The organism is Herbinix hemicellulosilytica (assembly GCF_002904165.1).
In the GTDB taxonomy this organism is placed as follows: Bacteria; Bacillota; Clostridia; order Lachnospirales; family Lachnospiraceae; genus Mobilitalea; species Mobilitalea hemicellulosilytica.
In genome coordinates this window covers 1-230,686 of sequence record NZ_CVTD020000010.1, presented here as the reverse complement: position 1 = coordinate 230,686, position 230,686 = coordinate 1, and the positions used below count along the sequence as shown (strand labels likewise).

The window sequence follows — 230,686 nt, the reverse complement described above, 5'->3', positions numbered from 1 at the left end:
TACGGAAGCATTATAATATCGCTTCCGTATTGTATGATCTTATCTATTTCATCTTTTGATCCTTCATAAATGGGATTTGCTCTTACCAAAAGTTTTGATGTGCTTAAAACCGATTTTATTGCTCTTACATCTTCAATATCATGACCGGATATCACCGTATCGAGGTGTCCCTGGCGTTTTTCCTTACCGTTTATTTCAAGATCCACAAAGATCCAATCTACACCGTTTCTTTCCGCTATCTTTGCTACATGTTTATCATTGGTAATAAACATTAGCTTTAACGGCATGGACTATCCCCTTTATTTAATTTGCTTATTTATATTCACTGTTTTTTTTCTGTTTACGTTTTCCTCCATCTTAATCACTTTTATAACTGTCAGTAATAAAATTTTCAAATCAAGCAATAAAGACATCTTTTCAATATACTCAATATTCATCTTTATTCTTTTGTCCCATTCCAGATTTTTTCTACCGTTTACCTGAGCCCATCCTGTAATTCCCGGTTTAATCAGAAACATCTTTTTTTGCTCATCGGTGTACTTCTCATAAGGCCAGGGATGATAAACCAATGGGGGCCTTGGTCCTATTAAGGACATGTCCCCTTTTAAAACATTTATTAACTGTGGCAATTCATCCAGGCTGGTTCTTCGGATAACTTTTCCCACAGACGTAACCCTGGGATCCTTTTTTCGGTCGTACACTCCATTTTTTTCTGCCCCTTCATACATGGACCTGAATTTATACATATAAAATATTTTTCCGTTTTGCCCGAGACGTTTTTGCCTGTATATAATCGGTCCCGGTGAATCAAGCTTTATTGCAATTCCTATTATTATCATTAATGGTGAAAGCACAATTAGACCCAATAAAGCAATAATTTTATCGATTTTATATTTTATATCTATATATCTCAATATCAGATGTTCCTTTCTTTTAAATAATTGATTTTTCATTATCCCGGCTTTAGCTAGTTTTCATAGCATCCTGTATTATCACACCCAGGGACTTAAAATTTGGATCAGGAATTATAGGTTATTATTTTGATTACAAAGCCGGTATTTCTGTTAAAGTTCATATTTTTTATATCAAATACAAATAAAACCGATTTTCAAAATACACTTTATTATATTCCGATCCACCTATAACGGTTCATCTGATATCGATACCTTTTACGATCATGGAAGAATTCCTTATCAACCTGTCACAGTATTGATTACCTATTTTGCTGCCAATAACATCCAGGGCCGTTTTTATTCTAGGAGGTCTGGTTTTTATGTCATGGCAGTCACTTCCCAGAACATCTATAAGTCCTGTACGGATAAGGCTTAGTGCCCGCCTTTTAATTCTTTTGTCAAGTAAGGACGATACATTAAGCTGCATTATGCAGCCAATTTCCTTTAATCTTTTTATGTCTCTCTTTCCTGCTGCCGGATATCTTTCGATGTGAGCTATAATTGGTATAATGCAGAAATGAATCGTCAGTCTTTCTATGGTTTCAAAAATATTTTTATCCCATTTCTTTATATATGGCAGCTCTAAAAGCAGATAATCGGTATTTTCCACGGTTAAAAAATCCAAATTGCTGTTATGAAACAAATATTCATGCAGATATGTTTCGCTGGCGCTATACAGTTGAATTTTTGATTCGAATATAAGGTTTAATGCTTCTTTCCTTCTGTTTACAAACTCATTTATATCCATAAGATAGGGGTAATAATGGGGAGTACATACGGCACCGGCTACCCCCTGCTCATGAAGAAGCTCTGTAAGTTTTAAGCTTTCATCAATGTTCTTGGCCCCGTCGTCAATACCCGGCAGTATATGAGTATGAATATCAATCATTGTTTCTTTGATAATAATAGTAGCTTGATTTTGACTTATTTTCCTGTGTTAGCGCAGATCCGTTCAATACAAAGCCGAGTATATTGCCGCCAATCAATTCGTACTTGTTGAGTGCCGTTTCGACATGAGGATAAGTAGTGCTTTTTTCCCTGACTACCATTAATACCCCATCCACCATCTTTGCCAGGCTTAATGCATCGGCAACCAAATTAACAGGAGCCGTATCAATGATTATATAGTCATAATTCTGTTCCAACTTCTTAATAAGTTCTTCCATCTGTATACTGGATAATAACTCTGTGGGATTTGGTGCAATTGAACCGCATGGGATAATCTGCAGATTATTATATGATGTGTATTGTATTGTCTCTTTTTCAGTATTCATACCTGACAGCAGATTAGTAACACCGGGAGTGCTGTTTAGGTTGAACGGTACATGAAGTCTTCCTTTTCTTAAATCACAGTCTATCAATAAAACTCTGGCCCCGGTTTTGGCAAGAGCTATGGCAATATTTGTACATGTAGTACTCTTTCCGTCTCTTGGATTCGGGCTGTTAACCAATATTTTTTTACAACCGTTTTTTCTTATTGTATAAAGTAAATTGGTCCTTAAAGCCTTATAAGCTTCATTAACAAGGAAATTTGCTTCTTGATTTTTTACCTGATTAAATTCAACTTTATCTTTTATTATTTCATTCAGCCTATTTTTAAAGGGAAGTTTTTGCATTAAAAGATACCTCTTTGGCATTTTGACACCAAAATCAGGTATAACGCCCAGAATTGGTATTTGATATCTTTTGGTCAGGTCTTCCTTGCTTTTAATTTTCACGTCTATCAGTTCCCAAAAGAACGATATAGCTATGGCAAGAACTAAACCTGCCACTGCCCCCAGTATTGTATTTAAATATATATTGGGTCCCGACGGCCCTGCAGGGTATACTACAGGATCTACAACGCTTATTTTTGAATTTTCTTTAATATTTGCGATAAGCTGCGGGGCTATTTTCTGCATAGCTTCAACAAGAGTATAGGCATCATCTGCACTATTGGAACTTAACGTAATTTGAAAAATTTCCGTATCGTTAACCGAACTTATCTGCGTCATGGCTTTTAACTGCTGCACTGAATAATTTAGGCCTGTAGCCTCCAAAACCTGTCTGTAAAATGTATTTGTCCGAAGTAAATTAACATATGTTGAAACCACTTTCTGGGCATAATTTAGTTCGTTAATATTTCCGGAGGAATTATCATTGGTATTTACACAAAATTGAACTGAAGCAGTATAAACCGGGTCCTTAATAAACTTATTATAGACATAAGACATTATGGCACAAAAAAAGGTACATGCTATGATAAAAATTAATCTTTTATATATAATCCCAAGAACATCTTTTATGCTTAACTCCATGTAAGGCAATTCCCCCTGTATGACAATCAGTAAAACAGACTGTCAAAAAATATCATCATGATATGATATGTTGCCTATTGATAAATTGTGAAAGTAAGGGCTTTAGAAGAATATCACAATAAAATATCAAATAAAAACATATGATTAAATATAAAAAGCTGCCGATTTGCAATTTCTTATTTTACAAATACGACAGCTTACTAAGTTCTGCTGTTTATAGCCCAAGTTGTTCGAAACTTCCCCAGTATTCAAAACTAAGGTACTGTGGATTTTGAGAATCAAAATAGATCCAGATTGGAGCTTTCTTTAAATATAAATAATTATCAAAAAAGTTTTTATCTCCATAGTAAATTGCCTTAAGTGCCAAAGGCAACTCACGCCGAAAAATTTCATTACGCTTAGCAGATATCGATTGGTCTGTTTGCCCGTTTATATATACATAGACATATAGATAGGGGTACCCTTCATGCCCTTTCCATTCCGCCAATACCTCATCCCTCATATAGCCAACTTTATCATAAGCATACTCCCTGCCTATAGTAAGAAATAATTCCCCGGTCTGATCGGAATGGGTCAGGGTATATTTTCTGTTATATAAAGGTTCATATTGGGTTACGCTGTCCCTGTATTCAACTAAAAGATTGCTTTGATTAAAACTGTTCAATAGTCACAGCTCCATAAATCATTTATTGTATTTTTTATATATGATTTACTTATAAATTTGTGCCATTATACAATCTTAATATACGGTAAGCAAAAGCTATTATATAACATAAACCATAATCAATTCATAGCAATTGAGCTTTCATCCAGTTTAAGTTAGAAGGGATTTATAAAAATTTAATTTACACCATCATAAAAAAAGAACATCTGGAGTGTTATGTGCGTCATAGGCTAATTCTTGCAACCTATAATAACGCATAAACATTAACCAGATGTTCTTTTGCCAATGTAAAAACCAAATTGTCATTTGGTTATGGTCTATATTTCCCTACATTCATTATCCCCAAAATAATTCCGTAGTCAAATACCTCTCACCTTTATCGGGAAGAATGGCTACTATAGTTTTTCCTTCGTTTTCTTCTTTATTTGCCAGCTTTGTTGCGGCATGAAGGGCTGCACCGGATGATATACCGACAAGTATTCCTTCTGTTACGGCGATTACACGGCTTGCTTTATATGCTTCTTCATCGTTTACCGTAATAATTTCATCGTAAATACTTGTATTTAGAATTTCCGGAATGAATCCCGCACCTATACCCTGTATTTTATGGCTACCCGCATATCCTTTTGACAAAACCGGTGAAGAAGCAGGCTCTACCGCCACCACTTTTATATCAGGATTTTTTGATTTTAAGTATTCACCTGCGCCTGTTATAGTTCCTCCGGTCCCCACACCCGCGACAAAAATATCAACTTTCCCGTCCGTATCTTCCCATATCTCCACTCCTGTTGTTCTCCTGTGGATATCCGGATTGGCAGGATTGGTAAACTGGCTTAAAATATACGAACCCTCAATTTCCCTGTTAAGCTCATAAGCTTTTTCTATGGCCCCTTTCATGCCTTTTTTACCGTCTGTTAGAACAAGCTCCGCCCCATAAGCCCGAAGGATTTTTCTTCTTTCAATACTCATAGTTTCAGGCATTACCAGTATAGCCCGATATTGCCTGGCGGCTGCTACTGCTGCAATACCTATGCCTGTATTTCCGCTTGTCGGTTCAATCAGGGTGGCTCCCGGCTTTAGAATTCCTCTTTTTTCAGCATCCTCTACCATGGCAAATGCAATTCTGTCTTTAACGCTTCCCGCCGGATTAAAATATTCCAGTTTTACAATAATTTTGGCTTTCAAATTATAAAATTTTTCATAGTTTACAACTTCCAATAGCGGGGTTTTTCCAATTAATTGCAGAATACTTGTTTTTACATTTGCCATAGCTTTCCTCCGAAAGATTAATTAAATCCATCTATAAGTTTAAAACTAAACTTTTCTTGAACTATACAAAATAAATATTTTTCGGTCAATAGAATATATTTGCATGATAGCGGAAAATTTTTATTAAAATTAAAACATAAATCAGAACAATGCTCCTCTTACTATATTCTTTTTAGGGTATGTTTGCATCCATTCATCCGACAAAGGAAGTTCGGTATTTTGACTTATATTTTTTGAAAAAATGGTATTTTTCAGGGCCCTTGCTGCCCTTCTTGCCAGTTCATAAGCTCCTGAATAACCCATATAGTTAATGGTGGTTCCAAACAACGGAATGTTTGGTATACCAAGCTTGGTTACCCATCCGTTGGCGCCGATATGGCCGATATAAATATCAGGTTTCAGGCGCTTTAGCAAATTAAGTTCCTCTGCCGGTTGGCCTGCGGCAACTTCAACCGGAAGATGCGGGTTATCAATTTCATCAAGCAGATACTGGACAAATCTGTCTAAATTGTGGGATTTTATTCCCACAATCTCCATGCCGATGCTGCGGTAAAAATCTGCCGTCGTAAGTATTCTGGTTTCACCGCCGCCTACAAAAGCTCTCTTGCCTTTTAATACTTTAACAAACGGTTCTATGGCTTTAATTAACTCCCTGGTTTCCTCTTCTATTAATTCTTCTACTTCTTTTTCCAAATGAAAATGTCCGGCAATCTTACGTAGCCACCTGTTGGTACAATTTATTCCTATAGGCAGCACATCCAGAACATACTCCGTTCCGTATCTTTCCTTTAAATGCCCAAGCATGTAATCATCATGAGTTGCGCATATGCTTACATTAAGCGCAGCCTCTCCCAGACGGTCCAGATCATAAACTGAAGCATGAAGCGGGACAATTCTTGGAATCAGGCCCAACTTTTTAATCAGTCTTGATAATTCCAGTTCATCTTTATGGCTGTTTGAACCTACGTTAAAAATATTTACGGTCTTACTGATACGTTCCTTGCTTTCATATTCGGTTTCTGTACCAGATTCATCAGTATCTTTCGGTTCACGGATAAGGTATTTTAAGATGCCGTGATTGGCCGCATCATATCCTGAGGAAACAAAACGGCTTTTAAAGCCCTCACAATGAACCGGTACAAGTCTTGCAGATACTTTAGGTTGCAATTCCCTTACAAGGCCGTCGACATCATCGCCTATAACCCCGGGAACACAGCCGTTCATTATTGCTATTACTTCCGGCTGATACTCTTTATCTGCATAAAGGATTGCCCGTCTTAACTTTTCTATACCTCCGTTAACAACATCAAGTTCATCCAGATTGGTATGAATAAAAGTCTGGTTTTCCGTCTTAAGTCCTCTTGAAGCACGGCTTATATTTCTTACTCCTGCCATACCCGCAAGGTTTGAGCAGCAGCCCAAAGGCGAATGAATGATAGTAACAATATTTGAAATGGTATTAATTATACCCATAGCAAGCATTAGTTGACATCCGCCGCTTTGCGAAAACTTTCTGTTTAAAGCCTGGGCACATCCCTTTCTGAAATCCTCCTTTAGTCCTGAGCAGCAACCGAAATATGCGGTACAACCGCCTATTCTCTCATCCCTTACAGGAGGTTCGTCTACAGACAAGTAATCATATTTTAAATCCCCTGTCAATAAATTTGCCATACTTAACCACCCTTTCTAATCTACCTGGCACTTACAAGTTCGGATAATAAATCCTCTGTCAATGTCAAAGCTCCTCTAAAGCCTGCATATCCTTTATTAAGTACAACCCTGTTACTTACTGGAAAAGCTACTGACAAAAACCCTGTCCCGTATTTCTTTGCCAGGCCCCTTTCCACAACACTTCCTATAATAAACATCGGTTCCGGCCGATCATGGTATTTTGAGTCCGTCTGCTCTTTAAAAATTAAATCGAGCTTCTTTTCAATTAATCCTGATTTACTTTCAAATAAAATTTCCGGTTTTGTATAAGAAGTAAGTCTGTCAAACTTATTTTTATATTCTTCCTGCAGCTTATCATCTTCAATATCATTAACAGCCACAAAATAAGGTATCCATCCCAATTCTTCCGACACAAACTCTGTTAAAGGATATGCATAATAACTGTCTGCAACTATGACTGCATACCTTTGGAAATCAAGATCGGATGCGGCATCCACTATTCTTTCAAGATAAGAATAAAAATACTTTTTTTCATCTTTCACCACCCGGTCTATAATCTCTTTTTCAATTCCCAAAGCTTCTCCGATAAGTTTTAAGAATTTTTCCGTTGCTTTTGGGCCGATAGGCAGGTCCGTAGTAATGTAAGGTATCTTATGTACATTCTCAAAAGCCTTTGCCGCAAGCTGTCCTGCGGTTTCTGACAGGACTACCGTAAGTTTGGCTCTGCCGTAGGTTTTTATCTTTTCAATACTTTCTCCGTCACCGAAAAAGGTATTTGCCCTGATACCAATTCTTTTTAATAGATCTGTCAAATGTTCAATGTTACCTTTAAAAAATACGTCATGTCCAGGTACTATTCCAATAAGATTTATTGTTTTTTCTTCTTTCTCATCCGTTTTTTCAACTACCTCTTTTATTAAGGTACATAATACTTCGTCATATCCCCGCAAGGTATTGCCCTTAAAGCCCGGAGTGCTTACTCCTATAACATTATTTTCCCTGTATTTTAAAGCTACACCTACCGCATCATCGCCTATCAGTTCCGTCTGACATCCTGTTACTACGATATATAAATCGCCTTTTATATATCTGATTGTAGATTCTATCTGTCCCGCAAGTTTTTCCTCTCCGCCAAATACAATATGGCTTTGGGTAATATTTGAAGTAGGAATCATATTTCCGCCGCAATATCCTGTTCCCCTGTAGCCTGAAGACAGATTATATGTGTTGGAAAGTGCTGCCGCACAGCCGCCTGAAGCATGAACAATAGGTATTGCCTTTGGTATGGCAGTTATTGTGGTAATAGCACCGCCCAAGGCACATGAAAATTTTGAACGTTCTATAAAATCACTCAAATCCTTTTCCTCCTTTTATTTTTAATTATAGATTATTGGTTATTTGCTCTACTTTTTTCGTATTTTCCAACGTAGAAAAATATAGTATTAATCCTTCAGTGGCAATCGCTCCCAGGATACGGATTTCCGGTGTGTTATCACAGGTAACTGTTGCAAGAAGGATTTCTTTGTGCTTTTTATGTAGTCTTCTATTTGTTTCCTTGTTAATGCCATTTTCAACCTCTTTTCTTAAAATTTTAAATTATATTTATATTTACGCTTCATACTGTATCAGTCAATTGCTTCGGTCATAATTCCAAACTTTGTAAGTTAGTTAACAAACTTTTTTTAGAGTAATTAATAAATTTGGTTAAAAGCCAAATATTTTCTTATTTCTTCTAAGAAAAATCCATTGATTTATGCTTAGCTTGTTATAAAATAGAAATCTATATATATGATTTCCAATTCTATATGTTAAAATATCATCATAAAATAACGAGGGGTGGATGCTTGATGTACAAGGTCTTGATTGTCGAGCCGCAGGAATTTGCCTTAAAAGCCTTGCTAAACCTTCCTGTCTGGGGAAAGGGGCCGGACGGGTTTGTCTGTACGGATACGGCAACCAACGGCGAAGAAGCGCTCACCCTCTTAAAAACTAAAAAGTATGACCTTGTTCTGACAGAAATAAATCTTTCTATTTATGACGGATTACAATTGCTGAAGCTAATTCACAGGGAAAATGAAGAACCTCTTTTTGTGTTTGTCAGTGACATCGTATCTTTCTCTTATGCAAGAGAAAGTTTTATATATGGAGCCTTTGATTATCTGCCCAAGCCTGTAAGCAAGGAAAATATGCAGGCATTATTTGAACGGGCGGCCGAGAGATTAAAAAGACAAAAAAGATTACAGGCTTCTGCTTCTACACTTAGCACGGAGTTTAATTCTTTATTGACTAAGGGACAGATTGCAAAACTGTTAAGCAAATTTTCCCGCAAAGACGAAACTGTCCTTGAAATGTTTCGAAAAGTTATGATTTCTTTATGTAAATCATCAGTTTTGGCTCAATCCCATGACATCCTGTTAAGCCGGCTTTTTGCTGTTATTGTTGAAGCTATATTTTCAAAACACGAATGGTTGTCTTTGTATATTTCTCAGAATTTTCATAAAAGGCTAGACTATTTGGTTTTGCATGATACCAATAATTATGTTGATTATTATCAGAGAAAGTTTACCGGCTTGTTTCAGCTGTATTGCCAGCTCAACCCGGATTTTAAGGATGAAACCTTAAAAAAGATCCATTTGTACATATTGCAGCACCCTGAAGAAGATCTAAAGCTGACTTCCATAGCTAAAAAGTTTTATATTAACCATTCGTACCTAAGCAATCTGTTTAGCAAAAAATCAAGCATCAGGTATTCTAAACTTATTACTTTGGTTAAATTAAAAAGGGCGGAATATTTGCTTACTTATACCGACCTTCCCATAATAGACATAGCCTATAAGCTTGGCTATAAAGACGTAAATTACTTTAATCAGATTTTTAAAAAAGTGATAGGAAAATCACCTTCCGATTATGACAGGGAAGAAAACAGCTTCTATGATTACATCATCTGAATCAATTATTAAGTTATTAAAACCGATAAACCCAAATTGATTTGTTTTAATATATGAAGCAAAATCTTTTTGCTAAAAATCTAAATCATTTTTAAATGAAAGTTCAGTACAGATACCATGAAATCATGGTATCTGTTTTTCTGAACATATATAGAGAACAGGAAACGGCAAATTTATTATTCCAATATCAATTCTTTATATTAATGCGGACTTTTATTCTGCTAATTATCCTTCTTTATAAATTGATAAGGGTCTTTCGGTGCCTGGATATTGGTTATATCAAGTCCGTCCGCAACTCCTTCCACAAAAACATAGCTATTTTCGGCAAGTTGCGTTTCGTCCGTATCCTCTTTTAAAAGGCCCAAAACTTTTGCATCCTTAAAATTTCTGTATATAGCTTCTCTTAAACTGGTTAAAGATGTCGGAAATTGATAGGTACGAAGCAGTTTTTTATTTACTTCCAGTTCTCCCAGAGCATAACCCTGAGCTATCTGAATCTCAGCCGCCAAATCGGTATTTTCCGAGATCCATATGGATGCTTTCTGGATAGCCGTAAGTATTTTTGCCAATCTTTCAGAATCTTCTTCTATTATTTTTGTTCTGGCAAAGAGTACACAGCAATTCTCATCTTTTACCCTTACGTCTGTGGATGTATCAAAAATAATTCTTACTCCTTCTTCTCTCTCCATAATCTTTGCTTTATAATCACCTAAAGCTATAACGTCTACAGCTCTGTTAAGCAATGCCTGCTGTATCGAATCGGAGTCATACACCACAAACTCCACATCATCGGCAGTCATCCCCTCAAAATGCAAGGCCCTAAGAGCCGCTATATGATTGGATGAAGAAAGCTGGTTTACACCGATAGTCTTTCCCTTTAAATCGGCTATTGATTTAATGTCACTGTCACCTAAAGTTACAAGAGTTATACAGCCGGTATGAAGCCCCAATACTGCCTTGGCTTCCAGCCCATTATCAAGAGGTTGAAGCATACCCGCAATCAGCCCCGTAACCAGGTCAGCCTTATCTGTTGAAATAAGTACAGCTCCTGTTTCACTGCCGCTGTCGACAAATACATAATCTTCCCCTTCAACCAGGCCTTCGGCTTCATAAAAGCCCAATAAATAAGCAAGCTGTGTCTGAACCATGCAGGTCCCTTCAAAAGTATTAACAATACGTATTGGGTCCTTCTTTTTTGCAGCCTTTTTTTCTTCATCAACAGAAAGCTCATTTACTTGTGTATCTATCTTTTTCACCTTAGCGTTATTGCTGTCACTTGTTTTATTGGAGGATTCTTTTGTCCCATTGCAGCCGGATAAAATCACAGCCACCAAGATAATAGCTACAAAAATAGGCGTAAGTTTTATTTTCATTTATACTTTCCCCTTTCTATGCATTTGCCTAAATCTAATATGGAAAATTTAGCTTAACCAGCACATATCTCTGGTCGGGCTATGAAGGTATAAAGTAGTAACTTTCTAAGCACGGATACTTTAGTATTTATCTCTTTTCTTTAATTATTTTTAAGTTCATGCTCTATTAAGCTTTATATATTATACTCAGGCTGAATTTCTTTCCCTGTAAAATTAAGTACTCTTAGTATCTTCGATCGCAGATTGAGAAAATCCGCACTGTCCCTTTTTCTTCCGTATTTTTTATTCCTGCCTATATCCACCGGTATAATAGTTTCTATTTTTGCCGGCCTTGGTGTCATGACAAAAATCCGGTCGCTTAAGTATACAGCCTCATCCACATCATGGGTCACCATAATCATTGTGGTGCCCCGTTCTTTCCAGATTCTAAGAAGTTCGTCCTGCATATTCATTCTGGTAAAGGCATCAAGGGCGCCAAAGGGCTCATCAAGAAGCAGGACTTTAGGATTGTTCACCAAAGCCCTGGCTAAGCCTACCCGTTGCTGCATTCCTCCCGATAACTGGTGTGGTAAGGCTTTTTCAAAGCCTTCCAGCTTAACCAGGCGGATAAATTCCCTTACTTCTTTCTTCCTTTCCTTATAAATATGCCTGACTTTAAGTCCGAAGGCGATGTTATCGTATATATTCAGCCAGGGAAAAAGGGTCGGGTCCTGAAAAACCAGGCCTCTTTCATGGCCAGGTTTAGTTATTTTTTCTCCGTCCAGAAAAATTTCTCCTTCGGTGGGTGTTATCAAACCTGCAATTAACCTTAAAAATGTAGATTTACCGCAGCCTGAAGGCCCTATCAGGCAGATAAATTCCCCCGGATATATATCCACATTTACATTGTCAAGGGCAACAACCCTTTCTCCTTTTGTATCCGTAAATTCTTTTCTGACATTTCTTACAGATATAGCTCCCGTTGATTTATAAGCAGCTTCTACCATTTTACTATGCCCTCCTGCCATGATAATAATTTGTCCCTGATTCTAAACTGTAATGTAACCAACACGTAGCAGAATACTGCAATGATAATCAGTCCCGCATACACATTGGCGTAAGCAAGCATCTGTTTCTGCCAGTTGACATACCAACCAAGGCCAGACTTGCATCCGATCATCTCTGCTGCCATCAGGGCAACAAAGGAAGAACAGGTGGCATTGAAAAAGCCCATAAAAATGGTAGGTGCGGCGGCAGGAAGCGCTATTTTAAACAGATTGTGCCTGTCTCTAGCTCCCAGAGTTGAAGCCACTTCAAAGTAAGCCTTGTTTACCGATTTTATGCCAGAACAGGTTAAAACCGTTATCTGAAACCACACGCCAAATGCTATTAAAAAGACTGCTGCCGATTTTGCATTCGGAAAAATTACCAGGGCCAAAGGAGTCCAGGTTGATGACGGTATAGGCCCTAAGATCCTTATAATAGGAAAAATCCAGTAATTACACCTTTTACTCCAGCCGATGGCTATACCACATATCATTCCAAGGCAAAAACCTATAAAGATCCCTTTTACCAATAACATAAAGGAACTTCCTATACAGGTAAGCAAAAGTTTTGTATCATCAAAAAACACTTCAAAAATTCTAGCTATGCTGGGAAAATATATCTGAGGAAGGAGTAACAGTTTGGCGGTAATTATATTTAAGAAAGTCAAAAAAATGTACACTCCGGTAAGAAAATATCCTCTGTATCCGTATCTGTCCCTAATTTTTTTAATGAATAACGACAGTACGGTAAAGAGTACCGCTGCAAAAAGAGAGATATACAGAAAATATCGATAATGCATTAGTTCAGGATGTTTCAGATTTTTATGGTTTGGAATAAAGACATCTGTAATAATGGCTATTAATACCGAGGTTACCGGAAGAACTGTTCTAAAATCAAATGCAAGCTTGCCTTTTAAAGCAGATAAAATATTTAATCCTTTTAGTTTAAAATCTCTCGTTTTTGATGCTGCCTTATTTATTTCCATTCTATAGGCCATCTCCTTTTATCTGATTTTTAATTAATCTGATTCCATAAGTGATTTACAAAGGCCTATACAGCAACACATCAGGCTTTTTCTCATGACTTACACTTCCTTTCTTCTTGATATCCTAAAAGTTTCCTGATATGATTCTGTAAATTTATGTTATTATATATAAACTTAAATCCGTTAAGTCAACAAAACGGCCTTACTTTCCAAACTTTGTAACGGCTATTGAAAATATTGTCACGGGATTTAAACTTTTTGAAATAAATCAAAAAATCCTCAGATATAAAATTTATATAACGATAAAAGTTACTGTTTCTAAAAAAAATAAGCAGCCTTACGGCTGCTTTTGATAAAATTATATTTATTTTTGCATTTTAACATGGTATATTATTGCTTTTTCTTCTTTACTTCTTCCGGTCGTTCTTACTCCAACTCAAAAGCCCCTGTATACAGCTGATAATACTGGCCTTTCTTTTGTATCAGTTCTTCATGGCTGCCCTTTTCTATGATGCGGCCATGGTCAAGAACAATGATAACATCGGAGTTTTTGACCGTAGACAACCTATGGGCAATTACGAATACCGTTCTTCCTTCCATCAAGGCATCCATACCCCGCTGTACAATAGCCTCGGTTCTGGTATCAATTGATGAAGTGGCTTCGTCAAGAATCATAACCGGTGGATCGGCTACTGCGGCTCTTGCTATGGAAATTAACTGACGCTGGCCTTGGGACAGATTAGCCCCATTTTCCGTTAGCATTGTATTGTACCCGTCAGGCAGGCGGCGGATGAAATCGTCCGCACCGGCAAGTTTTGCTGCCGCAATACATTCTTCATCGGTTGCATCCAGCCTTCCGTAACGGATATTATCCATTACCGTACCGGTAAAGAGGTTGGTATCCTGAAGAACCATACCTATTGCCCTGCGAAGATCCGGTTTTTTTATTTTGTTAATATTTATACCGTCGTAACGGATTTTCCCGTCCGCTATATCATAAAAACGGTTAAGCAGGTTAGTAATTGTGGTTTTTCCGGCACCTGTCGCACCGACAAATGCCACCTTTTGACCGGGTTTTGCATAAAGGCTAACATCATTTAAGACAGGTTTTCCCGGTTCGTATTCAAAGTCAACGTTATACATTCTTACATCCCCGGCCAATTTGGTATATGTTACGGTACCGTCACCATGAGGATGCTTCCAGGCCCAAAGGCCGGTCCTTTCCTTGGATTCTACTAACTGACCGTTTTCTTCCCTAACATTTACCAAAGATACATAGCCGTTATCCTGTTCGGGCTCTTCATCAATCAAGTCATAGATTCTTTTGGCACCGGCAAGTCCCATAACTATGGCATTGGTCTGGTGGGATACCTGATTTATATTTCCTGCAAACTGCTTCGTCATATTTAGGAAAGGTACAACTATACTAATTTGTAATGCCTTGCCGGATATGCTTAAATTTGGAACCCCCAATGTCAACAAAATACCACCGGTTATTGCAACTATAACATATAATACATTTCCTACGTTATTTAGAATCGGTCCTAAAATATTGGCATATCTGTTGGCTGCCCTTGCGTCGTTAAATAAAGCTTCATTTATCTTATCAAAATCAGCTTTGCTTTCATTCTCATGACAGAAAACCTTGATTACTTTCTGTCCGTTCATCATTTCTTCCGCAAAGCCTTCCAGCCGTCCCAGGGCTTTTTGCTGCTTTATAAAATATTTTGCAGAGCCACCTCCGACTTTTCTTGTAATAAAAAGCATTACGATTACTCCGGTAACGACAACCAAAGTTAGCCAAAAGCAATAATATAGCATAATGCTAAATACTGTTAAAACCGTCACGCCGGATATCAAAAGCTGTGGAATACTTTGAGAAATAAGCTGCCGTAATGTATCTATATCGTTGGTATAATAGCTCATGATATCTCCGTGGTTATTGGTATCTACATACTTTATTGGCAAAGTCTGCATTTTATTAAACATTTTTATACGAAATTTCTTTAGCGTGCCCTGATTTATAATAGCCATCAACTGGTTATATAATATATTGCTGAGAATAGATAGTACATAAAACACAGCCAGTATAGCAACAAAATATAAAATTCTTCCTTTAACGGCATTCCATACACCGGTCTGCCAATTCTGCTCTACAATAGCTATTATATTTTGCATAAAAACAGCCGGTATCGAACTGATTGTAGCATTAAATATAATGCATATAACGGCAAGCGGAAACTTAACCGGATGAAATTTATATATGTCTTTTAACAAGCGTATGACAATTGATTTTTTATTCCCGATAATGTTCGTTTTCGTCTTCATTTTATTCACCTGCCTTGTTCTGGGAATAATATACTTCCCGGTAAATATCATTTTCCGCCATAAGCTGCTTGTGGGTACCGATTCCGTTAATTGTTCCCCCATCCATTACTATTATTCTATCAGCATCCTGAACGGAAGCAATTCTCTGGGCAATTATAATCTTTGTTGTCTCAGGCATATATTCCCGCAGTGCTTTTCGAATTTTTGCATCCGTTCTGGTATCCACAGCACTGGTCGAATCATCCAAAATCAGTATCTTAGGCTTTTTAAGCAATGCCCTTGCTATGCAAAGACGCTGTTTCTGACCGCCGGAAAGATTTGCTCCCCCCTGTTCAACGTAGGTGTCATATCCGTCCGGGAATCGACTTATAAATTCATCGGCACAGGCCAGTTTACATGCCTCAATCAGTTCTTCATCTGTAGCTTCTTTATTACCCCAGCGTAAATTTTCTTTAATAGTTCCTGAAAATAACGTGTTCTTCTGCAAAACAACTGCAACCTGATTGCGTAGAGAATCTAAATCATAATTTTTAACATCTATGCCACCAACCTTAACAACGCCGACGGTTGCATCATACAGGCGGGGTATCAACTGAACAAGGGTAGATTTAGAAGAACCTGTACCGCCTATAATTCCTATTGTTTCTCCTGATTTAATATTTAGGTTAATATTTTCCAAAGCCATTCTTTCCGCTTTTTCGGAATATTTAAAACTGACATTTTCAAAGGTTATGGAACCGTCTTTTACCGTATAAACAGGGTTTTCGGGATTGGTTAAGGTACTTTTTTCACTGATTACCTCAACGATACGTTTTGCCGATTCGCCTGCCATAGTAATCATGACAAAAATCATGGAAACCATCATAAGGCTGCTTAGTATCATAAAACTGTAGGTAAGTATTGCGGAAAACTGACCTATATTAAAGTCCAGGCCCAGGCTGGTTATGATGGTATATGAACCGAAAGAAAGTACAAAAATCATTACGGTGTATATACAAAACTGCATAAGAGGCCCGTTAAGCGCTAAAATACGTTCAGCCCTTGTAAAGTCCGCACAGACATCTTCCGCTGCCGCTTCAAACTTCTTTTGCTCATATTCCTCCCGGACAAAGGACTTTACGACTCTCATTCCTTTTATATTTTCTTGGATTGATTTATTAAGGGCATCGTATTTTTTAAATACTTTTCTAAACAAGGGAACTGTTTTGGAAATAACTATTCCCAGGCCGGTTGCAAGAATCGGTACGACAACAAGAAATATCCATGCCATCCTTCCGCCCATCACAAAAGCCATTACAAAAGCAAAAATCAGCATCAACGGGGCTCTGATAGCAGTCCTTATTATCATCAGAAATGCATTCTGCACATTCATAACATCGGTTGTCATGCGTGTAATAAGAGATGAGGTCTGAAACTTATCTATATTCTCAAAAGAATAATTTTGAATACTATAGAACATTTCCTTTCTTAAATTCTTCGCAAATCCACAGGCTGCAGTTGCACTGGTGTTACCTGCGATTGCCCCGCACAGTAAAGACATAAATGCCAGAATTATCAGTAAAATCCCGTATTTAGTAATTGTTCTCAAATCACTTCCGCTTTTGATTTCATTAACTAAAGTAGCTGTTAAAAAAGGGATTATACATTCAATAATAACCTCAAATATAATAAGTATCGGAGTTATAATTGAATGTTTTTTGTACTCGCCAACACTTTTAGCCAAGATTTTAATCATATAATCCGTCCTTTCGTAAAAAAAAGAGTATTGCCCATCCGGTGATGCGACAAACTCCACTTTTGATGCTTTTTTTGCAAATCCGTTAGCAAAAGTATCAAATATAATAATATGAAGCTACCACCTAAATAATGGCAGTAGCTGTCCGGGCTTAAGATATTAATATATAATACCAAAACAGATTCTTCTTGTCAAACTGTAATATTATGCTATTTTTTTATTTACCAGTATATGAGCAAGTTCTTCGTACTTATCAATTAAATGGGGCGGACTCCATTCAGGACTCTTGCATATAAATATATACTCAAATTTATCATTAAATATAGATTTAATATCTGTTGTATGTTCAAAAGGAAATATGCCTTCAAGGCTGTAAAGCTGAGAATCTTCCCTTCTGATCCATTTTATTTTAGTATCAGGCCTGTCTTCTATAACTCTTCTTAACCAATTACCGCAGTTGTATATGTCTTCTCCCCTGTAATAATGGTAGTAATCATGATGAAAATCTATGTTGACAATATATAATTGTTTATTTATCGGTATCCTATTTATTAATTTCTTAATATCTTTATGGGTATCAGACTTATGTATATTGTCTTTAGATATCTTTAGATTCTGCAGAAAGCTTTTTAAAAGATAAAATTCTTTTATTACTCCTATTTCTTTCAGTTTTGGATATTTTTTATATCTTTCTTCCCACATTAGTGCAAGTTTATCTTTTGGAATTTCGTCACTTCCGTCAGGGAAGTAAATATCTCTTTCTTTTATACAGACATCCAAAAAGTAATCAAAATCAATACTTAATATACCAACCATAATATCTCCTCCAATACGTAAGACCATATTGTGCCAGAGAATTTTATGTTGCTTTATTTAATTATAAACATATTGATGCACTAATTTCCAGACTTAATTGCATTTCACTCTTAAATTATTTGCTTATTTTACCCTGTAATTTGTTATGTTAAAATATTTGCATAATTTCAGTAGAAGGCAATAATCAGATATATATTACAATAACCCAGTGTTTCGCTTTACCTTTACATAATCGCAATGCAGGAAATGTTTTTATATAAGTTATATTGTATACTGAAATCACCGTACGGAAGGAGGCATACCATGCATTACCCGGAAATAATTAAAACAGCGCTGAAATATATAGAAGAAAATCTTAAGACAGAAATAACAGCTGAAGAACTGGCAAAGATGGCCAATTATTCGACGTACCATTATTACAGATTATTTTCTTCTGTAATGGGTTCTTCGATTGCCGATTACATTTTAAAACGGCGCCTGGATCATGCCCTTGCAGAAATAGCCGGCGGCCGCAAGGCAATAGACGTTGTGCTTGAATACGGTTTTGATACTTATGCAGGTTTTTATAAAGCATTTGTAAAAATGTATGGTTGCTCTCCGAAAAAATATTTAAGCATATATCAAAAACATACGCCTAAAAAACCGGAGGTGAACAGAATGTATACAGAAAAAGAACTACGTTTAGTGTTAGATAACTGGGATATCGAAAAAAATCTTCCCATTAAAGATGTCTATATTTCGGATGGGGCTAAAATTTCGGGAAAGATATGGGCTGTTGGCGACGATTATTTTCTTAAAACCGAAAACCGGGAACATATATTAAAAAACATTAAGATATCAAAAGAATTGAATAAACAAGGCTATTCATCCTCCCTGCCAATATTGACTAAAGATGGAAAAGAATATCCGGACGGTAAGGAAATTTTTATTCTTACCCGCGGTATAAAGGGGAACCCCTTACCCAGAGCTAAAAAATTCGGTGATGACCGAATCAGATTCGGCGAAAAGTACGGAATAAGCATAGCACGGCTGCACCAGGCCTTAAAAGCCATACAAAAAGATATATCTCCGGATGAGGTAAATCTCTTCAAAAATATAACCGAATGGGCCTTACCCAGTATCAGACGGCAAAATATTCAATGGACTATGGGTATAGATGAAAGCTTTTTTGACGATTTTATCGAAACTTTCGGAAAGCTATACGAGAAACTTCCAAAACAACTTATACACAGAGATCCAAATCCCAGCAATATTTTGTTTGACGGCGATGAAGTAAGCGGTTTTATTGATTTTGACTTAAGCGAAATAAATATCCGCCTGTGGGATGTATGCTATTGTGCTACAGGAATTTTATCCGAAGGTACAGACGAAGCATACGAAAAGTGGCTTGATATACTTGGCGGAATCCTTCGCGGTTATGACCTTGAAGCCAAAATGACTAAAGAGGAAAAACAGGCTGTATTCTATGTAATCTGCTCCATCCAAATGATATGCATTGCATATTTTGAAAGCATTGAAAACTTAAAGGAACTGGCTAAAATAAACCGTCAAATGTTTGTTTATATTATACAAAACAAATCAAATATAATGAATTTATTTAAGCAATAAAAGGTTCTAATAAATGTAACTGCATCTCCTAAATAAAACAACTCAATCTAATTTTCATATCCTTGAGGACATCATTTTATTTATATACAAGCAACACATAGATACTTGCTTTTACATACAAATATAAACTATGGCAAAAAAAGAGGCTTTCTGTCTATTTTAAAAGTCAGAAAGCCTAATCGGTACGCCCAGTAAAACTGCATCTGAAAACATGCCAAACCGGGCCATGTTCATCACGTATTAAAATGATAAATATCTTTTTATCTTTTTTATATTTTCCTCCCCAAGTATATTTTTTACGGTTTTTTTAATATCCGATTTGGCATCAGAATCAAGAGATGTTATAATCTCCAAGGCCTTGCTCTCATATTCGTAATTTGTAAATACCTCAAAAACAATTGGCTTATCAAGCATTTCTTCGGTTATAAACCGCTTGTAAACCTGAATAAATTCTTTCTTGTTTGATGCCGCAAGATATTCAAAACCAAGGCTTTCACAGTAATTCTTAACCAATGTTTTTGACTTATTACCGAAATGGCCTGCCCCTGCAATATATTCATTTGCTTCTATTCCGAATGCTGCTGCCGGATGATTAAAATTCTTAAATTCAGTTCCAATACCGTTATTAACTAAAAGTATTCTTATGTTTTTTCCTACATGTTTATTTCCTAAAGAATTCATATCGTAAAAAAAGGCCAAATCCCCTACTATACCGAAATACAATCTGTTTTTGTCGGCCAAAGAAGCTCCGATTAATGATGAAACACATCCGTCTATGCCAAATCCTCCGACATTGGCATATGAATCTATAGTTTCATGCAGCGGGAAAAAGTTCCATGACCTTAAGCTGTTTAGTATTCCAAAATGAATAACGGAATTTTGGGGCAGTTTATCATGAAGCTTTTTTGCAATCCACAGATTAGAAAACGGTAAAGATGGTATCTTTTTATATAATTGATTAAGGTGATTTTTCCACTTTATTAAATATTGTGTATTTACTTTGTTCTTCTTTGTATAATGTTTAAAGAATTCTTCTTCAGGCATTTCAAAAACATATTTTAACTTACCGAATGTATCCCTAAGTTCCCCGTCCCTGCTTACTCTCCATACTTGTTTTCCGACAATTCTGTTTGCTGAATAATCTCCGGAAATTTCACCAATATGTATGAGCAAATCAGGCCTTAACTCATTATAAGATATAAATCTTTGGGATGAGCTAAGGGAATGAACAATACTAAACCTTCCTTTGTATCCGCTGGTATGGTCGCAGAAAACAACAGCATTGTTAGATTCACAAAAATCTTCAAGAGCCTTTATTTCATTCTGAGTCATTTTGGCATGGGAGCCTACAAACACAGCTACTTTGCCCGCAGGTATAGGAGGAGAATACTTTAAGTCTGTAATTCTTCGTATAACCCTGACTTTAGGCAATTCTCTTATATTGTACGAACGGCTGTAGCCGGTTTCCAAATTTATATGAACCGGCCCTCCGCCATGCCTGCTAAGTTCCAAAATTGCATTGTTGGCTTTTATCTCACAGTTCCACCAATCATTGTCGTCTTTAACCAGGGGTAAATGAACACTATATCTTACTATGTCTTTAGGTCTGCCGCTTCGGTCTATAATCTGTGGAATATTATGTCCTACTTTTGAGGCAACCTGAGTAGACGTAACTGCAAGTATAGGAAGTTTACGATAATATGCTTCCGTAAGACCTGACATGTAATTTCTAGACGCGGTAGCCCCAGTACAGCTTAAGACTACCGGTTCTCCTGTTTCTGACGCAAGTCCGCAGGCCATATAAGCTGCAGAACGTTCATCTATAGATGAATATATTTCAAAAAAAGGATCATTTTGCAGGCTTTTAACAAAAGTAATATTAGTTGTGCCCGGCGATGCAATTACTTTTCTTATACCGTGGCCTTTTAGCAAAGCAATCAGTATCAGCACATTTTTTTCGTCCGTATAATGTGCAGTCAAAATATCACCCGCCCGATTTTAAATAAATTATCCTATTGATGTTTAAAACCAAATATTTAATTAATATAAATTTCATATTACTTTCAGATACCTGTACAATAAATATTTTAACTTTTGCTTATATCCGTTTATTTCACTTAATGGAGTTCTTTCTCCTGTATAGCGGTCCTTTATAGCTTCAAGTTTCCAATTAATTTTTCCAAACCTTGGCTCAGATAAAAATTCATTTAAGCATTTTCTTAAGCCTTCCCGAACATGAATAAAATCTTTTGTATTGATATACTTGTTTATTTTGCTGCAATTAAACTTTCTGTCAAAAAGCCGGTCATAAATAATTTGATATTTTCCCTCATTCCATTTTAGAAATGTTTCCAGATCCTGATAAATAACTTTTGGCCTGTATCCCAGCTTTTCTTCAAGCGTATCAAGATAAATATCAAGTATCTCACTCCATTTAACGGTATAATCGCATGTTATATTATAAATCTCTCCTAAAGTATCCGTATTTCCTACTAATGATGCAATCCCTTTGGCCACATCCAAACCATAGGTCAAAGTAGTAAGTCTATTATTAATATCCTTTGAAAATACGATTGTTCTTCCTTTTAATGCCCGATAAAGCCAGTGTTCTTTTTCAAAGTTTCCCAATTGGAGCCTGCTTTCACTGTATGTAATATAAGGCCGTATAATAACCCAGTTTCTCTTGTGGGCTGATCTTAACATATTTTCCTCACGGGCTTTTGACAGGGCATATTCATCGGTTGATAAATAAACTTCATCTGTAGAACTGTCCAAAAGCCTTAATGACTCTTCGGTTATTGCCTCTTTATTCTTTTCATAAACTCTTGCCGAACTTAAGAATATATATTGGGAAGTGAAATTTAAAAGTAAACCTACCCGCTGTGAAAATTCATTGGTGGTATAATTCATAAAATCTACGATTGTATCCCAGTTTTCTCTCAAAACGGATATTAAAAAATCAGTATTCTTTGCATTTCCCTGTCTATATTCAATCAATCCTTTTGATTCATGAGGTTTTCTGGATGTAACGACAACCGTATGGCCCATTTCTGCCAGAACATTAGCAAGATGAGTTCCTATAGCACCGGTTCCGCCTATCAGCAAAATTCTCATAATATATCCTTACCACATCATAAAATCTTCCATATATTATATGCACTCTAAAAATAGCTGTGAGAAAACTGTAGGTAGTAAATATAGGCTTTTTAACCTGTAGTCAATACTGAAAAACGAAAAACTTTATTGACTGTTTTATGAATTTTATCTGAATTAAAATGTTTATTGGGGATTGACAATTATATGACAATCGATATACTATCAGTTTGCAAACGTATTAAAAGTTAAAAGTTAAAAATATAAAGTTTATATAGTGGGTACCATATCGAAATATCACCGGTTATTGATGAAAAAGAATTGTTTATCCTATAAAAATTTCAGATAAATAACAATATTATAAAAAAGGTGAATAGAAATGAAAAACAGATACTACGTAATTCTTATAACTATTTTGACTGTTTTGTCTGGGTTAACAGGATGCAGCCATAAAGAACAGACGTCACAAACCGTTTCCAAAGTGTCTGTAACTCCAGCCCCTTCTAAAATAACACCTTTGAGTGCCTATAAATCAGTACTGCAGGACGAAAGCCCATTCTTCTGTGTGGATTCCGGCAAAGATTTATATATTTCTCAAATAAATGAAGCTGTCAGCAGTGACAGCTCTGTCCAGGCAAAAGTATCAAAATTTACAGTTGTTGATTTAGAAAACGATAACATACCAGAAGTAATTCTTCAATTAACTGTAAATGAAAACGAATATTTCGGTTTTGAAGTTTTAAGTTATAAAGACGGGGTTGTTTATGGTTATACCTTATGGTACAGGACATTTATGGATTTAAAAGAGGACGGGACCTTTTCATTTTCCGGTGGTGCGTCTGATTACGGTTTTGGCAGTATAACATTTACTGATAAAGGCTATACAATTGATAAAATTACTTACTGTGAAGCAACATATAATTCCGACAATAATTTGGATATTTCATATTTTGTAAATCATAAAAAGGCCACCGAAGAGGAATTCCTTTCTGCTATTGCAGAGCAAAACGACAAAACCCATCCCACATGGAATGATTTTACCACCGAAAATATTTCAGGGTTAACTTTATAACTAAAACTAAAAACCCAACTGTCTTTACTTACTTTTGTCTAATACAGCAAGAAGATAAAAAAATATATTACTTTAGAATTATAAAAATGAATGTTTTAACTTACTATCCAAGTAAATCATGATATTCTTTATTTTTTTCCATTTGTGCCTTTACAAATGAGCATTGGGGGATAATTTTTAAATTTTCCTTTCTTGCCCATTCAGTCAGCTCATGTAACAGGCGTTTTCCCACCCCCTGTCCGGCCAATTGGTCAGACACATATGTGTGGTCGACCGTTATCAGATTTTCACCTGTCGGTACATATGTTATTATAGCTAAGGGTTTTTTCTCCGATTCACCAATATAAAAACATCTGTTACCTTTCTTTATTTCCATTAAAGCACCTCTATTTATATAAAATTTTTAGTTATTCTTCTACAATCTCATGCCTTATCCTCAAGCCATTTTAAAACCGGTTCAAGATTTTTTTCTTCTACACCGTCATAACCGTTTTCTATATGATTTATCGATTCAATTAATTCTTCGTCTTTATTTTTACGGCTTTTTAACATCTTTACAAACATCTTCATCATTATTTTATCAATACCTTTTAACTCGTTTACCGGCAGGCAGCCGCCGCGCAGATAGAAAAAAGGTATGTTTTTGATGTTGTTTCTTTCAATTACAGCTTCGGGACTGGGCTCGGCAATACGGGCAAGACCGGTTACACAAACTGCTTTTATCCTTATATTACGTTTGCGAAGCTTACTTAGTCCCTGTATTTCTCCTGCTTTCAGCCATCCCAGGAAAATAACATCTTCATCCGAATTGGATTTTAAGATTTCTTTCACATTTAAACATCTGAATTTTGTCCTGTCTGCAAGCATCTGTGCATATTTCTTAGTAAAACCTGTTTTTGATTCATATACTATAATCATATATCTTACCTCCTTTTCCATTATATCCTACTAATGTAATTTTTAAAAGAAAAATTAAATGTCTATCGATACTAATATTCATAAGAATGCCAAGTTATATCAAAATATACTATAAAAAATATCCGGCAATGTAAGACAAATTAATTTTGGCTCAAATCCCATACTTTACAAATCCTAATATAAAATCAGGCTATATAAAATTCCCATAAGACATAATATGTCACATACAAAAACACCGCCTTAGAATTTAAACTCTAAAGCGGTGTGTTATAATCTTTTTATCTTTGGCAGATCAAATTTTTACTTTAGCCGACCAAGATCAGTAAATGCCTCTTAACTGAAAACAGTTTAAATCCGTTATCGATAAGTAAATCTTTCAATTGTCAGCTAATATTTATACTTTCTTATAGCAAATTATGCAATTAACAATTACTCAAGCCCGTAAAATATTCTCATGGCCTGTTCGCTGTTATCCTGCATGGCTTTTACCGCTATACCGGCAATATCATGAAAATACTGAACGGCAGGATCATTAATCCGGTTTTTTATTTCATGAAGGGCTGCCTGGGACATATATGAGTAATAATTTATCTTTCTTACCCCTCTGCGTATGGCTTCTTTGTAGTCTTGCTCACTTAATCCCGAACCGCCGTGCATAACCACCGGAATACCGGTCAATTTTTTTATATTTTCAATTCTTTCAAAATCCAGTTTAGGCTTCGCTTTATAAAAACCGTGAACGGTACCGAACGAAGCAGCCAGGGCATCAATACCCGTTGCTTTTACAAATTCATATGCAAGCTGGGGATCGGTATAAAGATCTTCATCATTCATACTGCTTCCTTCTTGTGCATTTCCGCCGGCTTCCCCGCCCTGCATAACACCGATTTCCGCTTCAATACCTGCATTGTATTTGCGTACCATAGCTACAGCCTTACGGGTGTTTTCTACATTTTCTTCAAATGACAATTTGGAACCGTCATACATGGCTGATGAAAAGCCAAGTTCCAAAGCCTTCTCAATATATTCAAGGCTTTCACCGTGATCCAGATGAACACATACGGGAACCTTGGCTTTTTTTGCAAATTCTACCATGGCAGGCCCAATAATCTCTAAAGGCATAACGCTTTCATGAACCTGGGCATGTTCTATAATAACCGGAATTTGAAATTTCTCGGCATTATGAATTACCGCCATAATGCATTCAAAATTTGGGGTATTGAACGCTCCGATAGCACATTGTTTTTGTTCGGCATAGGCCAGAACTTCCTGTAAGTTAACTATCATAAACACATCTCCTTAAATTGAGTCAAATACAAGTAACTAAAAGTAAATTCTTCTATATGCAAAATTTGATTCTTATATTAAACACGGAATTTGCCGTATATGCTTTTAATTTCATCTATAGTTTTCATTCCCGATATGGAATCATACTCGGAAAGTGAACATGCAGCAGTCATACAGGCAATTTCCAAAGCTTCTTTTACAGGCATTTCCTTATAAATTCCGTACAGCATACCTGCGCAGAATGCATCTCCCGCTCCCACGGTACCTTTTATATAATTTTGCGGAAGTTTTAGTGAAGGAGCAAAATAAAATTCACCAGTATTTGTCATAGCCCAGCCTCCCAAAGGAGCATGGATGACCACCATATCTTTAACACCGGCCTCAAGTATTAACTCGCATATTTTTCTGATTCTTACTTCGTCTATGCTTCCGTCGGGGCCATAAGGAGATAAATTAACAGTTTTTCCTGCCTCTATTTCATTTACTATAAAATAGTTGCAATATCTAAGGCTTGGTTTAACTATTTCGGAATATCTCTCATTCTCCACGCTGACCAAATCCATGGAAGTACGAATTCCCATACTTTGAACCCTAGCCAGGGCTCTTGCCATAACGGTTCCGTATTCTTCATCTTCCCGGTCAAAAGGATCCATCAAAAATGCGTAGCCTATATGAAACAAATCAACCTCTAGGGAATCAAAATCCAAATCACTGTAGGAATATATTTTATTTGCCCCTTTGGCATTAAAAAAAGTCCTCTCTCCGGTAGCTACTAGAGTCATAACATCCGTAAATGCTGTCATCTCTCCAGGAAACCGGACAATACCGTCGGTATTTATATCATGCTCCTTAAGAACTCTTACAACAAAATCTCCGTTTTCATCATCTCCGATCCCGCCGTAAGCATAAAGGGGTATTGTCGGATCCATTTTTGCCAAATCACAAAGCGTATTAGTCACACATCCTCCTACCCCTCTGGATGATGATAAAATATTTCCTAACATTCCTTTTTCGGGATATTGGTCTATTGTTTTAATATAATCGACAGCTATAGTGCCTGCAATTGCAATTCCCTTCTCCATAAATTGACCCTCCTAAGCTAACGGATACTCATTGCAGAGGTAATAAACCGGAGGCTCGTCTTCTTCTATATCGGGAAATCTGCCTATTTTCTCATAAAAGCGGTTGTCCGAAGCATCATCATTGCACTCCGATACCTCCCCTACCAGGACTTGTCCGCATCCCGGCTCACCCCAGAAGGAATGATATTGGCCTGGCATAAGAGTTATGCTCTCTCCCGGCTTAAGGCAAAGTACGGTTCCTGCGGGCACTTCAAACTTTCTTCCGTCCATATGAACCATAACCGGATCGCTTCCGAAATCACCGTCTTTGGTGGAGTTATATAATTTTATCATTAAGTTTCCGCCGCCGCGATTTATGATATCTTCGGTTTTCTTCCAATGAAAATGATAAGGGGTAACCTGATTTTCTCTGACTATCATTATCTTTTCCGCATACGACTTGGTCTGATTTTGCGGATCTGCACCGCCGTTTCTTAATGTAAATAAAAATAAGCCTGTTTTATAAAAATTGCCGCTTCCAAAATCGGTGATATCCCAACCTAATTTATTTTCACGGATTTCGTCATATTCATGATTTTTTTCTTTCCATTCTGAAGGACTCCAATAAGCAAACGGAGGCAGCTTAAATTTCATTTCATCAAAAAACTTGATTCCATCCAATATAATTTGATTTATCTCAGAACGTTTCATATCAAAACTTCCTTTCTTTATCAAGCATGATTATATTTCTGTCCGATTATTGCTTTAAGTACTCATTAATCTTGTTTTGAAGAATTTTTAAGGAACTGTCGATGTTTTTGTCATTTTCTATTATGACCTGAATTTCACTTGTTGCTAAGGAAACCGCCTCTCTGTATCTTAAAAACTGAGGGGCCACCATCCCTTGTTCAATAACTCTGCTTAAAAGTTCATTATCAATTACTCTTTCGCTTTCCTCCATATATTCCTGGAGAATCACTTCCGCTTCCTTTGATCCGGTTACATTTTTTAAAACCGAAGCTCCCTGGGAATATCGGAATATATCCATTTGAATTTCCTCATCATATGTCAGTAGTTTCAAAAATTCCCAGGCTAATTTTTCATGTTTGGTTTTGCTGTTTATTCCCATAAGCAGGGTATTTACTTCTGAGATATTTTCCCCGTTTGGCCCTGCCGGCAGGGTTATACAATCCCACTGGAAATTTAAATATTTTTTTATTTTATAAGGATATGTCTTATATGTTCTGTAATCGGCAAATGTTAATGGCATGAAAGCTACTTTTCCGCTGTCAAAGTCTTCTTGGGTTACTTTTCGTCCCTGGTTTAAATCATATAGCTGCTTTACGAATTTTACAGCCTGGGTTACTTTTTCATTGACAAGGCTGATTTTGTTATCTCCGTTTTCAAATAAGACAGCACCGTTTGTATAAGCGGCATCAAGCCAATCATAGTTATACATGCCAAATTGATCCAAATGGCCGTCACCATCGGTATCTTTTGTTACCTTTTGGCTTATATCCAAAAAATCATCCCATGTCCAGTCACTGTCCGGTACTTCTATGCCTTCTTTTTGCAATAGGGTTTTATTTACAAACATCAGGGTCGGGACAGTTTCATAAGGAAGAGCAAACTGGGTACCGTTATACTGGCCGGTAAGTAAGGTTGTGGTAAAAAATTTTTCACGGTCAAAGGAAGGATCCTTTTCTATAAGTTTATCCAGATCTTTTAATACTCCCAATGAAGCAAAACGGTTAAAATCATCGGAAAGAATCATAAATACATCAGGCATCTTTCCGAGCAGTAATTTTTGCGAAAGCCATTCCGAATAATCCCGTTTTAAAATACCGCTTGAATAGTGAATTTTAACGTTCTTATGCTCCCGTTCAAAACGTTCTATGGCTTTGTCTATAATTACATAACTGTTGGCATTGGCAACATCCCAATTACTGCCTGCAAAAATGCCTAATTCAATTGTTATTTGCCTTTCTTTCCTTATAAAATGGAGTGCGGTAAATAATGACATAATAAAGACCGCACACCCCAAAATAATACCGTATTTTTTCTTACTCATTTTCATTATGGCGCTCCATATTCAAACCTTTTTTACCTATTTTGGCCTGTATTGCCCATATGGCAAGCTGAGTACGGTCCCGTAACTTCAGCTTATTTAATATTGTACTTATATAATTCCGCACCGTACCCTCAGACAGATTAAGGGCATCGGCAATTTCCTTATTGGATAAACCATATTCGATTTGTTCTATAATCTTTAATTCCGTTTTTGTAAGTTCCTGTTCTGCTTTTTGGCCCGTATCAATAAAGAAATCCGCTTTCGCCATCTGTGAAAAAAGACGGACGACTTTGGTCGCAATGTCAGGATTAATCATCGCCCTTCCGCTGTATACGGTCTGGATGGCATTAACCAATTCGTCCATAGAAACGCCTTTTAGAAGATAACCGCTGGCGCCATATTTAAGAGCATCATAAATATATTCGTCGTCATCAAATGTGGTAAGGATTATAATTTTAATCTCAGGATAATTTTCTTTTATGATTTTCGTGCATTGAACCCCATCCATTTTTGGCATACGGATATCCATAAGGATAACATCCGGCTTGTTCTTACGGACACTTCTTATAACTTCCTGTCCGTCAGCTACCGCATCCGTTACCTCAATGTTCTGTTTGTTGCTAAGAACTATCTGCAAACTGTGACGAATAAGTTCCTGATCATCGGCAATTAGTACTTTAATCATATTCTTCACCCCATCGAATCGGTATTCTGGCTATAACGGTAAATCCGTCACTTCCGTCAAATTCAACGCTACCTTTAAGCATTTGGATACGCTCCACTATGTGACGCGTTCCGAAGCCTTTTTTCATATCCTTGCATCCGACACCGTTGTCCTTGATTGTCAAAACTATTTCCCCGTTGTCACTTTCTATATAAACCCAGATACGGGTTGCTTTTCCGTGTCTGATGGCATTGGTAAGGCTTTCCTGAATCACTCTGTAGATGGTATCCTCTTCATCTGCGTCAAATTTTAAATTTGCCACTTTCGATTCAAAAGTTACATGAGTATTTGACATGGACTCAATATCTAAAATCATTTTACGGATAGCAGATTCCAGATTAAGCCTTTCAAGCGCATCCGGCCTTAATTTATTGACGGATCTTCTTACATCTTTAATTCCCTGTCTTGTTACCTCCGCTATCATTTCAAGCTGCTTTTTTGTTTCCTGGGGTGCTATGTCTATAGTTGTAAGACAGGCGTCCAGTCCGGCCAGGATACCTGTCAGGGTATGTCCCAAGGTATCATGAATTTCTCTCGCTAAACGGTTACGCTCTCTTGTTTCACCCATTTTTTCGGTTATTTTTGAGTATTCCTTAAGCTGCTCATTGGCTGCCTGCAGATCCTCATTGGCTTTGCTAAGTTTTTCATATAAGGTATTAACCTCATCTATTGTGCCCCTTTGATTTTGAATAACACTTATGCAATAAATTATAAATAATATCATGTTTACCGATATAATCGTATTATAGCCGGCCATCAGCGACTGTTGTGTTGCCGAATCATAAAAGCTGATGTAGTCATTTATGGAATACATATTAAAATTTATTGAAATAAGTTCATAATCTGCTATAAGTATGGCTGCAACGGAAAGAAGCATAAGAAAATATCTTCCCCGGGTACCCTTGGTATAGGTTATTACATTGGCTATAACCAGAAAGAGTATGCCGTTATAATTAAAATTTAAAAAGTAAATTATAACAAAGCTTATCAGCAAATCAATAAATAAGGTAATATACATAACCTTATTATTATTCGGATAAATAAATTCTCTCACAATGTATGAAAGGGTCATTACACATAACAATAATAAGGTTACGATGATATTCCTGAGCGGACTCCAAGGAATTGCAGATACAGAATTTAAATATTCCCTGGCTATAAATTGATCGCAAATATTCTTCGTTGTTATATATATCAGCAATGTAATAAACGAAACCGCCAAGAAATTTATTGATATCATTGAAATTTTTAAATAACTAAACTTCTTATTCTGCATATCTCAAATCCTTACTGCCATCCGTCAATAGTAAATTCATCCAGATTTTCTCTCGTAATTAAGGTTACCGGTACTACAATATTTTTATCTACTTCTTTGCCGCTAAGATAATCATAGGCCACCTGAGCCGATATTCTTCCTATCTCGCTCGGTTGCTGGGCACTGGTTCCCTCCAGATATCCTTCTTTTATCATCATTTTTCCGTCAGGAGAACCGTCAACACCGTATATGAGAACTTTTTTATTCATATGCCTGGATTCCAAAGCAGCTATTGCACCGATTGCCGTCGGATCGTTACCACCCATGACAACGTCAAAAGCAATGCCGGCATCAAGTATATCATTCATTACATCCATTGCAACCTCCAACTCTCCGCCGGCGGCTCTTTGAATTACCACTCTGTAATTATCGTTTCCTTTTATAGTATCTATAAATCCCTGGATTCGCAAATTAATGGAATTTATAATTGGCTGATCCAGTATTACGATATCAGCTTTGGGGAGCTTACTCATCATATCCTTTGCGCACTGTACACCCGCATTATAATTGTCGGAAGCAATTATGGATACCACATGTTCCGTATGATATACGTTTGTATCAACGTTGAATACGGGTATATTTGCCTTTTTGCATGCAATAAGGGCCGGTTCAACTTCTATCCAGTCTACCGGATTTAAAAATATTGCCGCTACCCCTTCTTCAATCATTTCATAAATCTGTTCATTCTGTTTTTGCTGATCCTGGGCCGGATCTCTGGTTATTAAAATATCCCCGTTGGCCTCTATAACTTCTTTAATGCCGTCATTTAATATTTCAAAATAGGGATTATTCATAGTCATATAAGTTGCACCGAACTTTCTGGGCTTTTTATCCGGAAAGTTCAGTACATTTTTCAAAATTGAGCATCCAACCAAAAGCAAAACAAGCACCAGTATGAACTTAGTTAAAATTAAAAACTTGATTCGCTTTTTGCTCAATTTAATCATAATATCCCCCAATGAAAAATAAAAAAGTATAACATATGAATAATATCATATTATAATTCCAAAGTCTATTATTATATTTTATTATGCCTTTCTGTTTTTGAAATAATCTATAAATACTGCCAGTAATATTACCACACCTTTAACAACATACTGCCAGAATGAGTTAACATTAAGGAGGTTAAGTCCGTTGTTCAAAACACCGATTATAAGACCACCGATAATTGTTCCTCCTATTTTACCGAAACCACCTGACATACTGGTTCCGCCAACAACAACCGCTGCGATAGCATCCATTTCCGCTCCTTCACCGGCTGTCGGCTGTCCGGAATACATACGGGATGCCAAAACCACTCCGGCAAGTCCTGCCATAAGGCCTGAATAAGCATGGACAAAGAATTTTACCTTTGCCACATTAATACCTGAAAATCTTGCAGCCTGGGCATTTCCTCCCACCGCATAAATATAACGGCCGGTTTTTGTACGGTTCATTATAAAGGATGTGATAATCAAAACAATAATCAGGATAACTACCGGTGTGGGAACTATACCGATATAACCTGCTCCTAAAAACTGCCATTCTTTTGTAACAACTCTTACCGGAGAGCCACCGGTGTAAACATAAGCCAGTCCTTTGGCTATATTCATGGTTGCCAGTGTTACGATAAAGGCCGGTATTGTAGTCTTTGAAATAACAAAACCGTTAAACATTCCGACTACTAAGCCGACAATAAGACCTAAAATAATGGCTACACCAAGCGGCAAACCGTATCTTGATACAGCACCTGCAGCAATACAGCCGGACAGGGCTATGACTGATCCTACGGACAAGTCAATACCGCCAAGAATAATAACCATTGTCATACCGCATGCCAAAAACAGGTTTGATGATATCTGCCTTAGTACATTAAAAACATTTTTTAGTGTTAAAAATGAATGTTTTGTAACCGGATTTAATGATAAAAACAGACATAATATAATTAAAGCTATAATAATACCTATATTTTCTTTTATCCACTGTATAAAACTATCTTTTAAATTAGATATAAAACTCTTTTTCTTCCTGCTTACTTGATCCATTTTATCTCCTCCTGAATTCATAACCTATCGTGCAGCAAGCTTCATTATTTTTTCCTGGGTAACCTCTTCATGTCCAAGGCAACCCATAACTTTGCCGTCGCGCATTACATATACCCGGTCACTCATGTTTATAATCTCAGGCAGTTCTGATGAAATCAGAATTATTGACATACCTTCTTTTGCCAATTTGTTAATAATGGCATAGATTTCGGATTTTGCACCTACGTCAACACCTCTTGTGGGTTCATCCAAAATCAATATTTTGGGAGACGTAGCCAGCCATCTTCCAATCATAATTTTCTGCTGGTTTCCGCCAGAAAGCTTTCCTACGAGCTGTTTAGTCGAAGGAGTCTTTGTAGCCATCATATCAATATAACGCTGGGTAATCTCTTCTTCCTTATTTTTGTTGACATGAATAAATTTAATAAATTCCTTTAAAACCTCTATGGTAGTATTGAATTTTACGCTCTGTATAAGATAAAGTCCTTCATGTTTTCTGTCTTCGGGAACAAGGGCAATACCATGGCGCATGGCTTCCGTAGGAGACTTAATATTTACTTTCTTTCCGTCAAGATAAATGTCTCCGGTATAATTTTTAGTCAATCCGAAAATACATTTCATCAGTTCGCTTCGGCCTGCACCAACAAGGCCTGCAAAACCGAGGATTTCTCCTTTTCGAAGTTCAAAGCTTGCTCCTTTTACCATATGGTTATCGGAAATATTTTCACACTTTAGGATTACTTCTCCCTGATTTGCGTAATCCCTGGTATAATAATTCTTTAAATCACGGCCAACCATCATGGATATCAGCCTGTCTTTTGTAGTTTCCTTAACAACTTCGGTAGCTATATAAGAGCCGTCTCTCATTACCGTAACCCGGTCACATATCTCATCCAGTTCGCTCATCTTATGGGAAATGTAGATAATACCTACTCCTTTGGCAGTTAATGTCCGCATAGTATTGAACAAGAAACTTACTTCTTTGTCCGATATGGAAGATGTAGGTTCATCCATAACAAGAATTTTGGACTGACAGGAAATAGCCTTGATTATTTCTACCATCTGCTGCTTTGCTATCGTAAGCTTGCCGACCATTGTTCTTGCATCTATATCCATTCCGTAAGCATCAAGAAGTTTCTGAGCTTCTTCATGCAGTTTTTTACGGTCTACAAATTTTCCTTTCATAGGTTCTCTACCAAGGAAAATGTTCTCACCAACGGTCATATAAGGAACCAAAACCAGTTCCTGGTGTATAATGGCAATACCACACTTTTGTGCGGTAACAACATCTTTTATCTCTACTTTTTTTCCTTCTATATATATTTCACCCTCATCCGGAGTGTAAATACCGCCCAAAACCTTGATCAATGTCGATTTTCCCGCTCCGTTTTCCCCCAGTATCGCATGGACTTCACCTGCTCTGAGTTCAAAATCGACCGATTTTAAGGCATGTACTCCGGGAAATGATTTATGAATATTTTTCATTTTTAATAGCACTTTCGGTTCCAAATCATCACCTGCTTATCTAATAATTAAACTTTATGATTTACGCCTTTTAATTCAAAGGGGCTTATTATTTCATAAGCCCCTTTATAAATTATATCCGATTATCAGTTGTATATTTAATTACTGCCAATCTGTTGTTCCAAAATCATTTACATTATCTGCTGTTATAAGGAAGGTCTCAACAGGATAACGATCTTCAACCTGTTCTCCTGACATATACTTGTACATAACTTCTACGGAAATTTTAGCAATGTTTATAGGAGATTGTGCACCGGTTCCTTCGATTAATGAGTTTCCTGAAGCAATTTCAGCCTTGATATCGGGAGAACCGTCAACACCATAAATTAAGCAATCGGTAAGGCCTGCCGCATTGGCTGCTGCCAAAGCTCCTAATGCTGTAGGATCGTTACCGCCAAAGATTGCAACTACATCACTGTGAGCCTGAAGAAGGTCTTCTGCAATACCCATAGCTACTTCCAGATTACCTTTTGCATCCTGCTGTGCAACTACAGTAAATCCTTTACCTTCGATAGCATCCAAGAAACCTTTAACACGGTCTGTAATAGAGTTCATAGTAGGTGAATCAAGAACTATGATAGGGCCGCCTTCAGGTCTTTTTGCTACCAGGTCAAGGCCGCATACAAAACCTGCATTGTAGTTATCGGAACCTACATAAGCTTCAACATAAGAAAGATCTGCAACTTCTGTATCGAAGTTAATGATAGGAATTCCGGCTTCCTTTAACATATCAAGCGCAGGAAGAATACCTTCTGCCTCTACAGGGTTAAGGAAAATAGCGTCAATACCTTGAGTAATCATATCTTCGATCTGTGTAATCTGAAGAGTTACGTCGTTGGCGGGATCTGTAGAGATCAGCTTGTCCCCTCTCTTCTCAACTTCCTCACGGATAGTCTTCTCAAGAGTTACGAAGAAGGGATTAGTTCCGTCCATACATGTGTAACCAAAAGTATAATGTTCTTTTTCACCAGCTAAATCTTCTGCTTTGTCAACAATTTTTTCGCCTGCATCTTTAATAGCATCTTCTGTATTAGCAATATCTTTTGCTGTGTCATTATTGTTCTTGCCGCAAGCTGCAAACAAGCCCAGACACATGGTAAAACACAATGCTAATGCTAACAGTTTTTTCACTTTCATTTCCTTGCCTCCTAGTTTTTTTATAATCAGTGTTTAATTACAATACAATAATAAAAAATTTCTCCTAATCCCACACCTGTAATATGTAATTAAATTAATATGACATTTGTAATATTCAAATATTATTTTTTTAAAACTGTAAAAATAAGTATTTCTATTTTTGTCCGTATAAATACTAGAGTATTAATGTAAAAACAGATATTTATTATATTAATCTCTCATGAAAGACATAAAAATACCTCCCGGGCTCATTTTTGCTTTAACTTGTCTGCCCAGGAGGCAAATATGATTATCATTTTATTACTTTGCTTAGAATTTTTCTTGCTGGTTTCCTAAATAAGTCTTTTTCATATTTGTTCATCCCTAAAAACCACATGGATGCGATAAACACAAGAATGTATAATCCTGCAAAGCATATAAAGTTAACCGGTGTATACAAATTAATACAATTATTTATGAAAATCCCTGCAGCTATAGGTAAAATCAATGCAGGTAAAAAACCAAAAATTTGCTTCCAAAAATATTTGATATTAATACCTACCCTATTATGATAGTACCAGTTCATTATAAAGCCGTTGCCAATTATAATTGCCAAGGCTGTTGCAAAGGCAGCTCCGGCCCCCTTATATATTTTTGCCAGAGGAATTGAAAGCCCAAGGTTTCCTATTGCAATAACCGCATATAGTATAGACCTGAATTTATGCATATTCTTTGCCCTTTGAATTTCTATCCCTATGGTTTGTATTGTTGAAATAACTCCCGAACTTGCAAGCAGCACCAATATAATATATGAGCCGTTATAATTGCTCCCTGCCCACAAATTAATAAAAGGCCTGCCGAAAAATATTATTCCGGTCAAAGCCAATGACATGATCATAAATTGCAGCCGTCCAATTCTGGTAAATATCCCGGTTAATTCGGTACTATTGTCAGAGTTGGCCACAAGCCTGTGAACCCTGGGAACAAAAACACTTGAAACAGTTGACATTATACTTATATAGTATGTGTTAATCTGGGCAGCCAAACCGTAAACCGCAACAGCAATAGTTCCATGAAACCTTCCAAGCAGGTATTTGTCGACATTCCAGTTTATCTGATCTACAATCATATTTATAAATATATATGTTGAAAAAACAATCATTTCTTTAAGAAGTTTAAGATCAAAATCCCTGAATTTAAAATTCATTCCAAGTTTTTTTAAGCAATATGACATATTTATACCTTCAATGATGATATTAATGACAGTAGCCATTATAGCCATACCAATCGAGCCATAACCCAACAGCAATATAGGCAGGGTCAAAACCGGATTAGCGACTATTTTTATCATATGTACTAATTTTTGAAACACAAATTTTTCATTTGCCGTAATATATGAATTAAATACAAGATTAAAAAAAGATATGGCTAAATTCAATGCCAATATCATCATCAATATCTTTGCTTTAGATACTTCATCGGCTGAAAGTTCCTTGCCCAGAACAATTTTTGCATTTAATCCCAAAATAATTCCTGCAGTCACTACTACAAGGCCTATGACAGAAAAGATTGCTAAAAACATACCGTTTAATTTTGCAATATTTTCATTGTCATCTTTTACTTTATTTTTCGCATAGTACCGTATATAAGTACTGCCGAATCCGAAATTTAAAATACCAAGATATGAGATAACCGAAGAAACCAAACTGTAAAGGCCGTAATCTTTTTGTCCAAGAAGCCTTAACATAATGGGGGTATAAATAATGGATACCAAATAGGCTAAACCCATCGATAAATATGATAATATAGCCCCCGCTTTAAGCTGGTTAATTTTCATATTCAATCAGCATCCTTAATTTTTAAACATTTTTTTAGATAAGCCATGGATTTACTTCTTTCCTTCTCTAATATATGCGGAATATGTGAAAAATCGATTCTAAATAAATCTCTTTCCAATGACATATTTTCTATTTTTCTTGCCTGTAAATTAAATGTATTTAAAAGAGTATCAATTCTTGAAAACATTTGTAATTTGCTTACTCTGTCAAAAACAACAAAGGGTTTGTTAAAAATTATCGAAAAAATTGTACCGTGATATGAATCGGTAAGTACTGCGGTGCTGTCTTTTATATAATCAATAAATTCATCGGGTCCTGCCAAATAATATTTTTCTTTTATATCCCCCAGGTTAACGATTTCAAGATGTCTTTTTTTTGCAATCGCTTTTATCCGCTTCTTGTAATTGTCAGGTATACCTCCAAGAAAATATGTCAGTAAATATTGTCCACCAGGCTTGTATCTTGCCTTCTTTGCAATTGCCATCCACTGCTCTTTGGTGAGTAGTAATGTAGGATCAACCAGTACCGGAACTGTTCTTCCTGTCAGATTTTTTATAATATCAGCACCCGCCTCTTCCCTGACGGAAAGATAAGGTATATCCGACAGCATTCTTTTATAACATTCCTGGTACTCGGAAGGTATTTGCGGCACGCCGAAACTGGGGGCATATGTTATTCTTTTATGCCGCTTGGCAAAGGCTAAAAAGTATATGGAGGAGCCTTTTGTATATGACGGATTCCAAATTTGATCGCTTCCTGCTATAAAGTAGTCATACCTGTCCGATAAAATTTGAGGTTCATCATAATCGTATATGCCATAATCGACTTCACGGATATACTTATATGTAAACTTCCTAAACAAACGTGTTCTTACATTTTCGATCTTATCTTCTCTTTTCTTAATTAAAAATCTGTACACCAACCGTCTTATGATTTCGTCAGGGGGACTTGTTATAAGATTAATTATTCTTTTGCTCATTGGTGGTATCTCTTTGGGTTTTGATTTTATTATTAATGTATCCACATGAAAGCCTAAAGATTTCAAAATTTCCTGTAAGGCATAGTTTTGAAGCCGGTTTCCAAAGTTAAAATATCCGTTTAATGTTATTACAGCAATTCTTTTCATTCCTGCTCCTTTTTTTAATAACTAAAAAACTTAAAATTATATTTAAAAATTACTATTTTAAAATAAGCATAAAGCAGAATTTCCAGTTCATGCTTTAGAGCAAATAAAAGAAGCTTTCTTCTTACTTTCAAATTTTTTGTTGATAAACTTCTTAACATTTCTTTTAATTTTTTATCCTTACATATTCTTTTTATATGCTTCAATTTATCTGTTAATTTTTTTCTGTTACTGAAGCTTGCTTCATTAGAAATTGTGGAAAGGCACATATTTATATATCGGATCTTTAGCCTTTCCTGGGCAAATGTATAAAGATTATTTTCCCTTAGAATATTTTCAAGAATTATAAACACCTTTTTATGAATAAGATATATATCTTCTTTGTATGACGATAATGAGTCTATAAAATAATGATAATGAAATCCCTTGTCGATTACGATTTGCCTGCTTTTTATAAACGCATTAAGGCAAAATACCAAATCTTCCATCAAAGGAATTCCTAAAGGGAATCTTATGTTATTTTCCATTATAAGTTCTTTTTTTACAAGTAAACGCCATGCACTTCCCATGACCGAAAATGAATTTATGTTTAAATCCTTTGGCGCGATTATATTTAATATTAACCTCTTTTTATCATATTCATCGGAAACTACATTTTTCCCTGTATTTAAAGACATGTATTTTCTTTGATCCGGATATTCCACTATGTAATTGCAGATGCAAATATCACTATGGGTTTTTGTTATTTTGTCATACATACTGCTGTACATTTCCGGGTGTATCCAGTCATCCGCATCAACAAATCCTATATATTCCCCGGTGGCCGCATCAAGTCCGGCATTTCGGGCTGATGATACACCGCCGTTAGGTTTATCAATAATCTTTATCCTGTCATTATTGGCTGCGTATTTTTTTATTATTTCTAGACTCCTGTCTGTTGAGCCGTCATTAACAAGAATTAGTTCCAGTTCTTTAAGCTTTTGGTTTAAAATACTTTCTATGCACCTTCCTACATTCTTTTCGCAGTTATATACCGGTACGATAACACTTACTTTAAATATAGCCATCACCAACTTCATTATGCCGGGTGATTAACATCCAGACATCATAGCAGATATCTTCTTTATAATATATGCTTACGTTAAAGATCAGTTCTTATTTTTGCTATAACTTTATTAAATCCGGTATTATATATTTGAATTTACTTTTCTATTCTCCATAAATACAAAATCGGACCTGCAGGCATATACAATTTCCGTCAATCCCATATCTTTAAAATAAAAAAGCGAAAACCCAAAGGTTAACGGCAACCTTTTGATTTCCGCTTTTATAATAAATTTAAATTTGAAGGCTATAATCAATTAAATAATATATATTCCCTTTTTTATAATACATTTTGCAGATAATCAATCACAAAATGTATTGCAACCGGTATTGTAATGTCTTTTCTCTTATAAGTTATGAAGCACATTAACATATGAAAGACGAATGTAAATACTAACTGAGAAAAGGCATTTAAAATATATGCTACGGGCTCAATATCGTGGGCAAATATTTGAAAAGGCAAATGTGACACGGAGAAAAATATGCCTCCTATCAAAAACAAATCAGATTTTCTTAATTTAAATCCAAATAAATAGCTCTGTAAAAAACCCCTGAACAAAATCTCTTCAACCAAAGCTATATAAAATAAATAGTAAAGAGCAGCTTTAAAGAGTTTATGTATCGGATGGCTGCTTAATACTGCCGAGAATACAAATACAGCCAAAATCATAACACTAGATATAATCATATTTATCTTTAATTTTTCTTTGGAAAATCCAAGATTATCAAAACTCTTATCTTTTTTCAAAACTATAGTTATTGCAACAATAAATAAAAGTATATAAGGTATGTAATAATAATTAAACTTCATTTTAAATAAGTATCCCATACTCCATAAACCTAATATAAAAATAAGATAATAGGCAACAGCAATTAAACCATAAATTTTGTCTTTTATTTTATACATATTTTTAATATCCCTCATTTGTTTAAATTTAACCGATACAGTATGTCATTTTACTGTCTTCTCCTCATTTCAGAATTCCCCTGTCCCATAAAAAGTATAATTCGTACTCTAACTTATTTTATCATAATGATACCATACGTTACCATCTATTTGTATATTAATCTTTCCAATTTCTTAACTTTATGCCCTTGGCAATAGCAAAGCAAATTACTTGCCTTTGTTGAGCCAGCCGACATAATCAAAATTATCATAATATTTTTGTCCAAAGATATTTTTATACATGGTTATATCTTCAATATATTCCTTATCTTCAAATCCCTTTATGTAATAAGCAGTTTTACAGTTTTTATAGCGTTTGTTTGTAAGAAATACTTTATTTTTAAACGGTAATTCCTCAAATTCTTTTATAGTTTCTTTTGTACACCTGTTATCATCCACCATAATAATATATAAATTTTCGTAATTAATCCTTTTGCTTCTTTCATACCATTTTTCCTTAGCCTCATTTATATCCTTATAATGCATAAAATAAATCTCAATATCATCCAGCTTACCGACAGGATATCTAATTCCTTCTTTATGTACCTCTACTATTTCCTGCTGCAGGTAATGACCAAGATTTTTCAGGAATTTTACGAAATCTGGTGTTTTAATAAAAAGATTAACCGTAGGTGATAAAAACCTCTTGCCTAAATCATGAGTAATTAACCCTCCGGTGCAATTGTTCGACAGAATAGTAAAATCATGGTTTTTTAGCCTTCTTCTGTTTATAGGATTTATTACAGTATTTCTGAACACTCTGGCTGTAGCCCTATAAATTTTTGATTTTCTGTCAAACAAAATTTCAACCCCTTATAAAATTTATTCCGCTTCAAAACGAAAACTTCCTAAATATCATCTTTTATGTTATCCTATACTATGCAATAAATTACATGTCTTATTCCATTCATTTATCAGCAACATTTATATATACAAGACAACATATACTTAGCATATTCTAAAGCCAGTTCTTTATTTACATGCATATTAATATTATTCTTATATTCGTCCAATGCTGCCCTAATCAGATTTCTATATTTTCCCGGAAGGTTTAAAATGCCCCATTCAGCACCTTCTTCCTTTGATAAGATAAACTTTTCCTGCACATATGCCAATACCCTGCAAAGATTAAGAATAATATACACCGGATTGTCCAATATCTCTTCTATTGCATTTATAATATCATTTAAAATGCTGTCTTTATAATATTCTTCGCTTATATCGCAAAAAACGTCCTTAATTTCCTTCCCATAGAGGGTCCTTCCTCTATGATAAATAATTTTAAAATGCGCAGCCAAATCCTTATCTGTGCCCTTCATTTTCTTTACATAATCTGTGGGATTTTTCATATACCAATCCAAATGCATATTGGAAAAATGCAGTTCAAATGGCGTAGGATATATAAACGGATTACATACCGCTTCTTTTACTATACTGATTTCCAGTCCCTTGGCCGGAGCTTCATTATTAAAATCAATAACCATATCCATAAAATTTATCTTTACATCATCGGTAAGCTCGTCTTTTACTACTGTTATAATATCTATATCGCTTTTTTGTGGATTAAAACATCCCATAGCTGCCGAACCGTGCAAGTAAATTCCGACCAGATTATCGCTTAATATTTTAATATTTTCTCTTACTAACCTTTCAAAAAAATTTTGTATGTTATCCAATAAATATCCCTTCCTTAGTAAAATTGTATGCTTAATAATCTTTTATCTTATCGTATAGGCATTTGTATAATATTTATAAATCAACTTTTTTATCTTAAAATTTAAATTAAAAAACCGGCATCAAGAATAACCATTCTTAATGACGGCTATATATTTTACTGATATTTTTCCTGAGCTATTCCTATCTTTTCACCCATTCTTACCAGGGTTTCGATGCCTTTTAGGGAATTCTGTATAATATCAATGTCTATAACCGCTCTGTCTTTCTCCAAACACACAATTACTGTAGATCCACCAAATTCAAATCTGCCTTTTTCCTGGCCTCTTTTTACGTAAGCCTTTTCATGATAATTTACAATCCTGCCTACCAGTAATGCTCCAACCTCCATTATAAGAATTTTTCCAAAATTCTCGCTGTACAAAATAGAATATTCTCTTGTGTTTTCTTTATAAACAGGTACTACATCGTTTGCTACAGGATTAACCGTATGAAAAACTCCATTTATTCTGTAGTTTTTCGATTTTCTTCCGCTGTCAATATAGCAATATCTGTGGTAATCATCAACCGTCAGTCTAAAAATCAAAAGTGTCCCGTTTTCATAAAAATCGGCAAGCTTTTTGCTTCTTAGTAAACTTCTTAGGTTATAAGTAGTATTTTTAACCGTAAATTGAGAGGACTTATTTATAGGATACACACTTAATTTACCGTCACACGGGGCTATCAGATGTTTCGGATTTTCGTCAATTAATCTTTTGCCTTTCTTAATTTTTCTTGTAAAAAAATCATTGTAAGAATAATATGTACGATTTTCAAATTCATTCATATCGATTTTATATTTTCTAATAAATAAAGGAATAAATATTCTTGAAAATCGGCTGTTCATCACGGCTTCCGACAAATTTGTAACCCAAGGATTTATCAACGGTTTTAATATAATTCTTCCTAATTTATTTTTGTATAAAAATCTTAATATTTCACTTTGTGTATCATCCTGCCTATATTTATTTCCTTTTCGGTCCATGCATTCCATCAGGGAGTGCCTCCTATTCGAATAATTCTTCAATCAAAGCTTTTTCTTTAACTACCTTATGTTTAATTCGATAATTTGAATACAGAAGAATAACCGATACTATTGCAGCCACAATCATAACCATGGCAATAAGCTGTTTATTCGACGGTTTTTTTAATTTGAAATCGGTTATAAACAATGTGGCTACAATGAAAAGCATAGCAAGCAAAACCCATCTGAATGCATTCTCAGAAATAATAAAACTAAAAAGAAATATAATGGGCAGGATTATTGTTATAGAAGTTATGGGAAGTCCGTGATAATATTTATTGGCACCGTCCTCCTTCATCTGCCTGTTTGTCTCAAGGACATTAAAATATGCAAGCCTTATTACTGAACACACACAATAATATCCTATAACAATACCGCCAAGAATTCCTCTTACACCTAAGATAAAGCAAAGTATCGTCGGAAAAAGGCCAAAACAAACCACATCACATAAGGAATCTATCTGAACACCGAATAATTTCTGGTCAAAGGTCCTATTTTTCTTAGTCCTGGCCACTTTGCCGTCCAACATATCGCAAAGGCCCGACAATGCCAAACAAACAATAGCTACTCTAAATCTCCCGTTTATTGCCTGAGTGATTCCGAAAACTGAAAACATTAAACTTACATATGTAAGTACTACAGTATAATCATAAAACCCTATCATATCCGCATTTCCCTTTCTTTTTTTCTTCCGATGGTAAAAAATGCTACTACCGTAAATATGGCACTTAGAATAAGTTCTGTGTAAAAACTAAGCCCCCTGCTTACTACCATAGCCGGAAGTGTCATACTTCCAAAAATAGAGTCAAAAATCGACAAAAACATCTTTTCACTAATTCCCATCCCTCCGGGAAGGGGAAGCATATCAACCGCAACAGAAATCATTCCTTGTAAAAGTACAATAGTTATAAAACCGGATCCTTTAAGTCCGAACGACCTATATGTAAGATAGGTTACATAAAATATCATTAATCTCTGAATTATCGTTAGTATAAGAACATTAATTGTTACTATTTTATGTGTTCGAAAATAACAAGCTACATCCTTATATTGCTCCATTGCCGTTTCTATTTTAGCCTGATATTTCTCTTTTTTACGGATTAACCGTAACTTACCTGAAAGCTCTACTAAAAATGTAAGTTGCTTTTTTGCAAGTGTCGGATGAAATACAAGCACCAGCATAAAAGCTACAAATACCACATTTATTAATAATCCCAAATAGCACAAACCAATAACCGGCTCCAGATATCCGATTATTTTTTGGGGCCTAAAAATAAGGACAATCGTTCCCAAAATAATTAAAACCATTTTGTATGTTATGGTGACAATCATTAATATCAAAGTTGATATAGGTAAGGGAATCTTATCTTTTTTCATCAGATAAATCTGGGCAGGTTGTCCTCCCGTTGCCGACGGCGTTATACAGCTAAAGAAAAACCCGGCAAAGGAATATAAAATACAATGGGACAATTTTACTTTATGCTTAATTGAATGCATCATATAAAATATTATAATCGATTCATTGCAGATAAAAAAGATTACAAATATAATTGCCGCAAACCAATATATGGTATTTGCATCTTTAATAGTCTCTATTATGCCGCTTAAATCCTGATTATTAAATATGTAATAAAAACTAATAGAAAAAATTATAATAAAAAATATCAAGTTAGCCAAAATTTTCCGTCCGCTCATCATACAAGTCGTCTCCAAAAATCTTTTGATTTATAATAATAAACATTTTCATAAAATACAAGTATGTTTGAGTATGATTTGCAAAAAAGTAACAAAGCTCGGCAAGTATTATACCTCCGGCCGCATCTATAAGGTAATGCTGTTTTGTAAATTGTGTTGATAAACACACCAAAATCGCAAATCCGCAGGAAAAAAACTTATACCAAAGTGGAACCCTTTTGCTCTTCCTTATGCCTATAAAGCAAAACCAGCTCATCAGACAGTGCAAAGATGGAAAAAGATTAACTGGCATATCAACGTAATAAACAAACCTCATTAAGATACTAAATATATCATTACCGGTTACAGATGGACGTACATTTGTTGTCGGTAAGACTATAAAAAGGATTCCGCAAATCAGTTTGGCCAATATATCGGCAAATGCAAATCGAAACCATTGTTCTTTACCTTCACGGCTTGTCAGAATATAATTTACTGCCCAAAATACATAGCATCCGAGATAGATTATAACCCATTCTTTAACAAAGGGTATTTTGCTATCCAGCCATGAAGTAAGATCATAATGATATTTATCTTTCATTAAAATTTGCGTTCCCCAATAAACAAAGCAATTTATAAAAAAACATGCAATAAGTGAAAAAAAACCATATTCCGGTATCCATAAACCAAATGTTTTTCCGTATCTTTGTTTAATTTTTAATTTACTCATAGTAATATCCCAAAGCCTTATTTCTGTATTGTCATAAATATAACAAAAACTTACATAAACTTCAATATTATTGATTCCAACGTCAAATTATACCACGAAAGAAGCTGCCTTTTGACAAAATTATAGCCAGCTTTATAGAAATAATAATTGATTAAGTATTTTTTCACTTCATGTACCGGCCTGGTTTAATATTGGATAAGAAATCACACCGAAGGTCACAGGTTTGACCTAATATATTTTTTTATATTTTCTAAAATAAGGTTATACATACGATTTGATATTTTGTCGGAAATAAAAGAGTTGTGGGGAGTTATTATTACATTTTCAAAGCTCCATAAAGGACTTTCAGGGCTTAACGGTTCGTTTTCAAAAACATCTAGTGCTGCCCCATATAATTTATTGTCTTGTAAGGCTTTAATCAAAGCATATTCATCGATCAAAGCCCCTCTTGATAAATTGATCAATAAGCAGGAAGTTTTTAGGCATGATAATCTTTTTTCGTTTATTAAATGAAAAGTTTCATTTGTGACAGGCAGTGACAATATTAAAATATCAGCTCTGCCTAATACACTGTCTAGTTTATCGAAGGAATAGAATTCATCGGTTAAATTTGATTCCATAACGGTTAAATCAATTCCAATTATATATAAACCGAAGGCACGTAATCTTTTTGCAATTTCTTTTCCGACACTGCCAAATCCAAGTATTACTGCCGTTTTATCGCTCAATTCCAGGAGATCTCTTTGTTTTATCCACTGGCGATTTAGTTGCTGCCTGTAAAATGTTCTGCTTTTTTTGTAAAATTGCAAAATCATTAATACTGCCCATTCTGCCATCGGGATGCTGTATACTCCTTTGGCATTTTCCGCTTTTATGTTTGAAGATTTTATATAATCCATAGGTACTTTATCAAAACCTGCACTCGTAAGCTGGATAAATTTAAGCTGCTTGAAATTCTCAATAGGGTGATACAAAAACAAACCGTTACAGACCACTATGTCTATATCCGATACGTCTATATTTATATCTTCTCTCTCATCCTGAATAAAAACTACTTCTCCCACTAACTTTTCCAGCTCTTTAATTTGATCAGATGTATAAGTAAAAGCTCCGGTAAGTAATAACTTCATAGGTTTCGGTTCTATATTCATTATAAAACCTCCTCTTATAACTTCATAGATTTAGTATATGAGAGGAGGTCTTTTTAGTGAGAGTTTGCTGGTGTACTATCCGGTTCCGTAAAAAATAACTTTACATTTGCAAAATGCCAAAGGAAATGAAGTTGCCGCCGACGTACCCAAAAAAATTAGCCTCATTTTTCCTTCCTTACCTAATTATAATCCTATAATCAGTTAATTTACTGGCTTAAATTTTAGTAAATTTACAAAAAGTGGTTTTTCCCAATTCCATTACTTCCTGGTTTTTGCTGTATTATAATTACCTGATTGAGGTACAGAAAACTCTTTAACACAAACCTCAAAATTTTTGTATGCAGATATAAAAATAATTTTTTCAACTACCGTAACTTAATACTGACAATTTCACAATTAGACCCCACCCGCATAGGCAGTCCCCATGTCCCTGCACCTGATGTGACTATGACATGAGGATTATTGCCGTCTTTTCTATAGTAACCGTAATCGACTACATACATAGCCCAAGTAACCAATTTGCCAGGAAATACTTGCCCTCTGTGGGTATGCCCCGACAAAACCAAATCCGCTTTATTTTCGTATTCACCTATGTTTGCGGGATTATGATCCATAACAATAACGGGAAAACTCTTATCCACCCCTGTTATCACATCTTCCATATCTTTACGTTTCATATCCCCAAACCCTCCGATTGGGGAAGGATCAAGCCTTCCGACTAAGACTACCCTATCATCAATGACAACATACTCGTCATTTAGTACCCGTATGTTGCTGCGTTTCAGAAAATTCAACATTTTATTTATTGTTTTTCCGGCATCATGATTTCCGAGACACGCATATACCCCATATCTTGATTTAATACTCTTAAGCAGATTCTTAGCTTCATTAGGGTTATGTATAGCATAAAAGTCATTATCAAAAATATCACCTGTTATACAAACTATATCCGGCTCTAAGTCATTGATATCTCTGACAATTTTCCCAAGGCGCTTCTCGGATTTTAATGCTCCCAAATGCAAATCACTTATTAAAGCTATTTTTAGTTCTGACGGCATAATTTTTTCTTCAAGGATGATTTCATAATAAACATGCTTTATACGGCCTGCATTATAAAGACCATATCCGACCGTTACGATAGTTGCCAAAATTACCAGTAACCCTGAAATAATATATGTATTTTGCGGCACAGGTCCGGACATTACCTTAGTTATTCTTAACAGCAGTATTACCGCATCTGCCACAACGAAGTAGAAAAGCAGATACAGAAAAATTCCCATCCAATATGAACTTATAACTCCCAGAGTGTTTTTTACCGATGCCGGAAGCGGTAACTGTGAACGTAAAAACCCAAGGATAAACGGAATAACAAGAAATAAACCAATGATGAAAAAAATTGCTGCACTTATTTGCGGGATAATACATTTAACGCCCTGATATATTCTTAAAGCAATATAACTGTTAGTTCCTATCAGCACCAATAACATAATTGCAGTGCCAAAAAACATAGCTGCTGCAGACATTAAGTATCTTCCTTTCCGCTATTGGTTTATTGATGTAAATTAAGATTTTTAGTATAATTAATATATCAAAATCTTATGGAGGGTTTATAATGGCTTGTAACAATTCCATTCATTGCACCTGTACATATATTTCCTGTTCCCGCCATGGCAAATGCTGCGAATGTGTCGCCTATCACCGCAAAAGCGGGGAAGTACCGGGATGTTTCTTTTCCAAAGCCGGCGAGAAAACTTATGACAGGTCAATTGAAAATCTCTACAATGATTTTAAGCAATATCGTTAACTTATAACAACTTATCTTAAGTGGGGATATAATAAATGTTCCCACTTTTTATTATTTGAATAACATTTACAATATCCATGTTTCTTAATTTTGACATAATTTTATTATATAATCTGACACTTGTCTATTAGAATATGTCACTTATATCAAACCTTTTCACCTCTTATCCCCTCACAGTTTTTACCACAAATATTCTTCCGTTCTATGTCAACATTCCGCAATAAAAATGATGAGAAAGAATAACATTCCATTTAACTTATGAAATAACTAGTCGTTCAAAATAGTTTTATCCAGAAATAATTTTAGTACATTAATAAATCGCGGAATAAAACAGATTTGATATGACGAGAAATTAAACATATATTACCATATCGCAATCAGATATTTAAATATTCCTATTTCATTATAATAGTCTAATAAAAAAAGAACATCGTATAAGCAGCTAGGAGATCCCTTACTTATATCCGATGCTCTTTAAACAAATATTTATATTTGCTGTACCTATTAAATTGAAATATCTATATATCAGAATTTGAATTATATTATGTATAATCTGATTTAAAACTTAGCTTTATCTACATATTTTCTATTTTAAAAATTTAACCTGAATTATTCATCGTAACATATACAACAGTGCCTGGCACTGCATAATTACTATGTTTTTATCTTCTTATTGCTTTCACTTAAAAAGTGAAACTGAACTATAGAAAAAGGGTCTCAGCTTTGCTAAAATGAAGTTTACCAAACATACAAATCAGCAAAGGAGAAACCCTTATGTCTAGTTTAAATGCACTTCACTTAGAAAGCAATAGTAAATTTAAAATAAATTTTCACGGCGGCGATTTATCTTCCGATGCAGGTTTGCTGTTACTTAATGAATTCATTCACAAAATTGGTCTTAAGCCGCTTGTTAAGCAACATTTTCAGACCAAGGACAAAACAATTCGTATCCATACGGATGCTGATAACCTGTTGCAAAAAATTTACCAGCAGATATCCGGTTACTTTTCTGATGATGACTCGGATGAGCTGACTGATGACCCGGTTTTTACAAATATACTTGGCAAACAAGCATTGGCCTCCCAGCCTACCATGTCCCGGTTCTTTAACCGCATGGATGATGTTACTTTGATGCAGCTTGACTGGATACTTTACCTTCTTAGACAAAGGATTTATTCCATCAAAAGGCCTGAGATGGTTTTGTTGGATATTGATTCCACTCTTTTTGATACCTTCGGTAAACAGGAAGGCAGTGGATATAATTATCATTATTCCAATTATGGTTACCATGCACTAATGTGTTATGACGGGCTTACCGGCGACCTGCTAAAAGCTGCCTTAAGGCCGGGAAATGTATATTCCTCTACGGATTGCTGCGAATTTCTTCAGCCTTTACTTACCGAATATCAGGAGGATTATCCTGATGTAAAGCTTTTTCTTCGTGCTGACAGCGGATTTGCAAAACCTGAGCTGTTTGAACAGTTGGAAAGCAACGGTACATCCTATGCAATCAGGCTGAAGGAAAATGCCATCTTAAAGGAGATGGCTGCATATCTGGATAAGGAGCTTGACGAACTTACTGCTAATAATAAAGTTGACTATGCAGTAGTATATGGTGAAATCCATTATGCAGCATCCAGCTGGTCCTATCCGAGAAGAGTTGTTGTAAAGGCAGAAAAACCGGCAGGCCAGCTTGTATATATGCATACCTTTATTGTAACCAATATGTATATGAAAGCTGAGGATATCATTCATTTTTACTGTAACCGTGGCAAGATGGAGAACTTCATAAAAGAATCCAAAAGAGGATTTGATATGGACACCATGCCAAGCTACAGTATGGTGATAAATGAAAACCGGCTGCAGATATCCGTATTGGCATATAATATATTTAACTGGTTTAGGCGTTTGGTACTTCCGGCAAGAATGAGAAAGCTGCAAGTTGATACCATTCGCCTGAAGTTGTTGAAGGTTGCCGCCAAAATAGTGCATTCAGCGAGGTATATAACATTCAAGCTATGCAGTAGCTGTCCTTATAAAAATGAGTTTTATGAGACATTGAAAAACATACGGCTTCTGCCAAAGCTTGAATGATATATAAAATGTACCTTGACAGTTCAAGAAATTTAAAATGTGGATAAACCAAGGGGATATTATACCCTTTTGTGAATAACTTTCATAAAAATTTATCCTCGGAAATGAACTGTCGTAATAATTCCATGGGTAAATCTATGATTTTTTACCCTCATGAATAATTCAGGTTTAATAATATCCTGATAAACACTTTCAGGATCAAGGCGGTATTCTTTAAGTAATTCCTCCGGTGTTCCGGATTGTCCGAACTCGTCCTGTACACCCAGTTTCTTTATTCTGTAACCACCCTCTTCCAAAAGCACTTCAGCTACGGCATCTCCCAGTCCGCCGATTACGGAATGCTCTTCAAGTGTTATTACATTTTTGCATTTAGCGGCATATGTCTTTATTGTATCTTTATCAATCGGCTTTATGGTATGGATATTAACGATTGCCACATCTAAACCGTCCTCTGCCAATTTTTTTGCTGCCTCAAATGCACACTCTACCATTGTACCGCAGGCAAATATCACCGCATCTTTTCCGTCTTTTAAAACATTGGCTTTGCCTACTTCAAAAGGCATATCATCAAATACTTTGGTTGCCATTCTTGCAAGCCTTATATAAACAGGACCGTCTATTTTTGCAGCAGCTTCGACAGCTTTATACGTTTCGTTGGCATCGCAGGGGACTAAAACCGTCATACCGGGCAGAACACGCATCAGGGCAATATCTTCTATGGTTTCATGGCTGCCCCCATCGCCTCCTAAAGAGATGCCGGCATGGGTCATAGCCAATTTCACATTCATATGCGGATAACAAATTGAGTTTCTAACCATTTCATAGGCTCTTCCTGTTCCAAATATTGCGAATGTGCTGACAAAGGGAATAAAACCTGCATCTGCAAACCCTACTGACATACATGTCATATTGGCTTCCGCAATTCCTGCGTTAAAAAACCTGTCCGGAAATTTGTCCGCAAAATAACAGGTCATGGTCGCATGAGACAAATCTGCATCCATCACGACGATTTTCTCATTGACTTCTCCCAGTTTAGCAATAGCTTGTCCGTATGCTTCTCTGGTTGCTATTAAATCTGCCATATTATTTACCTCCCAATTCCGCTAAAGCCTTATTTAGTTCCTCATCATTCAGTCCTTTGCCGTGCCAGCCCACTGAATTTTCCATGAAGGATACTCCTTTGCCCTTTACAGTATGGGCTACAATACATTTAGGTTTTCCGTAAGACGGAGCATCAAGCGCCTCTATTACCTGCTCCAGATCATTACCGTCTTTAACATCGTAAACCGTAAAGCCAAAGGATTCATATTTCTTGCCGATATCAAGCAGACTCATAACCTGATCGCATGAACCGTCTATCTGTAAACCGTTATTGTCTACTATAACGGTTAAATTGTCCAGTTTATAATGGCCTGCAGCCATAGCAGCTTCCCAAACCAAACCTTCCTGCAGTTCTCCGTCGCCCAATACCGCATATACGTTTACACCGTTTCCTTGCATTTTTGCAGCCAAAGCCATACCTGTTGCAATTGATACACCCTGGCCCAAAGAACCGGTTGATGCGTCAACACCTGGAAGTTTCTTTTTGTCGGGATGTCCCTGCAAAGGGCTGTGAAGCTTTCGCAGAGTCCATAAAAGTTCTTTGTCAAAAAAACCTTTGTCTGCCAATACAGCATAGTAAATCGGTGCCGCGTGCCCTTTTGAAAGTACAAAGCGGTCTCTTAAAGGATCAAGCGGATTTTTCGGAGTGATTTTCATTTTGTAATAATACAGAGATACGATAATTTCTGTCATAGATAAGGACCCTCCGGGATGACCTGACCCTGCCACATGGATTTCTTTTAAAGTATCTATCCTTATTTGATTACATTTTTCTTTTAAATATGCTATATCCATTTTACCCTCCATACCGATTATTTTTTACCAAGATAACTTGCCTGTATGGTTTCATCATTTATCAGATCTTTTGCGGATCCGCTTGTTACGATATGTCCCGTTTCGATAACATATCCGAATATAATCAAAATCCTTATATAAAGCCCAATAGAGACCAGGTAAATAAAATTCTTAATAAATACAATTCCGGTATAAGTAACATTAATTTTGATTCCGTTATATTTACCAACAGAGGTGAAGTCTTGGGAGATGCTACTTTGATACATAAAGCGGATATGATTAATATTACCGAACAGAACTGGTATAAAAAGCTTTCAGACAGACCTTCCTATATATTATGGCAAAAAGATGAGGTACTTGATAATATTTTTACTACCGCCGGCCAAGATTTCATTTATTTGATAAGAGAACTCCAGGATAGGGAAACATGGACTAAAACCGGAATCCTGGTTTTAGGTTTATCCGAGAACGAATTACGGAAATTATATTCCGGTTATGTTAACGATTATTCCAGTATATTTATCCTGGATTCCCGAAGCAATCTAATATCCGCTATTGACAACCTGAATCTTAATGAACTACCCGGTTTTGTTTACAACAATATGCATAACTATACCGGCAGCAATATCGTGGAAAAAGTAAACGGTCAAGAGCTTTTGATGAATCATTATACAATAAAAACTAGCAATTGGAAAATCTTCTTGTTAAATGATCAGAATTACTTATTGTCCAAATTTGATTCGATAAAATTTCTGTATCTAATGGTTATAGTGGTTTACTTTGTCATTACTCTCATACTCTGTTCACTGTTCCTTTCCAAATTTACAAAGCCGATACAGGTTTTATATCAGCATATGGAAAAGGTAAAAGCCAATAATCTTGATGTTAACGTTCCTGTCTTATCAAGGGATGAAATCGGTTATTTGTCCGAGCAGTTTAATTCTATGATAGGAAGGATAAGACAACTGATGGAAAACCTGGTTAATGAACAGGAAGCAAAAAGGCAAGCAGAACTTATCAGCCTTCAGACTCAAATAAATCCCCACTTCCTATATAATACTCTGGCATCGATAAGATATTTGATTTATACTGAAAAAAAGGAAGATGTCGATAATATTATTCTTTCATTGATACGGATTTTAAGATACAGTTTGTCCGATACTAAAGAATTTATTAGTATCCAAAAAGAAATCAGCATTCTGGAAGATTATATATTTATTCAAAAATTCACCTTTTCAAATACCGTCAAGGTTGAGATTGATATTGACGAAGAGATTCTTAATTGCAAAACAATCAAATTAATACTTCAGCCTTTGGTTGAAAATTCCTTTATGCACGGTTTAAAGCCTAAAAACGAAAACGGCTACTTATCTATAAAGGGTTATGCTAGAGAAAACAATATTTACTTCGAAATATTTGACAACGGTGTCGGTATTGACCTTGATGCAGGTATAAATAAAACAAACAGGACCGGTATCGGTCTGCATAACGTAAAAGATCGAATAAAACTTACTTTCGGTGACGAATACGGATTAAAAATTGAAAGTGAGCCCGGATCCTTTACAAAAATAACTGTTAACATCCCCAAAATAGAGGAGGAATTCATATATAATGAATATTCTCATAGTTGATGATGATTTACTGATCCGTAACTGGCTGAAAATATTGATGCAGCAGATTAAAAATATAGATACTACCATTTACGAAGCTTCCAACGGCGGTGAAGCTTTGGAAATCTGCAGAAATACCCCAATTGAGCTGGTTATAACGGATATAAAGATGCCGGTATTAAACGGCTTAGATTTAATTACCGAACTAAAAAATGAATTTCCTTCGATCCGTTTTTGCGTTCTTAGTTCCTATGACGATTTCAGTTATGTAAAAAGCGCATTAAAAGCCGGAGCTCTAGATTACATACTGAAACCTGAAATGAAATTAGAGGATTTGACGCAGTTGTTTGCCAAAGTTAAAAACAGTATTGATTTGGAGAAAAAATATTCTTCAGAAAATAATAAAATTGGCCACGACATTTCCGGATTAATCGCCCTTTATAAAGAATATGTTAAAAATGAACTTATAACGGATTTAGAATCATTTTTAAAAAAATTACATCCAAATCTGACCTGTGAAAACCTTATGATTATTGTCTTTACGGTATCCAATAAAGACGACAAATCCGATGAAAGGATTGCCTCTATAACCATGGATACTTTTCTTGCCAATAATTATAATGGGGTATCTTTTCCGATTGAAAATGAATATTTTGCTATTCTTTATAATTCTTCCAGCAACATACCTGAAAATCAGGAAGAAGAATACCAGAAACTTATAACCATTTTAAACAGTAGATTATCGGGCCTTGAACACTTACAATTGGGTGACAGTATCCTCCTTCCTTATAAAGCGAATAAATCTCTAAAGATACTTATTGATTCCGGGCTTGAAACTATACGCTTCTGTATTTTCTACGGCACAAAAAGCAATAAACCGGTTATTGATACGGAGCAGCATTCCAATAAGACGGCTTTGTACCAGCTTATTCAAAAATACCTGGAATTTGGAGACTATAATAAAATTGCACGGGAAATCATAATTTATATGGAGGATGCATATAAGAGGCAGCTTACTCCATCGAAGTTAATATCCGCCGTAAGAGGCGCACTAAGAATACTACTTTCCGGTGATATAATAATTAAGTCTTCTGAGCAACTAATTGTAGAAAAACTGGATAGCCTGCAGGAAAATATAAGCAGTTCCAAAACATATAAAGATTTAATTGAAAAAACCAATGAATTTTTGAATGAGTATTGCAGCTTTACGCAAGCAAAATTATCCGGCAGATCATCGGCTATACAAGCTGCCCTTCAGTATATCGAGGATAATTATATGAACAAACTTACCCTTGATAAAGTAGCTAACTATGTTTACTTAAACAGCTCCTATTTAAGCCAGCTATTTAAAAAAGAAATGAATATGTCCTTTAGCGATTATGTTGAACAAATCAGGCTTAAGCATGCAAAAATACTCCTAAAGGAAACCGATTACTCCATGAATCAGATAGCCGAAGCCGTAGGTTTTTCATCACAGAATTACTTTACAAGAATATTTAAAAAATCTACAGGAATTACTCCGATTAAATATAAGAATATGCACCAAAAATCTTAAATAAAAACCTGTTGTGATTTTTCAGCCATAATAGTCTTATGTGGCCGAAACAAGCTTAAAATCACAGCAGGTTTTTTATTACGGTTGTATCATAGTTTTATATATCTAATAATATAAACTAAAATATAAAAAAAATGCTAAATTATCATCAGGATTTTACTTGTATTATGGTGATATGTATGTTATATATTGAGTATATTTTTATTGTTTTATTTATTTCTGTTGATATATTATTTTAAAGTCGATATTTAAGATGGTTATTAACTAAATCTTATATATACTACGAAAATCAGGCAGATAATTTTAAATTTATATAATTTCATGGTTTCTAAAATTATTAACCGAAGATCACAGAAAGGATGAGAATATGAATAATCAGTTTGGCTATCCGGTCTTTGACGAAACCGGCAAAAAAGTTCTTACAACAACCGACGGTCAGTATAAGGATATGTTGATGAATATTACCGTATACAGGATGGGTGCCGGTGAATCAAAAGAATTTTATCTTACGCAAGAAGAACAGGCCATTCTCCTTGTAACAGGTGAAGTTACATACAAATGGGGCAGCGAAACAAGAACTGTTAAAAGAAGCGATATGTTTAAAGAAGGCCTATACTGCCTTCATGTATGTAAGGGAACAAAGGTGACCGTAACTGCAGCGGCCGATACAGAAATTTTAGTTGAGGCAACTGAGAACGACAGGGAATTTCCCGCTGTGTTTTATACTCCAGAAAACTGTTCGGAAGTATTGGTCGGTGAAAATTTCTGCGATGGTACTGCCCGCCGGATAGTCAGAACCGCATTTGACTACAATAACGCACCCTACTCCAACATGGTATTAGGTGAATCGATTACATTCCAGGGCGGATGGTCAAGTTATATTCCCCATCATCATCCACAACCGGAAGTCTATTATTACCGTTTTGATAAACCTCAGGGTTTCGGTGCCTGTTTCCTGGGAGACGATGTATTTAAAATCAAAGACGGAAGCTTCAGTGCCATCACACCGGGAAAAACCCATCCTCAGGTAACCGCACCCGGATATAATATGTATATTGCCTGGATGATCCGTCATCTGGAGGATAATCCCTGGACAGACAGAATTGATGATCCTGATCATTTATGGATGGTAGAAACTCCTATTATATATCGTTAATTTGATTTTGTATTATAATATAAAACCATTAGCTGATTAAAAGATTGCTTATTTTATAATCCCCCTTTTGTATATATACTATAACACACCTGATATTTACACAAAATGTACCGACCTCCAAATTTCAAAACTTTGGGGGTCGGTATATATTATTACCATATTTTTCAGCTCAGCTTATTAAACTTTGAATAAAATTCTTCAAATTCTTCAGGCATTAAAGGTTTGCTAAAGTAATATCCCTGAACCTCATCGCAATTAAACGATTTGAGTATTTTAATCTGCTCTTCATTTTCAACTCCTTCGGCCACAACTATCTTGCCAAATGTATGGGCATATTGAATTATAGATTTAACCAATTCCGCTACTTCTATTCTGTTAAGCCTGCTGATAAAATATTTATCAATTTTCAGCTTATCAAAAGGAATTTCACCGATACTCATCAGCGAATTATAGCCGGTTCCGAAATCATCAATAGATATTAAAAATCCCTTTTCTTTAAAATAATACATTTTATCCAGTAATTTCTTATCATTATAAGCTATGACTCTTTCGGTTATTTCAATTTCAAAATCCGACCGGTCAATATCTTCATCTGAAAAAATGCCATTTACCCAATATGTATAATATTCATCTAACAAATCATAAACAGATACATTAACTGAACACTTAACTTTTATTCCTTTGCTTTTCCATTCCATAATCTGCTTGGTTACACTCTTAAAAACGAACTCGGAAATTTTATTGATAAACCCGATTTCTTCCGCAATGGTAATGAAAATATTCGGTTCAATATAATCAGTACCGTTTCTTTTCCATCTTACCAAAGCCTCGACACCTGAAATCTTATTATTTACTATGTCGATTTTAGGCTGATAAACTACATACATTTCATTTTTTATTATAGACTCAAGCAGCGCTCCTGTAATATCCTGGTTTTCTCTTCTTTTCTTTTCAAAATTTCTGTCGTAGTAATAGACTCCGGATTTATTCGGCTCTCCCTGTTCGTAAGCAATACGTGCTTTGTTGTATATTTCAATAGGTGTAGTTTCCTCACCTTTATATAAATAAATACCGACTTTTATTGATACCCTGAACTTATATCCGTTCATTTTTATAGGTGAAGAAACATAATTGTCCAGTATCCGTTTTAATTTTTCCTCATACTCATTCAAGCAAAAATCACATATAAGAACTATCAGCTCATCTTTTTCATATGAGTAAACCGCTTTTCTCCCGCAAGAATGTTCCAATTTCTTTGCCAGGTTTTCTACTATATCAAACGTCAGCTTATTATCTATATATTTTTCTATTTCATACAGGTTTGTAAGTTTTATAGATACAAGCCTGAAATGCTCTCCCGCTTTAATTCTGTTTTCTAAATCATAAAATAGCTGCTGGGCATTGGGAAGGTTATAAAAAGGGCTCTTTAAATTTCTTTCCTGTTTTTCAGCATTTAATCTGTTAATTTTGTCAAATAAATATCCGGTTGTAAATCCTATAATAGAAAAAATAATTGAACGCGAAATCCAATTTATCGGATCCTGCATTATGTCCTGAGAAACATCTAACGGTATTGTTCCCGCAAAAATCCCACCGATAATTCCAACCGCCAAACCGGCATAAGCTCCCCAAAAAAGAGATGACAAAATTATAGGAATAAACATTAGCTGCACAAAAGCTTTTTTTGTTCCGCCTGTTAGATAAACCGTTTGCAAAACAGCAACAATCATAAGACAAATAACAAACATTTTAATTAAATTCATTCGGATGCTTTTATCTGACCGACCGAAAATAGAGTGCATTAATTTACTCCTTTCATAGGTAAGCAAATATTATTATTAACATATTAAAAGGCGGAACTTGTTATAAAAAGCACTAATTTTTAATATACCCCGTTCTATAGCCCAAGTAGCAGGATTTTTTTAAATACACTCACTTTATCGTTTTTATATGAATCTCCCTTTGTAAACAGCAAGGGATAAAAATGATCCTGAACCGCATAATTAGCCCTTGGCCTCCATGTGACAGTCGACCAGATTATCAGTATTATTTATCCTTTTAATATGACACATGACACTTTTTACACATTCAAAAAAATCGTCTACAAATCTATTTCAAGCAATATTGGAGTATGATCCTGTCTCGGTCCGGAGTCAATCATCTCAGATTTAATTACCCTGTCTGCTATCCGATCGCTTACCAGCCAATAATCAATTCTCCATCCTGAATTATTTATTTTGCTTGTTTTAACCCGCTGGGCCCACCATGTATAAGCTCCCGTAACGTCGCCGTGCAGATAACGAAAAGTATCGGTAAACCCTTTTGCCAGCAAATTGGTAAAGCCCTGACGTTCTTCATCGGTAAATCCGGCAGAGCGGTGATTGCTTTCAGGATGGGCCAAATCTATTTCTTTGTGGGCTACGTTAAAATCTCCCGTCGCAATAACTGGTTTTTCCTTATCCAGACTTGCCAGATATTCCGCAAATTTAATATCCCAAATTTGACGTTCCTCAAGTCGGTTTAAATTTTCCCCTGCATTCGGAGTATAAACCTGAGTTAAAAAGAAATCGTCAAATTCCAAAGTTATAATACGTCCCTCATAATCCATAGTACCCGGGGCTCCTATTGAAGGAATCGTAACGGCCGGTCTTAAATTATTTTTATATAAAAACATGGTTCCGGCATAACCTTTGCGAGCCGGCTCTACCGAGCAATTCCACACAAATTCATAGCCACAAAACTTTTCCTTCAAAATCTCCATATGCTTTTTTGACGGGCCGTCACAGGGCAATTTTGTTTCCTGTAAGGCTAAAACGTCAGGCTTATATTCTCTTATAGTATCTAAAACATTTTTAGTAAGGATTGCCCGTTCCGAAGTACCTGTAAGTGCCGCATTTAATGAATCAATATTCCATGAAATGAATCTCAACATTTTTCCTCCTGTTTTCCTGATTAAAGCCTTTATTTACTCCATTCTAACATATCCGATAAATCAAATAAATATATATTTCTGCATAAATTAACATTATATTATAAAAAACATTAATAAAAATACTATAAAAAAATCATATATATTCAGTCTTTATATAAAAAGCATTTATAATATCAGTTCAAAATGTTAAAGTTAATTATACCAATCAAAGTAAATGGTAATGATTATCACTATTATTTTGTTAGTATATCAAATCTATTTGATATGTCAACAGTAAAAATATTAAAAAGTGCCGAAAAAGCTGATTTCTTTCCGGCACTTTTTAAAACAGGCTTTGTTATTAATTCAATTGAATTGATATTACCGAGCATGGAGGAAGAATAAACGATAAATTATCACCAGCTTTATTTATATGGTAATCTCTAATATTAACCCTATCCGGTGTATCAAAGTCATTGTAAGCACGGGCATCGTTTGTAAGAATTTTAGCACTTGCATTTTTAAAATTGAAATATGAAATGTCACATTCTATTTCTGCATCTTCAGTAAGCGAGCAGTTTGATAATGTGATAGTCATAGCCCCGTCTTTTACAGAAGCTGAACCGGAAATCATTTTCACAGGCTTGTCAAGGCCGGCACGAACATCCTCAACAAAACAATAAACCGCCGTAGCGTCCTGATGTTCCTTATATAAATCAAAGACATGATATGTAGGTGTCTTAACCAGACGTTCCCCTTCAGTTAATATAATGGATTGGAGTACATTTACGGTCTGGGCAAGATTAGCCATGACAACCCGTTTGCTGTGGTTATTGAAAATGTTAAGCTCAATAGCAGCAACCAGGGCATTTCTCATGGTATTTTGCTGATACAAAAATGCCGGATTTGTTCCAGGTTCCACCTCATGCCAGCAGCCCCATTCGCCTATTATCAGTCCTATTTTATTTTCCGGATCATACCTGTTCATGATTTCCGTATGCTTGGTAATAAGCTCATCGGCAAAATAAGCTGCTTCTATAGTGTCATAATACTGTTTATCATCAAATTTTGTTGCTGAATCCTTATTAGGGAAGTACGGCATTGTGTAATAATGCAGATCAATACCGTTTACAACATTCGGATCAAGCCGTTTCATCATTACTTCCATCCAGTTATAATCGGAAGAGTTCGGTCCGCAGGCTATTTTATATAACTTGTTGCCGGAATAGTTTTTGCAGAATGTCTGATATTGCCTGTATAAATCGGCATAATATTCCGGCCGCATATTGCCGCCGCAGCCCCAATTTTCATTTCCTATGCCTATATACTCCAGTTTCCAGGGCTCATCCTGCCCGTTTTTTCTCCTGAGATTGGCCATAGGCGAATCGGCGTCGGACGTTATGTATTCTATCCATTCCGCCATTTCCACCACCGTGCCGGCACCAAGATTTAAGTTTATATAGGGCTTACAGCCTACAAGACTGCAAAGTTCCATAAATTCATGAGTTCCGAATGAATTGTCTTCAACCACTCCGCCCCAGTTTGTGTTTACTATTTTCTTTCTTTGAGTTTTGGGCCCTATTCCGTCCTTCCAGTGGTAATCTTCTGCAAAACAGCCTCCCGGCCAGCGAAGGACCGGAAGTTTTATATTCCTAAAGGCTTCAATTATGTCTTTACGAATTCCTTTTATATTCGGAATATCCGAATCCTCACCCACAAAAATACCGTCATATATGCATCTTCCCAAATGTTCCGAAAAATGCCCATAAATTTCAGAATTGATCTTTCCTATTGTGTCCTTTGCATTAATTAAAACCGATACTTTCTTCATATTCTCCTCCGTTTTTGATTTTTTATAATTAGTATTTGATCTCCGTCACAAATCAAATTGATACCAAAATTTATACCCTTTTTCTTTACTTATTTGATTGTATAGTAAATGTTGTATGGTTCATCAGTTATTTCATATAAGGGCATAAAAGTAATTTCTCTTCCTTGGCCTACGGTACGGTACGTCGACTGCTGCCACGGAAAAGCATCATAGGTATGTTCTATAAACGGTACGAATGTCTTTGATATTTTACCGTCTACCAGCCTCAGGCCTTCATCCCTTTCGTCGATTCCCGCAAGCACAATAGGCCCTTCCATAACAGCCGCCTTATCAGACCTGTCAGGCAATGTTTCTAAGGTAAGTTTTGCATTAAATTTAAGCTCCAACCGGTCTGAAACTGACCATTTTCTCTTTATACAGATAAAACCGTCATTTATATCTGAAGCAATTTTTTCTCCATTTACCGAAATATAGACTTCGCCTTGATGCCACTTTGGAATTCTTAACTTTAACGCAAACTCTCTGTCACTTTCTATCCGGAATTCAAACTGCCAGCGGTTCTTGCCTTCATTTTTTCCTTCACTGAATAAAAAGTCTCCGCCGTAAGTCATGTATACGTTTTGTGTTATTTTTATACTGTTTCCGTTCAGATTAAAAGAAGCCTGACTGGGAATATACTGTGCCACTGTAACTTCGTTATCTTTTGTATAATAGCAAAGATACGGGTAATAAGCCTGAGCCTGAACCATGGTTCCGTGACAACACCAAAAATCATTGCGGGGTGTTCCCCATTTTTTTCTTGACCCTGGTTTCATTGGAAGAAAATAAGTTGGCATTCCCGTCCGTTTGTTTTGCTGGGCTAAAAAACCGTTATACAGAGCTATCTCGATATAGTCCAGATATTCCGCTTTCCTGGTGAACCTATATAAGTAATCAGCCAATCTTACCGTATTATACATTGTGCAAAATTCCTGGTTTCTGTCACCTAAAGCCTGATACAATTTACCCGGAGCGATATAAAATTCACCTGCATTTGCTGAACCGGTAGCATACATAGGCCTGTCTGTGACCGCGCATTTCCAGAAAAGTTCGGCTATGGAAAGCCATTTTTTATCCCCGGTTATTTCGTACATTTTAGCAGCTCCGTGGGCTGTAGGAATACTTGCATTGGCATGTTTGTCTGTTAACGCATCCTCACCCTTAAGTAATTGTTCAAAAACAGAATATCCGCTGTATGCCTTGCATAAATCCATATATTTATCTTCTTTTGTAATTTCGTAAAGTGAAGCCCAGATTTCAAGCATACCGCCCGATTCTCCCTTAAGAACAACCCATGGTTTGTCCGCTGGGATGCGGGAAATCCAGTTTATATACCAGTCCGAAGCTTTCTTTAATATATCAAGGGCTTGTCCGATACCGGCATGCTTATAAGCATCCAAAAGTCCCATCAGGGTTTTATGTAAAGTATATTGAGGCGACCAAATATATTCATCTGTTTCCAGTATATCAAAATATTTTTCAGGAATTGATCCGATCCAGCCGTTACGGTTCCTTTCCTGGCATCTGGCAAGCTCGGATACGATATACTCCAGTTTTCCTCTTAGTTCCAAATCATTTTCCGTCTCAACCAGCATAGAAGCTGCAGACATCCAGTGTCCCAGAAAATGCCCTCTCAACTGGCAAATGGGAGCTTCCCAACCCCAATGGAGGCCGCATTCTGCAGGGTTTTCCAAAACACTAAGCCCGGGCATGATAATTCCGGCCTCAATATAAAAACTCTGAAGCAAGGCCTGGCTTGAAAGACTCATCAGATAATTTCTGTTAACTGTTTGCCTAACCTTAAATAACCCCGGTATCAGCCTGACATTTGATAAATTATTATATTTCATTAATTATACCTCCATATGATGTTCGTTTGATAAAGGTTTTATGATGTTTTTGCAATTACTTTAGTTTTAGTCCGTCATTATAAGCATTTCCTACCTTCCTGCCAAATCCCAGGTAATTACGGTTAACAGGATCGTATATGATAGGTTTCAGTTTATCGGGATCTACTTTCCCGTCAGTTAAAATACTCTCATCCGCATTGACATTTACAATCTTACCAACTAAAATTTCATCTTCAAAACTTTTCACCTTACATTCAAGTGCAAAGGGCAATTCATCGATCAGAGGAGCATTTACAAATTGGCTCTTTATTGCATGAAAGCCTGCTTTCTCAAATTTATCAGGTACCTGGTTTCCCGATACTACCCCCACATAATCACAAGGAACAACCATGTCCTCTGTTGCAATACTTACGGTAAATGCCTTTGTTATAGCCAAATTCTTAGCTGTTTTATGATTTGCAGACAAACTGATTGTAATTTCATTGCTATCGGTTATAATTCCCCATGCTGCATTCATGGCATTGGGAACACCGTTCTCATCATAAGTTCCTATAATCAACACCGGCATAGGATACAAATACGGTTTTGGACCGAAATTTACTCTGCTCATAATACTCTCCTTTTCTAATCTGCTTATTTTTCATTATAATATATTTTAATTCAGATTAAATAACCCTGACATAATTTTCATTTTCTCTTACATTATATCTAATCGTAACATATCTATCAATTTATAATAAATATTTTTTATACAATAAACTCATATAAAAAAAGACCGTCTGTTTAGTCAGACGTCTTTGAGATATTTTTATTTCTTTTTTACCGGGAAACAAGCTAAAGGGTAACAGACGTATCCTCCTACTATTTTCCCCTTTAAAAAAACACCTTATATTCTTATCCTGTTTAATTTGATTCTCCAAAATGTCTTTCTTAATTTTAATTAATCATCTTCCACAGCGTAAACTCAACGGTATATCCCTTTTACTATTTAAAGCATCCGAAATTCTATTTTATAGTAATAAACTTAATATTTTTAGTATAAATTTGTCAAGTATATACATGTTAATTTATTACATTTATATTTTTATTTAATTGCATATTAAGGCACCGTAAATTATCAATACCTGTCCTGTAATATAACTCGCTTCATCAATAGCTTATAAAGCAACTGCACTTGCAACTTAAAATTCTTTCTTTAATTCGCAATATATTACATATAAAAAAACCCTTGATATATTCCCTAAGAATATAACAAGGGTTTTGCTAATGTTTTTATTATATCTGTTTTTTATACACAAATAATATCAGACGATTTATGTATTTACTTTTTATCAGTATCCATTATTTCTTCAAGTATTTTTGCCACAGAGTCAAACCAATCGCCTTCAAAAAGCTCAATTATTCCTTTATCGCAAGCTGCTGATATTTTCGGATCTATCGGAAGTTTGGCAAGTACTTTTAAATTGTGTTCACTAGCTATTTCATCGATATGGCTGTCACCGTAAATCTTATGCTCCTTGCCGCAATCCGTACACTTAAAATATGACATATTCTCTACTAAACCGATGATGGGAATGTTCATCATTTCAGCCATCTTAACTGCCTTTGTAACTATCATGGATACCAGCTCCTGGGGTGAGGTAACTACGATTATTCCATCAACGGCTATAGATTGGAATACTGTAAGCGGTACATCCCCGGTCCCCGGAGGCATATCAATAAACATAAAATCCACATCTTTCCAGATAACATCTGTCCAAAACTGCTTTACTACACCGCTTATAATAGGTCCTCTCCAGACTACTGGATCGGTATCATTATTCAAAAGCAAATTCACTGACATAATATCTATACCAGTCTTTGTTTTGACAGGATTTAAACCCAATGCATTACCTTTTGCTTTTTCTTTTATTCCAAACGCCTTAGGTATAGAAGGTCCGGTAATGTCTGCGTCCAGTATTGCCGTATGATATCCTAGTCTGTTCATAGTAACCGCAAGCATGGAAGTTACAAGCGACTTTCCAACTCCACCTTTGCCGCTGACTATACCTATAACTTTTTTGATATTGCTTAATTCATGCGGATTTTCATGAAAATCATGTTTCTTATTTCTTACCGAGCAGTCTGCAGAACAGCTCTCACAACTTTTATTGCAATTTTCACTCATAATCAAATCTCCTTATCTAAATTTATTGGCATACAGAATGTCTATTATAATGCATAACATTACTTTTAAAAGTATTTTCTTGTTGAATATCGTAAAAACTAAAATAGAATACCGGTATCCTTATAACGGTTTTATCATTTAAGTATTTGGTTTATTTACATAAACCGATAAAATTTTTATTTACTCATTTATTATTATCCTGCTGACGTAATATGTCAATATAAAATAAAAATATATAGATTCCTTTAATTACATAAGTAAATATATCTTTTTTATTTCTTCAACAAAAGAGCGCTTGTTTCCGAAAACCATAATCAATTTATAATGAAATCTAAGCTCTTTAATATAAACTATGGATTGTACCTTCAATTATTCAGATATTTATTTTATCAGATAAGACATGATAAGTTATATATTACAGGAATTCATTTACGATATCTGTCGTTTAAATTGCATGATCAAGAAATTGTTTCATTGTATTCTTACTGCTCAATAACAGCAAAACATATAAAATTCTATTTTATTTATAAACCTTCAAGCTATATAATAAATTATGAAGGAGGTTTAAGTTTGAAAAGTAAAAATAATATTTACAAAAAACTATTTGTTTCATCTTTTTACTTAAGTGCTTTTACTTTTGGAGGAGGATTTGTTATCATTCCTTTGATGAAAAAGAAATTTGTAGACGAATTGCAGTGGATTGAGGAAAATGAGATGTTAAATTTAGCCGCTATAGCTCAATCTTCTCCCGGAGCGGTTGCGGTCAATGCAGCGATTCTGATAGGTTATAGGGTTGCAGGTATATTAGGTGCTATAATTACAATACTTGGGACAGTTTTACCACCTTTTATAATCATTTCTGTTGTTTCCGTTTTCTATACTGCATTTAGGGACAACCTCATAGTAAATGCCGTCCTTAAAGGTATGCAAGCAGGTATTGCTGCTGTTATTGCCGATGTTGTCATCAATCTCGGCGGCAATGTTATTAAGGGAAAGGACATTATATCCGTATTAATTATGGCAGGTGCTTTTATATCCACATTTTACTTTAAAATAAATGTTGTTTATATTATTTTAGTTTGCGGATTTATAGGGGCAATTAGAACTTTGTTTCATAGCAATAAAAATAAAAAGGATGATAATCTGTGATACTATTAAAAATTTTTTGGAGTTTTTTTCAGATCGGCTTGTTTAGCATTGGCGGAGGCATGGCAGCAATTCCTTTAATTCAAAATCAGGTGGTTACTATTCATAACTGGCTGACATTATCTGAATTTACCGATCTCATCACTATTGCTGAAATGACCCCAGGCCCTATAGCAATAAATTCAGCCACATTTGTTGGAATAAGAATTGCAGGTATTCCGGGTGCAATTGTTGCTACAATAGGTTGTATCTTTCCTTCTTGTATTATCGTTTCGCTTCTTGCATGGATTTATTTTAAATATAAGCAATTGACAGTTTTACAAGGGATATTGTCCGGTTTAAGACCAACCATAGTAGCCTTGATTGCTTCCGCCGGGTTAACGATTTTTAGTCTGGCAATTTGGGGAGATAACGGTTTTTCATTGGATTTTCAGTTAATTAATTATGTTTCAGTTATAATGTTTGGGCTTGCTTTATTTATTTTACGAAAACTAAAACCTAATCCCATTTATGTCATGCTCGGATCAGGTATTATCGGCGGAGTTATTTACATGATTCTATAATTGTTATAAATTAAATTTGCTCCATTTGCATCCTCTCATTCTTCAACCACAGCAACAGCATCTATTTCAATAAGGCACATAGGATTTGCAAGCCAGGCAACCTTTAAAACTGTAATTAACGGTGGATTTTTCAGCTCCCCTACAGTTTCTCTAAATACCTTAAATCCTGCTGCCGGGTCACACCCGTCTACTATATAAATATTAAGCTTTATAACATCATTAAAGGATGCATTTTGAGATACCAACGCAATTTTAAGATTTTCTAAAACTTGCTTTGTCTGAAGTTCAAAATCGCCTTGCCCTACTAACCGGCCTTCTTCGTTAATGGCATTTTGACCTCCGATATATATTGTTTTCACATTGCCGCTGAGAGTAACTACCTGGCTGTAAGCTCTTGAATTGAATAAGCCTTCCGGGTTTATATACTCTACCTTCTTATTATTCATCGTTTTATCTCCTTTTCGACATTATAATTGTATTTATTAATATAATTACCGATAATTTTCCTTTTTATCTCCAAAATCTGTTATAGTCTTTTTTGCTTTCTATATTATAAGCTATAATTTTTCTCAGCAATTCATAATCTACTTTATCGGTCCATTTGATTCTGAACAGTAGCTTTGTATAAGAGTACCCTGCTTTTTCTATATCCTCTTTAAATAATTCTAAAACTTCCGCTTCCGGTGCAACTGATATATGATTTTTTGCTGTACTAAATGCAATAATAAACGTTCCATGATCGGTAAACATGGGCTGGTTCCACCTGATTTCATCTTTTAGCTGTGGAAATTCTGTTTTTATATAGTTAAATATACTTTCCAGCTTTTCTCTTTTATCAGGATCATCTATATTATTTAGATAAGTCATAAAATCTTTCATGAAATCATCTCATTTCTTATATTTTATATATTCTCTTAGTAATATCCTAATATTACCGTATCAACCCATATAAAAACTCTTCTTATATTCTTATATCATCCATATTTTACCTGTATTATGCTCAATTTTATCATTATTATTTATTTTTTTCAATGAATATAAGAAACCCTTGATATGTTTCTTAATACATAACAAGGGTTTTGCCAAATTATGTTTGTATAATATAAAAAACTGTTTAATGCTCGGCTTATATTTTATTTCAGAAGTGCATTTGCAATAAGTTTATCAAATTTTCTGATATGTACACCCTTTTGCAGATTGATTTTTATGTGGCCGGCTCTTGTCCAAAGCTCAACCTCCGCATTAAAATCCAGGAATTTTCCCGCATTTTCGGTTGACCACATAATTATTGAAGAATACGGCAATGAGTAAATTTCAACTTTTTTCCCGGTAATACCCTGAGCATCTCTTACAATCAATCTTTTATTGGTAAATATGGCGCTGTCACGAAAAGTTTTGTATGCGGCAACAGCAAATTCACCTTCAACCAATAAATCATTTACGTCACTGGGGATAGGGCATTCCGATATTAATGTCCATGATAAAATATTGTCCATTTCCGGCATTGTAAACCTCCTTAGATATAAAATAAACATAAAAATACGTATTGTATCATGTATAATAATTAATTTAATTTATCCCCTTCTATTGTTAACTGCTCTATTTTTACTTATTGTCTATATCAAATCTTCTTTTAATTTTTTTATAATTGATGTATCTGCCGGTACAAAATCATAATCTTCCAATTCTTCCGGCCTAACCCATTTGATTTGGCTGTGAGCAGTCAGTTTATATTCCCCGCCAATCCTCCTTGCTTTAAATACATAAAGATTTATAGTACCTATCTCTTCTATATCGTATCGGTATTTAATTTCAGCAAATAAATCATCCACTTCTATGGTAATTCCCAGCTCTTCCTTGATTTCTCTTATCAGACATTCCCTAAGAGTTTCGCCGGCTTCAACTTTCCCTCCTGGAAACTCCCATTTACCTGCCAGTTTTTGACTCTCTTTTCTTTGGGCTATCAGTATCTTTCCGTTTTCGATAATAACCGCAGCAGTAACTTCTTTCATAAGCATTTCTCCTGTTTTTTTATAGATCATTAGTAAAATGGTTGTTTTGCAGCATCAAATAGATTTAATTTATTTTATCATATATTTATATAGTTAATTTTTGAATCTATTTATTATTATTATTATTTATAACGCATTTTTTCCAAATCTTACATACTTAATTTCATATTTATTATACTTCAAAATAATATCCGGATAATTAATTATTTATTAAACTAAAATTGCAATTTCAAATTGAACACTAATAGAATTAAGTTACCTGTACTTTGGCAATCGAATACACCTGATCCAAAAACTCATCAAATAGTTCTGTTGGTGTCCGGTATCCAAGATGCTTACGAGGAAGTTCATTCATCTCATCAGCAAACCACAGGATCTGTTCTGCAGTATATCTCTCTATTGATACTCCTTTGGGTAGATATCTGCGGAAAATCCTGTTATGACGTTCATTTTGGGCCCTTTCCCAGGATGAATATGGATGAGCAAAATATATCTTCACTCCCCATGCCTCAAGTTCAGACAGCCTCTCAAATTCATTCCCGTTGTCTGCAGTTATGGTTTTGAAGATTTCACTGAATTTTGTTTCTCCGTATTCTTCCCTTAGGGTTTCCATGGCTGCCATTACAGATGCCGCATCTTTGCCGGGAATTTTAAGTGCTATATAATAATCGCTCTTCTTCTCAACCAGCGTGAGTACGACAGATTCATGACCAGCCTTGTGCCCGACAACCGTATCGATTTCCCAGTGGCCGTATTCCTCTTTAATGTTTGCTATTTCAGGGCGTTCATCAATACTCCTTCCAAGAACACGTTTGTTCCTGCGAGCATTATTCTTCTTGGATTTCCTTGACAAGGCTTCTGGTAAATCGTGCGGTACCAACGGCAAATTTCCGGCCCACAGTTCGTTATAAAGCGTCTTGGTACAGACAATCTCCTCATCAGAAAACAGCTTATGGAGTCTGGCATAACCTACGCAGGCATCAAAAGACCAATGATACTCCTTAACCTGTTTAACAACCCATTGTAGGAACTTTGAATGTTGTTTTAGAGTATGTGGCTTATGGCATCTTGACCTGTTGATTTCGTAGTTCAACTGGCCACGTTTTGGCGAATACTCAGGGTTTCGTCCTCTGTTTCCATTCCGCTTGCCTGTTCCACGCCGAAGCTCATACATTACGGTAGAAGCAGAACAATTGATTGCTTCTGCGGTTTTTCGAAGGGAGTAGCCGAGTTTGATAAAAATTTTGATGCTGCAACGGTCTTCAAAATTTAAGTGCTGGCCCCTTTCGCGATCGGGTGTAAATGTGGTAGAATAGGTTTGATCCATGGTCGTGCTCTCCTTTGGCAGGTTTTGTTGTGGTGACTTAATTCTACCAAAAGAAATCCGACATGGATCTCTTTTATTTAGTTGTTCAATTTGATTTTACAATCAACCATTATTTATTAAAATATATCTTATTGTAAATAATATATTTCCTAATATTAATACATATCAAAAAGACTTAAAAAAAGCGATAGTGTAAAATAAGTTGTGTAAATAAAAATAGAGAAACTCCGAGGCTTATGGTAAAATGTTTAACGACCAAATCAAACAAACACCATTTAACGAAGGAGTTTCTCTATGACGAATGATAACACAAATACCACAAAGAATCTAGACCTTAATCAAACATTAAATGATTTTCTGATTGGTCTTTTAAAACAGACTATGGAACGCCTCATGCAAGAAGAACTCACAAATGTTCTTCAGTATGAAAAATATAGTTATGACGGTCGTGGAACAGGTAATTCCAGAAACGGTTTCTATTATAGAGATTATGAAACCAGGTATGGAACAATCCATGATTTAAAAATCCCACGCGATCGTAACAATGAATTCAACCAACAGCTTATACCTCCTTATGCCAGACGAGATGATTGGCTAGAAAGTCTCATTATACGCATGTATGCCAATGGTGTTTCCACCAGAGAAATCGCTAACATTATAGAAAAACTATACGGTAATTCATATAGTGCTACAACTATTAGCAACATTACCGATGTTGCGATTGATGAGGTAGAAAAGTGGCATAAACGCGATTTAAAGAAGCGTTATAGTATTATTTATATAGATGCTCTACATGTAAAACTTAGACGCACTACAGTTGATTCTGATGCTGTTTACTTCATACTTGGCATTGATGAAGATGGCTACCGAGAAGTAATTGACTTCTTTATAGGTACTAATGAAAGTGCCTATGTTTGGGAAGAAAACCTACATGCAATCAAAAGTCGTGGTGTAGAGCAGGTACTTCTTTTTGTCATGGATGGTCTGGCTGGCTTAGATGAGGCAGTCCACAGGGTATACCCAAAAGCTGAAATTCAGCGCTGCATAGTTCATAAAATCCGCTCTTCCATAAAAAATATCCGTAAGAAAGATATAAGTGCATTTACTACCGATTTAAAGGCCGTATATGAATCACCTAACATGGAATTAGCAAAAAATGCTTTGGACGAACTTAACCAGAAATGGGGAAAATCCTATCGCAAAGTAGTTGATTCCTGGTGTTACGATGATCAACTATTTACTTATTTTCTATTTCCAGAATCTATTCGTAAATGCATTTATACAACCAATTGGATAGAGCGCTTTAATAAGGAAGTTCGTCGTCTAACCAAGACGAAAGACAGCCTACCTAACGAAGATGCATGCAGCAAACTGGTGTACTTTAAAGTCATTCAATACAATGAAATATGGTCTACCAAGAAGCTAAGGGGTTTTGCTATGGCTTATGATGACCTTCAGGAAATGTTTAGTCTAAAGTATTCATAAATTTATTTACACAAAATTCTTGACACTATCAAAAAAGCAAATACCCTTTATGAGTATTTGCTTTTAAACAAACAACATTGACCTGATATTTTATTTTGTAATTAGTAACAGCTATTTTCTTATAGAATCATGTCGCTAGAATTTTATCACTTTCGGTGCCTCGGTAAATGAGTAAAAAATAGCTCACAAATCTCAGCTTTGGGATTTTCCTGAAGGCCTGACCCTTGGCTGATCTCCTTCCACAGTTGTCAGATAATATGTTCCGCAATTTTTCAAAAACTCATAAACTTCCTGCATTGTGATATCCTCCTGTCTTTCAATTATTGCCCTGTTATTTGCCAATTTACTATCTAACCTTTAACATTTTATACCTGTTAAGCAATCTTTTCAAGACAGGTAATACCATGTTGTATTACGAAAATATTGATCTTATAAATAATAATAATTTATTATTTATATTTACTGCTTTTAGGTAAAGTTATCATTGAATATATGCATAATAAACCGTCATTATTACGGTATAAGGAATAAGGACATACAGCCATCCGGCTCCAAATTTACGGGTGCGGATCGGAGCCAGATTAAAGACAAGAAGAATTATCATAACAGTATATAAAATAGTTGAAAATGTCTGATGTGATAAGAACCTTTCAAATATAAATATAAAGGAAAGAATAATTGCATTGTTATCTAAGGCCAAACCTTTATAAGTATTTTTATCAATCATCCCAAAAACATTAAAATAACTTAATCTCACAACCCCTCCTGCCACAATCAGAAAAGCTCCTGGGAAAAAAGACGGTTTAAATTTTCCGAAACTTAATAAAATAACTGCCGGAAGGATTCCGAAACTTACTATATCAATAAGTGAATCCATTTGAGTACCTACAGCCCGATGATAATCGGTACGGTTTTTAAGATTTCTTGCAATTATACCGTCTGCCCAGTCAAAAATGACTGACCATATAAGACCTATCAATGCATAATAAAATTTTCCGGTTACAGAAAAGTATATACCTGAAAATGAGCATAAAAGGCCTGTAATAGAGCAAATATTGGACGGATCTTTTAGAAAATAAAGCATATTATATTCAGAATCATGATTAATTTCTCCTCTTGGCATACAATAAAGCCTCCTGCCCGCTGAAACTTATAGTAAATGCTTTTGCCCTACCGGATTTACCAAGTATATTTTGAAGAGCAGTTATAAGAAGATTATTTTCTTCTTTAGTTTTGACTGCTACCCTGATATACTGTCCGTCTATTCCTTTTTTGCCTGACAGGTCTTTAATAAGGATATTGTACTTATTTAGCAGAGTTTCTGCCAAATTAACGGCAAAATACCCGCCAAGCACTTCACACATAACGTAATTTGCCTCTGTAGGTATAACCCTAAGATTCGGTATCTTTTTTAAATCCTCAACAAACTTGTCTCTGGTTAATTTAAATTTTTCCAGAGCCAATAAATATTCTTTCCTGTATTTTTCACATATTTGTAGATAAAATTCAGCTATTGAATTTATATTCCATATAGAAATATCTTTCTTTATAAATCCGATTAACTCCTCATCGGCACTTGCAGCAATTCCAAGACGAAGCCCGGGTACTCCGAAAGATTTTGAAATACTTCTTACGACTATGAGATTCTTATATTGCCCAAGAATTTCTTCGGTAAGAAGTGTCTGAGGTCCGGATGTATTTGCAAAATCTACAAATGATTCGTCAACGATTAACCTTATACCTTTTTTCTGTGCCCATCCGGCAAGTTTTAAAATATCAGACCTTTCGATGAAATTGCCTGACGGATTGTCAGGATTAATTATAAGAAGAGCTTTTATGCCGGTATTTTCATAGTAGTTGATTAACTCATCAGAATTATATGAAAAATTTTTGTTGTTGGGATAAAAAGGTACTATCATATTCTTATTCAAACGGTTTGGGTATTCCTCAAAAGTAGGATAAGTTATTCCAACTTTGCCTTCGACTGTCTTCATCAATGAATTTATAAGTTCTGATGCCCCGTTGCCCGGACAAATATGTTCTTTTTTAAGTCCGTAATATTTGCCCGCTATAAGGCTGTTTACTTCAATTCCTGACGGATAGTTAGATATTAATTTATCTATACTGCTTTTTATTTCCTCAATCATCTTCTTTGGAGGATAGAAAGGATTTACCAGATAGCAGAAATCTATCAGCTTAGGATATCGCCAGTACCCTCCATACCTTGTTCTAATCTTGCCAAATCCATTTTCAGAAAATATGGATTCTGCTATATCAAGATCCTGCACATCGTCGATTTCATACCACGGTTCGCCTTCAAGCACTTCTGCTTTAATCGTAGACTTTTCCATTACACTTAGAACTTTTAGAACCTGTTCGTAATATTCGTTACTTCCCCTGGAGTCGATATATGCTTTTAAAAAAGGAACATAATATTGTTGCAGGAAATGTTTGCTGAATTTATAGATATTCACGGTTTTATAATATTTTTGAATATCATTAAAATCAAAATTCTTCTTCTCAATAAAACTGGTTATATTATTTTGGCTGTCAATGGTGACAACGGTTCCGTCCATCCAATTTTCGTATTTGGCTACTAAAGCCAGATCAGGATAAGGATTGTTTATGAGCCTTCTAAGTACCCCATCACTAAAAATTAAATCCGACTCCAACAAAAGGGTATCATCTTTTTGTAAACATTCCCGTGCTATGTACAACGAATAAATATTGTTGGTCTTTTTATAAAAATCATTTTTAACAAATGATATGGGGGTTTTGATATCAAGTGAATTGATATAAGAAATGAGTTTATCGGCTTTGTAGCCTGCTACAATAATAATTTCTCTTAAGTTTAACCTGTCAAGCTGATTTAACATTCTTTCAATCAGAGTTTTACCGTTTACTTTGACCATGCATTTAGCCGAATCTTTTGTTAAATCTTTTAACCTTGTTCCCATTCCTGCTGCTAATATTAAAGCCTGCATATTTTCACCTCATTCCGTTATTATTTTTTTGATATAAGAATAATGAAAATCGCATGCTTTAGTAGTAACAACAGAAAAGCGCCGTATAATTACATACAGCGCTATAAATGCATAATCAAATTGGCCTCTTAAAATAGGTTATATAATAGGTGGATAGCAAATTCATATGCTAAAGACCGGACAAGAATACCTTTAAGTTATTAAACACAAAACGGTTTTTCCTGCTGTATTAGCGCTGCACATAAATCTGTCATTACCGTTTTGAATTTTACTGTTAGCACTCTTATTTACCGAGTGCTAAGACATTATTTATATAACATATTATTTATGATTTGTCAATACAGTTTTAGGCTGCAAAAATAAACTTGTATATTATAAAACGGTTTGCATTAGATATTTATTTAATTTTTATCTATAAAAATAAGCCTTGATAGTGTCAAGAATTTTGTGTAAATAAATTTATGAATACTTTAGACTAAACATTTCCTGAAGGTCATCATAAGCCATAGCAAAACCCCTTAGCTTCTTGGTAGACCATATTTCATTGTATTGAATGACTTTAAAGTACACCAGTTTGCTGCATGCATCTTCGTTAGGTAGGCTGTCTTTCGTCTTGGTTAGACGACGAACTTCCTTATTAAAGCGCTCTATCCAATTGGTTGTATAAATGCATTTACGAATAGATTCTGGAAATAGAAAATAAGTAAATAGTTGATCATCGTAACACCAGGAATCAACTACTTTGCGATAGGATTTTCCCCATTTCTGGTTAAGTTCGTCCAAAGCATTTTTTGCTAATTCCATGTTAGGTGATTCATATACGGCCTTTAAATCGGTAGTAAATGCACTTATATCTTTCTTACGGATATTTTTTATGGAAGAGCGGATTTTATGAACTATGCAGCGCTGAATTTCAGCTTTTGGGTATACCCTGTGGACTGCCTCATCTAAGCCAGCCAGACCATCCATGACAAAAAGAAGTACCTGCTCTACACCACGACTTTTGATTGCATGTAGGTTTTCTTCCCAAACATAGGCACTTTCATTAGTACCTATAAAGAAGTCAATTACTTCTCGGTAGCCATCTTCATCAATGCCAAGTATGAAGTAAACAGCATCAGAATCAACTGTAGTGCGTCTAAGTTTTACATGTAGAGCATCTATATAAATAATACTATAACGCTTCTTTAAATCGCGTTTATGCCACTTTTCTACCTCATCAATCGCAACATCGGTAATGTTGCTAATAGTTGTAGCACTATATGAATTACCGTATAGTTTTTCTATAATGTTAGCGATTTCTCTGGTGGAAACACCATTGGCATACATGCGTATAATGAGACTTTCTAGCCAATCATCTCGTCTGGCATAAGGAGGTATAAGCTGTTGGTTGAATTCATTGTTACGATCGCGTGGGATTTTTAAATCATGGATTGTTCCATACCTGGTTTCATAATCTCTATAATAGAAACCGTTTCTGGAATTACCTGTTCCACGACCGTCATAACTATATTTTTCATACTGAAGAACATTTGTGAGTTCTTCTTGCATGAGGCGTTCCATAGTCTGTTTTAAAAGACCAATCAGAAAATCATTTAATGTTTGATTAAGGTCTAGATTCTTTGTGGTATTTGTGTTATCATTCGTCATAGAGAAACTCCTTCGTTAAATGGTGTTTGTTTGATTTGGTCGTTAAACATTTTACCATAAGCCTCGGAGTTTCTCTATTTTTATTTACACAACTTATTTTACACTATCTAAGCCTTTAATATCAATCGGATATTAACGGCTTTTTATTTTATATATTCTGTTTATGGTAAATGTAAGTTACATAAACTGCACATTAACACCTGCGGGGTCCTTTACAAAGAAAAACTTAACCTGCGGCAATGGTGAAATTATCGGTGTAGGTTTAAATCCAAGTTTTTCGAATTCTTCCCTTTTTGCCTCAACGTCCTGTGTCTTAAACCCTATAGACAGATATTTATTTCCGGCATCAAAAGCTTCAGGATTATTTATAATTTCAATATATGTTTCCTGCTCTCCATCGGCTAAAAAAACTATCTCTTTTCCCATAGGTCGCAAATCGTTCTGAATGTTTAAGCCAACAAATTCCCTGTAAAATTTAATTTCTTCCTCAAACTTTGAGGTCTGTATTGTTACATGCAGTAATTTCATTCTTTCCTCCTTATAATTTTTTAAACAAATTTTATATCAATTACCATATATTTTTTTAATAATATAAAAATCTATTATATAAATAAGTGTCTTCAGATTAAATTCGTTTTAAGCAGTTCAAAAATAAGAAAACAAGCTTTTTTAATCGATTAATTATATACTTTCCTAAAGACTAATAAGATACTCCGCCTGTAGCGGAAACGTCTATATTATTCAAATCATCAACCACAGTAATTTTGCTCCATATCATACCCATCCAACAACTGTAAACATACGTACCGGATTCGGCAGGAATAAATTCTATTATATTGTCCCCTATTTCAAGTTTTTTGCTTATATTGAATTTAGGAATTATAATTTCGTTATTGCAACCGTTTATATCTCCTTTTCCTGCTTTTATGATCCATTTCACCGGTACGCCTTTTTGCACCGTTATCGGCTCATAACTACCGGGTGAGACTTTTGATGTAACTTCCTGAATACCGTCCTTTATAACTGCTACCCCTTGTTCTTTTACGGCACTGCCTGTACCAAACGGAATTGACGGTATTACAAAACCTGACAATGCCATGCCTCTGGATACCATAACCACTCCAAGAGCTATTACCAGCACAGCACTGGCTTTCATCATTTTATGTGTAAATTTTCCGTTTATAACTGAACTTACCGCACCGAATCCAAACATTAAGGGTACTGTTCCAAGACTGAACATAAACATTGATAAGGCTCCTGCTGCAAAACTTCCCGTACCTAATGCATAAAGCTGCATTGCCTGAAGCGGTCCGCACGGCATTAGGCCATTAAGCAATCCAATAAAAAACGGACCGTAATTATCTTTATTACTATGTATTTTATTACCGAAAAATTTTGGCATTCTGGGATTTAATTTTCTAAGCCATGGGAATATATTAAGCATATTTAATCCCATAATTATCATGAAAAACCCTGATATAACAGCAACAATACCCTTGGCGGCACCGGAGAAACTTATACTTGCCCCTAATGCTCCGACTAACCCTCCGATTATGGTATAGGATAGTATTCTTCCGCTGTTATAAAGAAAACTGGGTTTTAGACTTGAAAGCCTGCTGTTATTTTCGTTGGCTGCCTTATAGGAAACACATACCGAAAGATTTATCCCACCGCACATGGCAACACAATGCAGTGAAGTCATCATTCCTACAATAAAGAGGATACCGTATCCCATGGATTGATTAATCTGAGGTATAAAATTAAAGCCTGCCGTGTTGCTTATTATTAAGTATATAGCAAACACTATGACTCCTATTCCAACCAGACGGCTGACAGACATTTTTTCATCCGATGTTTTATTTGGCGTATTTTTTATGTTTGATCTTTGAGCATCTTTAGTATCGGGTTTATTTTTCACCACATAACCCAGATTTTCTATTACCTGTATAATTTGATGCAGTTTTACAACATTAGCATCGTAAGTAATGTAAACATTCAAGCTGCTATAAATCGCTTTAACTTTTTTAACACCTTCAAGTTTTTTTAGAGCATTTTCTATTCTCGTTTCACAATTTGTACAAGACATACCGTCTATCTGAAGAACCTTACTTATTAATTTTTGCTCCATTTGCATCCCACCTGTTTTTTTGACGTGTATTTATTGCTTTTTCCAATTTCCGAACAAACCCTTATTTGCATCCATGAATGCTTGGGAAATTACGATAACCTCATCATCCTCTGTTTTATATTCTTTAGTAATTGGTACAGGATTACAGCCTCCTTTTAGCTTTTCCAACTGATCCAGGCTAAATCTGTTGCCGCAATTTTGGCATACTAATTTGTCACCTTCCTGCTTATAATACCCTCTGCCGGAATCATAGCAAATCTGACAGGTATTAAATGCCGTTCTAATAGTTCCGTCACTTGCCCTTACTGCCATAACCTCCATATTTGTCTTTCCCGATTTATATGGATAAAATTTAACATTATCTGAGATTTCACTTTTAAGTATTATTAAATCTTCCTGAACATTTCCTTTAGAATTGAATTTTGTAAAAATAAAACCTGTTATTACAACTGCAATAATACCGGCTGCAACAAATACCGTCTTTTTAGTTTTATGAACATTCTTAACCGAAAGCTTTGACTTTCCCATTTAAAAACCACCTTTACATATATTTTTACTTGCCTTTATTTAAATATATCAAATTTTTGTGAAGATTTTATGAAGATAAGCCATTTTAGTTTATTATAAAATTGGTATTTTTACTTATAAAATGCTACTATTGCTTTGTCTTAATTTTTATTTTTATTTGCACCGGACATTATAAAATTAATATAATATTAGCATATCCCCTTAATAACTTGCTTTATTGATTTATGGTATATTTTACCAACAAAAATTTGTAATATTTTTTTTAAAATTATAGTAATTTTATATTGACAGAAAAAACACATTTAGTTATTATTGAATATAATATAAGTAAGTGTAAAGCAATGGCGCTGTTGGCAATAGCTGACAGCGCCATAAATATTATCAGGGGAAAGGGTGTGGATAAATCTAGGAATTTACCGGATTAATAAGAAGTGCGGTCATTTACACTGTTTATTTAATCTTAATTAACATACGGAATTTCAGACTGGGTGTGACAGGAATTCTATCTATTTAAAAAAAACATATTAAAAATTAATTCGCACAAGGGCGTGTGTTTTATTGTCAATTCAATAAAATACACGCCCTTAACTAATTTTAAGGAGGAATGATTGATGGATTATGTTATGATAGTTGATACTATTTGGGTAGTACTTGCGGCAGTATTGGTATTCTTTATGAACCTGGGTTTCGCAGCAGTAGAATCAGGTTTTGCCAGATCAAAAAACACCGTTAACATCTTATCTAAAAACTTTATCGTTTTTGCAGTTTCTTCACTTGGTTTTATGCTGCTTGGATGGGGGCTGATGTTTGGCGGAGACAATCCCCTTGTCGGTACAGAACATCTTTTTATTTTAGGTAGTTCTGATTTATCATACTATAAAGATACACTTACATCAAGCGTACCGTTCTGGGGAAAATTCTTCTTCCAGCTTGTGTTCTGCGGTACCGCAGCAACTATCGTATCCGGTGCGGTAGCAGAACGTGTAAAATATATATCCTTTATAGTATTCTCCTTTATACTGACTCTTGTAATTTATCCGATCGTCGGTCACTGGATCTGGGGCGGCGGCTGGCTGGCTGACCTTGGTTTCCTGGATTTTGCGGGTGATACAGTAGTTCATTCTGTAGGTGGATGGGCTGCCCTTTCCGGTGCCATCATACTTGGCCCCCGTTACGGTAAATATGACAAAGACGGAAAACCCAAAGCCATTCCCGGGCATAGCATGGCTCTGGCTGTAATCGGCCTTTTCGTCCTGTGGCTTGGATGGTTTGGTTTTAACCCCGGTTCAACAATGAGTTTTCAAAATCCGGCAGATGTTGTGCATATCCTGGTAACCACAAACACCGCTGCCATAGCTGCTGTACTTACTGCTACCGCCACATCCTGGCTCTTCATCGGTAAGCCTGATCTTGGCATGACCATCAACGGCTGTCTTGCAGGCTTGGTAGGAATCACGGGCAGCTGTGCATATGTCAGTGTCGGAAGTTCATTAATCATCGGTGCTATAGCAGGCGTTATCGTTGTATTTGCAGTACTTTTCTTTGACCGCATAAAGGTTGATGACCCAGTAGGTGCCACTTCCGTACATTTAGTTTGCGGTGTATTCGGTACAATATGCGTCGGCCTCTTTGCACAGGAAGGCGTAACCAGCCTTTCAACAGTAAGCGGTCTATTCTATGGCGGCGGTTTTTCTCTGCTTAAAGCTGAACTTCTCGGTATTATAGCTGTTGGTGTATTTGTATTTGTATCATCATCGGTTGTATGGTTACTTATTAAAAAGACTATGGGCATTCGTGTCAGTCTTGAAGAAGAAATTCAGGGCCTTGATATCGGTGAACACGGAAATAGCGCATATCCTGATTTTGCAATCGTAGCTCCTATTATGGCTCCGGTCAACGGAAACGGAGACATGATAGCGGCAATAGGTCACCCGGTAAGTGCGGTTGCAGCTTCTGAAACTGCTTCCGGCAAGGTATCAGTTGATGATGCAATTCCGGTAGTCAACAAGGCACGCCCCGGAGCTAAGATTACAAAAGTAACCGTTATCACCAACCAGGATAAGTTTACACAACTACAGACAGCTCTGGATAAAATCGGTATAACAGGTCTTACTGTAACCAATGTTCTTGGATATGGTATGCAGAAAGGTCACGAAGAATATTACCGCGGTGTTCCGGTAAAAACCAGACTGCTTCCTAAAGTACAGGTTGACATCGTAGTATGCAAGATACCGGTTGAAACAGTGGTAGATACGGTTAAAAATTCACTTTATACAGGCAATATGGGCGACGGTAAAATCTTTATTTACGATGTAGAAAACGTAATAAAAATCAGGACCGGCGAAGAAGGTTATGATGCACTGCAGGATGAAGAATAAAATAAATTTATCCTGTCACAACCTCGCTGCTTTCATACGACCGCACCTAAATCAGCTTAATCAAAAACGGATTTATCTGTGAGAATATAAAAAGATGCAGGGAACATAAGATTAACTAAAAAATGTTCCCTGCTATTTTTTGCCTGCCTGATAATCAGATTCTAATTTTGATTAAAGATTTGCCGGTTTATTTAGCTTTCATTTATGAATTATCATTTGTCGATATATTCTTCTATAAACAATTTACTTATTCATTTATGATTCTTAAAGCATCTGTATGCCAAAGGCAGCAATGCTATACCGGCTATAAAGGCAAAAATAATAATTAACTCATATGGCCTTAAAATCAGCCCAAAAATATCAATAGAATAAACATCTATAATATTTCCCAGGTTGAACATTTTTACCGGTATCAGCTTGATTAAATGGTATAACCACAGTACATTTTCAGAAACATTTATAAAACCCGGAACAATCGTAATGGCCGTCATTATTACAAGTACCAAAAAAGGAGATTTTAATTTTGCAGACAGGGCCATCGTAATCGCAGATGACAATATATTTCCTCCTAAAATCATTATGGAATATAACATGGCAACCTGACCGAAGGTAAACGGGTCTATCGTAAATGGCAAATACTGTTGTATCGGAGTACCGCTGCCATCCCACCCGAAAATGGGCATTACCGTAAGATAAGTTACAAATGTAAACAGTAGGCTTATCAGTATGGTAAATGTAATACCTGTAATTATTTTGGCATAAATCATTTTGCTTTTCCCGTATTTAGCTGAAAACACCAGTCCGTCCATTCCTTCAGCATATTCACCGGCAAACAAGGGAGAAATGCATATGATACAGATAAAGCAGATAATTATGGCTGTTGTGTTCATTTGCGTAATGAATCTCTGATATCCGTCTATATAGGAATAAATAAACGGAGTCTTTACTTTTCTGCTTAAGATTATGGAATTTTCTTTCTCCCTGTCATTCATCGCTGTATTTTCTATAATTTTTTCTACCACCCTTTGACGTACCGCATAAAAATCATAAAGCTTTTCTCTCGGAATAGAACCCAGTTGTCTTATATTGTCTATATCATAAACTTTTCTGATTATTCCGTAAATTTCGTTGTAAGGTCTGGCGTATTTCTGATATTCTTCGGTGTTATGATATATCCCTTCGGTAAACGGAATACGGGAATATGCTTCTATTGCTTCCGAAAGCAAATCGGCGTTGATTTCCCGTCCCGATAGCCTTCTTTTATATGCCCTGTCTTTTTTCATGCCTTCATAATTGCCTTCAAATACCTCTCCTTCAATATAGTAATTCCCCAATAAAGTCCCTACACTGCTTATAACCGTAAGAATAATACCGATTATCAAAATAATTACAGTACTGCGTTTTTTAAATATTTTTTTATATTCAAATTTAATTAATTCCATATAACTGCTCACTCTTGTTTGCCTCCTTGTTAAAGTAATACAGGTACAGATCTTCCAAAACTGCCGTAACCGCTTTAGCTTCCTTACATGGGGCTTTTTCTGCCACAAGGCGTAAAAACGTTTTGTCCTTTTCTTCCCTGACATTTATAATCGGGTAATTAGCAATCAGATATTCTGCCGTATTACAATCCACAAGGCATTCAAAAACTTTTCCTTCAATCGGACGAATAATCTCTTCAAGAGGGCCTTTATGTATAATTTGCCCGTTTTTCATTAATAAAATAGTTGAAGCTATATATTCGACATCAGAAACAATATGAGTCGACAGCAGTACTATTCTATCCTTTCCAAGTCTTGATATCAGATTCCTGAACCGAACTCGTTCATTTGGATCAAGACCTGCCGTAGGTTCATCCAAAACCAATATTTTAGGATTATTTAACAGGGCTTGGGCTATGCCTAAACGCTGTTTCATTCCTCCGGAAAATGATTTTATTTTCTTTTTAGCTACATCCGAAAGGCCCACCAACTTTAAAAGTTCAGACGTCCTATCTTTGGCTCGTTGCCTTGTAAGCCCTTTTAAGCTTGACAGGTAAAGCAAAAAATCATAAGCTGTAAACTCCGGATAATATCCGAAATCCTGAGGAAGATAGCCTAACAAATCTCTGAACTTTTCTTCACTTACATCTATTCCGTTGAATTTAACCTCCCCGCTTGTAGGCTTTAAAACTCCGCATATCATTCTCATTAAAGTTGTCTTTCCCGAACCGTTTGCCCCAAGCAGACCGTAAACTCCTTCTTTTAGGGTCAATGAAACACGGTCTACGGCCATCTTATTTTTGTAATGTTTGCTTAAGCGGTCAATGACGAGTTCCACTTTAAATCCTCCATTCTCTTAATAAACTTTACGATTTCTTTCAAACTTAAAACAGCAAACATAATGAACGCTATAGCCCAAAACATCCTGTTTCTTTCTAAATAGATATCATATATCCGGATTGAAATCAGAGAATTTAAAATACTTACCAAAGCCGTAACACTGCCGCAAATATAAACAGTATCCCTGCTTTTTGAGCGGTTTATGACAAATAAAGAACCGTAGCAGTTCAGCAAATATGGGGTCGACAAATAAATACCTAATCTGATAAACCCCAAATCCGTCTTACCGGATAATAACAATAGTATACCGATAAATACAGCCAGATTGACTACTCCCAATATTCCAATACGAATTAGGCTTACTTCCAAAAGGTTGTATTTGCAGCTCATCTCAAGTTCATCCATGTTGTATGTGATACTTCTTGCTATCTCGCTTATGGTCACAAGAGAAACAAACGGCAAAACCGAAGATACAACCCAAACAAATGAGTATGAAGCCCCAGAAAAATATAGGCCAATTAACGTACCAATAAACAACAGTAACGACAAAATCCAAACCCGTTTTCTTATATATCCAATCTGACTAATAAAAAAATCTAATCTGTTTGCTTTCGGGTATTCCAGTAGGTTTATAAACTCCTCTTTTCTTGCCGGCGCCGGCGCATCAAAGACCGTTTTTAACTCTTTTTTTAATTTATATTTCATTAAAGTCCTCCTTTCTAAGGACACCTTTTAATAAATCCAAAGCCTTATTAAGCCTACGGTAAACTGAAAAACGGGATATATTCATAATTTGGGCTATTTCGTTTATACTAAGTTCATTTGCATACCGAAGCAGAAGCATTTCCTGTAATTCGACGGGCAGTGTTGATACTGCCTGCTTAACAGCATAGCTGGTTTCAAATGCCGTAACCTCATCATTTGCAGGAACTTCCTCATTAAGCCTTTCATCCCTGCCGCTTTTTCTATAAAAATCAATGCACAGGTTTTTTGCTATAGTATATAGATAAGCAAGGGGCTTCCCTTTGTTTATGTAGGATTTCTGACTGAAATATCTAAGAAAAGTTTCTTGCGTCAAATCTTCCGCAGTCTGTTTATCTTTCACTTTAAAATAGCAATATTTGTATATCTTATCATACTGATCATGTATACTTAACGACATAGGAACCCCCTTTCTATAATGTATAACGAGCCATGACGGACAAATGTGCGGGTTTAATTTATTATTTATTATAGTAAAATTTGTTATAGTAAAATTTATTACCCACATATAAACGTCACTTTTAATTACATAATCAATAATAAAAATAAACCCTGTTAAGCTGTCAACCGTTTACATATACATTGTTTAAATTTCACATAAAAATACCCCCGATATGTATTTACATTTCATATCGAGGGAATAAAACTTTACTTATGATAACTGCCAAACCCGATCAATGATGTCCCCACACTTTGGTTGATTAAACAGTAACTGTTTCGCACAATAAGAAGACTAGCAAAACATAATCAAATCAGTCCGTCGAATATGATAACCTAATAATCCACTGACTTAGAAAACTTAAAATATGTAATTATATTTTTTATACTTTATTCTTCCCATATAGGTCCTTCCAGTTACCGGTTTTTCCTAAAGTTTCATGGTTTAACGTATAATATTGTCCCTCTCCGATCCATGTTACAGGAGCAGCCATACGCAACCGTTCGTCCACATCTATTGAATTATCCTTAAGTTCTTTTGCAACCAATGTATTGCGGATCTTACACAGAAATACGTCACTGCCGTTAAAGGAAATGGATTGAAAAACTTCAAGTTCAAACACCCAGGGGCTATCTTTAAGTACAGGAACATTTAATACAGCGCCCCGTTCGGTTTCAAGCGGAATATTCATTTTTTCCTTATTGTATCCTTCATTGTTACCTAAATAATCCGCAATCGGAAGCATAGATTCTGTTACCAGGTTGGCGGAAAATACTTTCGTTTCCCGGATACGGTCTTTAGTTAATTTTTCACCTCCGATGCAGGCCATAACTCCCAACTCGCCGTCCCAGAAGTAACTGAACCAGCAAAACAGGCCGAAATTCGGTGTTCCGTCCTCCCGATATGTGCCATACATAAACAATGTTTGAGGGCAAAAATTATTTTGCGGGCTTACCGATATTTTTTCCATATACTTATACTCCTTCCTTTTCAAGATTTCTTATTATTCTTCTTAATTGCTTTTCAAATTCGATAATCTCAGCATCTGAAAAACCGTCATAAAATATTTCGCTCATCTTGTCCGATACCCAGTTATACTTTTCCCTGTATCCTTTTGCTTTTTCTGTTACTGATATCAGAATCTGCCTGCGATTTTTCTTATCAGGTATTCTTTCTATCAACCCTTCCGCTTCCATCCTGTCTAACATAGCAGTAAGTGTTGATTTAGCCAAAGAAGTCAAATGCCCGATCTCAGTAATAGTTAACTGTCCATGTTCCCAAAGTACATAAAGTATACGTCCCTGAGCCCCGTTAAAAACATCAACGCCACATTCTTTTAACAGCTTTTCAAAAACTCTTCCGCTCAAATGCTGTACCTGGGATATAAGGAAGCCACCATAAGTTTTCGTTATTCTCACCTCTTATATAATATAGTTTTATATGATATTGTTTTATTTAGTATTGTTCTATATAGAACTATACTAAATAAAATCACATATGTCAATATCTTACTAAATCTTTTATTGACATTTAAAATTATCATAAACAGCAAAAAACAGCCGCTAAGATTTAGCGACTGTATAATATAACAGGCCTAATATGATTATTAGCTCCCATACCATTTTTAGCTCCAGGTCAGTTCCAATTCACCGTCCGCATTCTCAAAACTTAATATCAGGTAATACCTCTCATTCTCATTTAAATTTAGTGTTGCATTCTGATTGCTTTTATCTAACTGTAGCAGGGACCTTTTATTTTTATCCTTTATTTCAGCAGTAACATTACCTTTGGATATATTAGTGTTTAAATTAAATATATAATTTTTGCTTTCATTAATCTTAATAACTCTTTTTACATTCCCGTTGCAAGACTTAAATTTTACCTTACATCTTCCTTTTTTCCTTAATAAGCCCACAAATAAAACAGCCGTTTTTCTGCTTATAATCAAATATCCGTTTATCCATAAAAGATAAAGCAATATTATTATTAAAACTATTGAAAGCGGTATTAATAAATAATTATAATTCATAAATCCACCTCCCCTTAAAAGCGTTTTGTTACCGATAACGGCGTATAAGTGCGGTATATATTCTTAGTAGTTCTTCCGGACAGATTATAATTTACGTTTCCTTTCTTCCAATGCAAATTCTATATAAAAAATGGCTTTCCCTTATTATATCATCAGGAAAGCCTTAATTCTATAATTTTAATAGGTTTTTAATTTACTATTAGTCAATTATTAATCCGTATGAATGTTTTATTATTCAGTCCTTAATGCTACAACCGGGTCCTTCTTTGCGGCGCTGCGTGAAGGTATGATACCGGCTATCAGAGTCAGAAGGATACTTATAACAATTAATATAACCGCTGTCTGAACAGGCAGTATTGCGCTTAAGTTATTAAGCCCTGTCAAACGGTGCAGTATCAGATTTATCGGAATGCAAAGCAGATAAGTTATAACAACGCCAAGCAAGCCTGATGTAAATCCGATTATAACGGTTTCAGCACTAAACATGGTAGATATATTTCGTTTTGAAGCTCCGATAGCCCTTAGGATACCGATCTCCTTAGTACGTTCCTGTACAGATATCAGCGTAATTACCCCGATCATGATGGACGAAACTATCAGTGATACCGCCACAAAGGCAATAAGAACATACGTTATGGCGTTAATTATCGTCGTAACCGACGACATCATTAGACCCACATAGTCCGTATAAGTAATCTCTTTAAGGTCATCCACACTTTCATTATATTCCGCAATAGCATCCTTAATCGCATCTTTATTTTCAAATGTAGATGCATACAAATTAATGGCTGTAGGACTGTCCATATCAACACAACCAAGCTTTATCAGATTGTCTTCATAAGTAGAGTCCGAAAATTCCAGGATTTCGTCATAGAGTTTTGCACACATTTCATCATTATACTGAGAAACTTCCATATCAAGAGCAGCAGCCAACTGTTCGTTTGTCATTGAACTCATCTGCCTGTTTACCTGTTCTGCATATTGAGCACTATACTGCTCAGTAAGAGCCTGAATAAACATTGCTTTTAAATCGTCATCACTCATAGATGAGATATAACCTGTAATTGTTGCTTCATCCATTCCTGTTTGCTGCACAATAGCCGGTGCCATGGCCGCTTCCATATCAGCCCTTGACATGTTTTCAAGAGTGCTTGAAATAAACTGCTCTATCTCCTCATCGGACGGTATGCTCATAATCTTAATGTATGCATTGGCCTTACCGGAAACATCAAGTGCTTCTATATATTCTTTGAATTCTTTTGCTTTTTCCTCTGTGGTTACAGTACCGTCATTGTCTTTAAAGGGCAGTCCGGTGAAAATATCAATATTCGGATTAGCTTTCTGTTCTTTTACTGCTTCCGAATTGTATGCATTCTCTATAACGTATTTAGTCAAATCGCTAGTATATCCGATATAGCTTCTGTTTGATGATGCAATAGAATTTTCACTTGGCTTTGCAATACCAACGACTTTAAGTTTTAATGCATTGTCATACAGGTATTTTAAGCCGGCTTCTGTATTTCTAAGATCAGTATAGGTACCAGTTTTTTCATCATAAATATAACAATCGGAATTTAAAACTGTACGAAAATCCATATCGCAGATTTCTTCATAAGACCATTTCTGTACTTCATAATCAACAGTCGTATGATTTACAGAGGCTTCCATGAGTTTTTTCATTTCCTCTTCAGACTTTAGCCCCAAAGCATAAAGTGTCATATCATCTATTTCATTGTTTTCGTCTACAAAGAGGATTATTTCATCATATCTGGAAGGCCATCTTCCGTATACCAAATCATATTGCCTCTCGATTACATCATTAACAGCCTCGCCGTTTTCTCCCGGAATCAACTCTTTCCACAAGTTCATTGATGACGTCATTATGGACGAAGAGCTGCCCATAATTGACCTCTCACGTAAGGCAAGCATATTGGACATATCTATATTCAGATATTTTTTCATAAGTTCCAGGGTCATGGCTTCCGTATCGGAACGGATTATCGTACCGTCTACATTTTTAGTATAAACCTGAAGATCAATATCATATGAATATTGAACTCCTGCCAGTGCCATACCAAGCTTACTGTTTTCATCAGTTCTCTCTTTTTCTATATATTCCTTGAAAGCTTTCAGATCGTTTTCCTGTGTTTCAAGAGAGTTCATTGCATTAGTCATTTCATACAGCATAGCCTTTTGGTAAATCGCGTCATCTTCATGCTCAGAAACGGAATGGGCTTTGCCCATAAAAGTAGAAAGCAAAGTTGTTATATCCACATTCTTAGCTTCAATTGTAAGAGGATACGAAGCAAGGGTTTCTTCCTGCACGTGGTCTATAAAAGTGGTAGTTCCCGAGGATACCGCATAAATTAGAGCAATTCCTATGATGCCGATAGAACCGGCAAAGCTGGTTAATGCCGTCCTTCCTTTTTTTGTAATAAGATTCTTAAGGGATAACCCAAAAGATGTTCCAAAGGACATCGACGGTTTTTTCTTTTTGCGGTTAATTTCTTCCCTACTTTGCGCTTTTGCTGTTTCTTTTTGTAACTCTTCATCAGTAATCGGCTTACTGTCGCTTATAATATTACCGTCAAGCATTTTTACAATACGGGTGGAATATTTTTCGGCAAGATCAGGATTATGGGTAACCATAACAACCAGGCGGTCTTTTGCGATTTCTTTTAGAATATCCATAACCTGAATGCTGGTTTCCGTATCAAGAGCCCCGGTCGGTTCGTCGGCCAGGATAATGTCCGGATTATTTACTATGGCGCGGGCTATGGCAACTCTTTGCATCTGTCCGCCGGATAACTGAGACGGTTTTTTCCTTATCTGATTTGCCAGCCCTACCTTTTCCAGGGCCTCTTTTGCCCTCTTTCGCCGTTCTTTCTTTGAAACCCCGGACAGAGTAAGAGCAAGTTCAACGTTTGAAAGCACAGTCTGATGAGGAATTAAGTTATAGCTTTGAAAAACAAAACCGACCGAATGGTTGCGGTATGTGTCCCAATCCCTGTCCTTATACTCTTTCGTAGATATGCCGTTGATAACAAGATCACCGGAAGTATACTGGTCAAGCCCTCCTATGATGTTTAGCAAAGTAGTTTTGCCGCATCCGGATGGCCCAAGGATTGAAACAAATTCGTTGTCACGGAATTTTAAATCTATACCTTTTAATGCCTCGACATCTTCGCCGCCGGTATGATAAACCTTTGTTATTTTCTTAAGCTCAAGCAATGTTTTTCCTCCTTACGTATTATGTAGTCTTTCTATTTGACATGTTATTATAATCAGATTGGTTATCTGAAATTATTGCCACGTAATTCCTATAAAATCGCACACAGATAATCAGAAAAGTCATATAATTAAAAATAAGAACAAAGAATTCTTTTTTATCTATATCTGAAAACGCAAACCCTAATGGAAGTCATTGTACAACTTTAAACTCTAAAGTTCAATAATAATCTTATTATTAAAATATAAAAAAATTATAATATTTCCTTCCAAAAAGTGTTTGACACAAAGAAACCCTCTATGCTATAATCATCCATAAATTACTATTTTATACAATATATAGATATCTTTGTATCTTAATTGTTATTATTAATCAAACAATATTTATACTTTATCCAGATAAAAAGCTTTTTAAATTTTTATTATATTTTAGTTAAAATAAACATAAAAACTTAATGATGATTAAACCGTTGAGCAAGAGTAGTAGGAATAAGGAACTGCATTCAGAGAGCCGCTGGTTGGTGGAAATGCGGCTGCATGATTATTCCGAATGGACTTGCGAGGGAAGCCCGAAATCAACCGAAAGTAGGCGCTTACGGGGATTCTGCCCGTTATCAGGAGAATGCATATGTTAGTATGCAAAGTTAAGTGGGTGCATTTGCGCCAATTTGGGTGGTACCGCAGAAGTTAAAGCTTTTGTCCCTTTCAGGGATGAAAGCTTTTTTTATTCATTTAGAATTTTTCTGTAATTTCCTGGTTGAATTTATAAATCTGTCCGGATTACCCGCTTTCTCTTTATTTTTAACCTATATCCAAAAAGCATATTATCTTTCTTTCAACCTTTGATAAATTGATATATCAATAAGTTTAGAGTGAGGTGATTGACTGTGTTAACTCCTGATTACAATGAAATAAAGCAATTGGCTAAAAATTACAATATCATCCCATTATGCAAAGAAATTTATGCGGATATAACCACCCCCATAGCCCTATTAAGGAAAATTTCCAGGATAAGCAACAGGCACTTTTTACTCGAAAGCGTTGAAGGCGGTGAAAAATGGGGCCGCTACTCTTTTCTCGGTTATGACCCCATAGCTTATGTCACATGTAAAGACGGAGAAATAACATTTCAGGACAGTGAAAAAAGGACCGTTAAATCACAAAATCCCCTGGCAGAATTAAGGACTTATCTGTCAAAATTTAAAGCTCCAAAACTTACAGATATTCCGCCTTTTGCCGGAGGCTTTGTCGGTTACTTTTCATATAGCATGATAAAATATGCAGAGCCGATTTTAAAACTTAGAAGCAGCGAATTTAATGATTTTGACCTTATGCTTTTTGACAAAGTAATTGCCTATGATCATTTAAAGCAAAAAATTAAAATTATTGTAAATATGCAGACTGACAATATCGAAGAAAATTATAACAAGGCATTAAACGACATTAAAAACATCATATGGATGATAGATGACCTTAGTCATCCTCCCAAATCTGCTGTTAAAAGCCAGCCGGATTTTACCTGTAATGTATCAAAAGATGAATATTTGAAAGCTGTAGAAAAAGCAAAGGATTACATAAAAAACGGCGACATATTTCAAGCTGTAATTTCAAGGCGTTTTGAAACCGAATATCACGACAGTCTTTTGAATGCTTACCGGGTTTTACGAACTACAAATCCTTCACCTTATATGGTTTTTATAAGAAACAATGGTATTCAATTAATCAGTACTTCGCCCGAAACATTGGTAAGACTTCATGACGGAATTCTTACGACCTTGCCGATTGCAGGTTCCAGACCCAGAGGAAAATCAATCGATGAAGATTTGGCCCTGGAAAAGGAACTTCTTGCCGATGAAAAAGAATTGGCCGAACATGACATGCTGGTAGATCTTGCGAGAAATGATTTAGGAAAAGTCTGTGAATATTCAAGCGTACGGGTTACACAATACAAGATGATACAGAAATATTCCAAAATTATGCATATCACTTCCGAGGTGGAGGGCCGTCTGCGAAACGATAAAGATGCCCTGGATGTAATTGAAGCCATGCTTCCTGCCGGGACATTGTCCGGTGCTCCAAAGATAAGGGCTTGCGAAATTATTGAAGAACTTGAAAAAGACCCAAGAGGAATTTACGGGGGTGCAATAGGATATATAGATTTTACCGGAAATATGGACGTATGTATTGCGATACGTATGGCAGTAAAGAAAGACGACCGCGTATATATTCAGGCAGGGGCCGGTATTGTGGCAGACAGTATCCCTGAAAAAGAATACGAAGAATCTGAGAACAAAGCCAAAGCACTTATTGAGGCTATTATTGATGCGGGAAAGGTTGATGATAAATGGTTCTAATCATCGATAATTATGACAGTTTTACTTATAACCTGGTCCAGCAGGTCGGATCTGTAAACAGTGATATCTGCGTGATACGAAATGATGCATTTACCGTGGATGAAATTGAAAAAATGGCCCCTTCTCATATAATCATATCTCCCGGACCCGGTTTTCCTAAAGATGCCGGCAATTGTGAAAAAGCTATTAATAACCTTAAAGAAAAAGTTCCTATCCTTGGCATATGCCTTGGCCACCAGGCCATTTGTGAAGTTTTCGGAGCCACCATTACTCATGCCAGACGGTTAATGCACGGAAAGCAAAGTAGCATTCACATAGCGGGCGACTGCAGTATTTTTAAGGGCCTGCCCCCCATAATACAGGCAGCCAGGTATCATTCTCTTATTGCAGAAAGGTTCACCCTTCCCGGCGATCTTCAGGTTATTGCAGAGGATGAAGACGGCGAAGTCATGGGTGTAAAACATAAGGACTATGAAATATATGGCCTGCAATTCCATCCGGAATCTATCCTTACCCCCCAGGGTAATATTATTATGATGAATTTTCTTAATATCGGGTTACGGCCTTAAATTAATATTCCATAAATGTCCCAATTCCAAAGATAAAATTGTAAGAAGCTATAGCTCAACTTAATATAATATAATTATAATAGGCGGGTTGCCATTATTATAATAATTAATCGTAAAAAAGACTCTGCATACATTAAAAAATTGCAGAGTCTTTATTATTTATAAAAGTAAATATATTTCTATACCATTTATAATTAATATACTCTTAAGTTCTATAACACAACTGGATATCGTTTTCTTCTTTCATCTTTAACTTTTTCATATAATTTGAATAAACAACATATGAAAGTATAACAGTTAACATATCCGCCGTTACCTGTGACCAGACAATACCATACATTCCGAAAAAGTAATCCAGAATGAACAGCATCGGTATATTAAACACAGCCCAACGCATAACCCCAAGGAACAGTGCTTTGTTGCCATCGCCAAATCCCTGAAACAGATGGACTGTAAAGAAACTGCAAAACATCAGCGGTGTTGCCATTATCATCATACTCCTTAATGTCAATGTGTTCAAAACCTTTAGCAAAATATAATGTTTTCTTTTATAAAGAAAGCATACATAGGAAAAAAACCGCTATTTTTTCATAAATAAAAGCATCTTCATAACTTCAACAGTTATGAAGATGTTTTCGCACGTTCGCATTTAATTATAAACTGACCGGTTATTTTTTTCAAGGTTTATAAATTCACTTCTTTGTTAAGATTTCTTCTTAGTTAAGACTAATTTTTTTAGTCATTTCTTGAAATAATTTTTCAGTTTTTTCACTGTCTTTAAAACTGATATATACATCTTTTTTGCCTTCACGCTCAATTTTAATTGTCGGGGATGAATTTGACTGAGCAAACAATAAAATATTGCCGCCTGCTTCAGATTTGAAATTTCCTTTAAGGGCTCCCATAAAACCACCATAACCGTTTGTCCTCATGCCTATTCCCATTTCTTTCATACTTTTCTCAATAAGAGAAAAGTCGGCTATTTCTGAAAAACTGATATTTAATCCATACATACCTTCAATTTGTATAAAATCATCTTTTATATACACATCAGGGTCTTTTTCCCCGTTATAAAAAAGAAGGCTTAGCGAAACTAAAATTACTGCATTGACAATTACAATAACTGCAATCGGTGCTTTATGTGACAAGGTTTTTGAATCTGCATCATGATTCTTTCTAACATATAAAGGGTTTTGATATTTTTTATATATTCTCTTATATGCAATTATTAGAACAAGAATCCCCGGTACAAAAGTGATTGATAATAAAATACCGCCTGCCTTTATATTTATAAGGGACAATATACCTGCAAAAACAATGAAAGCAGCAAAAAAAGCCCACATAATTCCGTTGGCACGGTTGTATGCCTTAATATCCGTTATTTCTTCTTCCTTAACTGTACTTCCTGACCAAAAATGCATAGGGTCTTTTCGTTTGAAGGCAAAGATGGCTATTCCTCCAAATATCAGTGCACATAACCAACAGGTAACGGCAAAAATAATGTTTGCAATAGGCATTATACTTATCTCCTTCATTTAATAGTATTTTAACAGGTACAGCTTATAACATTTATCAGATTATTTTGCTGTTCCTTTATAATCAATTTCTCACAAAAACATCTGCTTTTAAATTAATTTCGCTCAGCATCGCCGAACCTATAATCAGCACAGCTCCGATAATACCAAAAAACGTCAGGCTTTCACGAAGAAATATACCTGATAAAATCAATGCAGAAACCGGATCAATATAACTAAGTATTGCGACCGATTGAGCCTTAAGTACTGCAATACTTCCAAAATACAATACATAAGCCAAACCGGTATGGATAATTCCTACTATTAGAAGCATAAGAAACGAAGGCAACTTAAGCGAAATTTTATTAAAGCTTTCTGTCACAATCAGATAAGGGACCAAAATAATTGCAGCAGACATTAATTGAATAATAGTTTTATAATAAGCATCCTCTAATTGTATCTTCTTATTTAGAATAATTACAAATGCATAAAATGCGGCAGCCCCAAGCCCGTATACAATCCCCCTAAAATCGCCTGTCCGTAAACTTACACCTTCAAAAACACCTGATACTAATACCATACCTGATATTGACAAGGCAGCGCAGACAAGCTTTTTCAATGTGAGCCTTTCCTTAAATAACAAAGGAGAAAGCAATATCACAATCGCAGGCTGCATATAATAGCAAAGTGTTGCCACAGATACGGTAGTATAATTATAGGCTTCAAACAGCAAAATCCAGTTTATCCCCATGACTGCACCGGTCAAGGCAAGAAGAAGCAGCTTATTTAATCCGATTTTGCCTCTTAATCTTTTTCCTTTAAGTTTAATATATCCATAAATAAATAAGGCTCCAAGCAGCCCTCTTGCAAATGCCAGCATACCGGAAGATAAGGGAATATATCTTCTGAAAATACCGATTGTCCCAAAAATAAGCATGGAGCTTATAAACATTAAATTGGATTTTGCATATTTATCTGACATAGTATAAAACCCCGACTTATAAATCTATATATTTATTATATCATGGCTATTTAATAAAATAAAATTAAAAATATATAAGAGGGTTTCCGCTATCTCCTATACCGCAATGCCCCGGTAATAGTTGATATACGAAAACCCTGTAATAACGCCTTTTAAATATTAACTAACTATTTTATTCCATACCACATGATTTAATTTGCTTTAAAATCCGGTTAAAGTTAATCTTCCTGGTATTTTGACAGATACTTTATAGCCATAAATCCTAACACAAATGCAACTATAGACATTAACCCAAAGCCTATCCACCATAATGTATCCGTACTTTCAGGAATTGCCGGCAAGATTTTCTCCTGAAAAATCTCGGTTGTTGATCCAAATACAAATCCAATAATCATACAATAGGTCTGGTGAGGGAAAGTTTTCATTACCCACTCGATTGGTTTAGTAATAATAAATACGCCTATTAAAGTGGCTATTCCCAAAATACCTATGTAAACAACATCAAAATTGGTTATTGCCTCCAGCATAGTTTCATACATTCCAAGTACAAGAAGCATATGAGAAGTACTGATTCCCGGAAGCACCAAAGCCAAGGCTATTACAATACCGGTTAACAGAAGCATAAAATAATGGGCTAGTCCGGTACCGGAACTGATATCAAGACTTCCTTCCGGTATAAACCCGATAGAAATTACAATGATGATACCCAGCAAGAAATAAATACCCGATGATACCTTTAATGAGTATTCTTTTGCCTTCTTATACAATGCCGGAATACCGCCAACTACCGCTCCCAGGAAAAACACCGATACCGGTAATGGAAATCTCTCCAACAACCATTTAATTAAAAACGAAAGAGAGCATATCCCTGCTCCGGCTCCGATTCCAAATTTCACAAGATAAAGAAAATTACCTTTGATGTCCTTTAGAAAATTACTGATAGAACTAATCAGTTTATCATAAATACCAAGAAGAATTGCCATAGTGCCACCGCTGACTCCGGGGACACTCATGGATGACCCTATAATATAACCTTTTAATATAATTAATAAGTTGTCTTTTAGTTTGCTGTTCATATGTATTAACACACCTTTAAATGGTGCTTTCCTCCTTTTATACAGACTCACTGATGAAAATTATAACATTATATATTTGATATGTAAATTAAATATCTGCACTTCTGTCCTATTTAAGGGCCACATTTTATCGCGGCTTTCCGCAAATTATTACCGGAAATTGAATATAACATTGATATAATTGGTTTTATTAAAAATATTTTTTTAATGATTAATGTTAATCTATTTATGGATTAAGGTTATTTACTCTCGTAACATAAATATGTCCAATTCCAAACATGCGGAAAATAAAACTAACAACACTAAAACAAAGGCGTTATCCTCTGTTTTATTTCTGTATTTTGTGGTATATTATACACAGTAAATCCGTTTAAACATAAGTTGTGCTAATAAACTCAACTGTCAATTATAAAATTCTTATTTAAAAATATGAAGCAAAAGGAAGTGTGGTAAATGAATTACAGAATAAGTGCTGATACCATGAAATCATTGCAGAAAGCACAAAAAAATGAAATTACAGAATACCATATCTATTCAAGATTGTCCTCGTACATAAAAAATGAATATAACAGTAACATACTAAAGCAAATTGCCATGGATGAACACCACCATTATAATGTGCTTAAAACATTTACCGGAACTGATAAAAAACCGAATTCTTTAAAGATATTATTTTACACCCTTATTTCGTTGATATTTGGCATTACCTTCGGTATAAAACTAATGGAAAGAGGAGAAAAAAGCTCAGAGAATCTTTACAGGGAACTTGGCGAAAACATTGACGAATTTAAAAGAATTGCCGATGAAGAGGACAAGCACGAAAAAGGATTAGTTGAAATAATCGAGGAAGAAAGGCTTAAATTTGTAAGTTCTATGGTTCTCGGACTTAACGATGCTCTCGTTGAGTTAACGGGTACTCTTGCAGGTCTTACATTTGCCCTTAAAAATACGCGCCTTATTGCCCTTGCCGGCCTTATTACCGGTATATCGGCTTCACTCTCTATGGCAACTTCGGAATATCTTTCAACCAGAACTGAAGAGGATAATGCCCGGGCCTTCAAATCAGCCCTATATACCGGAGGAGCTTATGTTTTTACCGTTGTATGTCTTGTTTTACCTTACCTTATATTCTCCAACTATGTGGTAAGCCTTGTATTTACTATAATTGCAGCTATCTTAATTATTCTTGTTTTTAATTTTTACATATCGGTAGCCAAAGGCCTTTCATTTAAAGAGAGATTTTTTGAAATGGCCGGTATAAGTCTGGGAGTGGCTGTAATATCCTTTATAATCGGATATTTCATCAGACTGTTTTTGGGAGTCGACATTTAGAATGATATTTTTATTCTTCCAATTTTCGTTACACTTGCATTCTTTTTATCTTCACCATAAGTCGGTGCATAAATTGCCTGAACCGGTTTTATTTCTCCTTTTTCATATTCGTAATAGATATATTCATAGCAATAATCAATTGGTGTTTTATACGGAATTGAAACCCTGCAAAGATCCTCTACCGCATCCCCGTTAAAATCATTTACGATATACCAAAGAGTATGAAAGGAAAAAATATCATTAATTATTGGATGTTTTTCAGCATTTTCCTCTGTTCCATGAATTTGTTTATATAATATAGGATCAACTCTTAAATCAAAGTTTTTGTTAAGTTCAGGATATTTTATATCTAGTATATCATTACCATTGTATGTCATAATTTTTTCCGGTTCCTTAACAGTAAGCTCACTAATTTGGCCGTCCGTAAATTTATAGGCATATAATTCCCCCGTAGACCCAACTCCGTTGGTTGCCCAGGAGTATATTACCAGTACTGCTTTGCTGTTGCCGTTTTTCTCTTTAAGGAAACTGACTTTCGGCATTTCTCCGACGATACGGTAAGGCATGGTAAACCAGTCTTCTTCCATTATAAGAACTTTGCTTTTATTAATGCTTATATACAAACTTCCGTGTAAATCTAAATTTTTTCCTCTTTCATAAAACAGCTCGATATCTTCTGCGTTTCCGTCCCCGTCCAAATCTTCTTTAAAAGCATTTCTCATCAGCCTGATTTTTTCACCTTCTATATCAACAAATTTTTTCTCTGTGTCAAATATCAGGCTGTCCCATAATGAATCGGCATTTCCCCAAAGATAATAAATCTGCTTTTCTCCTTCAAAATGAAGGGCATTACCCTCTCTAACAAAAAGAATGTCCTTTGCCCCTTCAAATTTCAGAAGATAATCATAATAGTTATAGTTAAAAGCTTCTGCTGTTTTCTTCCCTTCAGGAGTATCAAGATACACCGGTTCGACTTTTGAAAGCATATCATAGATTATATATACAAGACTTTTTGACGCCTCATATTCACCTGTATCACCGCTCTTTTGAATTTTTAAAGAACGGAATTTTTTATTCAAATCGTTAAGGCTGTTTATCGGTTCCTGCTCTGTTACATCTTCTTCATTTTTACTTTGAACATTTGATAAAACATCTGCAGTTTCAATACTTTTTTCTGTATTTTGTGCTTCATTGTCAGACGTATTTGCTTCTAGGCCGTCAGTTTCTGTAATATTACCCGTACTTTTTGCTTCGTTAACGTCATTTATACCATACTTGTTCTTACAGCCTGATGAAGCTATTACCATAATCACGGCAATAAATATAAGAATTAATCGTTTCATTATAAACCTCCAAATCTAAGTACCGTCTAACCTTACGGTAAACAATAAGATTAACCCAATGTATTTTTCGTATTGTACAATTATTTAAAGTTAAACCGGTAAGAAACCCGATCTGAATGCTGTTATTAAAATTTAAGAAATAATATAATAACATAATTGTAGGAATATTATAGCAATATGATTTGCTAAAATCAATGAATTCCGACTTTAATGACTGTGAATTATTTATTAGTAAAACTAACCTAATTTATTAATAATACTCACATAATTTTGTTTAATGTTGTTAATTATGTATTGCATTTACCTGTAAAATGTGTAATAATTTATGCTCAACAGGCATTTATTATCCCTTAAGAATTAAGTATTATTAAGAAAGGCAGTGATGTTAGGGTTGGAGAAAAAGCTAACCTTGTATGGATTTAATAATCTTACAAAAGCCCTTAGCTTTAATATTTACGACGTATGCTATGCTGCTAGTGAAAGAGAAAAAAATGATTATATCAAATACATCGACGAGCAGTATAATTCCGAGAGGCTTACTACTATCCTATGCAAGGTTGCTGACATTATTGGAGCAAATATACTTTATATCTCCAAGCAGGATTATGAACCACAAGGAGCTTCTGTGAACATACTGATATCAGAGGGACAAATGTATCCCTATGAAATAAATGAATCTTACACTTCAGATCATGCCAATGGCATGGCTATGCAGAAAGAAACTGTCCATGCCCATTTGGATAAAAGTCATGTAACCGTACATACTTTTCCGGAATATCATCCCGATAATGCCATTTCTACATTTCGGGTGGATATCGATGTATCCACCTGTGGACAAATATCCCCTTTAAATGCCCTTGATTTTCTTATTAACAGTTTTGATTCAGATATTATAACCATAGACTACCGGGTAAGAGGTTTTACCCGCGACATACACGGAAAGAAATATTTTATTGACCATGAAATAAAGTCCATACAGGATTTTATAGACGACAATATTTTAAGAAAATATGATGCTGTTGACGTGAATGTATATCAGTCCAACACATTTCATACGAAAATGCTGATAAAAGAGATAGAGCTTCAAAATTATCTCTTTAATCAGGATGTATATGAACTTCCTCCTATGAAAAGGCTCGAAATCACAAACAGCCTTCGCAAAGAAATGATTGAGATCTTCAGCGGTATGAACATCTACAATTCATAGGAGGTGTAAAATTGGATCAAAATAAAGCCCCTCTTTATGAGGCTATGGAAAAATACAGAAATGATCGGATTGTACGTTTTGACGTTCCGGGGCATAAAGGCGGCCGGGGCAATAAGGAACTTACCGAATTTTTGGGAGAAAAATGCTTAAAGGCTGACGTTAATTCAATGAAGCCCCTTGATAACTTAAATCACCCCGTATCGGTCATAAAAGATGCCCAGCATTTGGCTGCAGAGGCTTTCGGAGCCCATAGGTGCTTTTTTATTGTTAACGGTACTACTGCTGCCGTTCAGGCCATGATAATGTCAGCCGTAAAAGCCGGTGAAAAAATCCTTTTGCCCAGAAACGTCCATATAAGTGCCATAAACGCCCTTATCTTAAGCGGAGCGGTTCCGGTTTATATAGACCCCGGCATAGATAAGAGGCTCGGCATAGCCTTGGGTATGTCAATAACTGATATAAAAAGGGAGATGGAAAACCATCCGGATGCCAAAGCCATATTGATAAACAATCCTACATATTACGGTATATGCTCTGATTTGAAAGAAATTGTTGAACTTGCCCACAGCCGAAATATGCTGGTACTGGTGGATGAAGCTCACGGAACCCATTTTTACTTCGGGGACAATATGCCCGTTTCCGCCATGGCTGCCGGTGCGGATATGGCTTCCGTAAGCATGCATAAAACAGGCGGGTCATTAACTCAAAGCTCCCTCCTGTTATGCGGCAAAAACGTTAACCATGACTATGTACGGCAAATCATAAGCCTAACCCAGACAACCAGTGCTTCCTACCTGCTACTTGTATCCCTTGATTTAGCCCGAAAAAATTTAAGCCTGCACGGAAAAGACATCTTTAACAAAGCAAATGAACTGGCTGAGTATGCAAGGAAGGAAATAAACAGCCTGGGAGGGTATTATGCCTTTTCCCGCGAGCTTATTAACCATGAAAATGTACATGGCTTTGATACAACCAAACTTTCAATAAATACCAGCGAAATCGGGCTTGCAGGTATTGAAGTTTATGATATTTTACGGGACGAATACGGGATTCAGGTGGAATTCGGCGATCTTTGCAATATCTTAGCTATTATATCTGCCGGTGACAGAGCTATGGAAACAGAAAGGCTTATTTCAGCCCTTTATGAGATTAAACGACTTTATGCAAGAGACCCTAAGAATATGTTTTGTCTGAATTATATAAAGCCCGATGTGGTTTTGACTCCGCAAAAAGCATTCTTCGGAAATAAAAAATTTATGCCTATTAACAAAAGCAAGGGTATGGTCAGCGGTGAATTTGTCATGGCCTATCCTCCAGGTATACCCATATTAACCCCGGGAGAAAGAATAACCGATGAAATTATCGATTACATTGCTTACGCCAAGGAAAAGGGCAGCCAGCTTATGGGAACTCAGGATATTAAACTGGAAAATATTCTTGTATTAAATGAGAAAACCGAACTTAATTTAAATGAACATTTTACAGGAATTTGATTAATATAATATCAAATATTTTAAACAATTCAGATAATTCTCAATAATATATTAATTAATTGTAAATTTTAATAGGAATGATTACAAATTATCCTGTTTAGGATAAATAATAATTTTCCTGTTAAGGAGGAATGATATGGATTTATGGTTTACCGAATATTATACCAAAAATGCACGGTTTTCAATTAAGATAGACAAGCCCGTAATAAGCCTTAACAGCGAATTTCAGCGGATAGACATATTTGATTCCTATGCTTTCGGAAGAGTCCTGGTTCTTGATGGGTATCTTATGCTTACCGAAAAAGACGAATTTATATACCATGAAATGATGACTCATATCCCAATGGCGGTAAACCCGGAAATTCGGGATGTCCTGGTTATCGGTGCAGGCGACGGTGGCGTAATCAGGGAGCTTACCAAATACGAAACAATAAAACGTATTGATATGGCAGAAATAGACAAACTTGTCGTTGATTTATGCAAAAAATATCTGCCTCAAACCGCCTGCAAACTTGATGATCCCAGAGTACATATATATTATGAAGACGGCCTTAAATTTGTTAGAAGTAAGAATAACGAATACGATTTAATAATAGTAGATTCAACCGATCCTTTCGGACCGGGAGAAGACCTTTTTACCAGGGAGTTTTACGGTAATTGCTACAAAGCATTAAAATCAGACGGAATACTTATAAACCAACATGAAAGTCCCTATTATCCGAATGATGCCCTGGCTGCACAAAAAACCCATAACAGGATAAAATCAATATTTCCTTTAGCAAAGGTTTATCAGGCACACTTACCTACCTATCCTTCAGGCCACTGGCTTTTCGGTTTTGCATCCAAAGGTTTGGACCCCATAGATGACTTAAGCTCGAACTGGTCAATGCTTGGTATCAATACGAGATATTATAATAAGGAACTTCATAAAGGCTGTTTTGCACTGCCTACCTATGTAAAGGAGTTGCTTAATAATGCTTGAGAAGAATATCCATACTATCTTAGGCTGTGATAATAACTATTCTGAAAGCAAAATAGTTGTCTTTGGAGCTCCTTATGACGGGACAACTTCATACCGTCCCGGTACAAGGTTTGCCGCCTCGGCAATAAGAAACGAAAGTTATTCGATGGAAACATACAGCCCTTATCAGGATAAGGACCTGGAAGATATAAATGTTTTCGATGCCGGAGATTTGGAACTGCCTTTTGGAAATCCGGCAAAAGCTCTTGAGCAAATTGAAGTATTTTCATCAGAAATACTAAAAGATGAAAAAATCCCATTTATGATAGGCGGGGAACACCTGGTTACCTTAGGTGCTATTCGGGCTGTGACACAATTGCATAAAGACCTACACATAATTCATTTTGATGCCCATTCTGATTTAAGGGATGAATACTTAGGTGAACCCCTTTCTCATGCCACGGTCATCAGACGTTGCTGGGATTTGGTCGGGGACAACAGGATTTTTCAGTTCGGTATAAGAAGCGGCTCTAAGGAAGAAATATACTGGGGCAGAAAACATGTCCATACCTGCTTTTATAATTTCAATGATTTGGATTATGCAGTAGATATTTTAAAAGATAAGCCCGTTTATTTAACCATTGATCTTGATGTTCTTGATACATCCGTATTTCCCGGTACAGGAACACCGGAAGCAGGCGGTGTGACTTTTAATGAACTTCTTAATGCTATTAAAAAAATATCAAACCTGAATATAGTTGCCCTCGATATGACAGAGCTTTCCCCTCCCCTTGATCCTTCGGGAGCATCAACTGCCCTGGCCTGCAAGCTTTTAAGGGAAATTCTTTTATACGTATATAGGTAAGTAATTAATTAAAATCAGTTTTTACTAAGCATCTGTTTGATACTTAAAAATATTTATACCTCAGTATATCAATCATTTTTTAAAGTACTTATAAAGGCTTACTAATACATAAATGTAAATTCATTTTAAAATTGGCAAGATATCTTAGCCTGTAACTTATAAGTTAATTGTAATGCCTTCTATCAATAATTAATTTGTTAGTCCACTACATTAGTGTCTATTAATAACTGAATAAGACATACAGCACTAATATATTATAGTGTTTATCAAAATACATTACGAAATGGAGGTTTTTTGATATGGGAAAAGCATTAATTATCGGAGCCGGTGGAGTCGGCAGAGTTGTTGCTCACAAATGTGCACAAAATCCTGATGTTTTCGAAGAAATTATAATAGCCAGCAGGACTTTGTCAAAATGCGATGAGCTTAAAAAAGAATTGGATGGAGGTAAGACCAAAGTACATACTGCCCAGGTAGATGCCGACAAGACCGAAGAAGTAATAAATTTAATTAACCGTTTTAGACCCGATATCGTCATAAATGTTGCTTTGCCTTATCAGGATCTTTCCATTATGGAAGCCTGCCTTGCAACAAAGACGGACTATGTGGATACCGCCAATTACGAGCCACCTGAAGTACCGAAATTCGAGTACAAATGGCAGTGGGCATACAAAGAAAAATTTGAAAAGGCAGGTATTACAGCCCTTTTGGGAAGCGGTTTTGATCCGGGAGTTACCGGAGTATTTACCGCTTATGCCCAGAAGCATTACTTTGATGAAATCCATTACATAGATATTCTGGATGCCAATGCAGGGGACCACGGTTATCCTTTTGCCACCAACTTCAATCCCGAAATCAATATCCGTGAAATAACTGCTCCCGGAAGCTACTGGGAAGGCGGTAAATGGATTGAAACAAAACCTCTGGAAATAAAACGGACTTTCAATTTCCCCGAAATTGGCTACATGGATATTTATCTTCTTCACCATGAAGAGATAGAGTCCCTGGCAAAAAACATAAAGAACGTAAAAAGAATAAGATTTTGGATGACTTTCTCACAAAAATACCTGACTCACCTTCAGGTTCTTCAAAATGTCGGAATGACATCGATAGAGCCTATAGAATTTGAAGGCAAGATGATACAGCCACTTCAATTTTTGAAAGCGGTACTTCCCGATCCTGCCACCTTGGGTCCCAGAACCAAAGGTAAAACTAATATCGGATGTATTTTCAGAGGGATTAAAGACGGTAAACCGAGAAATTATTATGTATATAATGTCTGCGACCATCAGGAATGCTACAAGGAAGTCGGTGCCCAGGCCGTATCCTATACTGCAGGGGTGCCTGCCATGATCGGCGCTATGATGGTTTTAACCGGCAAGTGGAAAAAACCGGGCGTATTTAATGTGGAAGAATTTGATCCCGATCCTTTTATGGATGCATTGAACAAGAACGGCCTGCCCTGGAAGGAAGATTTCTCACCGGAGATTTTTAATTAAGGTGATGTTTGAAATGGACAGAAATGTTGAAACTTTCAGAACCTTAAATTTAAGTATTGATATATCAAAACTTCCTACACCCATTTACATAGTTGATGAAAGACTGCTAGAAAAAAACCTTAAAATTTTAAAAGATGTAATGGATAAGACAGGCTGCAAAATTTTACTTGCCCAAAAAGCTTTCTCCATGTTCTCATTATATCCCATGATTGGCCGGTACCTTAGCGGTACCGCAGCCAGTTCCCTTTTTGAAGCAAGGCTGGGTTTTGAGGAAATGAAAGGCAAGGAAGTCCATATATATGCCCCGGCTTACAGGGAAGATGATTTTGATGAAATAATAAAGATCTGTGACCATATAATCTTTAATTCCTTTTCCCAATGGAAAAAATACAAAGACAGGATAAAAGCCGCAGTAAAGGAAATTGAATGTGGCCTCAGAATAAACCCGGAGTATTCGGAAATTGAAACCGAAATTTATAATCCCTGTGCTGCAGGTTCAAGGCTCGGTATTACTATTGATAACTTCAGGGACGAAGACTTGACAGGTATAGACGGCCTGCATTTTCATACCATGTGCGAGCAAAACTCGGATGTCTTAAAACGTACGATTGAAGTTGTGGACAGGAAGTTTGGGAAATACATAAAGAAAATGAAATGGATAAACTTCGGAGGCGGCCATCATATAACCAGGCCTGATTATGATATAGATACTCTTATTGAATGTATAATGTATATAAAAAATAAGTACAATGTAGAAATTTACCTTGAACCCGGTGAAGCAATAGCTTTAAATGCCGGATACCTTGCAGCCAGAGTTTTGGATTTTGTAAAAAACAATATTGACATTGCAATCCTTGATACCTCTGCAGCCTGCCATATGCCTGATGTAATCGAAATGCCTTATAAGCCTAAGATTGTTGGCGCCGGTGAACCGGGCGACTATCCTCATATTTACAGGCTTGGCGGACTGACCTGCCTGGCAGGCGATATTATCGGAGACTACTCCTTTAAAGAACCCCTTAAAGAAGGCGATATCCTCCTATTTACCGACATGGCTATCTACACCATGGTAAAAAACAACACCTTCAACGGTGTAAATCTTCCGGCTATTGCAACTTATAATGATGAAGACGGATTAAAAATAATAAAGACATTCGGGTATGAAGATTTTAAAGGACGTCTTTCGTAAATGTGTCAAAAATAAAGATATTCCCCTATTATGGGTAACTTTTTCAATAATCAAATTGAAAAATGGAAATATTGTGACGATGTTGCTCATTCAGTGTTGATAATTAAACAGATATTTTATTAAGTATGATTTTAATTGAATAATATATAAATACCCTTGATATGTAACCGCAATTACACATCAAGGGTATTTAATTTAAGTTCCAAGCTGCAATTATAAGTTTAAACTTTTCATCCTTTGTTAATCCTTTTAAAATACCTATTGGCTTTCTGCCACTTCTTTCGTTCTGCAAATAGTCAATTATCCGTTGTATAAGAAAGATAATTTAAGATTTATCCGTTTCAATCTTTTTCATTGTATCATTCAATATCTCTTTTCTCAGTGTCATAAGCCAATCTGAAAATTTAACAATATCAAAAGCATATGTTTTATTTAATTCATACTCATTTTCAGACCAGCTACTTATCGGAGCTTCATTGTGCTGAATCAGTGCTTCCAATTTATCAAGTGCTTTATATAGTTTGGCTTCTTTGGTTACTTGAGCATTCATTTCAATAAAAAGTTCTGATAGCTGAGTCGAAATATCATCCGGAAGAGATTTAATCCATTCATTTAATGACGCTTCTTCCTCCTCACGGTCGTTTTCCGTTTTTTCAAAAACCGGAATATCACCGGTAAAACATTCACCCAAATCATGAATAAGACACATTCCTACAACCTTATCCATATCCAGTTCGGGAAACTCATTTCTTAATAAAAAAGCCATCAGTGCGGTTCTCCAGCTATGCTCCGCAACACTTTCAACCCTGCCTTTTGATGTTGTGCAATGTCGGAGCGTATCTTTCAATCGTTCTGCTATATGTAATATTTCAAGAAATTCACGTGCTTTCATCAAACCAGCCTTCCTTACATAAAAAAATGTCAACCTATTTCATTATATCAGTTGACAGTCTGTTTTGCATATGGTATTTTCCTGTTTGAAATATCATTTTTAACAATTAAAATTTCCCTTTAGAGGTGATATCTATTAGGTCAAAAAATATAAACTGCGAATTTTGCCAAAATTCATTTCAAAAAGATAATATATGCAAAATAAGAGCCCATCATGGACTTTGCATGTTCTATTTTAAAGGGAAAGGTTATAGCAGCGAATTTGTAAAAAATATGACTGATTTTAAAAATATACTGGACAACAATCCCCATATCCTAATTACAGGCAAAGCTGATGCAATCTGCTTTAAATGTCCGAATAATATAAATAATAGATGTACTACCGAGGAAAAAGTTTCATATTACGACAGCCAGGTATTATTAAGGTGCAATTTATCCGACGGAGATATCTTACCCTATCAGGAACTTCGCAACCTGATATTGCATAACATAATCCTTCCCGGAAAAAGAGAAGAAATATGCGGCGATTGCAGTTGGACCATGCTGTGCCGGATTCCGGAATATCCGGATTAGATTAAAATATTATGGGTAATCACTCATAAGCATAAATACTAATAAGTTTAGCAAGTCAGTTTCATTAACAGCTTACACTTGACCAACTCCCTATTTTATCTTTAATGATATTACATAATTCAGCGTTATTTCTATTGTTTTCCATATTATTTTATTTTTTTCCGTTTCTAATAATTTATCTTTAGTTTCTATATATGACAGCAATTTTTTGATATCAGCATTGCCGATTTGAGCAGTTCTTTCGTGTACTCATGGTCAGGACAGAAAAATAACTCCTTGGCTTCTTTCATCTCCACAATTTCACCCTGATATACGACACAAACCCGGTCGCAAATCTGAAAGATTACATTTAAATCATGAGAAATAAAAACATAAGTCAGATTATATTTTTTTTGCAGGTCTTTAAGCAAACGAAGTATTTGTGCCTGAATGGTAACATCCAGTGATGATACAGGCTCATCCAGGATAACCAGCTTTGGATTAACAATAAGGGCTGCAGCAATGGCTACTCTTTGCCTTTGTCCGCCGCTTAACTGAGAAGGGTACCGTTTTAAATGCTCTGTTGAAAGCCCTACTTCACGGATAATTTCATTAACTTTTGCTAATCGTTCTTTTTTCTTAAGCTTCGTCTGAAGTTTTAAAGGTTCTTCCAAAATCCATCCGATTTTTTTTGTCGGATTTAAACTTCCGTATGGGTCCTGAAAAACCATCTGCGGCTTTGACAAAAAAGATACTAACCCTTCGGTAGCCCCATCATTGATATTTATAATACCTTCAATTTCTTTATTAAGTCCGACAATAGCCTTTGCCAGCGTTGATTTTCCGCTTCCGCTTTCCCCTACTATACCTAGAGTTTCTCCCTGTTTCACCGAAAAAGTCATATTATGAATTACCTGTTTCCTGCTTCTTTTTCCAAGCAGTCTTTTGCCATTTTCGCTGTAAAATACATTAAGATTCTTAATCATAAGTATGTCATCTTGTCTGTTTTTCTGCTCTGCCGGGTCAGGTATGTCTTTTTTTAACGTATTCTCATTTCTTTCCAAATTCCTGATAAAGATTTCATTTTGAATATCTTTTGACATGATACTGTTTTTGGAAAACGGTACGGGAATTGCGGCAAGAAGCTTTTTTGTATACTCATTTTCGGGATCAGAAAATAACTCCTGGGTCGGTCCTGCTTCTACTATCTTACCGTCTTTCATAACAATAGCTCTGTCGCAAATGCTTTGAATTACCCTAAGATCATGCGAAATCAGGATAATACTTGTACCATGTTTTTCGTTCATTTTTTTCAGCAGCCCAAGAATTTTGCTCTGTGTCGTAACGTCAAGGGCAGTCGTAGGTTCATCCGCAATAACCAGTTTCGGCCGGGTAATCATGGCCATAGCTATCATTGCTCTCTGGCGCATTCCGCCGGATAGCTGATGGGGATATTTTTGATATATTTCCTGTGGTTTTGATAAACCCACTTCAGCTAAAGCTTCAATAGTTAAAGCTTTATATTCTTCTTTTTCATATTTGGAATGTAGCCTTAGCATTTCCTCTACCTGAGCACCTATGGTTAAAAGCGGATTAAAGGATGTCATAGAATCCTGAAAAACCATTGATATTTCGCTTCCCCTAAGCCTGCGAAATTCCTTATCTTCTATGGTAAGAAGATTTTTTCCGTGAAAATTTACTTTTCCGCTTAGTATTTTGACAGACGGAGGAAGAAGCCCTATTACCGACAGGGCAGTCATAGTTTTACCCGACCCCGATTCTCCTACAATTCCAATTATTTCTCCCTTTTTAACCTCAAATGAAATATTATCTATTACGGTATTAATTTTTCTTTTATCTGAAACTCCAACGGACAAATTTTCCACGCTTAAAAGTGTTTCATAATTAGTCATTTCCCATTCCTCCACTGATGAGGCTAAAACCGAGGACTGTCAGGATTATCATTAATCCCGGAGCCAATGCATACCACGGAGAATCCAAAAGATAACTTTGAGCTTCTGACAGCATACGTCCAAGGCTTGCCTGAGGGGGTTGTACACCAAGCCCCAGATAACTTAGGCCTGCTTCGGCTAGCACGGCATTATTAAATCCGATTAAAAGAGCAGGTATCAAAACATTCCTGGTATTGGGCAGTATGTGAATAAACATAATCCGCAGGCTACCCGCCCCCATAAGTTTTGCGTTATTTACAAAATCCCTTTCCCTTAGGACAATAAACTCACTTCTTATCACACGGGCATAACTGGGGACAAATAAAATTCCCAGAGCAAAGATAATATTATATGTTCCCGTCCCAAAAATACTTACAAATACCAGTGCAAGCAAAATACTCGGAATTGCGGTTAAAACATCATTAAACCTCATTATTACTTCATCTAACCATCCGCCGAAATATCCTGTCAGGGCTCCGACTACGGTTCCAAAGAATGCCCCTATAAGTACTATTGAAACGGCTATTACATATGTGGTTCCTGCTCCAACCATAACACGGCTTAAAATATCTCTGCCAAAATTATCGGTTCCAAGTGGATGCATAAGGCTCGGAGGAGAATTTTTCAAGGCTGCATTCATTGTATTTGGGTCATAAGGAGTATAAAAAAAGCCTATAATAACAATTAAAAGCACTAAAGATGTTATAACCAAGCCCAATATATAATTTAAATGGTAGGTCTTCCCTTTTATTTTTACCATCTTCTTCACTCTACCCTGCTCTAATCTCTTTTGACTCTGGGGTCAATCCATTGATAAATTAGATCAACAATAAAATTAATAATTATTACTACGGATACGATATAAAGGATAATGGCCTGTACAACTGCATAATCCCTGTTTGAGATGGATGATACCAGCAAGCGGCCAAGACCGGGAAGGTTAAATACCTGTTCCACAAGAATGGCTCCTGCCAGTATATCAGCTAACATCATGGCCAAAAAAGTTATTACAGGAATTAACGCATTTTTAAGTATATGCCTAATAAGAATTCTTGCCTTAGTCATACCTTTGCTTTTAGCCGTTCTTACATAATCAAGTTCCATTTCCCTAAGCAAAGAGCTTCGTAAGAATTTCACCGTCATGGCTATCTTAGGGACTGCCACCGCAATGGCAGGAAATATCATAAATCTTAAAAACTGTCCGAAGTTCTCCCCCGGATTTATGTAACTTCCCGGAGTAAACCATTTTAATATGATACCGAAAATCAAAGTAATTAGCATACCCAAAAAAAATGGGGGTACCGACATAAATATCTGCGTAATCAATGTAATAAAAGAATCCGGAATACCGTTCTTTTTACCGGCAGCAAAAATTCCAAGGGGTATAGAGATAACAACTATAAGCAAAAAAGACATTACTGCCAGCCAAAAAGTTACGGTCAAACGATTTTTTATTAATGTACTGACTTTCATTTGCATCTGGTACTGGGTTGAGTAACCGAAATCCCCTTTCAATGCTCCTTTTAGCCAGTTAATGTATCGAACGGGAAGGCTTTTATTAAGCCCCATCTCTTCCCGGTATCTTTCCAATTGCTCTTTTGTTGCATCCATACCAAGGGCATTTAAAGCACTGTCACCCGGAATTATCTGAAAAGCTGTGAAGGTCAGAACGGAAGTAATAAGCAGTGACACTATGAGAGTAGCTAATTTTTTTAAAGTATACTTCATCCGTACCTTCACCTCCTTAATTTAAATATAATTTTACTTTTTAAATTGTATTTATAATTTTATCTTTATAGTAGGATTTATTAATTTCTAAATATAATAGGATATTATTTTCTAAATTACAGGTTTAATCCACAGGAAACTTTAAAAGAATTTCCTGTGGATTATCTTCTTTGCTGACATATAAGCAGATCTGCTTTTATATAACCATTTATTAGACCATTATAAGAATAATCGATAATATTACTTTTTATAATATACCCGTGCCATATCCTGAACATAAATCGGATAGTAAGTATATCCGCCCAATTTATCATTTACAGCAGTCATCTGATGCGGATCCTGAATAAATACGGCAACAGCATCATTGGTAAGCATAGCCTGCATCTTTTTATACAACTGAATCTTTTTTTCTTCTTCGGTTTCTAATTCTCCTTGTTTGTAAAGGGCATCAAATTCAGGATTAATATAGTTCATAAAATTATTATTCGCATCCGAACAGAATCTTGATAGTGCCTTTCTTGGTGCCAGTTCGGCAGCAAGGCCTACAAGGGTTGTCTCGTAATTTCGTCCTTGATATACGTCAGACTTCCAGCTGGACCATTCAATCAGCTGAATTTGAGCTGTAATTCCAACCTGTTTTAACTGTTCAACAATAACCTGGGCGGTATCGACATGATACTGATAGTTTGATGGAACGATTATAGTAAATTTAAAACCGTTTGGATATCCAGCTTCATTCAGTAATTCCTTAGCTTTTTCCGGGTTATACGGATATACATTAACAAGGCTTTCGTCATAATATTTCTTAAAACCAGGATACATATTGGTACCTATGACGTTTCCCCGCCCTCCGGCAACCATATCTATAACTGCCTGCCGGTCTATAGCGTAGCATAAGGCTTGTCTTACCAGTTTATTGTCAAAAGGTGCAACTTTGTTATTTATAAAGAGCCCTTGAATCAGATTCATGGGTCCCGATTCAAGATGATATCCTTTAGGAAGCGATGACGCCTGTGAATCGGTAATATAAGGAAGGATATCTATATTTCCTGCCTGAAGTTCCATAAATGCTGCATCCGTATTGGATGATATCTTGAAAGTAACCCGGTCAAGATACGGAACCCCTTTAAGATAATATTCCTCATTCTTTTCCATGACGATACTCTGTAGCGGGGTATAGGATACAAACTTAAAAGGCCCCGTACCGATCGGTTTGGTATTCAGACCCTCATAATCCTTAGGTACAATTGAACATGTTAAATATGGAAGCAGTTCCGTTTCTGCCTGTTTTAAGCGAATTTCGACCGTTCTTTCACCGGTTGCAATCACATCAGAAATAACAGAAAGCGCCGATTCAACTATAACCGTTGGATCTTGCGGTTCTAGCATACCGGCGCTTCTCTTTATCGAATATACGACATCATCAGCTGTAACAAGTCTGCCATCATGAAATTTCACATTTTCCCTAAGGGTAAAAGTATATACCATTCCGTCTTCTGAAATCTGATAGCTTTCTGCCACAGCCGGAACTAAATTTCCGTCAGGATCAAACTTCACCAATCCTTCAAAAATATTGAATAAAACTTCTTTGGTTCCTGCCGATAATGCCTTGTGCGGGTCAAGACCGTCCAAATCCTGGGTTATACCTACTGTGATTGAACCCCCATAGGTAGGCTCCGATTCTGTCGCCTCCGTAGGTTCCGTGAAAGACGAGTTCTCATTCGCGGGAGTTTTACTCTTATTTGTATCTTCCTTCTTGCCACTACATCCGTAGAGTGCAAGAGTAAATACAAAAATAAGAAGCAATACTTTGGCCGGTTTCATTTTAAGCATAATCTCACTCCTCACTCATGATTACTCACAATATTTAATTGTATCTAACATAATAAAACAAATTTTCTCTCTTTGCAAGGAAAATATTCCATTATGCTGTCATATTTACTGTAATTTTAGTCTTTAATAAAGACCGTTTTAAAAAACTTTATTGCCCTTTCAGAAAATCCTGCTCAATATAAATTAAACCCGTAAATCAGTCAGGCAGATTCTTCCCACACTTGGGACAGAAATCAAATTCTGAAGAAACAGATGTTCCGCAATAAGGACAAAATGAAACACTTGTGCCGTTTTTTTCATGGATAGATTGATTGGCAGATGTTTTTCTGCCGTATATCTCATTCAGCGGATCTGACTCCTCATCTTCATCTACTATATCAACAATAGAGTAACGGTTCTCTTTTGTTAAATTATGATAGTTGTATATCAAATTATAAACAGACACACCGATTGCAATAAGTCCAAACGGAATCATTATATATGCTCCCATAGATGCGGCACTTATACACCAAAATATAATAAATAAAATGGCAGCAATGCTACTTACCATACCCTTTTTTGACGGTCCTCTTCCAGGTTTTATACTTTTCATAGACTACTTTCCTTTCTATTTAAGTTTGAATAAAAACCATAATAAACCTCTATAGATGGTTTCCCTTTATTACGGATATATGTTTCTTAAACCAACCGGTTTATTTTAAACCTATTATTTCTTTTAGGTCCATCTAATCTTTTATATTAAAATCAGCCATTTGATTTTTCTTGCATTATTGCCAAGTCCAAAATTTCATTAAAATCTCAGTCGATACCATATTCTTTCTTTAATACTTCCTTATATGTGGTAGCTATTGCAGGGTATGTATCAAACAATATACCATCTAAATCCCGGAATAAATACTTGTATAAAACATGAATAACGTTCTTTCTTAATCAACATAAATAATTATATCATAGATAAAAGCATTTAAAATTATATTTTGATTATATTATTAAAATTTGGTTAATAAAACCATATTATAATACTTCAATCAACCATATCATTTATCTAAAATCCATATTTGTAGAAATTTAGACATCAAAAAAATAATAATAAAAACCGTCAAAAGTGACGGTTTAATAAAGCAATCTTAAGTTAATTGTCTGTATAAAAATCCTTATAGTCTTCTAAAGTAAACCGATGATAAATAATATGCTCCCCTTCAACAGTCAGACAGTACCTGTAATCATCAGGCTCGCCGTTTTCAAAATATATCAGGTAATCAAATTCTCCGTTATTAATTTTTTCAACATGAACACAGTCCGAGTATTTTTTAAATACCCCAATAATTTCATCAACCGAAACATTGTGTTTTGATACCGTAGATATAAAATCATATAAAAATCCATTCTGGTCTGTGTGACTATAAATGAATTCAGATGCTTCTTCCGGTAGGAAAAAGCAAAACCTTTTATTTTCGCAAGAAATACCGATTGATCCCAGTTCTTCTTTAACACATTCTGCAAATGCGTTTAAAACCGATTTCATTTCACTTTCATTTAAATCTGTGCCTAAAAGCCGGTTAAGTGACTGTAACGGATAGTACAAACGCACAGATTCTTTTCTGTAACCAAGTTTTATTTGCTGTTCTTTTATAACATCAATTATATTTTTCTTAAGTTTTGAAAAATTCATCCTGACTCCTCCATCTAAAAAAGTAAAAATAGATGTATCTAAATCATTTATAACCTAAAATTTGAGATTTTTCTACAGGAAATCTTAAGATTATTCTGCTACACTTGCCGGTAAGCCATATATCACAAGTTTTTAAAATTTCAAAAATTCTTGCAGAATATCCTCTTTATACGAATGTATGTTTCGTAAAATAATAAGCTCCCCTATAAATGGGAGCCAACGAAATTAAGTATGTTTTTACCTGGTCAAATCAATAAAGCTGTTATAAAATAAGCAGTCATATCTGTACCTTTATCTTCATTTTATAATCTTATATTAGTAACACTGGCTAAAATATCGATGAAAACGATATTTTAGTCATTAAATAAAACATTATATAAGTTTTCAATGCTTACGTCGGTCTGAAGCAATGACTGGAGTTTATTAAAAGCTTTTGCCGGTTCACCGATTAGCATATATCCGACAAACACTCCCTTCCGGAATACAAGTCTGGAATAATTAAATTTTTCTTTGTCAATCCTTTGGTCAATTTCATAAGTTTCATTAGAATTCTCCGGTTTTATAACACCTGTATCACCCGAACAGACTACTCTTGTTCCCATAGTGGCTAGTATATAAGGAACATCCGTTATTTTGTACTCGGCATTTCCTTTCGCGGCATTTATACCTGCAACCTGTCCTTGTTTGCTTGCCACAGCCCATTGTCCAAACCATCTGCCCTTGATACCGGCCACATCTCCTGCTGCGTATATATCCTTAATGCTGGTTTCCATTTTCTCGTTAACACTCACAAACCGGTCCATACTAATACCAGTATCTTTAATAACAGAAGTGTTAGGTGCAACACCGACCGACACTATAACTACATCGGCATCAATTACTGTTCCGTCAGTCATATGCACCTTATTAACATTTCCGAGACTGTCCCCTTCAAACCCTGTTACGGTTTTACCACACAAAACCGATATGCCCAAACTTTGTACCTTGTCATTAAATATTTGCGATCCCTCTTCATCCAACTGCTTAGGCAATAATCTTGGCATTCCTTCTATTAAAGTCACATTTATACCCATTTCCGAAATTTTATGTGCCGTTTCAAGCCCAAGTAATCCGCCGCCTATAACAACCGCCTTTTTAGCCCCATTAAGGCTCTTATTTATTTCGGCAACATCCGCCCAGGTCCATAAGGTATGAACTTTCGAAAGCTCCTTACCCTTAAATGGAGGCATAATGGGTGTACTTCCGGTAGCCAGTACTAAGCTGTCAAAACTATATTCTTTACCGTTTGCCCTAATTTTCTTTGCACCGGTATCTATTAATGTAACTTTTGAGGATAATTCCAACCGAATTTTATTTTTCTTAAACCATTCTTCATCATTTATTTTAAGTCCATCAAAATCCGCACTCTTGCCAATAAATTCACATAAACGGAGCCTATAATACGGTACCAGATTTTCCTCACCAAACATAATTATTTCAGCTTCAGGGTCCTGAGTTCGCGCCGCTTTTGCTGCCGAAAGCCCTGCAACCCCGGTACCGATAATTATAATTTGCCTGCCTGAACTACTGTTTATCATAATAAATGTCCTCCGTTAATTAAATAAAGTTAACATTTAATCTTTCTAATATATTCTAAGCAAGTTTAGCAAATTTATAATTAAATCACATTGTTTCTACAGTTTTAATTTTTATCAATTAATATGCGTAGAAAACTTTTATCTGCACAAAAGCCTTTGGGTAACAATATCAGAATAAATCTCCATTCCGCTTGTATTTGCAATATGAATTACATCTTTAAAACTACTGCTTTCAGGCAGGAAAGATGCAATCAAATTTTCCTTGCGTAAAATACGGTCCGGATTGAAAATCACATCCTGATATCCGTCAAATATAGCCACATAAAAAATTTCCGATTCAACAATATCCTGAAAGAAATGGCTGCCGTAAGACAATTCCGGCATAAAACCTTCTTTTTTTGATGAGTATTCACAAAGGACTTTCATGTTACAGATTTCAGAAAAATGTACCGGAATCCCAAGGGATGGTGTGGTACTTCCCCACCTGCCGGGCCCTATAAGCATAGTATTTTTCCCTTTCATTTCCCTGTTAATAATACCTATTTGCCTTGCCACCTCGTATTTATCCTGTTCACTCAAGTTTAAATAAGTTTCAGCCTTTATAAAAATTACATAATCAACAGGCAGGCGTATACTTCCGCCCATAAAATTACCCTTGCTTGAGAAGAAGCAATCCTTTATATCCTTTATTTCCGGTATCATAACAGTCTTTCCCAGTCCTTTGGTTTGCAGCGGACGGCACTGTAAGAGATTTATTTTAAAACCGTTATCTTTATTAAAATTAGCCGTAAACTCAATATCAACCGGATAATCGTATGCTTGTGACAAAACTTTTAGCATCTTACTCATTATTGCGGCAAATTGTGTATCCGTAAAAACTTTTTTAAAATCCAAAAGATAAGGAGTCTTATAATCTTTATAACCCAGTTCGCGTAATCGGGCTAAAGTTGCATAGTCTGGGCTTACAAACAGATTCTTGTCTGTTTTTAATGGTATGGATAAGACCTCATCCACATCTTTGCTTTCCATGATATTGTCTTTAAATGAAAGTAGGTCCAGACGGTGTTGCGAGAATTTCTTCTGGTCTTCCAAATTCATCGGAGGAATTCTAAGGGGATTATCCAGGCATACTACTTTTACATAGTCACCGTCGGTCCGGTCCACTGCTCTGGTACCCAATCCGAATACAAGCCTTAACATCCCTGCATTCATGTCAATACTTTCATCCCATACATAAAGGTTGGAAGAATATCCGACACCGGCGATATGAGGGAAAAAGTAATCCCCATACCTGTCTCCCGATACCCTTTGCACCAATATAGCCATTTGCTCATCCTGCCATGCCAGTCCCCGATTCATCCGATAGTTTAATGCGTCTTCGTTCATGGTACTTGCATAAACTATACGTACTGCCTGTTCAAAAGCCTCATATCTTTCCTGAGGTGTCCCCTGATTTACGCAGAAAACGCTCTCATATTTCCCGGCAAAGGCATTGCCAAAGTTATCTTCCAGCAACGAACTTGATCGTACTATAATAGGTGACTGGCCAAAATATTCCAGCATTTGAACAAATTGCTCCTGAATTTCTTTAGGAAATGTTCCGTGCAATAGTTTTTCCTTAAGTTCTTTGGCATATTTGTAATAGCCCTCCGGTGTTTTTTGCTTGACCCTTAGCCTCCACCAGCCGTTTTGAACTATATATGTGTAAAAAACATCGGAGCCGATATAGAATGAATCATGGGGCTCCAAATATGATGAAACAAAGTCACCGCCTTCAGTTTCTAAAATTTTTCTTGCCAAAAGCATTCCGACACTTTTACCCCCGATAAAGCCTGTGCCGATTTCTCTGGATGCAATGGCAAGTATATCTTTTAGGGTAAAATACCGGTCGCATAACTTAAACATCCTTGAGTCATTGCCGATAATCATTTTCATAAGCCGCTTCTTAACTGCTTCCTGCCTTCTTTGGGAAGCGCCAAGCACTTTTTTCGCATCGTTAAAGATAGTATTCCAGTTATCCAGCCTTATATCTCCACGGTTTATGTTATTAAAAAGTTCGGCTGCGTCTGAACTTGAAGTTATGCAGACAGCCTCCTGTCCTTGTATCAAATGCGGGAAAAACATGGTAGGTGAATAGCGCTGCCATACTTTAAGAGGATGAATATAGATTTTATCATTGATATGATATAGATCGAGGAGTAACTGAGTTGTTTCACGAATGCCGGCTATGGTACTGTAGGTATGACAATTTCGTATTATAGCAAAATATGCAACCGTATATAGATCATATAAATAAGGACAGGTAGCCTTAAAAAAATTACCGATCATCAAATCCGAATGCCAATATTCCAATAAATCAGTGAGGCAATCGAAAACGTAATATACCCTTTTACCTTCCTCTTTTATGATATTATGTATTTCAGTGGCGAAGCTTTCGAAGCCTTTTTTTGCATTAATATGATATATCTTAATATCCTTATCGTTTTCGAATACAGGCTCATGTTTTGCAAAACGGATATAAATTAGTTTTATGTTTTCTTCTTTTGCCCTTTCTGCAAAATAATTAACCATCTTCTTATAGTCCGAAACCGAATCCACTTGCCAAACTACGTTATCTCCAAACCGCAGGTAGTCAATTACCTGATCTAATCCCTTCAAACCGGTACTTGCTTTTTCGTATAGATTCATGGCCCACCCCATTTCTGATTATGATATTTTATTTTTGCTTTAATAAACTATATTTTCTTTACCGAATTAATTTAAAACCAGTATGTAAATTTGGTTGAACATCAATTCGCATACCGTAAAATAAAATATTGTAAGCATTCAACGACAATCTGCCTATTAAATAAAGCTATCAGATTTCACTATTAATTGACATATTTGCCCATTTGATGTAAAATGTGTATAATTCTTACAATTACCCATAAAACTTTTGATATATTCTTCAAAACATTAAAAGCATATGCAAGAGAAAATAATTCGAGGAACATAATAAGCAAAGTGCTATTTTTATTTTATTAATTAATATATTTTTTATCAAGTTATGTTTATCAGGTTAGTATTTACAAGCAGGAGATAGATAATGAGAAAAAAAGCATTACTAAAGTATTGTATTTTCATTCTTATATTTACCTTAATCGTATTTCTAAAGGAGTATGTTATTGAGAAGCTTGAATTTATATACAATAGAACATGGGGCTCCGGAAACAGTTATATTTACTTAATTACAATACCTTTTATTTTCAATATTATTATCGGTATTCTTTTGGGTTTGGACCATTTATCTGCCGAAAGTAAAAAATCCGGTAAATGGAAAATCAATTTATTCAGGTTAATTATATTAGGTTTACCTTCTCTGTTCTTTTCATTGTCTCATTACATTGCACTGCTTAACATTAAATTTTTTACGAAAATATTCCATGGCACAAATTATATACCTGTTTTTCAAATATTATTAGGATATGTTTTAATAACATGCTTATATAAAAACAATAAAAATTAAAATAGTTATACATTTTCACCCGTTAGATGGTACCAAGCCGGTGCATTAAAAAATAAGAGAATCTCACAGTTGAGATTCTCCCGTTTTAAACTCTTATTATTTTCTTTACCATCCGTTTCTGTGCCAGATTACGGACGGGTCTATATTCTTTATATCCCTGGAGCAGGTTCTTGCCATTACACCGGCCAGTTCTTCTGTCATCTTAATAATCTGATTCTTTACACCCTCCCAGCCGTTCTTTTTTAACGGCTCCATAATAGCTCTTCCGACTGAAACAGCATCCGCACCCAAGGCTAGTGCTTTGAATGCGTCCATACCGCTTATAATTCCACAGTCAACGAATATAGGTATTTGACGATTGATTACTTTAGCTATCTTTGGCAATACGTATAAAGGGGGAACTGCATAATTCATTATTCCATGATGATGAGATACAACAATTCCTTTAGCTCCGGCTTCCAGAGCTTTATAGGCATCCTGCTCGCTTAAAACGCCTTTTATAATAAAGGGCAGTTTAGTTGACTTAATAAACTCCTTTAATTCCGAAAGAGTCTTAGATTTCATCTTCTCGCCCAACACCACATCATATTTGCCGTTCGATCCGAAAGAATGGTCTATATCCATGCCTACAGCCATAACCCCACACCGTTCCGCATGCTCAATTCTGCGGAAAATATAGTCATTATCGGCATATGGTTTAATTATACTTATGGTGCGGGCTCCGGTAGCCGTAATAGCTTCTAACTCCGCTTCATCACACATACCTACCCAGTTAACTGCATTAGCTTCCAAGGCACCTTTGGCCATCTCAACCATTCCGTTTTCACGAATATTACCTAAATGAGACAGGGCTGCCATCATAATTGGTGTATCAAATGTTTCTCCGTATAATTCGAATTTAGTTGAAGGTATTTCAGAATCAATATGCCTCATTTCTACCAATAATGAGTCAAAGTAATCTCTTGTTATTTGATCTGAATCCCACGGTTTTTTTCCCTCTACATCTTTCATATCGGCCACTCCTTATATAATATTTAAAATTTCATATATCCTGATCATGTTATATAAAATGTTTTCAAAATAATATGATTTTTCCCGTCCCTTTACAATGTTTCTGTATTTGATTCAATACACTCTTTCGAGGCAGTATCCGAAACCATATTCTGAGCCCAATAACCACTCTTTACAACAGTTATTCCTATTATGCACTTAATAACATCTGCCAAATAACAAACCGGATAAAGTACATAAATGTTTAAACTTGTAAAGTGCGTAAGAAGGTAGGCATAAGGAACGAATATTACCCATGTATAGGCGCTGTCGAAAAGGAATGTAGCAAACGTTTTTCCTCCGGATCGTATTGTAAAATATGAACAGTGCGTAACTGCATTAATCGCCATATACACAGCACTTGTCTGCATAAAGCGGGTAGCCAGATTATATACATCATCTGTAGTATTATAAATATGTGGTAACACCGGAGACAAGACTACAAGTATACTCCCAATCACTATGCATACACAAACATTGAAAAATATAAGCCTCCATGCTGTTTGTTTTGCACGGGGTATATCATTGGCTCCTAGAGCTTGTCCTACCATAACAGCTACTGCAGACCCCATGGAAATATAAACAACATTGAACATATTAGTTAATGTGCTTGTTATGTTAAGGGCGGCGACAACATTTAATCCCTTGGTTGAGAATATTTGTGTCAAAGTGGTCATGCCAAGTGACCATAAAAGCTCATTTATCAAAAGAGGTATTCCCTTTTTTATAATATTTAATGACAGATTTTTCGGAATTCTCATAGTCCGATATAGCCCTCGGACAAACTTGAATTTTTCTGGATTTTTATGAACATACACAATAATTATAGCAAGTTCAACAAACCGAGAAATTACAGTTGCTATGGCTGCACCTTCAACACCTAACGCCGGAAATCCAAATTTTCCGAATATCAATACGTAATTCAGACAGAGATTTGTAAACACACCTGCCAGACTTGCTACCATCGGGATAAAGGTCTCTCCCGTTTCCCTAAGTGTTCCGCTGTATACCTGTGACAGAGCGAAAGGGAAAAGCCCCCATAGCATTATACGAAGATAATTTCTGCCGTATTCGAACATGGCTGCTCTTTCGGCAGGGTCACCTTCACCTGTAAGATACAAGGATATTAACCGGTCACCACCGGTCATAAATACAGTTATTGCAATAGCTAAAATTACAGTAACAGTCCACAGTTTAAACCTTACCGTATTTCGTAAGCCTTCATGATCTCCTGCTCCAAAAAATTGTGCACCGAATATTCCCGCGCCTGAAAGTCCGCCAAAAACCGTAATAATAAATACAAAAAAAAGCTGGTTTGCTATAGCAACACCCGACATCTGAGCTGTTCCTACCTGCCCGATCATGATGTTGTCAAGAAGATTAACGAAATTTGAAATAGCGTTCTGCACAATAAGAGGAAGAACAAGCATAAATACCTTGGTGTAAAATTTACGGTCACCAATGAAAGTATTTTTTATTTTGCCAAATACGCCGTCGGTTGATGGTTGATTCATATATTTTCCTCCAATGTAAATTTAACGACGAGAAACATTTTACCATAAAGGCTGAATATAGTCCAGACTTGCATATACAGAATATAGTGCCGGTATTCATGTGGTAATACAAGATATTTAAATAACTTAAAACATTCTGCTTATTTTTAAACATAAAACCATCCCGATATGTTCCTCCAAACTCATATCGGGCTTAAATCTATGAAACACTTTAAAACCTAGTTGCTTTTATACCTTTCAAACTGCCAAGCGTTATTCAAAAATCAGCCACAATAACAGCAATAGTTTAGCTTCAGTTAATTAGGCCGGAAATAAGCCTATACTAATACTAATGATGCACTCCCATGTTTCCACCTTTAATTTATTGGATTCTCTTTCTGCCAATACCGGTTATTGTTAAATTTTAATTTTACTTCGGAAAATTTATAATGATAATTCATCTTTTATCATTTACAAATAAGGAAATACATATTACTAAATAAAATTTTAAATAATAGATATTACTTGTTTACCATGATATAATTACATATGGAAGGAGTTACATAAATTACTTTTTTCATAAATAGGAGGAGTATCATGAAATACTATGTAGATGTAAATGCCAAAAATGACGGAAACGGCTCCCAAGATAGACCGTTTCGCAGGATAAGTGACGCTGCTAAGATAGCACTCCCGGGAGATGAAGTGCTTGTAGCACCAGGGGTTTACCGTGAATATGTTGATCCGATTCATGCCGGTACAGAAGATGCCCGTATCACTTATATCAGTACTACTCCGCTAGGAGCTGTTATAACCGGTGCCGAACTGGTTAAAAACTGGCATCATTATAAAGAAAACGTTTGGGTTTGCCGTATTCCAAACAGTGTATTCGGTGATTACAATCCTTACACTACTTTGGTTTACGGGGACTGGTATTTTGCAACACCAAACAAGCATACCGGATGTGTATTCTTAAATGACAAAGCTATGTATGAAGCCACAAGTTTGGAAGAATGCATCAAAGGCGAAGTTTACGAATACAGCTGGGTACCGGAAGATTCCATATATAAATGGTACACAGAACAGGATAAAGAAACGGACGAAACAATTATTTATGCCAACTTCCAGGGCCTTGATCCCAATAAAGAAAATGTAGAAATTACAGTACGCCGCAGATGCTTTATGCCTTCTAAAACCGGCGTTAATTACATTACAGTTAGGGGATTTAAAATAGATAAAGCCGCCACAACCTGGGCTCCGCCCGCAGCCTACCAAGACGGAATGATAGGTCCTCACTGGAGCAAAGGCTGGATTATTGAAGACTGCGAAATCTCAAACAGCAAATGTGCCGGAATTTCCCTCGGAAAATATCTTGATCCTGATAATGAGCATTACTTTACCTATAAGCAAGTTAAAAGCCCTACCCAGATGGAACGCGATGCAGTTTGCCGCGGCCAATACCACGGCTGGCTTAAAGAAAATATCGGCAGTCATATAATTCGCCGTTGTAATATTCACCACTGTGAACAGGGTGGTATTATCGGCCGTATGGGTGGTGTTTTCAGTATCATAGAGGACAACCATATCCACCATATCAACAATATGATGGAACTGGGCGGAGCAGAAATTGCAGGTATCAAGCTGCATGCGGCTATAGATGTGATTATGCGCCGCAACCATGTCCACCATTGCACAATGGGAATTTGGTGCGACTGGGAAGCACAAGGTACCCGTATTACACAAAACCTGCTTCATGATAACCAAAGGCCGCCGTACGCAAAACAACTTCCCGGAAGTATGATGTCACAGGATTTATTTGTGGAAGTAAGCCACGGCCCTACTCTGATAGATAACAATATCCTCTTGTCGGACGTAAGCCTTCGTTTTGCAACCCAAGGTGTGGCTTTGGTTCACAATCTGATTTGCGGTTCATTTACCAGTGTCGGTGAAGGGACCACCTGGCGTTATACACCTTACCACATACCTCACCGTACGGAAGTGATGGGCTTTATGACTATCCTTCATGGTGACAACCGTTTTTACAACAACATTTTTGTTCAGAAATGGCCGGCAGATGATTTCGTAATATTGGATCATCATGAAAAAGAAAAAGTATTCTATGAAAACAGACAGGTCGGTACTCACGTTTTCGATGAATACCCGACTTATGATGAATGGATTTCCCAGTTTGACTTTACCAAGTTTCCTAACATGAGAGCTTTAGAACCTGTTCATTTCGGTCATCTTCCAATCTGGAGCGAAGGAAACGTATATTTAAACGGTGCTAAGGCTTGGAAAAAGGAAGTAAACGGATATGTAGATGATAGAAAACATCCGGAACTTAAGATAGAACTTGTAGAAAAAGACGGCCAATATTATCTTGATACCAATATTTATGATTACATCAAGGATTTTTATCCTCGTATGATAAATACCGAAATTCTTGGCAAAGCATTTGAGCCTGAGCAATACTTTGAAAACCCTGACGCAACTCCTATTCGTTTTGATTCGGACTATTTCGGAAACCATCGTGGCATTCATGTTATACCCGGTCCGTTTGCTGAACCGGCTGAAAATATAAAACTTAATTAAATTATTTAAGTTTAGAATATGTGAAACTATTCATATCCATTTCGTATAACCTCCTATGTTATTCTTGCTGTTTGCAAAACCTTTAAAACTAGGACCTTTAACTTAAAAATACCACTTAAAACCACCTTCATACATAAAAGGTGGTTTTATTTTTTGATAAAAAACTCAGTCAGTGCAAGTACTGGCACTGACTGAGTTTTAATACTTTATATTATTAATAAATTCATTTACTTTTTTTAGTACTCTCCTGTTGTTTTCAAATTGAAAGACATCCATAGCTTCTTCATAAGTCATCAAATAAACCCCATGCAATTCTTCTTTTTGATATGTAATTTCCTGGTTCTCATATTCTGCTGCAAAATATATTACCCTTTTTGTCACACCTTCTTTTTTAGGAAGAGGATACTCTACTATAGTTTTAAAACCGGGTAATAATTTAACCTTTAGGCCGGTTTCCTCAAAAATCTCCCGTAATGCTGTTTGCTCTTCAGTTTCATTGCCCTCCATATGCCCTTTCGGAAAACCGTAATAGCCCTCCAACGATTTAATAATTACATATAGAATCTTTCCTTCTATGCGGGTGAATACTACTCCGCCACATGAAATCTCGTATTTCATTTTTCATAAACTCCTTGCCTGTATTTGATTATACATTCTTCTTATACTCAAATTGATTAATTATTATATGCAATATAAATTACTTATATGGAAATGCCCTATTAATAACTTCATAATGAAAGCAGTTTAAACTAATTTATTTATACATTTCCAAAGCACCGAAACATTCCGGTATCATTTCCCCGGTTTCAGGATTTCTGGGATTGTGTATATTATACATGTATCCGGTTTTTCCGTACCTTCCAAGCTTGTTCTCATCATAATGGTCACTGTCCATGCAAATATGCGTGGCTCTCAAAGCAACCGTTACATCACGACTGCCTTCAAAATGTTCATGTTCCCACAGTAATTCACATTCGATATTAAGAAAACATTCTGCAATTCGCGGGGCATTTACGGTTTTTGCTTTTTCCGAGGTAAGTCCTGCCATGGTAATTTCATCATCATCAAAGTTGTTGTATACAACGGTTTTTTGGCATTTATCATAGATATCCCTCGACGGGAAATTAAGTACGCAGCATTTCGTTTCCTTTAAAGTCTGATATAAATGTCCCCGTTTTGATACCGAGCCGATAATGCATATAAATTGGCCATCATCACCCACAAAAGTAGACCAGGACTGCAGGCAGGCATTTTCTTTGCCGTTTGATTTGTATGTGGTTACAACAAACAGAGGTGAAGGAATGGCAGTAATAAAATCCATCCACGAAAATCCGGTAAATTCTCCGGGATATGCCTCGGTAAATGTTTCGGGCATTACAGAAAACTCTTTTTTCATAGCATCTTTTCCTTTCATCTTTTTTTGTAAGAAATAATTTCTGCTCACATATTAATATAACCGGCAACCGTTTGTAATCGTTTGTTTCGTTTACATATCTATAATACCACCAAAAACATGACACCTGTATGTCATGTTTATTTGTATTTTCTAATTATATTTTCTGCAATTTTTTTTATCTCTTCTCTTACCTCTGCCGGCTCTAAAACCTCAACTTTATCGCCAAAACTAAGCAGCCAGCTTATTAAAACATCCCTGTTGGTAAATCCGCGCTTAAATAATAGTTGTCCTTCCTCTGTTTCTGTATAACAGCCTACTCCATATTCTTCAATAAGGCGATATTTCTCACTGCTGTCAAAAACAGCCGTTATTACATAATAGTCGGGAAAATGGCCGTCGAAATCGGATATATGCTCCGGAATCTTTCGGAAAACATACTCCGTTTCGGTGATATGCAAATTCCATAGGCGGTTAAGCTTGTATAAGCGGAAATCATGCCGTTCGGTACAATAACCGAACAAATACCAGCTCGACCATTTAAACATATTTAAATACGGTTCTATCAGTTTGTCCGCTTCTCCTTTGCTGTAATAATAACGGAAACTTACAAGCCGTTTTTGGTTTATGGCCTTTTTTAACAACTCTATCTTTTTTGCAAGACTGTCTTTGTAATATGTTGATAAGTCAATTATGATATTATCGGAAACAGGGATTACCGAATCCTTACCAGAAAACTTGCTTTTAAGCTTATCTGCATAAGATGTACTGGAAATACTGTCAATAGATTTAAGTCCTGTAAAAATCGCCTGCAATTCTTCGGATGTAAAAATTTTGGTATCAAGGTTGAAGCCTTCCATTATAGAAATGCCCCCGCCCTTGCCTTGCGTCGTAACTATAGGAATGCCTGCCCGGCAAATATCCTCTATATCACGATTAATAGTCCTTCGTGACACCTCAAATTTTTTGGCAAGATACGGGGCCGTAACTTTCTTTTTCTGCTGTAAAACAGTAATAATTCCGATAAGACGGTCTATTTTCATTTTTATACCTTTCTATCATTATAAGTAACTTTATACAAAATCCCTTTTTCTTAATCAGAGTACCAGCTGTTTTTATTAAATATTGAACTGCTTCATAGATATTATTATTTACAGTATCTGTTGTCATCTTAAACGTTCCCCATTGTTCTAAATTAATTAAGTGTTTTTTCCATCAGGAAAAAACGTCCTTTCCGCCAGTCTGCATATCCGCGTTTTTTATAGCCATTTTTCTCATATAACCTGATAGCATACGGATTTTTGGAAAATACATCTAATCTGACTGATGAATACCCCATGTTCTTAATTTGCTCTTCTATATGAGAAAGCATCTTAGAGCCTATACCCTTATTCTGAAAATCCGGTAAAACACATAGTCTGTGAATAATACACGCACTTTCATCCGAATTGCTCCATTGGCATGCATGATATTCTTCATCACATTCCCGATTAATAACATAAATTGCTGCTATCCTGCCATCCTCAACCGCTACATATAATGTATTTTTATTTATATCCTCCAAAAAGTCTTTTCTGGTGGGATAAAGATCGTCCCACTGGTATATTCCCTGTTGTTCCATACGATCGATGGCTTTTTTAACCAAGTTGCATATTTCATCTAAATCCGATTCGGCTGCTAATCTGTATTGCAAATTTACTCCCCACTTTCGAAATATTATATAACATGGCTATTATAAACTAAAAAATCATGGACCACTTTGTTGAACTCTTCTGCCCGTTTATTTGCTATAAAATGATCTCCTTCCAAAATTTCAAGACGGGCGTTCGGCAGGCTTTCATATATCAGTTTTGTATGAGAGGTTTTAATCATATCTTTTGATCCAGCTATAACCAATGTAGGGACATTTATCTTTTTAAGTTCTTCAGGTTTAATATTGGGTTCGTTAACCATAAGCCCAAGTATTTCGGCATTTTTCTTTGCATTAATTGATCTTTTGGCAAAAACTGATGCAATTTTATATCCTATTTCAATCGGAATCTGTACGTAACGTTTTACACCCTCAGGCGTCAAATTCGCACCGTTAAGAATCAATTTTTCTACCATATCCAAATGTTTCAATGCAAAGTTCAAAGCAATATTGCCACCGTCTGAAAACCCTAAAATAATCGCTTTTTGAATACCCTTTAACACCATAAAATCATATAAATCTTCTGCAAACTGGGTAATTGTAAACGGTTTTTCTCCCCGTGGCGACTTTCCATGCCCTCTCGTATCAATGGCTATTACCCGATAAAACCTGCCGAAATATTCTATTTGATTTCTGAAGTATTCGAGATTTTCTCCGTTTCCATGGAGTAAAATCATAGGAAAGCCTGTGCCTTTTTCCTCATAATTTAGCTCAATATCCATAATGGACATATGTGCATTTCCCCCAACTTTAATATTTTAGAGTGCTTTACCTTGTGTTTTAATCTTGCAGGTTTATTTTCTTTACATAGTTATCTTATTTGCCTCTGTTAAAGGAACCTTTTTCATGTTTTGCGCATAGATCAAATTTATGTATATATTTTTTAATCAATCTGCCCTATTGAAGGAAGTTTGGTTATCTTTTCACCCCAGCAATTTGCCCAGTGTTCTACCCAAAAGAAACTGTAGGGCACTTTATATTTTTTCCGAAGCTCTTCATAACGTTTCATTCTTCCCCAACATATAGAGCATATTCCCGGAATTATAAAAAAAGGTCCTAAAACAAAAGATTGAATAGAATGTCCGTACTCATGCACCAAAATCATTTTACTTCTTCTTGCCAGTTCTTCTTTTGAATTATTGGCATATTTCAGTAGATCATCACTATTTTCATCAGGTGTAAAAACAAATAAACCAAGGCTAAATCCGCTATAAGAGTTCCATTTTGTATTAATACATCCTCTAAAGAAGTTATGCTGTTTTTTTATATTAATCAGGAAAAAAACCAACCCGACCAGTGTCTGACAAATCCCCCAGGTACATTGCACTAAAATAAAAATACCATACCAAATATATTTCAGTAATTTTTTCATCTATTGTGTTTCCTTTCACTCATTAGCTTATTTTTGCAAAATACTTTCGACTGTTATAAGACTCAGAAAATGATCTACAGCAGCAATTTGAACTTATAAATAAAATCCGATTTAACACTATTCCCATAAACAGTTATGATAATTTTACCATATTTAAATTTTTACTTTCAATCCCCTAAATTTCCATGTCCATATGCTGTTACATTGTTATAGTGCCGTATCCGAAAAACCGGTATTATTTCTCATATATGCCTCATGTATATTCTAAATTATAAGTTATATGTCCTTGTAATCTCATGATTAAGTAATTTCCTAAAGTTACTTCTTTGGTCTTACCCATCGTTTCTTTTATGCTATTTTGATTTTTTCGTCAATCCTATCTATAATTGTATCCGGTTAGATATGATAACAATGATGATATAAAAATCATTTTTACCTGTTTAATCAAAACTTAGACTAAAACCCCCGAATGCTCTCTTTCAAAAACATCGAGGGTTAATCAAATCATATAGTTATTCCAGCATTTTTATCTTCTTTTATAAATAACTATCTCCGGATCTGAGCCGTTACATCCATACTCGCAAACAAGCAGATACTTTTCATCCGCTGCCACACCATAGCAGCGCTCTTTGCCGTCAATTTCTATCTGATTTCCTAAATACATCTTATCATCTTCCAGAAGTTTAACCTTTTGCCCGTTAGGAAGCGTATATTCCAAATTAATATATGAACCATCAAGTAAATTTAAGTCTGTTAAATGTAAGCCTTCTATTCCAAGCGAATTAAACTCGTCTATTAAAGTATTTTTTAAGTTTAAAAGTTTTTCCATATGTAGCACCTTTCTTTTCTTAATCTTTTACAATTTTTCTGACCGGGACAGCTGCCCGCGCTCCTGTTTCAGGTTTCGCACCCATACCCAGAAATGGGCCTTCATCAGATATTTCCCATCCGAACCGTTCAAAAGGATAAATGGTGGATAAACCAGTTTATCGGAGGGGTTTCATTGCGGTACTTTTGTGGGGTAATCCCAAACTGACGGTAAAATGCCCTCGTAAATCCGTCATGAGAATCAAAGCCATTGCTCATTGCAACATCTACTACTTTTTCATTATTAGATTGCAAAGTCTGCGCTGCTTTAGTTAGCTTAAGAGCACGGATGGTTTCATAGAGCGTACGACCGGTCAGTTCTTTAAAAATCCGCAATGCATGATATTTACTGTAGCCTGCTACGTCAGCAATATCATCCACCACAGCTTTAATTTTCTCCGAAAACTCCATTTTCCACCTCCGATATCCAATATAGCAAAAAAGTATAAAATCCACTCGACCGAAATTGCTAAATTCAAATGATTAAATATTTTTACTAATTTACTTAACAGCAGTTATCATAGGATCAAGTTCAATAGGTGCTTCTAATTCTGTCACTATCTTTACAACCTTTTTTATTGCATCATCTACAGATTTCAGATCTGATGGTCTGTCATATTCTGTATATGTATCAAACAGTTTATAAGCAACACTTCCTCCGCTATATGTAGGTAATACTTTTCTAAATCCAGCTTCTTTTAACCAAGATGACCATGTTTTTCCTGAAGGATGAACGGTTTTACATACCTGGGCTTTAATTATAAGCTCTTTAATACTTACCAAAAATGATACAGATACCTGTTCAAATCTGACATTATCATCGAAGTCCTGATATATTACAGGTAAGCTATAATCCGACTGTGATTCCATTTCGTTATAAATGAAATTTTCAGATGTGCAAAATTCCGGTTTAAGCTCTTCTTCTATCCATGTAAAAATATCATTTTTGATGACATCCTGATTTTCTTTTGACATTTATTCCTCCTTGGTTAGTTATAAATCATTTCACTTAATTAAAATTAAATATAATTTAAATATAAATGAGTTTATAAGGAGCTAAATCTAAGGATGTTGTTTTTAGAGGCTTTTATAGGCTAAAGAGAAAAATAAAACTTCTGCTATCTGTTACTGTCATTTAAAAAATCTATACTTTTAAGCCGGAAAATATAATATAAGTTATCTACAATTATACATACATATACTTCCATATGCAAATAATTTGTAATATTTTAACTCATACACAGCAAGGAAATACATTTTTATTTTAATTCATCATACATATAAAAAAAATTCCCCGATGTACTTGTAAATTTCCATCAGGGAATAAAACTTCAATATTAGATAATCAATACTACAAAAATATACGATGTAATTTATATCTTTATATATTTAAACAATTTTATAATAATGTGCAAAATTTAAGACACTCTTATATGAGAAAATTAATAATTAATATCTTAATCGCTTAAGTACTTACAAATAGTAATCTGGTTCAACGGTATCTTTTAGTCCAAATTCCGCAAAAACCTTGTCCCTGATTTTAAAAAAATCAACTCCGGTTCTGTCCCTTTTTCTTGCAAGCGGCACTTTAATGATGCTTTTTATTCTGCCGGGCGACGGAGTCATAATCACAATCCAGTCGGCAAGGAAAACCGCCTCTTCAATATCATGGGTAACAAAGATTATGGTTTTCTTCTTTTCCTGCCATAGCCTTTCTATCTCATCCTGCATGCTCATCCTGGTCATAGCATCAAGAGCACCAAACGGCTCATCCATAAGAAGTATATCAGGGTCTACTGCCAATGCCCTTGCCAGTGCAACTCTCTGCTGCATTCCCCCTGAAAGTTGTGCAGGATAATGGTTTTTATATGCAGAAAGTCCGACCAGTTCAATATATTCTTCGGCTATACGCCTTCTTTCCTTCTTTGGAATTTTCTTGGCTTCAAGTCCCAATTCAACATTCCTTAAAACATTCCTCCAGGGAAGCAGACCGTAATTCTGAAAAATTGTAATCCTGTCTTCCGACGGTTTTAAAACAACCTCTCCGTTAATACTTACTTGACCCGAAGTAGGTTTGTCAAAACCTGCTATGAGATTTAACAATGTTGATTTTCCGCATCCGCTTGGCCCCAAAAGGCAGATAAATTCACCTTTTTCTATTTCCAGGTTTACTTTATGAAGGGCCGTTGTCTTTCCCTTGTCTTTAAAGAAATATTCCCTGGACGCGTCACTGACTGAAATAAACATACTAATTTCTCTCCTCCGATATTACTCCCCATTGTCTTTTTATTCTGTTTTCAAGCAGCCTTATCAAACGATCCAGTAAAAGCCCCAAAACTCCTATAATGATTATTCCGGCCAGCACCAAATCAGATTTTAAGGAGTTTCTAGCGTCAATAATCATAAATCCCAAACCGGACTGCGCTCCCACCATTTCACCTGCCACAAGAAACACCCAGGCTGATCCTAAAGCAAGATGCAGGCCGTTTGCAATATGGGGAAACGCTGACGGAAATACAATTTTAAATAACAGACCGGGCTGTTTTATACCGAAATTATCGGCTACTTTCATATAAATAGCATCCACATTTCCGACTCCCGAAACAGTGGAAAGAAGAATCGGAAAAAATGCTGCTATAAATATGATTACAACAGCCGGGGCATCTCCTATTCCAAACCACAAAACTATAAAAGGAAACCATGCAATAGGTGAAATCGGCCTTAAAACCTGAATTACAGGATCAATAAATGCCCAAACTTTTTTGTTCCATCCAAGCAGCAGACCAAAAGCCACTCCAGCCAATGCTGCCGCCAGGTATCCGGCTAAAAACCGGGCAATACTGACTTTAAGATTGGTAAATAATGTACCGTCCATAATCATTTTCGCTATTCCTGTAAACACTACTGCAGGAGAAGGAAGAAGAGATTTTTCAAATCTTCCTGTAAGGACAAAAAGTTCCCAAATTAGTATAAGTACCGATATACTTACGACTGCTTTTACTGCTTTTTTTAATATATTCATCATTATTTCACCCTGTCTATTAACGAATTGTCTACAAAGTCGCTGTACTTAGGAGGATTTTGGGACTGCTCCGTTTCCACCATATACTGTGCAAGCTCATTATATTCCTCTTCTTCCAGTCTAAGATTCTCATATGATATCCACTGAAGAGACAAATCAAGAACCTCGGATTCTGCTTTCAGAAACTTTGATATAATTTCTTTGACTTCCTCGTCATTTAACTCAGCTTTTAGCCCGGCATTCACATATTCCTTAATGAAATCCTGTGCTAGGTCCGGATAGTTTTGTATAAAGTCATTTCTAAGTACAAGGCCACAGCAAAGGGAACCTTCCCAAAGTTCATGGGATTCAAACAATGTCTTTCCTTTTCCGGCAGCCACAGCCTGAGCCCCAAAAGGCTCTGCAACAGAATACCCGGATATTCTGCCTTCGGCCAAGGCTGCAGGCATTTCCGGAGGCGGCAGTTCAACAACATTCACATCAGCGTATGTCAAGCCGCTGTTTTTAAGCATGATATGTAAGAGAATATTATGGGTGGAAAGCTTGCTTGGAATAGCAAAGTTTTTTCCTCTCAAGTCTTCCGCTTTGCTTATGTCTTTTGATACAACCACCACATTCCCGTCTCTATGCCCCAATGCAACTGCCTTTAAATCAATTCCCTGCTCCTTTGCCTTTACAGCCAATTCTATCAGCATGGAAGCTCCGTCAACCTTGCCTGCATTCAATGCTTCCGCCAACTCAGGCCATGAGCCGAATTTAACAAGTTCAAGCTTAAAATTGCCGGGATTTTTATTTACCACTTCATTTTCTATGTAAAGGGGAAGTGCATGAGTAATAGGTATATAAGCAATCTTTATTGTTTTAATCTCTGACTCTTTTTTTACCACATTTTGAGATGTTTCAGTAAAATTTTCCTTTCTGCCGCATCCGGAAAAAGCTATAATAATAAAAGTTAAAATAATCAAAATATATTTATATTTGCCCATTTCATTTCCTCCTTTTAGTTAACCAAGTTAGTCCCACAAGAGAGCTTTCCTTTTGCTGTCAATATCGGATATTATCCTGTCTGCAAGCTTAATAGGGTCTAATTCTACTACCATTACTGATCCCAGCGTTTTATTCGTATCTTCAAATAAAAACTTCATTACATTTTGAGATCCCTGTACCGGCGGATATACGCAGTGGTAGGAGTTTATGCCAAGGAGCCTGAAACCTAACGCTGCCGCAACCCCTTTTTCATTGGACCATTCGGGGCTGGCAAAAGCAAACGGCATATTCTTTATATCTTTTCCTGCGGCATCGGAAAGAGCTTTAAAGAAAGCAGACGCCCTGGCGTTGTCCAGGCATTCACCCATATGCCATACAGGCGGCAAATCAGGCTCTAAAAATTTCTTCAGTTTACTGCCGGTTTTTTCAAGCACCCGCTTGCTACAGTATCCCAGTTTCAAAAGAGGGAAAGAGGCACAACCGTTTGTTAAAACTAAAATATTGTTTTCAATCAGTTTTTGGGCTACGTCTATAATTGCTTTTTCATACATGACTCTGGGATTGTTGCATCCGACTAAATTTACAACACCCCGGATTTTTCCGCTTTTTAATGCATCTGCAATTACATTTATACTGCCGAAACGGTGGATGGCATATTCCAGGGAAAATCCAATTTCCGCATCTACTTCATACTGCGGGATGAAAACCGGAACATCTCTTCTGTCTTCAAAACTTTCAATGGCTCTTTCAATAATTTTCTTTGCTAATTCTTCAGTCTGGCTTATATTTGAATGATGATGGTCATAGCCGTAGAATTCTGCCCCCGGTAATCTTCCGGAATCACTGGTAGTCACAACAGTCGTTTTAAAACATTTTGCCACATCCATAATTGAAGGGAACACATCCTGAACATCCGCAACCCACAGATCAAGTGCTCCTGTTCCCAAAACAATTTCAGCCCCGATTGCATTTGATAACGGAATAACTCCCCCGTACCTGTACATAGCCGAAAGGCCGGAACAGCATATTCCGTAAAACTGTATACCTAGAGCTCCTTTTTTCTTTGCCAGTTCTATGTATTTTTTGCTTCTTCCTTGCTTTACAATTTCGCTTACCAATAAGGGTGAGTGCCCATGAACGGCTATATTGACATAACCCTCCTTAAGGGCACCCAGGTTTGCTTTTACTGTACTTCTTGCAGGTAAGCCAAATAAACTGTCCATAGCTATTGATGACCCTAATACACTGCTCCAGGCAAAAGCCAATCCGCATCTAAGAAATTGCTTCATTATATTTTTCCAGTCCCCATCGGTTCCAGTAGTTGTCCTGTGTAGTGCTTCAAACACTTCATGATAAGCTCCGATAGGGAGAATGTCCAGGTCCTTCCACTTTTCAATTCTTTCTCTTGTCGCAAAAGCATTCAGGGTTTTATGCTTTCCCGGAACAGTTCTTGATAAATCTTCAAGAAGAATATCAGCTACTTCCACCGCCAATTCATTGGCAGACTTTCCTTCTGTGTCAATGCCAAGCTGAGCTGCTGATTTTTTCAGCTTTTCTGTTCCTGCAATGGGTATATTTAAAACTCCTTCTCCTGCTGCCTTAAGAGCCAGCATAATTTCACGGCCTCTTGCCCCATGGGCTGCCACACCTGCCGCTACCCATCTTAAAAGATTTCTTGCAACAATCAGGTCTGCATCGGCACCGCAAACTCCCCTGGGACTTTTTTTTGTAATCCTGCAGGGGCCAATGTTGCAATTCCTGCAGCAGACACCTGCTATTCCAAAATTGCAGTGGGGCTTTTGACTGTCAAAACGGTCAAAACAGGTTTCACACCCCATTTTCTCCATATACCCAAGCATTTCCCTGACTGCGTAGTCAGGTGTATTTTCCATTACATCGGCTTTTGATGGAAAGCTTTTCTTATATTCGTTTACGGCTTCGTTATAGTCATTAAAAGTATTTATCCCATGATGACTGCCTGGCCCGTCAAAATGGCTATGGTGATACATGATTTTTCTTAAATAATTCATATGAACACCTCGACTTATTGCATACTTATCAAATAAATCATATATATCATATATGTTTAATTATAAATAATTATATATAAATATGCGCTACAGTCAAGAAAAATTTTACACTATTCATATATGTTTTATCAGATTAATTGGCTAAAGTCTGGATTTTCAAAATCTTACAGTTATGATATAATAGATATGACTTTCTTAAATGAGAGGTGATTGATTTTAATAAAAAGAAATTTGCCGTTTATCTTATTCTTCTTATGCTTATAATAACTAACGGATGTTCATGGAAAAAAATATAAATGAATCTTTTGAAAAAATAACTATATTAAGTGGAGATAAATCAATTAATTACAAATGCATAAGCATAGATAGAGAAATAGATCGAGAAAAAGATTTAGAATCTGATCAGATTGCTGAAGTTTTCAAAACTCTTATAGATAAAGAAGCAGACCTTATAGTAATGACAAAAGATGAATCAATTGATATTAACTTAGGTGGCTTAAAACCAAATAAAGTCACTCTGTATGATCATTATATTAATCCTACTGATGGAAGAAATTTATATGGTGCTGCTGACGCTAAAGAATTAGTAACTGTTGATGAAAATAATAACATCTATTCTTTTACTTTAGGCTCAACTTCGGCTGAAATTTACGAATCTAATTTAAGTGGTGATAAATATAGGGGCTTGCACTTAAGGTGTGAATTAGATGATTTAATTTACGAATACTTTTTTGTAGTCATTACACATCGTAATATATCAAAACAATAAAAATAAAGCTATAGATGCAGCTATATTGCTAGCTGTATATCAGCGATAATAATATTAAGCAGAAAATCTAGGCTTCATAATTTTATCCAAAAGTGCAAACATTGCAAATTAAAAACACACCTTTGCATTTGGTGCAAAGGTGCGTTTTTAACTTTTATAGAACTAAATGTAAATCGCTATTCAATTATGCAGGTATCTTAATAACCTGTCCTATGTAAATTCTGTCAGGTGATTTTATAATATCCTTATTAAGCTCATAAATTTCCGTATATCTGGCACCGCTTCCAAGATGCTTTCTTGCAATCTTCCAGAGGCAATCACCTTTAACTACGGTATAATAAATATATTTTTCTTTAACCTCTTTTGCAGCTTCGGCTTTATCTACAGTTTCAGGCTTTTCAGCGCCTTCTTCCTTAAGTTCTTCTTCGATAACTTCTTCTTTCTCTTCTGCTTTAGGTTCGTCTGCAACAGATTCGGTCAGAATGGTGATGCGTCCCTTAGGAGCTCCGTACATCTCTTTGCTGATTACGCCATTAAGAACTTCAGATGTATAATTAATCAGTGCATCTTCCAGTGCTACACCTGTATTGTAGCTGCTCAGATTCTTTAACAGATAGTATGTATCTCCGCCTGCTGCAAGGAAGTCATTAGTTGCTAAGGTGTAAGTCTTATCAAGATCAAGGTCTTTACCGTTCACCTTTACATTCTTAATACGGGCTCCCGGATTAGCAGGTGCAAAATAAGTTGAATCCGGATACTGTTTACCGTTTACATAAGGTACAGTGGTATCAATTGTAAATTCAATTCCGGATACCTGAGGGAATGCTCCAATGGCTACAGGGGTACTGCAGGTTGAAGCTTCCAGTAATTCTAACAACTGTGCTCCGGTAACCTTTACTATAGCAACAGTATTGCCGAACGGGAATACTGTCTTCATGTCTTTCATCGTTACATCACCGATTTCTATTGAAGCACGTATTCCGCCACCATTTGTTATAGCAAGGTCTACCCCACCTCCGACTGCATTGTTTGCAGCCCAAAGGATAGCATCTGCTGCAAAGTCACCCAGGTTTGTTTCCTTTGTTCTTACACCGGGTTCTCTGTTGCCGTCTAAAAATACTTCTGTTGTGGCAAATTTATCGGAAAGCATTTCATTAATTCTTGCAGCTTCTATAACGATTGATTTATATACCGAACTGTCAACGCTGCTGTACTCGCTTGCCGTTATAAGTTTTGCAGTAATTCCGTCTTTGTTTATTGTTACAGCACCGACATGGCTAAGCTTAGTTCCTGCTGACACTAATACTGTATTGCCATACTTGTCCCCTTCAATGACACTGTGACTGTGTCCGTCTATAACAACATCTATTCCGTCAACATTTTTAATTACGTCAGTTGATCTGTTAGGTTCACTTTCAACGTCAATTCCAAGGTGGGCCACACAAATAATATAATCCGCTCCGGCTTCAGTTAACTTCTTAACCTGTTGCCTTGCGCATTCATAAAGTTCCTCATCTGCAAGGAATTTAAGAGAAGCAACGTTTTTCGGATTAGCCTTGGTATAAGTTTCCGGTGTAGTTAATCCGAATATACCGATTTTGCCTGCTTTGGTTTCAATAATCATATTTTCTTTAAATACAGGCTCTCCGGTTTCCTTATCCAGTATATTGGCTGAAATAATCGGGAATTTGGCTTTCTGTTCAAGTTCCTTAAGATTGTCAAAACCGAAGTCAAATTCATGATTGCCGGGAACCATAAGGTCATAACCTGCCTCATTCATAAACATGATAGCGTTAAGCCCCATATTGAGGTTAACTAAAGGATCTCCCTGTATGGCATCACCGGCTGATACCAATAAAACTTCGGCTCCTCTTGCCTCGAAGTCCTTAACAAGCTGGGCAACGCCTGCTGTTCCGATTGATACACCTTCCTCAGCTACGTCACCGCCATGGGTATCGTTAGTATGAAGGATAACCAATTTGCCGCTTAAATCTTCAGTTACTTCTTCAGCCAAAACAATAGTCCCCCGTAGACCCAGGACAAGCAATAAAGCTAAAACAAGAGCAAAAATTTTACTTAACTTGCCCTTAAGTCTTTCATATAAGTTTTTCATGTACACCCTCCTAATATTATGTATTTCAGTAAATATTTTTACTGATATCCTAATTATACATCAGAAGGTAGTGTTATGTAAATTTGCTATCTTTAATTTTAGTGATAATTGTATCTTAATACCAAAATAATTTTTCAAAAAATCCGAAATCATTCAAATAAAAGAATGAAAAATTGCTATTTAAGCCTCGATCTTAAATTCCGATAGTCAGAGAACTGTCTAAAAAAACATTTCTCCCGGCTTGTAGCCATCCGGTAATTCTTCTTCACATAAAAATTCAAAACTGTCATCACGCAGTATCGGAAGAAATACCTCATATGGTATTCTGGAAAATTCGCAGCCGTAATTGCTTGCTCCGAACCACTTGCCTTCTTTGCTGCCCAGATTTAATCCCCGGGCAAATTTTGTATAATTAGAGCAGTCATGTACTGCTAAATCCCACTTTTCTTCATCGGCAATTTTCATTAACTTTAAAGATAACTCCCTGCTCCAAACCGGAGAGATATATCCATGCCTTGAAATATACATGTTTTCACCAAAATAGTTTCCAATGTTGTTTTCATTCAGATGCAGTTCAGCAAGGTTTATAAAGTCCGGTTTTGCATCAAGAATAGCCTGCTTTTTATTTAAAAAGCTTTCAAAAAACTCAGGACTCATCGGAGATTCAATGCCAACACTTTTAATATATTTCTTGGCTATCCCGATATTTTCTATAACCTTATCGGAACATCCTGAAGCAGCCAGGTTGAAACGTATTTCATCAAGGCCTGCTTCTCCCAATGCTTTCAGTGATTCCTCCGTAGCCAATAGTCCGTTCGTATACAGATGCTGATGAACATTTGCCTTGTTAAATTTCCTAATCACCGGATAATATTCTTCAATTTCCATAAACGGCTCTAAATAAACATAGGAAACGCCTGACGGTTTTGGGTAAATGGAAAGCAATAAATCAATATCCTTCTCGTAAAACCTTGTACCGCCAATCTCCCACATACCTTCTCCAACCGGAGGAATGTCATCCAGTTCACCATAGTTATAGCAGAACTTACACCTTAAGTTGCATTTATTTGTTTTTCTGATGGCACTTAAACCGGTTCCCAAAAGGCATGAACGGCATCCATTTGAGAATTTACTTTCATCTCCCACAAAATACGTTCTGTTTTCCAAAGTCTTAAGGCCCTTAATTTCCGACATCAGCTTATTAATTCTATGCTCAACTGCTGCTTCGATTTGGGCAAAGGTAGCGTATACTATTTCCTGCTGCTTTACCATAAGCTCCTCATCTTCCGGCAGCATTGAAAAAAATTCAAACCATAAAAGCGCATCTTTTTTTGAAATTTTCAATTTTTATCCTCCTCTTGCTAATATATTATTACCGGTATATTCATCTGGTTTAATTAAAAATTACTTTTTATATAGACTATTGTCATCACACTAAGTTTTGTATGTATTGCGATACTAATCATTTGACCATATCATAATATCATTTTTTTCATATCACGCAAAGTGCTAATAAAAAAATAGTGCTACAGAAGAATATAATTCTTCTACAGCACCATCTTATATTAATCCAATTATTATTTTTACACTCTTAAGGTTTTAAATGTATACTCCAAATATCATATTGTGCTATGCCAAAGTAAGAAGATCCTGTTAGTAAAGTTGGTCCGATTTGTAAAATCTTTTTTGATGTTTAGTATAATCTTATCCGTTAATAATCGTTCCTCCGTTGATATGAATAGTCTGCCCTGTCATATAAGATGAATCGGAGGATGCCAGATAAACGTAAGCTTCTGCCAGTTCAACCGGTTGTCCCGGCCTTTGAAGCGGCGTATCTATGCCAAAGTTTTTGACAGCGCTCTTATCAAGAGTAGATACAATAAGAGGTGTCCAGATTGGACCGGGTGCAACTTGATTTACTCTGATTTTTCTGTCTGCTAAATTCAAAGCCAATGATCTTGTAAATGCCGTTACAGCTCCTTTTGTGGCGGAATAATCCAGTAATTCCGGATTTCCTTTAAATGCTGTTACCGAACCTGTATTAATGATTACACTGCCCTCTTTCATATGTGGCAATGCTGCTCTGGTTAAGTAGAACATTGAAAAGATATTGGTCTTAAACGTTCTTAACAGTTGTTCATCTGTAATATCCTCTATGGATTTTTGAATATGTTGTTCAGCAGCATTGTTTACCAATATATCAATACTTTTAAACTCTTCCAGAGTTCTATCAACTATTTCATCACAAAAGCTGCTAACCCCAATATCGCCTTTAATCAATAATGCTTTTGCACCATAAGTTTCCACTGTTTTCTTTGTTTCATTGGCATCATCATCAGCAATATTGTATACAATAACTACATTGCAGCCTTCTTTAGCATATGCAACGGCAACAGCCCTGCCAATTCCGCTGTCCCCTCCCGTGATGATGGCAGTCTTATTTTTTAATCTGCCCGTGCCTTTCTTTTCAGGATTATCATAAATCGGTTCAGGGTCCATCCTGCTTTCTTTTCCAGGTACAGGCTGTTTTTGGGCTTTTATTTCTTCTGCTGTATACATATCCTTTTCGTTCATGGTTTACTATCCTTTCTTTTTTTAGAATAGTATTCCATATATAAAATATAATCATACAAATAACAGCCTGCTTCATTTCTGCTTACTGCTGCCATAGACGTTTGCCCAAATAAATATCCGGTTTTCCTTTTCCGTTTGCATCAGGCATTACTCCAATAATTTTATATCCTCTTCACTTATTCGGGCCATTTCATCTCTTCATCCGGTATACCCATTTTTCGGCATTCATTACATACATAATCTTTTTCTGCCTGATTTCCGATTTTATATTTTAATATCTTATCTTTGAACACAATATACTTTACGTTTCCTTCCTTAAAATCTACAAACCAGTTTCCGCCTTTATCCGGATCTGAAATCATTACTTTTGATATTTTTTCAGGAAAGCCTTTTATATCAGTTGTGAAAAAAAGAGCAGTCCAATATTTTGGTTTTCCTCCTGTATTCCAAAGTTCAATTTGATGAATATTAAGAAGATCAATGATGCTGTCATCGGTTATGCTTTCTTTTATCAATATACCTTCATACACTTCATGTTTCTTTGCTTTTACAGCAGAGTTGCCGCAGGAACTCGCCTCTTTGACCTCACCTAACGTTAATTCGTCTTTTAATAAAACATCCATTGATACATGAAAGATTTTTCCTAAAATTAATAATTTATCTACTTCCGGTAAAGCTATATCAGCTTCCCATTTTGATATGGACTGCCTGCTTACATTACATAATTCAGCAAGTTGCTCCTGGGTCATACCATTTGCTTTGCGAAGTTCCACTATTTTCTCAGACAGTTTCATAATTATCACCTCCATATTTTTAATTAATAATAGGTAATAAATCATTTATTTTCCACCAATTTTTAAGTGCTTTTTCGCAACTTACAGGTGCTATGCATACTCCATTATTTTTTGTAAACAATAATTTTGTAATAAATTGAGAAAGGAGTATGCCTATGAGCAACAGAGAAATGAATACCAGTAACAAAAAGAAAGGCGATGGAAACGGTAATACAGTCATTGACAATCATGAATACCCTAAAAAAAATACTACATCATCAGCTAACACTAACGATACCAAATCTGTAAACAAGAATAAAAAATAATAGGTTTCCTTATCTGGTTTATAATTTACTGATATAAATTAAAGTGAAGATTAACTGATAAATTAATCTTCACTTTATTGATTTTAAGAGTAACTGTCTTGTGAAAGTACAGGTGTCCGATTAATATACTAAGAGTTATCCATTGATATAATGTCATGAAATTGACCTGCAATCATGTATTTCTGAAATAATACAGTCAGTTTAACTCTTTATTATTAGTCTTTCTCCGATTATTATTGCTTTTGAGTCACTTCCATGACCAATATCCTGCGTTTTGGCAATCGGAATTTCACCACCAGCAAACTCTTTAACAAGAGTAACAATATCCGGAACACAATTATTTTCTTCCATCTCAGTAAATGTTCCGAGTATAATACCTTTTATCTGTTCAAAAGCTCCCATTTGCTTTAGCTGAGCTAAGCAGGTAGTCATCTGAGGCACTTTTCCTCTGTATGCCTCCAATAATAAAAGCTTGTTTTTTAGATCAGGAAAATACTTTGTCCCTGCCAATTTCAAAAAACATCGGATGTTTCCTCCTACTACAATTCCTTCCATAGATTGCCCCTGAACCATTATGAACGATGGATTAAACAGTTCTTTTCTGTTTTCAAATCTATACCTTTGCTTTTCAGTAAATTTACCACATACCAAATGCTTAACCTGATACAACACGCTGCATTTACCTGTCTGTGAAAATATTGCATTAATTACAGTTGTAAGGTCACTGTAACCCCAAAAAATCGCTTTACTTTTCTTAATTTCTGTGTAATCCAGTTCATCCAGTATCTGATTTGCCAGATCACCACCTGAAATATCATATATTTCTTCAACATCCGTATTATTGAACATTTTCATCAACTCACCGGCACGTTCTTTTGCAGTACCGGAAAAGAATCCGTTTTTTTCATAGATACAATTGCTTAGAACAACCTTGCTCCCAATCGATTGCAAATAATTGATTAATTCTTCATTTTGATTAATAAATTCCGCCTTTTGTCCGTTGGAGCAGGCAACAATACCCACTGTCTTCATACTCGCTCTCCCACAACGTATTATTTTTTCTGGTAATTACATCGATGTATTACATATACTTTAAATTTTGTAATTTAAATTCAACTAACATATCATTCTTTTGATTAGCATACATTTGTATATTGACATTATAAGTGAATCCAAACATTTGTATGTTGACAATATAAGGTTTTACATAAAAATAAAAAAGTTTATAAAATATCATGGTTAACTAAATAATAGAACACTTATGGATAAATTAACAAGAGAAAAAATTCAGTAAAAAAGATTAAAATAAAAAGGCATCCAACTATTATTAATTGATAGATAGTCAGGAAGCCTTTAATATTAAGATAATAAGTAAATTTTATTACCTTATAAACAGTTGTCATCACATTATAAAATAATTATAGTACCTTCTTGTATATCATGTTTTCTCTCTCAAGAATTCCTTCTGAAATCATATCACGCCTGATTGTGCAGAAATCATCATGGTAATCCGCTATGATGAGATTCACCTCACGCTCTGTGTATTCTTTTCCTGCCTCAAAAGACTTTGCTATTTCTTCAAGGACAATACGCTTTTTCTTCCTCTGGCTTGGAATACTCTTTAATTTTCCGTATTGGAAAAATGAATCTATAACCTTCTTACGATATTGTGCATCACGTTCTGCCTGCTTATCAAGTTCTTCCGATTTTTCCTTCAGTATTTCAATTATAGGCAACTTAAAGATGTCTTCATTGATTGAATACATTGTATAATACTGATCTTTTCGTGACATAACCGCCCCTGCTGTTTCAAGCTTTTTAAGATGAAACGAAATCGTTGCAGGCGAAAGATTCAGTCTTTCAGCCAGCCTTTCGACATACATTTCTTCCTGAATCAGGGACTTAAGTATTTGTAATCTTGATTTATCGGCAAGGCATTTAAATAAGCTAATAGCTTCTGTCTCTGTCATAATTATCATCTCCATTCCTGCGCATGCGCATATTCCAATTGTATTAGCACTATAGAAGCATAATTAATTCTGAAATTCTAGTTACATTTTTATAAGTTCATCAAACTTTGCAATAATCTCATCTGCTGCAGATAGCTTTGCTTCTTCTGTAAGAACTTTTTTAGTATCTCCATGTCTTGAAGCTTCCTCAAGGGATTTTCTCCATACGGCAGGTACTGTTTCCGCCCTCTTTTTAAAATCAGCATAAAATGCATTCTTATCATTACAGGCTTTAGAAGAAGCACCAAGCAAAGCCTTGAAAACATCGTAGATGTTAGCCTTAGCTTTTAAAAAGTTACTCTCATCTTTTCTTTCGTCAGCAATTAGCCTCGCAGCTTCTTCAAGAACTTCCGCCTTTCTCTGCTCCAAAAACTTATTCATATTTTCTATAACTGTTTTCATGTATTTACCTTCTTTCTTCTATTTTAATTTATACATCTGATTTTTCAACTGTAAGTAATTATAATATCTCACCGGTTGTAACAAAGTCCATGTGAAACGGGCACTCATTTACACCACCAAAAAGATGGTTCATTCCGATTGCTATATGGAATGTACCTAAAGCATTTTCATCAAGTGCTGAATCTCCTTCTATACAGTCAACATTCGGATTCATACCTATACCAAGCTCTGCAACTACATTGCCTCCCTCAGGCAGTGTCTTTAAAAATTCATTGAACTTATCACAGTCGGATGAAACAACACGGCCCGCCTCTACAAAAAGAGTGACATTCTTAAATACACCCACACCCTCTGCAGCAAATGTTTCAAAGAAAATTGAGCCGTTGCTTTTATCTTCAAGAGGTGCGATAAAAATTTCTCCGCAAGGGAAAGCTCCATCACCGGCATCAATAAACCATTTTCGTCCGGTTGTTTCCATAGTAAGTATGCAATTTTCCCCTGTTTTGATTATTCTTTTGTCACCTCTATATTCCGAAATTTTCTTCTCACAATTCTTTCTTAGTTCATCATAATCAATGTCAAGTGCTTTAATAATTCTGTCACGGTACTTTTCATAATCCATCCCTGCCATCATAGCATTGGTTCTTGAAGGCATGGTAACCTGAATAAATTTTTTCTTTGAGGAAGCTTTTTTAAATATGCCTCTTAAGAATTCACCAAAAAGCGGTATCTTTTCCTTTGCAAGTCCCTGTGGCGGCATACCCGGAGGGCGCGAAATTATATCCACAACCGATTCAGCTTCATCATACCTATCAAACCAGCTCTCAGGAAGCGGTGCCTCTTTTCCACCAACCTCTTCTAGAATAAATTCATCTGTAATTGCTAATGCCTTTACTGTAACCCCTTCATTCTTCATAGCATTTTCGAAATCATAAAGATATGAAAGCTCATCAGCCGTACCCCAGAAGTTGATGAAAACCACTTCGTTCTTCTCAAAATTCATTGCTTTTACCATCTTCTCAATAATTCTTTTTTCCATCGGGTTTCCCTCTTTCATATATATTTATTTTTATATTCATCTAAACAATTATGCTTATATATTATCATAAAAATAATTTTTGTCAATATATTTTTATATACATCTAATTAAATATCCGGTTTTGTTTTGAGGTGTTTAATAATACAATTAAATTTTAATCGGATGTTTTTGTCTTTAGTCATTTTCATCCATCTTAAAACTGTCAATAAAAAAATTCCGGCAGTAACCTTCAAATTCAGGTTAACTTCCGAAATTCTTATAGTTCAAAGTATTTTTCTCTTTTGCTTGAAACTATATGTTAATTATAAAAAATATTGTAGCTCAAATGTAATATCATATTGCTAAAATCAGCGTACTGCCTTAAGTTTTACATGGTCTGAATGATTATAATCTATATTTTTCATAATACTTTAATCATTATCAGGCATGGATTTTCAGAATCCCACATTTCAGTTAAAGTTATTAATTCTTCAAAACCAATACCTTTATAAAATTTTCTTGTTTTCTCGTATGGTTCATATTCCACGATATCACTTAAAGTTTTTACAATTATGTATTTGTAATTATTAGATCTTAAATATTCTTCTGCTTTAGACACCAGTAATCTTCCTACGCCTCTTCTGTGATACTCAGGTAATACTCCCAAAACATAAATATCACCGGTACGTCCATATTGTGTCTTTATTGAAATAAAACCTATGCACTTTTCATCACTATTTAATGCAATCCAAAAGGGCAGGCTTGCGACTCCCTCTGCGTAATCATTCAGAGCTTTCTCATTACCGAACCACTCCGGCAAACTCCTCAAAATTTCCTTGGCAAACTGAGATTTCATAATAGAATCTTTTACTTCAATTATACTTACATTCATCTCTATAACTCCTTAATCTCTAGTATTGCAATTAGAAAATCTTTTTGCTTTGTTCTTTAGCGCATGCTGCTTCTATTTGTTGGACCAAAATTCCCAAATTAATTACATTACGGTAAAATATCCTAGCAAAATCATTTGCTACAATGGCTCCGACATTCATTTCTTTTAACATCGCTGGATCTTATCCCCCTGTTTTATACATTTTATTACATAATTGATATGCTCATGTAAATAATCATGGGTGTGCATTTCAGAAAAAGTATTTATCTCTATTCTGTCAAATATCTGAAATTCTTTTTTGATACTGTCCTCATTGTAGTAATATTTCATGACGCCTCTTTCATTAACGATTAAGTGATCGCCAATAGCTTTTCCTTTCCTGTAATCCTCGTCCTGGTCCGAAGATGTAATAAAATACGCTACTCCATTTTTATTCAGCATTCCATATATTTTATCAATTATTATTTTTCTTTGATCTTCTAAAAATAAATGTATAAAAAGCCAGACTCTCTTCAGTACCCCATACAAACTTTTTTTCTTTAAACTTGCTATTCCAATACATATTCATTTCTAAATCTTCCTTTTTTGTATTAATAATAATATATTTTTAAATCATTTACAAATATATATTTAGCATAATAGGTATAACCTGAGTTTATAAAAGTTCCTTGTACCTGCCTGGCTCCTGCCATAACCGCATTCATTGAGTTGGCAACAGCCAACCCAAAATCATTATGTCAATGTACTCCGACATCAACTTTGAATCTGGATATAACATCTTTTGTTTATTAAAATATCATTTAGTAAGCACCCCCATTTATATCACATAAGATATTCCAGTTTGCCCCTCCGTTAATTGCTGCTTCTATACAATGTATTGCATATGCTTTATTCTCTTTAGCGGTACCTTGTTTGTCTTTTACTTTCATTATTTAACCCCTGATATTTGCTGTATTATTAACTGCATTTTAGGTTGCTCCATTAAAATTTTAAACCAATAGGTAAACTCCTCCGGATGTTCACTCATTTCATTTTTAAGCTCGTCTAAAGGAACCCAGCGAATTTCTTCCACTTCGTCCTCGTTTGGAAATACTTTTTCATTGTAATAACCGATAAAAACATGATCTAGTTCATGCTCTATTAGGCCATTGTCAAATTCTACCCTATATTTAAATTTGAATGCTTCTTTAAAATCACATGTAATTCCAAGCTCCTCTTTAATTCTCCTTGATACTGCCTCAGTCAAAGTTTCTCCTTGTCTTTGGTGGCTGCAGCAGCTGTTGGTCCATAACCCGGGTGAATGATACTTTATTATTGCCCTCTTTTGCAGCAATACTTCACCTTTATTATTAAAAATCATAACGGAAAAAGCCCGATGTAATACACCTTTTTTGTGCACCTCCATTTTTTCCATGTAACCTGTTTCTCTGTCCTGTTCATCTACGGTAAGGATATATTCCGCCAATTTTACCACCTTTTTAAATATTTCTTTATATGCCTTTTGTTAATACTTAACTTTTTTATAATAGTTGCTTGTAAATAAAGGTAAAACGACTATATTCATATGTTTATTATTATACTAAAGGGTATTTGAAAATCAATCTAATACATAATAAAAATGATATAACATAAATCTATGTTATATCATTTCCAACTTACAATATATCTTTCAGGTTAAATTTTCTAAGTTTTTCCGGCTTACTAAAAACTTCCGCAGAAAATACATTTTGATAATTAATTTATTCTGCTCAGTTTTTCATCATAATATATGTATAATTTATCATCATATATAGTCCAGGCTATATCACGGACATTTGCGTACTCTTTGAGTTTTTTTAGGCTGTCTGATTGATTCCAGGAGTAGAGAGTTAACAGACTACCACTTCTGTACCCCATATAAAAAGTGTCGTTATATATTAGTGAAAAATCTATCATTCCTTCATCCAAATCATTATTAAGTAAAGTAATTTCAACTGATGAAGAATCTGTTCTTATTATAACAGGCTCAAAAGAATACGGTACATTTGCTGCATTATATAAGCATAAACATATGTCTCCTGATTTATCTAAACAAAATATATTGCTTGTAGGGTAGTTTAAGACCTCTATTAATTTTAAATTATTTGAATTAATTTTGCACCTGTAAGTTTTCCCATCCATACTATAGTACCAGTATAATTCGTCGGTGTCAAAATTACTGGTTGCTTTTGATCCAATAATTTCACCTGTAATTTCTATTATTTTGTCCGTAAATTCTATTTCTCCTGTTATTTTATTTAGCTGATGTATGTGAATATAGTCATCATCTATTATGTAAAAGAAAACGTAATTCAAAGTTTCTCCTAAAATTCTGGTTCTTTCAGAGTCGATTTTGTAAAGCTTGCTTTGCTTAGAATCAAATAACAAACTCATTGATTCATTATTTCCTTTTAATAAATGATAAGATGAAACTGAGGAATCATCTACGAATAAACTCTTTTTTAATAAGGAATTTTTATAATACATTATTTCCGATTTATCAGTTCTTAAGTTTTTCGTACTCATATAAAGCTTACCGTTTTTTATATCAGTAATATAGCCAATTGAATCTATACTTTGTAAACTCGTAAGTTTCGTTTTCCCCGAACAGCCTGATAATATAAAAACACATATTCCTATGATAAAAATCATTCTTTTCATTTTAAAAACTCCTTAAATAATTTTTCTTTGTTAAGTTTTTTCAGTCTGCTGTTTATTTGGACTATGCTTATCAGGCAGAAAATCACAACTGAGATTATTAAATCAAGTAACACATAGAAATAAAAATAATTGGTCAGCAAATCAACATTCAATGCCAGTTTAAATAATCCGAATATTAAAGCGACAGAAACAGTAGAAAAAATAAATGCCATGAAACCGTAAAATGCAAACTCTAGTATAAAAATTAATTTAATATTTTTTTCATCAGTTCCGAATAATGACAGTAAACCTATGTCTCTGTTCCGTGTATTTAATATCTGATTAACATTATTTCTTATATTGATAACACAAATAATTAACAGGAATAAAATAATAATACTGCTACCGGCAATAAGTATAACAGAAAAAGCAGGTAAATCTTTACTGTATTTGAGGGAATAACGAATTGTAACATCAGGATATATTTTATTTATTTGTGTTTCTATTTCTTTCATATACGATATATCATCAACAGTTAAAATCACTCTCTTAACATAAAGCTTACCGTCCGGAGACATTTTTTCTACAATAGCCAACATTCTGGCTTCATCAATTAAAGCCAGCTCAGGAGGAAGCATATCAAAATCAAACTCTTTATAATAACCATCAATCTTTACATAATGATCCGTTATAATGGCATCCAGTTTACCGTCATCATTTATGACATACTCGCCTTCCTCAAATATTGCCTCCGAACCGATATCAAATAAATCCTTTTTGCCTGACGGTATAAAAAAATATTCTTCTTTATCTGTTTCTGCACCAAAGTATTTTAAAGCGGCTTTAGGTATTCCAATAATATTTAATATGGCATTTGAATCGGAATTAACGGCTTCTAGCAGAATCGGATGTGAATAATCCCATATAATACTTTCGACATGCTTTATTTTTTGAAGATTTTCTCTTATTTCTTCTATGTCACGTTCTATACTGCTGTCAATTAAGATCTCCATAAAATGCATTGTATTATTGTCTGCTAAAGAATCAGACAGAACACCGGTTGTTGATAAAATAAAGCCCAATAATAAATTGGCTATAAGCAAAAAGGTCACAAGTGATAAAATAGATGAAATGAACTTTTTAAAATTTGATTTTAAAAATATTTCTGACACATTAATTACATTTAACACAGCTGTCCACCTTCTAACAAATATATTTTATCAGCAATACTGTCAAATATATCATCATGGGATACAATTATAATTGCAGTATTTTTTTCTTTTAATTTTTGAAAAATTTTAGCTATTACGGCAGAATTTTCATCGTCTATATTTGCAGTCGGCTCATCCGCAAATACAAGTTTACGGGGAAGAAGTAACGTTCTTGCCAATGCAACTCTCTGCCGCTCTCCCCCTGAAAGAAGCTTTACTTTATGCTTCAGCTTTTGTAACAGTCCTACTTCATCGAGTGTTTTTTTAATTAATTCATTAATATAATCTTTACTTAATTTTGATACTACGCATAGATATATATAAAGATTATCGTAAACGGTTAAGTCTTCAAAAAGATTAAAATCCTGAAAAATGTAACCCAGATGATTTCTTATCAAGTCTCTTTTTTCTTTCTCACAATAAGAATTCATATTTCTTCCGTTAAAAAATATTTCTCCGGTATCCGGATTTTCAATCATAGAACATAAATTTAACAATGTAGACTTACCAGCACCGGATTTTCCCTTTATAAGCATTATTTCATTTTCTTTCAGTGAAAAATTTATATTTTCTAATACTGTATTATTACCGTACTTTTTGCTTAGTCTATGTACTTCCAGTATGTTGCCCAATATGAGCCCCTCCTAATATAAATTGATTTGAATAAAATTCATGACATGCATAATCTGGTAAGTTTTATATATATCAACATACTTAAAAACAGGATTATTATAATATCCTCCATTAGTTCGATATTTTTGAATTTCAGCTAATATTTTTTCATTTACTAATTCATCCAAATCATTTGGATTAATATGTAACAAATTAACATAATTATAATATATATCTGTTTTAATTTCATCATCGGCATTTAAAATTGATGATTCTATATCAGAAAAATCAGGTTTTTTCCCTTTATATAAATAATCGAGCTCCATACTCCACAACTTTTCAATAATATTTATATCATCTCCTTTACTGTTGATATAAGACTTGTACTTATTATATAATTTCTTTCCGTTTTTATCGAAATAATATAATGCCTTCAAAAATGAATAGAATTGATAACTATTCGTTTCTGTAACCGAAACATGATCAAGTTTCTTCATCATATTATCTATTGTATTATCTAAGGAATATTCAAAATCCGGATATTCGTTAAATATTAATCTTGCATAATATAAATCATCAATCATAATTGCATTTTTATCTATTTTGTCAATCCAATTTTTAACATTACAATCAGATATGTTTATACCAAGGAAACGGCAGATTTCCAAATATGCATACAACCTGCGGAAAGTTGGAATTATAAGTGCCGCAGTAGACGCAAACCCGTCATCACTTAAAGGAGTTCCTGAATATAATTCCTTTATCCGGTAATTATAAGATTTATTACAGTATTCAACCGTCCTAAAAGCCCAGAATAAAAGAAAAGGTGAACTGCTATAGAAATTTTCTTTATAAAAATTAAAAATTTCTGTACTATAAATTAATTCATTGTCTAAAGCAAACAAATCCGATAGCAAACTTATATATATAACATATGTGTCAATATCAATGACATTTGAAATATATAAGTCTGAGTATTTTTTACAAAGGCCGTTTATATCATTTTTCTTATTTTCAATTATTTTTTCAAACAACACATCAACAATTTCTTTTGTATACTCAGATAAAATATCTTGGTTTGTAATATTTACTTTATACTCTTGCCAATTTTCAAAAGGTGACATATCCATATTTAATATAGCACAACAATAACATAATTTCCATTTTAGTACATATAATCCTATATCTTTTTGAGTAAAAGAGTTTATGTATTCATTAATTGGTATGTATATTTTTTGTATGGTATTATTTATTTTATCATTGTGAATATCATATTTTAGTGCTATATTGGAATATAAATATATGATATCCACAATATTTGACAAATTAGATTGAAGGTAATTGGAATCATCTATATTGATGCTGATATCATTCATTATAGTTTCTGCTATAGATGCAAAGTTGGTGTTATCTTTCTCCAATGTAAAATAGTAATAAATTAAGGTATCTAAATTAGATTTTTCATCGGTAAATTCATGCATTACAATATTTTGATCTTTTATAAATGACTTAAAATAATCTACTACATCCGGATTATCTGTAGAATACTTTTTGCTATATTGCAATTTAACTGTTTCCAACTTATCTTTTGCAGAATTTTTCAGAAAATATAGTAATGCGAACATAAATATTAATGAAAACAATATAACAATGATTAACACATTTTTAATTTTACCCTGTTTTATCATTAGCTCACTCCTCAATATATAATAAAAGACAGTATATGACTTTACGCTGCAATTTTAAATCATATTACAGGCAATGTCATAACTGATATCTATCAGATTTTAACAGTTGTTGACATTGTAACACCAGCTTTGTATGCGCTGGCAGTATTATATAATCCAATATAAAGTGCAAGTCCAGTGGCTCCAACTCTTCCTCTCCACCAAGCTGTATTTGCACCATTTGAGTTGATCCAGTAACCTGAGGATGTGGATGTGTAACCACTTCCACCTACTGATGAGCTGACACTTTCTGTAAATTTAATAGAAACACCGATACCAATTGCATAGAAATCCCATGCAGTCTTTATCCAGTCAGGGTTCTTGTAGGCACTGTTAGTACTGCTATAGACGGCAGAAACCTGGAATTCTCCTGTACCGTCCAAATCAGAAATAGTTTGGATCCATGCATTGGATGTCAGGGTTGCTGATAAGCTGCTATTAGTTGTTGATTGTGAGCCAGAAGTTGCAAAGGCATATGTAGCAGTATTGAATACAAGTAATAACGCTAATGCTAATGATAATAAAGTTTTCTTCATAGTACTTATCCCTCCTTTTAATTAATAGCGTAAAGCCATTATACTGTCTTTTATTCCTAAAATTTAAATTTATGTAAATTTTTGTATGTATTATAATTTAATTGTTATATTTTTGTCAATGTTAAAAATGACTATTTTTGTAAGTATTTTTATTATTTTCCCAGTATATGTTACAATATTAACAAATGACATTTATTTTTTTAACATGTAATTTCAACAATAAGTAAAGTACTCTGCTTAAGATAAAAAAACACACCGTTTGGAATAGTAAAACTGCACAGTGTGTATTCCTTTACATTATGTAGCATATTATAAGCCGATATTTGCTTTTGGAGTTTACAAAAAATCTGTTCATTATTGTCTGTTATTATTTCAGATATTAATACAGAAATATCACTCAATTGCTATGGTCATACACTAATTATTACATCTTTAAGCCATCCTCTATCTTTCTTTTTCTTCCTTGCCAAATCAGCAAATTCCTGCTGCACCATACAATGTTATCTATTATCTAAATGTTTCTTAAAATGATACTATTATAATTAAAAAATAAAATTCAATACAAACTAAAACATAATAAAAATTTTACAAAAACGGCTAAGCTTTTATTAAAAACATAAACATAATTTACTTTTTACAATTTTCTATGAAAAACTGTGCCGGCATAAATTGCCGACACAGTTTTTTATGATTTAATTAGATTTAGCCGCTGCTAATGCTTTTGCAACATTTAATCTGCCACCGGTTACAGTCCTATTACTCAAGCTTGATACACTATCAACATTATTCAAAATAAGTGATTTCAGTTGAGCAGTCGTTAAAGAAGGCTTATAGGATTTAATCAATGCAAGGGCTCCGGAAACCTGTGGTGCCGCCATAGAGGTACCGCTTAATGATGCATACCTGCTATTTATGTATGTACTGTAAATAGAAGAACCGGGAGCACCTAAGTCTACACTTGTTCTGCCATAGTTACTATAACTTGCTAAAGCATCGGTACTTGTAGTTGCAGCAACTGAAATAATGTTACTTGAAGTATAGCTTGCCGGATAAGTAGGGTAACTATCATTATTTCTTCCTTCATTACCGGCTGCTGCTACGAATACACCTTTATAAGCGTCAATTGCATTTTTTAAACTCTGGCTATATGAACCGCCGCCCCAGCTGTTGTTAAGAATATCAAATCCTTTTTCAGCAGCATAATTAATTGCTAAAATAGCATTTGAAGTATAACCACTACCATCTGCATCAAGGAATTTTAAAGCTGCTATCTGCGTATTCCATGTAACACCTGTTACACCAATGCCGTTATTTCCTACAGCTCCTATTATTCCGGCTACATGGGTACCGTGACCGTTATCATCAAGCGGCCTGTTATTATTACTTACAAAATTCCAGCCATATATATCATCTATGTAGCCATTATTATCATCGTCTTTTCCGTTCCCCGGAATTTCATCGGGATTTACCCATATATTGCCTGCAAGATCAGGATGCGTATATTGAATGCCAGTATCAACCACGCCAACTACTATATTTTTTGATCCGGTATGGGTGTCCCAAGCTTTAGGAGCACTGATTTTACCGGGTGCATAAAGATTTGAATAATATGGATCATTTGGAATTCTATCTGTAGCACGGATAATATAATCAGGTTCAACATATGCTACATTAGGGTCATCTTTCAGTTCATTAATGACATCGAGAACGGTTTGAGATGAATCATCAATGGTATAAAGCCTTACATCATATTTATCATTTTTTCTGGATAAATTATGCTTTAGTCTTAAACCAAATTTACCACTTAAATTCTTTTCATAAGCCGTTAACTGACCGCTTGCTGCCAAAAGGCTTGCCGTATCCTTCTTATAAGCTACAATCACTCTGTCTGTTGCATACGGCTGATCATAATTTTTAGTACTATATACTTTACTTAGGTAATCGTCAGCAGAAGCTTTAGAAAATGATGTGATACTTCCTAATATGCATGCAACTGCTAGGCAAGAAATCAATGCAACTTTAAAAAGTTTTTTCAGAAACATAAGCACAACCCCTTTCTGATTATATTTATATCAAATTAAAGAGTAATTTTCAGTTAGCGCCAACCGGAAGAATTAAATCTTCAATCCCAATTTTATTTGGTATTCCAATACTTGTCAATTCGAATTGATTGACATCAGACTACGAATTACATATCATTCTGACTATTTGCTTTTAAGCACCAAATTTATCTATATATTTAAATAAATTTATATATAACATATATTTTATGACCGCATAACTTTATTCTTTTTTGCATTTTTAATTGTTTAATTAAGATTTGTAATTGATAAGTATTATCAATTTACACAAATTGGTTGCCAAATGTAATCATTTTTCATGCATTTTAAAATTGTCGAATTATACATAAACATAAACTATTTTAGGTAATGATATCATTTTTTGGTTGCTTTTTTTCCATAATAGTTGATACTTGTCGATAACAACAGTTCCATTTTCAACCCTAACTAATATTTAATACAGTCTTAATACATAATAACCAATAAAGCAAAAACAACTCGTAATATTCCTTTTCTTAGCCATATTAAAAACGGTTATTTAATCTGCAACTTAACTTTATGATCTTTATCCCGGCCGTTATATTTGTAAGCAAAAAAATAAGGCCTTCCTGCCATTGATTCTTCAGGCATAACAGCCAAGAAAAAATCGATGTCAGGTAGCCCATTTACTTTTTTATTCAGGAATATCACAGATAAAACCGGCATATGGAAATTTATAGAGCATAGCCGATGTATCAAAAATATCTATAATCTTACCTTTTACTGTCCCACTCATAATTTGCTCTGCACCTTCAATAAGCCTTTCAATTAATTCCGGGCTTACCGGAAATGAGCCATGGGACGGATATATTGTATCAAAGTCATCTGTAAACATAGACAGCTTTTTTAAGCTTTTAACATACGTAAGCAAATTTCTGCCTTCCCTAAACATACAAATGTTTCCATCCTGAACGGTATCTCCCGAAATAAGTACCCTGTTGTTTATATCCAATATAGCTATGCTTCCGGGTGTATGCCCAGGTATGAAAATGATTTTCAGCGGTCGGCTTCCAAGATCTATGACGTCATTATCTTTTACAGGCACAATAGTTCCTAACCCACCATGGGCTCTATAATTATCTTCTTCATCAGGATGCATATAAAAATAATCGAAGCTTCCGTTACCTGATATATGATCCGGATCTGCATGCGTATTAAGCAGCATTATTGGCAGTTTTGTAATACCTTCAGCTATATCCTTTGCATTCGGTGTATTCATACCGCTGTCAATAAGCAGTGCCTTATCGGTTCCGGCAAGTAAGAAGAATCGTACTCCGTTGTCTTCGATACGCCAGGTAGTATCGTTTATTTGAACAATATCAGCCATAAGTAATCCCCCAACTATACAATTTAAAATACTTTTAAGGCATTTTGCCTGCTACTTCCACACCCTTTTTAGTCTGAAAACCTCCTGCGTATAACCCCAGACTGAAACAGGCGACATTATCATTTGATAGCATAACATAAACAATAAAAATCCGGCAACATTTTTTCTTACTTTCAAATTAAGTTTTCTGAATACATACTTCTGATATGTATATAAAACAGAATAACTTATAAATGTAAGCGGAAGTACCAGTAATGTCGCAGGTCCAACGATCCAGAAAAAACCAAAATATGCAAGAATAAGCCCGGGTAACCAAAAGAAAGTATAAGCCAAATCCAGGTATGGTATAAGCAGATTTATACCGGTCAGGTATTTAGTATATGTACTAGGCTGCTGCCATGGCTTGGTTGTTTTAAGTGCTTCAATCATTCCACGTGCCCAGCGGGACCGCTGTCTTGCAAAAATACGTAAGGTGTTTGGAACATTGGTAAAAGCAACAGCCAAAGGTTCAAAATATGTCCTCCAATTATGTTTCAGGAGGTTCCATGTCAGTACAATATCTTCTCCTATTGCATCAGGCCAGCCCCCGATTACCCGAACACAATCAGTTTTATACACGCTAAAAGCTCCTTGAGCTACCAACGTTCCCTGATATAATCCCTGTAATCTTTTGATAGATGCAATACCAAGGAAATAGTCCCATTCTTGTATCTTTGTCATAATATTTTCGCGGCTGTTGCGGACCAACACCGAACCGGCCACAGCACATACATCCTTAGGTGCACTTTCTATCCTTGCAATCAAAAATCTAACGGCAGACGGATGAAGCAAGGTATCAGCATCCAATGTTATTACAAGATCTGTGGTAACATATTTTAACGCGGTATTTAATGCATTGAATTTTCCAGGTTTCTTTTCGTTAATTACGGTAACATCCAAATTAAGATTTTCCCCGTATGATAAGGCTACAGATGAGGTTTCATCGCTTGAACCGTTATCAATGACAAAAACTTTGATATGACCGCTATAATCCTGTTTTGCAATATAGACCAATGTATTTCCGATATTCTCTGCTTCGTTTCTGGCTGCGATAAGAATTGTTATATCTTTTGAAGGATTTTCATTTTTAAAAGATGGCTGTCTGTCAAAAATAAGACTAACCACCAAAAAAGCATTCATATAACCAGGTATATAAGCAATTCCTGTGATAATAAACAATGCTAGAGGTAAGGTAACAATTTCTGATAAATCTTTCACCCATGGGATGGATAAAATAACTGAAATAACTGTCCACAATATAGCAAACAAGTGGCTAAGCACAAACTTTATCTTAACCGGTATATAGTGTGTTCTTTTTGTTTGTATATATGATAAACCTTCATTTTCAGTTGGAATTTTTTCTTTATAATCCAACTTCTTAAAATCCGCCTTTCTACACTCTGTTAAAATCTGTGTTTTGCAGACACCATTTTTATTGAGAAAATTTTAACTTATAATGCTATAATTCATCCTTTTTCGATATTAATAAGATAAGAGTATATCACCAAAAAAATCATATATCAATTGAAATACTTGCCAATTATATAAACGACTTTAAACCATCTTGCGATATCGTAATTTATAACCTGACTCAGAAAATACTGCGTACAATGCAGTGATGTGGTCCCAATCATATTAAAAGCCTACATTTGATATTCTTTCTTAAGAAAAAAAAAGATTTTCAAACATTGACTCCTTCAGTAAAGTAATCTGAAGAAAATCAAAATGTATGAAAACCCTTTAATAAAATCATTTCTATATACTATATTTTAATCTTTGACATCCTTACAACTGTCTTTTCAGGGTATTAATGTTTATTATTAATGGACCGTATTCAATTTAAATTAATATTAAGCCCGATTTAATCTTAAATCAAGACAGACCTCTCCGATAGGTGTTATTATACAGCCGCCTGTTTTTATCTCGTATTCCTTATCATCATCAGAAGTCCCCTGTACCGGCGGTAATATATCATATCTAAGCTCGTTATCGGAAAGGGCTGTAATTACATTGCCGCTGATAATATTAGCAATTTCTGAAACGGCAGAAATTACGAAAACATCCACTTCATCAAACTCCATACCGCTCATAATATTTACAATATTAAGGGATGTATCAACCGGAAACTTGTAAATAACTTTCCCCTGCAGCTCTCCGACTATTTCAACAACAATATCAATACCATTATCACATGAAAACTCATCTAAAGGATGATCGGAAATTTCTGATATATTGAGCATAAGATTAAATACATTATATGTTGCATCTATAAAGGCTTTATAGAGCTTATCTAACATTTCCGCTCACCCCTTCACTTTTGGCATATGCTGCAATCTGCTGGTCTTCGGCGGCCACATGGTTAATAAGCCATGAAAGGAGCTTTCCTCCAAACTGCTGCATTAAATTCTCATCATTTTTTGACTCTTCGAATTTCTTAGAAACTTCCAAAACATAATCTACCATGCCCATATGTACCTGTTTATGAGCATCATACTTAGGATAATTGATCTTTTTCTGGTATTCCTCTTCATCCCGGAAATGCTCTACAACGTAGCCTTTCATAAATTCCAGAGTTTCAATTATTTTCGGGAGTTTTTCTTCCCAATGATCCTTAGAACGCAATACCTGCAAAAAAGCCTCGACACGCCTGAATAACTCTTTATGCTGCGCATCTATCTCCGGAACACCTAGTTCATAGGTATCTTTCCATAACATAAAACTTCCTCTCCTTTCTTATGTTTTTTATTTAAAATTACCGTAAGCAGGTAATTTATATTCCTAACATATCTTATTTGCTGTTACTTATGCTTTTATCTTACGCTTAATAATTAACTACGAGCATTTAAAATAATATGACTCCATTATATGCTAAAAATGTAAACACTTCAATCAATTCTTATAATAATTCTGCAAAAATCAACCATTATCTGTCACTTTTAATACTCTTGACCTAAATCTTTGGACAGGACCATTCCAATTTTCTTTACGAATTTCTTCATAATCACCATTAGTAAATTCGCCAATTACTTTTCTCCAGAAATCCTGAGCCGGCTTGTTGCTTTCCATTTCATCAATCTCCCATAAACCCGAATACTTTTGAAATATATTGTACAAATCCTGCTATTTTCCCATCCACACTGAATATAAATGGGTATCGTCCTTCTTCTGTCCAATATAAATCCAAATACTTATAGCCATACAGTCCATGTGAATTGACATCATAGGGACCAAATTCGGTAAAATCATATATGTATAACTCTAATAAATTACGCAAAACTGATTTATCTTCAACAGGGACTTCTTTAATTTCAAAATTCACCCTTTTTCTCCTATTCTTGTTGTTAAATTAATAATACTTAGCCTTAAATAATCTGATTGTAGAAATCAATATATATTTTCTCAGTGATGACTTTATTGAGCTAAGATTATACTACAAAAGATTATATAAATCCAGAGCATCTTCTTAATATAAATCATAAATCTATTTACCAAATAAAATAATAAGACAAAAACAAACTTTCCAGACATAAAAATTAAATAAGAGCCAAGGTATTTCTTTGGCATTCATAACCTATATTGATAATAAAAAACGAAAAGCTTCCGGCTATCAGTAAATAATACTGTATCCGAAAGCTTAATTTTTTCTTTGAAAGCTAAAAAAATAATCAAAAGCTTATTACATTAGTCTATTTAAGTAAATTTCTCAACTATAAGCCATATCCCATTACCATAAACTACTCTTCCAACATATTTTTACATACGGAAGTTATCTCAGATTTGCCATTCTTTTTCCAAAGAAAGATAACATCATCTCCCACTTTTGGTTTATTGGAATTGCTTTTTAAAGGAGTTCTACCGATTTTAAATCAGCAGGTGTTTCCTTCCTGATAATTAAGTTATTCATTTTCTCTCCTCCGGTTAGTTATTATGCATTCATATAAATGGTTTCAAATCATAATTTCAACCACAAAGCAGGCCGAATGCCTCCGCGGTCATTGGTTACATTGTTGCCATTTACACCTACGCAGCCGTCAGTTCCATGGACATATGCAGCAAGCCGATTGTGTCTGCCGGGAGATCTTAGCCACCACCACCAGCATCCACATGTATCTCCTAACCTGGCAAGTCTCTTACTGTTGTTAATATCATTTTTCTTCCAATACCTGTTATTCCCTCTGTTGTACAGCAATTCAGTACTGTCGCCAAAATACCTGCATACCTCTTCAAGGCTTAATAAAAATATTCTGTCCTGTGACTCATTTCCCGCTTGTGTACCATACCATGGGTTGTCCAAATTTTTATTTGTTACTTGGATAATTCTTAATTTATTGCTTTCATCAAAACTATTTAAAAACTCTCCGTTAAGATAATTTCTGGTTTCACAATCATACCATGTTGTATCTTTATATTTATTATGATAAGCACGATGTTCAATAACATTATCTGTTATAATTAAAGCTATATCATTTTGAATATCAAGTACGCGCCAGCAATATCTGTCGAAGATTATGTTTTCTCCAATTTGCATTTTAGCACTCCTTTAACATATAGATTGGTTAATCTATAATCAAATTTATTGTTTCCTACTTTAATACTTGTCATAATAATGATAGTTTATGGATTTCCGAATGCGTTCGAAATAGTTTATCCGGAGTACTCCTTTCTTTCAGACATATTTATTTTATCATATCAAAATTTTACTTTTTTGATTTTTTAGTAAAGAATAAGGGTTTCCTGACATTGTTACCTTAGCAAAAGCTGTAAGCCAAATTCAACGCCAGAAAACCCTTATATTTCAAAATAAATCACTTTTCTAATTATTAATATATTGTATTCCATTATTAGCAAGGCTTTTAAATCCGGCATCTTTAAATACTTTCTTATCACTGATACAATAAACAAAGGTTCCGTTCATTGCCATAAGATAATACTTGTCATATTTCTTTTCATATTCATAAAATGCTGTTTCCGCATTTTCTTCAGTTAAATCATAACAGATATCAATAAATTCATTATTTTTCGTGGCATAAATTCTGTAACAGGAAATATCACTGTCAAAAACGGTATCATAGTATTCAATATCGTATCCTTTATCCTCAAGATTTTGAATTAATTGATCCTTCTTTGGAACAGCATCTTCCGGCTTGGTTTCTTCAATTCCACTTGAAGTTATATTTGTTTCAATGTGGGAAATCCCGTAATTTCTTTCTGTCTTTTCTTTTCTATCATCCTTTTTTATTATTATTACCGATGTAATTATAATAGCAATTAAAGCAACAACTGCTACAGCAGTTAAAATTACATTTCTTTTATTCATATAAAACCCCTTCCCCTATATAATATACATAATTTGTCTATTTATTAAGTTATTTCATCTTAAATAAAATTATGATTACCAGCTTTTTCCTATTATATATTAAATAGCTTAAGAAATCAATACAATATTTTATAGGCTCCTTTTCTTCCAATAAAAAAATCGGTATTTGCTTCATCTTTCGAAAATAGTGAGCTGAACTGATTTTACCCCAAGCGATGCAATCCATTTTATATATTATCATCACGCACTGCCCGCCAGAAATTTCAAATTCCTCTGTAAGTAAAATAGCTCTATCGTAATCTCCTGCTGCAGTAGTCTTTACATGCTTTCAGCCTCTTTATTATCCAGTAATTATCTAATGAAATGCCTAATGCATTAGTATATACTCCAATTATATCGAAAACAACTTAATTGTGTAAATTTTAGAGTAGAGCTATATGGAGGTATACCTATGAAACATTATAGAAAATTTTTTTTAGCTTCTTTTGCCTTATTATTCTTTATTATTTTAAAGGTAATAAACTCAACAGAAGTACAAGCTGCTACCATAAAATTAAATTCAACATCAGCAACTATGACTGTAAATTCTACTAAGACGCTAACTGTCCTTAATACGAAAAGTAAAGTAACATGGAGTTCAAGCAATAAGTCCGTTGCTACAGTAAGCTCAGGGGGCAAGGTCACAGCCAAATCCCCAGGTACCGCTACCATTTATGCGACTGTCGGTGGCATAAAGTTATCAAGCAAAATTACCGTTATTAAAATCAGTAGTTCCTCCGCGACTCTCTCCGTAGGCTCTACTAAAACCTTAAGTGTTTCAGGAACTAAAAATAAAGTTACCTGGTCTTCAAGTGACAAATCTATTGCCACTGTTTCAAGTTCAGGTAAGGTTACTGCCAAAGCACCCGGTACCGCTACCATTTATGCGACTGTCGGTGGCATAAAGTTATCAAGCAAAATTACCGTTATTAAAATCAGTAGTTCCTCCTCGACTCTTTCCGTAGGCTCTACCAAAACCTTAAGTGTTTCAGGAACGAAAAATAAAGTTACCTGGTCTTCAAGCAATAAATCTATTGCCACTGTTTCAAGTTCAGGTAAGGTTACTGCCAAAGCACCCGGTACCGCTACCATTTATGCGGCTGTAGATGGCGTAAAGTTATCCAGTAAAATTACTGTTAATAAACCTGTAACTCCTACTCCCACACCGGCACCCACAAAAACACCTACTCCTACACCATCGGTTACTCCTGCACCGCTTCCTGCAGAAAAACCAACTGAATCTCCAACAAATACAAAATCTTCAAAGAAAATTGTAGGTTATTATGCAGCCTGGTCCAAATATTCCGGCTTTACACCGAGCAAAATTGACGCAAATAAATTTACTCATATTAATTATGCTTTTGCTAACATTGGCAGCGACAATAAAATAACCCTAGGCTATCCGGATATTGATGGGGCGAATATAAAGGAGCTCAATCAGTTAAAAACTAAAAATCCTAATCTAAAAACCATTATATCCGTTGGTGGATGGTCTTGGTCAGGAAGATTTTCAGACGTGGCATTAACGCAGGAGTCCAGAAATACATTTGCTGACAGTGTTATAGATTTCATTATAAAATATGATTTTGACGGAGTAGACATTGATTGGGAATATCCGGTCAGTGGCGGTCTGGAATCCAACGTAAGAAGACCGGAAGATAAACATAATTTTACACTACTTCTTAAAACCTTAAGAGAAAAACTTGATAGACAGAGCTCTATCAATGGCAAAAAATATGAATTATCATTTGCCGGGGCAGCCGGAAGCTGGTATATTAAGAACATTGAATTAATGGAAATCAACAAATACGTAGATTATGCTTATGTTATGACATATGATATTCACGGTTCCTGGGAACCTATTACCAATTTTAACGCTCCATTGTATGGTACTGATCCTCTAAATCCTTATAAAATTAGTGTGGATTCCGCCATCAATAACTGGCTTCAAACCGGCTTTCCAAAAGAAAAGCTGATTATGGGAGTGCCGTTTTATGGTTTTGTTTATCAGGGAGTAAGTCCCCTTAATCAAGGCTTATACCAATCTTATTCAGGAATAGCCTCCATCAGCTATGATATCGTTGCAAATTATTATTTGAATACGCCAGGATTTACGCGTTACTACAATATGTATTCCAAAGTACCCTATCTTTTTAACGGCTCTACTCTAATAACCTATGAAGATGAACAGTCCGTAGCAGAAAAGGCCAACTATGTCAATCAGAAAGGCTTAGGCGGTGTAATGATCTGGGAGATAAGCCAGGATCCAAAAAGTATTTTAACTAATAGCCTCTATCAAGCCCTAAATAAGTAATTTTATTAATCAAAAAAATGAAATAAGCAGGATGTATAGCCGAATTTTTAATAGCATACATCCTGCTTATGTTTATGTGCTATGGTATCTGAAATTTATATTACATGAAAAGCAACCAACTAAAATACCCACACTAAGTCGATTGCACCACAATTTTAATTACCATCCCCAAACTATTTGTCTTAATATGATAAAGTCAAGATCATTAATTACATTATCCTGATTCATGTCTGCCGCTTTTAACCCATTAGGAAAATCGTTAATCCAGCCAAAAAGATACATCATCATCATGTATAAATCATTATCATCAACTCTTCCATCCCCGTTCAGGTCTCCTAAGAGAACATCGGGTCCGGGTTGATTCGGTCCTGTAGATCCATCATTATCGGTAAATCCGGCTGCACATGCCATCTGAACAAAATTCCAGAAACTTTGCTTCCATACGTTCCAATCATGTCCCCCTCCCTGGACAAGCCAATAGGTGTGGGGAATTCCCTGAGATACGCAGAAGTTGTGAACCCCTTCACTAATACCTAATAGGTAGTCATTTGTACCGCATGAGATAAAAAATGTTTTTAACTTATTTCTGGCAGCCGCACCGTTATCAGGGAACAGCCTGTTATTCGGATAAGTGTTAGGTGCTGAAGAAAACGCTCCGACATACTGGAAGAGGTCCAAATGGGTCAATCCGATGTTTAAGGTTTGTCCGCCACCCATTGAAAGACCGGCAATGGCGCGATGTTTACTGTCTGTTTTTACAGAATAATTATTTTCAATATAGGGAATAAGAGACTCCGTTAAATCTCTCGTAAAGTTTTCCCATCCGTCAGCTACTCCGTATCCTGATGCATTTCCGTTAGGAAGTACAAGGATAAACGGCTCAATCTTTCCTGCTGCAATAAGATTATCAAGGATCAAATGCGGTGCACCATTGTTATACCACTCATCTTCATTGCCACCGATACCGTGCAGTAAATACATGACACTGTATTTTTTGCTGGTTGTATATCCGGGCGGCAAATAAATTCTTGCTCTCCGCTGGCTGTTTGTCGCCGTCGAATAATATGTAATATAATTGACCTGACCGTGCTGGATACCATACTGATAATATTTAAACTATTTTTGTATTCTTATAAAACTTGATTCAAAACATTTAAGCCAATTAGAAAATATGTATATTATAAAAACCAACATAATTAATTCAATGGGTTTTATAAGTACTCCTTCTAATAAAGATTTGGAACTTTCTATTCCTCACATTACGGCAGCATCCGGGAAATAAAAGCTACATCTTCATCTAAGAGATTTTTATTCATTGTATTTTCTTCGTCAAAAGTTATATTATAAATATTGATGTTTTGCCTCTTCCAATAAAAAGGGCTCCTCCAAAAACAGTACTTTTGAATTATTGATTAACTAATTATAATAAAATCATTGCATATTAACACAGTCATAATAAAATACCCTTAAATATGTACCCGCAAGCACATACCAAAGGGCATTTTCTATCATAGAAGGATTTATAATTGTTACAATATTTCATAATTTGGCAACTAGCAAACTGTAATTTAGTTAATTATTTCGCCTTTGTTTTGGCTAATTTTTTACGCCATTCTCCCTGTTCATCGGTGGTCAATTTTGACCACTCAGTTACTTCACCTATAATTTTTAACGGTTCTTTCGAGCGATATGAACGTGTTAAGTTGCCGGGAAACTTTTTATCGGTAACATTAGGGTCGTTTTCAAAATCACCTGTAGGTTCTACTATATAAATACGTTCTCTTCCTTCTCCTTTTGCTAATGCTGCTGCCAGGGCTGCAACATTTATATTGGCAGTGAAATAAATATGGTTCATTTTCAGATCGGAATTGAAATTTGAAGTTCCACCTGCTGTAAGTAAATCACCAACTTTCAAATCTGCCTTTGTCCCATGATAAAATGGTCCATCATCAGAATGAACATCCTTATATGAATTTGATAACTCATAATATTTTTTTGCATTGTCAAAATCGCCCATCTCCTCAAAGCATTTGGCAATATTTAAATATAAAGTCGAGTATGCACTTTTAACATTTTCGTCATTTATATTTAGTGCGCACCGCAAAGATATTTCCATCCATTTCAATCTGTCTGTAATGCTCTTTTGTTTACGACCTAAATGATAAGCCGCAATAAACCTTTCATAGTCATCTGTAGCTTCATCCCATGCTTTCTGAAACATAGTGATAGCATCTTCAATTTTACCGCTATCCTCATAGCTCATCCCGCTCATGCAGAGTTTTATAACGGTGTTATTTGGATCAAATTTTATATTCATTTAATCTTACCTCCAAATTAATTATTATAAGCGCATAAAAAATTAACTTCTCTATATCTTCTCCATTGCTTGCTTTTTTAGGAAAAGCCGCTTACATACTATCAAAGTATAGCAGTTAAATTTAAAAATAAACATTCTATATTTGCTATTTGATTTATGTTATAATTAAAGTGAGGAAAAGTATTTTTATCAGAGAAGTTGCGCTTTTGATGTATCGAGGTCAGTCTTTATGTTTTTATGAGGATACAACTTTTTATTTTTCCCGGTCTTTTAAAACGGATTCTTTCAGGTATTCAACCTCATTTACAAGGCTTCGAAGAATCTCTATTCCTGTTCTTGTAATATCTACATTGGTTGATATTATTTTAAAAGCATATTCCATTACGCCTGTCGGAATATCAATAAGATTTTACTAATTCTCATCTATATCTCTGGCACTATTTCTTCAATAGCTTTATCTAAAAAAATTTCTCCGTCTAAGTGTTCCAATTCATGGCAAAAGCACTTAGCCATTTCGCCTTTACCTGTCACAATTATTTCTTCGCCATATTCATTCAAAGCCCGAACAGTTACTTTTTGAGGACGAATTGTTTTTACGAAACGATTAGGAAAACTAAGACATCCTTCAATACATTCTTGAACACCACTTGATTCTATTATTTGCGGGTTGACCAATTTAAGGGTATATCCACAATAATCAATTACAACTAATCGTTTTAAAATTCCTATTTGGTTTGCCGCCAATGCAGCACCATTTTCAGTATTATGAAGTGTATCCATCATATCATTAAGAATTTCTCTTATTTTATCATCAACCCTAGTTACTTCTTTACACTTTTTTCTCAAAATACTGTCATTGTTATATCGAATATTCCTTATTGCCATTTCTATTCCTCCTGCTGCTGTCTGCCCGTGTTTTTCTTGGACTTATTTCAAACAAAAAGACTTCTTCAATATGACACCCAAACACTCGTGAAATATCATAAGCAAGCCAAATAGATGGTTCGAATTTTTCTGTTTCTATGGCATTAATTGCCTGTCTTGAAACCCCTACCATTTCACCCAACTGCTCTTGGGTCAAACCAAATTTCTCTCTTAATTCTCTAACCCTATTTTTCATAAAAACCCCTTTATGTAAAGTTGACATTACTTAATAATATACTCGATATCCAATGTAATGTCAACCTTACATAAAAATCTATCTTACCGAATAGCCATTTTAATCCATGACGTCAATCACTATAATAAATGCAAAGAGATATTTTTTCATTATTACCATCCTTTCTTATGCCTGAGCTTTACCTTTGCTTTCCCATTTCTTTGACTATAAACATCGTTATAAGTAAAGTAATTGCAAGAAAATAGCAGCAAATACCGGGTTAGCCTTTTCCATTGATTTGAAAATAAAATATTCTATGGACTTTCATTGATTTAATTGCTATTTTTTATGCAATTATAGGTACTTTTTCGATACGGCACGTTCCACCTCATGCAATATAAGTTGGGATGTATTGGAACATCCAGAGAATAAAAAACACCTCCGATATATTCGTTTAAACATATCGAAGGTGTAAGTAATTGGTAATATACTTATTCCGAGAGTTAGTATGTCATTGTTAATGATCAAAGTTCACAGGATTTGTTGAAAGTACCAACCTAATATGCTTCGTATAAGTCTCCTTTTAATTTCTGTCCTCAGCTTTCTAAAGCCCAACAAATAGCCGGTTCAATGTACTCGTTCCAGAAATTCCAATCATGCACACCAGGGCTTTCCTTGTAGGTCACATCCACACCATTCTTCAAAAGAAAATCTCTGAAATCACGGTTAGCCTCCACTAAAAAGTCCTCACTACCGCAAGCCATGAATATAGGTTGTATCTTCTCACCATTTTCAAGCCGTCTCTTCACAACATATTTGGGATTATTCATGCTTTCATCCAGGTGCTCAAGATCACCGAAAGTTTGCCTGTAATAAGCGTAATTGGCTACCGGATTATGAGTTCCTGGTTTCATCCCTTTAATACCGTCACATATCAGAGCTGAAGACAGTCCTATCATTTTTCCGAATGCTTCCGGATGCACCAACCCACTGTGTATAGCACCAAATCCACCCATAGAAAAACCGCCAATGAAAGTATCCTCAGGGACTTTTGCCAAGCCAAACGTATTTCGCAGAAAATTAATTAAATCTTTGCAAATAAAGTCTTCATAATTGTTGCCACTTGCCTCCATATTTAAGTAAAAGCTATTGTCTCCCGAAGGCATTACAACCGCAATATTATATTTTGCAGCTAATTCACCAATTCTGCTTCCTATCATCCAATCCATGTAATTTCCGGAATAACCATGAAGTAAAAATAATGTTTTCATAGGTCTTTTATAATGAATATTCCCTTCTGTCATCATAGGTGGTGTATCAATCGGTAACACCATTAATAAATTTGTAAAACGGCTAAGGGACGGTGCAAATAATCTAATATTTAATTCAGCCATATTTTTTCTCCTTTTATTAATAAAAATATAAAAGTATACTTTTTATTAATATCTATTTTTTGAAAAAACATCCTGTATAAAATGGTCTGCAAGCGGTTCCCAAAGATCAAAGTTTTGATTTCCTTTGCCGTCTATTATTTTCCAACCGGCATAGCCATGCGGATGCCCCGAGAAAGTGTGAATCTCAACCGGAATTTTTCTCTGACATAAATCAAAATAGACGGCATTCAAATTCTCGATAGCAGCAAAGTCCATCCTTCCCACAGCAAAAAAGGTGGGAGGATAAACGACATTGGTGTAATCAAATTTCGTTCCCTTATGTCTGGGACCATATACACAAATCTGAGCGTCAGGAGTGGCAGAATACTTGTCTAATTCGTCCGGCTCATAATCCGTAAAAATATCCTTAACTTGTTGTTTTCCCGAATAATACTGAATACACTGCTCTATTGCGATACCACCATTTGAAAAACCCGTAAGTACAATTTGATTTTCTTTAATGCGATATTTCTCTGCATTAGCTCTCACATAGCGTATTGCTCTTGTCACATCCACTCCGCATTCTTGCCCCTTCCATGGTCTGCGGTTAGGACGACCGACTAAAATAAAGCATTGATATCCTCTGTCGTTAAAGTTCTTGCAAATTTGATAGCATTCACTCACCACATTCATGCCATGCTCGCCACCGGCAATGGTTATCATTGCTCCCTTGGGTTTTATATTCTCAGGTAAAAGTACTTCCAGCAAATAAGGTTTGAAATCCGGATCGTGGGCATATTCATAATCATCATTATGTGTATATTCATTAAAACCAGGAATCTTGCCATCAGGCCAAAGATACACAGGAGCTTTCACTTCGTAAGTATTTTGCAGCATGTTCCTAAGTTCCACAAACTTATGTTGCATCTTTTCTTTTTCGGCAGGGTCTTTACAATCTCTAATTTTAAAAACCAGGCGAACCATGTCCGCCAAAGTTTCTACCGGATAATCAATCGGATTCTCAAACAGTGGAATGGCTAGATGTTGCTCTTTGCGAAAGTCCATACTTTCTCCTAATATTTTCAATAGTAATGCACTCGCAATAACCTTGCCACCCTCAGCATTGGGATGAACACCATCTCCGAAGTGCATTCCATCTTTCATAAAATGGATATCATCTTCTTTTCTCATAAGTTCATCAAGGTCTATCAAACCATCCGCGCTGTTTTGTGATCTTATTCTTGCGTTGAAATCTTGTCGGATTTGCTCTGCAGCTTCTCTAAATGGCTCATTATAGCATCCAAAGGGCATTACCGTGCTGATATACACTTTACTCCCTTTTGAATGTGCTATATTAATTATCTTTTCTAATCCATTCCACAAATCTTCTCCTGTTGGAATTTTATCTTCTTTAAAAACAAAACTATGAGTGCAATCATTTACACCTTCCATACAGAATATAATATCAGGTGTAGTATCTTCATATATATCCTTTTCAAAACGCTCGATACCGGCTTTACCAAACAGCTTGCCATGTCCCGGCATAGCTTCTACATATGGTGCATCTGCTATCAATCGGTTTCCACCAATTCCTCCATTTATCACCGTAACCTGACCAGGCAGTCTGCGGTAAAGCATTTTAGTCAGAGGATCACTGTAATAGGACATATGTGTAATAGAATCCCCAAATAAAGCTACTGTTTTTACATCAGCGTCTGAATATAGAGCCACTCGGGAAAAACCCACCAAGCATCTGCCGGAGTAAATGTTTGATCCCAGAAAAGGAAAAACATCCTTATAATCCAGTTTTTTACCTTCTTGTACATCTCCCTCATAAAGATTGCTGTTCCAAATTTCAGTACTCCAGGTTAAACATGCCGTTTTTACTACTGTTTTTTCTTTAAAGTATGTAAAAATCTCCAAATCGTCTATAGCAAGCACATTCCATTTTATCTCGTCGCTCCAGCATTCTTCATCAGGCTTAAGAATAATTTTTTCCTTATTATTTCTGGTAATGGTTACACCATCTGACAGAATTCCTGTAAGACGGTTTCTTTTGCAAACAACCACTTTCTCCATAATAAGTTCGCTGTCATTTCCTATATTTGTAAATTTTAATCTTATCTTTTCCCCGTTTAGGTTGTTTTTGATTACCACATGCTGAGTTACATTCTCCAATACTCCGAGCTCAGTATCGTAAGTAATCGGTACATAGCCCCAAGTTAATTTCCATTGTTTCACTTTTTGCTCACCACCTTACGCTATCGATATTTTTTTGATCCATTTTCCGCTTCTGAGTCTTTTAACACACCAAATTGCTTTTGCTACCTGATCTATTTTTAAAAAAGTATAAATCCAAAATGCAGAAAAATTAAATACAAACCCTGCCAAGATACCCAAAGGTATGGACAGTACCCATAGGAAAACATTATCTGTCACCATCAGCATCAAGGTATCTCCACCACCACGCAAAGTTCCTTTTGTCATAATAGTGTTGGTGGACTGAAACAGTACGATTATGCTTATAGCAGACATCAGTTGCCGTGCGATTTCAGCAGTCTCATCCGATACATTATAGGCACGTATCATAGGATCACTTATTAGCCTAATCACCATAGCAGCAAACATTCCGAAAGCAATTCCCAGACCAAGCAATGCATATCCTTGGCTTTGTGCTTTCTTTTTGTTACCCTCGCCCAATACGTATCCCGTCACAATAGCAGCCGCCTGCGCCATGCCCATGGTCAATACAGAACTCAGCTGTTGAGTCATCGTTGTAACTGCATTTGCTGCAACAAAACTCTCTCCAAGTCTTCCGATTACCATGGCTATCACGTTGTTTCCAAACATAAAAATAAAATCACTTATTAAAACCGGTAAGCTAATACGAATATACTCTTTCCACAAAGAACCCGTTTTCATAAAAAGGTGTTTCAACCTAAAGCCAATTACAGTATCTTTTATGAATATATACCCGCATATCATTACAAACTCAAAAATACGGGCAATTAAAGTTCCAACGGCCGCACCGGCAACACGCATTTCGGGCATTCCAAACTTACCAAAAATAAAAACATAATTGGAGCCTACATTGATAAAAAAAGCTGCAATAGAAACAAAAAGAGGTAATTTAACTTTTCCCACAGCTCTCAATACCAAGGTACAGGTTAAAGATAAACCCATTAAAAAATAACTTATAATTGACCACTTAAAATAAATACTCCCCTGTTCAATAATGTTTTTATCCGGGGTGTAAATACGCATAATACCTCTTGGAACCATAATTGTTGCTATGCAAAACACTGTAGCAATCACAAGAGAAAGTCTAATCATAATTGCTATTGTCTTTCTTATAGCTTCCGGTTCACGCATACCATAATAACGAGATACCAGTACCGAAGCCCCCATTCCAATTCCCATACAACAGCCAATAAAAATCACAATAAATTGATTAGCCAGGGAGACTCCTGAAAGCTCCGTCTCCCCAAGTGAACTAATCATTATGGTGTCCATCATGTTAACACCGGTTGTTATCAAACTCTGAAAAGCAATTGGGATAGCAATTCTTGCTATCGTCTTATAGAATGATTTATCCTTAATATATAGCTTGTTAAATATTAGTCTAATACTGTTCATCTTTTTCTCCAAACTGATATAGTCCATTGTCATTTGTTAAATATCTTTAGTTTACTCTGTATAGATACTTTCCTTTGTCTTAGGATCTCTTGAGAAATGTGAGAAGAATTCATACATCTGACGAACCATTTCCGGGGTAGGCCAGTGAGGTATATTCATCATGCACATAATTCTTATACGGGTCACGCCATCCCTACTTTTTAAATCTCCTATATAATTTGTAATTCCGTCAGATACCACCGTCTTCAGACAATCAGCAGGAAGAGGCAATCCAAGACCCTTCTCTGCCTCTGATAGATCATCTCGTTCTCTCATAGCAAGAACTTCTGAGAGATCTATCTCCTTTGCATCGTTTACCCTTGCCCAGGAATTGATACCTTCCACCATTTCTTTTACAAATGAGCTTCCATTATACATATTCTTCGCATCATATACAGGGAATCGTCCGCCATCCAGGTTTCCCGAAGCCGTAAAAATAGGCATATTAGTATTCATCGCCAGTGCCCGAGGTATTCCGTCAAAAGGCATTTGCGGCTCAGGTCCTATCGCCTTGTCACAGAAGCTGTTATTAATAGGAGCTCCACAAGGTCCTACCGCAGCATATACGTCCGGACGCTTATTTCCCAGTGTACAAGACATATACCCTCCATAGGAAAAACCACAGGCATATATTCTACTCTCGTCTATCGGATAAAGCTTTTTTGCCTTATCCAGAATTTCGTCAATAATATCATCAAGTTCCAGTGAAGGGACAATTACAATCCACTCGCGCTTTGCAGCTTCCTGGACAAAGCCCCATCCATCGATGATACTGATTGGATTAAAACCTCCGTGCAGTACGACTACTGTAGGGTATTTCCGCCCCTCATTCCTAGGATCAAAGGCTGAAACCGGAACAAAGGAGTTCCACATTTTATAGCGATTCTGTACACCTTCCATTGGGGAATTGGGAGATTCCCATAAATAACCCGTCTTTGCGGCGTACTCCGTCCAGCTCATCACATCATCCCGTCCGTGGGCTTCCTTTACCATTCCAAGCTTTGCCCAGTAAGCCAACACTTCCGGAGCAAAATCATCGAATTTATCCAAGATAGGCTCCATCATCTTCTCCACAGCATCAAGAAATCCCTTGTCTTTTAGTGCCTGCAAATCCACCATTGGATTATAGGTCACATATAAATCCTTGATTTTATCAATCTTTCCGGAATCAGTCATCACAAACTGCCGTTCTAAAATTCTATCATAATGATCCATTCGTATTCCCTACCTTTTTTTAAAGCGGCATATTTAAAGATATGAAAAGACAATGTTCTTTTCCTATCTTTTTTATATTTCTAATAATAAAGCCCATAATTAAATAATATAGCAAATCTAACATTTAGCATTTATCCTCAATTCAAAACTTTTATATGTATTGATGATTAAACACTTACATTTAAACTAATACTATATAACTTTTCCTCAAATGAATTTTAAGTCACATTTGCGTTCATTATGTATTATATAACAACTTCCTATCACTAACTAAATTTTAAGAAGTTTTTTCACTTCCTGTATTTGAATTAAAAGCGCCGGTTGGTCCATCTGCCAATATTACTTTAGAATCACTTACAGGCTTTTCGTTTAGGCATTCATAAATTAATCATTGTTAATAGCCCTGAACAAGAATAATATACTTTTTACATCAGATAATAGATAATAATGTAAAATTATTTCAGGGAGTGATTTTATGTTAATCATATTATTTAGATCCATAGTTTTGTATTTTGTTGTAGTGTTTATAATGAGGATTATGGGAAAAAGACAAATTGGACAACTCCAGCCATTTGAGCTTGTTATTGCTCTTATGATTTCAGAGCTCGCAGCAATGCCTATGCAAAACACTGGTATACCTTTGTTTCATGGTATTATTCCAATAATAACTTTGCTAGTTTTACAAGTCTTGATTTCTACATTGCAACTAAAAAGTGAATTAGCAAGGCTTATTTTTTGTGGGCAACCCAGTATATTAATAGAAAAAGGAAAAATTAATATTAAGGAACTTAAAAAAAACAGAATTAATATTAATGATTTGTTGGAAGAATTACGTTTGAAAGATTATTATAATCTTGATGATATAGAATATGCTATCCTGGAAACTCGTGGCCAAATAACTATAATTCCAAAAAGCGAACAGGAACCTGCCACCAGAAAAGACTTAAATATTAAATCCAGCCAAAACAAGATGCCTGTCACATTAATTCTTGATGGCAGGATAAATGACAGAAACCTGAAGCTTATAGAAAAAGATAAATCTTGGCTGAATGAACAGTTGAATAAAAGAAATATATCATCTGCTGAACAGATATTTCTGGCTTTACTTGATTCGCAAGGCAAATTTGTATATCAACTTAAGAAAGAAGGTAAATAAAACTTATGAAGAATATTGTTATATCTTTATTAATATTTGCTATTATGGTAATTAATATTGCATTTTCATTAAAATATCTAAATAAAGTATCTGATGACTTAAGAAGACTCAATGATGAAATTGAGCAATATATAACTGATAATGATTGGGATAAAGCATATAAATCATCTATAGATTTTAAAGAAAAATGGAAAAATTATTCGGAAAAGTTAAAATTATTTGTTGATCATCAAGAAATGGATAATATCGAAATAGAGTTATGGAAACTACCCCAATATATAAAAGAAGAAAATAAAGAAGAAGCACTGGCAAGTGTTCATGCCTTAAAGTTTTTAATCGACCATATTTCTGAATTAGAAAAAGTTACTATACAAAATATTCTATAAGATTTTTCTTAATTTTATCAGTCATCCTTCCCGTTTAGCAAAATTCCGGCTCAAATCTATATGGTTGATATGTCAATTTATTTTTGACATATCAAAATTTATCAGAGCGTATGACTTGAAAGCAAATTTGTCCTTATAAAATTAAAGTGACCTTTGATATGTTCACACAAGCACATATCAAAGGCCAAATGGCGTTATGATTCTGCTAACATTTGAGCAATTGTAGATTTCTCTGAAGTTATAATTCCTGTTATAATGTAAATTCCATCTTTAACAGCCGTAATATTTCCTCCAAAAGTAACATAATTTTTGTGGCTATGCTTTAACATACACACCGCCATGATAGCAATAAAAATCGTAATCTGATGCCTGACTGTATAATGTATGTTATATAAAATATCCGTGATAAATCCCGGGATAAAAAAGCTATTCTGGTTATATATAATTCTCCTATTCTGGTTATTTTTATAATGTCAGATATATTGTATTCTTATTAAAGAATTTGTATAGATAAATTATAAACAAAAGGAGTTACATAAACATGAGGAAAAATCATCTGTCTACCGTTAAAATAACGATAACTGCTCTGTTTATGGCAATGAACATTGTACTAAGTTCATTCAGTATCCCGGTTCCTGGGGGACACTTATATTTGAACGATATAGTGATCTGTTTGGCATCTATCCTGCTAAATCCCTTAGAGGCATTTATCGTAGGTGGTATAGGGGCATTTCTCGGTGATTTGCTTTTTTACCCTGCCCCGATGTTTGTGTCTCTGGTTACTCATGGTCTTCAAGCCATTGTTATTTCTTTATTTTCACACAAAATTTTAAAAAATCATCCTCACCTTGCGTCCATCATCGGAGTTATTTTCGGGGCTATCATTATGGTCATTGGGTATACTCTGGGAAGAGCTTTTATTTACAGTACACCGGAATATGCGTTAATAAAATTGCCTTTTCAGGTACTTCAAGCCGTTGTCGGTGCCATCATGGGGCTTATACTGTGTTGGAATTTTGGTATTCATAAATTATATAATAAAATAATAAATAAAATATTATGATTACTGTCCATTTCGTTTTCTAAATATCTGATCAAAAAATAGATAATTTGTATTAATCAACTATCTATATCCGAATTTTAATGGTTTTAGAATAACCTAATTTGCTTTTTTCCACAAAAAAATCCCTTAGATATGTCAAAAACACATACCAAAGGGCAGAATAAATCTAATTATTAATATTTTTATTTATTAACTATAAATCCTGGTATTTTCATACCTTTCATAGTGTCCTTGTTTCTGCATTTTAAAATTTTTTATTTCTTTTGCATAATCAGGTATTCATTTAAGTGTTTCTCAATATTTCTTATTGTTTTTTCATTAAGGAAGTGTTCGATTTTTTCTACCTGTTCCGTTTCATCATCTGAATTATTTATTAAACATAATAGCTTATTCAAAACATCATGTCTGTATATCAAGTATTCACCTACTGCCAATCCTTTTACAGTAAGTTTTATGTATCCGTATTTTTCAAAATTCACTAATCCCAAAAGCCGCAAATTGTTGACCATTTTTGAAGCAGAGGACGGCTTTACATGAAGCCTGGCTGCAAGCTCATGTATTCGTACCACATCCTGTTTTTTTAACATTCTGCATATCATTTCAAGATAATCCTCCATAGAAGAGGTTAATTGTGCGTTGTCATTTAACTGATATCCTCTAAACGTGTAGAAATCAGTATTGCTATCCATATCTAAAGGTTTCTCCTTTCGTTGGTTGGATTCAAGATTTTTCCCCTGCCTTGTAACACTGATTATGCAGTTTCATATAATGATAGCATCAGGAAACTAAGTTTCCCTAATCTAAATGTATTAAGAGGTGTAATAAATTATGAATAATATATACTCATTAAAAGATTTAAGGCAGGGTCAAAAGGCAAAAGTGAAATCTATATTATCTACAGGCAGTATACGAAGAAGATTGCTGGATATCGGTCTTATTGAAGGTACCGAAGTGGAATGTCTGCTAAAAAGCCCGGCCGGAGATCCGGTTGCCTACTTAATCAGAGGTGCGGTTATTGCTTTAAGATCAGAAGATTCCTCAAATATTTTAATCTGCTAAAATTTTAATGAAATGGTGGTAAGAATGGGCCTTACAAATAGCTCTACAGGAATTAAGGCTGTTGATTCCGGATTGGTTATTAAGAAGTTAACGCCAAATGATAAAGTTATCGCGGTTGCAGGTAATCCAAACGTCGGTAAAAGCACGGTTTTTAACAGCTTAACTGGGCTTAATCAGCATACCGGGAATTGGCCCGGAAAAACTGTTACTAGTGCCCAAGGATATTGCCGTTACGGGGATTCAACTTATATTTTAGTCGATATCCCGGGCACGTATTCCCTTATGGCACATTCAGCAGAGGAAGAAGTCGCACGAAATTTTATTTGTTTTGGTGATCCTGATGCAGTAATTGTCATATGCGATGCTACCTGTCTTGAACGAAATTTTAATCTTGTCCTTCAAATATTGGAATTTACCGGCAAAGTAGTCGTTTGCGTCAACATGATGGATGAAGCAAGGAAGAAGAACATAAGAGTTGATTTAGATGCAATATCTAAAAAGCTTGGCGTACCTGTAATAGGTACGACTGCAAGAAAGAAAAATGGCTTAAAAGAATTGATGCAGTCTGTTAGTCAGTTGTCATGCCAACCGGAAGAAAATCCCCCTTTTCGAATAAAATACCCAAAACCAATAGAAGACGCGATAGCTCACTTAGAACCTTTCATTAAGCAAAAGGTAGAAAAAAAGATAAATACACGGTGGCTCAGTTTGAAACTGCTTGACTATGATGAAACTCTGATTACTGCTCTTAATGAATATCTCGGATATGACCTGATTAGTGATGAAGAAATTCAAAAGCAATTAAATATAGCCAAAAAGATTTTGTCCGACGGCAGAATTACCGGTAATGATTTAAGGGACAAAATCGTTGCCAGTATAGTTTTGACTGCAGAAGATATATGCTCTGATACAGTTCATTTTAACAAATCCAACTATAATGCGAGGGACAGGAAAATTGACAGAATACTGACAAACAAGTGGACCGGTATCCCGATTATGTTAGCCCTGCTCATGGGCATTTTTTGGCTGACAATAACAGGCGCAAATTATCCTTCACAGCTAATATCTGACGGATTGTTCTGGGTTCAGGATCGGCTTACCGACTTTTTTCAATATATTGGTGCACCGGATTGGTTACACGGGATGCTTGTTCTTGGTGTGTACCGTGTATTGGCATGGGTTGTTTCTGTTATGCTTCCTCCTATGGCTATTTTCTTTCCATTGTTTACATTGCTTGAGGATTTGGGATATCTGCCCCGCGTTGCTTTTAATTTGGATAAATATTTTAAGAAATGCAGTGCTTGTGGAAAACAGGCCCTTACCATGTGTATGGGATTGGGATGCAACGCAGCAGGTATTATTGGGTGCAGAATTATAGACTCACCACGGGAACGATTGATTGCCATAATCACCAATAATTTTGTGCCTTGTAACGGTCGGTTTCCGACATTGATTGCTATCATAACAATGTTTTTTGTCGGTCATGCTGCCGGACCGTTTGAATCCGTTTTTTCTGTTATTTTACTTACCGGTGTGATTGTTTTAGGTATCTTTATGACTTTCATAGTCTCAAAAATATTGTCAAAGACAATTTTGAAAGGTATTCCTTCCTCGTTCACGTTGGAGCTTCCTCCCTATCGTATACCTCAAATCGGTAAAGTCATTGTCCGTTCTATCTTTGACAGGACAATATTTGTACTTGCAAGAGCTGTGGTAGTTGCGGCTCCGGCCGGCCTTATTATATGGATTATGGCCAATATTTCCATCGGTAATATGACGTTGCTTGCCCATTGCTCAAACTTCTTGGATCCGTTTGCAAAAATGTTGGGAATGGACGGTGTTATTCTTTTCGCATTTATTTTAGGTCTTCCGGCCAATGAAATTGTAATTCCAATAATTATTATGGCCTATATGGCCTCCGGAAGCATCATGGAATTGGATAGCTTATGGGACTTAAAGCAGCTACTAGTCAATAACGGCTGGACCTGGATTACTGCAATTAGTACAATGCTGTTTTCTCTGATGCACTGGCCTTGCTCCACAACCTGCCTTACTATCAGGAAAGAAACACAAAGTTGGAAATGGACGGCAATTTCGTTTGCTGTACCGACTATAGCAGGAATTGTAATTTGTTTTGTATTTGCTAATATTGCAAGGTTATTTATTTAAATGAATAAATCAAAATACCCTACGGTATAAAAGTGTAGGGTATTTTAAATCTATAAAAGTTTTCTTAAAATTCCAACATTCAGGCTGAAGATTATGACAGCAGTTATGGTCCCAATCTTAGAACCTTTAGCTTACCGGATGGTGGCAGTGCAATCGGTTATATAGAAAATGGTTATTCCACCACCTATAATAACATTGATTTTGGTGATGGTGCTGTATCAGTAACAGCAAGAGTAGCTACCCAAAATGCTACTACCATTCAGGTAAGATCAGGAGGAGCAAACGGTACTTTACTTGGTACAATATCTGTTCCTTCGACTAGTAGTTTTGATACTTACCAGAATGTAACTGCCACCCTTAGCAATATTACCGGTGTGCATGACATAACCCTTGTCTTTTCAGGACCGGTAAATGTCGACTACTTTGTATTTAACGCAGCTAATGAAAATCCTGGAACTAATCCACCTGTTGGAAATACAAGAAGTGCATTTTCCAATATCCAGGCTGAAGATTACGACAGCAGCTATGGCCCTAATCTTCAAACCTTTAGCTTACCGGGCGGTGGCAGTGCCATTGGCTATATTGAAAACGGTTATTACACCGTATATAAGAACATTGATTTTGGTAGTAATGGTGCTGTATCAGTAACAGCAAGAGTTGCTACTCAGTTCGACACTACAATTCAGGTAAGATCAGGAAGTGCATCAGGTACATTACTCGGGACGATTTACGTCGGGTCTACAGGAAGTTTTGATACTTATAGGGATGTATCCGCGAATATTAGCAAAACTACAGGAGTAAAAGATATTGTTCTTGTATTCTCAGGTGCAGTCAATGTGGATTATTTTAAGTTTAGTTCAAGTACATCTTCCGATGATATAAATACTGCAACTTTGTTAAATACTTATGGCAGTCTGTTAGGCAATGTAGGTACATGTATCAATTACTACCAATTAATTGATGACAATACCTTAAATGTAGTAAAACAGCAATACAACAGTATTACTTTGGAAAATGAGATGAAACCAGATGCAATCCTGGGTAGTAGCCCAAGCCTTATTTCTGTCTCTGAGGCTAGAAATCTTGGATATTATATTCCAAGCAACTGGCAGGATTCTATGGTTCCAAGATTAAACTTTAGCACCATTGATAGAGTTATGCAGATCTGTTCTCAAAATGGTCTTCGGATGAGAGCCCATACACTTGTATGGCACAATCAGACCCCTGGATGGTTCTTTAGAAATGGTTTCAATGGTAGTTCAGGTTACGTTAGCCCTCAGGTGATGGATGCACGCTTAGAATTTTATATAAAATCCGTAATCAATCATGTATATAACAGTCCGTATGGCGATTGTGTATATGCCTGGGATGTTGTTAACGAACATCTTCATGCTGTCAATTCAGGATGGGCAGCCATATATGGAAATGCTAAGAATGTATCCTTTGTAAGAAATGCTTTCATTTATGCACATGATGCATTAGTCGCTCTTGGTAAAAGAGACAGCGTTAAACTTTTTTATAATGATTATAATACCTATGAAGTAACAAATGATATTGTTTCCTTAATTAAGTACATCAATCAGAACGGCAAGTATTGCGATGGCGTAGGCATGCAAGCGCATCTAGATACGAGTTATCCAAGTCCGGCTTCCTTCAAGGCAGCGCTTCAAACATTTTTAAATAATGGATTCGAGGTTCAGATTACTGAATTTGATGTTACCAATAACAATGCTACTACTCAGGCAAATTACTGCTATGATATTTTCATGGGTATCCTAGATTGCAAAAAAGCCGGTGGCAATATTACCGGTATAACATTCTGGGGCTTATATGACAGCGTTTCTTGGAGAGCTAGTCAGTCACCTTTACTATTCAGTAGCTTAACACAGCCAAAACCGTCCTATTATTCGGTACTGAAAGCCTATACGGATTCAGGTTACAGTATTGAATAACGTAAATACTAATGTTAAATCTTGAATGGTGCATTCTAAACAGTCTTTTAATTACACCTTGCAACATATAATGACTTTGTAAAATATTCTAATTAAAGCGGAATATTTAAAGAAAAGATAGGAAAAGAAAGTATTCTTTTCCTATCTTTTTTCTATGGTGTCAATAATATCTGTTGCTTTTTAAACTTATTATTACCAGATATAATAAGCTTAAGGATGAGAACAAAAAAGAATGTGATTTATTACTTGTGCTTGAATCACACTCTTGAAACTGAACTCCTACTTTTTGAAACAGCTGTTTCGACATGGGGCGGGTGGTCATTATTGATGTATATGTCCATGGAACATATCAGTGACTATTATTGTTTTAGGGAACGCTTATTAAAAATATAGCAACTTAAAATACGTTCACAAAAATGAGCAAGCATTGTTATAATAATCAAACCTGTTTCCTGGCTCCCAAAATTCTTATAAAAATCCTTCCGATTAACCTCACTAAAATCCATAATCTCTGAAAGAGCTTTTCCTAATGTGCTTTTTCCTGCACCATTTTAGCCACATATTAAGATTCCAATCACATACTTCCTTCCTCTTTTAGTATGACATCCCTTTCTTATTTATTTGTTGAATATTCTTTTCCATTCCAATATAAGACATCACTCATAACCACTTCACCACCAGCCACAGCTTCTTCGTAATAATCAATTTTTATACTGGAATTTCCTGGATCTTTCAAATTACAAAACCATTTCATAAAGCATTCATTTACTCCCTCTGAAGTTAATTCGTAAATAACACTACTGCTATAATAACCTCCAAGGACAGAACCACGCCATCCTGTAGTAACGGCAAAATGATAGCCGTTATCCACCGATATCAGGTTATATTCCGAACTATAATAAACACTCTCGGCAAGGTCTCCAAACTCAAATGTGTGTTCCCCATCTGTATATATGAAATACTGCTGATAAAAATCGTTTCCATCCTCAGTAATAGTTCTGCCAAATTCACATATCACTTCTTCCTTTCCATCACCATTAAAATCATAAAACAATGGCTCAATTTCGATTTGAGCATCAGTATATTCATTTATAGCAGCCAACAATTCATCGTGTAAATACACATGCTCCGGCGCAATATTATCCGTCGCTTCCGGCTTGTCAGCTTCATCTGATATTATCTCAGGCTCGTTATTTTCAATATTGTAATTCTGATTTACCGTACTCTCCGAACCACAGCCACGAAAGAGAAAAGCAATCCCCAAGATAATAGACCCGCATATTATTGAGGTAAGTTCTTTTATATTCATTTAAGTTCTTCCTTCTTTATTTCTTAAAATTATAAAACAAATATCCGTCTAAGAACTAATCTATCTGTTCTATTCTAATTGTGTCCTTATGTTACATACGCAAGAACTCCAAAAGAAAAATATGGCAATATATATCCATTGTTTTCAAAGTTCCAGATTAGCCTTCCATTATCTTTTTAACTTTACATATATACCAACAAAGCAAGTATAAGGCTTGATAATTGTTTCAAAGTATTGCTTGTCGCTTTGTGCATACTCATTATCAATTGCAAGCCACTCATTCCATGCTTCTTCAAAACAAGCCATTTCCCATGTTACCACTGATTCAATTCTGTCATGGCTGCCAATAAGCTTTTTCCAGAGTTTTGGACTTTTAAACATATAGGCTTCCTTACCAAGCCAAACGGATAGAAGTTCTTCGGAGTGGCCTGAGTATTCATCCTTCAAGCCAGGAATACCTATTAAAATCACTCCACCATCTTTCATTAATGGAAGAATTTTTTCTTGGAAGAATCCCTGTTCACCTGCAAAATAATGATATGAATCAATGCTAACCAAAGCATTGAATTGCCTTTCATTAAAATGCAAATTATTCGCATCTTCGCAAATAGGTGTTACCTGTCCATAAACCCCCCATTCGGCAAATCGTTTCCCATTTTCTTCTGCACTTACCCAGAGGTCATTTGCATAGACCTTTGCTCCAGTCTCTTTTGCAATAACAAAACTCGTCAGCCCCGTTCCGCATCCCAAATCAAGAACTAAATCATCTGATGAAAGTTGCAAAGGATATTTGTCGAATAACTCTCCAAGAAGCCTTACGCAGTTTGGTCCCATCATTGTTTCTGCTGAAATATACTTTTTATAATTACTGATATTCATATGTCATCCTTTCTAGACAAGGGGATGGTTCTTCTGTCTAAATCCTCGAGTTTTACTTACCTTATTGTTCAAACCTGTAATACCGATAGAATTCTTTTATTAAATTGTCCAATATTTACACCGTTCCATTGTTCTTGTTTTTGAGTCCATGTCCATAAGTTTCTCTTGAAAAAGCGCTTGCATACTGATAAGGCATACCTAATCATTTGCCAAAATAGTGGGATTAAGGTTAATGATTGGTGTCTGGAACAAAACATTAGCCGTAATGCCTATTCGTTTACACTGCGACCTCAAAGTTCTAAATACAGATCTTCTATAGCTTAAAGAATTATGAATTTTCTGCCGCTTTCATTATGTAGTGTACATTTCTGCCTGTTTCATATACATATCAAAGTACTTTCCTTTTGCTTTTATTAGTTGCTCATGACTGCCCATTTCCACAACCTTCCCGTTTTCAAATACGGCAATTACATCCGCAATACGTGTCAGTCCCAAACGGTGAGTGATAATAATACCCGTTTTACCCTCACACATCTTTGCAAATCTCTCATAAAGAGCGGATTCTTCCAATGGATCAATTGCAGATGTAGGCTCATCTAACACAAGCAATTCAGAATTTCGGTATTGAGCCCTAGCAATTGCTATTCTTTGCCATTGACCTAATGAAATATCTACTCCACCAAAGTTGCGAGAAAGACTCAAAGCCAATATTTTCAACTTCTCCAGAACTTTCTTATTTCGACATCATTACCACTGTCTCCAAGTTTATCTTTATCATAATCTCCAACCCCAAGTACATCCAATTGCCTACGCTCTTCGCATAATGCATTACTCCATTCAGGCTTGTACAAGTTAAAAAAGTCACGTGCTTCTAAAATTCTTATCTCGTAATCTGTCAACTCAACCCTGCTAATTGAAACCGCAATTTTATCGCAAAATCCCCATTGATATGTTATCTTTCAGTTTGCTCCGTCATAATACCCCAGCGTATACCGAATTTATCAATAAAAACAACACGGCAGGAGCTATATGGAGTTTCTTCCATTTTATATATTGTAGTGCTTCCTTCTTTCATGATTTCGTACGCACGCTGCACTTCTTCCTTTGTGTCATACATAATCGTTAGAAAGTTTGAATAGCAAACGGAGAATGGAATATCTACATGATCACTCATAATGATTCTCTGATTGTCGAGTACCAGCTCTGCGTGATAAATGTAATCCTTCTGTTCTTCAGTAAGCCCCTGCATATATGCCGGATCATTCGCTTCCCGGTATGTGATTAAGCAGGTAATCTTTCCTCCAAATGCTTTTTCGTACATCTGAATTGCCTCGCGGCATTTACCTCCAAAATTGAGTGTTGGCGTAATTCGCATATCTGTGATACCTCCGCAAAATTAAAATTTCCTTTCCTGCAATATGTTTATGAGAACATAAAATGGAATCAACATCTACTACGTTTACAATTCATTATTTCATATTTTTACCTTTCGGACAATTAGAACTAAAAAAACAGCAAGTATCTTTAGTTTTGCATAACAGACCACAAGGGTTATAATGGGATAAAAATTAAATTACGAAACATTCATCCTGTCTCCTCAACCCTATGAAAAATCCTGTTATCTAATCTGTCAACTCAACCCTAATAATTTTTGAGTTCAAATTTTACTCTAAAATACCCAGTCGATATGTTTCCGTGTACGTATTTTAGCTCTTTAGGTTGAGTAGACAACTTGGATGTAATCCATCAAACCCAGAAAAACCAAGGTTTACAAACGCGACATTAAGACGACACACTCAACATGGGTCGAGACTCCCTCTATGATGTCATTGACTTTTTACGTATGTGGAAACATTTCCATTCAATTCTGACTTTTTTTAGAGGTATGCGGAAACATATCTACCATTTAAATAATCCCTTGGGATTTTTTCCTACATTTTTAATACTTTGGAAGCTCTGGACAGTTTTTTCATTACATCTTGCATAAAGCACTTCCATGTTTTACCTTTTTATATATCATAATAACAACTTAGTAATATCTTTTATTTCTGGATCTTTGAGAAAATCTCCAGCTACAGTTACAACAATCCCATTTTGATGTGTGTTCATCGGGAAGTACTTAGTAATCAAATCATGTGGTATTAAATAAGCTTCACTAACTTCAAAATCTCTACTAAAAATAATCGCGATTAAATAATCAAATTGACAATCTTCATAGTTCCTAATAACATTGAGCTGACGACTATTCTTTCCCGGATGCATCCATCTACTTTTTATCTGATATTTTAATCCTGTTTCGGGATCCCAAGCATCATATCCCTTTTTACTGTTCTTTTCGAGTTTGAAGTTCATTTTTGTGCTAACAAGCCATTCTGCATAGTCGCCTACAGGACTATTATATGTACGTACAATTCCTGATTTTTTTAGTGCATTCAAGATTGATGCATATTCTTTTAATTTTTACTTTACTTCAAAAAATTCCATATTATTAACTTCCTCAAGGATTTTCTTGTTTTAGTAGTTTTTAGTATAGTTAAATCATATCACTTTTGCCTATATTACAAGCAGAGCACAATGTTTGTAGATTATCAAGTACTGTCTCTCCTCCTTTAGACCATGGAATGACATGATCTATATGCAAATCAACTGAAGGATCCTTAGCTGGAGATGCACCACAAGCACAACATTTAAAGTTATCTCTTTTTAATACTTCAAATCTCAATCTCATCCCTGGTTCACGCTTAGTCTTATGGGAATAATCTTTTTCTATATTATTACATTGTTTATTGGTGTTTAAAATTCCTAAATCGTAATCTTCACTTGGAGCGATAATCCGTTTCCCTTCAATACACTTACCGACTACAATTTCATCTCCTTGTTTTGGTTTATGATAGATTAGGCCATTATACGGATAGTTAACACCTAAGCATCTAAAGTGCCCTCTCTCAATATATTCAAAAACAGCTGGCTTCTTATCAATTTGAATACCATTGTTAACCCTATTGTAGCAATAATCTGTTGGAATAATACTTCCCTCATTTGTTCCATATTTTTGATATAGTATTCTGTATATTTCCCTCAGTTCAATAATATAATCAGTTCCAAACTTATCTACCATTTCATTTGCGAGCTCTATTATCTGGTCATCAATTTTTTTACTCATTTGATTGTTAACCTCCTTAAATACATACGAACATATGAATAATTTTATATCATTCGTTTTCAGATAAGTTTTAATCCTCATCTTCTCCTCATAGTTCATATTCAACATAGTCTAATGAAAAACCCTATAGATAAATTCTACCAAATTTCTGTCAATTATGCCACTAAAAACGTCCCTTGATATGTTCGTTCCCTCAAACACATATCAAAGGACTAAATAAGTCGAATTATTAACTTTTATATTACGCCGTCTCTCAAACCCAGTATTTTCAATCATTCCAGAACTTACTTATTTCGACATCAACACCACCGTCTCAACATGTGTAGTCTGGATAGAGCGAATACGTTTTTTGATGGTCAGGCGGGGATGGGTTTAACCCCGCCTTAAATACAAATGTGATTTTGTGTGGGTCTGCTGTTCCATCCTCACGTCGCTCTCCGATAATTACATGGTCTATTACAGTCTCAAATACATCTCGGTCAAACTCCGATAAAACTGGACTGACTGATAAAACCTCTTTACACTTTTCAATCTGTTCTTTTACCCTCTTTTCATCTGTATCTGCTTCCTGTAACTCCTTTTGCTTCTCGTATAAAGGCTGTAAATCATCTTCAATCTCAACTTTCTTTGCCAAATAATCAGTCTGTGTTATTACCCCATCCAATAAATGGTCCAGCAGCTTTTTGAGCTTTAACTCATAACTGTTTATCTGCTTATTTATTTTTGCCAGTTGCTTTGTGGTATCTGTTGACCGTAGACTTTCTTCTAGTCGTGCTAAAAACTCCGATAAAACATCACTGTTATCACCAGCTAATAAGTTATAGCTCTTTATAAAGGCATCCTCGATTATCCTCTCGTCGATTGCCTTGCACTCTGGACAATACTTCTTCCCCTTTTTAGTGTAGGTTACGCAGTGCCAAACCCACTTTTGATGTGCTGTGCCGCTATGATGGCTCCTACGTGATAAGTTGCTGCCACAAAAACCACACTTCAACATACAGCTAAATGCATATTTTCTGCTGTATTTATTGCAGTTTTTATCGGTCGGCTTAACTTTTCCTTCGTTACGCTTTTTGAGTATTGCTTGTGCTCTCTCAAACGTCTCCTTATCTATAATAGCAGGATGAGCTTCCTCCAAATAAAACTGGTCGGCTATTCCTCGATTATCAATACGACGATGAGCTATCGGGTCAACTGTTACTGTCTTTCCTTGCAATAAGTCACCTGTATATTTTTCATTTTTAATGATGCCTAAAACTGTTGTATCTCCCCACTGCGTGTTACCTCTCTTTGTCTTATATCCAAAAGCTTCTAGCTCTCGTGCTATCGTTCGACCACCAGCTCCCTCTATATACCTCTTAAAAATATATCTTACAATTTCAGCTTCTTGCTCATTTATCACAAGTTTTCCCGTCACTTCATCTTTGTCATACCCGAGAGCTTCTGGGTCTCCAACAAGCTCCCCTCTCAACATCTTGGCACGCAACCCTAGCTTAACTGATTCAGATAAAGTCTCTACGTATTGCTGATTTATAGCCGATAAAATTGCAAGGAATGAGCTTCCGGTGCTTTCGAGCGTATTTATACCCTCTTGCTCAAAGATTATCCCAATACCTCTATCACGTAACAGACTCACATACCTTAACGTATCAACAACGTTACGACTAAATCTTGACAGTGATTTAGTTAAGATTAGGTCAATCTTACCCTCCATGCAGTCTCTTATCATCCTGTTAAAATCATCTCTTTTAATTGTTCCTGTGCCACTTATACCCTTATCGGCATAAATATCGACCAAAGTCCATTTAGGGTTTTTCGCAATTTTGTCTTGATAATACTTTACCTGCGAATAAAAGCTGTCAATCTGTTCGTCATTGAGAGTCGATACCCGCACATAAGCTGCAACTCTTAATATCTCAACATTTTCGGATAAAGATACATCTGGATTTTTAGCTTTAATAATCTTTACAGTCTTATGTTTATCCGCCACCTAATAAAACCTCCCTCATAATACGTGTTCCCATGTTATATACAATTCCTACTCTAGTGAACACAATACTACTTGTCAATAAATCCTGCTTTAATTACAGGATAATCCCGATAAATAGTGCTCTTGATAATATCGTAATCCCGCTCTGTAATTAAACCCTTCGATAATAACAAAGCTAGCATAGCCAGTTGCTTCGATGCTCTCATAATTTGTGTTTGCTTACTCACCTCGGTTGACACTGTGAACACCTCCCAAATCGTCGAAATCTGGGAGGATTTATGCAAGGCACATATTTGCTCGGATAAAAATGTGATAAAATAGTATCGGCTCACTTTGCGTAAGGAGGTGATTTAGTTGCGTAAGCAACCGATAAAACAGCTTACGCAAGCTGAAAAACGTAAGCTGATTGCCGATAGACTGCTGGTTGCTCCTGAACTGTCTGACCGTCAAATTGCCCGTATGCTGGGGGTTTCTCCTACAACTGTCGGAAAAATCAGAAAGGAATTAACGGACAAAACCGTCCAAATTAGACATGTGGACACACAGGCATACGATTGGACAAAACATCCTTATCTTTTGGCTCACCCAGAGATTTTGGAGGGATTATCCGAACGGTCTTTACGTGCACTAAAAGCCCCCGATGTGCTAGATTTAATGCAACAAAGAGGCAGTAAGTCACCAAGATATTGCCAAAGATTGTTATATCAAATGCGTAAACAGGCAAATAAAAATGCCTCCGCTGTAACGGAGGACGATATAATTATGTTTACGGCGGATATTCGGACAGGCCTACCGCAGATAAAAGATGCGTCTGTTGACGTTATATTTGTTGACCCTCCTTACGATGTAAAATCCGTTGAAACTCTATACCGTCATATTGCTGACGTAGCTGGTCGTATTTTAGTTGAAGGCGGCTCACTGTTGGTTATGTGCGGGGGTGCTAATCTTGACATAGCAATACAGGAGTTGGGTTCCGATAAAAGATTACGATATAACTGGGATATTGCTTACGTCTGCCCCCGTAACACTCCACTGATACATAGTCGTAAGGTTACGACAGCGGTCAAACATATATTGTGGTTTACAAAAGGTGCTTATGACGGGAATATTGTTTACGACTATATAGAAGCTCCCCCGGACCCTGACGGTTCGGATAAAACCTACCATCACTGGGGACAGAGCGTAGCAGGAATTAAAGAGATACTGCGTAAGATAAGCAAGGAAGGAGACGTAATCTGCGACCCTATGTGTGGCGGAGGTTCTACGGTCGTAGCTGCGTTGGAACTGGGAGGTCGTAAAATCGTAGCCTGTGACGTAGACGCTGATGCTGTAAAAACCACCTTACGCAGGGTGCGTCAACTATTCGGTTATGCCCGCTAGCACCTGCATTGCGGGCTTACGACAATCTTCTGCGTAAGCCCCTCTGTCTCTCCACACTCACTCTCGGTACCTACACCTGCATTTGACCCATTATAAATATTTGCAAGGCCTGATTTGTTATCAAATTCAAAGCAAAAATTTAAACCTCATCCTATTACGGATGAGGTTTTAGTTATTTACGCTTCATGACTTTTACTTTAAAGGTAAATCCATTAGAGCAACGGTATGTTTCAACCCCATTGTCTTTATTAACTAATACCAGCTTTTTAGCTTCTCGTTCAGCCATTACATACATTTCATCTGCTGTACCTAAAGGAGTTCCGTCAATATAAGTAAGCGAAAATTTTTTATCAGTGTTACTTTGCGTCTTTTCTTCGAGGGTTACGCTAAAGTCGGCAGCGATACATCGCAATAGTAGGTTAACTATATATTCAGGTGGCTTACGTTTGCCCGTCTCCCAGTCTTGCAATGTGCGTAATGGTATATCGTAATGCTCTGCAAGCTGTTTTTGCGTAAGCTTTGCTTGTCTACGCACTTCACGAATTCGGGACATATAATCACTTCCTTGAATTTTTTGTATGACACGCAATGAGTGCTTTTTTATATTTAATTTAACACGCAATGCGTGTTTTGTCAATAATCTTCACGCACGCATTGCGTGTGTACGAAGATAATGCCGATGTCTACGATTGGATTAGAAACCGGCCTAATCGTCTGTGTTATCGTCCGTCCGGAAAATCCCTAAATTGTAAGGTTTATTGGTAACTTGATGTTTAAGACGACTTTAACCGAAGCTCAAACGACCAATAAAACCTGCTGGTTTCTTCGTCCTACATGATAAACCACTGGTTCCTCGGAATCCGTGGTATGTCCAAAAAATAAATTTAAAATCCGTGGGTTTTCCCGTCATATCGGGCTTATTGCGGGTGTCAGATAAAACGATGCTAAAATCCGTAGTTAAATATTTGTTTTAGGAGTATGTAATTATAAAATTCAATGCCATAGCCCGCAATCTATTCAGAATGGTTTAAGGTGAGCCAACCGACCATTTGGGGATTTAAAGGGGGAGGGGACAAAAATTTGAACTATTTACACAACATAGTTAAGATTCTGGCAATACTCATCTTATCTTGACACGACCGTATAAAACAAGCTTATACAGTAAACGGTAAATCATGCGTACTACCCAAAAAAATAACCGCCCAAAGTGGCGGCTTATTTGTTATTGCTTTTTACCTTCTGCAGCTTTCCGGGAGTTTTTCTGACCATGGCAGCAAATCATCCAGAAAGTCAAGATTTTTATCATCCATGTGTTTAGGTATCTCGGTCAAAAGGTGCTCGAAATAATTATACGGCTTTAAGCGGTTTGCTTTTGCTGTTTCTACAATGCTATATATAATTGCACTGGCTTTTGCTCCCTCTATAGTGTCAATAAGATGCCAGTTCGCTCTTCCTATACAAAAGCTTCGAATGGCTGCCTCAGCTGCATTGTTATCAAGCGGAACATTTCCGTCCTCAAGAAATACTCTGAGATATTTCTCCTGGTTTATACAATAGGTAAAGCCTTTCGCTGTTTCCGATTTTGGGAGTAATTCCAACAGATGTGATTTTACCCATGCAAAGAAAGCATCGACATGCGGCTTTATCTTCAGCTGTCGTTGCTGTTGTCTCTCTCCCGCTGTGAGATGCTGAAGCTCGTTTTCCAGCTTATATATGGCTGCTATCCGCTTTAAGGCTTCTTCAGCAAGTGTACCTTTGGCCTTTTCCTTCCCCAGCGCCTTTGTTACATTCGCAAAGTGCCGTCTCGCATGGCTCCAGCAGCCGGCGATTTTTAAATCCTCCCTTTCTTTTTCGAGAGTGTGGTACACCTGATATCCATCCGTTACCACCGTTCCGCTGTATCCTTTCAGGAATTCCCTTGGATGGCTCGTGTTCCTGGTCTTCTGGTATTCATACAGTATGATGGGGTTAGACTCATACATCTTTCCTGTACGATACACCCACATGTAGCTCCTGGAACCGGCAGGCCTTCCATCCTTACTTACCAATACAGACGTTTCATCAGCCTGCAGGATATTGGCTTTGTATAGTTCCTGATGAAGTAGGTCATACAAAAGGGACAGATATCTCTCTGCACACTGAATAGTCCAGTTGGCCATGACCTGTCTGGATATTCTTATATCATTACGTAAGAATTCCTGCTCCATACGGTACAACGGGACGGCATTGACATATTTATTGTTTATGATAGCAGCTTCCAGAGATGGTGTTACTATACTGTTACGCAGAAGGTCGGCAGGGCGTTTTCCTCTGATAATAGTCTGACCATCCATCCCCGCATATACTGCTACATGATGTTCCTCTACTTCAAAGGTTGCAGGATGAAATACAAGTCTTTTGTATACTTCATCGGGAAGTCGTTTCCACTTTGGTCCCAGGCGAGAAGTTAACTCTTCCTCAGACAGCTCGTGATTAATTACTTTTACCGGAAGGTCTTTAAGCTCTTCTTCACGTTTCCCTTTTGCTTTTTTCCGTGTATATGGCCTGGGGCAGATCTGCTCGAATTCCGGTTCTACAACATATAAACCGGTTATAGTAGCTTCCGCTTCGTTTAAGGCCAAATCCAAATTTAGACTAAGCTGGCCGTCACATACCATCTTTTCAGATGAACGCCCGAACTGACGTTGCTTTGATATATTCATTTGCTCCAGCAATAGATCCAGCTTCTTTGAAAGATCATCAGCCATGGTTTGAACAGACAAAAACAGGCTTATGAGTTCTTCCTTACTTAAACTATTCAATTCTGATTCTGTATATTTTTTACCCATGTCTGATACTTCCTTCTTCTTTGATGCTTATATTATAACCGATATCGGCAAAAAAAGCTAATTTGTGATTTTGGCACTTTCGTCATTATGACGGTGGATAAACACCTGAAAAATAAGAAAAAAACAGAGCTTAGAAACTTTTTGAGATAATATTATCCACGGAAGTAAAAAGGTGATGGAACGTTATCATGGATATCGCTCCATCACTGCACAGAAGCTGTGGATAAGTAGATTTGTATATTGGATTTGCACTGATTTTAAAAAAATAAATTTCTCTGTTTTGCACAACAATAGCTATAACTCTAACAGATAGATACTGGTGCAATTTTTCTTATTGCCTTTTTCTGCTCAATAGCAAGACCTTCCATCAGCCATTTAAACTGCTGAGGTGTAAGCTGCTTCATTTCAGCTTCATTTCTTGGCCACTGAAAGCGTGCGTTTTCAAGACGTTTATACAGGAGGAGAAATCCATCTCCTTCGAAAAGCAGGCCTTTAATCCTGTCTGTTCTCCTGCCACAGAATAGAAATAATACTCCCTCATGGAATGGGTTCAGATGAAAAGTGTTTTTTACTATAGCTGCAAGACCATCTATGCCAAGTCTCATATCAGTATAGCCACAGGCAATGTATACCTCTGAAAAACCTGATGCATCATTTAACATTTGCTACCGCCTGAATGGTTGCTTCAATAAGATGCTGTGGTGTTGCTGAATTAATATTAATCGTTAAGGAACCGATTGATATAGTAAGCTCCGGTGAAAACGAGGTAGTACAAGAATGAGATATATACTGCTCAGGGACACGGACGAAGTTTGTTTCTATAGAATCGCATGCGGCTTCACGTAATTTCTTTAACCAGTAGTAATAAGTATCCTTACTTATATTGTTTTGCATACACCAATCTTTAACTTTTAGACCACTGGACATACATTCCTGAATCAGAGTACGCCATTGAGAAAGTTTGACCTCTTTTTCAACTAATTTGGTATTCATAAGTACCTCCTATAAAATTTCGTGTTAAGTGTAAAAACTTGTACAACTTTTTACACTTTTACTACATTATCTCACGAAATAAAGCTCTTAGGAATGTACGCGTGATTTACCGTTTACCTTATACATTGTTTTTAATGCTTACAATCGCTTTGCAATTATAGTCTTGAGGTTTTGGTCGACTCGGTTTGTAAAAACCTTGTGAAGAGTTGCTTACGCTCGAAAAATAATGGTTAAAAACACCCCTTAGCAAAATAGACTGCTAAGGGGTATTTATATGACTTTAAAAAGGATTAATTTTCAATAAAGACGAAACTCACAATTCATCTAATAATTCTTTTATGCTTATTGGTTTATCAAATATTGCAGCGCCTGTTAAAAGAACTACTTTACTACTACTTTCTCCTCTATAAATCCTTCAAAACTATCTATATCTTCAAATCCTACTTCAGTACCTAAAGCCTCAAAGTGTTTCTTCCCGCATTCAATTTTAGCTCTTTCTGTTGGTCTTAAGGCATCAAACATCGTATCAGCTTTGGTTTCCAGTACAAAGTACAGTTTATCCTTGCCATCCGTATCGATTAGTACAGCCCAGTCAGGATTATAGCTGCCTAAGGGAGTGGGGATGGTAAACCAGCCGGGAAGTTTTGCATACAACTTAACTTTGCTATTGTTTTCAAAGCTTCTGGCAAATTTCTCTTCGTTGGCACTATCATATACTACATATTCGTATACCGATTTTTTACTTTCCATCATATTTTTGGACAAATAGCCGATAAGTTCTTTGTCCTTACTTTCAAATAGTTCTTGTGCGTAATATTCGTCATCACCTAGCTTAGTGTATTTAATACCATCAACTATCATTAACCTCATTTTAGCAATGATGATTTGTGCTACCTGCTCCATATACTTTTGAGGGTTCTTCTTAAAAAGGTGGAGAGTATTACTTCTTATCAGTATCTCCACAATAGTTTTTCTTGTTAAATTGGTTTCATTTTGAAGATAGGCAATGATATCAGGTAGATTTTCCTGTTTGTTATCCAAAGCAACAGCATATCTATCTGATTCTTCCGCCACAACGCCACCGGCACTAATATCAAGCCCTGCTTTCGTATATATAAGCTTTGGAGAACTTATAAATAAGCTTTTCTGCATCTCTCTACAACATTCATCTATTAGCTTTTCACTATCAAAATCTACAGAATAGGTAGTTTTGTATTTAATCCTATCCCATAACTCTTTAAACTCAGGGTCAAGATATACCTGCTTATTAAGCTTAATAGCTTTTTTATCGTTATTGTTCTTGATATTAAGTCCGCTACATACTTTTCTGGCAAGAGCCGTAATCTCTGCTTTTACATATTCATAATCTTCTGGTATATTTAGCTTGTTGTCTTTTATATCAATTTTCAGCTTGTCCTGCACTTTACCTGTTTCATCAATATAGCCATTATCTAAAAATGCTTTGAATATGGCTTCCGAAGCTTCCTGTCCTAAATACTTTATGCTTCCATCCTCTTGTTTTACTAGGATATTGGCAAATAAATGTGTTTCAATAATGCCAAATCGTATGCCGCTTTCAGTTTCGTATTCTTTCTGGAGTTTAGCTGCAAATTCCTCATAGCTTTCATTAGCGATAACCGTCAATGTGTTTATAAAAGAACCATACTGGCGTTCTCCTTCCTGATTAACACAAAGACGCAAACCACGACCAATCTCTTGACGCTTTTTAACCTCGCTCTGTGTTTCATTTAGGGTACATATCTGAAACACATTGGGGTTATCCCAACCTTCACGTAATGCTGAGTGTGAGAAAATAAATCTAAGTTTAGTATCAAAGGATAAAAGGCGCTCCTTGTCTTTCATAATCAAGTTATAAGTATCCTCATCATCTCGCGTAGAACCATTAGTGTCTTTTAAAACACCTTTTCTATCTGCTGAAAAGTATCCATTGTGGACTTCTTCAGCGGCGGTATCTAAATCAATATCTTTAAACAGCGTATTATACTTAGGCAGTCTTATGAGGTCGTTATAGTGTTTTTCAAAGAGCTTTGCATAGATACCCTTTTGAGGATTCCCATTTTCATCATAGTAGCGATAATTTGCCACACGGTCTATAAAGAACAGGCTCAGCACTTTTATTCCCAGCTTGTTTAATACCAGTTCTTTATCTAAGTGCTCCTCTATTGTCTTTCTAATCTGCTGTTCTTTTATGGCCAGGTCGTCCACATCTCCTATAGGTTTACCTATACGTAAAATATCCGGCTTACTTGTAAAGGCAACATATTCATTCCCAACTTCGCAATAAATTTCGCTAATAATGTATCCTTCATAGACATCACGCCCTCCGGATTTTTCATAAAGGTCATCTCCACGCTTAACTGTTACCGCTTTCCGTTTAACCACACCTTTTCTATCTTTGACATCCATCTCTATTTTGGCTGTTATAGGAGATTTTTTATTGTCTACAGATAAAAGCTTCAAGTAGGCTTTATTGTGGTAGTCTTTAGTTGTAAACCCAGCAACTTCTATCTGTTTAACCAGACCTAAATTATAGCTGTCTACTGCATCAAGCTTATAAACCAGGTTGTGCCTTTCCACATGGGTTGCTGAGTAACGTAATATACATAAAGGATTTAGAGATTTAATAGCCTCTTTGGCTTTAGGAGTCGTGTCTACAGATTGTGGCTCGTCTATAATAACGATGGGTCTGGTCTCCTGAATAAGCTCAATAGGCTTCATACCGTTTAACCTGTCATTTGTCCTATGAATAATATTGGCCTTATTTTCCTTAGTAGGGTCTGTAAAACTCTTCCTAAAAGCGTCAATGTTTATAACCATAATCTCAATATTATCGCTCACCGCAAAGCTTCTTACCTGTTCCAGCTTGCTGCTGTCATATATGAAGTAGTGGTAAATTGTATTATCATATAATTCCTTAAAATGTTCCTCTGTAATCTGTAAGGTTTTATACACACCTTCTTTAATGGCAATGCTGGGAACAACAATAATAAACTTGGAAAACCCATAGTTTTTATGGAGTTCAAAAATTGTCCTTAAATAAACATAGGTCTTACCTGTACCGGTTTCCATCTCTATATCAAAATCATACTCGCCGGCTTTTAGATACTTTGTTTGTGGCAGGCCATTTCTAAGCTGAACTTCTTGTAAATTCTTAAGTATTTCTTCTTCATCCAGTTCAAGCCTGTTGCCTATACCGTTTTCTGTATCAAACAGGCCTATTTGTCCATTATAAGCCGATACGGTAAAATTAGTATGCATAGGCGTTTGGCCTCTAAACAAATCCACAACGGAAGCAATGGCCTGCTGTTGGTATTCTAGGTTTTTATCAAATTTCAGCTTCATTTTAGACCATACCTCCCTATATTGTAATGAATTCTTCAATTCCGCCGGATTTAAGTATTTCCTTGATATTGGTCTTGTTACTGTCTGACTTAAATCCATTATCCTTAAATACAACTCTGCTGCTTTCAGGTGATAATTCTTTTATTTTTGTCAAAATACCCTTAGCAACCTCTGTTGTAATCTCATTATCAAGGCAAATCATAAGCATACCATAGCCAATAGAATAGACTTTCTTACCGGCAATCGTAAACTCATCAACTGGATAAGTCAGGTCAAGACCATATTTAAGCATTATCTCATAAACAACATCAAATTCCGTCCTGCCTTCCACAAAATTGTCCACATAGTCCATTAAAGATTGCTCTAAATTATCATAATCCGGCTGCCATTTTCTGATATTAGAAGTGTCAAGCTTAAACACCTTAAAGCCAATATCAAGGTTTTCTATACCCTCTTTGTCTTTATATTCTTCTTTGATTTTTTCACCGGCACGGCGGATACGCTCTATGCCTATCTCACAAATGTTTTTATAGCCTGCCTTGTAGGCTTCGCTATTTTCCTCAGTTGGCTCAGGAAGCTGAACCATAATAAATCTACGATTGCCACCGTCTTCGGCATTAAGCTGCATTACAGCATGGGCGGTAGTGGCAGAGCCAGAAAAAAAGTCAAGAACTATCGAATCATTGTTAGTTCCCATCTTAAGTAAATGCAATAACAACTTTGTTGGTTTTGGGTTTGGAAACAACTCCTCTCGCCCAAATAATTCTACATTGGTTTCTTTATTTGCACTGTCTGTGCTGCCCAAATCTACAAGTAAAGTAGGATTTGCTGAAAATGTAGATTTGTCATCTTTTTCGTATATTTTTAATTTTACAATCCCGTTATCAATGAGAAATCTGTTGGCCCTTTCATATTCGCGTGCGGTTTTTTCCCCAATTTGCCAACGTTTCCCGTCGCGTGGATATATTCCCAATATCGGATATTTCATTGTTTCTCTTGCATAATCACCCGAGTCTTTCTTTTCAATTATTGTCGTTCTATATTTTCCATTTTCGTCTTCAAACGGATATTCTCTTTGATTAGTTGTAGTCTCACGTCTGTTAAGACTCTGTGGTGATACTTTTTTACCATAACATAGTTGATAATCTACTTGGGGACTGACTAAAGCATTTGCGACATTTGTTGAAGTACTTTTTTTCTTCCATAAAAAGCATCCAATAAAATTACTCTCTCCAAATATTTCATTACAAATTTTTTTCAAGTTTTCTACTTCATTATCATCAATACTAATAAAAATAACCCCATCATCAGCAAGCAAATTCCTTGCAAGCCTAAGCCTTGGGTACATCATATTCAGCCAGTCGGTATGATAACGACCACTGGTTTCTGTATTTGTGCTTATCGGCTTGCCATTGCCATCTACTTGCCCTGTAATTCTCTTGTAATTCTCAAGGTTGTCATGAAAATCGTCCTTATAAACAAAGTCTTTTCCTGTGTTATAAGGTGGGTCTATGTATATCATTTTTACTTTACCATAGTAGCACTTTTGCAAAAGCTTCAATACCTCAAGATTATCACCTTCTATGTAAAGGTTCTGGGTCGTATCCCAGTTTTTACTTTCTTCTTTACATGGTCTTAACGTTCCCAGTGAAGGTGTTTGGGATAAACGCAAAGCTAGCCCTTTACCGTTCCAAGTAAAGTTGAAACGTTCGTTACTATCATCTACATATTCACCTAAAACCTGTTTCAGCTTTTCAAAATCTACCTTTCCCTCTGTAACAACTTCAGGAAACATGGTCATTAACTTCTTGATATTTTCTTCCCCTATATCCGGGGTTTTGCCCGTAAGTATTGTTTCTATCATTCGTCATCGCCTCCAAGCAATTTATTTTTACTCTGTTCTAATCTCTTAATCTCTATATTTAGCTCCATTTTGCGGTTAAACTGGGTTTCCTTCTTAAATTTAAACCTCAAACTTATTATTTTTTGTTCTATGTCTTCTATCTTAGCCAAAAGTTCTCGTGCCTTGGCACCTGTTATAGTGTCATCTGTCGGCATAATGGCTGATAGGTTATAAATACTGATAGCGTCAACTATATCACTATAAAGTGTATAGAAGTTTGTAAACCTCATTTGCTTTATATCAAGCTTAGCGAATAAAGCACTATCATTCCTTAACCAGTCAGTAGAGATAAATTCCTCAATGGTATTCTTGCTGCTGTCACTTTGGCTTGTCCTCTGGTGAGCCATATAAAACCGTATTTTATCTTCCAGCTTAAAAATCAGCAGCATAGGGTAGGGGATAGTCTTCATAATAATCTCAGCTATTCTGTTAAGCCCATATTCTTTATTTAAAATAACTTCTATAACTTCAATCTCCGGATATTCTCTTACTTCATCCTTATAAACCGGTATATTTATCGTTTCAGGTTTAAGGCAGTAGAGCCATACTATCTTGTTTATGATATCTGTAAACAAATGCTTATCACTGGAAGACATATTAGTATTTTCATAAAAGAGCTTTTTGTATATTGTACTACCGATAAAGCAGCTATCAGGGATGTTCAAAAAATTGTAATCATCCATAGCTATTCCCCCAAACCCTTTATAACCAAAAATGTAATCAGTTCAAAATCCTCAATACCATCAAAGGTTCTTTTAGGCATGGTGGTACCTCCTTTGCTAAAGAGGCTGGCCACTCCAATCTCCTGCTTCTTGCCTATAATGTTTTCAATAGAAGTTTCCAACAAATCGGAATAATGTTTCATTTTACGACCATCATTGGTCTCTTTATTAAACTCCTCTACCAACTCTTTAAATACTTCTTTTTGTCCGGAACATAGTTTTTTATAAAAATCTAGTATCTTCTTAGCATGAAGGAAAGATAACTTTACCTCCCCATCATCTGCGATATAAACCATATAGTAGGGAAATAAAGGGTTCTGCTCTTTGCTTTGCTGTTTCCCTTTGACTTGTCTAAGGGTAAAAATCACTCCTGGCTTTATAGTATCTTTTACGCTTTCGTCTATCTTTGCAACAGCATACATTCCATTTGGTGCTTCATCTAAAAGCTTTCTATTGGTTTTCATATATTCCATAAGTTCAATCTTAAAATCATTAAAGGTCAGGTCTGTTATCGATATACCTCCCGATATATCCTCTAAGTCCACAACCTCTTTCTGCAACCTTTCAAGCTGCTTCTTACGGTATTCGAGGTCTCTCATCTCTTTGCCAGAGTCTGTTTCTATAATATTTTCCTCACCTGTGGCAGACACATCCAATAAAACCATCCTGCCTCTGACACGCTGCTGGAGGTTTATGTACTCGTCCAAGTCCTTGGTAGCCCAAAAGTTTACTAATTTGATTGATTGGTTTTTTGAGCCTATACGGTCAATACGCCCGAACCGTTGTATAATTCTGACCGGATTCCAATGAATATCGTAATTTATCAAATAATCGCAGTCTTGTAGGTTCTGGCCTTCAGATACACAATCGGTAGCAATAAGTATATCTATATACTCATTAACTTCTGGATATATCTTAGAACACTCCTTCGAGATAGGAGAGAACAAGGTCAATATAGTATTTATATCTGATATTTTAATCGATTTTCTCAATTCTTTTGGTATGGGCAAATTGGAATGATTATCACCACTTCCTGTTACAATTGCGGAATAGATACCTTTTTTAGCAAAATAATCGGCCAAATTCTCATATAAATATCTGGCTGTATCAGCAAATGCAGTAAATACAATAACCTTTTTGTTTCCAGGGTTTATTGGATTTCGTATTTTGCTTTCTATAAGGGTTCTAAGTTCAATTAGCTTCGCGTCCCTTTCTGGCGTAACAATCATAGCTTCCAATAAAATAGTTTCCAGCTTGTCCTTATCGGCCAGTATGTCTTGTTTCCACTTGATAAGGTCCATATCTTGGAGCAATACCTTTACATTGTTGCCGAACATGAGGCTTTCAAGCTCCGGGTCGTCTATATCAATATCATTGATATCCAATTCCGCATCATAGTCAAATTGCCTTTGTTCTATGGCTTCGAGAGCCTTATCTATTTTGTGGAGAATATTCTCAACAGTTATCGCAAAGGAATTGATGGAGCTTTCCAATCTTTTTAAAATATTTACACGCATAAGTCCGACTAAGCTTTGCTCCCTATCTATCTGTCTAAAGATACTTTTGTTTGAGCCTACTACCATATCGTATTTATCTTCATAAGCAGCTCTTTTTTCAGGAAGCACATAGGCCAAAGGTGAATAGATACACAAGGTAAGTTTTTTTATAAGTCTATTTATATCTTCAATAGGTGGGAACTCGCCTTTGGCATCAATTGCCGGATATCTGTTCTCAGGGGGTAGTCTGGTGGGAAACTTGCCTATCTCCTCTAAGTTATAATATTTTTCTATATGCTTTCTGGAACGGGCAATAGTTACCGTATCTAGGAGCTTAAAATAATCTGTATCCATCATGTTGACAAATGTTTCAGTTGTTCTTTCATGTTCAGGAAGTTCAGACCATCTATTGAATACGGTTTGCGCTTTCCTAAGAATAAATTCAATACTATCAAGACCCACATCCTTGAAGGCATCATCCCTGCCCTCAGTTATAAAAGCGATTTGGTTCTTGATATCATTCATCCGGTTGTTCACAGGGGTTGCTGACAGCATAAGCACCTTTGTTTTAACACCGGATTTTATAATATCATTCATCAAGCGCTGATAACGAGTTACACGCCCTTTCACCGGTGGATTATTCCTAAAGTTGTGACTCTCATCTATTACGACAAGATCATAGTTTGACCAGTTTAAAGTGACAAGGTTAATTTCACCGGAATAGCCGCTTGTCCTACTAAGGTCAGTGTGGTTTAGAACATCGTAATTAAACCTGTCCGCAGCAAAAATATTGCGTTTATCATTTTGGGTATAAATGGTCCAGTTTTCACGAAGTTTCTTAGGCACTAGTACAAGAACCCTATCGTTTCTGAGTTCGTAGTATTTAATTACAGCCAGTGCAGTAAAAGTTTTTCCAAGTCCCACACTGTCAGCTATAATGCAGCCATTGTACTTCTCAAGCTTATCAATTGCACCCATAACAGCATCTTTCTGGAATTTATATAGTTTATTCCAGATTAGGGTCTCCTTAAAGCCTGTACGGCTTTTAACAATGTTATCCTCGGTAAGCTCATCAAGATAATCATAGAAGATATTGTAAAGAGTAACAAAGTAAATGAACTCAGGAGTATTTTCTTTATAAAGAATTCGTATTTGCTCAAGAACTTTTTCTTTAACATCTTGAACAGCAGTATCATCCTCCCACAATTCATTAAAGGCTTGTAAAAAACCAATAGTATACTCTTTGCCGTACAAGCACACGTTACTGTCTAATCTATTGGATGAAGTGATACCTAGACCATCAGTAGTAAAGTCCACAGTGCCATTTATTGAGACATTATCTTCAGGATTTTCTATATAAACCAGTCTTGGCTGAGCAGGATTTGGCCGTCTTAGAGATTTTATTTCTGCTTTCTTTTCCAGCCACTCGGCACATTCCTTGGCTATGGCCGCCTGCTTCATTTCATTTCTAAGCTTTATTTCAAATTCATTGCCAGATATCTTTTTTTCAGGGTGACGAACTATGTAATATTCCCTATAAAGCTCCTGGTCCTTACGTACAAAAGTAGGCTCGGTAAAAATGAACCTCATACTATCTATCTTACTAAGTTCCTTTTTAAGTTCTTCATAAGCATAGATGGTAAAGTAAGCTGATATGATTGATAACTTTGAACCTTTACGTAATTCCGCCTTTAACTCATCTATAACCCTATACTTTTTATTATCTAAAACCTTAGGTGGTCTCATATAATCAATCCCCCGACACTAATTTATCTTCCTCTCCATTCACTGTTTTTTTCTTAGCCTTACGTCTGTCTGCAGGTTTTTCCGCATCTTTGGGTATAACCCAAACATCACTAAGCTTGAAGGCTCCTGGTATTCTGCCTTCTTCACAAAGTATCTGAACTCTCCGTCTTGAAATATTCCACTTCTCAGCTATTTCCTTTGCTGATAAATAATCCATCATAAACACCTCCGTTTCGGAAGTCCATGAATTTATTATATTCCAACGTGCGAACAAATGCAAGAATTGATAAACTTTCATGCGGGTTTAAATCCAATCTCGCGCTTTCTAAAAGTTAAGGTGTCAGTTTTCTGACACCCCATTTATTTGACATTATAAAATAGATTCATTCACTCACAAAGCAGAGCTTATGTATCATATATATGATGCATAAGTTAGGCTTTCAGATCTTTAAATTTCATAAGCGTCTGAAATCACAGGATTTTTCATAAACTCTTTATGCCATCAAATCCGTACTCTTCTTATCTGATTACAATTAAAATAAATAACTACTTTAATAAATAACTATCTGTATTTTTCTATTATATTTTTAGCATCAATAGATAAATTATCACTTTCATAAGTTATCAACAGCTTGTCTTTAAAATGCTTATTATACCACTGTAATTTATTCTCCCAATGAGATTTATATTTTGCATTATTTAACATACCAACATGCTCCCAATAGTACGTTTCACCTCTAAAAGTAACTGTAAAATCCGGTATATACATACTTCCATCCGGTGCATATAATGGTTCCTCATATTTGAAATTGATTCCATATTGAAATAACATATTGGCTATGATAGCTTCCGATTTAGAACGAACCAAATAATCGGTAAGTGTCGCTATTTTTTTGCCTTCTGCATACCAGTTATTAAAGTAAATAAATTCTTCTGGTAAAGGATTAAATTCGAAGACTGATGAATTAATCCTCTTCACAGCTGACTTTTCGAGTCTACTAAGATTAGCTAAAGTTCCAATATCATCTTGAATTAAGATTGTCACATGTTTCTGTGCTCGAGTTATGGCTGTATAAATTAGCTCCATGGATAATAAATGACTATCTCTTTTTGGAATGACTATATAAACATAATCAAATTCGCTTCCTTGGGATTTATGAACACTTATTGCATAAGCTAATTCTAAATTATCTATTGGCTTCTGTTCTGGTATCCATTTCCCTGAATAATCCTTCCCTAAATCTTTCCCATAGTTATACATATAATGTTCTCTATTAGTACCAGAAAATTTAACTTGAAAACGATTAATTTTCCATAGTTTATTATTTTTATATGCCTCTCTATCAAAACCATGTATACTTACAGTTCCAATTTCACCATTATATATATCAACCCTTTCAACCCGTTTATTCAATAAATTGTATGCATATGCCAGATCTGATTTAGGTCTATTCTTATACTGAATTACTTTATCATAACATCCAATACCATCAATACTATATCGGTTACTCCAATATCCATTAAATGTACTTTGCATAAATCTGTTTATCTCATCTGTACCATAAAACTCCCCTCGATATGGAGAAATTATTTGAATTTTTTCTGGTTGGGGCTTCTTATTGCTATCACTAATGGCAGTTCTCCAAAGCTTGTTTTCATCACCTTCTACATAATCAATACCCGTCATCTTTTCCATATCTTGAATCATTACACTTTTAAGCAATGCATCCAGTTCACTTTTATCATGCCAGAAGTATACACTCATGTCTTTATCTATATCTCCTGCCCCTTGTATAGTCTGGAATAGTTGTTCTTTTAACATTTGAATTTCCTGATTTTCAGCTTGTTCTTCTTGAATAAATACCTGTGCTAAGTTTAGTATGTGGGTACCGTTATCAAGTACTTTATTTAGTAATTGTCGAATGTTATCTTTTAAAATACCAACATTTTTTGGGTAATTTTCTCTTAACCATTGTATCGTTTCCACAAATACTTTACCACGTCCAATTGGAGGTAATTGATTCGGATCCCCCACAAGTATTAAGCGCTGAACGCTATTCCAATTGATTGCCCTGATTAATGTCGCAAACACATTTAAATCAATCATAGAGCATTCATCTATTATTATTGTATTGACATCCGAATATTGTGACCCTCCTAAACGTTTCAAGGTAAAATTATCATTAATCCAATCATTCTGAGCTAAAAAAGAGTGAATTGTAGATGATGGTTTTCCCGTTTGTCTTTTCACTCGTTCTGTTGCTTTACCGGTAGGTGTCATAATTAAAAAGCATGTACCAAACCCATGAACGCGTACAATATTTTCAATAATAGCTTCAATAACCGTAGTCTTTCCTGTTCCAGCTGCACCCGAGATAATACTAATCGGCTTTGTAAAAATCTGCATACAAATACGTGCTTGATTTCTTAATATAGATTCATATTCTTCTTTAGCTAATCTCATCAATTCAGGACTTTTATTTAGTTTATCAATAAACCTTTTTTCATCAATAGGAACCTTAATTGTAATATCTGGTCGTTCTGCAAGCATTTTAAAAGTATTCTCGATAATTCTTTCATCTTCATATACATGCTTTAAATACAGATATTGAACCTTAGAATTATCTTCACGAATATATAAGGCTTCAGATAAGACATCCCAATCAACTATAAAATTTTGCATTTTATATTCATGTTTCATCCAATCTGCCATTCTTGATAAACGCTTGTTAATATTTGCAAGTACAGTAGATGCATTGGCAAATGAATGTGATGCAATTTTATTAAGCTCATCTACGCATAATGCTCTTAGCCTTTCAGCAGAATCTTTTTCCAATATAGCTTCAAGACCCAATTCTGGTGATGGCAAAATACCATTATCAATTTTATAGAAAGGTATGGTATCATCATTATCATAACCAACATACTGTTCAAAAATTATGTATGGATTATTAACAATATCATCAAGTGATGCTGTAATTGATACATTTATTCTGTCGTTACTAAGAATGTTACTCATTTGATCAGCGGTAATATCAAACCTCGGAAATAAATATAATAGAAGTTTCTGTTCATTTTCATCCCTTAGCTTAAATTCTCTTATAACCCTTTTAAAGGTTTTATCTTCAATCACAACATTACCTACTTGTTTTGTATTACCATTAAGAAGTTCTATTAGTTCCAAGTAAAATTGTTCATATCTTCAATGTTTGTTCTCTTAATATATTCAGACACCAATTGATTTAGTCCAAGCAAAGATAGAACTGCCGGGAGTCCAGGATAAGGTCCTCTACTTTCCCACAATTCTGCTAACAAAGAATTTAGCCATTCTTTACGATATTTCCAATCCTCTGTACTATCACCAACCTCAATTAAGACATCAACAACATCTAAGAAACGCCAGATAATACTAATTGCATCATCGTTTGATACTTCTCTAGATCCATACTTAAATGGAGAACGATTTTCTGGTTTTATTACAATTTTATTTAGTATCTCTTCATTATTCATGTATTTTTCATACGGTATTCGAAAACCTTCGCTGGGATAAAATGAAGTAATCGGTTTCTGCCATACTACACCATTCGCATAATTTTTCTTGATCTCTTCTGACACATTATTATAATAATAAAAATCACCGATTTTTTTTAATCTTGATACTCCGATGAGTACATAATTTTGCGTTTCTTCCTCTGAAAAAGGATTACTATAACCAGCATAATAAAATATTAATGATTTACCTTCCTCAAATTGTGAAAAATATTTTTTTGCTTTTTCAAAACGAAGATCATTATTATATTTCTTATTTGTATACCCAGTTGCTTCAACATCGTCACCATACATAGCTTCATAGCACCAAGTACATGCTGTTGCTGGAGGTAATGGAATATCCACCCCAGAAGCCGCATTTTTTCCATTAGTCATCCAATCCGGTGGATCAGAATGTGCAATTATATTTTTGCTCCCAAACGCATTTATACTCAAACTACATGCCGGAATACACTTAAGTTTAGAGCAATCTTCCCCTGCATGATCCATTTCATAATCCAAATCACGTGTTTTCCCTATTACATCTCCAGGATAGGAATAACGTCCAATACAATATACATTCTCGTCTGGTTTCTTACATATATGTCCATTCCATCCGTTATCATGCCATGCTAATCTTAAACTCATATGTATTGCCATTGTCGATACTCCCTTTACTATTTATATGTCTATTTATAATTATCCCCATAATACACTACCACATGATAACTGTTAAAAAAATAGAAAAACATAAGGATTTACCATTATACTTCTTAAATATAGCTTTTCATTCCCTAAATAACAGTATTACTAATCTGAAGCGCATAATCAAAAATTAGGACTCCTCACGTTCTCTATCCCAATACTCTTTAAATCGCATAAATGCCTTCTGCACGCCGAAGTTATGTATATTATCAGAAAAATCTATTACATCACATTCTTCTGTTCCTCCAAACTTTATACCTCTTATACCTCTACCTATTATTTGCTCATATAATATATTGCTATTTATAGGTCTGCAGATTACAATGTTGCGTGTCTTAGGTGCATCGAAACCAGTTGTTAGAACACCATAGTTAAATAGAAAGTCTATTTTACCATTTTTAAATTCATTGATAATAATACGTCTTTCTGTCTTATTTGTATCAGAGTTTATACTTGCTGATTTTCTTCCTAAAGCATTCATTATTGAGGATAAGAATATTGCATGCTCTACGGTACATGCATATACCAATGTGGGTTGTCCTCTCTTGATTTTTAAGAGTCTTTTTACAATAAGCAAATTTCTTCTTGTATCTTTTGCTAGCGTCTTAAGAAATGATGGAGCATATTCATTTTTTTCTTCTAATTCCTTAACCTCTTCCTCAGTCAATCTGTATTCTATTCCAGAATTAATGACAATATGATTTACTCTCGCGAGAAATTGGCGTTCTTTAAAATAATCAATTGGATTGTCTTTATATTTTTTAACTTCTGAAAAAACTGGCGTAATTAAATTCATTTGAAACATATCAACTAGTTTATTTACTTCACTGTCACCAATAAGCGTATTTCTTCCTGGTGTAGCAGTAAGACCACATATCGGAAATAGACTACCACCAGTTAACTCTTTAGCTTTTCTAAGCAATTCATCATACATATGTGTAATTGCTCTATGAGCTTCATCTATAATCATTGCACCCGTATTCTTGAGAATATATGCAACTTTCTCATCATTAATATTATAGTATAACTTATTAATCCCGGCCACAATAACTCCACCACTTAATTCATCATCATCAGGAAAGTCATACTTTGAAAAATAACGATAAACTTTTAATGGTAAAACAAATTCTCTATCTTTCCATAATTCTTCAATGCAACTTATACATTGCTCACAAAGTTCTTCACTCTGTGCAATCCATATCATGAACTTATTTTCATCAAATCTATATTGCATCCACTCTAAAAATGCCTCTACAGCTACTCGGGTTTTACCGCCACCAGTAGGTAAAGATATCATACATCTTGTCTTATCTTCTTGCCTTTTTAACATACTAAGTAGTTTTTCTTTTATATCTACTTGATAATCCTCTAATTTAGGAACTCTTTTCCTGGGCTCAATAATTTCAACTGATCGTTTAATTTCTGTCCTGTCTGTTGCTATTCCGGCCAGTATTTTAGGAAAACCAGCTGCCTCGATAAAATCATTAGCCCATCTTTTACCTGCATACCACTTTTTATCAGCTAATGGTTTACGCATATAGGATGCTGAAGTTATATTTTTAGATGTATCAGGATATTTATGATATAGCTGTTCAACAAGTGTATCAGGCATCTTATCAAGTATTTTTTTTCTTAATTTTCTTTTGCTTTCACTACTACCTGCAAATAAATTAACTCCTTCACTAATTACTAACAATCTGCAGAGATTTTTCTTATCGAGTTCACTATGTTGAAGTTCTGATAATATAGCCTCTGTATCTGACTTATGCCTCCTACCATATAAATCATTAAGAAGTTGGGTAGAGATTTCATACTTATTCAACAGTAAATCTACAGTGATATTTATTTCTTTTTCACTCAATGTATATCTCATACTCATCTCCCCATTATATTAATTTTAAATGTTTTATCTTTTGAGTATATGTAATGTATAAAATTACTTCTCACTAAATATGCATACCATATATTATTCTTTTACTGCATGATAAGAGGTGTTTATATGACAAAAAAAATTAAATTTCATTAAGATCGAAACCTTATTATTCTTATATGCTTTTTGTCTTATCAAATATTTCAGAATGAATTATATAGATAGAATCAATATTTTTTAGATACAATTTGCACATCTTTCAATAATAGAAATTCACCTCCAATATTTGCTTATCTTCCATTGGCAATATCTTATAACATCCATCTAAATGTATCGATATGCTCCTAAATCATTACCATTATTTTATAAATTATATATTAACGATCTTTTCTACCATTATTTTGCAAATATCTAAAATATAAACTCAATAGATATAATTTTATCTAATTGTAATAGCAAATAATCCACTATATATAATATACTTACATTATATACCAATAATTTTGTAAATTCAAAATAATTCTACATATCTTTATGTAATTTTATATGAAAGGTATTCACTAATAAAAAACTTTCAAATATTCTCAAAAACATATTCAAATTTCCAAAATCGAGTAGGCTAACTATTAAAAGTCGAGTATAAAAACTTTTTTTACCTTAAGGTTTAATAGAACATTCCTATTCTATAGTTAATCGCTGGAAAGATTTTGCAGGTAAAATAGATCCAGTAAAGATCTACTATATATAATTCCGGTTAGCTTTTGGACTTCAGTTTGTTTAGCAGCCTTATCCTTATTTATAGCCTGATATGATTCCTGTTCGACAGATCTGAGATTTGCCTACACCTTCCTTCAGATTCGCAGTACCAGCAAAACCCTTGGTGTTCAGCTATGACCTTCACGCTACTCGGCGGTTTCGGGACTTTCATCCGTTAGATTACACCAATGCATGCCATGCACACAAAAATGTTGTAGTATGTGAAACAGTTATTTCACAACCCCAGCATTTTCGTTTATAATAAAAAAAGACCTCCCAGTGCCAGTCATAAAATTTCTATCATATACATCCTGTAATAAATATTGTATTTTTAGAAAATTCAGGGTTGTTATATATCACATTTAGAATTGGTAAGCTGTTACCGTCAGTCACTATAAAATGAGCTTTTATATACTCCTTATCTTGTAAAATAAAACCAATCATCATTAATAAACAAATATGTATATTTATTTTTAGATTATTAAATTACCATATCCATTATATACCAATATTTTGCTTTGCAAAGCAATAAATTAAACCCTTCGATATGTTCCCACAAACACATATCAAAGGGCAAAATAAGTCGAATTATTAACTTTTATATTACAATGTCTCTCAAACCAAGTATTTTCAACCGTTCCAAAACTTACTTATTTCGATAGAGTAGAACAGTGGGTTTACCACCGTCCCCTCATCAAACCGTACGTGCGATTTTCCCGCATACGGCTTTCCGATATTCTTCTTCCTTCAGCATTCAGCCGCACATATTTGCTAGTCCTGCCTGTTTAGTCAATTCTCTGACCTTTGCTGCATTTCCTAGCCTATAATTGCGTTGTTTCTTCCGATTGTACCACCGAGTAAACTTGAAATTTATATACTTATCTATCTTCCATAACCATGGTCTGCTAAATCGTCTGGTATAATAGTTCCTCATGCCAATGATTTTAGGATTGAGTAGCTTCACCATCTCTTCCATACTTAGCAGCAGCTTGCTAGGACTGTTAAATACCTCTTTTATGTTAGCTCTCATTTTCTTCATAGCCTTCTTAGACGGTATCTGTTGTAGTGTCCAATACCACTGCCAGTTTTTATTTCTAAAACGCTGAAATCTATTATTGAAGCCAAGAAAATCAAAACTACCTTTACCAAAATACATATCAACCAGTCTTGTTTTCTCACTGTGAAGCGTTAGTTCCAGTTTTTCCATAATCCACTTCACAGCGCGCAAGGCTTCTTCTGCATGAGATAACCTCTTACACAATATCACAAAATCATCTGCATAACGCACTAATTCACCCAGATGTCCAAAGGCTTTATTCCAATACACATCAAAATAATTCAGATATATGTTGGACAATAGTGGAGAAATAACTCCACCCTGCGGTGCTCCCAGTATACTTTCACTGTACCATCCGTTTTCCAGCACTCCTGCTTTTAACCAACTATTTATCAGCTTTAATACTCTACGGTCAGTTATTCTTTGTTTGAGCAACAAAATTAGCTTATCATGGTTGATGCTACCAAAATAATCTTTTATGTCAGCATCTATTACCCATAGTGCACCACCTTTGTCGGACACTTCAAATATCCTGTCCATTGCTTGTTTAGCACTTCGTTTCGGTCTAAATCCATACGAACAGGGTTGAAAATCTGCTTCAAACACCGGCTCTATCACTATCTTTGCCGCCATCTGTACTATTCTGTCCTTAATCGTAGGTATCCCCAATGCTCTTTTTCTACCATCTGGTTTTGGAATATAGCTTCGTCTGACAGGCTTACACCGGTACTTCCCAGTCCTCAATTCTTCCGCTATTTCGCCCAGTAGTTTTTCTTCACCGTACGTTTTCACATCATCAATGCTGACTTTGTCAATACCGCCTGTTCCACCATTCTGTTTTACCCGTTTCCATGCTTCTTCTAAGATATCATTACGGTATATCTTGTCATACAACGCATAGAACTTTCTCTTTCGGTCAGCTTTGGCTGTAAGGTATAGTCTGTTTTGGAAGTCTCGTACTTTTTCATGGGTGTTTATAGCTTTTTCGGCAATCACCGGCACCTACCTCCTTTACAGACTTGAATAAAGTTGTGCCCCTTCCCTATGCACAGTTTTGTTGTCTGTACAATCCTTGGTACTATGAGCACTTCTGACTGCCTCTTTGCAGAAAGCAACTTCGCTTTTGCTTATATGCTTCCTCTTTACAGTTTCCTGTGCAAAGTAGGCTCTCTCCAGTTCCGACAAATACTTTCCTGACGTGTCGTTACCTCTACACCGCAGGGTTCTTAGGTATTGCATTTAGGGTTCTTCATACCGTCTTCTGTCTTTGCTGTTGATGTCGCAGCTCGACTCCCTGTTGTTTCCTTTCGGAAATGTAAATAACGGTGCGGCAGTATTCACTTTATGTTACAACCCGCCAGTTTGCCTGCTCCTTACGGAACATTCCGTAACGCTTCAACGCATAGATTACACCATACGCTGGTTACTGACTAAGTGGCTGCCCTACCTTTACCACTGCAGGACTTTCACCTGCTAGCATTTGCCAGCTTAGCTGGACGCACACATCAACACCACTGTTTCAACATGGCTTGAGTTGGTGGAATTGATGTCTGTGGGCCATTTTTGAAACCATCTGTACGTGGGAACATGTCAATAGGTTTTTTGACCATTTTTGAAAAACCGTCGTACGAAGAAACATGTCAATTAACAATAACGCCAACCACTGAATGTGCGATTGGCGTTAATTAATTTTATATCAGTTTCTTCTTCAATTCAATTATTCGGGCTTCAATTATTGAAATAACTTTTTTAAATTCCTCATCACTCTTACCCGTAGGATCATCCAGTCCCCAATCCTCTCTATGCTTGCAGGGAAGGTAAGGGCATTCCACATTGCATCCCATTGTAATAACAATATCTACCGGCGGGATATCATCAAGCAACTTTGGATATTGGGTTTTCTCCATATCTATACCATAAAGCTCTTTCATTAGACGCACAGCATCCTTATTAATTTGGGGTTTTGTTTCTGTGCCAGCAGAGTAGCTTTCAAATACATCTCCTGCTAAATGTTTGCCCAGTGCCTCGGCTATTTGGCTTCGACATGAATTATGAACACAAATAAATGCAACTTTTATCATTTTATTCTCCTTACAGCGCCAACAAGCGATCACCTTTGATATCCTCAGGGCTCCATGAAATCAGTGCGAACTTCCCATTTGCATGTTCATTGATGCGGTTGAGCCATTCTATTTCACCAGCTGCCTTAGCCATCAGTATGGGATTGGAAGTATCCGTGCCATAAAGTGACTGATTGATAACCCACCACTTAGCGGCAATTCCTGCACGCTTTAAATCATCTTCAAGACGAAGAGCCTCATAAACGGGAGTCGCTTCCGGTAGGGTTACAATAATTACCTCGGTTTCGTCTGATTTCAACCGCGGCAACAATCGCGCCACCGATTCAGGTATCTCGCCCTTAGTACGTTCTATTTCGTGATTATAACTCTGTGTGGACTCCAACAGGAGCAGGGTGTGACCTGTTGGAGCAGTGTCTATAACTACCACCTGATCGTCTGCCATGTCAACTAATTCCGCAAATGCACGGAAAACAGCTATCTCCTGTGTGCAGGGTGAGCGAAGATCTTCTTCTATATAGGCAATATCCTCATCACTCATACCGGATGCGCGCGCCTTGGAGAGCACCTCTTGCTGATACTTTTTAAGCTCCTTAGCTTCATCAATATGGCTCATGGATATGCCGTCCGTTTCGTCTATCACAAATTTTAAATGTGCAGCCGGGTCAGTAGTGGTAAGGTGGACTTTTTTTCCTCGCTTTGCAAGTCCTAACGCAATTGCAGCCGCAACGGTGGTCTTGCCTACACCGCCTTTACCCATCGTAAATATTACACGCTTGCCTTCTGCTGCTAATTCATCTATCACATCGCTGAGCGAAGGAATATGGTCAGTATTCAACTTTCGCGGCTCAGTAGGGACATAGTCGGTGATAAGCAAAGCACGCACATTTTCCAAACCAGTGACATTATACGAGCGTAAAGGTACCATATAGATTGGAAACGCCTTTAAGGCTTCCGGCATATTAGATATAGCTGCTTGCTGTTTTTCGTAAAGGCTGGAAGAAAGAGCATCAGTATGCTCCATCAATAATCCATTGATAACCAGCATCTGATTGTTTACACCTAGCTCAGACAATTCACCGGAAGCACGTTCCGCTTCTTTAAATGGAGCGGTTTCCGGTCGGGTAACGAGTATTAATGTAGTCAGACTGCCATCCGACAGTGTTTCCACAGCTTGCTGGTAAATCGATTTTTTGCTCTCTAAGCCGGAAAGTTGACCGAGACAGGATGCGCCGTGCGTACTTTCACTTATGAACCTGCTCCAAGCGGAAGGAAGCTGAAGCATTCGCAGAGTATGGCCTGTAGGAGCAGTATCAAAAATGATATGATCGTACTCTTGCTGAACTTTTTCGTCTGTTATGAAATTGGAGAACTCGTTGAATGCTGCTATTTCTATGGTGCAGGATCCGGAAAGCTGCTCCTCCATATTTGCAATGACGGATGCGGGCAACTTGCCCCGATAAGGCGCGATTACGCTCTCCCGATACTCAGCTGCGGCCTGTATAGGGTCGAGGTTAGCCACATATAGATTAGGCACACCGGGGATAGGCGTACCTTTGTTGGTCAGTTCCATCGAGAACACGTCTTGAAGATTGGAAGCCGGGTCGGTGCTGATGAGCAACACACGCTTGCCTTTATCCGCAAGAGAAACAGCGGTGGCACAGGCGATGCTGGTTTTGCCAACGCCACCCTTGCCGGTATAGAAAAGATATTTCGTTAATTTGATGTTTTGTGGATCGAATAAATTCATTTTAACAGCAACCTCCCTTGCAATTACAGCCGCCGGATTTTTTCATAGAAACCTTTACTGTTATGGGCTTCCTCTTTATTCCCAACACATCCTCGGGAAGATCAAGCAGCTTTGTAAATTCCTCATTGGTAGGGTATCGGCCTGTAATGACAATCTCGCCATCAACCATTACTGCTGGTAATCCCTCTGTTCCTTTTTCATTGATATAGGCGTTGATGGTCTTGTCTTTTATAAATTCAGCAGGTGCACTGTTAAGGTTGAAGCGGTCAACAATTACACCATGTTTTTTTAACGTGTCAAGCACTGTAGAGATACGCAAAAGTTCAGGGTCTACTCCCACACCACAGAGTCCAGTTGGGCAGCACATAGCGGGTTCGAATATTTTCATTTTTTTCATAACGATCAACTCCTTTTATATAGATGATTTTTCGGCTGAAGCAATAAAGATGTTAATTGCTGCACTACTACAGGATTCACAGGAATCGCAGCAGCATTGTTCATTTAAATCTTCAATTTTTATGTTGGATAGGTTTGCTTCAGCAAACCATTTCTTAATATCTGAGCGCTCAAAACCAAGCCAAACATCAAACTGCTCTTTCCGTAAAAACTCATAATCATGCCGGTCTAAATCGGCAATTACTAATTTACCACCGGGCTTTAATATACGTGTCATCTCTAAAATCGCTTGCCCCGGTTTTTCAACGTGATGCAAGAACATATTTGCCATTACATAATCAACGCTTTCACTCTCTAAAGGTAGCGTATAAGCGTCTGCCTGAATACAGGTGATTGCACCGCTTGAACCGAACTTTTGCTCCAATACATTGAGCATTTCCTTGGACTGGTCTATCGCTATGACACGAAGCTTCCTGTTAAGCAATTCTTGCGTAACAAAGCCGGTACCTGCGCCGATATCAACAGCCGTTGATCCTTCTTTTACTTGAGCTGCTTCACACAATTTTTCCCGAATACTATCAGAGAAAAAGGTCTGGCGTATCGTATCCCATTGGTCTGATACACTATCGAAATAGTTTTTACTGCTCACTATTCAGCCCTCCTTCCGCAGGAAACCAGTGCCTTGTATTATTCGCTATCTTTACTAACATCAACATAACAGGTACTTCTGTTAGAACCCCTACAATGGTAGCAAGTGCAGCTGGACTTTGTGTTCCAAATAATGAAATCGCGACGGCAACTGCCAGTTCAAAAAAGTTAGAGGCACCAATCATACCGGCAGGCGCTGCTATCTCATGAGGTAGTTTTATAGCCTTGCTTGCTAGATATGCAATGAAAAAGATTAGGAAAGTCTGAATAATTAATGGTATAGCAATTAAAGCAATATGCAGTGGATTATTCAGAATTACATCGCCCTGGAATGAAAAGATTATTATTAGTGTTAGCAATAGACCTATGGTAGTGATATTCCCAAACTTCGGTATAAAACTCTTTTCAAAGTAATCTAGTCCTCGCTTTTTTGTAATGTAATTACGGGTAATTATACCACCAGCCAGCGGGATAACAACAAACAATACTACAGACAAAATAAGAGTGTCCCAGGGTATGGTTACACCGCCCACACCTAGGAGAAACGCAACTATAGGCGTGAAAGCTATGAGAATTATAAGATCATTTGTTGCCACTTGCACGACAGTATAAGCCGCGTTGCCTTTGGTCAAATAACTCCATACAAATACCATCGCTGTACACGGTGCCGCTCCAAGAAGTATTGCTCCCGCAAGATAGTCTTGTGCCAATTCTGCCGGAATTAGAGGTTTAAAAATTACGAAGAAAAACAGCCATGCAATGCCGAACATGGTAAAAGGCTTTATCAACCAGTTGGTTATCCATGTAACGAAAAGCCCCTTAGGATTTTTGCCTACATTTCTAATACTTTGAAAATCTACTTTTAGCATCATTGGATATATCATAAGCCAGATTAAAATCGCCATAGGTATTGAAACATTTGCATATTCAAAACGTCCTAAAAACGCTGGGATTCCAGGTAAAAACTTTCCAATCAGGATACCCACTGCCATACAAAGAAGCACCCAAACCGTTAAGTATTTTTCAAAGAAACCGATTCCTTGTGTTTTTTCTCTGCTCATATCGTATTACCGCCTTTCTCACACCGTTCAGCTTTATCCTTGTATGCCTTGGCTATAAAATATTTCTTTAAATTTTCAGGAAGCTGATAGGCTTTGCGCTCAGGCTCACGTTGCCCGGTGTTATATACCTCGCGCAGGATGGCGTCCACAATCAATTCCTTTGGAGGGGACGTGTATTCGACTCCATTATATACCCATACACGGCAGTCAACATTATCTCCGCAAAGCGTTCCACAATCCTCGCAAAGTGATTCTCTGAGCTCTACTGCGATGTCATTTCCATTCACGCGGATGGTCGGCGAACTGATAAATTGATATTTAATTGCCAACTCCTTCGTTGTAATATTTACTTTGTTTACCTTGACTTCATAACCTGCCGCATTAAGTACCACGGCTACGCTGGAAACTGCTTCATCCAGTGCCTTTTCAGTATCCTGGCATCTACCGCAAACGGTCGTGTCCAGATACAGAAAATCAATGTTGATAGGTTTTTTTGGCTGCGGCTGGCAACAATTCTCGGAAGAACAACAACATTTACTCATTTTCATTACACCCCTTACAACAAATTGAGTTATCTTTGCAAATACAATTTTCCTTATTGGAAGTGATAGCACAGAAAAACTGTTTTGTTTTGCTGATAGTATCATCATCCAGAGAGTAATACGTCCATTTACCTTCTTCCCGCGCTTTAACAATCCCACATTCACACAGGATTTTCATGTGATGAGACAGTGTGGATTGGGACATTTCAAACTTCTCCAGAATATTGCAGGCACAAAGTTCCCCGCAGGAAAGCATATCTACAATCATCGCTCTTTTGGGATCTCCCAACGCTTTAAACACTTTCGTGTTATCCAAGTAGTAATCCATAACATCACCTCAAATCTAAAAACTTCGATATGATATATTATATGCGTCAAATCGAAAAACGTCAATGTGATATATAAATTTTAAATAAAATATTTCATGAACATTTTTAGCGGAGCTGTTTCTTCATTAAAATAGAGAAGCATCCGCTAATTACGGATGCTTAAATAACCGTGTAGATTGTAAAAACAACGTTTTTCATTTTCACACCTACATCCAACCACCACACAACCTCAAAAGAATCCCTTAAAAACATCTAATCTGAACCTTACGTTTACAGGAACATATCAATGGATTTTTGGCTGTTTTTAGTAAAACCGAGGTATATAGGAGCATACCCACTAAATTATAAAAACAAATTAATTTTGGTTGCTTGCTCGTATACTTTTCCAGATTTGTCTTTTGCAGCATTTTTTAGTCCATATCCGATACACATCTTGAAAACTTATATTGCTACCACATGGACACGGTTCACTATCTTTTAACTTAATTTGAGATAAAAACAACACTCCACCCCCTTACTTTATAATCCATTTTGATTCTCATCTGGCTCCATTAAATTATCCTCAAAAACGAACAAGTTTTGAATTGGAATTTGTTCGCGCAAATAATATGTCAGATCAGTATCGCCAACCGTCACTCCACCACAAAGTGCCCCCTTAAAATTATGAGATTTACCGTCCGTATCTGTAATTTTCATTTCCCAAGTTCCTATATCAGTAGCATAGTAAGTCAATTGTTCACTTTCTATATACTGTGAGAAAAGCTCCAATATTTCCTTTACTGCGGATTTTCCTATATTAAACTGTTGCTTTCTAGAAATCTCGAACCGACCAAAACCATTTCCATACTTATACCCTGTAAACCATATTCTACCACTAGCAGATATAGTCAAATGCTGTTCCACTTCGTCATCAGGAAGTGGTTCTGGACCAAAGCATATATTATTCGATATAATTCTTACTTTTTGTATCTGCAATCGGAACACCCCCTGTGCTATTCCCTTTTTAATACTGGCAAGACAGTCTCTAAATATTGCTGCCAATATCCTTCGTCATCGCCTACCATATCATGAAGCCAATAATACATAAACAGAATTTCAAATTCTTGCTTTCTGCCTTTTATAAAGGGCTTTTTCGGCATTCTTCTGTATAGTGAATCAATATTAAAGAGATTACTTTTCTGCTTATAATCGTAGTCATACTTTCTCCAAGTATATTGACTCTTCTTTCTATGTGTTGAAGGCCAAATTTCCTCATTATCATAAAAATTATTTATCCAATCATATGCAAAAGCAAGAAGATTAACCTGATATTTTGTCCATGTATTATTGATCCAATCACTAATTTCTTCAGTAATAGTCGGTACTCCAAACTCAAAATGCTTTTGGCTTTGAACCCGATGATAATCTTTGATAAAAAGGAAAAGCATTTCAGTCTGATCTTTAAGAAATGGCAGTTTTTTAATAAGTTTAGTATAGCAATCATATGAAATATTTCTAAACTCGCTGTCCGTATTATATAGGAAAAACAGTTCATACTCTCTCAGTATATTACCGATATACCTGTGGATCTGTTTTCCATATTCATCGTAAATACCCACCACCCATTCTCTAATTTCAGGCTCATAATCTTGAAGCTGCTTACGATACTTGTCTAATTTTTCACTATGAAGTACTGTTTTTTCTTCGGCTTCAGTAGTATTCAAATAGTTGTTAAAGTACTCAAATACGTAATCCACACAAATTTTTAAATTTTGAGAACGTGCTTCAATATCAAATTCATTGAGTCTATCCTCTTTTTTTCTACGAGCAATATACTCTTCAATACTCAGCATTTGCTCACCTCCTAAAATAGCACTGACTTTATCTAATAAGGAATTAAATTCCCGACTTATGGCTGCTTGATGAATAGCTCTTTTATTAATCAATCCCTTTATTCAATGCTGTTCATTATCTCTTTCATACTGTCAATTAAATAGTCCGTTTCAGGATCTGATGCTTCGTTGTTTTCTAGTAAGCTGGTTATATAGGATTTAATAATATCTTTTGATTTTACAAAGCTGATGTTTCCAGGCAAATTGCTGAGTATCAATTGAGCGTCTATAAATGCGCCCATACTATTAATAACTTGATTCATTGATTTTTCTGCTTGTTCGATGTTCCCGTTTTTCATTGCTTCTTTTGCAGAAATACTAAGGCTACGGATGTCTTCTCCCCATATTGCATATCTTGATGGAGTTGCCTTGCAGTCTTCATCACATGAGTCAAAAATTGCTCTTTCTAGTCTGTCCATGCACATTCTTTCACTGTCGTGTTCTTTTACTCTTTTGATTACTACGGGAGCATTTCTGTTGTTAAAACTATAAAAGTTTATTACAGACCGCATCAATGATTGTATTTGAACCAATCTTTATCATCCCTTTCAGCTTAACAATAATAAAAATACCCTGTTCCGGTCTTTTATAGAAACCAGGCAGAGAACAGCAACACGTTTTTTAACTGTTTCATGCTTTTGCACCTTTGTCAATATAAATCGGTATCTTTAAAGTTTCTCCCGCTTTTATAAAGTTAGGGTCGGTAATGTTGTTAAGTTCCAGAACCTGTTTAGCATACCATTCATAATTCATTCTGTAATGTTCATTCATAAAGTACGGGTTGATAATATCAACCAGCGTATCTCCTGATTGAATGGTTACCTCACGTACCTCTTTAAGTTCCCATACATCGTCGGGACGGTTTGAAATATTTATACCGCTGGGTATGCCTACTTCATCAGGATCAAAGTATTCTTCGGGCGGTATTACCTTTTGCCCATTTTCAACGATATACCAAATGCCGGTAGTTTCATTAACATATCGTCCTGTCTGTTCGTCATAGGTATACCCTTCAAGTGGTTCAGGATTACTATCAGATATGATTTTTCCAGAAGCATCAATTATAAGTTTCCTACCATCCGGAAATATTTTTTCTCGTGTTTCTACCCCTCCACAGCCAGCAAGGATTATAATTACCAGTCCTATTACAAGTAGAACACTTATACGTTTCAACTATATCACCTCCAAGGCAAACTGCCGCAAAATATATCTTATTATGTAAAAATTGTTTAAACCCTCTTCTTGCATTCAGAATTAATAATACATTCGTTGCAATTAGGATTACTCGGCCTGCACCAGGTTCGTCCGATCTCCCAGCATGAAAAATCTATAATCCCAGGAAACTCAGGATTTAACTCTCTTGCCTTATAGATAATTGAATCTAAATCAGCGTTATTGTCAACCAAACCTGTCCGTCGCATTACTCTTAGAATATGCACATCTGGTGATATGTCAATTGAGTAATAATCAGAAAACGGGATCTTAAATTGTCTGGCAAGAATATTAGCCGCCATTGTGGCAATTTTTTTGCCGCTTCCTTTAAACTGCAAGAATTCATAAACCACTTTTGCGCTACTAGGGTTGTTGCTCCATATTCGCGAAGCATCCCCATTATACTTTACTTTAATATCCTGAACTGCAGAATAAAACACTTCTGCCATTATCTCGTTAAATCTATGCAATATATTCCTATTAAAAATATTCTTGTACTCTTCCAGCGAAATACTAGCTAAATCATCAATATTAAAACTTCCTAGAATCTCCTTTATTCTAAAGGGAATTGACCACGCCCGCTCCGCTTTAATCTGCCTATCCATCAAGCAGGCTAAAACAAAAGCATGTGGCGTGTTTTCAATATCGTTAAGAAATTTATCATGTTCTATGTCATTAACAAAAGGAATAAGATGTCTTTGTGAATCACTAAATCGTGCTTTTCCTATTGTTACAAGCAAATGTTCCGCCATATTATCACCTTTCCATAGCTTCTCCTCATGCTTAGCGCTATACTTTAATCTTTTAATTTGATACGGTTTCCCGGCAATGCTTCAAACATATCCGGGTAATGCCCGCACCTTGCCCTTATCTGTGTATATTCCGCCTTACTGCCATCCTTTTTTAAATACAGCCTGCGCCTATATATTTCATCGGAAAGTTCAGCTGCATGCATCGTCTTGTTTTCTGCCTCTGACAAGACAATTCTCATAGCTTCATGAAGTGTATAGTTAGGCATTTCTTGCATGCCAATTCCTGTATCAGTTAAATTGTTTTCATCATATTTTAAGACTATATAAGCTGGCTTATTATCTTTAAGCAGAACGACTTTCCCGTTTTTATCAACGATAGAAAATACATGTTCTATATTTGTTTTCAATGAATCATAAGGAATTAAACTATCTATTTTAATATCCACGATTAACCACCTCATAACATGCTCTGTATACCTATGCTTTATTTGGATAACCTGATTTTTGCTTGAATTTTTAATTTTTCTTTGTCAGAAGATAAGTTTAAAATATGCATTTTCCTATGACAATTTGGACATAGTGCAACAGTGTTTTCAATAGTATCGCTTCCTCCCTCTGAAAGCCACTCTATATGATGGCACTCCAAATAAGGAATGCCTTCTTTATTATTGAAGGGAGCCTTTTGCCCACATAGTTGACATACACCATTGGCTCTTCGTTTAGCATATTCTGCTACAAATGCATCTCTAATAAAAACATTGCTTGTAACTTTACGACTACTTACTTTATCACTTTCATTTTGCTCTGCACGTTCTTTTAACTCATTCAGTGTTAATTTTTCAGCTACCTTTTCTTTTTCCTTAATGTATTTAATAAAGGATTCTTCGGGAATAGCCTGTGAACCGGTTTGTAACTTCAAAGGGAACATCCATACTTTTCTTGGAACCCCATCTTCACCTTTTTGTATTTCCTGATAAGGCTTACCTGCCAAAGATACAAGGCCACGATATATGTATTCTGTAGGTACCAGTACTTCGAACAGATGAACTTCTACACCATTTCTATCAGATTCTGCTAGTGTTTTATTTTGCATAAAATTCAAATCTTGGTCCCCATTTTTACCCATACCCGTATAATGCAAAACATCTCCAAACCATTTATCTTCATACAGGCCTTTTGTATGATCAGATATTATAACTAGGGAATTGGTTGCTTTTGACCGGCGCATTCCCCCCATATTTCCGCACTTAAATTCAGCTATAATATCTGAATGGGTTACAACTTGTCCAATTTTAAATTTGCAAAAACTACTCATAATAATCCTCCATTACCTTTTTTGCAATCAGTATATCTGCTGGCAATAGTTCAAATTTTAGTAAATCAATTATTCTAACCCATTTATACTTATCATGAACAGATATCTGAATTGTCCCGTCAGTTATTGTACAATAATAGGCAATTAAATTAATGTTTATATTACCGTAATCGTGAGTTACCTCAGTACAAAATTTATCAATAGAAACATCTATATTAAGCTCCTCTTTAAGTTCTCTAATAAGGCAATCTTCAGGAGTTTCATTAGCTTCAATCTTCCCACCTGGAAACTCCCAGCCTCCAGCGAAATTTTCTTTTGGCGCACGTCTAGTAATTAAAACTTTATCATTATCTGTAATAACTCCTGCTGCGACTCTAATTCTATTCATAGCTTACACCTCTTATATCTCTTCAAAGTCGCTATATTTATCCTACAATTTAATATGGTAAACCTGCCAAACATGTTAGGTAGCACTCACTCCTTGCACTTACCTGAATATATTCCATAATTAACCATATTGCTACAATTATATAATACAAAAAATTATTTGTCTATATATTTGTTTATACAATTATATAAAATAAACACCGCCAATTAAGAAGGTTTCCTCCTCAACTGGCGGCACGTTTGAAACTGCGATTTTTCGCGCGTGACCCCCCGCCCGTTTCCGGGGTAAAAAGCGGTAGAGATTTAGACCCCCTACCCTATAAACTGCAGAAAATCTCAAAAGTTAAGCAGTTCTTTGAATTTCGTGAGATTTTTTGCATCTATTTTAAGCCGTTTTTCGGCATTGTTTTCAAACGAGGTATTTGCCCCTATTAAAAAAGAAGTGAGTGTTTTTATTTACTTGTCAGTCAAACGAACAATTTGACAATTGACCGTCATTCTGTCCAATAAAGTCTGGCAAAGATGCTTATCCTCAGCTGCATCTATCCATGCTGACAGTTCACGATTGGTTATAAAAATAATGCTTCTGGTTTCATTAAGAAAGGTAACTGCCCGGTAGAAAACCTGCAGTTCTGCCCTGGTTGGTTCCACATAAAAGACATCATCAATAATAATTAAGTCACATTCCTGCATATAAGAAAAGATCGCTTCTGCTTTTGGATTTGTGGCTTTCTTTTCTGCCACTGCGATAAAATTATCAAAAGGCGCATAATAGGTTTTATGTCCATTGCTGATTGCAGTTTCTCCAAGTTGCGCTGCAAGACCGGTCTTACCCGTCCCGCATTTTCCCAGCAGGATTAAGTTTTGCTCTTCCTTAAGCCATGTCAGGTTGGATAACTGTTTAATCTGCCATTTTAAGCCCTTGTTTGAATTCGATGCGTCAAATGCTTTGTTTGGAAGCTTACTTGCCTTCCTCAGCTTGGTGTGTTTTTGTCTGGCCCTAATCTCCAATTCTTTTTCTAACACCATCTTAAGATAGTCAAGGTTTGATAGTTTCTCATCGTTCAAATCAATATATCCCCTTGCGATATTCCAAAGATTAAGTTTTTGAGCTAATTCACGGATTTCTGTTATATCAGCCATCGATTTCCCTCCTTATTTCTTTACTCCTCGCCAAATGGTTAAAATACTGCTGATTCGGCAAAAACTTCTTAGCTATATGCTCTCCGTACTGATACATGAGATAAGCCAAAAGCTCATAGGCACTGCAGCGTTCAGTATCAATGCAGTATTCTATTCCATCAAGCAATTGTCCAATTGTATAAAACCTTGTCATCCGGTATAATCGAATGCAATGTGTATTAAAATATTTCGGCTGTTGCTGCTCCATCCGACGAATGAATTCCTGAGCTATTTCGTATTCTGCAAAATATTGTTTTATGATGGTTAAAGAAACCCTGTCTCTGCTGTAATTTTCTTCTGGTTTGAACAACTGCCCGGTATCTTCTGTGACTGGATATTTAGCCAATAAATCATTTGTTTCAGCATCATAGAACAAAAGCATTTCAACATCATCTTCAATGCGAATGCGTTTATGAACATCCATCATACCTGTATTAATCAGATAACGGTTGCCTTTATAACTTACCACTCCATCCTTATCAAAGGAGGCCACAGTGCTTGATACTTCGGAATAAGGTTTGACATGGAACAGGTATTTTTGCTCTTCCATGAACATTTCACGCGGCACTTTTCTGGTCACAGTATGTATTCGCCCGTTGCCTTCCCTATCCAACCATGCAAGGGCAGCACTGTTAAGGCAATCAATTCCGGTGTATATCCTGCCCTCAAGAAAACTTTGCTTTATGTATCCAATCACCTCTTCAACCTTGCCTTTACTTTGAGGATCTCTTGGTCTACATAGCGAAACACTGTAACCTATACGCTTAACATATTCTTCAAAGGCGGGTACGAATATGATATTCCCCAGATTTTCACTGACTACATAGACACGGTCAAGGTCATAAAGAATAGTCTGTGTACTTCCTCCAAAATATTGGAATGCATAGTTATGAGCTTTAATGGCTGTTTTGGTTGTAAAGGGATCCGGTGAAAGATAAACCAATTTCATTCTGCTATAACTCAGAACCATGCAAAAGAAATATATTCGTACAATTCGCCCGTACATATCCTTAAGTTTGTATTGACCAAAATCCGCCTGCGCTTCATATCCCGGTGGAGAAATTTCACGGGGTGAGGTTTTACGTTTACTGGCATGCGGATACCCGTGCTGTTCCCTTAAGGCTTTCATATAGCGGTAGAATGTAGCTCGTTTAACTTGTAGATCAGGGAAGGCCTCCACCAATTTGAGATAGATGTTTGTATCCCTCATTTGTGGACAAATTTTCAAATGTTCCAGTATGTACTGACGATAGTTATCCATGTGGTACCTTTCCTTTTCAGCTTCCCTTACATAATCTTCTTCGCTCATATTCCAGTATTTGATGACAGAAGAATAGGTTATCCCCAGTGCTTTTGCGGTTCTTGTCTGAGCAAGTCCAAGTGCTTTGTACTCCTGGATTTTTCGGTATTGCTCGATTCCAATCATTATTGATTTCCTCCTTTGGTTTTGTTATTAAGGCCGAACATCTATAGCGGTACAAGCATAGGCATCACCTCATTATCAGGGGTCTATAAACCAGACTTAATTATAAAAACAAAAAACACCCATTTGGGTGTTCTTCTCATGTCAATGTTTTTTTAATCCTGCAATTTACTATTCATAGCAACTCTTATTACTTGATAAATTCTGATTATTAAAATAAAATGTGTGGTTTTAATCCTTTCGCAGGAACAATCTTATATATATATCACTGACTCCACTGTATTACAACCCTTGTTAATATTATGCACAACCTGACAACCCGATAAGGGTAAAGGTGCGCATTTTACATATTTCACGTAATGCTTTTCCAACCAGTAGAGTTTCTCGTACAAATAATACCGAATTTCCAATTTGCCCCTTTAGTGTTGCATATACTATGAGCAATTTTCTATTTCAAAACCAACTTTCATAAGCCTATCTTTTACTTCGTCATTTATTTTTGGAAGGCTTCAAGTGTATCAACTGTATCCCTGCCAAATCTGCTTATGCTCTTAGTAAGTATAATGTCTAGATTATTAGATTGACAATCTTCAAGCATACGAGCAAACTCTTTACGAGAAGATCCTGTTTTACTTGAAGCAATATCTATATAGATATCAGAAAGTAACCATTGTGGTATAGCAGCTGTTAATCTAGTAAGAGCAGATACTTGAGCTGTTAAACTTTTCAATTGTTCAGCACTATTACTGCTAACTCTACAGTATATGCCTACTCTTTTTTCTCGTTTTGGAGGTAATGGTGGTATGAAATGTATTTTGGGGTTATACGGCATAAGACACACTTCCTCAATATCACTTTTTTGCTAAATAAACGATATTTAAAATATTTAATTTGTATTTAGATTTTCCAGTACACGTTATTAGGTAGTCTACGTAAATAGCCTTCGCTTTTTTCTATTATTTCTCCTGTTTGAATGTTTCTTACTATTACATTTTCATGATATTCGGGATCTTCATACCATTCAGATAGATACAACCTATCCCCATCCCGAAATAATACTGTCTCTGTTTTTCCAATTGCAATTTTCTTTTTTTCTGGCCAAACAATTTCATAGAAGCCATCATTTCCACTTCTTCCAAGAGTAAGTGGCGTTGTTTCAAGCTTTAAGTTATAGCAGTCTTCAACTTCTGATAAAGACAATTCAGTAATAACTTCTAATTTTTGTTTTTCTGGGATATATTTTTTAATTTTAATTAGCTTTTCATGAAAATCAACAACTAAAAAATTAAATATCCCATTATTCCATATAGGTTTTTCAACATATACATTCCCTTGGATTTGAAATGGTGAATGTACTTCCCCATCAGGATAATGGATTAAGTGATAATTCATTCCTTTAAAAAATCCATCGTTATTAAATATCTCTTGCGCTTCATATAAGTCACAATATTCAACTGTTCCTTCTCTGCATGAATACCATTCATTTGTTCCTTCAATTTCTTCTGGATAACTATTTGAAATACCTTTTATATTAGTAATATTTATCATTTATTTATTCCCCTTTATAAAATAAGCCTATTTAACATTGTGTCAATAATATGATATTATGATTAGTCTATTTATTCACTTTATCACATCTATTCCATCTCCTCAACCCCTACAAAAAATCTAAGCTGTCAACTCAACCCTATTATTTTCATGGCAGTTGATATGTTTCCCCAATCAATAAAAATAGGTTCTATAATAAATGTTGGGGTAAGTGAATCATTTAGTTCACAACCCCAGCATTTTAGTTTATAATAAAAAAACCTCCCAGTGCCAGTCAATAAGTAGACCACCAGGAGGTAAATAAATATGCTTAATAAGCATATCACATCTTTATTAAATTTGGAAGGTATTTTTGTAAAAAAAATCAACCACGCAGATAATTATTTAAAAATTTATATTGAAACAAAAGCCACAACACAGATTGGCCCTTGTTGTCATCAACAAACTAAACAGATACATGATTACCGTTATCAAAAAATTAAAGATTTACCTTTACAGTTCAAAGACTGCTATCTAATTCTTAAAAAAAGGCGGTATCGTTGTAAGTGTGGAAAACGTTTTTATGAAAAATATCCCTTTTTAGCTAGATATCAGCAACGAACCACTCGTCTTACTCAATAC

At 35.7% G+C, this 230,686-nt stretch carries 208 protein-coding genes, 3 pseudogenes and 1 other annotated feature (1 of these 212 cut by a window edge); of the genes and pseudogenes, 34 read left to right on the top strand and 177 right to left on the bottom strand.

Annotation, left to right across the window (positions count from 1 at the left end; translation table 11 throughout):
* The 8 genes from HHT355_RS04455 to HHT355_RS04420 form a co-directional block, all read right to left on the bottom strand.
* On the bottom strand, positions 1-287 hold the beginning of the coding sequence (locus HHT355_RS04455; protein ID WP_103202214.1) for an aldolase/citrate lyase family protein. Its footprint begins 532 nt before the window's first position; only the first 287 of its 819 coding nucleotides appear in the window; its start codon is at positions 285-287; its stop codon lies off the left edge, out of view.
* Between the two features lie 12 nt (positions 288-299).
* Positions 300-953: a sugar transferase gene (locus tag HHT355_RS04450; RefSeq protein ID WP_103202213.1), complete on the bottom strand. Its 654-nt coding sequence runs from the start codon at positions 951-953 to the stop codon at positions 300-302.
* A 196-nt stretch (positions 954-1,149) separates the two neighbouring features.
* The gene (locus HHT355_RS04445; RefSeq protein WP_103202212.1) at positions 1,150-1,842 is read right to left on the bottom strand and encodes a tyrosine-protein phosphatase; all 693 of its coding nucleotides are present in this window, start codon (positions 1,840-1,842) and stop codon (positions 1,150-1,152) included.
* On the bottom strand, positions 1,835-3,250 hold the full coding sequence (locus HHT355_RS04440; RefSeq protein ID WP_103202211.1) for a polysaccharide biosynthesis tyrosine autokinase: 1,416 nt from the start codon (positions 3,248-3,250) through the stop codon (positions 1,835-1,837). The genes HHT355_RS04445 and HHT355_RS04440 overlap by 8 nt, the downstream gene beginning before the upstream one ends.
* 214 nt (positions 3,251-3,464) lie before the next feature.
* Positions 3,465-3,914, bottom strand: a complete 450-nt coding sequence (locus HHT355_RS04435; RefSeq protein WP_103202210.1) for a staygreen family protein — start codon at positions 3,912-3,914, stop codon at positions 3,465-3,467.
* 336 nt (positions 3,915-4,250) lie between these two features.
* The gene (cysK, locus tag HHT355_RS04430; protein WP_103202209.1) at positions 4,251-5,183 is read right to left on the bottom strand and encodes a cysteine synthase A; all 933 of its coding nucleotides are present in this window, start codon (positions 5,181-5,183) and stop codon (positions 4,251-4,253) included.
* 141 nt (positions 5,184-5,324) lie between these two features.
* A complete protein-coding gene (locus HHT355_RS04425) occupies positions 5,325-6,854 on the bottom strand; it encodes a nitrogenase component 1 (protein ID WP_103202208.1) in 1,530 nt (509 codons plus the stop codon).
* A gap of 20 nt (positions 6,855-6,874) precedes the next feature.
* Positions 6,875-8,209: a nitrogenase component 1 gene (locus tag HHT355_RS04420; protein ID WP_103202207.1), complete on the bottom strand. Its 1,335-nt coding sequence runs from the start codon at positions 8,207-8,209 to the stop codon at positions 6,875-6,877.
* Between the two features lie 492 nt (positions 8,210-8,701).
* Between HHT355_RS04420 and HHT355_RS04415 the strand changes: the two genes are divergently transcribed.
* On the top strand, positions 8,702-9,802 hold the full coding sequence (locus HHT355_RS04415; protein ID WP_158245885.1) for a response regulator transcription factor: 1,101 nt from the start codon (positions 8,702-8,704) through the stop codon (positions 9,800-9,802).
* A gap of 221 nt (positions 9,803-10,023) precedes the next feature.
* On the opposite strand, the gene HHT355_RS04410 is transcribed toward HHT355_RS04415, so the two are convergent.
* The 6 genes from HHT355_RS04410 to HHT355_RS04385 form a co-directional block, all read right to left on the bottom strand.
* Positions 10,024-11,175 (bottom strand): ABC transporter substrate-binding protein, encoded by a 1,152-nt coding sequence (locus HHT355_RS04410; RefSeq protein ID WP_103202205.1) that lies wholly within the window; start codon positions 11,173-11,175, stop codon positions 10,024-10,026.
* A 173-nt stretch (positions 11,176-11,348) separates the two neighbouring features.
* Positions 11,349-12,161, bottom strand: a complete 813-nt coding sequence (locus HHT355_RS04405; protein WP_103202204.1) for an ABC transporter ATP-binding protein — start codon at positions 12,159-12,161, stop codon at positions 11,349-11,351.
* Entirely contained in the window at positions 12,155-13,186 is a 1,032-nt protein-coding gene (locus tag HHT355_RS04400; RefSeq protein WP_158245884.1) for an ABC transporter permease, read from the bottom strand. Before HHT355_RS04400 ends, HHT355_RS04405 begins: the two co-directional genes overlap by 7 nt.
* Before the next feature lie 426 nt (positions 13,187-13,612).
* The gene (locus tag HHT355_RS04395; protein ID WP_242967537.1) at positions 13,613-15,514 is read right to left on the bottom strand and encodes an ABC transporter ATP-binding protein; all 1,902 of its coding nucleotides are present in this window, start codon (positions 15,512-15,514) and stop codon (positions 13,613-13,615) included.
* A gap of 1 nt (position 15,515) precedes the next feature.
* The gene (locus HHT355_RS04390) at positions 15,516-17,249 is read right to left on the bottom strand and encodes an ABC transporter ATP-binding protein (protein WP_103202201.1); all 1,734 of its coding nucleotides are present in this window, start codon (positions 17,247-17,249) and stop codon (positions 15,516-15,518) included.
* 204 nt (positions 17,250-17,453) lie between these two features.
* Positions 17,454-18,065: a hypothetical protein gene (locus HHT355_RS04385; RefSeq protein WP_103202200.1), complete on the bottom strand. Its 612-nt coding sequence runs from the start codon at positions 18,063-18,065 to the stop codon at positions 17,454-17,456.
* 303 nt (positions 18,066-18,368) lie between these two features.
* Between HHT355_RS04385 and HHT355_RS04380 the strand changes: the two genes are divergently transcribed.
* Positions 18,369-19,673 carry a helix-turn-helix domain-containing protein gene (locus HHT355_RS04380; RefSeq protein ID WP_103202199.1) on the top strand — a complete coding sequence of 435 codons (1,305 nt, stop codon included), beginning with the start codon at positions 18,369-18,371 and terminating at the stop codon, positions 19,671-19,673.
* Positions 19,674-19,913: 240 nt separating this feature from the next.
* Here the strand turns inward: HHT355_RS04380 and HHT355_RS04375 are convergent, their stop codons facing one another.
* Complete coding sequence (locus HHT355_RS04375) at positions 19,914-21,653, bottom strand: thiamine pyrophosphate-binding protein (RefSeq protein ID WP_103202198.1); 1,740 nt, start codon at positions 21,651-21,653, stop codon at positions 19,914-19,916.
* Between the two features lie 72 nt (positions 21,654-21,725).
* Positions 21,726-22,787: an NAD-dependent epimerase/dehydratase family protein gene (locus HHT355_RS04370; protein ID WP_103202197.1), complete on the bottom strand. Its 1,062-nt coding sequence runs from the start codon at positions 22,785-22,787 to the stop codon at positions 21,726-21,728.
* Positions 22,788-23,145: 358 nt separating this feature from the next.
* On the opposite strand from HHT355_RS04370, the gene HHT355_RS04365 reads away from it, so the two are divergent.
* Positions 23,146-23,838, top strand: a complete 693-nt coding sequence (locus tag HHT355_RS04365; protein ID WP_103202196.1) for a hypothetical protein — start codon at positions 23,146-23,148, stop codon at positions 23,836-23,838.
* A gap of 103 nt (positions 23,839-23,941) precedes the next feature.
* Here HHT355_RS04365 and HHT355_RS04360 read toward each other — a convergent pair whose 3' ends face one another.
* From HHT355_RS04360 to HHT355_RS04245, 24 genes are all read right to left on the bottom strand, one after another.
* Positions 23,942-24,214: a GNAT family N-acetyltransferase gene (locus HHT355_RS04360; RefSeq protein WP_103202195.1), complete on the bottom strand. Its 273-nt coding sequence runs from the start codon at positions 24,212-24,214 to the stop codon at positions 23,942-23,944.
* Between the two features lie 47 nt (positions 24,215-24,261).
* The gene (locus HHT355_RS04355; protein WP_103202194.1) at positions 24,262-24,756 is read right to left on the bottom strand and encodes a flavodoxin domain-containing protein; all 495 of its coding nucleotides are present in this window, start codon (positions 24,754-24,756) and stop codon (positions 24,262-24,264) included.
* Between the two features lie 429 nt (positions 24,757-25,185).
* A complete protein-coding gene (locus HHT355_RS04350) occupies positions 25,186-26,043 on the bottom strand; it encodes a class II fructose-bisphosphate aldolase (RefSeq protein ID WP_103202193.1) in 858 nt (285 codons plus the stop codon).
* Between the two features lie 77 nt (positions 26,044-26,120).
* Positions 26,121-27,125: a carbohydrate kinase family protein gene (locus HHT355_RS04345; protein WP_103202192.1), complete on the bottom strand. Its 1,005-nt coding sequence runs from the start codon at positions 27,123-27,125 to the stop codon at positions 26,121-26,123.
* Between the two features lie 12 nt (positions 27,126-27,137).
* Complete coding sequence (locus HHT355_RS04340) at positions 27,138-27,815, bottom strand: D-lyxose/D-mannose family sugar isomerase (RefSeq protein ID WP_103202191.1); 678 nt, start codon at positions 27,813-27,815, stop codon at positions 27,138-27,140.
* Between the two features lie 46 nt (positions 27,816-27,861).
* A complete protein-coding gene (locus HHT355_RS04335; RefSeq protein WP_242967535.1) occupies positions 27,862-29,181 on the bottom strand; it encodes an ABC transporter substrate-binding protein in 1,320 nt (439 codons plus the stop codon).
* Complete coding sequence (locus HHT355_RS04330) at positions 29,168-29,860, bottom strand: response regulator transcription factor (RefSeq protein WP_103202190.1); 693 nt, start codon at positions 29,858-29,860, stop codon at positions 29,168-29,170. Before HHT355_RS04330 ends, HHT355_RS04335 begins: the two co-directional genes overlap by 14 nt.
* The gene (locus tag HHT355_RS04325; protein ID WP_103202189.1) at positions 29,853-31,175 is read right to left on the bottom strand and encodes a sensor histidine kinase; all 1,323 of its coding nucleotides are present in this window, start codon (positions 31,173-31,175) and stop codon (positions 29,853-29,855) included. Before HHT355_RS04325 ends, HHT355_RS04330 begins: the two co-directional genes overlap by 8 nt.
* Positions 31,176-31,186: 11 nt before the next feature.
* A complete protein-coding gene (locus HHT355_RS04320) occupies positions 31,187-32,161 on the bottom strand; it encodes a sugar ABC transporter substrate-binding protein (protein WP_103202188.1) in 975 nt (324 codons plus the stop codon).
* Between the two features lie 81 nt (positions 32,162-32,242).
* Complete coding sequence (locus HHT355_RS04315; RefSeq protein ID WP_103202187.1) at positions 32,243-33,238, bottom strand: ABC transporter permease; 996 nt, start codon at positions 33,236-33,238, stop codon at positions 32,243-32,245.
* Positions 33,239-33,262: 24 nt separating this feature from the next.
* Positions 33,263-34,747, bottom strand: a complete 1,485-nt coding sequence (locus HHT355_RS04310; protein ID WP_103202186.1) for a sugar ABC transporter ATP-binding protein — start codon at positions 34,745-34,747, stop codon at positions 33,263-33,265.
* Between the two features lie 117 nt (positions 34,748-34,864).
* The gene (locus tag HHT355_RS04305; protein WP_103202185.1) at positions 34,865-35,899 is read right to left on the bottom strand and encodes a sugar ABC transporter substrate-binding protein; all 1,035 of its coding nucleotides are present in this window, start codon (positions 35,897-35,899) and stop codon (positions 34,865-34,867) included.
* Between the two features lie 292 nt (positions 35,900-36,191).
* Entirely contained in the window at positions 36,192-37,715 is a 1,524-nt protein-coding gene (locus HHT355_RS04300) for an oligosaccharide flippase family protein (protein ID WP_103202184.1), read from the bottom strand.
* Positions 37,716-37,717: 2 nt separating this feature from the next.
* Complete coding sequence (locus HHT355_RS04295; protein WP_103202183.1) at positions 37,718-38,842, bottom strand: polysaccharide pyruvyl transferase family protein; 1,125 nt, start codon at positions 38,840-38,842, stop codon at positions 37,718-37,720.
* Positions 38,843-38,856: 14 nt separating this feature from the next.
* On the bottom strand, positions 38,857-39,906 hold the full coding sequence (locus tag HHT355_RS04290; protein ID WP_158245883.1) for a glycosyltransferase: 1,050 nt from the start codon (positions 39,904-39,906) through the stop codon (positions 38,857-38,859).
* A 317-nt stretch (positions 39,907-40,223) separates the two neighbouring features.
* Complete coding sequence (locus HHT355_RS04285; protein ID WP_158245882.1) at positions 40,224-40,850, bottom strand: CPBP family intramembrane glutamic endopeptidase; 627 nt, start codon at positions 40,848-40,850, stop codon at positions 40,224-40,226.
* 207 nt (positions 40,851-41,057) lie between these two features.
* Positions 41,058-41,690, bottom strand: coding sequence for a DUF1919 domain-containing protein (locus HHT355_RS04280; RefSeq protein WP_242967533.1), 633 nt, complete (start codon positions 41,688-41,690; stop codon positions 41,058-41,060).
* Positions 41,691-41,803: 113 nt separating this feature from the next.
* Positions 41,804-42,565, bottom strand: coding sequence for an aminoglycoside adenylyltransferase domain-containing protein (locus tag HHT355_RS04275; protein WP_242967532.1), 762 nt, complete (start codon positions 42,563-42,565; stop codon positions 41,804-41,806).
* A gap of 155 nt (positions 42,566-42,720) precedes the next feature.
* Complete coding sequence (locus HHT355_RS04270; protein ID WP_103202180.1) at positions 42,721-43,596, bottom strand: phosphatidylserine decarboxylase; 876 nt, start codon at positions 43,594-43,596, stop codon at positions 42,721-42,723.
* A gap of 13 nt (positions 43,597-43,609) precedes the next feature.
* Positions 43,610-44,290: a CDP-alcohol phosphatidyltransferase family protein gene (locus HHT355_RS04265; protein WP_103202179.1), complete on the bottom strand. Its 681-nt coding sequence runs from the start codon at positions 44,288-44,290 to the stop codon at positions 43,610-43,612.
* Positions 44,287-45,324, bottom strand: a complete 1,038-nt coding sequence (locus HHT355_RS04260; RefSeq protein WP_103202178.1) for a lysylphosphatidylglycerol synthase transmembrane domain-containing protein — start codon at positions 45,322-45,324, stop codon at positions 44,287-44,289. Before HHT355_RS04260 ends, HHT355_RS04265 begins: the two co-directional genes overlap by 4 nt.
* Complete coding sequence (locus HHT355_RS04255) at positions 45,296-45,901, bottom strand: phosphatase PAP2 family protein (RefSeq protein WP_242967529.1); 606 nt, start codon at positions 45,899-45,901, stop codon at positions 45,296-45,298. Before HHT355_RS04255 ends, HHT355_RS04260 begins: the two co-directional genes overlap by 29 nt.
* A gap of 344 nt (positions 45,902-46,245) precedes the next feature.
* Positions 46,246-47,181, bottom strand: a complete 936-nt coding sequence (locus HHT355_RS04250; protein ID WP_103202176.1) for an NAD(P)-dependent oxidoreductase — start codon at positions 47,179-47,181, stop codon at positions 46,246-46,248.
* A 365-nt stretch (positions 47,182-47,546) separates the two neighbouring features.
* Entirely contained in the window at positions 47,547-48,704 is a 1,158-nt protein-coding gene (locus HHT355_RS04245; protein ID WP_103202175.1) for a metallophosphoesterase, read from the bottom strand.
* Positions 48,705-48,793: 89 nt separating this feature from the next.
* Between HHT355_RS04245 and HHT355_RS04240 the strand changes: the two genes are divergently transcribed.
* Both HHT355_RS04240 and HHT355_RS04235 read left to right on the top strand, forming a co-directional pair.
* Positions 48,794-48,985 carry a DUF6485 family protein gene (locus tag HHT355_RS04240; RefSeq protein WP_103202174.1) on the top strand — a complete coding sequence of 64 codons (192 nt, stop codon included), beginning with the start codon at positions 48,794-48,796 and terminating at the stop codon, positions 48,983-48,985.
* Between the two features lie 774 nt (positions 48,986-49,759).
* Positions 49,760-51,079, top strand: a complete 1,320-nt coding sequence (locus HHT355_RS04235; protein ID WP_103201687.1) for an IS1380 family transposase — start codon at positions 49,760-49,762, stop codon at positions 51,077-51,079.
* A gap of 92 nt (positions 51,080-51,171) precedes the next feature.
* Here HHT355_RS04235 and HHT355_RS04230 read toward each other — a convergent pair whose 3' ends face one another.
* A complete protein-coding gene (locus HHT355_RS04230) occupies positions 51,172-52,161 on the bottom strand; it encodes a transketolase family protein (RefSeq protein WP_103202173.1) in 990 nt (329 codons plus the stop codon).
* Position 52,162: 1 nt separating this feature from the next.
* Positions 52,163-52,975, bottom strand: coding sequence for a transketolase (locus HHT355_RS04225; RefSeq protein ID WP_103202172.1), 813 nt, complete (start codon positions 52,973-52,975; stop codon positions 52,163-52,165).
* A gap of 92 nt (positions 52,976-53,067) precedes the next feature.
* Here HHT355_RS04225 and HHT355_RS04220 point away from each other — a divergent pair, with 92 nt between their 5' ends.
* The 3 genes from HHT355_RS04220 (at position 53,068) to HHT355_RS04210 (ending at position 57,296) form a co-directional block, all read left to right on the top strand.
* The gene (locus HHT355_RS04220) at positions 53,068-54,606 is read left to right on the top strand and encodes a sensor histidine kinase (protein WP_103202171.1); all 1,539 of its coding nucleotides are present in this window, start codon (positions 53,068-53,070) and stop codon (positions 54,604-54,606) included.
* On the top strand, positions 54,587-56,140 hold the full coding sequence (locus HHT355_RS04215; RefSeq protein WP_103202170.1) for a response regulator transcription factor: 1,554 nt from the start codon (positions 54,587-54,589) through the stop codon (positions 56,138-56,140). Before HHT355_RS04220 ends, HHT355_RS04215 begins: the two co-directional genes overlap by 20 nt.
* Before the next feature lie 367 nt (positions 56,141-56,507).
* Positions 56,508-57,296 (top strand): 5-deoxy-glucuronate isomerase, encoded by a 789-nt coding sequence (locus tag HHT355_RS04210; RefSeq protein ID WP_103202169.1) that lies wholly within the window; start codon positions 56,508-56,510, stop codon positions 57,294-57,296.
* Between the two features lie 164 nt (positions 57,297-57,460).
* On the opposite strand, the gene HHT355_RS04205 is transcribed toward HHT355_RS04210, so the two are convergent.
* The 6 genes from HHT355_RS04205 to HHT355_RS04180 all read right to left on the bottom strand — a co-directional run bounded on the left by HHT355_RS04205 (position 57,461) and on the right by HHT355_RS04180 (position 66,094).
* Positions 57,461-59,098 carry an EAL domain-containing protein gene (locus tag HHT355_RS04205; protein ID WP_103202168.1) on the bottom strand — a complete coding sequence of 546 codons (1,638 nt, stop codon included), beginning with the start codon at positions 59,096-59,098 and terminating at the stop codon, positions 57,461-57,463.
* A gap of 299 nt (positions 59,099-59,397) precedes the next feature.
* The gene (locus HHT355_RS04200; protein ID WP_242967527.1) at positions 59,398-60,228 is read right to left on the bottom strand and encodes an exodeoxyribonuclease III; all 831 of its coding nucleotides are present in this window, start codon (positions 60,226-60,228) and stop codon (positions 59,398-59,400) included.
* 340 nt (positions 60,229-60,568) lie between these two features.
* Positions 60,569-62,038 carry an alpha-N-arabinofuranosidase gene (locus HHT355_RS04195; RefSeq protein WP_103202167.1) on the bottom strand — a complete coding sequence of 490 codons (1,470 nt, stop codon included), beginning with the start codon at positions 62,036-62,038 and terminating at the stop codon, positions 60,569-60,571.
* Positions 62,039-62,127: 89 nt separating this feature from the next.
* On the bottom strand, positions 62,128-63,927 hold the full coding sequence (locus HHT355_RS04190; RefSeq protein WP_103202166.1) for a beta-L-arabinofuranosidase domain-containing protein: 1,800 nt from the start codon (positions 63,925-63,927) through the stop codon (positions 62,128-62,130).
* A 55-nt stretch (positions 63,928-63,982) separates the two neighbouring features.
* Positions 63,983-64,537 carry a flavin reductase family protein gene (locus HHT355_RS04185; protein ID WP_103202165.1) on the bottom strand — a complete coding sequence of 185 codons (555 nt, stop codon included), beginning with the start codon at positions 64,535-64,537 and terminating at the stop codon, positions 63,983-63,985.
* Between the two features lie 711 nt (positions 64,538-65,248).
* Complete coding sequence (locus HHT355_RS04180; protein WP_103202164.1) at positions 65,249-66,094, bottom strand: Mrp/NBP35 family ATP-binding protein; 846 nt, start codon at positions 66,092-66,094, stop codon at positions 65,249-65,251.
* A gap of 570 nt (positions 66,095-66,664) precedes the next feature.
* Here HHT355_RS04180 and HHT355_RS04175 point away from each other — a divergent pair.
* Both HHT355_RS04175 and HHT355_RS04170 read left to right on the top strand, forming a co-directional pair.
* Positions 66,665-67,243: a chromate transporter gene (locus HHT355_RS04175; RefSeq protein ID WP_103202163.1), complete on the top strand. Its 579-nt coding sequence runs from the start codon at positions 66,665-66,667 to the stop codon at positions 67,241-67,243.
* On the top strand, positions 67,240-67,803 hold the full coding sequence (locus HHT355_RS04170) for a chromate transporter (RefSeq protein WP_103202162.1): 564 nt from the start codon (positions 67,240-67,242) through the stop codon (positions 67,801-67,803). The genes HHT355_RS04175 and HHT355_RS04170 overlap by 4 nt, the downstream gene beginning before the upstream one ends.
* 35 nt (positions 67,804-67,838) lie before the next feature.
* Here the strand turns inward: HHT355_RS04170 and HHT355_RS04165 are convergent, their stop codons facing one another.
* From HHT355_RS04165 to HHT355_RS04145, 5 genes are all read right to left on the bottom strand, one after another.
* Positions 67,839-68,249: a RidA family protein gene (locus HHT355_RS04165; protein ID WP_103202161.1), complete on the bottom strand. Its 411-nt coding sequence runs from the start codon at positions 68,247-68,249 to the stop codon at positions 67,839-67,841.
* A 64-nt stretch (positions 68,250-68,313) separates the two neighbouring features.
* On the bottom strand, positions 68,314-68,682 hold the full coding sequence (locus HHT355_RS04160) for an iron chaperone (protein ID WP_103202160.1): 369 nt from the start codon (positions 68,680-68,682) through the stop codon (positions 68,314-68,316).
* Between the two features lie 254 nt (positions 68,683-68,936).
* Positions 68,937-69,308, bottom strand: a complete 372-nt coding sequence (locus HHT355_RS04155) for a PH domain-containing protein (protein WP_103202159.1) — start codon at positions 69,306-69,308, stop codon at positions 68,937-68,939.
* Between the two features lie 111 nt (positions 69,309-69,419).
* Complete coding sequence (gene mutT, locus HHT355_RS04150) at positions 69,420-69,815, bottom strand: 8-oxo-dGTP diphosphatase MutT (RefSeq protein ID WP_103202158.1); 396 nt, start codon at positions 69,813-69,815, stop codon at positions 69,420-69,422.
* A 250-nt stretch (positions 69,816-70,065) separates the two neighbouring features.
* On the bottom strand, positions 70,066-71,142 hold the full coding sequence (locus tag HHT355_RS04145; RefSeq protein WP_103202157.1) for an IS30 family transposase: 1,077 nt from the start codon (positions 71,140-71,142) through the stop codon (positions 70,066-70,068).
* 294 nt (positions 71,143-71,436) lie between these two features.
* Between HHT355_RS04145 and HHT355_RS04140 the strand changes: the two genes are divergently transcribed.
* Positions 71,437-72,627, top strand: coding sequence for an IS256 family transposase (locus HHT355_RS04140; protein ID WP_103202154.1), 1,191 nt, complete (start codon positions 71,437-71,439; stop codon positions 72,625-72,627).
* Between the two features lie 481 nt (positions 72,628-73,108).
* On the opposite strand, the gene HHT355_RS04130 is transcribed toward HHT355_RS04140, so the two are convergent.
* The 6 genes from HHT355_RS04130 to HHT355_RS04105 all read right to left on the bottom strand — a co-directional run bounded on the left by HHT355_RS04130 (position 73,109) and on the right by HHT355_RS04105 (position 79,917).
* Positions 73,109-73,750, bottom strand: coding sequence for a CDP-alcohol phosphatidyltransferase family protein (locus HHT355_RS04130; RefSeq protein WP_103202156.1), 642 nt, complete (start codon positions 73,748-73,750; stop codon positions 73,109-73,111).
* Entirely contained in the window at positions 73,731-75,611 is a 1,881-nt protein-coding gene (locus HHT355_RS04125) for an aminotransferase class I/II-fold pyridoxal phosphate-dependent enzyme (protein ID WP_103202155.1), read from the bottom strand. Before HHT355_RS04125 ends, HHT355_RS04130 begins: the two co-directional genes overlap by 20 nt.
* 459 nt (positions 75,612-76,070) lie before the next feature.
* Entirely contained in the window at positions 76,071-77,261 is a 1,191-nt protein-coding gene (locus tag HHT355_RS04120; protein WP_103202154.1) for an IS256 family transposase, read from the bottom strand.
* 177 nt (positions 77,262-77,438) lie between these two features.
* Positions 77,439-77,789, bottom strand: a complete 351-nt coding sequence (locus HHT355_RS04115) for a VOC family protein (protein WP_103202153.1) — start codon at positions 77,787-77,789, stop codon at positions 77,439-77,441.
* Between the two features lie 172 nt (positions 77,790-77,961).
* Positions 77,962-79,389 (bottom strand): urease accessory protein UreH domain-containing protein, encoded by a 1,428-nt coding sequence (locus HHT355_RS04110; protein WP_199179153.1) that lies wholly within the window; start codon positions 79,387-79,389, stop codon positions 77,962-77,964.
* A 30-nt stretch (positions 79,390-79,419) separates the two neighbouring features.
* Positions 79,420-79,917 (bottom strand): DUF2318 domain-containing protein, encoded by a 498-nt coding sequence (locus tag HHT355_RS04105; protein ID WP_103202152.1) that lies wholly within the window; start codon positions 79,915-79,917, stop codon positions 79,420-79,422.
* A 611-nt stretch (positions 79,918-80,528) separates the two neighbouring features.
* Between HHT355_RS04105 and HHT355_RS04100 the strand changes: the two genes are divergently transcribed.
* Positions 80,529-82,295, top strand: a complete 1,767-nt coding sequence (locus HHT355_RS04100; protein ID WP_103202151.1) for an ammonium transporter — start codon at positions 80,529-80,531, stop codon at positions 82,293-82,295.
* A gap of 251 nt (positions 82,296-82,546) precedes the next feature.
* Here HHT355_RS04100 and HHT355_RS04095 read toward each other — a convergent pair whose 3' ends face one another.
* The 8 genes from HHT355_RS04095 to HHT355_RS04060 form a co-directional block, all read right to left on the bottom strand.
* Positions 82,547-83,749, bottom strand: a complete 1,203-nt coding sequence (locus HHT355_RS04095; RefSeq protein ID WP_103202150.1) for an ABC transporter permease subunit — start codon at positions 83,747-83,749, stop codon at positions 82,547-82,549.
* Positions 83,724-84,614, bottom strand: coding sequence for an ABC transporter ATP-binding protein (locus tag HHT355_RS04090; RefSeq protein WP_103202149.1), 891 nt, complete (start codon positions 84,612-84,614; stop codon positions 83,724-83,726). Before HHT355_RS04090 ends, HHT355_RS04095 begins: the two co-directional genes overlap by 26 nt.
* Positions 84,590-85,321, bottom strand: coding sequence for a hypothetical protein (locus HHT355_RS04085; protein WP_103202148.1), 732 nt, complete (start codon positions 85,319-85,321; stop codon positions 84,590-84,592). The genes HHT355_RS04090 and HHT355_RS04085 overlap by 25 nt, the downstream gene beginning before the upstream one ends.
* Positions 85,311-85,778 (bottom strand): RNA polymerase sigma factor, encoded by a 468-nt coding sequence (locus HHT355_RS04080; protein ID WP_103202147.1) that lies wholly within the window; start codon positions 85,776-85,778, stop codon positions 85,311-85,313. The genes HHT355_RS04085 and HHT355_RS04080 overlap by 11 nt, the downstream gene beginning before the upstream one ends.
* Positions 85,779-86,199: 421 nt before the next feature.
* On the bottom strand, positions 86,200-86,787 hold the full coding sequence (locus HHT355_RS04075) for a flavin reductase family protein (protein WP_103202146.1): 588 nt from the start codon (positions 86,785-86,787) through the stop codon (positions 86,200-86,202).
* Positions 86,788-86,791: 4 nt separating this feature from the next.
* Positions 86,792-87,184, bottom strand: a complete 393-nt coding sequence (locus HHT355_RS04070; protein WP_242967526.1) for a MarR family transcriptional regulator — start codon at positions 87,182-87,184, stop codon at positions 86,792-86,794.
* Positions 87,185-87,441: 257 nt separating this feature from the next.
* Positions 87,442-87,846, bottom strand: a complete 405-nt coding sequence (locus tag HHT355_RS04065; RefSeq protein WP_103202145.1) for a hypothetical protein — start codon at positions 87,844-87,846, stop codon at positions 87,442-87,444.
* A gap of 231 nt (positions 87,847-88,077) precedes the next feature.
* A complete protein-coding gene (locus HHT355_RS04060) occupies positions 88,078-91,077 on the bottom strand; it encodes an ABC transporter ATP-binding protein/permease (RefSeq protein WP_103202144.1) in 3,000 nt (999 codons plus the stop codon).
* A gap of 458 nt (positions 91,078-91,535) precedes the next feature.
* Positions 91,536-91,781: a binding site (T-box leader), on the top strand.
* A 180-nt stretch (positions 91,782-91,961) separates the two neighbouring features.
* Here HHT355_RS04060 and trpE point away from each other — a divergent pair.
* Together trpE and HHT355_RS04045 are read left to right on the top strand one after the other, a co-directional pair.
* A complete protein-coding gene (gene trpE / locus HHT355_RS04050; RefSeq protein ID WP_199179152.1) occupies positions 91,962-93,428 on the top strand; it encodes an anthranilate synthase component I in 1,467 nt (488 codons plus the stop codon).
* Entirely contained in the window at positions 93,419-93,997 is a 579-nt protein-coding gene (locus tag HHT355_RS04045) for an anthranilate synthase component II (protein WP_103202141.1), read from the top strand. Before trpE ends, HHT355_RS04045 begins: the two co-directional genes overlap by 10 nt.
* 205 nt (positions 93,998-94,202) lie before the next feature.
* Here the strand turns inward: HHT355_RS04045 and HHT355_RS04040 are convergent, their stop codons facing one another.
* The 4 genes from HHT355_RS04040 to HHT355_RS04025 all read right to left on the bottom strand — a co-directional run bounded on the left by HHT355_RS04040 (position 94,203) and on the right by HHT355_RS04025 (position 97,569).
* Entirely contained in the window at positions 94,203-94,484 is a 282-nt protein-coding gene (locus HHT355_RS04040) for a hypothetical protein (RefSeq protein WP_199179151.1), read from the bottom strand.
* Positions 94,485-94,713: 229 nt separating this feature from the next.
* Positions 94,714-95,514, bottom strand: a complete 801-nt coding sequence (locus HHT355_RS04035; RefSeq protein ID WP_103202140.1) for a hypothetical protein — start codon at positions 95,512-95,514, stop codon at positions 94,714-94,716.
* A gap of 82 nt (positions 95,515-95,596) precedes the next feature.
* Complete coding sequence (locus tag HHT355_RS04030; protein WP_199179150.1) at positions 95,597-96,493, bottom strand: DMT family transporter; 897 nt, start codon at positions 96,491-96,493, stop codon at positions 95,597-95,599.
* Between the two features lie 218 nt (positions 96,494-96,711).
* Positions 96,712-97,569: a DUF368 domain-containing protein gene (locus tag HHT355_RS04025; RefSeq protein ID WP_103202139.1), complete on the bottom strand. Its 858-nt coding sequence runs from the start codon at positions 97,567-97,569 to the stop codon at positions 96,712-96,714.
* A 453-nt stretch (positions 97,570-98,022) separates the two neighbouring features.
* Between HHT355_RS04025 and HHT355_RS04020 the strand changes: the two genes are divergently transcribed.
* On the top strand, positions 98,023-98,901 hold the full coding sequence (locus HHT355_RS04020) for a VIT1/CCC1 transporter family protein (protein ID WP_103202138.1): 879 nt from the start codon (positions 98,023-98,025) through the stop codon (positions 98,899-98,901).
* On the opposite strand, the gene HHT355_RS04015 is transcribed toward HHT355_RS04020, so the two are convergent.
* Positions 98,898-100,244, bottom strand: coding sequence for a hypothetical protein (locus HHT355_RS04015; protein WP_103202137.1), 1,347 nt, complete (start codon positions 100,242-100,244; stop codon positions 98,898-98,900). The genes HHT355_RS04020 and HHT355_RS04015 overlap by 4 nt on opposite strands.
* Positions 100,245-100,635: 391 nt before the next feature.
* Here HHT355_RS04015 and speD point away from each other — a divergent pair, with 391 nt between their 5' ends.
* The 6 genes from speD (at position 100,636) to nspC (ending at position 107,458) form a co-directional block, all read left to right on the top strand.
* Positions 100,636-101,451, top strand: coding sequence for an adenosylmethionine decarboxylase (speD, locus tag HHT355_RS04010; RefSeq protein ID WP_330403362.1), 816 nt, complete (start codon positions 100,636-100,638; stop codon positions 101,449-101,451).
* Between the two features lie 11 nt (positions 101,452-101,462).
* Entirely contained in the window at positions 101,463-102,944 is a 1,482-nt protein-coding gene (locus HHT355_RS04005; protein WP_278320041.1) for an aminotransferase class I/II-fold pyridoxal phosphate-dependent enzyme, read from the top strand.
* Between the two features lie 136 nt (positions 102,945-103,080).
* The gene (gene speE / locus HHT355_RS04000) at positions 103,081-103,926 is read left to right on the top strand and encodes a polyamine aminopropyltransferase (protein ID WP_103202135.1); all 846 of its coding nucleotides are present in this window, start codon (positions 103,081-103,083) and stop codon (positions 103,924-103,926) included.
* Positions 103,919-104,770, top strand: a complete 852-nt coding sequence (gene speB / locus HHT355_RS03995) for an agmatinase (RefSeq protein ID WP_103202134.1) — start codon at positions 103,919-103,921, stop codon at positions 104,768-104,770. The genes speE and speB overlap by 8 nt, the downstream gene beginning before the upstream one ends.
* A 299-nt stretch (positions 104,771-105,069) precedes the next feature.
* Positions 105,070-106,269: a saccharopine dehydrogenase family protein gene (locus tag HHT355_RS03990; protein WP_103202133.1), complete on the top strand. Its 1,200-nt coding sequence runs from the start codon at positions 105,070-105,072 to the stop codon at positions 106,267-106,269.
* Positions 106,270-106,282: 13 nt separating this feature from the next.
* Positions 106,283-107,458 (top strand): carboxynorspermidine decarboxylase, encoded by a 1,176-nt coding sequence (gene nspC, locus HHT355_RS03985; protein WP_103202238.1) that lies wholly within the window; start codon positions 106,283-106,285, stop codon positions 107,456-107,458.
* Between the two features lie 325 nt (positions 107,459-107,783).
* Here the strand turns inward: nspC and HHT355_RS03980 are convergent, their stop codons facing one another.
* Entirely contained in the window at positions 107,784-108,350 is a 567-nt protein-coding gene (locus tag HHT355_RS03980) for an HD domain-containing protein (RefSeq protein ID WP_103202132.1), read from the bottom strand.
* Between the two features lie 224 nt (positions 108,351-108,574).
* On the opposite strand from HHT355_RS03980, the gene HHT355_RS03975 reads away from it, so the two are divergent.
* Complete coding sequence (locus HHT355_RS03975) at positions 108,575-108,922, top strand: DUF1284 domain-containing protein (protein ID WP_103202131.1); 348 nt, start codon at positions 108,575-108,577, stop codon at positions 108,920-108,922.
* A 188-nt stretch (positions 108,923-109,110) separates the two neighbouring features.
* On the opposite strand, the gene HHT355_RS03970 is transcribed toward HHT355_RS03975, so the two are convergent.
* The 10 genes from HHT355_RS03970 to HHT355_RS03920 all read right to left on the bottom strand — a co-directional run bounded on the left by HHT355_RS03970 (position 109,111) and on the right by HHT355_RS03920 (position 123,732).
* Complete coding sequence (locus HHT355_RS03970; protein WP_103202130.1) at positions 109,111-110,814, bottom strand: dipeptide ABC transporter ATP-binding protein; 1,704 nt, start codon at positions 110,812-110,814, stop codon at positions 109,111-109,113.
* Positions 110,807-111,613 (bottom strand): ABC transporter permease, encoded by an 807-nt coding sequence (locus HHT355_RS03965; protein WP_103202237.1) that lies wholly within the window; start codon positions 111,611-111,613, stop codon positions 110,807-110,809. The genes HHT355_RS03970 and HHT355_RS03965 overlap by 8 nt, the downstream gene beginning before the upstream one ends.
* 20 nt (positions 111,614-111,633) lie before the next feature.
* On the bottom strand, positions 111,634-112,581 hold the full coding sequence (locus HHT355_RS03960; RefSeq protein WP_103202129.1) for an ABC transporter permease: 948 nt from the start codon (positions 112,579-112,581) through the stop codon (positions 111,634-111,636).
* 240 nt (positions 112,582-112,821) lie between these two features.
* Positions 112,822-114,414, bottom strand: coding sequence for an ABC transporter substrate-binding protein (locus HHT355_RS03955; protein ID WP_103202128.1), 1,593 nt, complete (start codon positions 114,412-114,414; stop codon positions 112,822-112,824).
* Positions 114,415-114,610: 196 nt separating this feature from the next.
* A complete protein-coding gene (locus tag HHT355_RS03950; RefSeq protein ID WP_103202127.1) occupies positions 114,611-115,006 on the bottom strand; it encodes a zinc ribbon domain-containing protein in 396 nt (131 codons plus the stop codon).
* A 540-nt stretch (positions 115,007-115,546) separates the two neighbouring features.
* On the bottom strand, positions 115,547-116,086 hold the full coding sequence (locus tag HHT355_RS03945; RefSeq protein ID WP_103202126.1) for a DUF3877 family protein: 540 nt from the start codon (positions 116,084-116,086) through the stop codon (positions 115,547-115,549).
* 353 nt (positions 116,087-116,439) lie between these two features.
* Positions 116,440-117,663, bottom strand: a complete 1,224-nt coding sequence (locus tag HHT355_RS03940) for an NAD(P)/FAD-dependent oxidoreductase (RefSeq protein WP_103202125.1) — start codon at positions 117,661-117,663, stop codon at positions 116,440-116,442.
* Between the two features lie 138 nt (positions 117,664-117,801).
* Positions 117,802-120,351, bottom strand: coding sequence for a PEP/pyruvate-binding domain-containing protein (locus tag HHT355_RS03935; RefSeq protein ID WP_103202124.1), 2,550 nt, complete (start codon positions 120,349-120,351; stop codon positions 117,802-117,804).
* A gap of 922 nt (positions 120,352-121,273) precedes the next feature.
* Positions 121,274-122,179: an alpha-hydroxy acid oxidase gene (locus tag HHT355_RS03925; protein WP_103202122.1), complete on the bottom strand. Its 906-nt coding sequence runs from the start codon at positions 122,177-122,179 to the stop codon at positions 121,274-121,276.
* Positions 122,180-122,271: 92 nt separating this feature from the next.
* Positions 122,272-123,732 (bottom strand): MATE family efflux transporter, encoded by a 1,461-nt coding sequence (locus tag HHT355_RS03920; protein ID WP_103202121.1) that lies wholly within the window; start codon positions 123,730-123,732, stop codon positions 122,272-122,274.
* Positions 123,733-124,308: 576 nt separating this feature from the next.
* Between HHT355_RS03920 and HHT355_RS03915 the strand changes: the two genes are divergently transcribed.
* Positions 124,309-126,303: a right-handed parallel beta-helix repeat-containing protein gene (locus HHT355_RS03915; protein ID WP_103202120.1), complete on the top strand. Its 1,995-nt coding sequence runs from the start codon at positions 124,309-124,311 to the stop codon at positions 126,301-126,303.
* 198 nt (positions 126,304-126,501) lie between these two features.
* On the opposite strand, the gene HHT355_RS03910 is transcribed toward HHT355_RS03915, so the two are convergent.
* From HHT355_RS03910 to cooS, 13 genes are all read right to left on the bottom strand, one after another.
* A complete protein-coding gene (locus HHT355_RS03910) occupies positions 126,502-126,921 on the bottom strand; it encodes a bis(5'-nucleosyl)-tetraphosphatase (protein ID WP_103202119.1) in 420 nt (139 codons plus the stop codon).
* Between the two features lie 136 nt (positions 126,922-127,057).
* Positions 127,058-127,699 carry a flavin reductase family protein gene (locus HHT355_RS03905; RefSeq protein ID WP_242967524.1) on the bottom strand — a complete coding sequence of 214 codons (642 nt, stop codon included), beginning with the start codon at positions 127,697-127,699 and terminating at the stop codon, positions 127,058-127,060.
* Between the two features lie 137 nt (positions 127,700-127,836).
* A complete protein-coding gene (locus HHT355_RS03900) occupies positions 127,837-128,739 on the bottom strand; it encodes a helix-turn-helix transcriptional regulator (RefSeq protein WP_103202118.1) in 903 nt (300 codons plus the stop codon).
* A gap of 152 nt (positions 128,740-128,891) precedes the next feature.
* Positions 128,892-129,389, bottom strand: coding sequence for a GNAT family N-acetyltransferase (locus HHT355_RS03895; protein WP_103202117.1), 498 nt, complete (start codon positions 129,387-129,389; stop codon positions 128,892-128,894).
* A gap of 23 nt (positions 129,390-129,412) precedes the next feature.
* Entirely contained in the window at positions 129,413-130,117 is a 705-nt protein-coding gene (locus HHT355_RS03890) for an alpha/beta fold hydrolase (protein WP_330403361.1), read from the bottom strand.
* Between the two features lie 152 nt (positions 130,118-130,269).
* Entirely contained in the window at positions 130,270-130,758 is a 489-nt protein-coding gene (locus HHT355_RS03885) for a hypothetical protein (protein WP_103202116.1), read from the bottom strand.
* A gap of 526 nt (positions 130,759-131,284) precedes the next feature.
* Positions 131,285-131,587: a hypothetical protein gene (locus tag HHT355_RS03880; RefSeq protein WP_103202115.1), complete on the bottom strand. Its 303-nt coding sequence runs from the start codon at positions 131,585-131,587 to the stop codon at positions 131,285-131,287.
* A gap of 128 nt (positions 131,588-131,715) precedes the next feature.
* A complete protein-coding gene (locus HHT355_RS03875) occupies positions 131,716-132,036 on the bottom strand; it encodes a helix-turn-helix transcriptional regulator (RefSeq protein ID WP_103202114.1) in 321 nt (106 codons plus the stop codon).
* 90 nt (positions 132,037-132,126) lie between these two features.
* Positions 132,127-132,600 (bottom strand): hypothetical protein, encoded by a 474-nt coding sequence (locus HHT355_RS03870; RefSeq protein ID WP_103202113.1) that lies wholly within the window; start codon positions 132,598-132,600, stop codon positions 132,127-132,129.
* A gap of 498 nt (positions 132,601-133,098) precedes the next feature.
* A complete protein-coding gene (locus HHT355_RS03865) occupies positions 133,099-133,872 on the bottom strand; it encodes an ABC transporter ATP-binding protein (RefSeq protein WP_103202112.1) in 774 nt (257 codons plus the stop codon).
* Between the two features lies 1 nt (position 133,873).
* Positions 133,874-134,647 (bottom strand): ABC transporter permease, encoded by a 774-nt coding sequence (locus tag HHT355_RS03860; RefSeq protein ID WP_103202111.1) that lies wholly within the window; start codon positions 134,645-134,647, stop codon positions 133,874-133,876.
* Between the two features lie 2 nt (positions 134,648-134,649).
* The gene (locus HHT355_RS03855; protein WP_103202110.1) at positions 134,650-135,633 is read right to left on the bottom strand and encodes an ABC transporter substrate-binding protein; all 984 of its coding nucleotides are present in this window, start codon (positions 135,631-135,633) and stop codon (positions 134,650-134,652) included.
* A gap of 27 nt (positions 135,634-135,660) precedes the next feature.
* Complete coding sequence (cooS, locus tag HHT355_RS03850; RefSeq protein ID WP_334293587.1) at positions 135,661-137,643, bottom strand: anaerobic carbon-monoxide dehydrogenase catalytic subunit; 1,983 nt, start codon at positions 137,641-137,643, stop codon at positions 135,661-135,663.
* Between the two features lie 301 nt (positions 137,644-137,944).
* Here cooS and HHT355_RS03845 point away from each other — a divergent pair, with 301 nt between their 5' ends.
* The gene (locus HHT355_RS03845) at positions 137,945-138,433 is read left to right on the top strand and encodes a hypothetical protein (RefSeq protein WP_103202108.1); all 489 of its coding nucleotides are present in this window, start codon (positions 137,945-137,947) and stop codon (positions 138,431-138,433) included.
* A gap of 184 nt (positions 138,434-138,617) precedes the next feature.
* Here the strand turns inward: HHT355_RS03845 and HHT355_RS03840 are convergent, their stop codons facing one another.
* The 4 genes from HHT355_RS03840 to HHT355_RS03825 all read right to left on the bottom strand — a co-directional run bounded on the left by HHT355_RS03840 (position 138,618) and on the right by HHT355_RS03825 (position 143,914).
* Entirely contained in the window at positions 138,618-140,546 is a 1,929-nt protein-coding gene (locus HHT355_RS03840; protein ID WP_103202107.1) for a 5'-nucleotidase C-terminal domain-containing protein, read from the bottom strand.
* Between the two features lie 219 nt (positions 140,547-140,765).
* The gene (locus HHT355_RS03835) at positions 140,766-141,890 is read right to left on the bottom strand and encodes a radical SAM protein (RefSeq protein ID WP_103202106.1); all 1,125 of its coding nucleotides are present in this window, start codon (positions 141,888-141,890) and stop codon (positions 140,766-140,768) included.
* Positions 141,891-142,250: 360 nt separating this feature from the next.
* The gene (locus HHT355_RS03830) at positions 142,251-143,120 is read right to left on the bottom strand and encodes an SDR family oxidoreductase (RefSeq protein ID WP_103202105.1); all 870 of its coding nucleotides are present in this window, start codon (positions 143,118-143,120) and stop codon (positions 142,251-142,253) included.
* Between the two features lie 176 nt (positions 143,121-143,296).
* Positions 143,297-143,914 (bottom strand): helix-turn-helix domain-containing protein, encoded by a 618-nt coding sequence (locus tag HHT355_RS03825; RefSeq protein WP_103202104.1) that lies wholly within the window; start codon positions 143,912-143,914, stop codon positions 143,297-143,299.
* A 155-nt stretch (positions 143,915-144,069) separates the two neighbouring features.
* Between HHT355_RS03825 and HHT355_RS13585 the strand changes: the two genes are divergently transcribed.
* On the top strand, positions 144,070-144,219 hold the full coding sequence (locus HHT355_RS13585) for a hypothetical protein (protein WP_158245881.1): 150 nt from the start codon (positions 144,070-144,072) through the stop codon (positions 144,217-144,219).
* A 201-nt stretch (positions 144,220-144,420) separates the two neighbouring features.
* Here the strand turns inward: HHT355_RS13585 and HHT355_RS03820 are convergent, their stop codons facing one another.
* From HHT355_RS03820 to HHT355_RS03720, 24 genes and pseudogenes are all read right to left on the bottom strand, one after another.
* Positions 144,421-145,251 carry a S66 family peptidase gene (locus tag HHT355_RS03820; protein ID WP_103202103.1) on the bottom strand — a complete coding sequence of 277 codons (831 nt, stop codon included), beginning with the start codon at positions 145,249-145,251 and terminating at the stop codon, positions 144,421-144,423.
* A 386-nt stretch (positions 145,252-145,637) separates the two neighbouring features.
* Entirely contained in the window at positions 145,638-146,189 is a 552-nt protein-coding gene (locus HHT355_RS03815; RefSeq protein WP_103202102.1) for a DUF2087 domain-containing protein, read from the bottom strand.
* 81 nt (positions 146,190-146,270) lie between these two features.
* Positions 146,271-146,630 carry a hypothetical protein gene (locus HHT355_RS03810; RefSeq protein WP_103202101.1) on the bottom strand — a complete coding sequence of 120 codons (360 nt, stop codon included), beginning with the start codon at positions 146,628-146,630 and terminating at the stop codon, positions 146,271-146,273.
* Positions 146,631-146,688: 58 nt separating this feature from the next.
* Positions 146,689-147,669, bottom strand: a complete 981-nt coding sequence (locus HHT355_RS03805) for an aminopeptidase (RefSeq protein ID WP_158245880.1) — start codon at positions 147,667-147,669, stop codon at positions 146,689-146,691.
* 400 nt (positions 147,670-148,069) lie between these two features.
* On the bottom strand, positions 148,070-148,540 hold the full coding sequence (locus tag HHT355_RS03800; protein WP_103202099.1) for a GNAT family N-acetyltransferase: 471 nt from the start codon (positions 148,538-148,540) through the stop codon (positions 148,070-148,072).
* 31 nt (positions 148,541-148,571) lie between these two features.
* Complete coding sequence (locus tag HHT355_RS13720; protein WP_199179148.1) at positions 148,572-148,712, bottom strand: hypothetical protein; 141 nt, start codon at positions 148,710-148,712, stop codon at positions 148,572-148,574.
* A complete protein-coding gene (locus HHT355_RS03790) occupies positions 148,706-148,981 on the bottom strand; it encodes a hypothetical protein (RefSeq protein WP_146039166.1) in 276 nt (91 codons plus the stop codon). Before HHT355_RS03790 ends, HHT355_RS13720 begins: the two co-directional genes overlap by 7 nt.
* A 149-nt stretch (positions 148,982-149,130) precedes the next feature.
* Positions 149,131-149,265 (bottom strand): annotated as a pseudogene (locus tag HHT355_RS13960) (hypothetical protein); the annotation flags it as partial.
* A gap of 75 nt (positions 149,266-149,340) precedes the next feature.
* Positions 149,341-149,469 (bottom strand): hypothetical protein, encoded by a 129-nt coding sequence (locus tag HHT355_RS13850; protein ID WP_278320040.1) that lies wholly within the window; start codon positions 149,467-149,469, stop codon positions 149,341-149,343.
* Positions 149,469-150,005, bottom strand: a complete 537-nt coding sequence (idi, locus tag HHT355_RS03785; protein ID WP_103202097.1) for an isopentenyl-diphosphate Delta-isomerase — start codon at positions 150,003-150,005, stop codon at positions 149,469-149,471. Before idi ends, HHT355_RS13850 begins: the two co-directional genes overlap by 1 nt.
* A gap of 269 nt (positions 150,006-150,274) precedes the next feature.
* Positions 150,275-151,219: a membrane lipoprotein lipid attachment site-containing protein gene (locus tag HHT355_RS03780; RefSeq protein WP_103202096.1), complete on the bottom strand. Its 945-nt coding sequence runs from the start codon at positions 151,217-151,219 to the stop codon at positions 150,275-150,277.
* Positions 151,216-152,388, bottom strand: a complete 1,173-nt coding sequence (locus HHT355_RS03775; protein WP_103202095.1) for an FtsX-like permease family protein — start codon at positions 152,386-152,388, stop codon at positions 151,216-151,218. Before HHT355_RS03775 ends, HHT355_RS03780 begins: the two co-directional genes overlap by 4 nt.
* A complete protein-coding gene (locus HHT355_RS03770; RefSeq protein ID WP_103202094.1) occupies positions 152,382-153,041 on the bottom strand; it encodes an ABC transporter ATP-binding protein in 660 nt (219 codons plus the stop codon). Before HHT355_RS03770 ends, HHT355_RS03775 begins: the two co-directional genes overlap by 7 nt.
* A gap of 12 nt (positions 153,042-153,053) precedes the next feature.
* A complete protein-coding gene (locus HHT355_RS03765; RefSeq protein ID WP_103202093.1) occupies positions 153,054-154,709 on the bottom strand; it encodes a hypothetical protein in 1,656 nt (551 codons plus the stop codon).
* A gap of 92 nt (positions 154,710-154,801) precedes the next feature.
* Entirely contained in the window at positions 154,802-155,284 is a 483-nt protein-coding gene (locus HHT355_RS03760) for a hypothetical protein (RefSeq protein ID WP_103202092.1), read from the bottom strand.
* A 692-nt stretch (positions 155,285-155,976) separates the two neighbouring features.
* On the bottom strand, positions 155,977-157,326 hold the full coding sequence (locus HHT355_RS03755) for a S8 family peptidase (RefSeq protein WP_103202091.1): 1,350 nt from the start codon (positions 157,324-157,326) through the stop codon (positions 155,977-155,979).
* 691 nt (positions 157,327-158,017) lie between these two features.
* Positions 158,018-158,710, bottom strand: a complete 693-nt coding sequence (locus tag HHT355_RS03750; protein ID WP_103202090.1) for an MBL fold metallo-hydrolase — start codon at positions 158,708-158,710, stop codon at positions 158,018-158,020.
* Positions 158,711-158,761: 51 nt separating this feature from the next.
* The gene (locus HHT355_RS03745) at positions 158,762-160,123 is read right to left on the bottom strand and encodes a glycosyltransferase family 2 protein (RefSeq protein ID WP_242967521.1); all 1,362 of its coding nucleotides are present in this window, start codon (positions 160,121-160,123) and stop codon (positions 158,762-158,764) included.
* Between the two features lie 476 nt (positions 160,124-160,599).
* Positions 160,600-161,046: a chemotaxis protein CheX gene (locus HHT355_RS03740; protein WP_103202089.1), complete on the bottom strand. Its 447-nt coding sequence runs from the start codon at positions 161,044-161,046 to the stop codon at positions 160,600-160,602.
* Positions 161,036-161,464 (bottom strand): bacteriohemerythrin, encoded by a 429-nt coding sequence (locus HHT355_RS03735; RefSeq protein ID WP_103202088.1) that lies wholly within the window; start codon positions 161,462-161,464, stop codon positions 161,036-161,038. The genes HHT355_RS03740 and HHT355_RS03735 overlap by 11 nt, the downstream gene beginning before the upstream one ends.
* Positions 161,465-161,665: 201 nt before the next feature.
* Positions 161,666-161,815: a hypothetical protein gene (locus HHT355_RS13715; RefSeq protein ID WP_199179147.1), complete on the bottom strand. Its 150-nt coding sequence runs from the start codon at positions 161,813-161,815 to the stop codon at positions 161,666-161,668.
* A 4-nt stretch (positions 161,816-161,819) separates the two neighbouring features.
* Positions 161,820-162,068 (bottom strand): hypothetical protein, encoded by a 249-nt coding sequence (locus tag HHT355_RS13710; RefSeq protein WP_199179146.1) that lies wholly within the window; start codon positions 162,066-162,068, stop codon positions 161,820-161,822.
* 633 nt (positions 162,069-162,701) lie between these two features.
* Positions 162,702-163,277 carry a DUF6273 domain-containing protein gene (locus HHT355_RS03725; RefSeq protein ID WP_103202087.1) on the bottom strand — a complete coding sequence of 192 codons (576 nt, stop codon included), beginning with the start codon at positions 163,275-163,277 and terminating at the stop codon, positions 162,702-162,704.
* Between the two features lie 285 nt (positions 163,278-163,562).
* The gene (locus HHT355_RS03720; RefSeq protein ID WP_103202086.1) at positions 163,563-164,066 is read right to left on the bottom strand and encodes a hypothetical protein; all 504 of its coding nucleotides are present in this window, start codon (positions 164,064-164,066) and stop codon (positions 163,563-163,565) included.
* 451 nt (positions 164,067-164,517) lie between these two features.
* Between HHT355_RS03720 and HHT355_RS13845 the strand changes: the two genes are divergently transcribed.
* The gene (locus HHT355_RS13845) at positions 164,518-166,419 is read left to right on the top strand and encodes a glycosyl hydrolase family 18 protein (protein WP_103202084.1); all 1,902 of its coding nucleotides are present in this window, start codon (positions 164,518-164,520) and stop codon (positions 166,417-166,419) included.
* A 159-nt stretch (positions 166,420-166,578) separates the two neighbouring features.
* Here HHT355_RS13845 and HHT355_RS03705 read toward each other — a convergent pair whose 3' ends face one another.
* The 10 genes and pseudogenes from HHT355_RS03705 to HHT355_RS03670 form a co-directional block, all read right to left on the bottom strand.
* The gene (locus HHT355_RS03705) at positions 166,579-167,490 is read right to left on the bottom strand and encodes an alpha/beta hydrolase-fold protein (RefSeq protein ID WP_278320042.1); all 912 of its coding nucleotides are present in this window, start codon (positions 167,488-167,490) and stop codon (positions 166,579-166,581) included.
* Between the two features lie 505 nt (positions 167,491-167,995).
* Positions 167,996-168,364: pseudogene (gene arr / locus HHT355_RS13955) on the bottom strand (NAD(+)--rifampin ADP-ribosyltransferase); the annotation flags it as partial.
* 39 nt (positions 168,365-168,403) lie between these two features.
* Positions 168,404-168,535, bottom strand: a pseudogene (locus tag HHT355_RS13950) (hypothetical protein); the annotation flags it as partial.
* 454 nt (positions 168,536-168,989) lie between these two features.
* Positions 168,990-169,118, bottom strand: coding sequence for a hypothetical protein (locus HHT355_RS13840; RefSeq protein ID WP_278320039.1), 129 nt, complete (start codon positions 169,116-169,118; stop codon positions 168,990-168,992).
* A gap of 41 nt (positions 169,119-169,159) precedes the next feature.
* Positions 169,160-169,621 (bottom strand): peptide deformylase, encoded by a 462-nt coding sequence (gene def, locus HHT355_RS03695; protein WP_103202081.1) that lies wholly within the window; start codon positions 169,619-169,621, stop codon positions 169,160-169,162.
* On the bottom strand, positions 169,596-169,856 hold the full coding sequence (locus HHT355_RS03690) for a helix-turn-helix transcriptional regulator (RefSeq protein ID WP_103202080.1): 261 nt from the start codon (positions 169,854-169,856) through the stop codon (positions 169,596-169,598). Before HHT355_RS03690 ends, def begins: the two co-directional genes overlap by 26 nt.
* A 575-nt stretch (positions 169,857-170,431) precedes the next feature.
* Positions 170,432-171,229: an alpha/beta hydrolase gene (locus HHT355_RS03685; protein WP_103202079.1), complete on the bottom strand. Its 798-nt coding sequence runs from the start codon at positions 171,227-171,229 to the stop codon at positions 170,432-170,434.
* Between the two features lie 45 nt (positions 171,230-171,274).
* Positions 171,275-173,449: a GDSL-type esterase/lipase family protein gene (locus tag HHT355_RS03680; protein ID WP_103202078.1), complete on the bottom strand. Its 2,175-nt coding sequence runs from the start codon at positions 173,447-173,449 to the stop codon at positions 171,275-171,277.
* Positions 173,450-173,464: 15 nt separating this feature from the next.
* Positions 173,465-174,844, bottom strand: a complete 1,380-nt coding sequence (locus HHT355_RS03675) for an MATE family efflux transporter (RefSeq protein WP_242967519.1) — start codon at positions 174,842-174,844, stop codon at positions 173,465-173,467.
* A 51-nt stretch (positions 174,845-174,895) separates the two neighbouring features.
* Positions 174,896-176,098 carry a prolyl oligopeptidase family serine peptidase gene (locus HHT355_RS03670; protein WP_113976278.1) on the bottom strand — a complete coding sequence of 401 codons (1,203 nt, stop codon included), beginning with the start codon at positions 176,096-176,098 and terminating at the stop codon, positions 174,896-174,898.
* 538 nt (positions 176,099-176,636) lie between these two features.
* Between HHT355_RS03670 and HHT355_RS03665 the strand changes: the two genes are divergently transcribed.
* From HHT355_RS03665 to HHT355_RS03655, 3 genes are all read left to right on the top strand, one after another.
* The gene (locus HHT355_RS03665) at positions 176,637-177,254 is read left to right on the top strand and encodes a DUF421 domain-containing protein (protein ID WP_330403360.1); all 618 of its coding nucleotides are present in this window, start codon (positions 176,637-176,639) and stop codon (positions 177,252-177,254) included.
* A gap of 5 nt (positions 177,255-177,259) precedes the next feature.
* The gene (locus HHT355_RS03660; RefSeq protein ID WP_103202075.1) at positions 177,260-177,640 is read left to right on the top strand and encodes a DUF4363 family protein; all 381 of its coding nucleotides are present in this window, start codon (positions 177,260-177,262) and stop codon (positions 177,638-177,640) included.
* Positions 177,641-178,181: 541 nt separating this feature from the next.
* Positions 178,182-178,703: an ECF transporter S component gene (locus HHT355_RS03655; RefSeq protein ID WP_103202074.1), complete on the top strand. Its 522-nt coding sequence runs from the start codon at positions 178,182-178,184 to the stop codon at positions 178,701-178,703.
* A 254-nt stretch (positions 178,704-178,957) separates the two neighbouring features.
* Here the strand turns inward: HHT355_RS03655 and HHT355_RS03650 are convergent, their stop codons facing one another.
* A complete protein-coding gene (locus tag HHT355_RS03650; protein ID WP_103202073.1) occupies positions 178,958-179,392 on the bottom strand; it encodes a metal-dependent transcriptional regulator in 435 nt (144 codons plus the stop codon).
* Positions 179,393-179,531: 139 nt separating this feature from the next.
* Here HHT355_RS03650 and HHT355_RS03645 point away from each other — a divergent pair, with 139 nt between their 5' ends.
* The 3 genes from HHT355_RS03645 to HHT355_RS13905 all read left to right on the top strand — a co-directional run bounded on the left by HHT355_RS03645 (position 179,532) and on the right by HHT355_RS13905 (position 183,883).
* Positions 179,532-179,762 carry a FeoA family protein gene (locus tag HHT355_RS03645; protein ID WP_103202072.1) on the top strand — a complete coding sequence of 77 codons (231 nt, stop codon included), beginning with the start codon at positions 179,532-179,534 and terminating at the stop codon, positions 179,760-179,762.
* A 24-nt stretch (positions 179,763-179,786) separates the two neighbouring features.
* Complete coding sequence (gene feoB / locus HHT355_RS03640) at positions 179,787-181,931, top strand: ferrous iron transport protein B (RefSeq protein ID WP_103202071.1); 2,145 nt, start codon at positions 179,787-179,789, stop codon at positions 181,929-181,931.
* A gap of 77 nt (positions 181,932-182,008) precedes the next feature.
* Positions 182,009-183,883 carry an endo-1,4-beta-xylanase gene (locus HHT355_RS13905; RefSeq protein WP_330403364.1) on the top strand — a complete coding sequence of 625 codons (1,875 nt, stop codon included), beginning with the start codon at positions 182,009-182,011 and terminating at the stop codon, positions 183,881-183,883.
* A gap of 613 nt (positions 183,884-184,496) precedes the next feature.
* Here the strand turns inward: HHT355_RS13905 and HHT355_RS03625 are convergent.
* From HHT355_RS03625 to HHT355_RS03585, 9 genes are all read right to left on the bottom strand, one after another.
* Positions 184,497-185,192: a hypothetical protein gene (locus HHT355_RS03625; RefSeq protein ID WP_103202070.1), complete on the bottom strand. Its 696-nt coding sequence runs from the start codon at positions 185,190-185,192 to the stop codon at positions 184,497-184,499.
* 168 nt (positions 185,193-185,360) lie between these two features.
* Positions 185,361-186,071: an SAM-dependent methyltransferase gene (locus tag HHT355_RS03620; RefSeq protein WP_103202069.1), complete on the bottom strand. Its 711-nt coding sequence runs from the start codon at positions 186,069-186,071 to the stop codon at positions 185,361-185,363.
* Between the two features lie 351 nt (positions 186,072-186,422).
* Positions 186,423-186,773, bottom strand: coding sequence for an ATP-binding cassette domain-containing protein (locus HHT355_RS03615; RefSeq protein ID WP_158245879.1), 351 nt, complete (start codon positions 186,771-186,773; stop codon positions 186,423-186,425).
* 11 nt (positions 186,774-186,784) lie between these two features.
* Positions 186,785-186,970 (bottom strand): hypothetical protein, encoded by a 186-nt coding sequence (locus tag HHT355_RS03610; RefSeq protein ID WP_103202067.1) that lies wholly within the window; start codon positions 186,968-186,970, stop codon positions 186,785-186,787.
* Between the two features lie 53 nt (positions 186,971-187,023).
* A complete protein-coding gene (locus HHT355_RS03605; RefSeq protein ID WP_103202066.1) occupies positions 187,024-187,446 on the bottom strand; it encodes a VOC family protein in 423 nt (140 codons plus the stop codon).
* 641 nt (positions 187,447-188,087) lie between these two features.
* Positions 188,088-188,507 carry a DUF6998 domain-containing protein gene (locus HHT355_RS03600; protein ID WP_103202065.1) on the bottom strand — a complete coding sequence of 140 codons (420 nt, stop codon included), beginning with the start codon at positions 188,505-188,507 and terminating at the stop codon, positions 188,088-188,090.
* 97 nt (positions 188,508-188,604) lie between these two features.
* A complete protein-coding gene (locus tag HHT355_RS03595; protein ID WP_158245878.1) occupies positions 188,605-189,234 on the bottom strand; it encodes an HNH endonuclease in 630 nt (209 codons plus the stop codon).
* A gap of 313 nt (positions 189,235-189,547) precedes the next feature.
* Positions 189,548-191,224, bottom strand: coding sequence for a recombinase family protein (locus HHT355_RS03590; RefSeq protein WP_103202063.1), 1,677 nt, complete (start codon positions 191,222-191,224; stop codon positions 189,548-189,550).
* Positions 191,225-191,292: 68 nt separating this feature from the next.
* Positions 191,293-191,463, bottom strand: coding sequence for a conjugal transfer protein (locus HHT355_RS03585; protein ID WP_103202062.1), 171 nt, complete (start codon positions 191,461-191,463; stop codon positions 191,293-191,295).
* Between the two features lie 115 nt (positions 191,464-191,578).
* Between HHT355_RS03585 and HHT355_RS03580 the strand changes: the two genes are divergently transcribed.
* Positions 191,579-192,604, top strand: coding sequence for a site-specific DNA-methyltransferase (locus HHT355_RS03580; RefSeq protein WP_103202061.1), 1,026 nt, complete (start codon positions 191,579-191,581; stop codon positions 192,602-192,604).
* Between the two features lie 172 nt (positions 192,605-192,776).
* Here HHT355_RS03580 and HHT355_RS03575 read toward each other — a convergent pair whose 3' ends face one another.
* The 33 genes from HHT355_RS03575 to HHT355_RS03420 all read right to left on the bottom strand — a co-directional run bounded on the left by HHT355_RS03575 (position 192,777) and on the right by HHT355_RS03420 (position 230,065).
* The gene (locus HHT355_RS03575; RefSeq protein WP_103202060.1) at positions 192,777-193,157 is read right to left on the bottom strand and encodes a helix-turn-helix domain-containing protein; all 381 of its coding nucleotides are present in this window, start codon (positions 193,155-193,157) and stop codon (positions 192,777-192,779) included.
* A 679-nt stretch (positions 193,158-193,836) separates the two neighbouring features.
* Positions 193,837-195,432 (bottom strand): IS66 family transposase, encoded by a 1,596-nt coding sequence (gene tnpC / locus HHT355_RS03570; protein WP_103202059.1) that lies wholly within the window; start codon positions 195,430-195,432, stop codon positions 193,837-193,839.
* 302 nt (positions 195,433-195,734) lie between these two features.
* Entirely contained in the window at positions 195,735-196,094 is a 360-nt protein-coding gene (gene tnpB, locus HHT355_RS03565) for an IS66 family insertion sequence element accessory protein TnpB (protein ID WP_103202058.1), read from the bottom strand.
* Positions 196,084-196,425, bottom strand: a complete 342-nt coding sequence (gene tnpA / locus HHT355_RS03560; protein WP_103202057.1) for an IS66 family insertion sequence element accessory protein TnpA — start codon at positions 196,423-196,425, stop codon at positions 196,084-196,086. Before tnpA ends, tnpB begins: the two co-directional genes overlap by 11 nt.
* 381 nt (positions 196,426-196,806) lie before the next feature.
* Positions 196,807-199,788 (bottom strand): type III restriction-modification system endonuclease, encoded by a 2,982-nt coding sequence (locus HHT355_RS03555; protein ID WP_103202056.1) that lies wholly within the window; start codon positions 199,786-199,788, stop codon positions 196,807-196,809.
* Positions 199,789-199,804: 16 nt separating this feature from the next.
* A complete protein-coding gene (locus HHT355_RS03550; protein ID WP_103202055.1) occupies positions 199,805-201,652 on the bottom strand; it encodes a site-specific DNA-methyltransferase in 1,848 nt (615 codons plus the stop codon).
* Complete coding sequence (locus HHT355_RS03545; protein ID WP_103202054.1) at positions 201,649-202,374, bottom strand: DUF4391 domain-containing protein; 726 nt, start codon at positions 202,372-202,374, stop codon at positions 201,649-201,651. The genes HHT355_RS03550 and HHT355_RS03545 overlap by 4 nt, the downstream gene beginning before the upstream one ends.
* Before the next feature lie 2 nt (positions 202,375-202,376).
* Positions 202,377-205,655 carry a helicase-related protein gene (locus HHT355_RS03540; protein WP_103202053.1) on the bottom strand — a complete coding sequence of 1,093 codons (3,279 nt, stop codon included), beginning with the start codon at positions 205,653-205,655 and terminating at the stop codon, positions 202,377-202,379.
* A 4-nt stretch (positions 205,656-205,659) separates the two neighbouring features.
* Positions 205,660-205,875, bottom strand: a complete 216-nt coding sequence (locus HHT355_RS03535; RefSeq protein WP_103202052.1) for a helix-turn-helix domain-containing protein — start codon at positions 205,873-205,875, stop codon at positions 205,660-205,662.
* A gap of 342 nt (positions 205,876-206,217) precedes the next feature.
* On the bottom strand, positions 206,218-208,839 hold the full coding sequence (locus HHT355_RS03530; protein ID WP_103202051.1) for an ATP-dependent DNA helicase: 2,622 nt from the start codon (positions 208,837-208,839) through the stop codon (positions 206,218-206,220).
* Complete coding sequence (locus tag HHT355_RS03525; protein WP_103202050.1) at positions 208,830-209,843, bottom strand: hypothetical protein; 1,014 nt, start codon at positions 209,841-209,843, stop codon at positions 208,830-208,832. Before HHT355_RS03525 ends, HHT355_RS03530 begins: the two co-directional genes overlap by 10 nt.
* A gap of 175 nt (positions 209,844-210,018) precedes the next feature.
* Entirely contained in the window at positions 210,019-211,761 is a 1,743-nt protein-coding gene (locus HHT355_RS03520; RefSeq protein ID WP_158245877.1) for a DEAD/DEAH box helicase, read from the bottom strand.
* A gap of 1,507 nt (positions 211,762-213,268) precedes the next feature.
* Entirely contained in the window at positions 213,269-214,567 is a 1,299-nt protein-coding gene (gene ltrA / locus HHT355_RS03515) for a group II intron reverse transcriptase/maturase (protein ID WP_103089392.1), read from the bottom strand.
* Between the two features lie 15 nt (positions 214,568-214,582).
* Positions 214,583-214,810 carry a hypothetical protein gene (locus HHT355_RS13515; protein WP_146039164.1) on the bottom strand — a complete coding sequence of 76 codons (228 nt, stop codon included), beginning with the start codon at positions 214,808-214,810 and terminating at the stop codon, positions 214,583-214,585.
* Positions 214,811-215,262: 452 nt separating this feature from the next.
* The gene (locus tag HHT355_RS03510; RefSeq protein WP_028845443.1) at positions 215,263-215,652 is read right to left on the bottom strand and encodes an arsenate reductase ArsC; all 390 of its coding nucleotides are present in this window, start codon (positions 215,650-215,652) and stop codon (positions 215,263-215,265) included.
* Positions 215,653-215,662: 10 nt separating this feature from the next.
* Positions 215,663-217,399 (bottom strand): arsenical pump-driving ATPase, encoded by a 1,737-nt coding sequence (gene arsA / locus HHT355_RS03505; RefSeq protein ID WP_103202048.1) that lies wholly within the window; start codon positions 217,397-217,399, stop codon positions 215,663-215,665.
* Between the two features lies 1 nt (position 217,400).
* Entirely contained in the window at positions 217,401-217,796 is a 396-nt protein-coding gene (arsD, locus tag HHT355_RS03500; protein WP_103202047.1) for an arsenite efflux transporter metallochaperone ArsD, read from the bottom strand.
* A 15-nt stretch (positions 217,797-217,811) separates the two neighbouring features.
* The gene (locus HHT355_RS03495) at positions 217,812-218,444 is read right to left on the bottom strand and encodes a class I SAM-dependent methyltransferase (RefSeq protein ID WP_028845446.1); all 633 of its coding nucleotides are present in this window, start codon (positions 218,442-218,444) and stop codon (positions 217,812-217,814) included.
* Positions 218,434-219,504: an ACR3 family arsenite efflux transporter gene (gene arsB / locus HHT355_RS03490; protein ID WP_028845447.1), complete on the bottom strand. Its 1,071-nt coding sequence runs from the start codon at positions 219,502-219,504 to the stop codon at positions 218,434-218,436. The genes HHT355_RS03495 and arsB overlap by 11 nt, the downstream gene beginning before the upstream one ends.
* Entirely contained in the window at positions 219,501-220,046 is a 546-nt protein-coding gene (locus tag HHT355_RS03485) for a DUF2703 domain-containing protein (protein ID WP_028845448.1), read from the bottom strand. The genes arsB and HHT355_RS03485 overlap by 4 nt, the downstream gene beginning before the upstream one ends.
* Positions 220,039-220,374 (bottom strand): ArsR/SmtB family transcription factor, encoded by a 336-nt coding sequence (locus HHT355_RS03480; protein ID WP_028845449.1) that lies wholly within the window; start codon positions 220,372-220,374, stop codon positions 220,039-220,041. Before HHT355_RS03480 ends, HHT355_RS03485 begins: the two co-directional genes overlap by 8 nt.
* 520 nt (positions 220,375-220,894) lie before the next feature.
* A complete protein-coding gene (locus tag HHT355_RS03475) occupies positions 220,895-221,350 on the bottom strand; it encodes a hypothetical protein (RefSeq protein ID WP_103202046.1) in 456 nt (151 codons plus the stop codon).
* A 17-nt stretch (positions 221,351-221,367) separates the two neighbouring features.
* Complete coding sequence (locus HHT355_RS03470) at positions 221,368-222,207, bottom strand: hypothetical protein (protein ID WP_103202045.1); 840 nt, start codon at positions 222,205-222,207, stop codon at positions 221,368-221,370.
* A gap of 98 nt (positions 222,208-222,305) precedes the next feature.
* Positions 222,306-222,779: a hypothetical protein gene (locus HHT355_RS03465; RefSeq protein ID WP_242967518.1), complete on the bottom strand. Its 474-nt coding sequence runs from the start codon at positions 222,777-222,779 to the stop codon at positions 222,306-222,308.
* A gap of 97 nt (positions 222,780-222,876) precedes the next feature.
* Positions 222,877-223,419 (bottom strand): LysM peptidoglycan-binding domain-containing protein, encoded by a 543-nt coding sequence (locus HHT355_RS03460; protein WP_103202044.1) that lies wholly within the window; start codon positions 223,417-223,419, stop codon positions 222,877-222,879.
* A 56-nt stretch (positions 223,420-223,475) separates the two neighbouring features.
* A complete protein-coding gene (locus HHT355_RS03455; RefSeq protein ID WP_103202043.1) occupies positions 223,476-224,210 on the bottom strand; it encodes an endonuclease III domain-containing protein in 735 nt (244 codons plus the stop codon).
* Positions 224,211-224,254: 44 nt separating this feature from the next.
* Positions 224,255-224,656 (bottom strand): hypothetical protein, encoded by a 402-nt coding sequence (locus tag HHT355_RS03450; protein ID WP_103202042.1) that lies wholly within the window; start codon positions 224,654-224,656, stop codon positions 224,255-224,257.
* 38 nt (positions 224,657-224,694) lie between these two features.
* Positions 224,695-225,525 carry an HNH endonuclease gene (locus tag HHT355_RS03445; protein ID WP_003520701.1) on the bottom strand — a complete coding sequence of 277 codons (831 nt, stop codon included), beginning with the start codon at positions 225,523-225,525 and terminating at the stop codon, positions 224,695-224,697.
* Positions 225,518-225,913: a (deoxy)nucleoside triphosphate pyrophosphohydrolase gene (locus tag HHT355_RS03440; RefSeq protein ID WP_003520699.1), complete on the bottom strand. Its 396-nt coding sequence runs from the start codon at positions 225,911-225,913 to the stop codon at positions 225,518-225,520. The genes HHT355_RS03445 and HHT355_RS03440 overlap by 8 nt, the downstream gene beginning before the upstream one ends.
* Positions 225,914-226,368: 455 nt before the next feature.
* The gene (locus HHT355_RS03435) at positions 226,369-227,055 is read right to left on the bottom strand and encodes an ATP-binding protein (RefSeq protein ID WP_027621466.1); all 687 of its coding nucleotides are present in this window, start codon (positions 227,053-227,055) and stop codon (positions 226,369-226,371) included.
* Complete coding sequence (istA, locus tag HHT355_RS03430) at positions 227,048-228,520, bottom strand: IS21 family transposase (RefSeq protein ID WP_103202041.1); 1,473 nt, start codon at positions 228,518-228,520, stop codon at positions 227,048-227,050. The genes HHT355_RS03435 and istA overlap by 8 nt, the downstream gene beginning before the upstream one ends.
* A 490-nt stretch (positions 228,521-229,010) precedes the next feature.
* Complete coding sequence (locus tag HHT355_RS03425) at positions 229,011-229,349, bottom strand: recombinase family protein (protein ID WP_242967517.1); 339 nt, start codon at positions 229,347-229,349, stop codon at positions 229,011-229,013.
* Positions 229,350-229,414: 65 nt separating this feature from the next.
* Entirely contained in the window at positions 229,415-230,065 is a 651-nt protein-coding gene (locus HHT355_RS03420; RefSeq protein ID WP_087758846.1) for a hypothetical protein, read from the bottom strand.
* 306 nt (positions 230,066-230,371) lie between these two features.
* On the opposite strand from HHT355_RS03420, the gene HHT355_RS03415 reads away from it, so the two are divergent.
* Positions 230,372-230,686, top strand: a 315-nt coding sequence (locus HHT355_RS03415; protein WP_146039165.1) for a transposase family protein, incomplete at its 3' end; no start/stop codon positions are given.

Bases quoted from the DNA above. Each gene is read 5' to 3' on its own strand.
- HHT355_RS03575 (WP_103202060.1), bottom strand. From the start codon at position 193,157: ATGTCCCGAATTCGTGAAGTGCGTAGACAAGCAAAGCTTACGCAAAAA.
- HHT355_RS04145 (WP_103202157.1), bottom strand. From the start codon at position 71,142: ATGGATCAAACCTATTCTACCACATTTACACCCGATCGCGAAAGGGGC.
- HHT355_RS03420 (WP_087758846.1), bottom strand. From the start codon at position 230,065: ATGATAAATATTACTAATATAAAAGGTATTTCAAATAGTTATCCAGAA.
- HHT355_RS04415 (WP_158245885.1), top strand. From the start codon at position 8,702: ATGTACAAGGTCTTGATTGTCGAGCCGCAGGAATTTGCCTTAAAAGCC.
- HHT355_RS04385 (WP_103202200.1), bottom strand. From the start codon at position 18,065: ATGGTTGGTATATTAAGTATTGATTTTGATTACTTTTTGGATGTCTGT.
- HHT355_RS03550 (WP_103202055.1), bottom strand. From the start codon at position 201,652: ATGATAGAAACAATACTTACGGGCAAAACCCCGGATATAGGGGAAGAA.
- HHT355_RS13720 (WP_199179148.1), bottom strand. From the start codon at position 148,712: ATGTTAAAAGAAATGAATGTCGGAGCCATTGTAGCAAATGATTTTGCT.
- HHT355_RS03970 (WP_103202130.1), bottom strand. From the start codon at position 110,814: ATGACTAATTATGAAACACTTTTAAGCGTGGAAAATTTGTCCGTTGGA.
- HHT355_RS04110 (WP_199179153.1), bottom strand. From the start codon at position 79,389: ATGGAGCAAAAATTAATAAGTAAGGTTCTTCAGATAGACGGTATGTCT.
- HHT355_RS13840 (WP_278320039.1), bottom strand. From the start codon at position 169,118: ATGGAATATGCTTTTAAAATAATATCAACCAATGTAGATATTACAAGA.
- HHT355_RS03810 (WP_103202101.1), bottom strand. From the start codon at position 146,630: ATGAAAACAGTTATAGAAAATATGAATAAGTTTTTGGAGCAGAGAAAG.
- nspC (WP_103202238.1), top strand. From the start codon at position 106,283: ATGGACAGAAATGTTGAAACTTTCAGAACCTTAAATTTAAGTATTGAT.
- HHT355_RS04165 (WP_103202161.1), bottom strand. From the start codon at position 68,249: ATGAATAATAAGAAGGTAGAGTATATAAACCCGGAAGGCTTATTCAAT.
- cooS (WP_334293587.1), bottom strand. From the start codon at position 137,643: ATGTATCACCATAGCCATTTTGACGGGCCAGGCAGTCATCATGGGATA.
- HHT355_RS04115 (WP_103202153.1), bottom strand. From the start codon at position 77,789: ATGAAATTACTGCATGTAACAATACAGACCTCAAAGTTTGAGGAAGAA.
- HHT355_RS04355 (WP_103202194.1), bottom strand. From the start codon at position 24,756: ATGATTATAGTATATGAATCAAAAACAGGTTTTACTAAGAAATATGCA.
- HHT355_RS04215 (WP_103202170.1), top strand. From the start codon at position 54,587: ATGAATATTCTCATAGTTGATGATGATTTACTGATCCGTAACTGGCTG.
- HHT355_RS03755 (WP_103202091.1), bottom strand. From the start codon at position 157,326: ATGTTTCTGAAAAAACTTTTTAAAGTTGCATTGATTTCTTGCCTAGCA.
- HHT355_RS04365 (WP_103202196.1), top strand. From the start codon at position 23,146: ATGAAAAACAGATACTACGTAATTCTTATAACTATTTTGACTGTTTTG.
- HHT355_RS03555 (WP_103202056.1), bottom strand. From the start codon at position 199,788: ATGAAGCTGAAATTTGATAAAAACCTAGAATACCAACAGCAGGCCATT.
- HHT355_RS04235 (WP_103201687.1), top strand. From the start codon at position 49,760: ATGTCTAGTTTAAATGCACTTCACTTAGAAAGCAATAGTAAATTTAAA.
- HHT355_RS03625 (WP_103202070.1), bottom strand. From the start codon at position 185,192: ATGAATATAAAAGAACTTACCTCAATAATATGCGGGTCTATTATCTTG.
- HHT355_RS03980 (WP_103202132.1), bottom strand. From the start codon at position 108,350: ATGAAAGCACGTGAATTTCTTGAAATATTACATATAGCAGAACGATTG.
- cysK (WP_103202209.1), bottom strand. From the start codon at position 5,183: ATGGCAAATGTAAAAACAAGTATTCTGCAATTAATTGGAAAAACCCCG.
- HHT355_RS04440 (WP_103202211.1), bottom strand. From the start codon at position 3,250: ATGGAGTTAAGCATAAAAGATGTTCTTGGGATTATATATAAAAGATTA.
- HHT355_RS13850 (WP_278320040.1), bottom strand. From the start codon at position 149,469: ATGAAAGTAAAAGACAAACAAGGTACCGCTAAAGAGAATAAAGCATAT.
- HHT355_RS04080 (WP_103202147.1), bottom strand. From the start codon at position 85,778: ATGTCGTTAAGTATACATGATCAGTATGATAAGATATACAAATATTGC.
- HHT355_RS04260 (WP_103202178.1), bottom strand. From the start codon at position 45,324: ATGATGAGCGGACGGAAAATTTTGGCTAACTTGATATTTTTTATTATA.
- HHT355_RS03645 (WP_103202072.1), top strand. From the start codon at position 179,532: ATGAATAATATATACTCATTAAAAGATTTAAGGCAGGGTCAAAAGGCA.
- HHT355_RS04410 (WP_103202205.1), bottom strand. From the start codon at position 11,175: ATGAAAATAAAACTTACGCCTATTTTTGTAGCTATTATCTTGGTGGCT.
- HHT355_RS03845 (WP_103202108.1), top strand. From the start codon at position 137,945: ATGGAAAAAAATATAAATGAATCTTTTGAAAAAATAACTATATTAAGT.
- HHT355_RS03880 (WP_103202115.1), bottom strand. From the start codon at position 131,587: ATGGAAAAACTTTTAAACTTAAAAAATACTTTAATAGACGAGTTTAAT.
- HHT355_RS03885 (WP_103202116.1), bottom strand. From the start codon at position 130,758: ATGAAAAAATTACTGAAATATATTTGGTATGGTATTTTTATTTTAGTG.
- HHT355_RS03780 (WP_103202096.1), bottom strand. From the start codon at position 151,219: ATGAAAAGAATGATTTTTATCATAGGAATATGTGTTTTTATATTATCA.
- HHT355_RS03800 (WP_103202099.1), bottom strand. From the start codon at position 148,540: ATGAATGTAAGTATAATTGAAGTAAAAGATTCTATTATGAAATCTCAG.
- HHT355_RS03655 (WP_103202074.1), top strand. From the start codon at position 178,182: ATGAGGAAAAATCATCTGTCTACCGTTAAAATAACGATAACTGCTCTG.
- HHT355_RS04030 (WP_199179150.1), bottom strand. From the start codon at position 96,493: ATGTCAGATAAATATGCAAAATCCAATTTAATGTTTATAAGCTCCATG.
- HHT355_RS03955 (WP_103202128.1), bottom strand. From the start codon at position 114,414: ATGCTTAAAATGAAACCGGCCAAAGTATTGCTTCTTATTTTTGTATTT.
- HHT355_RS04085 (WP_103202148.1), bottom strand. From the start codon at position 85,321: ATGAAATATAAATTAAAAAAAGAGTTAAAAACGGTCTTTGATGCGCCG.
- HHT355_RS13845 (WP_103202084.1), top strand. From the start codon at position 164,518: ATGAAACATTATAGAAAATTTTTTTTAGCTTCTTTTGCCTTATTATTC.
- HHT355_RS04155 (WP_103202159.1), bottom strand. From the start codon at position 69,308: ATGCCGGAAATGGACAATATTTTATCATGGACATTAATATCGGAATGC.
- HHT355_RS03940 (WP_103202125.1), bottom strand. From the start codon at position 117,663: ATGATAAACAGTAGTTCAGGCAGGCAAATTATAATTATCGGTACCGGG.
- HHT355_RS04265 (WP_103202179.1), bottom strand. From the start codon at position 44,290: ATGATAGGGTTTTATGATTATACTGTAGTACTTACATATGTAAGTTTA.
- HHT355_RS03455 (WP_103202043.1), bottom strand. From the start codon at position 224,210: ATGGCGGAACATTTGCTTGTAACAATAGGAAAAGCACGATTTAGTGAT.
- HHT355_RS03650 (WP_103202073.1), bottom strand. From the start codon at position 179,392: ATGGATAGCAATACTGATTTCTACACGTTTAGAGGATATCAGTTAAAT.
- feoB (WP_103202071.1), top strand. From the start codon at position 179,787: ATGGGCCTTACAAATAGCTCTACAGGAATTAAGGCTGTTGATTCCGGA.
- HHT355_RS04335 (WP_242967535.1), bottom strand. From the start codon at position 29,181: ATGAAAATGAGTAAGAAAAAATACGGTATTATTTTGGGGTGTGCGGTC.
- HHT355_RS04220 (WP_103202171.1), top strand. From the start codon at position 53,068: ATGTCCCGTTTCGATAACATATCCGAATATAATCAAAATCCTTATATA.
- HHT355_RS03875 (WP_103202114.1), bottom strand. From the start codon at position 132,036: ATGGAGTTTTCGGAGAAAATTAAAGCTGTGGTGGATGATATTGCTGAC.
- HHT355_RS03670 (WP_113976278.1), bottom strand. From the start codon at position 176,098: ATGGATCATTATGATAGAATTTTAGAACGGCAGTTTGTGATGACTGAT.
- HHT355_RS03690 (WP_103202080.1), bottom strand. From the start codon at position 169,856: ATGAAAAATAGGGTTAGAGAATTAAGAGAGAAATTTGGTTTGACCCAA.
- HHT355_RS03760 (WP_103202092.1), bottom strand. From the start codon at position 155,284: ATGAAGAAAACTTTATTATCATTAGCATTAGCGTTATTACTTGTATTC.
- HHT355_RS03905 (WP_242967524.1), bottom strand. From the start codon at position 127,699: ATGAAAAAAGAGTTTTCTGTAATGCCCGAAACATTTACCGAGGCATAT.
- HHT355_RS04120 (WP_103202154.1), bottom strand. From the start codon at position 77,261: ATGACGAATGATAACACAAATACCACAAAGAATCTAGACCTTAATCAA.
- HHT355_RS04405 (WP_103202204.1), bottom strand. From the start codon at position 12,161: ATGGTAGAAGCTGCTTATAAATCAACGGGAGCTATATCTGTAAGAAAT.
- HHT355_RS04045 (WP_103202141.1), top strand. From the start codon at position 93,419: ATGGTTCTAATCATCGATAATTATGACAGTTTTACTTATAACCTGGTC.
- HHT355_RS03595 (WP_158245878.1), bottom strand. From the start codon at position 189,234: ATGAGTAAAAAAATTGATGACCAGATAATAGAGCTCGCAAATGAAATG.
- HHT355_RS03540 (WP_103202053.1), bottom strand. From the start codon at position 205,655: ATGAGACCACCTAAGGTTTTAGATAATAAAAAGTATAGGGTTATAGAT.
- HHT355_RS04015 (WP_103202137.1), bottom strand. From the start codon at position 100,244: ATGAAACGATTAATTCTTATATTTATTGCCGTGATTATGGTAATAGCT.
- HHT355_RS03935 (WP_103202124.1), bottom strand. From the start codon at position 120,351: ATGAATCTATACGAAAAAGCAAGTACCGGTTTGAAGGGATTAGATCAG.
- HHT355_RS04225 (WP_103202172.1), bottom strand. From the start codon at position 52,975: ATGGATATAGCATATTTAAAAGAAAAATGTAATCAAATAAGGATAGAT.
- HHT355_RS03945 (WP_103202126.1), bottom strand. From the start codon at position 116,086: ATGAATTTTTCAAAACTTAAGAAAAATATAATTGATGTTATAAAAGAA.
- HHT355_RS04345 (WP_103202192.1), bottom strand. From the start codon at position 27,125: ATGGAGAAGGGAATTGCAATTGCAGGCACTATAGCTGTCGATTATATT.
- HHT355_RS04320 (WP_103202188.1), bottom strand. From the start codon at position 32,161: ATGATTAAATTGAGCAAAAAGCGAATCAAGTTTTTAATTTTAACTAAG.
- HHT355_RS04330 (WP_103202190.1), bottom strand. From the start codon at position 29,860: ATGATTAAAGTACTAATTGCCGATGATCAGGAACTTATTCGTCACAGT.
- mutT (WP_103202158.1), bottom strand. From the start codon at position 69,815: ATGAAAGAAGTTACTGCTGCGGTTATTATCGAAAACGGAAAGATACTG.
- HHT355_RS04105 (WP_103202152.1), bottom strand. From the start codon at position 79,917: ATGGGAAAGTCAAAGCTTTCGGTTAAGAATGTTCATAAAACTAAAAAG.
- HHT355_RS04445 (WP_103202212.1), bottom strand. From the start codon at position 1,842: ATGATTGATATTCATACTCATATACTGCCGGGTATTGACGACGGGGCC.
- HHT355_RS04290 (WP_158245883.1), bottom strand. From the start codon at position 39,906: ATGGCTATATTTAAAGTAAGTGTTATCGTACCGGTATATAACTGCGAA.
- HHT355_RS03725 (WP_103202087.1), bottom strand. From the start codon at position 163,277: ATGCAAATTGGAGAAAACATAATCTTCGACAGATATTGCTGGCGCGTA.
- HHT355_RS03820 (WP_103202103.1), bottom strand. From the start codon at position 145,251: ATGAAGACAGTGGGTATTGTTGCCTGCTCCAACGGACAAAAGGCGGAA.
- HHT355_RS04450 (WP_103202213.1), bottom strand. From the start codon at position 953: ATGAAAAATCAATTATTTAAAAGAAAGGAACATCTGATATTGAGATAT.
- HHT355_RS03735 (WP_103202088.1), bottom strand. From the start codon at position 161,464: ATGTTATGGAAAGATACCTATGAACTAGGTGTTCCGGAGATAGATGCG.
- HHT355_RS04205 (WP_103202168.1), bottom strand. From the start codon at position 59,098: ATGCACTCTATTTTCGGTCGGTCAGATAAAAGCATCCGAATGAATTTA.
- HHT355_RS03855 (WP_103202110.1), bottom strand. From the start codon at position 135,633: ATGGGCAAATATAAATATATTTTGATTATTTTAACTTTTATTATTATA.
- HHT355_RS03620 (WP_103202069.1), bottom strand. From the start codon at position 186,071: ATGAATATCAGTAATTATAAAAAGTATATTTCAGCAGAAACAATGATG.
- arsA (WP_103202048.1), bottom strand. From the start codon at position 217,399: ATGAATTTATTCGATCCACAAAACATCAAATTAACGAAATATCTTTTC.
- HHT355_RS03805 (WP_158245880.1), bottom strand. From the start codon at position 147,669: ATGGAAAAAAGAATTATTGAGAAGATGGTAAAAGCAATGAATTTTGAG.
- HHT355_RS03485 (WP_028845448.1), bottom strand. From the start codon at position 220,046: ATGAGTAAATGTTGTTGTTCTTCCGAGAATTGTTGCCAGCCGCAGCCA.
- HHT355_RS03525 (WP_103202050.1), bottom strand. From the start codon at position 209,843: ATGGCAATACATATGAGTTTAAGATTAGCATGGCATGATAACGGATGG.
- HHT355_RS03900 (WP_103202118.1), bottom strand. From the start codon at position 128,739: ATGAAAATAGACCGTCTTATCGGAATTATTACTGTTTTACAGCAGAAA.
- HHT355_RS03865 (WP_103202112.1), bottom strand. From the start codon at position 133,872: ATGTTTATTTCAGTCAGTGACGCGTCCAGGGAATATTTCTTTAAAGAC.
- HHT355_RS04395 (WP_242967537.1), bottom strand. From the start codon at position 15,514: ATGAAGACGAAAACGAACATTATCGGGAATAAAAAATCAATTGTCATA.
- istA (WP_103202041.1), bottom strand. From the start codon at position 228,520: ATGATTGGAATCGAGCAATACCGAAAAATCCAGGAGTACAAAGCACTT.
- HHT355_RS03765 (WP_103202093.1), bottom strand. From the start codon at position 154,709: ATGATAAAACAGGGTAAAATTAAAAATGTGTTAATCATTGTTATATTG.
- HHT355_RS04040 (WP_199179151.1), bottom strand. From the start codon at position 94,484: ATGGCAACACCGCTGATGTTTTGCAGTTTCTTTACAGTCCATCTGTTT.
- HHT355_RS04035 (WP_103202140.1), bottom strand. From the start codon at position 95,514: ATGCCTATTGCAAACATTATTTTTGCCGTTACCTGTTGGTTATGTGCA.
- HHT355_RS04255 (WP_242967529.1), bottom strand. From the start codon at position 45,901: ATGAAAGATAAATATCATTATGATCTTACTTCATGGCTGGATAGCAAA.
- HHT355_RS04140 (WP_103202154.1), top strand. From the start codon at position 71,437: ATGACGAATGATAACACAAATACCACAAAGAATCTAGACCTTAATCAA.
- HHT355_RS03740 (WP_103202089.1), bottom strand. From the start codon at position 161,046: ATGTTAGATAAGCTCTATAAAGCCTTTATAGATGCAACATATAATGTA.
- HHT355_RS04130 (WP_103202156.1), bottom strand. From the start codon at position 73,750: ATGCCAAGAGGAGAAATTAATCATGATTCTGAATATAATATGCTTTAT.
- HHT355_RS03975 (WP_103202131.1), top strand. From the start codon at position 108,575: ATGTTCTATTTTAAAGGGAAAGGTTATAGCAGCGAATTTGTAAAAAAT.
- HHT355_RS03675 (WP_242967519.1), bottom strand. From the start codon at position 174,844: ATGAACAGTATTAGACTAATATTTAACAAGCTATATATTAAGGATAAA.
- HHT355_RS03965 (WP_103202237.1), bottom strand. From the start codon at position 111,613: ATGGTAAAAATAAAAGGGAAGACCTACCATTTAAATTATATATTGGGC.
- HHT355_RS04065 (WP_103202145.1), bottom strand. From the start codon at position 87,846: ATGAATTATAATTATTTATTAATACCGCTTTCAATAGTTTTAATAATA.
- HHT355_RS03660 (WP_103202075.1), top strand. From the start codon at position 177,260: ATGAAGAATATTGTTATATCTTTATTAATATTTGCTATTATGGTAATT.
- HHT355_RS04180 (WP_103202164.1), bottom strand. From the start codon at position 66,094: ATGAGTGAAAATTGCAATAAAAGTTGTGAGAGCTGTTCTGCAGACTGC.
- HHT355_RS13715 (WP_199179147.1), bottom strand. From the start codon at position 161,815: ATGGAAAGCAACAAGCCGGCTCAGGATTTCTGGAGAAAAGTAATTGGC.
- HHT355_RS03445 (WP_003520701.1), bottom strand. From the start codon at position 225,525: ATGAGTAGTTTTTGCAAATTTAAAATTGGACAAGTTGTAACCCATTCA.
- HHT355_RS04315 (WP_103202187.1), bottom strand. From the start codon at position 33,238: ATGGATCAAGTAAGCAGGAAGAAAAAGAGTTTTATATCTAATTTAAAA.
- HHT355_RS03720 (WP_103202086.1), bottom strand. From the start codon at position 164,066: ATGAATAAAAGAAATGTAATTTTAACTGCTGTAGCAGTTGTTGCTTTA.
- HHT355_RS04185 (WP_103202165.1), bottom strand. From the start codon at position 64,537: ATGAGCAGAGTAAATTTCGGTCCAAAACCGTATTTGTATCCTATGCCG.
- HHT355_RS04125 (WP_103202155.1), bottom strand. From the start codon at position 75,611: ATGCAGGCTTTAATATTAGCAGCAGGAATGGGAACAAGGTTAAAAGAT.
- HHT355_RS03520 (WP_158245877.1), bottom strand. From the start codon at position 211,761: ATGAGATATACATTGAGTGAAAAAGAAATAAATATCACTGTAGATTTA.
- HHT355_RS04370 (WP_103202197.1), bottom strand. From the start codon at position 22,787: ATGAGAATTTTGCTGATAGGCGGAACCGGTGCTATAGGAACTCATCTT.
- HHT355_RS03950 (WP_103202127.1), bottom strand. From the start codon at position 115,006: ATGAAAAGTATAAAACCTGGAAGAGGACCGTCAAAAAAGGGTATGGTA.
- HHT355_RS04360 (WP_103202195.1), bottom strand. From the start codon at position 24,214: ATGGAAATAAAGAAAGGTAACAGATGTTTTTATATTGGTGAATCGGAG.
- tnpB (WP_103202058.1), bottom strand. From the start codon at position 196,094: ATGTTAAATGATGCATCAGGTTTTTCAGAGGTATACATTGCCTGTGGC.
- HHT355_RS13515 (WP_146039164.1), bottom strand. From the start codon at position 214,810: ATGCAATACCTAAGAACCCTGCGGTGTAGAGGTAACGACACGTCAGGA.
- HHT355_RS04350 (WP_103202193.1), bottom strand. From the start codon at position 26,043: ATGATAGTTAACTTACAGGAAGTTCTGGCCTATGCCGAACAAAAACAA.
- HHT355_RS04075 (WP_103202146.1), bottom strand. From the start codon at position 86,787: ATGGAAAAAATATCGGTAAGCCCGCAAAATAATTTTTGCCCTCAAACA.
- HHT355_RS03815 (WP_103202102.1), bottom strand. From the start codon at position 146,189: ATGACAGAGACAGAAGCTATTAGCTTATTTAAATGCCTTGCCGATAAA.
- tnpA (WP_103202057.1), bottom strand. From the start codon at position 196,425: ATGAATACCAAATTAGTTGAAAAAGAGGTCAAACTTTCTCAATGGCGT.
- HHT355_RS03425 (WP_242967517.1), bottom strand. From the start codon at position 229,349: ATGCCGTATAACCCCAAAATACATTTCATACCACCATTACCTCCAAAA.
- HHT355_RS04390 (WP_103202201.1), bottom strand. From the start codon at position 17,249: ATGATTAAAATCTTGGCTAAAAGTGTTGGCGAGTACAAAAAACATTCA.
- HHT355_RS04245 (WP_103202175.1), bottom strand. From the start codon at position 48,704: ATGTCTGCAGCAGCTATGTTTTTTGGCACTGCAATTATGTTATTGGTG.
- tnpC (WP_103202059.1), bottom strand. From the start codon at position 195,432: ATGGGTAAAAAATATACAGAATCAGAATTGAATAGTTTAAGTAAGGAA.
- HHT355_RS04195 (WP_103202167.1), bottom strand. From the start codon at position 62,038: ATGAAGAAAGTATCGGTTTTAATTAATGCAAAGGACACAATAGGAAAG.
- HHT355_RS03925 (WP_103202122.1), bottom strand. From the start codon at position 122,179: ATGAAAGATGTAGAGGGAAAAAAACCGTGGGATTCAGATCAAATAACA.
- HHT355_RS04200 (WP_242967527.1), bottom strand. From the start codon at position 60,228: ATGTTGAGATTCATTTCATGGAATATTGATTCATTAAATGCGGCACTT.
- def (WP_103202081.1), bottom strand. From the start codon at position 169,621: ATGGCAATAAGGAATATTCGATATAACAATGACAGTATTTTGAGAAAA.
- HHT355_RS04305 (WP_103202185.1), bottom strand. From the start codon at position 35,899: ATGAAAGTGAAAAAACTGTTAGCATTAGCATTGTGTTTTACCATGTGT.
- HHT355_RS03535 (WP_103202052.1), bottom strand. From the start codon at position 205,875: ATGATGGATTATTTATCAGCAAAGGAAATAGCTGAGAAGTGGAATATT.
- HHT355_RS04295 (WP_103202183.1), bottom strand. From the start codon at position 38,842: ATGAAAAGAATTGCTGTAATAACATTAAACGGATATTTTAACTTTGGA.
- HHT355_RS04160 (WP_103202160.1), bottom strand. From the start codon at position 68,682: ATGAAAGATTTTATGACTTATCTAAATAATATAGATGATCCTGATAAA.
- HHT355_RS03480 (WP_028845449.1), bottom strand. From the start codon at position 220,374: ATGGATTACTACTTGGATAACACGAAAGTGTTTAAAGCGTTGGGAGAT.
- speB (WP_103202134.1), top strand. From the start codon at position 103,919: ATGCTTGAGAAGAATATCCATACTATCTTAGGCTGTGATAATAACTAT.
- HHT355_RS04240 (WP_103202174.1), top strand. From the start codon at position 48,794: ATGGCTTGTAACAATTCCATTCATTGCACCTGTACATATATTTCCTGT.
- HHT355_RS03435 (WP_027621466.1), bottom strand. From the start codon at position 227,055: ATGGCTGATATAACAGAAATCCGTGAATTAGCTCAAAAACTTAATCTT.
- HHT355_RS04210 (WP_103202169.1), top strand. From the start codon at position 56,508: ATGAATAATCAGTTTGGCTATCCGGTCTTTGACGAAACCGGCAAAAAA.
- HHT355_RS04020 (WP_103202138.1), top strand. From the start codon at position 98,023: ATGAATTACAGAATAAGTGCTGATACCATGAAATCATTGCAGAAAGCA.
- HHT355_RS03605 (WP_103202066.1), bottom strand. From the start codon at position 187,446: ATGCGAATTACGCCAACACTCAATTTTGGAGGTAAATGCCGCGAGGCA.
- HHT355_RS03830 (WP_103202105.1), bottom strand. From the start codon at position 143,120: ATGAACGAAAAGGATATGTATACAGCAGAAGAAATAAAAGCCCAAAAA.
- arsB (WP_028845447.1), bottom strand. From the start codon at position 219,504: ATGAGCAGAGAAAAAACACAAGGAATCGGTTTCTTTGAAAAATACTTA.
- HHT355_RS03685 (WP_103202079.1), bottom strand. From the start codon at position 171,229: ATGGCTGAATTAAATATTAGATTATTTGCACCGTCCCTTAGCCGTTTT.
- HHT355_RS04325 (WP_103202189.1), bottom strand. From the start codon at position 31,175: ATGCAGAATAAGAAGTTTAGTTATTTAAAAATTTCAATGATATCAATA.
- HHT355_RS04300 (WP_103202184.1), bottom strand. From the start codon at position 37,715: ATGAAAATTAACCAGCTTAAAGCGGGGGCTATATTATCATATTTATCG.
- HHT355_RS04340 (WP_103202191.1), bottom strand. From the start codon at position 27,815: ATGAAACGTTCTGAGATAAATCAAATTATATTGGATGGAATCAAGTTT.
- HHT355_RS03910 (WP_103202119.1), bottom strand. From the start codon at position 126,921: ATGAAATACGAGATTTCATGTGGCGGAGTAGTATTCACCCGCATAGAA.
- HHT355_RS03825 (WP_103202104.1), bottom strand. From the start codon at position 143,914: ATGAAACTGTCTGAGAAAATAGTGGAACTTCGCAAAGCAAATGGTATG.
- HHT355_RS04380 (WP_103202199.1), top strand. From the start codon at position 18,369: ATGCATTACCCGGAAATAATTAAAACAGCGCTGAAATATATAGAAGAA.
- HHT355_RS03750 (WP_103202090.1), bottom strand. From the start codon at position 158,710: ATGGCTGATATTGTTCAAATAAACGATACTACCTGGCGTATCGAAGAC.
- HHT355_RS03960 (WP_103202129.1), bottom strand. From the start codon at position 112,581: ATGAAGTATACTTTAAAAAAATTAGCTACTCTCATAGTGTCACTGCTT.
- HHT355_RS13585 (WP_158245881.1), top strand. From the start codon at position 144,070: ATGAGCAACAGAGAAATGAATACCAGTAACAAAAAGAAAGGCGATGGA.
- HHT355_RS03915 (WP_103202120.1), top strand. From the start codon at position 124,309: ATGAAATACTATGTAGATGTAAATGCCAAAAATGACGGAAACGGCTCC.
- HHT355_RS04025 (WP_103202139.1), bottom strand. From the start codon at position 97,569: ATGAACAGCAAACTAAAAGACAACTTATTAATTATATTAAAAGGTTAT.
- HHT355_RS04400 (WP_158245884.1), bottom strand. From the start codon at position 13,186: ATGGAAATAAATAAGGCAGCATCAAAAACGAGAGATTTTAAACTAAAA.
- HHT355_RS04230 (WP_103202173.1), bottom strand. From the start codon at position 52,161: ATGGCAGATTTAATAGCAACCAGAGAAGCATACGGACAAGCTATTGCT.
- HHT355_RS03470 (WP_103202045.1), bottom strand. From the start codon at position 222,207: ATGCTGAGTATTGAAGAGTATATTGCTCGTAGAAAAAAAGAGGATAGA.
- HHT355_RS03440 (WP_003520699.1), bottom strand. From the start codon at position 225,913: ATGAATAGAATTAGAGTCGCAGCAGGAGTTATTACAGATAATGATAAA.
- HHT355_RS03990 (WP_103202133.1), top strand. From the start codon at position 105,070: ATGGGAAAAGCATTAATTATCGGAGCCGGTGGAGTCGGCAGAGTTGTT.
- HHT355_RS03890 (WP_330403361.1), bottom strand. From the start codon at position 130,117: ATGTCCATTATGGATATTGAGCTAAATTATGAGGAAAAAGGCACAGGC.
- HHT355_RS03665 (WP_330403360.1), top strand. From the start codon at position 176,637: ATGGGAAAAAGACAAATTGGACAACTCCAGCCATTTGAGCTTGTTATT.
- HHT355_RS03840 (WP_103202107.1), bottom strand. From the start codon at position 140,546: ATGAAAAACTTATATGAAAGACTTAAGGGCAAGTTAAGTAAAATTTTT.
- arsD (WP_103202047.1), bottom strand. From the start codon at position 217,796: ATGAAAAAAATGAAAATATTCGAACCCGCTATGTGCTGCCCAACTGGA.
- HHT355_RS03920 (WP_103202121.1), bottom strand. From the start codon at position 123,732: ATGAATCAACCATCAACCGACGGCGTATTTGGCAAAATAAAAAATACT.
- HHT355_RS04425 (WP_103202208.1), bottom strand. From the start codon at position 6,854: ATGGCAAATTTATTGACAGGGGATTTAAAATATGATTACTTGTCTGTA.
- HHT355_RS04270 (WP_103202180.1), bottom strand. From the start codon at position 43,596: ATGGAATGCATGGACCGAAAAGGAAATAAATATAGGCAGGATGATACA.
- HHT355_RS03545 (WP_103202054.1), bottom strand. From the start codon at position 202,374: ATGGATGATTACAATTTTTTGAACATCCCTGATAGCTGCTTTATCGGT.
- HHT355_RS04100 (WP_103202151.1), top strand. From the start codon at position 80,529: ATGGATTATGTTATGATAGTTGATACTATTTGGGTAGTACTTGCGGCA.
- HHT355_RS03870 (WP_103202113.1), bottom strand. From the start codon at position 132,600: ATGTCAAAAGAAAATCAGGATGTCATCAAAAATGATATTTTTACATGG.
- HHT355_RS04190 (WP_103202166.1), bottom strand. From the start codon at position 63,927: ATGAAATATAATAATTTATCAAATGTCAGGCTGATACCGGGGTTATTT.
- HHT355_RS03510 (WP_028845443.1), bottom strand. From the start codon at position 215,652: ATGATAAAAGTTGCATTTATTTGTGTTCATAATTCATGTCGAAGCCAA.
- HHT355_RS03790 (WP_146039166.1), bottom strand. From the start codon at position 148,981: ATGCTGAATAAAAATGGAGTAGCGTATTTTATTACATCTTCGGACCAG.
- HHT355_RS04285 (WP_158245882.1), bottom strand. From the start codon at position 40,850: ATGTATAAAATAAAAGACAAAATTTATGGTTTAATTGCTGTTGCCTAT.
- HHT355_RS03860 (WP_103202111.1), bottom strand. From the start codon at position 134,647: ATGAATATATTAAAAAAAGCAGTAAAAGCAGTCGTAAGTATATCGGTA.
- speE (WP_103202135.1), top strand. From the start codon at position 103,081: ATGGATTTATGGTTTACCGAATATTATACCAAAAATGCACGGTTTTCA.
- HHT355_RS04250 (WP_103202176.1), bottom strand. From the start codon at position 47,181: ATGAATATAGAACCGAAACCTATGAAGTTATTACTTACCGGAGCTTTT.